203 protein-coding genes, 2 tRNA genes, 1 other RNA gene, 2 riboswitches and 1 other annotated feature are annotated in these 230,686 nt (G+C 44.3%); of the genes, 126 read left to right on the top strand and 80 right to left on the bottom strand.

Annotated features, from left to right (window positions below):
- Positions 1–67 (bottom strand) — tRNA-Tyr (locus tag R7Q39_RS02580).
- Positions 68–359: 292 nt separating this feature from the next.
- On the opposite strand from R7Q39_RS02580, the gene R7Q39_RS02585 reads away from it, so the two are divergent.
- Both R7Q39_RS02585 and vmeF read left to right on the top strand, forming a co-directional pair.
- Positions 360–1,454, top strand: a complete 1,095-nt coding sequence (locus tag R7Q39_RS02585) for an efflux RND transporter periplasmic adaptor subunit (RefSeq protein ID WP_005378593.1) — start codon at positions 360–362, stop codon at positions 1,452–1,454.
- The gene (gene vmeF, locus R7Q39_RS02590) at positions 1,454–4,567 is read left to right on the top strand and encodes a multidrug efflux RND transporter permease subunit VmeF (RefSeq protein WP_005378591.1); all 3,114 of its coding nucleotides are present in this window, start codon (positions 1,454–1,456) and stop codon (positions 4,565–4,567) included. Before R7Q39_RS02585 ends, vmeF begins: the two co-directional genes overlap by 1 nt.
- Positions 4,568–4,647: 80 nt before the next feature.
- Here vmeF and R7Q39_RS02595 read toward each other — a convergent pair whose 3' ends face one another.
- Positions 4,648–5,223, bottom strand: a complete 576-nt coding sequence (locus R7Q39_RS02595) for a porin family protein (protein ID WP_005378589.1) — start codon at positions 5,221–5,223, stop codon at positions 4,648–4,650.
- A gap of 214 nt (positions 5,224–5,437) precedes the next feature.
- On the opposite strand from R7Q39_RS02595, the gene R7Q39_RS02600 reads away from it, so the two are divergent.
- Positions 5,438–5,755 carry a DUF1244 domain-containing protein gene (locus R7Q39_RS02600; protein ID WP_005378586.1) on the top strand — a complete coding sequence of 106 codons (318 nt, stop codon included), beginning with the start codon at positions 5,438–5,440 and terminating at the stop codon, positions 5,753–5,755.
- Positions 5,756–5,817: 62 nt separating this feature from the next.
- Here R7Q39_RS02600 and R7Q39_RS02605 read toward each other — a convergent pair whose 3' ends face one another.
- Complete coding sequence (locus R7Q39_RS02605; RefSeq protein WP_005378582.1) at positions 5,818–6,912, bottom strand: PLP-dependent cysteine synthase family protein; 1,095 nt, start codon at positions 6,910–6,912, stop codon at positions 5,818–5,820.
- A gap of 139 nt (positions 6,913–7,051) precedes the next feature.
- Here R7Q39_RS02605 and R7Q39_RS02610 point away from each other — a divergent pair, with 139 nt between their 5' ends.
- Positions 7,052–7,516, top strand: coding sequence for an Lrp/AsnC family transcriptional regulator (locus R7Q39_RS02610; RefSeq protein WP_005378579.1), 465 nt, complete (start codon positions 7,052–7,054; stop codon positions 7,514–7,516).
- 456 nt (positions 7,517–7,972) lie between these two features.
- Positions 7,973–11,014 carry a cadherin repeat domain-containing protein gene (locus R7Q39_RS02615; protein ID WP_318075747.1) on the top strand — a complete coding sequence of 1,014 codons (3,042 nt, stop codon included), beginning with the start codon at positions 7,973–7,975 and terminating at the stop codon, positions 11,012–11,014.
- A gap of 68 nt (positions 11,015–11,082) precedes the next feature.
- On the opposite strand, the gene tesB is transcribed toward R7Q39_RS02615, so the two are convergent.
- Positions 11,083–11,943 carry an acyl-CoA thioesterase II gene (tesB, locus tag R7Q39_RS02620; protein WP_005378575.1) on the bottom strand — a complete coding sequence of 287 codons (861 nt, stop codon included), beginning with the start codon at positions 11,941–11,943 and terminating at the stop codon, positions 11,083–11,085.
- A 240-nt stretch (positions 11,944–12,183) separates the two neighbouring features.
- Between tesB and R7Q39_RS02625 the strand changes: the two genes are divergently transcribed.
- Positions 12,184–12,618 carry a YbaY family lipoprotein gene (locus tag R7Q39_RS02625; RefSeq protein ID WP_005378572.1) on the top strand — a complete coding sequence of 145 codons (435 nt, stop codon included), beginning with the start codon at positions 12,184–12,186 and terminating at the stop codon, positions 12,616–12,618.
- 30 nt (positions 12,619–12,648) lie between these two features.
- Here the strand turns inward: R7Q39_RS02625 and R7Q39_RS02630 are convergent, their stop codons facing one another.
- Positions 12,649–12,951: a DNA base-flipping protein gene (locus R7Q39_RS02630; RefSeq protein WP_033905036.1), complete on the bottom strand. Its 303-nt coding sequence runs from the start codon at positions 12,949–12,951 to the stop codon at positions 12,649–12,651.
- Between the two features lie 257 nt (positions 12,952–13,208).
- Between R7Q39_RS02630 and R7Q39_RS02635 the strand changes: the two genes are divergently transcribed.
- The 7 genes from R7Q39_RS02635 to udp all read left to right on the top strand — a co-directional run bounded on the left by R7Q39_RS02635 (position 13,209) and on the right by udp (position 21,505).
- Positions 13,209–13,952, top strand: a complete 744-nt coding sequence (locus R7Q39_RS02635; RefSeq protein ID WP_005389942.1) for a hypothetical protein — start codon at positions 13,209–13,211, stop codon at positions 13,950–13,952.
- Positions 13,953–14,104: 152 nt separating this feature from the next.
- On the top strand, positions 14,105–16,108 hold the full coding sequence (locus R7Q39_RS02640; RefSeq protein WP_017634751.1) for a GGDEF domain-containing protein: 2,004 nt from the start codon (positions 14,105–14,107) through the stop codon (positions 16,106–16,108).
- 137 nt (positions 16,109–16,245) lie between these two features.
- An RNA gene (gene ffs, locus R7Q39_RS02645) (signal recognition particle sRNA small type) lies at positions 16,246–16,342 on the top strand.
- Positions 16,343–16,554: 212 nt separating this feature from the next.
- Positions 16,555–17,289: an RNA methyltransferase gene (locus R7Q39_RS02650; RefSeq protein ID WP_005378485.1), complete on the top strand. Its 735-nt coding sequence runs from the start codon at positions 16,555–16,557 to the stop codon at positions 17,287–17,289.
- A gap of 244 nt (positions 17,290–17,533) precedes the next feature.
- On the top strand, positions 17,534–17,953 hold the full coding sequence (locus R7Q39_RS02655) for a CBS domain-containing protein (protein WP_318075748.1): 420 nt from the start codon (positions 17,534–17,536) through the stop codon (positions 17,951–17,953).
- Between the two features lie 172 nt (positions 17,954–18,125).
- Positions 18,126–20,432, top strand: a complete 2,307-nt coding sequence (locus R7Q39_RS02660) for a zinc/cadmium/mercury/lead-transporting ATPase (protein ID WP_318075749.1) — start codon at positions 18,126–18,128, stop codon at positions 20,430–20,432.
- A gap of 314 nt (positions 20,433–20,746) precedes the next feature.
- Positions 20,747–21,505, top strand: coding sequence for a uridine phosphorylase (gene udp, locus R7Q39_RS02665; protein WP_318075750.1), 759 nt, complete (start codon positions 20,747–20,749; stop codon positions 21,503–21,505).
- Positions 21,506–21,662: 157 nt separating this feature from the next.
- Here udp and R7Q39_RS02670 read toward each other — a convergent pair whose 3' ends face one another.
- Together R7Q39_RS02670 and R7Q39_RS02675 are read right to left on the bottom strand one after the other, a co-directional pair.
- Positions 21,663–22,823 (bottom strand): DUF1887 family protein, encoded by a 1,161-nt coding sequence (locus R7Q39_RS02670; protein WP_005378476.1) that lies wholly within the window; start codon positions 22,821–22,823, stop codon positions 21,663–21,665.
- Positions 22,824–22,986: 163 nt separating this feature from the next.
- Positions 22,987–24,978, bottom strand: a complete 1,992-nt coding sequence (locus R7Q39_RS02675; protein WP_005378474.1) for a methyl-accepting chemotaxis protein — start codon at positions 24,976–24,978, stop codon at positions 22,987–22,989.
- A gap of 269 nt (positions 24,979–25,247) precedes the next feature.
- Between R7Q39_RS02675 and hinT the strand changes: the two genes are divergently transcribed.
- The 7 genes from hinT to R7Q39_RS02710 all read left to right on the top strand — a co-directional run bounded on the left by hinT (position 25,248) and on the right by R7Q39_RS02710 (position 31,461).
- Complete coding sequence (gene hinT / locus R7Q39_RS02680; RefSeq protein ID WP_005378473.1) at positions 25,248–25,598, top strand: purine nucleoside phosphoramidase; 351 nt, start codon at positions 25,248–25,250, stop codon at positions 25,596–25,598.
- Between the two features lie 69 nt (positions 25,599–25,667).
- On the top strand, positions 25,668–27,065 hold the full coding sequence (locus R7Q39_RS02685) for a COG3014 family protein (protein ID WP_005378471.1): 1,398 nt from the start codon (positions 25,668–25,670) through the stop codon (positions 27,063–27,065).
- Complete coding sequence (locus tag R7Q39_RS02690) at positions 27,065–27,457, top strand: YcfL family protein (RefSeq protein WP_005378469.1); 393 nt, start codon at positions 27,065–27,067, stop codon at positions 27,455–27,457. The genes R7Q39_RS02685 and R7Q39_RS02690 overlap by 1 nt, the downstream gene beginning before the upstream one ends.
- 66 nt (positions 27,458–27,523) lie before the next feature.
- Positions 27,524–28,114 (top strand): penicillin-binding protein activator LpoB, encoded by a 591-nt coding sequence (gene lpoB, locus R7Q39_RS02695; protein WP_005378467.1) that lies wholly within the window; start codon positions 27,524–27,526, stop codon positions 28,112–28,114.
- Positions 28,115–28,138: 24 nt separating this feature from the next.
- On the top strand, positions 28,139–29,020 hold the full coding sequence (gene thiK, locus R7Q39_RS02700) for a thiamine kinase (protein ID WP_206946651.1): 882 nt from the start codon (positions 28,139–28,141) through the stop codon (positions 29,018–29,020).
- Between the two features lie 75 nt (positions 29,021–29,095).
- Positions 29,096–29,638: an alpha/beta hydrolase YcfP gene (gene ycfP / locus R7Q39_RS02705; RefSeq protein ID WP_005378464.1), complete on the top strand. Its 543-nt coding sequence runs from the start codon at positions 29,096–29,098 to the stop codon at positions 29,636–29,638.
- Positions 29,639–30,171: 533 nt separating this feature from the next.
- A complete protein-coding gene (locus tag R7Q39_RS02710) occupies positions 30,172–31,461 on the top strand; it encodes an NAD(P)/FAD-dependent oxidoreductase (RefSeq protein ID WP_005378463.1) in 1,290 nt (429 codons plus the stop codon).
- A gap of 76 nt (positions 31,462–31,537) precedes the next feature.
- Here the strand turns inward: R7Q39_RS02710 and R7Q39_RS02715 are convergent, their stop codons facing one another.
- From R7Q39_RS02715 to R7Q39_RS02730, 4 genes are all read right to left on the bottom strand, one after another.
- Complete coding sequence (locus R7Q39_RS02715; RefSeq protein WP_005387823.1) at positions 31,538–32,086, bottom strand: GNAT family N-acetyltransferase; 549 nt, start codon at positions 32,084–32,086, stop codon at positions 31,538–31,540.
- Positions 32,087–32,246: 160 nt separating this feature from the next.
- Positions 32,247–33,014, bottom strand: coding sequence for a peptidoglycan binding protein CsiV (locus R7Q39_RS02720; protein WP_021707672.1), 768 nt, complete (start codon positions 33,012–33,014; stop codon positions 32,247–32,249).
- A gap of 7 nt (positions 33,015–33,021) precedes the next feature.
- A complete protein-coding gene (mfd, locus tag R7Q39_RS02725) occupies positions 33,022–36,483 on the bottom strand; it encodes a transcription-repair coupling factor (protein WP_033905041.1) in 3,462 nt (1,153 codons plus the stop codon).
- Positions 36,484–36,488: 5 nt separating this feature from the next.
- Positions 36,489–37,058 (bottom strand): hypothetical protein, encoded by a 570-nt coding sequence (locus tag R7Q39_RS02730; protein WP_017634743.1) that lies wholly within the window; start codon positions 37,056–37,058, stop codon positions 36,489–36,491.
- Between the two features lie 249 nt (positions 37,059–37,307).
- Between R7Q39_RS02730 and lolC the strand changes: the two genes are divergently transcribed.
- From lolC to lolE, 3 genes are read left to right on the top strand one after another with little or no spacing between them, the layout of a single operon-like run.
- Positions 37,308–38,516, top strand: coding sequence for a lipoprotein-releasing ABC transporter permease subunit LolC (lolC, locus tag R7Q39_RS02735; protein ID WP_031778997.1), 1,209 nt, complete (start codon positions 37,308–37,310; stop codon positions 38,514–38,516).
- Positions 38,509–39,216 carry a lipoprotein-releasing ABC transporter ATP-binding protein LolD gene (lolD, locus tag R7Q39_RS02740; RefSeq protein ID WP_005378457.1) on the top strand — a complete coding sequence of 236 codons (708 nt, stop codon included), beginning with the start codon at positions 38,509–38,511 and terminating at the stop codon, positions 39,214–39,216. The genes lolC and lolD overlap by 8 nt, the downstream gene beginning before the upstream one ends.
- A 2-nt stretch (positions 39,217–39,218) precedes the next feature.
- Positions 39,219–40,463 (top strand): lipoprotein-releasing ABC transporter permease subunit LolE, encoded by a 1,245-nt coding sequence (gene lolE, locus R7Q39_RS02745; RefSeq protein WP_064376276.1) that lies wholly within the window; start codon positions 39,219–39,221, stop codon positions 40,461–40,463.
- Between the two features lie 149 nt (positions 40,464–40,612).
- On the opposite strand, the gene R7Q39_RS02750 is transcribed toward lolE, so the two are convergent.
- Positions 40,613–41,122: a DUF2062 domain-containing protein gene (locus R7Q39_RS02750; RefSeq protein ID WP_005387834.1), complete on the bottom strand. Its 510-nt coding sequence runs from the start codon at positions 41,120–41,122 to the stop codon at positions 40,613–40,615.
- 8 nt (positions 41,123–41,130) lie between these two features.
- Here R7Q39_RS02750 and R7Q39_RS02755 point away from each other — a divergent pair, with 8 nt between their 5' ends.
- Genes R7Q39_RS02755 through kdsB form a run of 5 tightly spaced genes read left to right on the top strand, consistent with a single transcriptional unit; the run spans position 41,131 to position 47,094 of the window.
- Complete coding sequence (locus R7Q39_RS02755) at positions 41,131–43,386, top strand: DNA internalization-related competence protein ComEC/Rec2 (protein WP_318075751.1); 2,256 nt, start codon at positions 41,131–41,133, stop codon at positions 43,384–43,386.
- 31 nt (positions 43,387–43,417) lie between these two features.
- Entirely contained in the window at positions 43,418–45,166 is a 1,749-nt protein-coding gene (msbA, locus tag R7Q39_RS02760; RefSeq protein ID WP_042522131.1) for a lipid A ABC transporter ATP-binding protein/permease MsbA, read from the top strand.
- A gap of 5 nt (positions 45,167–45,171) precedes the next feature.
- A complete protein-coding gene (lpxK, locus tag R7Q39_RS02765) occupies positions 45,172–46,179 on the top strand; it encodes a tetraacyldisaccharide 4'-kinase (RefSeq protein ID WP_054729263.1) in 1,008 nt (335 codons plus the stop codon).
- Positions 46,160–46,339, top strand: a complete 180-nt coding sequence (locus R7Q39_RS02770) for a Trm112 family protein (protein ID WP_005378451.1) — start codon at positions 46,160–46,162, stop codon at positions 46,337–46,339. Before lpxK ends, R7Q39_RS02770 begins: the two co-directional genes overlap by 20 nt.
- Positions 46,339–47,094: a 3-deoxy-manno-octulosonate cytidylyltransferase gene (gene kdsB, locus R7Q39_RS02775; protein ID WP_053349434.1), complete on the top strand. Its 756-nt coding sequence runs from the start codon at positions 46,339–46,341 to the stop codon at positions 47,092–47,094. The genes R7Q39_RS02770 and kdsB overlap by 1 nt, the downstream gene beginning before the upstream one ends.
- 79 nt (positions 47,095–47,173) lie before the next feature.
- Here kdsB and R7Q39_RS02780 read toward each other — a convergent pair whose 3' ends face one another.
- From R7Q39_RS02780 to R7Q39_RS02820, 9 genes are all read right to left on the bottom strand, one after another.
- Positions 47,174–48,733, bottom strand: a complete 1,560-nt coding sequence (locus tag R7Q39_RS02780; RefSeq protein WP_005378449.1) for a SpoVR family protein — start codon at positions 48,731–48,733, stop codon at positions 47,174–47,176.
- Between the two features lie 11 nt (positions 48,734–48,744).
- Positions 48,745–50,016, bottom strand: a complete 1,272-nt coding sequence (locus R7Q39_RS02785; protein ID WP_005378448.1) for a YeaH/YhbH family protein — start codon at positions 50,014–50,016, stop codon at positions 48,745–48,747.
- A 47-nt stretch (positions 50,017–50,063) separates the two neighbouring features.
- Positions 50,064–51,998, bottom strand: a complete 1,935-nt coding sequence (locus R7Q39_RS02790; RefSeq protein ID WP_005378447.1) for a PrkA family serine protein kinase — start codon at positions 51,996–51,998, stop codon at positions 50,064–50,066.
- Between the two features lie 492 nt (positions 51,999–52,490).
- The gene (locus R7Q39_RS02795) at positions 52,491–52,991 is read right to left on the bottom strand and encodes a YfbU family protein (RefSeq protein ID WP_005378446.1); all 501 of its coding nucleotides are present in this window, start codon (positions 52,989–52,991) and stop codon (positions 52,491–52,493) included.
- A 136-nt stretch (positions 52,992–53,127) separates the two neighbouring features.
- A complete protein-coding gene (locus R7Q39_RS02800; RefSeq protein ID WP_005378445.1) occupies positions 53,128–53,793 on the bottom strand; it encodes an energy-coupling factor ABC transporter permease in 666 nt (221 codons plus the stop codon).
- A gap of 154 nt (positions 53,794–53,947) precedes the next feature.
- Complete coding sequence (gene pflA / locus R7Q39_RS02805) at positions 53,948–54,688, bottom strand: pyruvate formate lyase 1-activating protein (RefSeq protein WP_005378444.1); 741 nt, start codon at positions 54,686–54,688, stop codon at positions 53,948–53,950.
- Positions 54,689–54,899: 211 nt separating this feature from the next.
- Positions 54,900–55,877: a lipid A deacylase LpxR family protein gene (locus R7Q39_RS02810; RefSeq protein WP_318075754.1), complete on the bottom strand. Its 978-nt coding sequence runs from the start codon at positions 55,875–55,877 to the stop codon at positions 54,900–54,902.
- Positions 55,878–56,030: 153 nt separating this feature from the next.
- Complete coding sequence (pflB, locus tag R7Q39_RS02815; RefSeq protein WP_005378442.1) at positions 56,031–58,307, bottom strand: formate C-acetyltransferase; 2,277 nt, start codon at positions 58,305–58,307, stop codon at positions 56,031–56,033.
- Between the two features lie 305 nt (positions 58,308–58,612).
- Positions 58,613–60,160 (bottom strand): DUF3360 family protein, encoded by a 1,548-nt coding sequence (locus R7Q39_RS02820; protein ID WP_005390668.1) that lies wholly within the window; start codon positions 60,158–60,160, stop codon positions 58,613–58,615.
- A 456-nt stretch (positions 60,161–60,616) separates the two neighbouring features.
- On the opposite strand from R7Q39_RS02820, the gene R7Q39_RS02825 reads away from it, so the two are divergent.
- The 6 genes from R7Q39_RS02825 (at position 60,617) to R7Q39_RS02850 (ending at position 68,359) form a co-directional block, all read left to right on the top strand.
- Complete coding sequence (locus R7Q39_RS02825) at positions 60,617–62,092, top strand: 54K polar flagellar sheath protein A (RefSeq protein WP_085343553.1); 1,476 nt, start codon at positions 60,617–60,619, stop codon at positions 62,090–62,092.
- Between the two features lie 264 nt (positions 62,093–62,356).
- Entirely contained in the window at positions 62,357–63,127 is a 771-nt protein-coding gene (locus R7Q39_RS02830; protein ID WP_005378438.1) for an ABC transporter ATP-binding protein, read from the top strand.
- 82 nt (positions 63,128–63,209) lie between these two features.
- The gene (locus R7Q39_RS02835; protein WP_012841998.1) at positions 63,210–63,980 is read left to right on the top strand and encodes an ABC transporter substrate-binding protein; all 771 of its coding nucleotides are present in this window, start codon (positions 63,210–63,212) and stop codon (positions 63,978–63,980) included.
- 81 nt (positions 63,981–64,061) lie between these two features.
- Positions 64,062–64,802, top strand: coding sequence for an ABC transporter permease (locus tag R7Q39_RS02840; RefSeq protein ID WP_006742137.1), 741 nt, complete (start codon positions 64,062–64,064; stop codon positions 64,800–64,802).
- Positions 64,803–64,805: 3 nt separating this feature from the next.
- On the top strand, positions 64,806–65,483 hold the full coding sequence (locus R7Q39_RS02845) for an ABC transporter permease (RefSeq protein WP_005390676.1): 678 nt from the start codon (positions 64,806–64,808) through the stop codon (positions 65,481–65,483).
- 155 nt (positions 65,484–65,638) lie between these two features.
- Complete coding sequence (locus R7Q39_RS02850) at positions 65,639–68,359, top strand: ImpA family metalloprotease (RefSeq protein WP_318075756.1); 2,721 nt, start codon at positions 65,639–65,641, stop codon at positions 68,357–68,359.
- A gap of 97 nt (positions 68,360–68,456) precedes the next feature.
- On the opposite strand, the gene xthA is transcribed toward R7Q39_RS02850, so the two are convergent.
- From xthA to dinG, 5 genes are all read right to left on the bottom strand, one after another.
- Positions 68,457–69,263, bottom strand: a complete 807-nt coding sequence (xthA, locus tag R7Q39_RS02855; RefSeq protein ID WP_048626179.1) for an exodeoxyribonuclease III — start codon at positions 69,261–69,263, stop codon at positions 68,457–68,459.
- 95 nt (positions 69,264–69,358) lie between these two features.
- Positions 69,359–69,523, bottom strand: a complete 165-nt coding sequence (rsmS, locus tag R7Q39_RS02860; RefSeq protein ID WP_318075757.1) for a pleiotropic regulatory protein RsmS — start codon at positions 69,521–69,523, stop codon at positions 69,359–69,361.
- Positions 69,523–70,068 (bottom strand): primosomal replication protein, encoded by a 546-nt coding sequence (locus R7Q39_RS02865; protein WP_318075758.1) that lies wholly within the window; start codon positions 70,066–70,068, stop codon positions 69,523–69,525. Before R7Q39_RS02865 ends, rsmS begins: the two co-directional genes overlap by 1 nt.
- Positions 70,065–70,850: a sulfite exporter TauE/SafE family protein gene (locus tag R7Q39_RS02870; protein ID WP_005390688.1), complete on the bottom strand. Its 786-nt coding sequence runs from the start codon at positions 70,848–70,850 to the stop codon at positions 70,065–70,067. Before R7Q39_RS02870 ends, R7Q39_RS02865 begins: the two co-directional genes overlap by 4 nt.
- Positions 70,851–70,864: 14 nt before the next feature.
- Positions 70,865–72,940, bottom strand: coding sequence for an ATP-dependent DNA helicase DinG (gene dinG / locus R7Q39_RS02875; protein WP_124008674.1), 2,076 nt, complete (start codon positions 72,938–72,940; stop codon positions 70,865–70,867).
- A gap of 514 nt (positions 72,941–73,454) precedes the next feature.
- On the opposite strand from dinG, the gene R7Q39_RS02880 reads away from it, so the two are divergent.
- The gene (locus R7Q39_RS02880; RefSeq protein ID WP_005390692.1) at positions 73,455–74,459 is read left to right on the top strand and encodes a porin; all 1,005 of its coding nucleotides are present in this window, start codon (positions 73,455–73,457) and stop codon (positions 74,457–74,459) included.
- 264 nt (positions 74,460–74,723) lie between these two features.
- Complete coding sequence (locus R7Q39_RS02885) at positions 74,724–75,389, top strand: DUF2057 domain-containing protein (RefSeq protein ID WP_318075760.1); 666 nt, start codon at positions 74,724–74,726, stop codon at positions 75,387–75,389.
- A gap of 70 nt (positions 75,390–75,459) precedes the next feature.
- On the opposite strand, the gene R7Q39_RS02890 is transcribed toward R7Q39_RS02885, so the two are convergent.
- On the bottom strand, positions 75,460–76,161 hold the full coding sequence (locus tag R7Q39_RS02890) for a pseudouridine synthase (protein ID WP_318075761.1): 702 nt from the start codon (positions 76,159–76,161) through the stop codon (positions 75,460–75,462).
- A 311-nt stretch (positions 76,162–76,472) separates the two neighbouring features.
- On the opposite strand from R7Q39_RS02890, the gene R7Q39_RS02895 reads away from it, so the two are divergent.
- The gene (locus tag R7Q39_RS02895; protein WP_053807162.1) at positions 76,473–78,698 is read left to right on the top strand and encodes an NADP-dependent isocitrate dehydrogenase; all 2,226 of its coding nucleotides are present in this window, start codon (positions 76,473–76,475) and stop codon (positions 78,696–78,698) included.
- 187 nt (positions 78,699–78,885) lie between these two features.
- Here the strand turns inward: R7Q39_RS02895 and cspD are convergent, their stop codons facing one another.
- Positions 78,886–79,104, bottom strand: a complete 219-nt coding sequence (gene cspD, locus R7Q39_RS02900; protein ID WP_005378407.1) for a cold shock domain-containing protein CspD — start codon at positions 79,102–79,104, stop codon at positions 78,886–78,888.
- A 704-nt stretch (positions 79,105–79,808) separates the two neighbouring features.
- Here cspD and clpS point away from each other — a divergent pair.
- Together clpS and clpA are read left to right on the top strand one after the other, a co-directional pair.
- Positions 79,809–80,129, top strand: coding sequence for an ATP-dependent Clp protease adapter ClpS (gene clpS / locus R7Q39_RS02905; protein ID WP_031780157.1), 321 nt, complete (start codon positions 79,809–79,811; stop codon positions 80,127–80,129).
- A 50-nt stretch (positions 80,130–80,179) separates the two neighbouring features.
- On the top strand, positions 80,180–82,447 hold the full coding sequence (clpA, locus tag R7Q39_RS02910; RefSeq protein ID WP_318075762.1) for an ATP-dependent Clp protease ATP-binding subunit ClpA: 2,268 nt from the start codon (positions 80,180–80,182) through the stop codon (positions 82,445–82,447).
- A 135-nt stretch (positions 82,448–82,582) separates the two neighbouring features.
- Here clpA and infA read toward each other — a convergent pair whose 3' ends face one another.
- The 3 genes from infA to aat form a co-directional block, all read right to left on the bottom strand.
- Positions 82,583–82,801, bottom strand: a complete 219-nt coding sequence (gene infA, locus R7Q39_RS02915; protein ID WP_001040192.1) for a translation initiation factor IF-1 — start codon at positions 82,799–82,801, stop codon at positions 82,583–82,585.
- 81 nt (positions 82,802–82,882) lie between these two features.
- Entirely contained in the window at positions 82,883–83,584 is a 702-nt protein-coding gene (locus tag R7Q39_RS02920; protein ID WP_134646945.1) for an arginyltransferase, read from the bottom strand.
- Positions 83,581–84,288: a leucyl/phenylalanyl-tRNA--protein transferase gene (gene aat / locus R7Q39_RS02925; protein WP_005390703.1), complete on the bottom strand. Its 708-nt coding sequence runs from the start codon at positions 84,286–84,288 to the stop codon at positions 83,581–83,583. Before aat ends, R7Q39_RS02920 begins: the two co-directional genes overlap by 4 nt.
- Positions 84,289–84,327: 39 nt before the next feature.
- Between aat and R7Q39_RS02930 the strand changes: the two genes are divergently transcribed.
- Together R7Q39_RS02930 and aroA are read left to right on the top strand one after the other, a co-directional pair.
- Entirely contained in the window at positions 84,328–84,804 is a 477-nt protein-coding gene (locus R7Q39_RS02930) for a glycine zipper 2TM domain-containing protein (protein ID WP_005390705.1), read from the top strand.
- 290 nt (positions 84,805–85,094) lie between these two features.
- Positions 85,095–86,375 carry a 3-phosphoshikimate 1-carboxyvinyltransferase gene (gene aroA, locus R7Q39_RS02935; protein ID WP_318075763.1) on the top strand — a complete coding sequence of 427 codons (1,281 nt, stop codon included), beginning with the start codon at positions 85,095–85,097 and terminating at the stop codon, positions 86,373–86,375.
- A gap of 63 nt (positions 86,376–86,438) precedes the next feature.
- On the opposite strand, the gene R7Q39_RS02940 is transcribed toward aroA, so the two are convergent.
- Entirely contained in the window at positions 86,439–86,687 is a 249-nt protein-coding gene (locus tag R7Q39_RS02940) for a YciN family protein (protein WP_005387884.1), read from the bottom strand.
- Between the two features lie 434 nt (positions 86,688–87,121).
- On the opposite strand from R7Q39_RS02940, the gene topA reads away from it, so the two are divergent.
- The 4 genes from topA to R7Q39_RS02960 all read left to right on the top strand — a co-directional run bounded on the left by topA (position 87,122) and on the right by R7Q39_RS02960 (position 93,938).
- Complete coding sequence (gene topA, locus R7Q39_RS02945; protein WP_005378351.1) at positions 87,122–89,752, top strand: type I DNA topoisomerase; 2,631 nt, start codon at positions 87,122–87,124, stop codon at positions 89,750–89,752.
- Positions 89,753–90,360: 608 nt separating this feature from the next.
- Positions 90,361–91,578, top strand: a complete 1,218-nt coding sequence (glgC, locus tag R7Q39_RS02950) for a glucose-1-phosphate adenylyltransferase (RefSeq protein ID WP_005378352.1) — start codon at positions 90,361–90,363, stop codon at positions 91,576–91,578.
- On the top strand, positions 91,568–93,025 hold the full coding sequence (gene glgA / locus R7Q39_RS02955; protein WP_318075764.1) for a glycogen synthase GlgA: 1,458 nt from the start codon (positions 91,568–91,570) through the stop codon (positions 93,023–93,025). The genes glgC and glgA overlap by 11 nt, the downstream gene beginning before the upstream one ends.
- Positions 93,026–93,134: 109 nt before the next feature.
- On the top strand, positions 93,135–93,938 hold the full coding sequence (locus R7Q39_RS02960; protein ID WP_005387891.1) for an alpha/beta fold hydrolase: 804 nt from the start codon (positions 93,135–93,137) through the stop codon (positions 93,936–93,938).
- A 31-nt stretch (positions 93,939–93,969) separates the two neighbouring features.
- On the opposite strand, the gene R7Q39_RS02965 is transcribed toward R7Q39_RS02960, so the two are convergent.
- The 5 genes from R7Q39_RS02965 to torD form a co-directional block, all read right to left on the bottom strand.
- Positions 93,970–94,290 carry a DUF2007 domain-containing protein gene (locus R7Q39_RS02965; RefSeq protein ID WP_017820033.1) on the bottom strand — a complete coding sequence of 107 codons (321 nt, stop codon included), beginning with the start codon at positions 94,288–94,290 and terminating at the stop codon, positions 93,970–93,972.
- A gap of 20 nt (positions 94,291–94,310) precedes the next feature.
- Positions 94,311–94,997, bottom strand: a complete 687-nt coding sequence (locus R7Q39_RS02970) for a TVP38/TMEM64 family protein (RefSeq protein ID WP_318075765.1) — start codon at positions 94,995–94,997, stop codon at positions 94,311–94,313.
- A gap of 114 nt (positions 94,998–95,111) precedes the next feature.
- Positions 95,112–95,702, bottom strand: coding sequence for a TfoX/Sxy family DNA transformation protein (locus R7Q39_RS02975; RefSeq protein ID WP_005378367.1), 591 nt, complete (start codon positions 95,700–95,702; stop codon positions 95,112–95,114).
- Positions 95,703–95,818: 116 nt separating this feature from the next.
- Positions 95,819–95,908: riboswitch (cyclic di-GMP riboswitch) on the bottom strand.
- A gap of 287 nt (positions 95,909–96,195) precedes the next feature.
- A complete protein-coding gene (gene purR / locus R7Q39_RS02980) occupies positions 96,196–97,200 on the bottom strand; it encodes an HTH-type transcriptional repressor PurR (protein ID WP_318075766.1) in 1,005 nt (334 codons plus the stop codon).
- A 467-nt stretch (positions 97,201–97,667) separates the two neighbouring features.
- On the bottom strand, positions 97,668–98,315 hold the full coding sequence (torD, locus tag R7Q39_RS02985) for a molecular chaperone TorD (protein WP_262665530.1): 648 nt from the start codon (positions 98,313–98,315) through the stop codon (positions 97,668–97,670).
- Positions 98,316–98,581: 266 nt separating this feature from the next.
- Here torD and torR point away from each other — a divergent pair, with 266 nt between their 5' ends.
- Positions 98,582–99,292, top strand: coding sequence for a two-component system response regulator TorR (gene torR, locus R7Q39_RS02990; RefSeq protein ID WP_005378370.1), 711 nt, complete (start codon positions 98,582–98,584; stop codon positions 99,290–99,292).
- A 73-nt stretch (positions 99,293–99,365) separates the two neighbouring features.
- Here torR and elyC read toward each other — a convergent pair whose 3' ends face one another.
- Positions 99,366–100,151: an envelope biogenesis factor ElyC gene (elyC, locus tag R7Q39_RS02995; RefSeq protein WP_005387893.1), complete on the bottom strand. Its 786-nt coding sequence runs from the start codon at positions 100,149–100,151 to the stop codon at positions 99,366–99,368.
- 114 nt (positions 100,152–100,265) lie between these two features.
- Between elyC and cmoM the strand changes: the two genes are divergently transcribed.
- From cmoM to mukB, 4 genes are read left to right on the top strand one after another with little or no spacing between them, the layout of a single operon-like run.
- Complete coding sequence (gene cmoM / locus R7Q39_RS03000; protein ID WP_025766915.1) at positions 100,266–101,057, top strand: tRNA uridine 5-oxyacetic acid(34) methyltransferase CmoM; 792 nt, start codon at positions 100,266–100,268, stop codon at positions 101,055–101,057.
- 2 nt (positions 101,058–101,059) lie between these two features.
- Positions 101,060–102,397 (top strand): chromosome partition protein MukF, encoded by a 1,338-nt coding sequence (gene mukF, locus R7Q39_RS03005; RefSeq protein WP_318075767.1) that lies wholly within the window; start codon positions 101,060–101,062, stop codon positions 102,395–102,397.
- Positions 102,378–103,103 carry a chromosome partition protein MukE gene (gene mukE / locus R7Q39_RS03010; RefSeq protein ID WP_005378379.1) on the top strand — a complete coding sequence of 242 codons (726 nt, stop codon included), beginning with the start codon at positions 102,378–102,380 and terminating at the stop codon, positions 103,101–103,103. Before mukF ends, mukE begins: the two co-directional genes overlap by 20 nt.
- Before the next feature lie 2 nt (positions 103,104–103,105).
- On the top strand, positions 103,106–107,569 hold the full coding sequence (mukB, locus tag R7Q39_RS03015; protein ID WP_262672055.1) for a chromosome partition protein MukB: 4,464 nt from the start codon (positions 103,106–103,108) through the stop codon (positions 107,567–107,569).
- 143 nt (positions 107,570–107,712) lie between these two features.
- On the opposite strand, the gene R7Q39_RS03020 is transcribed toward mukB, so the two are convergent.
- The 7 genes from R7Q39_RS03020 to R7Q39_RS03050 all read right to left on the bottom strand — a co-directional run bounded on the left by R7Q39_RS03020 (position 107,713) and on the right by R7Q39_RS03050 (position 114,355).
- Positions 107,713–107,865 carry a hypothetical protein gene (locus tag R7Q39_RS03020; RefSeq protein WP_005378381.1) on the bottom strand — a complete coding sequence of 51 codons (153 nt, stop codon included), beginning with the start codon at positions 107,863–107,865 and terminating at the stop codon, positions 107,713–107,715.
- 227 nt (positions 107,866–108,092) lie between these two features.
- On the bottom strand, positions 108,093–109,061 hold the full coding sequence (locus R7Q39_RS03025) for an alpha-L-glutamate ligase-like protein (protein WP_005378387.1): 969 nt from the start codon (positions 109,059–109,061) through the stop codon (positions 108,093–108,095).
- Between the two features lie 3 nt (positions 109,062–109,064).
- A complete protein-coding gene (locus R7Q39_RS03030; RefSeq protein ID WP_005378389.1) occupies positions 109,065–110,570 on the bottom strand; it encodes an inactive transglutaminase family protein in 1,506 nt (501 codons plus the stop codon).
- Between the two features lie 11 nt (positions 110,571–110,581).
- A complete protein-coding gene (locus R7Q39_RS03035) occupies positions 110,582–111,328 on the bottom strand; it encodes an ATP-dependent zinc protease (protein WP_005378391.1) in 747 nt (248 codons plus the stop codon).
- A 276-nt stretch (positions 111,329–111,604) separates the two neighbouring features.
- Positions 111,605–112,576, bottom strand: coding sequence for a tRNA 5-methoxyuridine(34)/uridine 5-oxyacetic acid(34) synthase CmoB (gene cmoB / locus R7Q39_RS03040; protein ID WP_005387902.1), 972 nt, complete (start codon positions 112,574–112,576; stop codon positions 111,605–111,607).
- A gap of 81 nt (positions 112,577–112,657) precedes the next feature.
- A complete protein-coding gene (gene cmoA / locus R7Q39_RS03045) occupies positions 112,658–113,395 on the bottom strand; it encodes a carboxy-S-adenosyl-L-methionine synthase CmoA (RefSeq protein ID WP_017635063.1) in 738 nt (245 codons plus the stop codon).
- 93 nt (positions 113,396–113,488) lie between these two features.
- Positions 113,489–114,355 carry a DUF72 domain-containing protein gene (locus R7Q39_RS03050; RefSeq protein ID WP_033905053.1) on the bottom strand — a complete coding sequence of 289 codons (867 nt, stop codon included), beginning with the start codon at positions 114,353–114,355 and terminating at the stop codon, positions 113,489–113,491.
- A gap of 273 nt (positions 114,356–114,628) precedes the next feature.
- Between R7Q39_RS03050 and aspS the strand changes: the two genes are divergently transcribed.
- The 21 genes from aspS to R7Q39_RS03155 all read left to right on the top strand — a co-directional run bounded on the left by aspS (position 114,629) and on the right by R7Q39_RS03155 (position 133,639).
- Complete coding sequence (aspS, locus tag R7Q39_RS03055) at positions 114,629–116,407, top strand: aspartate--tRNA ligase (RefSeq protein ID WP_005378401.1); 1,779 nt, start codon at positions 114,629–114,631, stop codon at positions 116,405–116,407.
- Between the two features lie 143 nt (positions 116,408–116,550).
- Entirely contained in the window at positions 116,551–117,297 is a 747-nt protein-coding gene (locus tag R7Q39_RS03060) for a YebC/PmpR family DNA-binding transcriptional regulator (protein WP_191115700.1), read from the top strand.
- Positions 117,298–117,389: 92 nt separating this feature from the next.
- On the top strand, positions 117,390–117,911 hold the full coding sequence (gene ruvC, locus R7Q39_RS03065; RefSeq protein WP_005387909.1) for a crossover junction endodeoxyribonuclease RuvC: 522 nt from the start codon (positions 117,390–117,392) through the stop codon (positions 117,909–117,911).
- Between the two features lie 67 nt (positions 117,912–117,978).
- Positions 117,979–118,590, top strand: a complete 612-nt coding sequence (ruvA, locus tag R7Q39_RS03070; protein WP_005378313.1) for a Holliday junction branch migration protein RuvA — start codon at positions 117,979–117,981, stop codon at positions 118,588–118,590.
- 287 nt (positions 118,591–118,877) lie between these two features.
- Complete coding sequence (gene ruvB / locus R7Q39_RS03075) at positions 118,878–119,882, top strand: Holliday junction branch migration DNA helicase RuvB (protein WP_005378312.1); 1,005 nt, start codon at positions 118,878–118,880, stop codon at positions 119,880–119,882.
- A 461-nt stretch (positions 119,883–120,343) separates the two neighbouring features.
- Positions 120,344–121,930, top strand: a complete 1,587-nt coding sequence (gene cydA / locus R7Q39_RS03080) for a cytochrome ubiquinol oxidase subunit I (RefSeq protein ID WP_005378311.1) — start codon at positions 120,344–120,346, stop codon at positions 121,928–121,930.
- Between the two features lie 17 nt (positions 121,931–121,947).
- Positions 121,948–123,084: a cytochrome d ubiquinol oxidase subunit II gene (gene cydB, locus R7Q39_RS03085; protein ID WP_006742909.1), complete on the top strand. Its 1,137-nt coding sequence runs from the start codon at positions 121,948–121,950 to the stop codon at positions 123,082–123,084.
- Positions 123,085–123,096: 12 nt separating this feature from the next.
- The gene (gene cydX, locus R7Q39_RS03090) at positions 123,097–123,204 is read left to right on the top strand and encodes a cytochrome bd-I oxidase subunit CydX (RefSeq protein ID WP_000270284.1); all 108 of its coding nucleotides are present in this window, start codon (positions 123,097–123,099) and stop codon (positions 123,202–123,204) included.
- A complete protein-coding gene (gene ybgE / locus R7Q39_RS03095) occupies positions 123,197–123,499 on the top strand; it encodes a cyd operon protein YbgE (protein WP_005378304.1) in 303 nt (100 codons plus the stop codon). Before cydX ends, ybgE begins: the two co-directional genes overlap by 8 nt.
- 172 nt (positions 123,500–123,671) lie before the next feature.
- Positions 123,672–124,091, top strand: coding sequence for a tol-pal system-associated acyl-CoA thioesterase (gene ybgC / locus R7Q39_RS03100; RefSeq protein WP_017820044.1), 420 nt, complete (start codon positions 123,672–123,674; stop codon positions 124,089–124,091).
- Positions 124,081–124,779, top strand: a complete 699-nt coding sequence (gene tolQ / locus R7Q39_RS03105; RefSeq protein ID WP_005378301.1) for a protein TolQ — start codon at positions 124,081–124,083, stop codon at positions 124,777–124,779. Before ybgC ends, tolQ begins: the two co-directional genes overlap by 11 nt.
- Positions 124,780–124,782: 3 nt before the next feature.
- Positions 124,783–125,226 carry an ExbD/TolR family protein gene (locus tag R7Q39_RS03110; protein WP_005378298.1) on the top strand — a complete coding sequence of 148 codons (444 nt, stop codon included), beginning with the start codon at positions 124,783–124,785 and terminating at the stop codon, positions 125,224–125,226.
- A 13-nt stretch (positions 125,227–125,239) separates the two neighbouring features.
- Entirely contained in the window at positions 125,240–126,307 is a 1,068-nt protein-coding gene (gene tolA / locus R7Q39_RS03115) for a cell envelope integrity protein TolA (protein WP_206946645.1), read from the top strand.
- Positions 126,308–126,319: 12 nt separating this feature from the next.
- Positions 126,320–127,672, top strand: a complete 1,353-nt coding sequence (gene tolB, locus R7Q39_RS03120; protein ID WP_081048878.1) for a Tol-Pal system beta propeller repeat protein TolB — start codon at positions 126,320–126,322, stop codon at positions 127,670–127,672.
- A 30-nt stretch (positions 127,673–127,702) separates the two neighbouring features.
- Positions 127,703–128,227 (top strand): peptidoglycan-associated lipoprotein Pal, encoded by a 525-nt coding sequence (gene pal, locus R7Q39_RS03125; protein ID WP_005378293.1) that lies wholly within the window; start codon positions 127,703–127,705, stop codon positions 128,225–128,227.
- A gap of 15 nt (positions 128,228–128,242) precedes the next feature.
- Entirely contained in the window at positions 128,243–128,995 is a 753-nt protein-coding gene (gene ybgF / locus R7Q39_RS03130) for a tol-pal system protein YbgF (protein ID WP_005387926.1), read from the top strand.
- A 251-nt stretch (positions 128,996–129,246) separates the two neighbouring features.
- On the top strand, positions 129,247–130,308 hold the full coding sequence (gene nadA / locus R7Q39_RS03135; protein WP_017820046.1) for a quinolinate synthase NadA: 1,062 nt from the start codon (positions 129,247–129,249) through the stop codon (positions 130,306–130,308).
- A gap of 118 nt (positions 130,309–130,426) precedes the next feature.
- A complete protein-coding gene (locus R7Q39_RS03140) occupies positions 130,427–131,470 on the top strand; it encodes a potassium channel protein (RefSeq protein ID WP_017820047.1) in 1,044 nt (347 codons plus the stop codon).
- Positions 131,470–131,886, top strand: a complete 417-nt coding sequence (locus R7Q39_RS03145; protein ID WP_005378281.1) for a DUF350 domain-containing protein — start codon at positions 131,470–131,472, stop codon at positions 131,884–131,886. Before R7Q39_RS03140 ends, R7Q39_RS03145 begins: the two co-directional genes overlap by 1 nt.
- 8 nt (positions 131,887–131,894) lie before the next feature.
- Positions 131,895–132,464, top strand: a complete 570-nt coding sequence (locus R7Q39_RS03150) for a DUF1190 domain-containing protein (protein ID WP_025766906.1) — start codon at positions 131,895–131,897, stop codon at positions 132,462–132,464.
- A gap of 8 nt (positions 132,465–132,472) precedes the next feature.
- Entirely contained in the window at positions 132,473–133,639 is a 1,167-nt protein-coding gene (locus R7Q39_RS03155; RefSeq protein WP_318075768.1) for a glutathionylspermidine synthase family protein, read from the top strand.
- Between the two features lie 73 nt (positions 133,640–133,712).
- Here R7Q39_RS03155 and R7Q39_RS03160 read toward each other — a convergent pair whose 3' ends face one another.
- Positions 133,713–134,324: a YecA family protein gene (locus R7Q39_RS03160; RefSeq protein ID WP_005378278.1), complete on the bottom strand. Its 612-nt coding sequence runs from the start codon at positions 134,322–134,324 to the stop codon at positions 133,713–133,715.
- A gap of 51 nt (positions 134,325–134,375) precedes the next feature.
- Between R7Q39_RS03160 and R7Q39_RS03165 the strand changes: the two genes are divergently transcribed.
- The 3 genes from R7Q39_RS03165 (at position 134,376) to R7Q39_RS03175 (ending at position 137,980) form a co-directional block, all read left to right on the top strand.
- Entirely contained in the window at positions 134,376–136,796 is a 2,421-nt protein-coding gene (locus R7Q39_RS03165; protein WP_318075805.1) for a hybrid sensor histidine kinase/response regulator, read from the top strand.
- A 502-nt stretch (positions 136,797–137,298) separates the two neighbouring features.
- On the top strand, positions 137,299–137,748 hold the full coding sequence (locus tag R7Q39_RS03170) for an L-alanine exporter AlaE (protein ID WP_025766903.1): 450 nt from the start codon (positions 137,299–137,301) through the stop codon (positions 137,746–137,748).
- A 144-nt stretch (positions 137,749–137,892) separates the two neighbouring features.
- Positions 137,893–137,980: transfer RNA gene (locus R7Q39_RS03175), tRNA-Ser, on the top strand.
- A gap of 274 nt (positions 137,981–138,254) precedes the next feature.
- On the opposite strand, the gene R7Q39_RS03180 is transcribed toward R7Q39_RS03175, so the two are convergent.
- From R7Q39_RS03180 to R7Q39_RS03190, 3 genes are all read right to left on the bottom strand, one after another.
- The gene (locus R7Q39_RS03180; RefSeq protein ID WP_017635045.1) at positions 138,255–138,383 is read right to left on the bottom strand and encodes a hypothetical protein; all 129 of its coding nucleotides are present in this window, start codon (positions 138,381–138,383) and stop codon (positions 138,255–138,257) included.
- Positions 138,384–138,732: 349 nt separating this feature from the next.
- Positions 138,733–139,725, bottom strand: coding sequence for a cytochrome d ubiquinol oxidase subunit II (locus R7Q39_RS03185; RefSeq protein ID WP_033905058.1), 993 nt, complete (start codon positions 139,723–139,725; stop codon positions 138,733–138,735).
- 2 nt (positions 139,726–139,727) lie between these two features.
- Complete coding sequence (locus tag R7Q39_RS03190; protein WP_005388402.1) at positions 139,728–141,059, bottom strand: cytochrome ubiquinol oxidase subunit I; 1,332 nt, start codon at positions 141,057–141,059, stop codon at positions 139,728–139,730.
- 816 nt (positions 141,060–141,875) lie between these two features.
- Here R7Q39_RS03190 and R7Q39_RS03195 point away from each other — a divergent pair.
- Positions 141,876–142,124 (top strand): hypothetical protein, encoded by a 249-nt coding sequence (locus R7Q39_RS03195; protein WP_005378271.1) that lies wholly within the window; start codon positions 141,876–141,878, stop codon positions 142,122–142,124.
- 5 nt (positions 142,125–142,129) lie between these two features.
- On the opposite strand, the gene R7Q39_RS03200 is transcribed toward R7Q39_RS03195, so the two are convergent.
- Positions 142,130–143,146, bottom strand: coding sequence for a Solitary outer membrane autotransporter beta-barrel domain (locus tag R7Q39_RS03200; RefSeq protein ID WP_318075769.1), 1,017 nt, complete (start codon positions 143,144–143,146; stop codon positions 142,130–142,132).
- A gap of 747 nt (positions 143,147–143,893) precedes the next feature.
- Here R7Q39_RS03200 and R7Q39_RS03205 point away from each other — a divergent pair.
- The 4 genes from R7Q39_RS03205 to R7Q39_RS03220 all read left to right on the top strand — a co-directional run bounded on the left by R7Q39_RS03205 (position 143,894) and on the right by R7Q39_RS03220 (position 150,944).
- Positions 143,894–145,531, top strand: a complete 1,638-nt coding sequence (locus tag R7Q39_RS03205) for a methyl-accepting chemotaxis protein (protein ID WP_318075770.1) — start codon at positions 143,894–143,896, stop codon at positions 145,529–145,531.
- 466 nt (positions 145,532–145,997) lie between these two features.
- A complete protein-coding gene (locus tag R7Q39_RS03210; protein WP_318075771.1) occupies positions 145,998–147,137 on the top strand; it encodes an efflux RND transporter periplasmic adaptor subunit in 1,140 nt (379 codons plus the stop codon).
- 2 nt (positions 147,138–147,139) lie between these two features.
- Entirely contained in the window at positions 147,140–150,301 is a 3,162-nt protein-coding gene (locus tag R7Q39_RS03215) for an efflux RND transporter permease subunit (protein ID WP_104978956.1), read from the top strand.
- A gap of 187 nt (positions 150,302–150,488) precedes the next feature.
- The gene (locus tag R7Q39_RS03220) at positions 150,489–150,944 is read left to right on the top strand and encodes a MarR family winged helix-turn-helix transcriptional regulator (protein WP_017635039.1); all 456 of its coding nucleotides are present in this window, start codon (positions 150,489–150,491) and stop codon (positions 150,942–150,944) included.
- A gap of 44 nt (positions 150,945–150,988) precedes the next feature.
- On the opposite strand, the gene R7Q39_RS03225 is transcribed toward R7Q39_RS03220, so the two are convergent.
- Positions 150,989–151,945, bottom strand: a complete 957-nt coding sequence (locus tag R7Q39_RS03225) for an AEC family transporter (RefSeq protein ID WP_318075772.1) — start codon at positions 151,943–151,945, stop codon at positions 150,989–150,991.
- Positions 151,946–152,547: 602 nt separating this feature from the next.
- Here R7Q39_RS03225 and trpS point away from each other — a divergent pair.
- Complete coding sequence (gene trpS, locus R7Q39_RS03230; protein WP_318075773.1) at positions 152,548–153,570, top strand: tryptophan--tRNA ligase; 1,023 nt, start codon at positions 152,548–152,550, stop codon at positions 153,568–153,570.
- A gap of 84 nt (positions 153,571–153,654) precedes the next feature.
- Here trpS and R7Q39_RS03235 read toward each other — a convergent pair whose 3' ends face one another.
- A complete protein-coding gene (locus tag R7Q39_RS03235) occupies positions 153,655–154,611 on the bottom strand; it encodes an ATP-dependent dsDNA exonuclease (RefSeq protein WP_318075774.1) in 957 nt (318 codons plus the stop codon).
- Complete coding sequence (locus tag R7Q39_RS03240) at positions 154,608–155,936, bottom strand: sphingomyelin phosphodiesterase (RefSeq protein WP_318075775.1); 1,329 nt, start codon at positions 155,934–155,936, stop codon at positions 154,608–154,610. The genes R7Q39_RS03235 and R7Q39_RS03240 overlap by 4 nt, the downstream gene beginning before the upstream one ends.
- A gap of 291 nt (positions 155,937–156,227) precedes the next feature.
- Here R7Q39_RS03240 and R7Q39_RS03245 point away from each other — a divergent pair, with 291 nt between their 5' ends.
- Positions 156,228–156,494, top strand: a complete 267-nt coding sequence (locus tag R7Q39_RS03245; protein WP_017634954.1) for a hypothetical protein — start codon at positions 156,228–156,230, stop codon at positions 156,492–156,494.
- Positions 156,495–156,649: 155 nt separating this feature from the next.
- Entirely contained in the window at positions 156,650–158,278 is a 1,629-nt protein-coding gene (locus R7Q39_RS03250) for a methyl-accepting chemotaxis protein (RefSeq protein WP_238854766.1), read from the top strand.
- 125 nt (positions 158,279–158,403) lie between these two features.
- On the opposite strand, the gene miaE is transcribed toward R7Q39_RS03250, so the two are convergent.
- Entirely contained in the window at positions 158,404–159,174 is a 771-nt protein-coding gene (gene miaE, locus R7Q39_RS03255) for a tRNA isopentenyl-2-thiomethyl-A-37 hydroxylase MiaE (RefSeq protein WP_005388968.1), read from the bottom strand.
- 97 nt (positions 159,175–159,271) lie between these two features.
- On the bottom strand, positions 159,272–160,036 hold the full coding sequence (locus R7Q39_RS03260; protein ID WP_005378247.1) for a hypothetical protein: 765 nt from the start codon (positions 160,034–160,036) through the stop codon (positions 159,272–159,274).
- A 313-nt stretch (positions 160,037–160,349) separates the two neighbouring features.
- On the opposite strand from R7Q39_RS03260, the gene cysB reads away from it, so the two are divergent.
- Positions 160,350–161,324, top strand: a complete 975-nt coding sequence (gene cysB, locus R7Q39_RS03265) for an HTH-type transcriptional regulator CysB (RefSeq protein ID WP_085569604.1) — start codon at positions 160,350–160,352, stop codon at positions 161,322–161,324.
- A gap of 53 nt (positions 161,325–161,377) precedes the next feature.
- Entirely contained in the window at positions 161,378–162,574 is a 1,197-nt protein-coding gene (locus R7Q39_RS03270) for a methyltransferase (protein WP_238854765.1), read from the top strand.
- Positions 162,575–162,667: 93 nt separating this feature from the next.
- Here the strand turns inward: R7Q39_RS03270 and ald are convergent, their stop codons facing one another.
- On the bottom strand, positions 162,668–163,792 hold the full coding sequence (gene ald, locus R7Q39_RS03275) for an alanine dehydrogenase (protein ID WP_085569602.1): 1,125 nt from the start codon (positions 163,790–163,792) through the stop codon (positions 162,668–162,670).
- A 156-nt stretch (positions 163,793–163,948) separates the two neighbouring features.
- Between ald and lrp the strand changes: the two genes are divergently transcribed.
- From lrp to R7Q39_RS03315, 8 genes are all read left to right on the top strand, one after another.
- A complete protein-coding gene (gene lrp / locus R7Q39_RS03280) occupies positions 163,949–164,443 on the top strand; it encodes a leucine-responsive transcriptional regulator Lrp (protein WP_005378234.1) in 495 nt (164 codons plus the stop codon).
- 152 nt (positions 164,444–164,595) lie between these two features.
- Entirely contained in the window at positions 164,596–167,643 is a 3,048-nt protein-coding gene (locus R7Q39_RS03285) for a DNA translocase FtsK 4TM domain-containing protein (RefSeq protein WP_213905306.1), read from the top strand.
- A 61-nt stretch (positions 167,644–167,704) separates the two neighbouring features.
- Positions 167,705–168,331 carry an outer membrane lipoprotein chaperone LolA gene (gene lolA / locus R7Q39_RS03290; protein ID WP_017634949.1) on the top strand — a complete coding sequence of 209 codons (627 nt, stop codon included), beginning with the start codon at positions 167,705–167,707 and terminating at the stop codon, positions 168,329–168,331.
- Positions 168,332–169,687, top strand: coding sequence for a replication-associated recombination protein A (locus tag R7Q39_RS03295; RefSeq protein ID WP_025766891.1), 1,356 nt, complete (start codon positions 168,332–168,334; stop codon positions 169,685–169,687).
- A gap of 91 nt (positions 169,688–169,778) precedes the next feature.
- The gene (gene serS, locus R7Q39_RS03300; RefSeq protein ID WP_005378225.1) at positions 169,779–171,086 is read left to right on the top strand and encodes a serine--tRNA ligase; all 1,308 of its coding nucleotides are present in this window, start codon (positions 169,779–169,781) and stop codon (positions 171,084–171,086) included.
- Between the two features lie 203 nt (positions 171,087–171,289).
- Entirely contained in the window at positions 171,290–172,192 is a 903-nt protein-coding gene (locus tag R7Q39_RS03305) for an N-acetylmuramidase domain-containing protein (protein WP_318075776.1), read from the top strand.
- Positions 172,182–172,610, top strand: a complete 429-nt coding sequence (locus R7Q39_RS03310; RefSeq protein ID WP_115386395.1) for a hypothetical protein — start codon at positions 172,182–172,184, stop codon at positions 172,608–172,610. Before R7Q39_RS03305 ends, R7Q39_RS03310 begins: the two co-directional genes overlap by 11 nt.
- Positions 172,611–172,747: 137 nt before the next feature.
- Entirely contained in the window at positions 172,748–173,014 is a 267-nt protein-coding gene (locus R7Q39_RS03315) for a DksA/TraR family C4-type zinc finger protein (protein ID WP_132936554.1), read from the top strand.
- Between the two features lie 69 nt (positions 173,015–173,083).
- On the opposite strand, the gene bioA is transcribed toward R7Q39_RS03315, so the two are convergent.
- Positions 173,084–174,364: an adenosylmethionine--8-amino-7-oxononanoate transaminase gene (gene bioA / locus R7Q39_RS03320; RefSeq protein WP_115385863.1), complete on the bottom strand. Its 1,281-nt coding sequence runs from the start codon at positions 174,362–174,364 to the stop codon at positions 173,084–173,086.
- 130 nt (positions 174,365–174,494) lie between these two features.
- Between bioA and bioB the strand changes: the two genes are divergently transcribed.
- Genes bioB through bioD form a run of 4 tightly spaced genes read left to right on the top strand, consistent with a single transcriptional unit; the run spans position 174,495 to position 178,189 of the window.
- A complete protein-coding gene (gene bioB, locus R7Q39_RS03325) occupies positions 174,495–175,547 on the top strand; it encodes a biotin synthase BioB (protein WP_086369529.1) in 1,053 nt (350 codons plus the stop codon).
- The gene (gene bioF / locus R7Q39_RS03330; RefSeq protein ID WP_318075777.1) at positions 175,534–176,685 is read left to right on the top strand and encodes an 8-amino-7-oxononanoate synthase; all 1,152 of its coding nucleotides are present in this window, start codon (positions 175,534–175,536) and stop codon (positions 176,683–176,685) included. The genes bioB and bioF overlap by 14 nt, the downstream gene beginning before the upstream one ends.
- Positions 176,685–177,506, top strand: coding sequence for a malonyl-ACP O-methyltransferase BioC (bioC, locus tag R7Q39_RS03335; RefSeq protein WP_005388087.1), 822 nt, complete (start codon positions 176,685–176,687; stop codon positions 177,504–177,506). Before bioF ends, bioC begins: the two co-directional genes overlap by 1 nt.
- The gene (bioD, locus tag R7Q39_RS03340; RefSeq protein ID WP_005378217.1) at positions 177,503–178,189 is read left to right on the top strand and encodes a dethiobiotin synthase; all 687 of its coding nucleotides are present in this window, start codon (positions 177,503–177,505) and stop codon (positions 178,187–178,189) included. Before bioC ends, bioD begins: the two co-directional genes overlap by 4 nt.
- A gap of 82 nt (positions 178,190–178,271) precedes the next feature.
- Here bioD and R7Q39_RS03345 read toward each other — a convergent pair whose 3' ends face one another.
- Positions 178,272–178,439: a hypothetical protein gene (locus R7Q39_RS03345; protein WP_005378215.1), complete on the bottom strand. Its 168-nt coding sequence runs from the start codon at positions 178,437–178,439 to the stop codon at positions 178,272–178,274.
- Positions 178,440–178,948: 509 nt separating this feature from the next.
- On the opposite strand from R7Q39_RS03345, the gene htpX reads away from it, so the two are divergent.
- The 9 genes from htpX (at position 178,949) to R7Q39_RS03390 (ending at position 186,167) form a co-directional block, all read left to right on the top strand.
- Positions 178,949–179,818, top strand: a complete 870-nt coding sequence (gene htpX, locus R7Q39_RS03350) for a protease HtpX (RefSeq protein WP_005388085.1) — start codon at positions 178,949–178,951, stop codon at positions 179,816–179,818.
- Between the two features lie 209 nt (positions 179,819–180,027).
- Complete coding sequence (locus tag R7Q39_RS03355; protein WP_318075778.1) at positions 180,028–180,447, top strand: nuclear transport factor 2 family protein; 420 nt, start codon at positions 180,028–180,030, stop codon at positions 180,445–180,447.
- Positions 180,444–181,169, top strand: a complete 726-nt coding sequence (locus R7Q39_RS03360; RefSeq protein WP_237305993.1) for an SDR family oxidoreductase — start codon at positions 180,444–180,446, stop codon at positions 181,167–181,169. Before R7Q39_RS03355 ends, R7Q39_RS03360 begins: the two co-directional genes overlap by 4 nt.
- Positions 181,170–181,181: 12 nt before the next feature.
- Positions 181,182–182,492 (top strand): NAD(P)/FAD-dependent oxidoreductase, encoded by a 1,311-nt coding sequence (locus R7Q39_RS03365; protein WP_237305992.1) that lies wholly within the window; start codon positions 181,182–181,184, stop codon positions 182,490–182,492.
- A gap of 1 nt (position 182,493) precedes the next feature.
- Positions 182,494–183,312 carry a DUF1365 domain-containing protein gene (locus R7Q39_RS03370; RefSeq protein WP_237305991.1) on the top strand — a complete coding sequence of 273 codons (819 nt, stop codon included), beginning with the start codon at positions 182,494–182,496 and terminating at the stop codon, positions 183,310–183,312.
- Entirely contained in the window at positions 183,306–184,562 is a 1,257-nt protein-coding gene (locus R7Q39_RS03375; protein ID WP_237305990.1) for an SAM-dependent methyltransferase, read from the top strand. The genes R7Q39_RS03370 and R7Q39_RS03375 overlap by 7 nt, the downstream gene beginning before the upstream one ends.
- Positions 184,563–184,568: 6 nt before the next feature.
- Positions 184,569–185,081, top strand: a complete 513-nt coding sequence (locus tag R7Q39_RS03380) for a DUF2878 domain-containing protein (protein WP_237305989.1) — start codon at positions 184,569–184,571, stop codon at positions 185,079–185,081.
- Positions 185,041–185,634 (top strand): chalcone isomerase family protein, encoded by a 594-nt coding sequence (locus R7Q39_RS03385; RefSeq protein WP_237305988.1) that lies wholly within the window; start codon positions 185,041–185,043, stop codon positions 185,632–185,634. The genes R7Q39_RS03380 and R7Q39_RS03385 overlap by 41 nt, the downstream gene beginning before the upstream one ends.
- On the top strand, positions 185,634–186,167 hold the full coding sequence (locus R7Q39_RS03390) for a DUF3833 domain-containing protein (RefSeq protein ID WP_005378200.1): 534 nt from the start codon (positions 185,634–185,636) through the stop codon (positions 186,165–186,167). Before R7Q39_RS03385 ends, R7Q39_RS03390 begins: the two co-directional genes overlap by 1 nt.
- Before the next feature lie 133 nt (positions 186,168–186,300).
- On the opposite strand, the gene purB is transcribed toward R7Q39_RS03390, so the two are convergent.
- The 3 genes from purB to mnmA all read right to left on the bottom strand — a co-directional run bounded on the left by purB (position 186,301) and on the right by mnmA (position 189,577).
- Positions 186,301–187,671 (bottom strand): adenylosuccinate lyase, encoded by a 1,371-nt coding sequence (gene purB, locus R7Q39_RS03395; RefSeq protein WP_213968598.1) that lies wholly within the window; start codon positions 187,669–187,671, stop codon positions 186,301–186,303.
- Between the two features lie 153 nt (positions 187,672–187,824).
- Positions 187,825–188,442 carry a high frequency lysogenization protein HflD gene (gene hflD, locus R7Q39_RS03400; RefSeq protein WP_005378194.1) on the bottom strand — a complete coding sequence of 206 codons (618 nt, stop codon included), beginning with the start codon at positions 188,440–188,442 and terminating at the stop codon, positions 187,825–187,827.
- A 10-nt stretch (positions 188,443–188,452) separates the two neighbouring features.
- On the bottom strand, positions 188,453–189,577 hold the full coding sequence (gene mnmA, locus R7Q39_RS03405) for a tRNA 2-thiouridine(34) synthase MnmA (RefSeq protein ID WP_005378192.1): 1,125 nt from the start codon (positions 189,575–189,577) through the stop codon (positions 188,453–188,455).
- Positions 189,578–189,765: 188 nt separating this feature from the next.
- Between mnmA and R7Q39_RS03410 the strand changes: the two genes are divergently transcribed.
- A complete protein-coding gene (locus R7Q39_RS03410; protein ID WP_005378190.1) occupies positions 189,766–190,035 on the top strand; it encodes a hypothetical protein in 270 nt (89 codons plus the stop codon).
- 117 nt (positions 190,036–190,152) lie between these two features.
- The gene (locus R7Q39_RS03415; protein WP_262590665.1) at positions 190,153–191,457 is read left to right on the top strand and encodes an inosine/guanosine kinase; all 1,305 of its coding nucleotides are present in this window, start codon (positions 190,153–190,155) and stop codon (positions 191,455–191,457) included.
- Positions 191,458–191,584: 127 nt separating this feature from the next.
- Here R7Q39_RS03415 and R7Q39_RS03420 read toward each other — a convergent pair whose 3' ends face one another.
- Positions 191,585–191,992 carry an H-NS family nucleoid-associated regulatory protein gene (locus R7Q39_RS03420; protein WP_005378185.1) on the bottom strand — a complete coding sequence of 136 codons (408 nt, stop codon included), beginning with the start codon at positions 191,990–191,992 and terminating at the stop codon, positions 191,585–191,587.
- Between the two features lie 582 nt (positions 191,993–192,574).
- Positions 192,575–192,757, top strand: a riboswitch (Lysine riboswitch).
- Positions 192,758–192,866: 109 nt separating this feature from the next.
- Between R7Q39_RS03420 and tet(35) the strand changes: the two genes are divergently transcribed.
- Entirely contained in the window at positions 192,867–194,468 is a 1,602-nt protein-coding gene (tet(35), locus tag R7Q39_RS03425; RefSeq protein WP_005378182.1) for a tetracycline efflux Na+/H+ antiporter family transporter Tet(35), read from the top strand.
- A gap of 323 nt (positions 194,469–194,791) precedes the next feature.
- On the opposite strand, the gene R7Q39_RS03430 is transcribed toward tet(35), so the two are convergent.
- Positions 194,792–195,745: a sigma-54 interaction domain-containing protein gene (locus tag R7Q39_RS03430; protein ID WP_005388056.1), complete on the bottom strand. Its 954-nt coding sequence runs from the start codon at positions 195,743–195,745 to the stop codon at positions 194,792–194,794.
- A 369-nt stretch (positions 195,746–196,114) separates the two neighbouring features.
- Positions 196,115–196,252, top strand: a sequence feature (His leader region).
- Positions 196,253–196,305: 53 nt separating this feature from the next.
- Here R7Q39_RS03430 and hisG point away from each other — a divergent pair.
- The 8 genes from hisG (at position 196,306) to hisIE (ending at position 203,480) form a co-directional block, all read left to right on the top strand.
- Entirely contained in the window at positions 196,306–197,202 is an 897-nt protein-coding gene (gene hisG / locus R7Q39_RS03435) for an ATP phosphoribosyltransferase (RefSeq protein WP_005378180.1), read from the top strand.
- 5 nt (positions 197,203–197,207) lie between these two features.
- The gene (gene hisD / locus R7Q39_RS03440) at positions 197,208–198,506 is read left to right on the top strand and encodes a histidinol dehydrogenase (RefSeq protein ID WP_054575132.1); all 1,299 of its coding nucleotides are present in this window, start codon (positions 197,208–197,210) and stop codon (positions 198,504–198,506) included.
- Positions 198,507–198,518: 12 nt separating this feature from the next.
- Positions 198,519–199,559, top strand: coding sequence for a histidinol-phosphate transaminase (gene hisC / locus R7Q39_RS03445; RefSeq protein WP_054575133.1), 1,041 nt, complete (start codon positions 198,519–198,521; stop codon positions 199,557–199,559).
- A 69-nt stretch (positions 199,560–199,628) separates the two neighbouring features.
- Complete coding sequence (gene hisB, locus R7Q39_RS03450; protein WP_005389832.1) at positions 199,629–200,702, top strand: bifunctional histidinol-phosphatase/imidazoleglycerol-phosphate dehydratase HisB; 1,074 nt, start codon at positions 199,629–199,631, stop codon at positions 200,700–200,702.
- 26 nt (positions 200,703–200,728) lie between these two features.
- Positions 200,729–201,343: an imidazole glycerol phosphate synthase subunit HisH gene (gene hisH / locus R7Q39_RS03455; protein WP_054866519.1), complete on the top strand. Its 615-nt coding sequence runs from the start codon at positions 200,729–200,731 to the stop codon at positions 201,341–201,343.
- A gap of 12 nt (positions 201,344–201,355) precedes the next feature.
- Positions 201,356–202,093 carry a 1-(5-phosphoribosyl)-5-[(5-phosphoribosylamino)methylideneamino]imidazole-4-carboxamide isomerase gene (gene hisA / locus R7Q39_RS03460; protein ID WP_318075779.1) on the top strand — a complete coding sequence of 246 codons (738 nt, stop codon included), beginning with the start codon at positions 201,356–201,358 and terminating at the stop codon, positions 202,091–202,093.
- Positions 202,075–202,848 (top strand): imidazole glycerol phosphate synthase subunit HisF, encoded by a 774-nt coding sequence (gene hisF / locus R7Q39_RS03465; protein ID WP_318075780.1) that lies wholly within the window; start codon positions 202,075–202,077, stop codon positions 202,846–202,848. Before hisA ends, hisF begins: the two co-directional genes overlap by 19 nt.
- Positions 202,845–203,480 (top strand): bifunctional phosphoribosyl-AMP cyclohydrolase/phosphoribosyl-ATP diphosphatase HisIE, encoded by a 636-nt coding sequence (hisIE, locus tag R7Q39_RS03470; protein WP_005450749.1) that lies wholly within the window; start codon positions 202,845–202,847, stop codon positions 203,478–203,480. The genes hisF and hisIE overlap by 4 nt, the downstream gene beginning before the upstream one ends.
- Before the next feature lie 283 nt (positions 203,481–203,763).
- Here the strand turns inward: hisIE and R7Q39_RS03475 are convergent, their stop codons facing one another.
- The 4 genes from R7Q39_RS03475 to R7Q39_RS03490 all read right to left on the bottom strand — a co-directional run bounded on the left by R7Q39_RS03475 (position 203,764) and on the right by R7Q39_RS03490 (position 206,965).
- A complete protein-coding gene (locus R7Q39_RS03475) occupies positions 203,764–204,279 on the bottom strand; it encodes a YchJ family protein (RefSeq protein WP_318075781.1) in 516 nt (171 codons plus the stop codon).
- A gap of 80 nt (positions 204,280–204,359) precedes the next feature.
- Positions 204,360–205,574 carry an EAL and HDOD domain-containing protein gene (locus R7Q39_RS03480; RefSeq protein WP_005378158.1) on the bottom strand — a complete coding sequence of 405 codons (1,215 nt, stop codon included), beginning with the start codon at positions 205,572–205,574 and terminating at the stop codon, positions 204,360–204,362.
- 98 nt (positions 205,575–205,672) lie between these two features.
- Positions 205,673–206,410 carry a UDP-2,3-diacylglucosamine diphosphatase gene (gene lpxH, locus R7Q39_RS03485; RefSeq protein ID WP_005389817.1) on the bottom strand — a complete coding sequence of 246 codons (738 nt, stop codon included), beginning with the start codon at positions 206,408–206,410 and terminating at the stop codon, positions 205,673–205,675.
- Positions 206,411–206,470: 60 nt separating this feature from the next.
- Positions 206,471–206,965 carry a peptidylprolyl isomerase gene (locus tag R7Q39_RS03490; RefSeq protein WP_005378156.1) on the bottom strand — a complete coding sequence of 165 codons (495 nt, stop codon included), beginning with the start codon at positions 206,963–206,965 and terminating at the stop codon, positions 206,471–206,473.
- 202 nt (positions 206,966–207,167) lie between these two features.
- On the opposite strand from R7Q39_RS03490, the gene cysS reads away from it, so the two are divergent.
- Together cysS and R7Q39_RS03500 are read left to right on the top strand one after the other, a co-directional pair.
- On the top strand, positions 207,168–208,550 hold the full coding sequence (cysS, locus tag R7Q39_RS03495) for a cysteine--tRNA ligase (RefSeq protein WP_005378155.1): 1,383 nt from the start codon (positions 207,168–207,170) through the stop codon (positions 208,548–208,550).
- 87 nt (positions 208,551–208,637) lie between these two features.
- Positions 208,638–209,216: a thymidine kinase gene (locus tag R7Q39_RS03500; protein WP_042522050.1), complete on the top strand. Its 579-nt coding sequence runs from the start codon at positions 208,638–208,640 to the stop codon at positions 209,214–209,216.
- Between the two features lie 60 nt (positions 209,217–209,276).
- Here R7Q39_RS03500 and R7Q39_RS03505 read toward each other — a convergent pair whose 3' ends face one another.
- From R7Q39_RS03505 to R7Q39_RS03515, 3 genes are read right to left on the bottom strand one after another with little or no spacing between them, the layout of a single operon-like run.
- Positions 209,277–209,915, bottom strand: a complete 639-nt coding sequence (locus R7Q39_RS03505; protein WP_005389814.1) for a YdcF family protein — start codon at positions 209,913–209,915, stop codon at positions 209,277–209,279.
- Positions 209,912–210,739, bottom strand: coding sequence for an NAD-dependent epimerase/dehydratase family protein (locus R7Q39_RS03510; RefSeq protein ID WP_318075782.1), 828 nt, complete (start codon positions 210,737–210,739; stop codon positions 209,912–209,914). Before R7Q39_RS03510 ends, R7Q39_RS03505 begins: the two co-directional genes overlap by 4 nt.
- A gap of 18 nt (positions 210,740–210,757) precedes the next feature.
- Positions 210,758–211,636 carry a LysR family transcriptional regulator gene (locus R7Q39_RS03515; protein WP_005378151.1) on the bottom strand — a complete coding sequence of 293 codons (879 nt, stop codon included), beginning with the start codon at positions 211,634–211,636 and terminating at the stop codon, positions 210,758–210,760.
- 89 nt (positions 211,637–211,725) lie between these two features.
- Between R7Q39_RS03515 and R7Q39_RS03520 the strand changes: the two genes are divergently transcribed.
- Positions 211,726–212,172: a PACE efflux transporter gene (locus R7Q39_RS03520; RefSeq protein ID WP_237305983.1), complete on the top strand. Its 447-nt coding sequence runs from the start codon at positions 211,726–211,728 to the stop codon at positions 212,170–212,172.
- A gap of 43 nt (positions 212,173–212,215) precedes the next feature.
- Here the strand turns inward: R7Q39_RS03520 and R7Q39_RS03525 are convergent, their stop codons facing one another.
- Positions 212,216–212,449 carry a TIGR02647 family protein gene (locus R7Q39_RS03525; protein WP_005387662.1) on the bottom strand — a complete coding sequence of 78 codons (234 nt, stop codon included), beginning with the start codon at positions 212,447–212,449 and terminating at the stop codon, positions 212,216–212,218.
- A 299-nt stretch (positions 212,450–212,748) separates the two neighbouring features.
- Here R7Q39_RS03525 and focA point away from each other — a divergent pair, with 299 nt between their 5' ends.
- Positions 212,749–213,609 (top strand): formate transporter FocA, encoded by an 861-nt coding sequence (gene focA / locus R7Q39_RS03530; protein WP_005378146.1) that lies wholly within the window; start codon positions 212,749–212,751, stop codon positions 213,607–213,609.
- Positions 213,610–213,694: 85 nt separating this feature from the next.
- Here focA and R7Q39_RS03535 read toward each other — a convergent pair whose 3' ends face one another.
- Positions 213,695–213,832 (bottom strand): hypothetical protein, encoded by a 138-nt coding sequence (locus R7Q39_RS03535; RefSeq protein WP_005378145.1) that lies wholly within the window; start codon positions 213,830–213,832, stop codon positions 213,695–213,697.
- Between the two features lie 354 nt (positions 213,833–214,186).
- Positions 214,187–214,999 (bottom strand): ABC transporter permease, encoded by an 813-nt coding sequence (locus tag R7Q39_RS03540; RefSeq protein WP_017634681.1) that lies wholly within the window; start codon positions 214,997–214,999, stop codon positions 214,187–214,189.
- A 462-nt stretch (positions 215,000–215,461) separates the two neighbouring features.
- On the opposite strand from R7Q39_RS03540, the gene torE reads away from it, so the two are divergent.
- From torE to R7Q39_RS03560, 4 genes are all read left to right on the top strand, one after another.
- Positions 215,462–215,641, top strand: coding sequence for a trimethylamine N-oxide reductase system protein TorE (gene torE / locus R7Q39_RS03545; protein WP_005378141.1), 180 nt, complete (start codon positions 215,462–215,464; stop codon positions 215,639–215,641).
- A gap of 50 nt (positions 215,642–215,691) precedes the next feature.
- Complete coding sequence (torC, locus tag R7Q39_RS03550; protein ID WP_005378139.1) at positions 215,692–216,876, top strand: pentaheme c-type cytochrome TorC; 1,185 nt, start codon at positions 215,692–215,694, stop codon at positions 216,874–216,876.
- A 26-nt stretch (positions 216,877–216,902) separates the two neighbouring features.
- Entirely contained in the window at positions 216,903–219,365 is a 2,463-nt protein-coding gene (torA, locus tag R7Q39_RS03555) for a trimethylamine-N-oxide reductase TorA (RefSeq protein ID WP_005378138.1), read from the top strand.
- A gap of 198 nt (positions 219,366–219,563) precedes the next feature.
- Positions 219,564–221,303 carry a glycoside hydrolase family 36 protein gene (locus R7Q39_RS03560; protein ID WP_085569591.1) on the top strand — a complete coding sequence of 580 codons (1,740 nt, stop codon included), beginning with the start codon at positions 219,564–219,566 and terminating at the stop codon, positions 221,301–221,303.
- A gap of 77 nt (positions 221,304–221,380) precedes the next feature.
- Here R7Q39_RS03560 and R7Q39_RS03565 read toward each other — a convergent pair whose 3' ends face one another.
- Complete coding sequence (locus tag R7Q39_RS03565; RefSeq protein WP_085569590.1) at positions 221,381–222,595, bottom strand: putative manganese transporter; 1,215 nt, start codon at positions 222,593–222,595, stop codon at positions 221,381–221,383.
- Positions 222,596–222,781: 186 nt separating this feature from the next.
- On the opposite strand from R7Q39_RS03565, the gene R7Q39_RS03570 reads away from it, so the two are divergent.
- Positions 222,782–223,687, top strand: a complete 906-nt coding sequence (locus tag R7Q39_RS03570) for a manganese-dependent inorganic pyrophosphatase (protein ID WP_017634678.1) — start codon at positions 222,782–222,784, stop codon at positions 223,685–223,687.
- Positions 223,688–223,755: 68 nt separating this feature from the next.
- Positions 223,756–224,145 carry a DUF2750 domain-containing protein gene (locus R7Q39_RS03575; RefSeq protein WP_005378129.1) on the top strand — a complete coding sequence of 130 codons (390 nt, stop codon included), beginning with the start codon at positions 223,756–223,758 and terminating at the stop codon, positions 224,143–224,145.
- 82 nt (positions 224,146–224,227) lie between these two features.
- On the opposite strand, the gene R7Q39_RS03580 is transcribed toward R7Q39_RS03575, so the two are convergent.
- The 6 genes from R7Q39_RS03580 to pspF all read right to left on the bottom strand — a co-directional run bounded on the left by R7Q39_RS03580 (position 224,228) and on the right by pspF (position 230,679).
- The gene (locus tag R7Q39_RS03580) at positions 224,228–225,019 is read right to left on the bottom strand and encodes an ATP-binding cassette domain-containing protein (protein WP_318075783.1); all 792 of its coding nucleotides are present in this window, start codon (positions 225,017–225,019) and stop codon (positions 224,228–224,230) included.
- Positions 225,016–226,011, bottom strand: a complete 996-nt coding sequence (locus R7Q39_RS03585) for an oligopeptide/dipeptide ABC transporter ATP-binding protein (protein ID WP_005378126.1) — start codon at positions 226,009–226,011, stop codon at positions 225,016–225,018. The genes R7Q39_RS03580 and R7Q39_RS03585 overlap by 4 nt, the downstream gene beginning before the upstream one ends.
- Complete coding sequence (locus R7Q39_RS03590) at positions 226,011–226,898, bottom strand: ABC transporter permease subunit (RefSeq protein WP_005378123.1); 888 nt, start codon at positions 226,896–226,898, stop codon at positions 226,011–226,013. Before R7Q39_RS03590 ends, R7Q39_RS03585 begins: the two co-directional genes overlap by 1 nt.
- Complete coding sequence (locus R7Q39_RS03595) at positions 226,885–227,847, bottom strand: ABC transporter permease (protein WP_005378122.1); 963 nt, start codon at positions 227,845–227,847, stop codon at positions 226,885–226,887. The genes R7Q39_RS03590 and R7Q39_RS03595 overlap by 14 nt, the downstream gene beginning before the upstream one ends.
- Positions 227,847–229,466, bottom strand: a complete 1,620-nt coding sequence (gene sapA, locus R7Q39_RS03600) for an ABC transporter substrate-binding protein SapA (protein WP_017820870.1) — start codon at positions 229,464–229,466, stop codon at positions 227,847–227,849. Before sapA ends, R7Q39_RS03595 begins: the two co-directional genes overlap by 1 nt.
- Before the next feature lie 205 nt (positions 229,467–229,671).
- Positions 229,672–230,679 carry a phage shock protein operon transcriptional activator gene (gene pspF / locus R7Q39_RS03605; RefSeq protein ID WP_017820869.1) on the bottom strand — a complete coding sequence of 336 codons (1,008 nt, stop codon included), beginning with the start codon at positions 230,677–230,679 and terminating at the stop codon, positions 229,672–229,674.
- Positions 230,680–230,686: the final 7 nt, after the last annotated feature.

Genomic DNA, 230,686 nt, shown 5'->3' on the forward strand with positions numbered 1-230,686 from the left:
GGACGGATTCGAACCATCGAAGGCAGTGCCGGCAGATTTACAGTCTGCTCCCTTTGGCCACTCGGGAACCCCTCCAGAGGATTTTTATACTTAGTAAGATGTTTTCCCAACTCATCTCCCAAGTGCGGAGCGAATCATAGCAAACTCGCTCAGGCTGTAAAGCGTTTTTCTTACGTTTTTACGTTGAATGCTGTCTTTTTGGGCAAAGATGGTAGAAAGTCAGCGTTTTGTTTGTCCTTTGAACAGAAGAGAGGCGCGCTTTTTACTTGAATTTACACTACTTGACGTTAAACACCGTATCTACTGATAAACTGTAAGCAGTTTAATGACATAAGTTTATTCGTTTAGAAGTCAATATCATGAGCATGAAAGCCACGTTATCGTTATCTGTTTTAACGCTTTCTATATTACTGAGTTCTCCATCGGTTTGCGCTGCGATGCGAGGAGGCTCAGCGGTTACTGTTGTGACTGAACAAGTAGAAACGCATGAGATCAATCAATCCTTAACTCTTATCGGCAAATTAAAGGCAGCGGAGTCTGTGGTTGTCGCATCGGAAGTCGCCGGCAAAGTGAATCAAATCGCTGTTAAAGCGAATCAAAATGTCCAGCAAGACCAGCTATTAATTAAGTTAGATGACGATAAGGCTCAAGCCGCTTTGATTGAGGCAAAGGCGTATCTAAAAGATGAACAGCGTAAGTTAAAAGAGTTCCAACGTTTGGTTAAGCGGAATGCGATTACTCAAACTGAAATCGATGCACAAAAAGCCAGTGTTGAAATAGCACAAGCGAGGCTTGATGCTGCTCAAGCCAATTTAGCTGACCTCCATATTACTGCCCCATTTTCTGGCACTGTTGGTTTTATCGATTTTAGCCGCGGCAAAATGGTCAGTGCGGGTACTGAACTTTTGACGTTGGATGATCTTTCCGTCATGGAACTGGATTTACAAGTACCGGAGCGCTATTTATCGATGCTTTCTATTGGTATGGAAGTCATCGCTAAAACCAGTGCATGGGGTAGCCAGACCTTTACTGGTCAAGTCACAGGTATTGATACGCGGATCAGTGCCGAAACACTGAATCTTCGCGTGCGTATTGAGTTTGATAACCCAGAAAATCAATTGAAGCCGGGCATGTTGATGAACGCTTCACTAGCATTTCCTGCTATTAAGGCGCCAATCATTCCTGTTCAAGCACTTGAATACTCCGGAACTAAACGTTTTGTATATGTAATTGATGAAAATAACAAAGCTACTCGTCAAGAAGTGTCGCTAGGTGCTCGTGTTGGCAACGAGGTGGTGATCGAATCTGGTGTTGAGATTGGTGACAAGATTGTGGTTCAAGGCATTGTTAACATGCGTGATGGTGTCGAAGTGAAAGAAATTGTCGCGCCACTAAAAGCGAACACCACGGATGTGACACGCAATGACAGTGAATCGGATGAGGAAGAAAACTAATGTTACTGTCCGACGTTTCAGTTAAACGCCCTGTCGCGGCGTTGGTTCTGAGCATGCTGTTGTGTGTGTTTGGCTTTGTGTCATTCACCAAATTAGCCGTTCGTGAAATGCCTGATATAGAAAGCCCAGTCGTTTCTATCAGTACGCGTTATGAGGGTGCATCGGCGACTATTATTGAAAGCCAAATTACCTCCGTTTTGGAAGACCAGCTTTCTGGGATCAGTGGAGTTGATGAAATTAGCTCCACTACTCGTAACAGCATGTCGCGTATCACGATCACGTTTGAGTTAGGTTACGATCTCAACACAGGTGTGAGCGACGTGCGTGATGCAGTGGCTCGTGCTCAGCGCTCGCTACCTGATGAAGCGGATGACCCTATTGTTTATAAGAACAATGGCTCGGGAGAGGCGTCGCTCTACATCAATCTCAGTTCTGCAGAGATGGACCGTACTCAATTAACCGATTATGCCGAACGTGTATTGATGGACCGCTTTAGCCTGATCTCTGGGGTTAGCTCCATTGATCTCTCCGGTGGTTTGTACAAGGTCATGTACGTGAAGCTTAAGCCAGAACTAATGGCTGGACGTTCAGTTACGGCTTCGGACATTACATCAGCTTTGCGAAGTGAGAACCTAGAAAGCCCAGGTGGTGAAGTTCGCAACGACTCAACAGTAATGTCCGTGCGTACGGCTCGTACTTATAACACGCCTGAAGATTTTCAATATCTTGTCATTAAACGCGCAAGCGACAATACACCTATCTATTTAAAAGATGTAGCAGATGTCTTCATTGGTGCAGAAAACGAAAACTCAACCTTCAAAAGTGATGGTGTAGTAAACATCAGTCTTGGTGTGGTACCGCAGTCAGACGCAAACCCGTTAGAAGTAGCGAAGCTGGTTAGGTCTGAAGTCGATAACATCCAGAAGTTCTTACCAGAAGGTACACGTCTTGCGATAGATTACGACGCGACAGTGTTTATCGAGCGTTCAATCGAAGAGGTGTACAGCACGTTATTTATCACGGGCGGCTTGGTGATTTTGGTATTGTACATTTTCATCGGCCAAGCTCGTGCAACCTTAATTCCTGCGGTTACGGTTCCTGTTTCTCTGATTTCTTCGTTCATTGCCGCGTACTACTTTGGGTTTTCTATCAACTTGATCACCTTGATGGCGTTGATATTATCGATTGGTTTGGTGGTGGATGACGCAATTGTGGTTGTGGAGAATATCTTCCACCATATTGAACGCGGTGAATCGCCATTACTCGCCGCATATAAAGGCACAAGAGAGGTTGGTTTTGCTGTTATAGCAACAACATTAGTGCTGGTGATGGTGTTCTTACCGATCTCATTTATGGATGGCATGGTAGGTCTACTATTTACAGAGTTTTCTGTATTGCTGGCTATGTCGGTCATATTCTCCTCTTTGATTGCCCTGACGCTGACGCCTGTATTAGGTAGTCAGATTTTGAAAGCGAATGTAAAACCAAATCGATTCAATGAAGCAGTTGATCGCTTGTTTAGCAAGCTTGAGAGTGGCTATCGCGCATTATTGAAAGGCGCATTAAAAGTACGTTGGGCTGCTCCCCTGGTGATTCTAGCTTGTTTGGGCGGTAGCTATTTCTTGATGAATCAGGTACCGGCCCAGCTGACCCCACAAGAAGATCGCGGTGTGATATTCGCGTTTGTGCGAGGTGCAGATGCTACGTCGTACAATCGTATGTCAGCCAATATGGATATTGTCGAAGACCGATTGATGCCATTACTAGGGCAAGGTTATCTGAAGTCATTCAGTATCCAAACGCCAGCGTTTGGTGGCCAGGCAGGAGACCAGACAGGCTTTGTGATCATGATTCTAGAAGATTGGAATGAACGTGATATCACGGCTCAGCAAGCCCTTAACAAAGTACGGAAAGAATTGGCGGGTATCCCAGATGTTCGAGTGTTCCCATTTATGCCAGGTTTCCAAGGTGGTTCGAGTGAGCCAGTTCAGTTCGTATTAGGCGGCTCTGATTACGATGAGCTCGTTGTTTGGGCTGAAATGCTAAAGAACAAAGCAGAAGAATCACCAATGATGGAAGGAGCAGAGATAGATTACTCGGAAAAAACGCCTGAGTTATTGGTTACAGTTGACCGACAGCGTGCCGCAGAGCTAGGAGTCAGTGTTAAAGACATTTCTGACACCCTAGAAATCATGCTCGGTGGTAAAAGCGAAACGACTTATGTTGAGCGTGGCGAAGAGTACGATGTGTATCTTCGCGGTGATGAAAATAGCTTTAATAATGCTGCAGATTTAAGTCAGATTTATCTACGCACGAATAGCGGTCAGCTAGTGACGTTAGATGCGGTCACAAAAATTGAAGAAGTGGCGGCCTCTATTCGTCTTTCTCACTACAACAAACAGAAGTCCATCACTATTACTGCCAACCTGTCGGAAGGTTATACATTAGGAGATGCGCTGAATTACCTAGACCAGGAAGCCATCGACAACTTACCGGGTGACATTTCGGTGAGTTATTCGGGGGAGTCGAAAGACTTTAAAGAGAACCAAGCGAGTGTTGCTGTTGTGTTTGCATTGGCACTACTAGTGGCGTATCTCGTGTTGGCGGCTCAGTTTGAAAGCTTCATAAACCCGTTAGTGGTCATGTTTACGGTGCCGATGGGTGTATTTGGTGGCTTCCTTGGTTTGGTTATTATGGGCCAAGGTATGAACATTTATAGTCAGATCGGCATGATCATGTTGATTGGCATGGTGACGAAAAACGGTATTTTGATCGTAGAATTTGCCAATCAGCTACGTGATCGTGGCGTTGGGTTTGAAAAAGCGATCATTGATGCTGCCGCGCGACGTCTACGTCCAATCTTGATGACTGCGTTTACCACACTTGCTGGCGCAATTCCGTTGATCGTATCGACAGGGGCGGGTTATGAGAGCCGTATTGCCGTGGGTACGGTTATCTTTTTCGGGATGGGGTTTGCGACATTGGTGACCTTGTTTGTTATCCCGGCAATGTACCGATTGATTTCGGCGAAAACACAAGCACCAGGTCATGTAGAAGCAGAGTTAAACAAAGCAATTAGCCATGATACGAAGGGCCGTATAGCGCACCCTTAAATCAAACGTTAAAACATAAAAGCCGAGGTAATAACCTCGGCTTCTCTTTATCGGTTTAAAGTTAGCTCGGAAGCGTTCGATTAGAAGCGTTTCCCTAGGCTGATTTGTACACCTTCGTAGCTGTCGTAAAAATCTTCAAAACCCATATCCGCGACATTATAAATGTACTCTGCGCGTAACCAGATATCTTTGCTCATATCCCAATGGACACCAGCACCGATGTTGAATAGCGCGCCTGAATCATCTGTGACTTTTTGTTCGTTTGGAACATACATTTCAGCTTGAGTGCCAAGCGCAGTTACGCGACCAAACAGTGACAGCGGCGTATCGCCTAAGTTATCACTTGTTACAACAGCAGACATACCTGCTTGGTAATAGTGAAGATCTAAGTCAGTTTTTAGAGCATCGTTCTTAAGTTCATTTTGTGAATAGCGCAGAACCCCTTCAAACGCGAGGTATTGGTTTACATGGTAACCCCAGCCAACTGTGATATGTGGTGTTGACCACTCATTGTCTCTATCCGAGCCGAAGTACGGTGTATCAAAACCAACGTTACCAGTACCCAGATAAAAATAAGATTGATGAGCTTGTTCTTGAGCAGCTAAAGTTGGCACGCTAATGGTCAAGGCAGACAATAATAGAATGGCGTTTTTCATAACTAGACGATAACCTTGGTAAAAGACCGTTGTAATGATTTGTTTAAATGTTAATTTAATCAATAGGATGGATGGTAATTATCATATCAGCTTTTATCAAAGGTAGTGATTTTAGAATGGGAATTGTTGCGCTAAAGCATACTTCTTACTCATGACTACCGACTAACTAGATATGGTGACGAAAGCTAGTTAAATAAGAGAGAAGGAAAGGAAAGTGGCTGAATTCAAATACAAAAACTTGACTCAAGAAGAACAAGATAAGTTAGACGCGGCGACATTTCGCCGTTTATTGGCGCATTTAGATGCCAACAAAGACGTACAAAACATCGACCTGATGATCCTTGCGGGCTTCTGTCGCAACTGCTTTAGCAAATGGTATAAATCTGAGGCTGAAAATCTCGGTTTGGATTTAGATATTGATGACGCTCGCGAACGTGTTTACGGCATGACTTACGATGAATGGAAACAAAATCATCAACCAGCGGCAACGCCAGAACAATTGGCTGCGTTTGAAGCGCGCCAGAAAAAGTAAAACCCAGCGATAAAAACAGCCCGCATGAAGTTGGGCTGTTTTTTTAAAGTCCAGTTTGCACGTTAAGCGTTAGTTGAGCCGCAACAAGCTGGCTCAACGCAACCTTTTGCTTGAATGACTTTGAGTTGAGCTAAGTAAGGTTGAATATCGCCGATGTTCTCTTTTACCCATGTTAAGTCATAATACGTATCTAGGTAACGCTCTCCAGAATCACATAGAAGCGTCACGATAGAACCCTTCTCACCGCGTTGTTTCATCTCACAAGCCAATTGCAGCACACCGTAAAGATTGGTGCCTGTTGATGCGCCGACTTTACGCCCAATCAGCTGAGATACCCAATGGGCGGTTGCCACACTGGCAGCGTCTGGAATTTTGCGCATCTCGTCAATAACACCTGCAATAAAGCTTGGCTCGACACGTGGTCGACCGATGCCTTCAATTTTGCTGCCGGTCTCACCTTTTAATGAGTGATTACCTGACTGAAAAGCATCGTAAAACACTGAGTTTTCAGGGTCTACCACGCAAAGCTTAGTGTCGTATTTTTGGTAACGAATAAAACGGCCAATGGTTGCTGATGTGCCGCCTGTTCCAGGACTCATCACTACCCAGCTAGGAATCGGGTGATCTTCTAACTCCATTTGGCTAAAGATAGAGTTCGCGATGTTGTTGTTACCGCGCCAGTCAGTAGCGCGTTCAGCATAAGTAAACTGGTCCATGTAGTGACCATTTAACTCTTGAGCCAAGCGTCGAGACTCGTCATAAATCTGATCTGAGCGCTCTACAAGATGCGCTTTACCACCGTAAAACTCAATTTGTTCAATCTTTTTACGTGCGGTGGTTTTCGGCATAACAGCAATGAACGGTAAGCCAAGCAAGCGAGCAAAATACGCTTCCGAAACGGCAGTGCTGCCTGAGGACGCTTCAATCACTGTGGTTTCAGGACCAATCCATCCGTTACAAATCGCATAAAGAAACAACGAGCGTGCCAATCGGTGTTTCAGAGAGCCTGTTGGATGCGTGCTCTCATCTTTTAGGTAGATATCGATACCATCAAGAGAAGGCAGTTCAAGTTTAAATAAATGAGTATCAGCAGAACGTTGGAAGTCTGCTTCAATTTTACGCACTGCATTGTTGATCCAATTGTGGTCAGTACACATGGCGTCTCTCCTTGGGAAATCGATAGATAAGTATTAGATAGGGATAATTTATCTATAATTTTCGAGAAAAACTTTGCTATTGTTACTCTTAATAAAGATTTTTGTAGAAAAATTTTCTACATTTTATGGGTTTATAGAAATGAGTTTAGATCGAATAGATAAGCAGCTGCTTGCTTTACTACAAACCGACAGCACCTCGTCATTAAATGACGTGGCTGAGCGAGTCAATCTTACTACAACACCATGCTGGAAGCGCTTGAAAAGGTTGGAAGAAGAGGGCTACATCGAAAAACGCGTGGCGTTGTTAAGTGCAGAAAAGCTCGAGCTATCTTTCATTGCATTTGTTCAGTTAAAAACGATTGATCATTCCGAAGGTTGGTATCACCATTTTGTTACAACTGTGAGTGACTTTCCTGAGGTAATGGAGTTTTATCGTATGGCTGGCGAGTATGACTACATGATGAAAGTACTAGTCAAAGATATGAAGTGTTTTGACGAATTCTATAAGCGGTTAGTTAATAGCGTAAAAGGGCTATCTAATGTGACTTCAACATTTGCTATGGAGTCCATTAAATACACAACAGAGTTACCAATCCTAAAATAACTCACCCTATAAGAATTCTATCTAATGTTAATTCTACCTTTTAGTATTTTAAATGTTAAAAGGTAGTTTGATTATGCTTTTAAAACTATTTCCTATCAGATTTTCATAAATATAAACGATATTTATTCTCTCTTCTATTTTTCATTAACCATTTGTTTTTGCAGTCCATTAATCCCATATATCATAATGAAAGAAAAAATAACGCAATTTTTTCTCTTTCTTTTTCATGTTTTATTTTATTGAATATTAATTTTTACTAAATTAATGGAAGAGTTTGATTTAAACGTTTGCTTTTTGTGTTTTCATGTAATTTGGTCGCTATTTTTGAGTATTTGTTTTTAGGATTAATACAGTAGCAATTACTTAAGTAATAAAGTACTCAAAAATGGGGATAGTGATTAATAAAACATCGTATTATTATCGCCCCATCTTGTATGTAACAAAGTATTACTAAAAATGAACAGAAATTACTATTTGCTTTTTCTCGCAGCTTTACTCGCTGGCTGTGGCGGTGGGGGAGACTCTAAGCCGAACAATACGAAGACACCAACTACGGTAACAAAGCAGAACCGTCCGCAATTAAAAGTGGAAGACACGGTGTTGAAGTTTGAAGGAGTGGGAACGGTTACTGAAGCAAAACTGAGCAATGTACATGGGTCGGTATCTTACCAAGTCATTGACTCTAATCCGCCAAATGTCGTGAAAATTAATGACTCAGGAATACTACAAATTCTGCGCCCAGGAACGGCGACTATTCTTGCTACAGATAGTAGCTCTGCTTATGAATCTTCTGAAGCAAGATTTTCTGTCACTGTAGAGCGAGGCATCAATACTGAACTTTCAGTGAGTGATCTGAATTTCAATGCGATTGAGTCAGAAGGAAAAGCGTTGATCGTCCGTGGCCAAAAAGGCGAACTGAGTTATGAGGTAGAAAGTGGTCATAACTTGATTCGTGTTGATGAGAACGGTTCGGTATATTCATTAGGTTCAGTTGGTCAGGCATCGGTGCTGATTACCGATTCAGGTAACGACTTTTACTTGCCGAAACAAGTTCGCGCTACGGTTAAACTGCATGCAGTAGCTCCGGGGCAATTACAGTTCGCTTTGCTTGAAGACGAGTATCGAGAAGGGTTGACGTTAGAACCAGTGCGTTTAGATAAAGCTCAAACGCAACGTATTTCTTACAAAATCATAAATAGCGTACCAGACAGCAAGGTGGCCGAGTTGCTAGACCCTGAAACGGGTTTGCTTCTTGTTCATAATGTTGGGCGATTAACGGTTGAAGCGACTGCAACTTACAGCGACGCGTTTCTAGATAAACAGCAAACAGCGCAATTTTTTGTGGATATAAAACAAGGCAAGCGTCAAGAAATCAGCGCAGCGGATATTGTCACAACTTATGAGGAAGGTGGACGAATTTTCCCTAAGGTGACGAACGCCTACGGTGACTATGAGCTGAGAATCATTCGTGGTGAAGACGTTGTCGCTAAAACTGAAAATGGTGAAGCATTACTGATCAAAGGTGTTGGTGCTGCTGAAGTGGAAATTTACGAGCATGACATGCGTAATTATCCTGCAAGCAAAACTCGTTTTGATCTTGAAGTTAATCGCGCGCCTCATCCCGTTATAAAAGACATTGAAATGCCGCTTACCTATCAACCAAATCTTTCAATCCCTCTGGCGTTTAAAGGGCAAAAAGGTAACGTAAATCTAGTTAGCAGCTTACCTAATGGCTTACGAATGACTGACGGCAAGTTGGAGGTAGTGACTGCGGGTGAGTACGACCTTAAGTTTGAAGACGATGGTGGGGAGTTCTACCAACCTATTCAATTTAATGTCGTCATTAAAGTTGCAAAGGCTGAAGGCCAACCCATGGCAACGCACGATTATGACGTTGTATACAGCAACAAATACAGTTTTGATCTTCATCGTGATTTTGGTTTGAGTGCTGACGAGCAAATTGAGATTGTAGATAACACCGCACCAGATGTTGTCGGTGGTTTTAGTGAAGGACGTCTCCATGTGTATAAAGCGGGTAAAGCGACGCTAACTGTGCGCAGAAAAGAGAGCGCGAATTATACTGTTGGTCCTGATCAAAAAGTCTACGTGACAATTTTGAGTGCGCCGAGCCGAATTGAAGTTCAATCCGATGTGGAAGAGATTTGGAAGGTTGGCCAAACATTTGTTGCGCCGAAAATCTCTGGTACGGTTGGGGAAGTTACGTACCGATTTGCAGACAACGCAGCAACAGATGTAGTTTCCTTAAACAGCCAAACGGGTGCCATGCAAATTCTTAACGCGGGTAGCACAAAAATTATTGTTTCGGATGCGGGGGACGACAAAGTGGATCCGGGTGAAAGTAGCTTCTCGGTCACGATTAAACAAGGCACAAACCCTGTATCGGTTACTTACCCAACGGTAGAATTCTCCGCTGGTAGTGTTATCTCACCAGTGATGAGTGGTGGGACTGCGAAGGCAAGTTACCGTCTTATTAACCAAAAAGATCCTGTGGTCGAGCTAGTTTCCCCTGATACGGGGCGTTTGAAGATTTTGCACGCAGGCGAGTACCAAGTAGAGGTTACTCTTACTGGACGCAACTACAAAGCTAAAACAATCGTCGTAAATGGCACTATTAACAAAGCGAATCACCCTGGTTTAAGTGCTTCTACAATGAAGGTGGAATTTGAACCATTTAAAAAGGTTAAGCTAGACTTTGGTACACCAATAGGAAACCGCAGCTATCAAATATCCAGCTCAACAATTAAAGGAGTCGCTTCATTAGATGTTGATAAGGAAGAGCTGACGTTACTTGACCTCCCGCCAGTAAAAAGACGTTGGATTTCTCTCGACGTTTCTGAAGGAGAATCTCGAGATTACAAAGCGTTGGAAAGTAAGAAAGTCCAGCTGTATCTAAGCTTTGCAGATGAAGGTGTTGCGGATCAATATACATTGCTTGAAACTGAACAAACAGTATTGTTTAGCACGCTAAATGCACGTGAGTTTTCTAACTTAGAAGAAAGTGAGTTTGGTTTGATGAACGTTCGTTCAGTGCGTGAGCCAACGGACGAAGAATTGAAATTATACGGCAAAGGTAAGATTGCACTACTTGCATTCAAGCCGGTGGGTAACGATGACCAAACTCTAATAAAAGGAGCGTGGGTACACTTAGCTCGATTTGATGGATGTACATCAGAGCTGTTCGAAGATGATCTCAAGCCTTTTGAAGCAATTGACTATGATGACCCAGGGTACTGCACCAACGGCAGCACGATTCGTATGACTCGGTTCTTAATAATTGATGACTCGAAGATGGAAAAGGTAGAGTATGAGTTAGTAGCACCTGTGATTACTTACCGTCGTGGGGTTCGTGAATTTTTAGCAACGAATAAAGGTGGATTCTATGCCGACCCAAATGTCATTTACGGGAAAGGCGAATATGGTTACCCGAAATCACTTTACGAATGGTCGGTTATTAACATGAAGTATCAACCAAATTAATCATCGTTTGATACCCATTAAAAAAGGAGTGCGGAACAGCACTCCTTTTTTCGTGTAACGAACACGAGCTATTTCGTGTAGCGCATCACCCCTTCTTGCACGGCGGTCGCCACTAAGTGACCTTGCTGGTTGTATATTTCGCCTCGGACCAACCCACGAGTATTGCTCGCCGTTGGGCTCTCTATCGCATATAGAAGCCATTCATCCATCTTAAACGGACGATGGAACCAGATAGAGTGGTCAATGGTGGCCACTTGAAAGTTAGGCGTCATTAATGAGACTTCATGTGGATGCATTGCTGTCACAAGGAATCCCCAATCGGATGCGTAGGCCAGAAGGTACTGGTGAATTAGCTGATTCTCTGGCATTTCACCATTAGCACGAATCCAAAGGTACTGTTTGGGTTCTGCTTTTTTGGGCTTCAAAGGGTTGATAACCGTAACGGGGCGAGTTTCGATTGGCTTTTCCCCGCAAAATGTTTTGCGTAAGCGTTTGGGTAGAAATTCTGCAATATGGCTTGCGAGCTCACTCTCTGAGGCAAAGTTTTCTGGACCAGGGATATCTGGCATTTCTTTTTGATGATCAAACCCAGGTTGATCGCCATGGTAGGATGCGGTTAGGTAAAAAATAGGGCGTCCATTTTGAATTGCTTTTACGCGTCTAGTGCTAAAGCTACGGCCATCTCTCAGATTTTCTACGTCATAAATAATAGGTTTTTCTGGATCGCCAGGGTACAAAAAATAGCTATGGAAGGAGTGTACCGTGCGTGTTTCTTCAACGGTGTAGCGCGCAGCAGAAAGTGCTTGCCCAATTACTTGACCGCCATAAACTTGAGGCAAACCTAGGTTTTCACTTTGGCCACGAAACAAGCCTTCTTCTAATTTTTCGAGTTGTAGTAGGCTGAGCAATTCTCGTAGTGGTTTACTCATTGTGTCTCCTCACCGTTGTCTTTCATTCCAAGTTACCTCAACAGCCTCACTCTTGTGAAGTGGCATAGTTAAGAACTATTGAGTAACTTAGAAATAGTATTGTTCCAATTATGAAACAAAATCAATTGTTTGATAAATTCTAACTCAGTCAAACTATTGTCAAATAAAATGACAGGAAGCAGACAGTTTTATATTCCACACCTATAATTGCTTCGGTTTAATGCTCTTTTCGAGGAATATATGAAAAAAACACTACTACTTGTTACTTCTCTACTCTTTGGGGCTGCGTTAGTGGGTTGCCAAACTTCTCAAAATACAGAAATGGAATCTACAGAGGCGTCAATGAAGACGATTACAGGTACAGTGGCTTATCGCGAGCGGATTGCCTTGCCACCAAACGCAGTGGTTACTATTGCGTTAGAAGATGTGTCCTTGGCGGATGCGCCAGCAAAAGTGTTGGCGAAACAGACATTCGAAACAGAAGGTAAGCAAGTTCCTCTTTCTTTTGAGTTGAGTTACGACAGCAATGAAATCAAACCAAACCATCGTTACAGCGTTCGTGCTCGCATTGAGGTAGATGGAAAGCTGCGTTTTATCAGCGACACACATAACGGTGTTATTACAGATGAAGCACAAACTCACCAATTAGATATTCGTCTAGTTGGAACACGTTAATACGACGTACTGAGAACAAAAAATGGCAGCTTAAGGCTGCCATTTGTATTTTTTAAGTGAAGTTTTGCCAACTTCCGAGACTTCAATCCCTTCTGCTTCTAATTTCTTTTTTTGTCGCTCTAAGTCTCTGCCTTTTAAAGATATTTTTCCTTGGCTATTTACCACTCTAAACCAGGGGAGTTTGCTGTCTTCTGGTAGGTTACCCAGTGCTTTACCAACATGTCTCGCATAGCCCGGATAACCGGCCATTTTTGCAATTTCCCCATAGGTGGAGACTTTTCCTTTTGGAATTTGGTGAATTACAGCAAAGATTTGCGCTAAAAATTGGTCCATACTCAAAAGTGTCTATTTTGGATTACTAAGGAATGGTAAACCATTGGACTTGTATATTGCTAACGGTTCTTAACCCTTGTGTTGTCAGCGACTCACTTTGAAGAATTACATTTTCTGTTCTTTAGTGTCGTTGGTTGATGAGCCTTAAACAGCATGAAGCAAACGCAAGCTAAGCTTGAATCTAGACCCTCTCAACGACTTTCAATCCCAGTTTTTGCCGTTGAGTTACCAAGTAGGTGGGGAAGCCAGGAGGCGCTATGATTTTATCGACACTTCAATTTTTCGTTACGACCTTACTCGCTGTTGTCTGCGTTCGGGCGATGAGTTTGAGCGAGGGTGACATTCCCGTTCTTGCACTTATGATCCCCGCGCTGTGGGTTCTGCCACAAGGTGGGTTCGCTGGCTTAGTATTGCTGGGCGCGATGATGGCTTTTGGTGCGACACTCTCAATGCAGCCAATTGCTTTGTCGGTTGGTGTTTTGATCCTTTTCCCACTTTTAATGGTGGTGTTTTCTCGTAGAAGCTCTTTAGGCGTGTTGCTCACCGCTGGTCTTATTGTACTTACACTGCAAGTTGGTCTTATGGTCACACAGCAAGGCGGTAAGCTGGATGGGTCTGCTTGGGTTACAGTGGTTCAAACCATTGCGGTTATGGCGATGTGGTGGTCGGCTGCGCATTGGACGCCATCCAATAAACACAGCTGGTGGCCGTTGTTTTTGTTGCTCCCTTTGTGGATTGCAGGCCTACCGTACGCCGTTCTTATGGCGTTAAGTTTGACGGGAATGTTAGCGTCAATGGAAGCACTTGCGAAGCTTCAACATACCATTCGTTGGAGCAAATTATTATGTTGGACATTGCCGACTGTGGGTTTTGCCGCCTTAGTCGTCAGCCCGACCACGGATGTGCCAAACCCTGTTTTCGTGGTTTGGATCTGTTTGTTAGGGACGGCTTGGATGACTGACTATATTTTACGTAGTAGCGATGAACAGGCTGAATTATGAGTTTTTAGTCAGGTAAAAAGTGACATGTGCGGCAGAGTATCGAATTGGTTGTGGAACAAAATGGAGATTAGTATATGTTCTTCATTTCATATTTACTACACTTCCAATAATAATAACCACAATATAAGCGGTTGATTTAAGATAAGTTTGTCATGACAACTTTTGCTCGAACACTGTTGCTTTTTGCATGTTGCCTCTTGAGTTTGAATGTAAAAGCCGAAGCCCCTTTAATTGCTCATTATAAAGTCGCGACTGAAGCGGATGATGTCGTCACTCGTGTTCTTTTCAATGCTGCTTCAAAGGAGTTTGGCTTTACCGTTCAATACGTGAACTACTCCAGCTTTGATGCCATTCTAAATTCAGTAGCGAATGGGGAAGCGGACTTTGCTGCGAATATCACTTACACACAAGAACGTGCTCAACGTTTTAGTTATTCCCGCCCAACAAATATCGAATATACCTACCTCTTTGGTTTAAAAGATTCGACGTTGAGTGACATTTCGCGTGTTGGCGTCCCCAAAGATACAGTTTATGCCCAATTACTTAAACAACACTACCCTGAGCTAGAACAGATCTCTTATCAAGGTCACGAACAAGCAGTAACACTGCTACGTTCAGGTGCTGTGGATGGCGTTGTCGATGCCATTAACCAGCTCAAGCCGATGCTGATGGAGGGGTTTGACGCCAAGATGCTCAATGATCAGATTTCGATAAAGCCCGTATCCATCATCAGTAAAAAAGATCATCATCTTGAAGAGTTGGACACGTTCGCTACGTTTATTCACGGGGAAGCGGTGCAAAAGCAGCTTCGCGAAGAAATTTCCCAGTATCAATTTGAATTAAGGCGAGCAGCGTTGCGTGATTCTATTCGTTTATTACCCCTTGATTTTAATGAACCAATACGGATTAAGCTCGAATCTATCTTTCCATATGTTGTATACAACGCAGATGGTAGTGTCGAAGGGATGACGGCTGATGTAGTCCTGAGAAGCTGTGAGATCTTGGCTTTAAACTGCTTGATCATTAGTGAGCCTGGTGAAAGCTGGGGTTCTATGTACCATGAGTTTATCCAAGGTAATTTCGAAATTTTGGCGCCGTTAACGGTCAGCCGTGAGCGGCGCGCATTTAGCTACTTTCCAAAGCCCCATTACGCGCCAGCATCGGTGATGGTCAAGCGTTTAGGTTACAAACCGAGCACATACTCTCATGTTTCACAGTTGATATCTGAGCGGATTGGCGTAGTTAAGGATGACTTTTTCGATCAAATGATGACGCAACTGTTACCGCTAAAAGAACTCAAACGTTATCGTACCCAACAAGAGCTCATTCAGGGGCTACTAAATGAAGAAGTCGATTACATTCCGATGGATACGGCGATGCTCAATCATTTTTTACGTCTCAGTGAATTGGTTCCGATAGAGCAGGATACCGCTATTGGCGAGTTTTATGAGTCACAACTCTCTGTTGGATTGGTCGCGAATGAAAAAGGAGCCATGCTTGCGCCTTTCTTCAGTCGAGCGATAGCGATGTTAGAAGTTGATAAGATCATTGCTCAGTACGATGTACGCCCAGATTGGCGTACCGCACTTGAATATGAGATTCGATTAGCGACGCAAACACAAGCTGTGTTTATCTTTGTATTATTGTTTGCTATTTGTGTTTCGCTTTATCTTTACCGTCAATCGAACACTGACAACTTAACAGGGTTAAGGAATCGTCGTGCGTTGCAAGTAAAGTATCGAAAAGGAGTAAACAAAGATCTATCCATACTTTACTTAGACATTAATCATTTCAAACGAATCAATGACACTTATGGTCATCGCGCTGGGGACGAAGTTTTACAACTACTGGCGCTAAAAATTCATTATGTCTGGTCGGGAAGATGTTATCGAATTGGAGGGGATGAGTTCATATTACTGGGTTATCCTACGCAAGCCGAGTTAACTAGAGCAATGAGAGAGCTCAGTAGAATCGATGTGAAAGGCAAATTATGTAGTGATTTGGAGTCTATAAGTATCTCTATTGGTTTCTCTGCAAAAAGGGAACGGCACATGAGCTTAGAGCAAGCGATGCATTTGGCTGATGAAGACATGTACATGAGTAAGCAGTCCTCACGGCACGACTCCTCTTATCGTGACTGTACGGTTTCATCATAAAGGAATGAATTGATCGAGTTTTGTCCAAACGGTAATGAAATGATGAAATTCAAGGTTTTTGCTCTTGCATTATGAGAGCTGATACTGAATAATCTCCCCATCGATTGAGGCAAGACCTCTCGAAAAGAATTATGGGGCTCTGGTCCTCTCGCAACAATAGCTCGTGAACTCGGTCAGGTCCGGAAGGAAGCAGCCGCAGCGTGTGACTTGTGTGCCGGGATGTGGCTGGGGTCCCACCCTTTGAAAGCCCTGCGTTATCGCAGGGCTTTTTTCGTTTTTGAGCCTTCTTTTATTTTGGCTACGCTTGGTGTTCAACGTCTTCTGATGATCAAGCTTCTTGAGGTTATTTAGGTATAATTTATAATCTCATCCGCTTGATACCGAACTGTCGTGAAGATTGTTTAGGGTACGCTCGCCGAATAACCATTTTCACCTGGGATACTTTAATGATTTCAAAAAACCAATTAAAACTGCTTCGTGCTTTAGGTCAAAAGAAACAGCGTAAAGCGCATGGCTTATTCCTAGTTCAGGGTGAAAAGAACGTACTAGAGCTAGCAAGTAGTTCATTGAAGGTGAAGCAGGTTTTTGCAACAGCGGCATTTCTCGAACAAAATGCTGGTACGCTAAATCGTTTTGATTGTGTTGAAGCATCGCTTGATGAATTGACCAAAGCGAGCACGCTTGTGAGCAATAATGCGGCCATTGCTGTGGTTGAAATTCCGAGTGTAAAAGAGCCTCAAGCGAAAGGCTTGATGATTGCGCTAGATGGTGTATCCGACCCTGGTAATCTAGGTACGATTATTCGTGTTGCAGACTGGTATGGCATCAAGCACATTATTGCGAGTACAGATTGTGCTGATCCTTATAATCCTAAAACGATCAGTGCGACCATGGGCAGCTTTGGCCGCGTACAAGTGAGTTTGGTGGATTTGCCAAGTTACTTGGAACACGCCAAATTGCCAGTATATGGCGCGTTTTTGGAAGGAGAGAGCGTTCATAAAACGGATTTCGCTGCTGAAGGTATTTTGTTGATGGGCAGCGAATCTCATGGTGTGCGTGAAGCCGCAGCAAAATTCGTGACAGATAAGATCACGATTCCGGCGTTTGGCGGTGCCGAATCACTGAATGTCGCGATGGCGACTGGCATTATTTTAGACAACATGCGCCGCCAACATAGCTAACGCAACAATTACATAATAACAAAGCCAGTCAATTGACTGGCTTTGTTGTATTTTGCCTAGAAAAATCAGCCTGGCTGAATCTTGCGTTTAACGAAATACAGTGAATGTTGTTCGGTGAGTTAATTTTGTTTTAGTTCAATAGGCTGTGCCTATAAATAAAATTACTCCTTTCCATTTAGTAAAATCAGGAAATTAGGCGACACTTATCTAAAGGCCGCAATAAAATGCCCTTAAGGAGATAAGAATGCATTCATTAAAAGTAAAAGATTACATGACGTTGCAAGCGGTGACTTTCACGAAAGATATGTCACTTTCGGTAGCTTTAAACAAAGTAATGCAAAGTGTCACACTAGGTGGCCCTGTCATTGATGAAAATGAAAAAGTGGTTGGGTTTTTATCGGAGCAAGACTTATTAGATAAGTTGGTGAAAGCAAGTTATCACTGCCAAGATACACATACGGTACAAGAGTGTATGCATGATGATGTCTTATCTGTTTCTCCAGAAATGTCAGTAATTGAACTGGCTGACATGATGAAAGTTGGAAAGCCGAAAATGTATCCAGTGGTGGATGGCAACGGTAAGTTGGTTGGTGTTATCACAAGAAGAGACGTGCTGCGTGCCATAGGAATGACATTAAATGAGTGTTTTAAGCATCCCGTTTAACCTCTCTGTTTAAACTTTACGGAATATTGCTTTTAAACTGGTTTGGAAAGACGCTTCGGCGTCTTTTTTATTTTCTATCGCCGAACTGTACAAATTTATCTTGACCTTGGAGCTTACTCTAAGGTTTATCCTTAGCAATAGGTAAATCACCGATACCAATAAGGAAAAAATTATGTGTACAAAACATCAAGGTTGCCAATCTAGCAAAATCAAAACTGCGGTGCCGCTTGGTGCAAGCGAGTCATGCTGTGCGCCAGTAAAATCTTCGCTCAATATCTCTCAGGCCAGTGTTGATGTTTCTGAAAGCTCTTGCTGTAGTGGAGGACGCTGCAGCGTTGACACAGGCGAGGAAGACGATCCCACAAGGGAGAGTAATTCCTCCGTTCGGAACGCTTGGCTTGTGTCAGGTATGGATTGCCCATCTTGTGCGCAAAAGCTTGAGAAAGCCATTACGTCTTTACAAGGCGTCAGCCAAGCCAAGGTTTTGTTTGCAACAGAAAAACTGGTCGTCGATTTTGATGGTCTAGAGCTGATAGCTACGATAGAGCAGACAGCCCAAAAAACGGGTTTCCCGCTCTCTTCACTTGATGCTCCAAAACCAAGCACTACAAAGAAAGGCTGGCTTGGCGTCATAAGAGACAACATCCAAATTCTCTCGATTGCTGGTGCAATGGCTACTGCGGCAGTAATTTCTAAGATCGACCCTCAAATAAGCGCTTGGTTATTCACTTTGACGTGTTTACTTGGTTTATACCCAATCGCGCTCAAAGCATTTAAGTTGGCGCGTAGCGGTACGCCTTTTGCGATTGAAACGTTAATGAGTGTAGCGGCGCTCGGCGCTTTATATTTAGGTGAAACCGCCGAAGCCGCAATGGTGTTATTGCTTTTCCTTATTGGTGAAAAGTTAGAAGCATATGCATCATCTCGCGCGCGAAGCGGTGTCCAGGCGTTAATAGACTTAGTCCCAGAAAATTCAATTTTAATTATTGATGGAGAGCGTAAAGAAGTACCAGCTGCTCAGCTTAAACCAGGGGATATCATAGAAGTCGCACCCGGAGGTCGTTTGCCTGCCGACGGTGTTTTGCAAGATGCGCTTGCGAGTTTTGACGAAAGTGCGTTAACGGGAGAATCTGTTCCCGTTGAACATCAAACCGGTGGCAAAGTGATGGCCGGGGCTGTGGTTGTCGATAAAGTGGTTCGCTTACAGGTGACTTCCCGTCAGGGCGAGAATGCGATAGACCGAATTCTTCATTTGATTGAAGAAGCCGAATCTCGTAAGGCACCATTAGAACGCTTTCTTGATAAATTTAGCCGTTGGTATACGCCGCTAATGATGCTGGTGTCTCTGATGGTTATCGTTACGCCGCCATTACTATTTGCCCAACCGTGGGAAACGTGGATCTATCGAGGACTCGCCCTGCTGTTGATTGCTTGTCCATGTGCATTAGTCATTTCAACGCCTGCGGCGATCACTTCTGGCTTGGCGGCAGCTGCTAAGCGGGGCGCATTGATCAAAGGTGGTGCGGCGCTTGAGTTGCTTGGCAAGGTTGAGTCTGTCGCATTTGATAAAACTGGGACACTGACGCAAGGTAAACCAGAAGTGACTGACGTCTTTGCTTTTGATATGGATGAAGACAAGTTACTTAGCCTAACTGCGTCAATCGAGGTTGGTTCAAGTCATCCTCTAGCGGTTTCTTTAGTTACCAAAGTGCAAGAGCAGGGGCTTACTATTCCTGAAGCGTTGGATAAAACCGCGCAAGTAGGCTCTGGTGTCACAGGTTACGTCGATGGAAAAATGGTCCAAGTGGTCACGCCTTCAAAGGCAGACTTTCCACTTTCTCAAGAAGCCAAAGAGCAAGTGGTTACGTTGGAACAACAAGGTAAAACGGTTGTCATTGTGCGTTTCGATGACGAGGTCATTGGCGTGATCGCATGGCAAGATACATTGCGCTCAGATGCCCAGCAAGCTATCGCAATGTTGAAGGAACTTGGGGTCACGTCGGTGATGCTAACGGGTGACAACCCGAGAAGTGCAGAAGCAATGGCAAATAGAATAGGCTTGGATTATAAAGCGAGTTTGTTACCTGCAGACAAGGTGCATTACGTCGAGAAACTATCACAACAACATACCGTTGCGATGGTGGGAGACGGTATCAATGATGCTCCAGCCATGAAAGCTTCGAGCATTGGTATTGCGATGGGAGGCGGTACGGATGTTGCGCTCGAGACTGCTGATGCGGCGTTAACACACAACCGGTTGATTGAGCTACCTGCCATGATAGAACTGTCGCGTGCGACGCTAAGTAACATTCGTCAGAATGTCGCGTTAGCGCTAGGTTTGAAAGGTGTATTCTTAGTGACAAGTTTACTTGGGGTTACTGGGTTGTGGGTTGCAGTATTAGCTGACAGTGGTGCAACAGCACTGGTGACATTGAATGCGTTGAGATTACTTCGTTTTGAGTCCAAACAGATCAAATAACTGACCTAACCAATGATCCCACTCATTAATAGCCCGAGGCATTCGTGTATCGGGCTTTTTTTAACCGTATTAACCTGATGCGATCAGACGTTTTTCTTGTCCTTGAAATCACGCATTGCTATGCAACAAAATGATCTAACGCCCCTTAAAGTGTGATCAATACCAGTTTTGTTTGAAATTTCATTTTCATTACATTTTGTCATTGTGATTGTGATCACTCTATGTTGGTGAAAGGTTCGCTACAGTGCATCTGTACCCAATAACTGATTAATGAGCTTATTGTTCATAAAATAAGCCACAATAAGGAGCGACTTATGTCTCAAGCTGTATTCCATTTAGGTGTTACTGAAGCTGATCTTAATGGTGCGACTCTAGCGATCATTCCTGGTGACCCAGCGCGTGTTCAAAAAATCGCAGAACAAATGGAAAATCCAGTATTTCTAGCAAGCCATCGTGAATACACGCTATACCGTGCAGAGATAGACGGTAAACCTGTTGTGGTTTGTTCTACAGGTATTGGTGGTCCTTCTACCTCTATCGCAGTTGAGGAATTGGCACAGCTTGGTGTTCGCACTTTCCTACGTGTTGGTACAACGGGTGCAATTCAACCGCATGTAAACGTGGGTGACATGATCGTAACGACGGGGTCAGTTCGTCTTGACGGTGCGAGCCTACACTTTGCTCCTATGGAATTCCCAGCAGTTGCTGACTTTGAAGTAGCAACCGCAATGAAAGCAGCGGTAGAAGAGTCTGGCGCTACAGTTCACATGGGTGTGACTGCATCAAGCGACACGTTCTACCCTGGTCAAGAACGTTACGATACGTTCTCTGGTCGTGTTGTTAAGCGTTTCCAAGGCTCTATGCAAGAATGGCAAGACATGGGCGTACTTAACTTCGAGATGGAGTCTGCAACACTGCTAACAATGTGTGCGAGCTCTGGTTTAAAAGCGGGTTGTGTGGCTGGTGTTATCATCAACCGTACACAAAAAGAGATTCCAGATCATTCAACTCTGAAAGAAACGGAAGCGCGTTCAATTAAAGTGGTTGTAGAAGCAGCGCGTAAAATGCTTTAAGCCGCTATAGTTGGCATTTAAACAAACAGAAAAAACCAGAGGCTAACCTCTGGTTTTTTTCTACTTATAGAAATGCGTACAGCTAAAATTTAGGTATAAAAAAAGCAGCATTAATGCTGCTTTTTATCGTTGTGAATTTTAGCTTTTCTTAATGGCACTATATCTCGTCTGAACCGCCCGCGTCTTTAAACCAAGCCGTTAAGTGCGTTCTTAAATCTTTAAGCTCATCAGGGCCAATCAGGGCTAGCCCTAAGTCTTCAGCACGAGTAATGTCATTGTGACGAAGAGGACGGAAGCTCACCAACATTGCGCGCGCTTGTAAGCCACCTAATAAATCGCGAAGCGATTCTAACTTATATAAAGTATCGTCGCCGTCATCTCTCATGCCTTTGGTTTTGCACTCGATGATGTGCAGCTTGTTGTTTACAACTGTTGCGACATCTAACTCATTGCGTACTTCACTTTCACCAAGTTTGCGATAAACCTGAACATTTAACGATCGATCTTGGATCGTCGGCATGGTGTCTTGGATTTGCTTCACGGTGCTGTGAACCAAAGTTTCTAACCACTCACCGTTTGAAAAGCGTCGAGCATCTTCATCTGCAAACGTTAAAACGCCATTCTCATAGGTGGCGATTTCTGCTTCTACTAAATCTGAAAGCAACATGTTGAGCTCACGGTAGCCCTGCTGTTTTTCGGAGAGCTCGACATCAAGCTTTTGTTCTTTGCGGCATGTGGTTGCAAGGTAGTTAAGTGTTGCTAGACCTGGCCCAAGCTCAAGCGCATTTGAGGCCCATCGTTCACCAAGTTCATACAATTTTTTATCAAGAAGAGGTGGTAAATCAACGTGGTGAAATTCGCCGCGTGCACCAAAGATAGTGAGGTAATCTGCAATCGTAATGTGATCTTCTACTTGGGTATCTTCTTTGCCATCAGGGTATAACCAACAAAGCTTATCGCTACTAGGCTCAACCACAAAAATTGGCCAGCGATAGGTACGGAAAACTTCGTACACCGACAACAAGCGATGACGAAGACCACAGCTCGCGTTCAATTTTACATCTTCGCCGCGTTCATGGAGATCTTTTGCCAGTTTTTGAATTGCTTGTTTGATCAGAGATGTATTAACAGCGGATGGAATTTCAAAAAATTCAGAAGTAATTTCTCGTTGATCTAAAACGGCACTCAGTCGGTCAAATATATCTAACTGGCTCTTGTCTCCGATGAAGACGATATGTGTGCTTAGCGTACGATTATCTAATAGAGGAGTGACCAATCTCACTGGGTCTTGGTCGATAATACCAACATGAACAGCCATAGATTTTCCTTTTTATGAGGCCGCTCGAAAAGAGTTGTGCAAGGGGATGAGCTGGCCTTATTAATCATATGTAGACATGGCCGACAAAAAACAAGGGCGACTTAACAAAAAGTCGCCCTTATACAGTTGATTGCACTAATTAATACTCTTAATTATAAAGTATTTATAACTTAAAGCGGTGGACCAATTCATTTTGCTGATGAGCCAAGTGGGTCAGTGATTCACTGGTTTGTGCGATACTCGACATGGCTTGGAAACTTTCATCGGCGATGCTGTTGATATCTTCAATACTGCGAGCAATGTCTGTTGATGTTTCACTTTGCTCTGCTGCTGCTTGTGAAATGTGCGTACTCATTTGGCTGATCTCAATGATTAGCGCCTGGATCTCTTCCATTGAGCTGTTCGCTTTTGACGCTTGCTCAACCGACATCTCCATATCGCTCATACAGCTTTGTATGACTTGGTTCGCCGATTGCGAGCTAGATTGCAGATTACTGATCATGGATTCAATTTCAGTGGTTGATTGAGTCGTTCTTGATGCGAGTACTCGTACTTCATCTGCCACTACCGCGAAGCCGCGACCTTGTTCACCAGCGCGAGCCGCTTCAATTGCCGCGTTCAATGCCAGTAGGTTGGTTTGCTCCGCAATGTTGCGGATCACATCAAGGATAGACCCAATTTGACCACTCATTTTTTGTAGCTCAGAAACTGCGGAGACCGATTCGTTCAAACGTGTTTCTAGTTGATTAATGGTTGAGATGTTACTGCTCATAACATTTCTGCCTTCTTCAGAGGCAGATTCGACGCGTTGCACCATTTCTAGCGAGCCTTGCGCACTTTGCGCGACTTCCTGCACTGAATGAGACATTTCTGTCATCGCGGTAGCGACGTTTGCCGTTTGTTCGCGTTGAGAGCTCAATTTAATTTGTGCTTGCGAAGAGGTGCGTTCGTTGGTTGTCGCGGTTGACGATAGGTTTTCTGACGCTTCGTTGAGTTTCACCAAGATCTCGTGAAGGTTGTCGGCGAGTGAGTTAATGTGTCCACTCACACGGCTGAATTCGTTGTTATAGCGAATGTCGATACGCTGTGTCATATCTCCTTCAGTCAGGCTTTCTAACACTTTTAGAATACGAGTCAACGGTTCGCGAACGCTTTGTGCGATGTGGTAGCCAATCGCTGTCGCGAGTAAAACGACAATAACGCCAATGATGATGGCTTTCGTTACACCTGCCGAATATATGTCACCAGCATCTGCCAATGATTCATTGAGCTTATCTGTTGCGGTTGTCGTGAATTGCTCAAGAATCGCCATGGTTGAATCCACTTTATTTGCTAGGTTGGCGATATTGTTATACAAAGCGGCGCGAGCATTGAGGTAATTATTATGTTGGTCTAGCACACCGCCACGCATACCAACGTCACGAGTAAATTGCTCTACAGATTCGCCAAAAGCTTTTTCTAGCTCAGGAAGCTGAGTCACCAACCCGCGGAATGCGTAATTCAAGTGCGTTACTGCTTTGCGGTTTTTAGCTACGGCTTGCGTAACAAACTCAGGGTTGGAACTGGCGAGGGCATCAGAGGTAATTACTTCGGCATCTTTTAACTTGATAAAGTAGCTCTTTGCCATGACTTTGACAGAAATGCTGGTTTGATCTGCCACATATTCTTTAAGACCAACCGAAAGTTCGGTATTCAGTTTTTGGAAGCGGCGTGAGGATTTTTGCACTTCTTCTTGAGCCGCAAACATTGCTTCGTAGTTGTCCATGGCCTCTAGAGCTTCTGTAAAATAGCTCTGCTCTAACGTTTTTAACTGTGAAAACGGTTCGGCAAGAGAAGGGTAGATTTGGCTTGCGGTTTTCAGTTGAGCCAATGTGGATTCGAAGCGCTGTTGAGATCTAGCAAATTCCTGACGCATTTCATCCATGCGTTGTTTATTCTCTGTCGTCAGGAAGTCTTTAAATGATTTGTCGGCAGAAAGCAGCTCAACACTGGTTTGATTAGATAACGATACCAACGGTAGGGATGATTTAGAAACCGTGCCAAATTTTCCGTGAATATCACTCATTCCTCCCATCATAATGGCAATTGTGACGGCAAATAGGATGATGATCAGTGCAAAGCCGGCATACATCCTTTTAATAACTGAACCTCGCATAAGTGAGCTTCCTCTCCCAAAAATAGACAAGCTACCCAAGTATTTTTGAATTTACTTGGGTATAAAAATAATAATTGTCTTAAAAAAGTAACAAAATTCATTGGATTGTATTCAGTTTGTGATGCGCATTTTATGACGCACACGACAAAAAAAGCTTCGTTAATTAGCATTTGATTAATAATGTTAAGTGAACACTGTTTTTATTGAGCTCCGCTTTTGGTTGGCGCATACTAATTGGGGTCTAATTACGTTTATAAAATGGAGTCCTCATGGCGGAAGAAACGATCTTTAGTAAAATTATTCGCAAGGAAATCCCTGCCGATATCCTTTATCAAGATGATTTGGTGACTGCGTTTCGCGACATTAACCCTCGCACACCAAGCCATATTCTCATTATTCCGAATAAACTGATCCCAACAACGAATGATGTAGAAGCTGAAGATGAAGCAATGATGGGGCGTTTGTTCACTGTTGCTAGAAAGTTGGCGAAAGAAGAAGGTATTGCTGAAGACGGCTATCGCCTGATCGTTAATTGTAATCCACATGGTGGCCAAGAGGTTTACCATATTCACATGCACCTACTAGGCGGCCGCCCTCTAGGTCCAATGGTATTGAGCTAAGCTTTTAAAAGTGGGTGGCGATTCACCCACTTCTTTTTCCTGTCGAATGACACATTTGTGGAGATAAATGTGAAACTAGGTGTAAAGCTGTTAGGGCTGATGAGCTGGGCTTTAATGGCCTCTGGCTGCGCGAATTTATCTGCGGGCAATCTGTTTAGTCATTACAGCAACCAGAATCAAGAAGTTTATCAAGCCGTTGTTGCAGGGGAATATGCCAAAGCAAAACAACTTCAATCAAGTGAAGTGGGTGGCGAGATACTTGGCAATTTTGAAAAAGGTCGCATCTCTTTTCTTGCTGAAGATTACCCAACAAGTTTGAATGCGCTAGAAAGCAGCGATCGTGCCGTACGTGTTCAACAAGATCGAGCGACGATATCTGTGTCAGACACGGCAACGAGCGTCGGCTCTCTCGCAGTGAACGACAATCTCCAAGATTATCATCCCGCCGATTACGAACTTGGCTTTTTGCACCTGTATCTAGGACTAAATTACTTACAGAAAAACGATTTAGAAGGAGCACTAGTTGAAGTGCGTCGAGCTAATCAAGTTCAGGAAGCGGCAAGAAATGCGCGTGAAAAAGAGCTAAAAGCAGCAGAGAAAGACCTTAACAAGCAAGGCATGTCTGCCAATTTAGGCAGTGTATTAGCGAACTACCCTGATGCTGGTAAAAAACTAAGCGCGGTACAAAATGGTTATCTGTTCTATCTTTCTGGCTTGTTATATGAAGCGTCGCGAGACTTAAACAGTGCTTATGTTGATTACCGACGAGCACTCGCTGTAATGCCAGACAACAAGCAAGTTGTAGAAAGCACCTTATACGCTGCTAAGAAGTTAGGCATGCGTGAAGACTTGCGCATGCTAGAGAAGCGGTATGGCAAAGCACCTTCTGGATTAACTCAGTCACAAGGGCGAGTCATCGTTATTGATGAGCAGGGTGTTGTTGAGGCGATGAAAGGGTGGCGTATTGATTTACCGATTTACGACAGTCGCGATAATGGCGCGATTTATTCGTTGGCGCTTCCTTATTATCAGAACCGAGGTGCTCAACGTTTTAGCGATGTTGTTTTAAATGGTCAGGTATTGCCTTCCAGTACGCTGACTGATGTTAATGCGATGGCGCAAAACGATCTTAATGAACGTCTTACTACAATAGTGATCCGTCAAGCTCTTCGTGTTTGGGCAAAAGATCGAATCCGAAAAGAGGCGGCGAAAAAAGGCGATGATGTGGGCAACATACTTTTCAATGTATGGAACACATTGACCGAACAGCCAGATACAAGAAGTTGGCAAACATTGCCAGCGCAAGTGAAAACGGCTTCAAAAATCGTGAAACCGGGAACACAAAGTTTAAACTTGGGTGATCAAACCTATCAGTTTGAAGTGCCTGCACAGCAGACTACATTGGTATGGGTATCTCGTCAGGGAGCACACTCAACCGTGTGGCATAAACAGCTAGGGAGACTGTAATGAAAGCATGGCTTGTTTGTTTAGCAATGGCTATTGGTTTAGTTGGATGCGCCGAAAACACGGCTGGTATTCGAATTGATGGCCAAACGCAAAAAGTATTCTTTAATGATAACGTTTTAGGTAGTCGCTTATTAGTTGACAACATCACCACCACTTACGTTGATGATCGCCCACGAGGAGTCGTGCAGTTGAGTAGCAATTACAAAGGTGATCAGCACATTCTTTACCGATTTTATTGGTATGACAACAATGGTTTAGAAGTGAATACCAAACCTGGTCCGTGGCGAAAAATGATTGTGCGAGGATTTGAGCAAGTCACGTTATCTGAAGTTACTGTGAATCCAAATGGCACAAAATTCCGTGTGCAAATTAGAGAAGCACAAGACGATTAATCTTAACGGCTCTGCCGAAGCTGCCGCGCTAACGATGCGCTGGTATTGAAAAACTAAGGAACTCTCATGAAAAAAAGTATTATTGCTCTTTTAGGTCTTGCCGTCATTTTAGGTGGCTGTTCTAACAAAGTCTCTTACGGCGATGCGCAAGCAACAGAAACCACGACTATCGATTTTGGCTCAACAGATTTACAAAAAATCGCGGCTGAAATGGTGGATAGCATGATGATGTCGGGCTCTGTAGCAGCAATTACTCGTGACCAACGTCCTATCGTTTTTGTTGAGCGAATTAAGAACAAAACCAGTGAACATATTGACACTGAATCCATTACTGACACGATCTCTACTAAGATGTTGAACTCAGGTAAGTTCCGCTTTGTTGATATGGATCGTGTTGAGTCTGTGCGTGAACAACTTAACTTCCAAAACACGGATGAGCTTGTTAACCAAAGCACAGCGATCCAATTTGGTAAAATGGTTGGTGCTCAATACATGCTTTACGGCAACCTATCTAGCATTGTGAAAAATGCAGGTAGCGATAAAGATGTATACTACAAGATGACCATGCGCCTAATGGACCTAGAAACAGGTTTGATTGAGTGGGCGGATGAAACTGAAATTCGTAAAGCGCAATCTAAGAGCCTATTCGGTCTTTAATCGAACAGGGTGGAGAAGTCATCAATGGCATGGTTTTCTTGGCAACAAGCAAAACAGTTAGATCCGAGTCTTAATGCTCTCGATGGCTTCTTTACGGAGCCTCCGGTAAAAGTACAAACTGTTACCGGGGGGCTAACCAACCGCTGTTGGCGGTTGGAATCTTCTCAAGGCCTTGCATACATCTGGCGACCGACCAGTCATGTCTGCAAGGCTTTTTCAATTTCTCGTTACAGTGAATATCAAGTGCTGAATGCAGTCTCTTCATTGGAAATTGGCCCCAAGCCAGTTTTTATTCATGAGCAAGGGTTGCTGGTGGAATGGATAGAAGGAGAGGCACTGACGGAGTCAGGCTTAGCACTAAGCGATTTATTATCCATTGCGGCGAAGATTCATCAATATCCGATAAGCGCAATTCCTTTGGTTCCATTTTCATATATTTCTCGCATCGATCATTATTGGCTTGAGCTTGATGGTCAGTATGTGGGTACGGAGTTTGAGGCTTTGTACATGAAGTGGCGCACGGAACCGAACGTTGCACCTGTTCCGCTTGCCCTATGTCACTTCGATCTGGGGTGTTACAACCTAGTGCGAGGGGAGAGTGGGGTGAAAGTCATTGATTGGGAGTATGCCGGGATTGCTGACCCTAGGCTAGATTTGACCTTAACTATTCAGGTCGCGAATGCGCCTGTGGAAGAAGCGGTAAAGCAGTATTGCCAAATTCGAGGTATCGAAGATGTGTCTCTTTGGCTGAGAGGTGTACACGCTTGGCAACCAAGAACCTTGGTGATGGCGATGCTCTGGTATCTACTTGCCTATAAATTGTGGGGAACTGAACAATACTTAAACAGTGCGTATGAGTTGAAAGGCTCATTGTGTATGGAAGATCACTGTTTTGAGAACTCGTGATATTTTCCCCTTTAACAGTAAGGAAATAGTGGTAGTTTTAATAAAAGTACCAGATACACACAGGGAGAGGTACACATGATTATTTACTTACACGGCTTTGACAGTACAAGCCCGGGTAACCACGAAAAAGTTCTTCAACTGCAATTTATCGACGACGACGTTCGTTTTATCAATTACAGCACCCTTCACCCAAAGCACGACATGCAACACTTGTTAAAAGAAGTGTCTAAAGTTATCGATCAATCTGATGACCCAAACCCGTTAATCTGTGGGGTAGGTTTAGGTGGTTACTGGTCTGAGCGAATTGGTTTTCTATGCGGTATCAAGCAAGTGATGTTCAACCCGAACTTGCACCCAGAAAAAACGATGGCTGGTCGAATCGATCGCCCAGAAGAGTACGAAGATATCGCAACAAAATGTGTTGATCAGTTCCGAGCGAAAAATCAAGCGCACTGCTTAGTGATTCTCTCTAAAGATGATGAAGTGCATGACAATTCGAAAACGGCAGCTGAGTTAGAAAAACACTATCAAATCATTTGGGATGAAACTCAGTCTCATAAGTTCAAAAAAATCTCTCATCATTTACAAGCGATAAAGGCATTTAAAAATACTTACTAATGTTGAGTGTAGACAGTAAAGCGGCGTTTTTATCGGCTGCTTTGCTGCGATTCCTTCTCTTGAGTATGCCGAGCCACTGTCTCTTTGAAAGGCACATTTTCTTGGTTTAACGCTTTGAATATTGTGTTCTCCTTACCGTTTTCTTACTTACCTCCTATGTAGCACGAACACCTTGTTGTAGAGTAGTCGAAAAGTAGTCAATCCGTACTCGTTACACGGATTTTGGTTGCCTTCAAAGTTGGTCTCTATATAATGAACCGGACTAAAATAATTTGATAAATATCAAAAAAAATTGAGAGCGAGTAATAAACTTGCCCAAAAACTTCTGGCGCCGTATGCGTACCAGATAAACATGCCAAACCCTGACAAGTCATTGATAGATAAAGAATCAAAGTGGGTGGTAGTTTTTTAATCCAAGTAATTGAGACACCTCTAAGAACCAAGAATTCATCGGTTGGATGGATGCCACAAATGTTTGTGAGTCATGCATCGAGCTGAACCCCATATATTCATTTTTGTAGAGGAAAATCATTGTGACACGCATTATCGTTGTAGGCGGCGGTGCAGGTGGTCTTGAGTTGGCAACTAAGCTTGGTCGAACTCTAGGTCGCAAAAACCGTGCGCAAATTACGCTAGTCGATCGAAAAGCGAGCCACTTGTGGAAGCCATTATTGCATGAGGTTGCTACAGGTTCTTTGGACGAAGGAGTAGATGCACTGAGCTATCGAGCTCATGCAAAAAACCACAGCTTCGACTTCCAAATGGGTAGTCTTCAAGACATCGACCGTGAACGTAAAGTTATCATCTTAAGTGAGCTTAAAGACGAACACGGTGAACTTCTTATGCCAAGCCGTGAGCTAGAATACGACATTTTAGTGATGGCGATTGGCTCGACATCAAACGACTTCAACACGCCTGGCGTTCGTGAAAACTGTATTTTCCTAGACAGCCCTGAGCAAGCACACCGTTTCCGTACAGAAATGAACAACGAGTTCCTAAAGCTGCACGCGAAAAACGGTAACGGTACGGTCGATATTGCGATTGTTGGTGCTGGTGCAACTGGCGTTGAACTATCAGCTGAGTTACATAATGCTGTTAAAGAGCTGCGCACTTATGGCTTCGGTGATCTTGATTCTAGCAAGTTGAACGTCAATCTGATTGAAGCAGGTGAGCGTATTTTACCAGCGTTACCTCCACGTATTTCTTCTGCTGCTCATCAAGAGTTGGTGAAGTTGGGCGTAAACGTGCGCACCGCCACTATGGTGACTAAAGCTGAAAAAGATGGCCTTACTACAAAAGATGGTGAGAAAATCCCAGCTCAAATCATGGTTTGGGCTGCAGGTATCAAAGCTCCAGACTTTATTAAAGATATCGCTGGCTTAGAAACGAACCGTATCAATCAGCTTGTAGTGAAAAACACACTACAGACAACACGAGATGATGACATCTTTGTTATTGGTGACTTAGCACAATGCACCCAGTCTGACGGTTCGTTCGTGCCGCCACGCGCTCAAGCTGCACACCAAATGGCAAGCCAGGCATTTAGTAACATCGTCGCGAAGATCAACGGGCGCGAGTTGAAAGACTATGTATATAAAGATCACGGTTCATTAGTGTCTCTAAGTCGCTTCTCAACCGTTGGTAGTCTGATGGGGAACCTAACTAAAGGGTCGATGATGGTAGAAGGCCGTATTGCTCGTGTCGTTTACATCTCATTGTATCGCATGCACCTAATGGCGTTGCATGGTGTATTCAAAACCGGTCTGATGATGCTCGTCGGCCGCATTAATCGCGTGCTGCGTCCAAACCTTAAGCTGCACTAAGGTTTTAAATCCACTCTGTGTGGATGTGTTGTATCTTAAAAAATGCAGAAGCCACCGCAAGTCGGTGGCTTTTTGTTTATGTTAGATCTGTCGGTAAAAGTGAGAACACAACGCCATCTTTAGGCTTACCCTGAAAAATAAACCGGTTTCTGGCGATGGCTTCTTTTTGTGCACCGACGGACTCAATTAAGGCTTGGCTAGCTTCGTTGTCGGGGTCACAAACAATCTCTAGTCGAGTTAAACTTAGCTTTGCGAAGCAGAATTCTGCTAAGGCTTTAACGGCTTCTTGGGCATAGCCTTGCCGTTGATAGCGGTCGGCAACCCAGTAACCAATACTCGCCATATTAAACGTATGATATAACTCATTAACCGCTGCCATTCCAACCAAAGTGTTACTTTGCCGCTCATAGATACCGAAACCAAAAGCCTCAGTTTTGACCCAGTTAAGACGGGTTGCCAACAGAAAGTCCTGCGCGGTTTTCAATGTGACGTTTTTATCACACCAGTCAAGCCATTGGTGCAGCGAAGGGGATTCTGCAAGTAATCGTTGTAGTGAATGTGCTTCTTCAGCAGGGATGAGCTTGAGCGCTAAGCGGGGCGCAATGATTTCAAAGTCTGGACTCATGAACTAATACGACTTCCATGTTGAGTGTAAGTAAATTGAAAGCTGTCTATTTATACTTGAACGCAGCTATTTTCCTTGCTCTGCGTTGGTTAGGAATAACTGAGGTATAGCAGATAAAAACAAAGCGCAGCTTTGCTGCGCTTTGTCGAACCGCTCGTGCTTATCGAACCCGACGAACTTGAATGATCATACCCATCAACGGGTTATCTAGGTAATGAGTCTCGCTGCTACGCATACGACGTTTTTGATCCATTCGATAACTCTTCAGGAATTTCTCTTCGGTTACTGTCGGCGATATTTCTGCCAAGTTACCGACTTGGACGTTACCATCTACTTCACCTAAGTCATCCGCCAATTGCTCAGTTGAGGTTGGTTCAAAACGCACCTCTCTAACACTTGGTTCGCGCAGATCTAGTGTTGTTTCGGCGAAGAGGTAATGCTGTACGTATATTTGGAATCGACCATCTAGTTCATATAAAGGACCATTGACCGTCTCTTCACTGTAACCGTCGCTGGAAAATGTTTGATTGCCATTGATTGGGCGGCCATCTGCTTGATAAGAATCAGAGAAATCTCGCCCGCCAACGATGCGGAAAATTGGGGCGCTAGATTTACCTCGGTCACCTTGACGCCAGGCTACGTGTTTAAGCACTTTAAAGCCGGCATGATTATTTAGTGCCGCTTCTTGCGCGTTGAGACGGAAAGAAGAACTTGGCAAAAGTGTCACGCCTTTAGAGCGGCGGTAGGATTCACTCTCTAGGCTACCGACATTTTCCATATCGATTTTTGGCAGTTGATTCGGCCAAGATTCTGTTGTGCTTTCAGCGTCGACTGCTCGCTTGAAAATGATCACTTCAATATCAAATTGGCGCTGTGCCCAAGAGGGCATTGAGACACATAGAAGCAATAATGGGATCAGTATTCTCATTCGACTATTAGCTCGTTGGTAATAAATTCTGTTTAAAATCATTCAGTAAGTCTTGAACAAACTGAATGCGTTTACGTCGGTCCACCAATGGTACGCTAAACTTGAACTTAGTTGGACCTTCCATTGCAAATTTTTGCGGCTGTGATTGCAGCAGTTTAACTAAATACGCTGGATTTATGTCAGCATCAGGGTAAAACTCGATAAATCCACCTTTATCATGGGCTTCTATCTTTTTCGCTTTTAAACTACCAGCCGAAATTTTCAATTCTGAGACGGCAAGTAAGTTCTTTGTTGCGTCTGGAAGCAAACCAAAGCGATCAATCAGTTCCACTTTTAGCTCTGATAGTTCATCACTGCTTGTGACACTCGCAATGCGTTTGTACATCGACAGTCGTGTGTTTACATCCGGAATGTAATCATCTGGTAAGAGCGCTGGGATTCGCATTTCCACTTCAGTTTGCTCACGAAGCAGCTCATCCAAAGATGGCTCCTTGCCTTCTTTTAATGCTTGCACTGCTTGTTCCAGCATTTCCATATAAAGTGTAAAACCAACGGATTGAATTTGCCCACTTTGCTCATCACCAAGCAGCTCACCAGCACCACGGATTTCTAAATCGTGGGTTGCTAACGTAAAGCCAGCACCTAAGTCTTCCAGTGAAGCAATCGCATCAAGACGCTTGATGGCATCTTTGGTCATGGCTTTTGGATGTGGCGTTAATAAGTAAGCATAGGCCTGATGGTGCGAACGTCCAACACGGCCACGCAATTGATGCAACTGCGCCAAGCCAAGATTGTCCGCACGATCCATGATTATGGTATTTGCCGTTGGTACGTCGATACCGGTTTCGATGATGGTTGTACACACCAACACATTAAAGCGCTGATGGTAGAAGTCATTCATGATTCGCTCAAGTTCGCGCTCGCGCATTTGACCATGAGCCACGGTAATACGTGCCTCTGGGATGAGTTTCTGTAAGTCTTCTGCCGTTTTTTCAATGGTTTCAACCTGATTGTGCAGGAAGTAAACCTGACCACCACGCATAATTTCACGCAGTACCGCTTCACGGACCACTGGCTCTTCTTTTTGTCGAACAAAGGTTTTAATGGCTAAACGGCGTGCAGGAGGTGTCGCGATGATCGACAGGTCTCGCATGCCACTCATTGCCATATTCAGTGTGCGTGGAATTGGTGTTGCGGTGAGGGTAAGAATGTCCACATCCGCACGCATTGCTTTGACTTTTTCTTTTTGACGAACCCCGAAGCGGTGTTCCTCATCAACGATCAACAAACCTAAATCTTTGAATTTAATGTCGCTCGAAAGCAGCTTATGCGTACCAACGACAATGTCTACTTTACCATCGGCAACGTCTTGCAGAATGACTTTTTGTTCTTTGGCAGATTTAAAACGAGACAGTACTTCAACTCGGATTGGTAAGTTGGCAAAACGGTCACGGAAGTTTTCGAAATGCTGCTGAGCAAGCAAGGTTGTTGGTACGAGTACGGCGACCTGTTTACTGTTATCCGTTGCGACAAATGCTGCGCGCATAGCGACTTCCGTTTTACCAAAGCCCACGTCACCACACACTAAGCGATCCATCGCTTTTGCCTGGCACATGTCTGACAATACGGCATTGATGGCCATCGCTTGGTCATCTGTTTCTTCAAACGGGAATGTTGCTTTAAATGTTGCGTATTGCCCACGATCTAGCTCAAATTTGAAGCCAGGTTTTAATTCTCGTTTAGCATACACATCCAGCAATTCTGCTGCGACATCACGCACTTTTTCTGCCGCTTTACGACGTGCTTTTGCCCACGCTTCACCACCTAATTTATGCAGTGGCGCACTCTCTTCAGCGCCGCCAGAATAACGGCTGATAAGATTCAGTGATGAAACTGGCACGTAGAGCTTGGCATCGTTTTGATACTCAAGGGTGACGTATTCCGTTTTCATGCCACCGGCTTCAAGTGTTTGTAAACCGATGTAGCGGCCAATACCGTGATCAATATGAACCACAGGTTGACCGGGTTTTAGTTCCGCAAGATGGCGAATAACGGTGTCACTGTTGACGGCTTTTTTATCTTTGCGGCGTCGCTGGATAACACGGTCACCGAGTAGATCACTTTCACAGATCAGAGCGAAGTTCAGCTCTTCGTGAATGAAACCATGCTCTGCTGCGCCTAAGATCAAGCTGAATCGATCACCCGAGTCTAGAGCTTGGTAAAGTGAGCCATGTACGACCGGCCGAACTTTGATGCCTTGCAACAGCTCCGTTAGTGCTTCACGACGACCTTCTGACTCTACCGAGAAAACGATTTTGCCGCTGAATTGCTCACTAAACTGACGAAGGCGCGAGAGCGGCTCTTTATTTTGTTGTTGAACGCCAAGCTCGGCTAACGATTGTACTGGTAGGTTTTGACGACCGGCACGCTTAACCACTTTATCTAGGCTCAATTGAGCGATAGGGAGCTGTTTTAGTTGACTGAAAAGTTCGTCTTTTTTCAACCAAAGCTGTTCAGGAGTCAAAAGAGGACGCAGCGGATCAACTTTTTTCTGGTCGTATCGATATTCGACATCGGTTAAGAAAGTATCGACCGCAGATTCGATATCACCATATGTGATGACTTGAGAGTCTTCTGGCAAATATTCAAATAAAGTCTCGGTATGGTCAAAAAACAGCGGCTGCCAATACTCAATACCAGCGGGCCACGTGCCTTTGGTCACTTGCATGTAGATTGATTCAGGCTCGCGGCGTGCGTCGAACTGGGTGCGCCAACGTGTACGGAAATCTTCAATCGCTTCTTTAGTGGTTGGGAACTCATGTGCAGGCAGCAATTGGATTTGCTGAATATCGTCGATAGAGCGTTGGTTCTCTGGATCAAACGTGCGAATGGTATCTATTTCATCATCAAAGAAGTCGATGCGGTACGGGTCATTGCTGCCCATAGGAAAGAGATCCAGAATAGACCCACGACTTGCATATTCACCTGGCCCAAATACTTGATCTACATGGCGGTAGCCTGAATTTTCAAGTTGTACACGTAACTTCTCTAGCGAGAGCCGATCACCAGTTTTCACCATTAAAGTGTGTTGCAACAGAAAATCACGTGGCGATTGGCGTTGCAATACTGTACTGACCGGGACGATGGTTATGCCATCACGTTGACTTGGCAGTTGGTATAGGCGTGCGATACGTTCAGAGATGATTTCTTGATGCGGAGAAAAGTTATCGTAAGGCAGCGTTTCCCAGTCGGGGAACAGGCTTACCGTTTGGTCGGTGAATTGCTCAATCTCTGCCTGAAGCTTTAAAGCGATTTGCGGGTCAGGCACAACGAGTAGCGAGTGACTCGAATGCTGCTTGGCCAGCTCTGCAATGGCTAGAGGTAGAGCTGCGCCCGGCAAATTACCTAGCTGTTTTTTGTCGCCACGCTCTGAAGGGTTGGTGACGGAAAGAATCGTTGCTTTTGTCATAGGAATTATTTTTTATCTCGCTCCATCGAGCGCTGACGTAAAAGTTTTTGTTGTTGATACAGTGCCGCCTTTATCAGTAAATCTTGATCAGATTCTCGGAGCATCTTGTATCTAAGCGTGATAATGAAATCTTGCTCTGAAGCATCACATTCTTCTACTTGAGCGTAACAGTAAATCGCCGCAGCAGGGTGATCGAGGAACAGTTTAACACGAACGAGTTGTTGAGTAGTTAACGCTGTATCTGAGCGGAAACTGAGTTGACTAGCACCAAACTGCGTCGTTTGATATCGAATGGAGGCGTCATCTTGTTGTGAAAGCATAAAGCTCAACAAGAGGTTAAGTTTCGCGTTTTGCGTATCAAGCAAGTTGATCACATGCTTTAACTCTTTGTTTTTCAGCTCTAGACGCGCGTTGTCTGCCAACATATCTAAGTGACTAAATTCACTGGCGACAATAAATGGTGCTGGAATTTCGGAGGCAAATGTTTCTTCATCTGGCAAAGCAAAGTCCGCACTCAACGTTTCGACGTTGATGGTGAGGTTATGATGGACGGTAAAGTATTCTTGCTCTGTCATATAGTCGATCCTTTTGCCAGTGAGCGCTCTCTGTTCACTCAACAAACAAAGAGAAATAGGGCACTGATTATCGCTAACTGAATGAAGTTATCAAGTTTAGCTGATTTGTCCTTGAACTTTTTGCCCTAAATACAGACTTATTGCATGTCGTTGACAAATTTAGCGATTCTCTTGTCTTCTTAATGAGAAGAGTAAGGTAAGATAATCCGCTAAAGCTTTATATCAAAACAACCAGTTGGTTTGTCTTATATGTATCATCCTATCTCATTGTTTATTGGCTTAAGGTATCTTCGGGGACGCTCTGGAGATAGGTTCAGCCGATTTGTTTCTTATATGTCGACGGCGGGTATTACGATCGGTGTAATGGCGTTGGTGACGGTTCTTTCTGTGATGAACGGGTTTGAATCGCAGTTAAAAGAACGCATTTTAGGTGTGCTACCTCATGCCGTTGTTTCGCAACACGATGGAAAAACGCCTATGACCGAGTCTGCCCCTCCATTTGTTCAAGCGATGTCGAGTGAATCTCAGCCGGAGCCTATCGTTAGAGGAGAGGCTGTTATTCAGAGTTCTGCACAGCTGACGGCTGGTTACCTCATCGGTATTGAACCTAAGAAAGGCGATCCGATTAGCAACCATTTGATTGCCGGACGATTATCGTCACTTCAAGCAGGTGACTACAATGTATTTTTGGGTCACAGTTTGGCGCGTTCACTAAAGGTCTCAATCGGGGATAAAGTGCGCTTGATGGTGACCAACGCAACGCAGTTTACCCCACTTGGCCGTATTCCTAGCCAGCGAAACTTTACTGTCTCAGGCATTTTCAATACGGGATCGGACGTTGATGGTCAATTAATGATTGTGAACATGACGGATGCATCTAAGCTGATGCGTTTCCCTAAAGACACGGTTTCTGGTTGGCGTGTCTTTTTCTCTGACCCATTTATGGTGACGGATTTTGCTGACCAACCCATGCCTGATGGATGGGAATGGAGTGATTGGCGCGAACAGCGTGGTGAGCTTTTCCAAGCGGTGAAAATGGAAAAGAACATGATGGGACTTATGCTAGGTCTAATTGTGGGTGTCGCTGCATTCAATATTATCTCCGCTTTAATCATGGTGGTAATGGAGAAGCAATCAGAAGTCGCAATATTGAAAACTCAAGGCATGACTCAATCTCAAGTGATGACCATTTTCATGGTGCAAGGTGCAAGCAGTGGTGTAATTGGCGCGATTGTTGGTGGCGCTGCGGGCGTGATCTTGTCACTTAATCTAAATGCGATTCTTGAATCTGCTGGTGTGGCGCTATTCAGCTTTGGTGGTCATCTACCCATCTTGATTGATTCACTGCAAATTCTTTTAGTGGTGGTATTGGCGATTGCTCTTAGCCTTGCTGCTACGCTTTATCCTTCTTATCGAGCATCTTCTGTTAAACCTGCTGAGGCACTTCGCTATGAATAAGCTATTAGAATGTCGTGATATTCGTAAAGTCTACCGAGAGGGTTCGTTAGATACGGAAGTGTTGAAAGGCGTAAGTTTCGATATCGACAAAGGGGAGTTGGTTTCTATTGTTGGCTCTTCTGGTTCGGGAAAAAGTACCTTATTGCATATTTTAGGTGCGTTAGATGACGCAACTCATGGTGAAGTTGATTTTCTAGGGCAAAACCTATCAGCTTTGAGCTCGAACAAACAGGCTGCATTACGCAACAAGCACCTTGGTTTTGTATACCAGTTTCATCACTTGTTGGCTGACTTTACTGCGCTTGAAAATGTGGCGATGCCACTGATGATTGGCGGTGCTAAAGTAGCGGATGCAAAACAGGCGGCTAAAGCGCTGTTAGATAAAGTTGGTTTGAGTCATCGGATGCAACATAGACCCTCCGAGTTATCGGGCGGTGAGCGTCAGCGTGTTGCGATTGCGCGTGCATTGGTGAATAAACCTGATCTGGTCTTGGCTGATGAACCTACGGGGAACTTAGATCACAATACGGCACTGTCTATCTATGATTTGATGCGCGAGCTCAATAAAGAGTCAAACATTGCATTTTTGGTTGTCACGCATGACAAAGAGCTGGCAGCAAAAATGGATCGTCAAATGCACATGCAAGATGGTTTGCTCGTAGATCGTTTTGTGACTGATACAGCATCTGCGGAGGGCTAGTTTTGTTTACCTCTTTAGCTTTGATGATTGGTGGTCGCTTCAGTCGAGCGAAAAAGCGCAACAAGATGGTGTCTTTCATATCGCTTTCTTCAACCATTGGTATTGCGGTTGGCGTTGCTGTGATCATTATCGGTTTGTCTGCAATGAATGGCTTTGAGCGCGAGCTGCAATCGCGTGTGTTGTCTGTGATCCCACACGGCGAGTTAGAAGGTGTTAATGGACCACTTCATGACTACACCAAAACGATGAATCAAGCTCTAAAACATGAACATGTTGTTGCGGCAGCACCGTATGTTCGTTTTACGGGCTTGGCAGAAAAAGGCAGTAAGCTAAAAGCGATAGAAGTTCGTGGCGTAGAGCCTACTTTCGAGCAAGCGGTGTCGAGCTTATCGAATTTTATTGACCAAGCAGCTTGGCAAAACTTTTATGCCGGTCAGCAGCAAGTGATCTTAGGCCGAGGTGTAGCAAACGAGCTAAATGTCGCCGTGGGGGATTACGTTACGTTGATGATTCCGCAAACAGGCGGCGCAAATAAAGTGCAGGCTCCTAAGCGTGTGCGCGTGAAGGTGTCAGGGTTCTTAACGTTGAATGGCCAAATAGACCACTCTCTAGCGTTAGTACCATTAGCGGATGCTCAGCAATATGCGAGATTAGGGGAAGGGGTCACTGGCATTTCACTAAAAACGGACGATGTTCTCAATGCGCCTTCTATTGTTCGCGAGGTTGGTAGCATGGTTGATGTTTATGTGTATTTGAAAAGCTGGCAGCAAAAGTTTGGTTTTTTGTATCGCGATATTCAGCTCGTGCGCACCATTATGTACTTGGTGATGGTACTGGTGATTGGCGTGGCATGTTTTAATATTGTGTCTACGTTGATGATGGCAGTGAAAGACCGAGCGGCGGAAATTGCAATTTTGCGAACAATGGGAGCAAAAGATAGCCTAATCAAACGGATCTTTGTTTGGCAAGGTGTATTCTCTGGTGTATTTGGCAGTCTCGTCGGCAGTGTTATCGGTGTCTTAGTGGCGTTAAATCTGACCCCGTTAATTAAAGGGTTAGAGAGCTTAATTGGTCATCAGTTTTTATCGGGCGATATTTACTTCGTCGACTTCTTACCATCACAACTACACTGGCCAGATGTGGCATTGGTGTCAGTGACGGCGATAGTGCTTAGTTTACTTGCGACGTGGTATCCCGCTTCTCGTGCCGCAAGGTTGAATCCGGCGGCTGTACTGAGTTCTAAATAGCTGATTGTTTTACAATATGCGAAAAACAAAAAGGACCGAATTCGGTCCTTTTTTTGTATTTATCCGACTTGAGTAACATCGCGTTTCATTCTAACTGTTAGATGCCCCTCAACTGATAGCTCAAATGCTGATTTTTACGCAGTAAGGTCTTATCTTATTTTGCGTTTTTGCCAGCTCCGTACCACGGAGTAGCGCCAAAGCCCTCGAATTCCGAAGTAGCCAATAATCGCGGATACAACCCCACAAATTGCGCAGCCCAATAGAAATGGAGGTCCAATGGTGCTCATTTGCTGCATGATGAATTCCCACGATAGTTCAAAGTGAAAAGGTTGCGGGGGAAGACGCATCACTAGAGCACCTAGCTTGTACGCAAAGTAAAATAGCACAGGCATAGTGATAGGATTGCTGATCCATACCAAAGCGACGGAGAGGGGCAGATTGACACCCAACATAATGGCCAAACCAGCGGCCATGATCATTTGGCTCGGCAGCGGAACAAAAGCCATAAATAACCCGACAGCAAAAGCCCCTGATGCCGAGCGGCGGTTTAAGCACCACAAGTTTGGGTTGTACAACACATTGCCGAAGACCTTCAATGCTTTTTGGCGTTTGATCAATTCATGATCTGGCATGAAGCGTTTTATCAGCTTTCTAGGCATAGGACAGCATGACTCTCTCAGAAAAAAGTTGGACCTTGGCGTTATTTGTAGCGAGCGTAATCTCGTCGGCTTGGTGGCCGACAATACCAGATTGGCGTTGGTTGCTGCTGGGAATAATAACCACTGGCTCAATAATCAAATTACGTCGTGGCTTAATTAGCATAGGCGCAATTGCGGGCTTTATGGTTGTCATCGTCCACGGCAATGTATTGGAGTCTCAGAGACAAGCCCTTTTTCAAGCAGGGGAGAATATTACCATAATTGGTAAAGTTGACAGCCCTTTTACGCAAATAAGTCACGGTTATGAAGGTATTGTCGCTATAGAAGCGGTAAATTCTCAAACTCTGTTACCTTTTCTTAAACCTAAAATCCGTCTTATTACGCCTTTTCCACTCGATGTTAACAGTGAGTTTACGACATCCATCTCGTTAAAGCCGATTACAGGTCTACGCAACGAAGCTGGCTTTGATGCTGAAAAGCACGCGATGGGTAAAAATATTATCGCCCGAGCGGTTGTTAACAAAGACGCTAAGTGGATTGTTCGTTCTAATGTATCTCTGCGTCAATCCATTATTGCCGATGTCGCTGATGATGTGTCTTCCCTTCATCATTTCTCGTTAATAAGTGCGTTAGTTTTTGCTGACCGTTCTTGGTTGTCTAAGGAAGATTGGCAAGCGCTCAGGGACAGTGGTTTACTGCATTTGGTCTCCATTTCTGGTTTACATATTGGTATGGCGTTTACTTTTGGGCTAGTCGTGGGCGGTACCGTTCGTTATCTATTACCCCAATACCAGTTGTTGCCTAGCTTATATGGGCTGATTTTCGCTGTTGCCTACGCTTGGTTAGCGGATTTCTCTCTACCTACTACGCGAGCAGTGTCGGTATGCGTTGTTTACGTTCTCCTGAAGTATACTCTGGTGCACTGGACTTCTTGGCGAGTTCTTTTGCTTGCAGTATCTCTACAACTGCTTGTCCAACCTTTTGCATCCTACAGTATGAGCTTTTGGTTATCATACCTCTCCGTTTGTGCGGTATTGTTCGCAATTAATTTGATTCAACATCAAAGGGGAGATTGGAAAACGAAATTAAAAGCGGTATTGCTTACTCAATTGATGTTGGGCGCTTTAATCGTACCTGTTAGTGGCCATTTCTTTTCCGGTTTTAGTTTGTCCTCAATAGCCTACAACTTGGTATTTATTCCTTGGTTCGGATTTATCGTTGTACCTTTGATGTTTCTAGCCCTGTTCTCATCTTTGTTTCTTGAAATGATAGCGAAGCCTCTGTGGCATTTGGTGGACTGGTCATTACAGCCATTGAGCACGTCAATACAGTACGCAATAGGTTCTTGGCAACCTATTAGCATGGAAATGACAATGCTGGTTATGGCGATAGTGGTTTGCTTAATATTTCAACGGTTCATGTCTCAGTACGCGTGGTATTTGTTACTCGGCATCGTTATTAGTATCAAGCTTGCATCGGAGTATGAACCGCATTGGCGTATCGATGTATTAGATGTAGGTCATGGCCTTGCAGTGGTTGTAGAAAAAGACGACAAGGTGTTGCTGTATGACACTGGTAAAGCATGGCAAAGCGGCAGTATCGCAGAGCAGGTCGTCACTCCGGTTTTGCATCAACGAGGTTATGAAAGCATAGATACACTGATTCTAAGCCATTCCGATAATGATCACGCAGGCGGCCGCTTTTTCATTGAAGATGCTTTTTCTCCACAACGTAAACTTAGTAGTCAATTCTTTATCGAATATGAGCCTTGCACTAGAGGCGACCAATGGAAATGGCAAGGATTAAACATGGAAGTGCTCTGGCCTCCTGCACTTGTTCAACGTGCGTATAATCCGCACTCCTGTGTATTACGACTTACTGACCCTATTTCTAACTTTAGTATGCTTTTTACTGGTGATATTGAGGCCATTAGCGAGTGGATTTTGCTTAGAGAACCCGGAAAGTTACAAAGCGATGTGATGCTAGTCCCTCACCACGGGAGTAAATGTTCATCGAATCCTCGATTTATCGAGTCGGTGAGCCCGAGTGTGGCGGTTGCTTCTTTAGCAAAAAACAATCGATGGGGAATGCCAGCGGAAAATGTCGTTGCTTCATACCGAAAGCTTGGCATTACTTGGCTTGATACTGGTGAGGGTGGTCAGGTAAGCTTCTTTATTCACCGTGATAATTGGCACTCAGAAACCAAACGTAGCGATACATTTGAGCCTTGGTATAGGCAGATGCTGCGTAAGGGAGTAGAATGAGAGTCTTAATGTAAGAAAATAAAGCACTTCTATGTCGATAAATACTGATGAAACGACTTGGCAGACGTTTAAGCGTCTATGGCAATTTATTCGCCTTTATAAGTCAGGTCTTGTCGTTGCAGTCATTGCATTAGTTATTAATGCCATATCAGATACCTATATGATTTCCCTGCTAAAACCACTACTCGATGAAGGTTTTGGGAACGCTGAATCTGATTTTTTACGCACGCTTCCATTGATTATTTTTGCCATGATGTTCATCCGTGGCATAAGTGGATTTGTCTCCACCTACTGTTTGAGCTGGGTATCTGGCAACGTAGTTATGCAAGTCCGTCGCATGGTGTTCAATCACTTTATGCATATGCCAGTGTCATACTTTGATAAGGAAAAGACGGGCAACTTATTGTCGCGTATAACCTACGACTCAGAGCAAGTATCAGCGGCAACTAGCCAAGCGTTGGTGAGCATTGTGCGTGAAGGCGCAAGTATCATTGGTCTGTTAGTCTTGATGTTTTACAACAGCTGGCAATTGTCGCTAGTGCTGTTTGCTGTTGCTCCTGTTGTGGCATGGGGTATTGGTGTTGTTTCTAAACGTTTTAGAAAAATATCCAAAAATATGCAGACCATGATGGGTAACGTAACTGCATCAGCAGAGCAGATGCTGAAAGGCCATAAAGTTGTGTTGAGCTATGGCGGCCAAGACATCGAACGTAAACGATTTGAAAAAGTCAGCAACCAAATGCGTCAACAAAGCATGAAGTTGGTGACGGCTCAAGCGGCGGCTAACCCTATCATACAAATGATTGCATCACTTGCAATTGTTGCCGTTCTTTATTTGGCAAGTATTGATTCGATTAAAGAGCAACTGACTCCTGGTACATTTACTGTTGTCTTCTCTGCAATGTTTGGGCTGATGCGCCCACTTAAAGCGCTGACTAACGTTACTTCTCAGTTCCAACGTGGTATGGCCGCGAGCCAAACGCTCTTCGCGTTAATTGACCTCGAGCCTGAGAAAAACGAAGGTAAGTTGACAGTTGAACGCGCAAATGGCGATGTTTCAGTTAAAAACGTAAGCTTTACTTACACTGGTGCAGAAAAACCAGCATTGGAAAATGTCAGCTTCGATATTCCAAGAGGAAAAACGGTGGCGCTAGTTGGCCGTTCTGGCTCAGGTAAAAGTACCATCGCGAACTTGTTCAACCGCTTCTATGATGTTGACAGTGGATCTATCACATTAGATGGGCATGATATTCGTGATTACGAGCTAAAGAATTTACGCCAGCAATTTGCACTAGTATCGCAAAATGTTCATTTGTTTAATGACACGATAGCAAACAATATTGCGTACGCAACGGATGGCCAATATGAGCGTAGTGATATCGAGAAAGCGGCAACACTCGCGCATGCGATGGAGTTCATCGGCAAAATGGATGATGGACTTGATACCATGATTGGTGAAAATGGTGCTAGCTTGTCTGGTGGTCAACGCCAACGTGTTGCGATTGCGCGAGCTCTATTGCGTGATGCTCCAGTGCTGATTCTTGATGAGGCAACTTCGGCTTTGGATACCGAATCCGAGCGAGCTATTCAAGCTGCACTTGATGAGCTGCAAAAAGACAAAACGGTACTTGTAATAGCGCACCGCTTATCCACAATCGAGAAAGCCGATGAAATTCTTGTGGTTGATGATGGTGCCATCATTGAACGTGGCAACCACGCTGAGCTTATTGAGAAAAATGGTGCGTATGCACAATTGCACCGTATTCAGTTTGGTGAATAAGCGCGGTGATTGAAAAAATCTGGTTTGAAAGCCATCCAATAAAATATCTCTTGTGGCCGCTTTTGTGGCCACTGAGTTTATTATTTGGAGCGATAAGCAAGTCAAAGCGAAAGCAATACCAAACTGGCCGCAAGCAAGCTTATAATGCGCCTATACCTGTTGTTGTGGTTGGCAATATCACTGCTGGTGGCAATGGTAAAACACCAGTTGTTGTGTGGCTTGTTGAGCAACTACAGCAAATGGGCTTTAAGCCGGGGGTTGTTTCTCGTGGTTATGGGGCAAAGGCTCCTGCCTATCCGTTAGTGCTAAAAGAAGATACGCCAGCGAAGCATTGTGGCGATGAACCTAAGTTGATTCATCGCCGTACAGGAGCACCTGTTGCGGTAGATCCTGTGCGTTCAAATGCAGTGAAAGCACTGCTAGATTTGGATGTGGATATCATAATTACGGATGATGGATTACAACATTATGCGTTAGGCCGTGATATTGAGTTAGTGATTGTGGATGGGAATCGCCGGTTTGGGAATGAAAGCCTGATTCCATTAGGTCCTTTACGTGAAGGTATTGAGCGACTTAAAGAAGTCGACTTTATCATCACCAATGGCGGTCAAGCGCATACGGGCGAAATCGCAATGGCTTTAGCACCCTCTAAAGCTATTAATCTTAAGACTAAGCAACATGTGGATGTCTCGGAGTTGAAAGATCTCGTCGCATTTGCGGGCATTGGGCATCCTCCGCGTTTTTTTCATACACTAAACTCGATGAACGCAGATGTTAAAGTCACAAAAGGTTTTGCTGACCATCAAGACTTTGATCAACAAGAATTAGAAGCATTGGCTCAACAAGGGACCAATGTGATTATGACCGAGAAAGATGCCGTCAAGTGCAGCCATTATGCGCAAGATAATTGGTGGTATCTGCCTGTATCTGCCCAGTTTGAGTCAAACGATGCAGAGCAAATTTTAAATAGAATAAAAGAGGTTAAAGCGGCTTATGGATCACCGTCTACTTGAGATTGTAGCTTGCCCTGTTTGCAAAGGTAAGCTGACGTACGATAAAGATAATCAAGAGTTGATCTGCAAATTGGATCGCCTTGCTTACCCGATCAAAGAGGGTATTCCAGTTCTGCTAGAGCCTGAAGCTCGCACTATGAGCATGGATGAGGGACGCTAATGTCTTTTACGGTTGTCATCCCTTCGCGCTACGCATCGAGCCGTTTGCCTGGTAAACCGCTAGCGGATATTGGTGGTAAGCCTATGGTTCAGTGGGTTTATGAACAAGCGCTACAAGCGGGTGCGGAAGATGTCATCGTTGCAACTGATGACGAGCGTGTTGCGAAAGCGGTTTCGTCATTTGGTGGTAAAGTTTGTATGACCTCTCCCCACCACGAATCAGGTACGGAGCGTCTTGCCGAAGTTGTTGAAAAAATGGCTATTCCGTCAGACCACATTATTGTTAATGTGCAAGGGGATGAGCCTTTGATTCCGCCGTCCATCATTCGTCAGGTTGCTGATAACTTATCTGGGTGTGAAGCCCCGATGGCGACGTTAGCTGTAGAAATAGACTCGGAAGAGGAAGTGTTCAACCCGAACGCTGTTAAAGTTGTCGCAGATGAGCAAGGTTATGCGATGTACTTTAGTCGAGCAACCATCCCTTGGGATCGCGATAACTTTGCTAAACAAGACAAAACCATTGCCAACCCATTAATGCGTCATATTGGTATTTATGCTTATCGAGCTGGTTTCATTAATACGTATGTCAACTGGGCACCAAGTGCATTAGAGCAGATTGAGTGTCTTGAGCAACTGCGAGTGCTTTGGTACGGTGAAAAAATTCATGTGGCGGTAGCGAAAGAAGCACCAGCAGCAGGCGTTGATACGCCCGAAGATCTAGAAGCCGTGCGCGCGATTGTTGCAAAGCAAGCGTAACAAATGCTCAGATAGATTTAAGAATAAACAAGGCTCCTGAATTAGGAGCCTTTTTGTTTTACTTGTATCGAGGTATTAGTTAAATGTTAGTGTCGTATTGGTTCCGTTTAGGGCAGGTCGCTAAGACTTCTCGGTGACCGGTGTCTTTCACTTCTTGGAGAATGACATCAAAGCCCCATAATCGATACACGTGCTTTAGAACTTCTTCGTAACTATCATCAAGTGGGATGCGGTTGTGAGGAACGTACTGCAACGTAAGCGAGCGATCACCACGGACATCGACATTAAACACCTGAATGTTTGGCTCAAGATTAGATAAGTTATACTGAGCGGCTAGGGTTTCTCTAATGCGTTTATAACCCATCTCATCGTGTATCGCAGCGACTTCAATAAAGTTCTTATGATCATCATCGTTGATCGCAAACAACTTGAAATCACGCATTAATTTCGGAGAAAGGTATTGGCTAATAAAGCTTTCATCTTTGAAATTATGCATCGCGAAATGCACTGCATCTAACCAGTCGGTTCCTGCTAGGTCTGGAAACCACTCTTTGTCCTCATCAGTTGGTTCTTCACAGATACGCTTAATATCTCGGAACATGGCAAAGCCTAACGCGTAGGGGTTAATGCCATTAAAGTAAGGGCTGTTATAAGGTGGCTGAGCCACGACACTGGTGTGGCTATGTAAGAACTCTAGAATGAATTTTTCAGACACCAAGCCCTCATCATAAAGATGGTTGAGTATGGTGTAGTGCCAGAACGTTGCCCAGCCCTCATTCATAACTTGCGTTTGTTTTTGCGGATAAAAATACTGACTGATCTTACGGACGATCCGAACAACTTCACGTTGCCACGGCTCTAGCAACGGCGCATGTTTTTCGAAGAAGTAGAGCAAGTTTTCCTGAGGCTCGCTTGGGAATCGCTCTTTGATGTCTTCCTCTTTCGTCTTGGCTGTCGGTACGGTGCGCCAAAGCTCATTAACTTGAGATTGTAGGTATGCTTCGCGTTCTTCTTGTCTTGCTTTTTCCTCTGTAATTGAGATTTTCTCTGGACGCTTGTAGCGGTCTACACCAAAGTTCATTAACGCGTGACAAGAGTCGAGCAGCTTTTCCACTTCTTTTACGCCATATCGTTCTTCACATTCGGCTAAGTACTTTTTGGCGAACAGCAGATAGTCGATAATAGAACTGGCGTCAGTCCACGTTTGGAATAGGTAGTTACCTTTGAAAAAAGAGTTATGGCCGTAACACGCGTGCGCTATCACGAGTGCTTGCATTGTTACCGTATTTTCTTCCATCAAATAAGCAATACAAGGGTCGGAGTTAATCACAATCTCGTAGGCTAACCCCATTTGACCATGTTTATAGTTCTGCTCTGTTTGAATGAATTTTTTACCAAATGACCAGTGGTTGTAATTGATTGGCATGCCGATACTTGAGTAGGCATCCATCATCTGTTCTGAAGTAATCACTTCTATTTGGTTAGGGTAAGTGTCTAGGCGATAATGCTCCGCGACACGCTTAATTTCTTTGTGGTATCGCTCTAACAGCTCAAATGTCCAATCTGGTCCATCTGGCAACACTTTACTGTTACGCTTCTTAGGCGCCTCTCCTGAGAGGTTTCTCGTTGCGGTATTCATCGCTAGCCTCCTTACGCCGTTTCTTTTTGGAATAGTTCACGAAAGACTGGGAAAATATCCTCCACAGAGCGAATGTTTTTCATTGCGAAATTAGGAAACTCTTCAGTGAGTTTTTCGTACTCATGCCATAGAGTTTGGTGCGATCGCCGCGTGATCTCTATGTAAGAGTAATACTGACAGTTTGGAAGTAATTTGTTCACTAACAGATCCCGGCATCTTGGCGAATCATCTGCCCAGTTGTCACCGTCGGATGCTTGAGCTGCATATATGTTCCACTGACCAATCGGGTATCGCTCTTTTACTATTTCATCCATTAACTTGAGCGCGCTAGATACAATGGTACCCCCGGTTTCTTGTGAGTAGAAAAATTCGTGCTCGTCCACTTCCTTCGCTTGGGTATGGTGGCGGATAAAGACGACTTCGACATTCTCGTAGGTACGAGTTAAGAACAAGTACAAAAGAACATAGAAGCGTTTTGCGATGTCTTTCGTTGCCTGGTCCATCGAACCGGATACGTCCATTAGACAGAACATTACCGCTTGGCTCGATGGTACCGGGCGTTTCTCATAGTTCTTGAAGCGTAAGTCGAAGGTATCGATGAACGGCACGCTTTCGATTTTCTTGCGCAGTTCTTCAATTTCAGCCTTCAAGCGGTTCTCTTCAAACTGCTGAGCAGGTTCAATATTTTTGATGCGAGCAAGTTCGTCTTCTAACTCTTTAAGAAGTCGTTTCTTACCAGCAGTCATTGCAGTACGGCGCGCAAGAGATTGTTGCAGAGAACGAACTACGGCGATATTGGAAGGGATACCGGCAGTTTGAAAGCCTGCACGGTGTGTTTTCCATTCAGTGATTTTGGCAATTTGGTTTTTTTCTAGATTAGGCAGCTCGAGATCTTCAAACAAAATATCGAGGTACTCATCTTTTGATATTTGGAATACAAATTCGTCTTGGCCTTCTCCATCTGGACTGGCGTTTCCTTCTCCAGAGCCGCTACCTTGACCGCCACCTTTGGGACGCTCAATTTTATCACCAGTAATGAATTGATCGTTACCGGGATGAACTCGTTCGCGAACACCACCTTTGCCTTGATGAAATATAGGCTCATTGATGTCTTTGTGAGGGATAGAGACGTCTTCGCCCGTTTCCGTATTCGTAATCGAGCGTCGATTCACTGCGTCTGCTACCGACTCTTTTATTTGCTCTTTGTGGCGCTTCAAGAAGCGCTGTCGATTAACAGCGCTCTTGTTCTTGCCATTGAGCCTTCGGTCTATAAATTGCGCCATGAAATAGCCCTCTTCATGTTTCACAAGCGACCTAACTCAATACTGGGTTAGGATGACTTACGTACTCGTAGGTACCACTCAGAAAGTAGGCGAACCTGTTTCTCGGTATAGCCTTTTTCCATCATGCGAGCGACAAAGTCGTCGTGCTTCTTCTGATCTTCAGAAGAGGTTTTCGCATTAAATGAGATAACCGGAAGTAGCTCTTCGGTATTGGAGAACATTTTCTTCTCGATTACTGTGCGCAGTTTTTCGTAGCTGGTCCAAACCGGGTTTTGACCATTGTTATTCGCTTTCGCACGAAGCACAAAGTTAACGATTTCGTTTCGGAAATCTTTCGGGTTAGAAATACCAGCTGTTTTTTCGATCTTCTCTAGCTCAGCATTCAGTGAAGAGCGATCAAATAGCTGACCAGTTTCTGGATCTCGGTACTCTTGGTCTTGAATCCAGAAGTCTGCATAGGTGACATATCGGTCGAAGATGTTTTGGCCGTATTCAGAGTAAGACTCAAGATAAGCGGTCTGAATCTCTTTACCGATAAATTCAACGTATCGAGGTACTAGGTAGCCTTTCAAGAACTCGAGATATTTCTCTGCTGTTTCAGCAGGGAACTGTTCGCGCTCAACCTGTTGTTCAATCACATAGAATAGATGTACAGGGTTGGCTGCCACTTCGGTTTGGTCGAAGTTAAATACGCGTGACAAAATCTTAAAGGCAAAACGTGTTGAGAGACCGTTCATGCCTTCATCGACACCAGCATAATCACGATACTCTTGATAGCTTTTTGCCTTTGGATCCGTATCTTTCAGCGTTTCACCGTCGTATACGCGCATCTTAGAGAAGATGGACGAGTTTTCAGGCTCTTTAAGTCGAGAAAGAATACTGAATTGTGCCAGAGTCTCGAGCGTGCTTGGTGAACAAGGGGCTTGAGACAACTCACTGTTTTCAAGAAGTTTTTGGTAGATTTTGACTTCTTCTGAAACACGTAGACAGTAAGGTACTTTCACAATATAAACACGGTCCAAGAACGCTTCATTGTTCTTGTTGTTACGGAAGGTCTGCCACTCAGATTCGTTTGAGTGAGCCAGAATCATACCGTCGAATGGAATCGCAGAAAGGCCTTCTGTACCGTTGAAGTTGCCTTCTTGCGTTGCTGTTAACAGCGGGTGAAGCACTTTGATTGGTGCTTTGAACATCTCAACGAATTCCATTAAACCTTGGTTTGCTTTACACAGCGCACCGGAGTAGCTGTAAGCGTCTGGATCGTCTTGCGAATAGTGTTCAAGCTTACGAATATCGACTTTACCAACCAATGATGAGATATCTTGGTTGTTTTCATCGCCTGGTTCAGTTTTGGCAATACCGATTTGGTCAAGGATAGAAGGGCGTACTTTCACTACTTTAAATTTGGTGATATCACCACCAAACTCGTGAAGACGTTTAGCGGCCCAAGGAGACATGATCGAGCGAAGATAACGGTGCTCGATGCCATACTCTTTTTTCAAAATATCGCCATCTTCTGTGGCTTTGAATAGGCAGAATGGATGGTCATTCACTGGGCTGCGTTCGCCGTTAGCAGTAAGAACATAAATAGGCATCTGTTCCATCAGAGCCTTAAGCTTTTCTGCAAGCGAAGACTTACCGCCACCTACAGGGCCGAGTAGGTAAAGAATCTGCTTACGCTCTTCTAGGCCTTGCGCCGCATGTTTTAGGTAAGACACAATTTGTTCTATGGCATCTTCCATGCCATAAAAGTCTTTAAAGGTTTCATAACGAGAGATAACACGATTCGAGAAGATTCGGCTTAGTCTCGGATCTTTTGCCGTATCGATTATCTCTGGTTCACCAATCGCCATCAGTAGGCGTTCTGCTGCATTAGCATAAGCGCTTTTGTCATCTTTACACAGGGCTAAAAACTCCTGTAACGACATCTCTTCATCTTTTGCAGCTTCATATCTTGATTGATAGTGGTCGAAAATACTCATGTCGCTTTCCCCTTTAATAGTCAGTCTACCGACGAACGTTGATTCAGGCTTTCCACCAACAGTTATGCTCGTTGTTGTTTGAATATACGTCCTGTTATCACATTTGGTTCGTACAGAATGTAAGATTGGCGACACCAAAGACTTTGCTTTATGGACGGTTTTTTCGTTACAACGGTGAGCGGTGGATATGAATTTTTCAATCACAGCCTTTCTCTACTTAAGCCTAGTCGGGGATTTGCAATTTTGCTTAACAATTATGAATTTATTGTAAAAGTGACATTTGAATCACTCTTTTATTAAGGACGAATTTATGTCGTGAATAGGTGCAATAGAAATCAAATATTTGGCAAAGACAGAAGAGTCTCAGTGATTCGTTGTTCTACATTGAGCAAGGTAAGTGAAAGAGGTAGGAAGAGAGCAAAGTCTTAGATAAGTTTGTGACAGGGTAAATAACAAGGAGAGCGGGCGCTCTCCTCATCTTAGACGACCATTTTATGCGCTGAAGATTTGCGCTAGTTCGTTTTCACATAAATGATACTGACGAGGGCAGTTACGCCAAGTTTGCAGCATACGGCGGTATTTATCTAGCATCGGCATTTGGCTGTTAAAGTGATGATCTGCCTTGTCAAACTGAGGGTACAAACCTTCAGAATCGATGAGAAAACGTACGTAATGTACTTGTTGCGCTTCTGAAGCGATATCAAATCCCAAGAACTTCAAGCGGCGCTGATCTACGTTGCTGCGGTCTTCATCGTCTAGCATGTTGTAAGATTCTTGCATCGCATGATACATCTCCATAACGTCGATGATCTCACGACATTCTGCTTCTGAGAGGCAGCCGAAATCTTTGTTCAACTCTCGCATTTGTAGTTCATAACCACGTTCAACGATCGTTTGTAAGCGTTTGTATTTGGCCGCATTACTTGGATCAAGTTGAGACATAAGGTTGTATTGGTTTGATAGAATCAAACGTTGAGCGTTTGACATTTCCATGGTGACCTCACTAGATATCTAATACATTTTTAATGTGCTTAGGTTAACGCTTAAGACATGAGTGAAACATGATCTCAACACATATTTAATACTAAAAAATGGCAAGAACTGTCACTTTTGACCAGTTTGAAAACACTTATTTATGGTAATGATTGTATATGTAGTCTCGGTCTGAAAATACTCTCAGCCACTCTGGCTTGAATACGGTTAAAACCGCCAGTGCCATACCATTTAATAGACCTTCTGGAAAGGCGAGCAACGGCACAAAAACAAAGTAGTTATGTTGAATGGTTTCCCAATCGTAGTGACCAACTGATAGGTGATAAAAAGAGTTAATGATGAGGTGCAGACTTCCTGTTATCGCGCCATTGAAAAATCCAGCAACGAAGATGAAAACAAAAATGTTTCGTGGCAAGTAGTGGTAACTCAGAAGAAACACTAAGTAACTAATGAAAATCGGAATTAGGGCAGATAGAACTAACGACGTGGGTAAGAGTAGCAAGGACACATCATGTAGTAGGTGGTTGACCAGCATTGCAGGGATACTGAGTAGAAATGCCATACGCCAACCATACATCATCGTCAGCGTTGTTAGTGCAAGAAAATGAATCTGTAATCCTTCTTTTACACCTGCTTGAGCTGTCCATAAAATACTGAAAAAGAAGAGCGTTGCAAAAACGAGGTGCTGAAATCCTTTCTCTTTTTCCAGTTTGGGCCAAACGACTTTTTTCCAATCTGGTAGGCAGTAGACTACTACTATCCAAATTGAGACAACAAGAGAGCCTAAGTTAAACAAATCCATGTTACTTCCTTCCTATGCGCACATGACGCAATCATTTCTATCGTTCTTTTTCTACCTAAATGACCGCAGAGAAACTCACTGATAAGGCTTAGATATAATCAAAAAAATACCAGCAATAAGCTGGTATTTTAAAGAGGTTAGTCTTGCGGTTCACTTAGTATTTTACGTTATCGTTGTATTGAGCAAGAATGGATTGAATTTCATCCATGGTTTCTTTCGGTGGCGGGTTTACGCCTTCGAGTGGGTATTCTAAGCCTAACGCTTCCCACTTATGAGCCCCTAATTTGTGGTAAGGAAGTAACTCGACCTTTTCGATGTTATCCATGTCTTTAATAAATTCACCAAGCATGTGTGCTGCTTCTGGGTCATCTGTGTAACCAGGCACGACGACATAGCGAATCCATGTTTTCTTTCCGATTTTTTGTAAGTAACGAGCAAAGTCCAATGTGCGTCGGTTGGATACACCGATGAGATCTTGGTGCACTTCGTCTTTCATGTGTTTGATGTCAAGCATGACTAAGTCTGTTGCATCCAGTACTTCATCGATAACATCAGTGTGCTTACGAACATAACCGTTAGTATCTAGACATGTATGAATGCCTTCGGCTTTAGCAGCGCGGAAAAAATCACGTACGAATTCCGGTTGAAGCATCGCTTCGCCGCCAGAACAAGTAACGCCACCACCTGATGCATTCATGAAGTGGCGGTAACTTTTCGCTTCGGAAATGATTTCTTCAACCGTGACTTCTTTGCCATCATGCGTGTCCCAAGTATCGCGGTTATGGCAATACTTACAGCGCATTAAACAACCTTGCAAGAAGACGATAAATCGAATACCAGGTCCGTCTACGGTACCACATGACTCAAATGAGTGAATACGACCAGCTGTTGACATCTTTTGCTCTCATTACTAGTAAATTCTAGCTGTTATTTTATTACAAAAAGCAGGGTTAAAACAGCTTTGTCGGTACTAAAGGCAAGGTTATTTGAAGAAAGAAAATAGATGGAGCCAATCTACATAAACGCTTGAACACGAGGTGGTTAATACCTACCCCGAGAACTTGCCGTGTATCTAGATTGACTTCGATGCTGGGATAATCCAGTTTTTAGAAAAAGGCGAACACGGAGAACGAGCCTGTCCCATAAACATCGGTTTGGGCTTCTTCATAATCCGGTGTTTTAATTGTAAAGGTGATGCTTGCACCGTAATTTTGGTTGTACCAAGATACCCCCGCGACGGCACTTGCTTGCCAATTTTGCAGTGTGGCGTCGTATGGCGCTGACGGTTCAGGAATGCCAGGACGATCTCCTTCGATAGTCATGTCATTAAAGCGGTAACGACCTTCAAACCCGGTGAACAAGAACCAACTCGACGTATTCTGAGCGATCATACTTGCTGAAAAAGGGCTTTCGACACTGATATTGGCGGCTCCGATGCTATTCGCTAGGTTTGTACCCCAACGAAACATGACGCCTTGAGAGACATCACTACGGAAGTTACCCGCATTGATGTCGTTAATGTTGGTGATCTCCCATTGTGTTTTTTGTTCTTCGCTGCGCATCAATTTGTTAAATACGCGGTAACCAAGGCTGAACGCAACTTTATCTTCAATCTGGTAATCCCAACCTTGAGGGTCCGTCGATCCTGTTATGCCGTGAACGATTTCTTGCGCCTTTTCTGATAGCGAACTTTCACCCGTAGCTCCTATGGTGAAATTGTACCGTACAGCTTTGTCACTCGTTAGGGAAAGGTAGTTGATTTCGGTGTGTAGGTAACCGGCATATGGGCGATCATTGATTAGTGGATAATCGGCTTCAATGTCGCTTGGAGTCCACATTTTGTGGCCAAGAACCAACTCTATTTTATCGATATTGGCGTGCTCTGAGTTAGCTAGACTCAGCCATTTCCATTGGCTTTCTTGTATCAGTTGGTCTGTCGCGTACGAAAGGAATACACCATTCGTATAGTCTTGATCGACGCCAAAAATACCATCGTTGTCGATGGTAAAAGAAACCGTAGACTTAGTGGATGCTATTGCAACTGGAGAAAGAAGGGTAAGAATAATTAATTTACTAAATCTCATAGACTTTATTTGCTAACTTTTTTCGCATCATACGTAAGAATGCGGGCAAAAGTCTTTCGCGATATCACAACTTTCATTCAAGAAATAAAAAAAGGCTGATGCTACTTAGCATCAGCCTTTGTTGTATTACTAGAACGTTATTTCGCTATAGTCTTATAGAGACTCAGTGAATGTACGTGCGATTACGTCAGCTTGTTGCTCTGCAGTTAGAGAGTTGAAGCGAACAGCGTAACCAGATACACGGATTGTTAGCTGAGGGTATTTCTCTGGGTGCTTAACTGCGTCTTCTAGAGTTTCACGGTTAAGAACGTTCACGTTTAGGTGTTGGCCACCTTCGATACCCGCTTCGTGGTGGAAGTAACCATCCATCAGACCAGCAAGGTTAGCGCGTTGTGAACCCTCATCTTTACCTAGTGCGTTAGGTACGATAGAGAATGTGTAAGAGATACCATCTTGTGCGTCAGCAAACGGCAGTTTAGCAACTGAAGTTAGTGATGCTACAGCACCTTTCTCGTCACGACCGTGCATTGGGTTTGCACCTGGAGCAAATGGAGCACCAGCACGACGACCGTCAGGCGTGTTACCAGTTTTCTTACCGTAAACCACGTTTGAAGTGATAGTAAGAATTGACTGAGTAGGGATTGCATCACGGTAAGTCTTAAGCTTACGGATTTTGCCCATAAATACAGAAACAAGTTCACATGCAATGTCATCAACGCGTGGGTCGTTGTTACCGAATTTAGGGTAATCGCCTTCGATTTCGAAGTCGATTGCTAGACCGTCTTCGTCACGAATTGGCTTAACTTTTGCGTATTTAATTGCAGATAGTGAGTCAGCTGCAACAGATAGACCAGCAATACCACAAGCCATAGTACGCTTAACGTCACGGTCGTGTAGAGCCATTAGCGCCGCTTCGTAGCTGTACTTATCGTGCATGAAGTGGATAGCGTTTAGTGCAGTCACATATTGTTTCGCTAGCCAATCCATGAAGTGGTCCATTTTCTCCCACAGTTCATCGTAGTTAAGAACATCGCCTTCGATCTTAGGCATTTGCGGGCCAACTTGGATTTTTAGCTTCTCATCCACACCACCGTTGATGGTGTAAAGCATTGTTTTCGCAAGGTTCGCACGAGCACCGAAGAACTGCATTTGCTTACCAACAACCATTGGAGATACACAACATGCGATCGCGTAGTCGTCAGAGTTCATGTCTGGACGCATTAGGTCGTCATTTTCGTACTGAATAGAAGAAGTATCGATAGATACTTTCGCACAGAACTTCTTGAAGCCTTCAGGTAGTTGCTCAGACCAAAGAACAGTGATGTTTGGCTCTGGAGAAGGACCCATAGTGTATAGTGAGTTTAGGAAACGGAAGTTTGTACGAGTAACTAGCGTACGACCGTCAAGACCCATACCACCCATAGACTCAGTTGCCCAGATAGGGTCGCCAGAGAATAGATCATCGTACTCAGGAGTACGTAGGAAACGAACCATACGTAGTTTCATTACGAAGTGGTCGATCATTTCCTGAGCTTGTTCTTCAGTTAGCTTACCAGCCGCGATATCACGTTCGATGAAGATGTCTAGGAACGTAGAAGTACGACCTAGAGACATAGCCGCACCGTTTTGAGATTTAACAGCAGCTAGGTAACCGAAGTAAGTCCACTGAATAGCTTCTTGCGCAGTTTCAGCAGGACGAGAAATATCACAACCGTATTTTGCCGCCATTTCTTTGATTTGACCTAGAGCACGGTGTTGCTCTGCGATCTCTTCACGAAGCTGCATTGTCATTTGTAGGTCTTCGCCGTTCTCAAAACGCTCTTGTAGAGAAGAGAACTGCGCGAATTTATCCTTCATTAGGAAGTCAATACCGTATAGAGCAACACGACGGTAGTCACCGATGATACGACCACGACCGTATGCATCTGGAAGACCAGTCAGTACGCCAGATTTACGACACGCCATGATTTGAGGAGTGTAGATATCGAAAACGCCTTGGTTGTGAGTTTTACGGTATTCTGTGTAGATTTTTTTAACTTGTGGGTCTAGCTCGCGGTCGTAGGCTTTGCATGAACCTTCAACCATGCGGATACCACCGTTAGGGATGATCGCACGTTTTAGAGGAGCGTCAGTTTGAAGACCTACGATAGTTTCTAGGTCTTTTTCGATGTAGCCTGCATCGTGAGCAGTGATGGTAGAGATAACTGAAGTATCAAAATCAACAGGAGCGTGAGTCGCGTTCTCTTGTTTGATGCCTTCCATTACCTTAGCCCAAAGCTTGTTAGTCGCTTCAGTACCTTCAGAAACTAGGAAAGATTCGTCGCCTTCGTACGGAGTGTAGTTCTTCTGAATGAAATCACGAACGTTTACTTCGTTTTGCCAGTCGCCTGCAGCAAAACCTTCCCAAGCTTTAGCAAATTGCTCTGCCATGACATACCTACCTTTTTAGTAGAAAAAAATACGTACTGCTTCGCCGTTGAGCCAGCTATCCCCAAGTTAAAGAGGGGAACAGTACACTCTTATGAATAACAATATTTATAGTCTTAAATTTAAATGTTCGAGTTACAAAACTATAAATATTGTCACTAGTTTTAACGTTTCTCTTTTTAAGCAACAGTTAGAGGTTAAACTAAAATTTTTTTGCAAACCTTAAACTAAATCAATAAATCCTCAAAAATCTCGATAAAAATGGGGTAGCGACTAGCGCTACCCACACATTTTCTGAACTGTCAGCTTTACAGCCAAGCTTGGATGCCATATTGGCCTTCAAGCATACCAACTGCAAGCATAGCAACTAAACAGATAATAAGTACGCTTACTGGGATCACAATCTTGTCTACAAACGACAAGCGAGACGCGCGCTCTTTATCACCAATTAAGCCGTTGTTATCTAAAAGCATAGTTAGTGCCCAAGCTAGAACAGGGTTAACGACTGCTGAACCAAAGATACAGATGCCTGCTGCTTGTGAATCTTTTGAGTCTTTCACCATCTGCATGCCTGCTTCAAGTAGTGGTAGAGAGACACCAACGAGAAGAGCAACGCGCATAACTGGTGGCCATACAGCAACATCCATAGGGAAACCAAGGATTGCAACAATAATACATAGAGAACCTAGTAAGATTGCACCGCCAGGAATAGGGCGCTTCGCGATTGCTGCTGGGATCATGTAAGTCCCCCAAGATGATGTGATGTTACCACCACCGACAGCGGTACCGACCATTTGGCGCACAGAACACATTGTCATTGTGTCATCAACGTCCATCAGTACTTTTTCACTCTTACGTGGGTAGTTCATTTCTTGGAAGATGCGGTGACCCAAGAAGTCAGGAGACCACATTGCTACAGCAAGAATTGCGAATGGTAGAGAAGCGATGAAGTGTTCCATATTAGGAAGACCAAGCATCCAACCTTCTTCTGTTGAACCCCACCAGTAGATTGGGTTTAGGTTTGGAAGACCCGTCTCGGTTACGAATTTAATATCGAAGCCAGCGCCAAGAACAAGTGCGATTGCAAGGCCAGTGAAGGCACAAACAGGGATTGCTAGCCAGCGTTTGTTCACTTTAGCAAGAAACGCGTACAGGCCAATGGTAACCGCAAGAACGATTAGACCGATGTAACCCATGCTACCTGCGGCAACTGTGTCGGATTGCAAACCAACAGCCCAAGCTTGAATGGAATTAATTTGGCTCATTGTTCCGGTTAAACCCAAGAAGATGAGAAGGCCACCAGCCGTACCTTCAGAGGTGAGGTTAACCAGTTTTGAACCACCTTTTAACAGGCTCAGAATTAAACCAAACACACCAATGAGAATTGCCAATGCAAGAGGGTGAGCACCAGCAAGCGCGATGGTACCAATAAGAGGGATCATTGGGCCGTGGTTACCTGCTAGGTTGGCTTTAGGGTTAATAAAGCCAGAAGCAAGTACACAGAAAAGAAGTGCAGGGATGAGCATCTCTACACGGGCAACTTCGATGGCGAAATCTTTGCCCAGGTTAACATGGTCCCATGCGGCAGTTAGGCCTTCAGCCCAAGACATCATTACCGCAGAGTACATCGCGATAATACCAATCGTACCGGCAAGTGCTGGAACAAGATCTTCAAGTTCAAAACGGAAGTCACGACCTGGCAAGTTTAAGCCGAAACGACGCGGCTTCATAATTTGTAGTTCGTGGTCTAGGTAGTCTGAACGGCTTGCGAACTCAGATGCTGGACGATGAAGCTCACGGTAGCTCTTGGTCTCGATATCTGAATCAGAGTGCGTTTTGTTAACTGCGTCTGACATAGATTCCTCATATATTTAAAAGTTATGAATTCTTCATTCAATTGTGTTAATCCGCATCCTGCGGCACGCTTATGCTAGCTATTATTAGATTTGTTACACGTCGACATTGTGCCTAAGCATAGCTAATAACTTATTGTGTTGAGGCACAAAAAAATCCTCATCTTTTGGCAGGAGTCTAGCAAGATAGCCATTTAGGGTGATTGATTTAGATCACTTTAAGAATGGTTGTGAAATAAAACTACAGAAAGTTTCTGGCATGCGAATGAGATGGTGAAATCTTGTGTAATTTCATTACACAAGTTGCATAAAATTAGAATTTGTTGCTCTTATCGTTCGAGGGATTCGGGGTAAATATCAATATTCATGATGATTATATAAAGCTGGCTTTATTCTTGCTTTCTACAGAGCAAAGACGATTTTTTGGCTAATCATTGCCGCTCAGTTTAGGAAAAAGACATGAAACAGCTTAAAGTACTGCCACTAGTGGCAATCATCTCAGGGTTAATGGTCGGTTGTGGCGGCGGTGGCGGTGGCGGCGGTGGTGCTGCGCCGAAAACAGCGTTTACTTTTGATTTTGCTATACCAGCAACAATGACTGAAAGTGAAGCTACTGCGAAAGGTTGTACGGTGTATGACCACAAAACTGAGCTGAACGGTGATAAAACGGTCTTAACCTATAGCGCAGCGTCAAAAGAGCAAGTGACTAACTATGTTATCGGTTACTACTCTGATGCAGATGGCAAAAGAGCCGGAGACATCATCAAACCAACCACTGATAACTTTAAGTTTTATCTTGAAGATATCCCTGACGGTGGCTTTGTAACGTTTCAAGCAATAGAATTTAACGGTAGAGAAGCTCGCGTAAATACGTTTTCAAAAGAATTCTTACAAGATAAGAAACTACGTAATGCCACGTTTGCCCTTAACCGAGACTCTTTGAACAAGTGCTTTACTGGCGGAAACTTAGCAAGCAATAAGTTTACTAACCTAGATTACCGAAATGCTGAATCAGGTGGTGGAGACTACAACTTTGTCTCGCAAACCGATGTTTTCACGTCACCTAACCCTGATATGTTGCCTACCGATGAGCTTATGGGGCTTAAAGGTGAGCCTACGGCGTTGTTCCAGTATGAATCTGGTTCAAGCGACAAAGCGCTTTACCAGTATGGTATTGGTTCGTGGGGGACTGGTGAGATCGCCTTAGTCAGAGCGGATAATACGTCAAACATTTATTCGTCTTCTGATTATACTTACGACACTCTCCACATTGGTTTTATTACTAACGGCTTTGCGTATGATGCGCTGAAGCTAGATAAAACGGCCGTTGAATATAATCGACCTAGTGCAACGAATAAAGAAACTTGGGTCTACATGGCGTTCTCAGAGAATCAAGTTAATGGTTGGGACTCTCTACTTAACGAAACGGTCTCTGATGGATGGGATATTGACGTTGATCCAAGCTCTTACTTAAATATTGATAACCTGCCAAACACAAAACCAAGTGTATCAACACAAGGAAGTGCAGACTCGGTGATTGATCTGGACATGGGTTTAACATCGTCTACAGAAGGCTTTACTCGTGTCGCTTACTTTGCGGCTTCAGGCGACTATAAAGTCACACATCGTATTTTCACAAAGAGCGACAGTGACTCTGTTGTTGTTCCTGAGCTCCATTACTACAATTTCCCAACATCAGCCGTTAACGGTTTGAAAGTTTCAGCTTCGGACGATTTTAATCGCACTGCTTTGGTATTGAGTGACGATAGCAATATCGACTCTAAAGTTTTCATGAGCTTCTTTTCTAATGGTGAAGCGTCAGAGCCTGAGCTAGATGAAGACTTGGATGGCATCATTACTTCTGAAAAAGAAGGCCTAGAAAATGAAGTGACATTACGTACTTCAAACTCATTGGTAGTCAGTCGTTTTAATTAATTCATTACGACCCTAAATAAGTTTCAATTAACACTTTTGTAAATTTATTAAGCCCCTTCTAAAGGGGCTTTTTTATATTTAATATTCAGCTTTTGAAGAATAAGTTGCTATATATTGCATATTAATTTGGCTATCGTATCTTTCTATTCGAATTATTTAGGTTAATAATTTGTTGCAAGTTTCAGGGTGTGGTGCTAATTTGTTCCGAATTAGAGAGGGCGGAGTCCCTTAATTGCAGTGACAAAAACACAGGGAGTAGAGCGCATGAATGATGTACCAGCGCTAGATATAAAAGACCTGCACAAAACATTTGGACAAAATGAAGTTCTCAAGGGAATTTCTCTTGCCGCGCACAAAGGAGATGTCATCTCCATCATTGGCTCTTCCGGTTCTGGTAAGAGTACCTTTCTTAGATGTATCAACTTGCTAGAAACGCCTACCGCAGGCGAAATTTGGGTGAATGGTGAATTAATCCAAATGAAGAACAACCGAGCAGGGGAATCTGTTCCTGCTAATGAAAAGCAAGTGCAACGTATTCGCTCACGTCTAGCGATGGTGTTCCAAGGTTTCAACTTATGGTCACACCTGACAGTACTAGAAAACGTGATTGAAGCCCCTGTTCATGTTCTAGGCGTACCAAAAGCCCAAGCGATTGAAAACGCAGAAGTCTTGCTTAAGAAAGTAGGCCTATATGAGCGTAAAGACTATTATCCTGGACACTTATCTGGCGGTCAGCAGCAACGTGCCGCTATTGCCCGTGCGCTAGCAGTTGACCCTGAAGTGATGTTGTTTGACGAGCCAACCTCGGCGCTTGACCCAGAACTCGTTGGGGAAGTATTAGGGGTAATGAGAGATTTGGCAGATGAAGGACGAACCATGCTGGTGGTCACGCACGAAATGGCGTTTGCGCGAGACGTATCAAACCATGTGATGTTCTTGCATCAAGGCTTAGTGGAAGAACAGGGAAATCCAGCTAAGCTATTTACAAACCCGGATTCAGAACGATTACAGCAGTTTATCTCATCCATTTACTAATATTTTTAGGCGGCAGACTATTGCCTCCTAAGCCAGCACAACAAACAAAACGAAATAAAATAGCAATCACAGGAGTATGGAAATGAAAAAGTGGTTATTAGCAGCAACGATCGCCGCAACGGCAGTATCTGGTGTCGCTCAAGCGAAAGAATGGAAAACAGTTCGCTTCGGCATTGAGGGTGCTTACCCTCCGTTTAGCTGGACAGAAACTGATGGTTCTCTGAAAGGCTTCGACGTAGACATGGCCAACGCGCTTTGTGAAGAAATGCAAGTGAAATGTAAGATTGTCGCTCAAGATTGGGATGGCATCATTCCTTCTCTATTAGCGCGTAAGTACGACGCAATCATCGCTGCGATGTCTATTACTGAAGAACGTAAGAAGAAAGTCGATTTCACTGGCAAATACGCACTGATTCCAAACAAATTTATTGCCAAGAAGGGTGCGAATCTGGATTTTGACAACCTAGATGGCAAGAAAATCGCCGTTCAACGTGCAACAACACACGACAAATATCTGACAGATAACTATGGCGATAAAGTAGAGATTGTTCGTTACGGTTCTTTTGATGAGGCTTACCTAGATTTAGCCAATGGTCGTGTTGCCGCTGTATTGGGAGACGCCTCTGCTCTAGAAGAAGGTGTGCTTAATAAAGCGGGCGGCGACGCGTACGAGTTTGTTGGTCCGTCATTGACCGATCCTAAGTGGTTCGGTGAAGGTTTTGGTATTGCCGTGCGTAAACAAGATAAAGATCTAACGAAGAAATTGGACGCGGCGATAATTTCTCTACGTGAGAAAGGTGTTTATCAAGAAATTGCTGGTAAATACTTTAACTACGATGTGTACGGTGAATAAACCGTAATTAAGCGACCGTTGGCTTGTTCCTAGAAGTAGTCAACGGTCGATTTTTTGAGTTTAGGGATTAGGAACTCACCTATGCTAGATTTACAAGGATACGAAGCTTCGATTTTAAAAGGGGCTTTAGTAACGATAGAAGTTGCAGTGCTTTCACTCCTTCTTGCGGTGATCTTAGGTATGCTTGGCGCATTAGCTAAGCTAGCGCCTTACAAATGGGCAAGGGCGATTGCCACTCTTTACACCACCGTCATTCGCGGCATTCCAGATTTGGTTCTGATGATGCTGATTTTCTTTGGTGGACAAATACTTTTAAACAATAGCCTGTACTCCATTAACGAAACGCTCAATGAGTGGTTTGCTTCGAGTGATCCAAACCATGAGTGGACGTCTTACTTACCTGATTATATTGATGTCAGCCCATTTATTGCAGGTGTACTCACGATTGGTTTTATCTTTGGTGCCTACATGGCGGAGACTTTTCGCGGAGCGATCATGGCGGTGGACAAAGGTGAACTAGAAGCGGCGAAAGCTTATGGTATGAGCTCAGCCTTATCGTTTAGAAGAATCTTACTGCCTCAGATGATTCGTCATGCATTACCTGGATTTGGTAATAACTGGTTAGTGTTACTCAAGACCACAGCGTTAGTGTCCATCATCGGCCTGGATGACATGGTGAGAATGAGCTCGTTGGCGGCAGGTACGACGAAAATGCCGTTTACCTTTTACATGGCTGTCGCGCTCATCTTTCTGTTTTTTACCAGCGTTTCGACCGGGCTACTCAAGCTTGTTGAGCGTAAGTTCAGTATTCATGCGAGGTAAGTTATGGATTTTTCTTTGATTATTGAAAGCTTCCCAACTTATCTTCAGGGACTTTGGACGACAGTTTGGCTGGTAGGATTAGCGTTGGTTATCGGTTTGTGTGTCTCGATTCCATTAGCCGTGGCACGTAATAGTACGAATTATGCCTTTAGCTTACCTTCTTGGGGATTCATTTACTTTTTCCGTGGAACACCGTTGTTGGTCCAGTTGTATTTGATTTATTACGGTATGGATCAGTTCTTTCCTGTGAAAGATACCTTGTGGGAAAACGCCTGGTTTTGTGCTTTAGTCGCTTTTATTCTTAATACGTCGGCTTATACAGCAGAAATTATTCGTGGTGCGATTAATGGCTTGCCCAAAGGTGAAGTAGAAGCTGCCAAAGCGTATGGGATGAGTAAGTTTATGACATACAGACGTATTATCTTGCCTAGTGCACTGCGTCGAGCATTACCAGCTTATTCAAACGAAGTGATTTTCATGCTGCACGGTAGTGCGGTCGCGGGTATCGTTACCATTATGGATCTAACTGGCGCTGCGCGCTTAGTTAACTCACGTTACTATGCGCCATTTGAATCTTTCCTAACGGCGGGGCTGTTCTACATGGCACTGACGTTTATGATCTTGTGGTGCTTTAAAGTGGCAGAGAAGCGCTTCTTGGCATACCTACGTCCTTTAAGTTAATAATTAATGTCAGCAATGGTATCGGAATGGGTACCATTGCTTTTTGATGATTTTGTTATCTTCATTCCTATTTTCCCTACCGATACAAAAGACTATTTCTTTTTATTCATGTACTTACATTAATATTTGATAAACCCATTGTTTAGTAAGTAAAAATGAAAAAAACAATTCTATCGTTGGGCCTTGCCGCCGTTGCCACTGGATGTGGTGGGGGAGAGGGAGAGTCACAATCTAATGCTCAAGTAAAACCAACGCCAGCTTCAGTTCAACAAGCTCTGGAAACTGGTAATGCACTGCTCGTTTCTGACCCGAACGATTTCATCCGAGAAAGTCGGCAAGTTGTGGAAGGGCACAAGAAACAGTCGAATACGATCAAATCTGCAATTGCGAAAAACCTTTCTGGCCTTTATTGGGATCCAACCCATGATGCAGCGATATTGGCACCTCAGTATGGGTTCAACGACACCATCTTGATGACCAACAAGGCCATGGCTAGCGGTTATAAAGATCAGGCGTTGTCAATTGGCGTTGCTGGAGAAAAAGCTAATGGTCAACGTTATGCGCTATTAGGTAGTAACCCATTTAGAACGGCACAACGCTTTCCCGAGTCTTCGAATGCAGCGATGACTCAATGGCTAAGCAACCTGGTCACTTGGTTGTCAGGCGGAGCTACTTCAAACGTTGTCATCGCGCAAATGGATCAGTCTTATTACTTCCCTGATGAGCAAGCGACTCGGAATTGGCTGAACGACAATGTTTCACAAGAGTTGGCGTTTAACGAGGCCAACCTATGCGATGGTTCGAAGCTACTTAGCTGCTTGCAAACCAATACTCCAAACTTATTGATCTTGTCACAGCATCTGCAATCTGGAGATACCAACAAACCAGTACTCGAAGCTTTGGAATACGCTGAGCAAGCCCAAATTCCTGTTCTATACCTGCATTGGGATGGAGGACTAACTGATCTTGGCCAAGACATTTTGGAAAAATTCCATGTTGATTATGTGGGAGATAACTATTGGCGTAAGTTAGGCTTGGTTGATTGGGCGCCTTCATCACTCATGAACTTCGTGCCAGACTCTGTTGCTACGCAACAAGCGCTGTTGTCTCGTTTTGAATCTCAAAACTTCAATGTTGACTTGTCACAGTGTGATGACAAATCTTGTCCTGACACTGCGAATATGGAAAGTCAATTTTATGCAGGGGCAAACAGTATTCGCCATCGGTTGCAAAAGCTTGATGAACAAAAAGTAGATTTGTTTAATCAAGATGGCTACCAATACGAAAAACTCATGGTATTGCTGGCTGATCACTATCGTCAAACGGTTGTGTTCCCAATGGACAAACAATCAACCCAAACGACCGAATTCCTAAAATCGTATTTTGCCGATTACGTACAATACAACAGCCGAAGCGTGAACCCAAAACAACCAAATATGGGGAACTTCAGCCGTAGTGAGTTTAGCCCTGAAGTAAAGAGAATCAGCGCAACGATTAATATGGAATCAAAGCGTAACTTCCGCTCTGCTGGTGTGTATGCGCTTCCTGGGGAGACCTTTACGGTCACGCGCAATGACAGTAATGAAGTGACGACTAAAATTGTCATCAACAGTTTAAGAAGTGGCGCAACTCATGAGTTCAGCAAAGATGGATACACGCGACCAAAAATGCTGACTTCTTTCGCCTATGAGGTGAAGCCGGGTGAAACCATCACGCTGACTTCACCTTATGGCGGGCCTATCCAGGTTCACTTTAACAATAATGATGTACCAGTAGCTCTAACATTTAGCCATGTAGCGCAACACCATGTATGGAGAAGTGAAAAGGATAACGATGCGTTTATTCAGGAGCTTGAAGCGAATTTGTTCGATTGGGCTGAACTGATCACGCCTGGATTTGAGGTACACTCTAAACGTGACAAAATGCTTGAATCTGTCAACGATGAGATGTGGTCGACACCAGCTGAAATGGCGCTAGCGACAGAAGAGTATGTTCATAACTACCCACATGTCTTGGCTGGTTTCCAAGGGCCGGGGATCGATGAGGTTCCGGAAATTATCCAGTATGCCAAAAATCAAGGTTGGGAAATCGCCAATATTGATATGGTGAAGCATATGAACGCTGACCAAGCGACGTGTGGTTACGGCTGTTCTGGTAACCCATACGATGCTTACTGGTCATTCAGCCCACTCGGTCACGGTGATTTACATGAGCTTGGTCATGGCTTGGAAAAAGGTCGATTCCGATTTGCAGGCTGGGAAGGGCATTCAACGACCAATTACTACTCGTATTACAGTAAGTCTCGTTTCTTCCAGAATACGGGGAAAGTTTCAACTTGCCAAAGTTTGGATTTCAAAGGCCAGTTTGAATTATTGCAAGCAAGCCGAACTCAAGCGGATCCAAACGCTTACATGGCAGCGCAAAATCAAACTGGTTGGAGTTGGGGAGCTCGCGTTTACATTCAAATGATGATGGCGACGCAGCATGAAGGTGTACTGCAAAATGGTTGGCATTTATTGGCGCGATTGCACCTGATTGAACGTGAGTTTAACCGCTTAAAATCGGATGATGCGCTTTGGAATGAGAGACGATTGAGTATTGGTTTCGCCAACTACTCTCGTGAAGAGGCAAATAGCATCTCAAACAACGACTGGTTGCTTATTGCTCTGAGCTACATCTCTCAGCGAGACATGACGAGCTATTTAGATATGTGGGGCTTCTCGTTCACAGAAAAAGCGAAACAGCAGGTTGTGGCGCTGAATCTACCGCCGATGCCGCTCACTTACTTTGCAAGCAGCAATACCGGCTACTGTCTGAACGAATTTGCTCAAACGCCAGTCAGTGTTGATGGTCAAACGGTTTGGCCGCTGAACTAGCTGAGTAGAAAGTAACTTGCATGAAAAAGGGAGACAGAGTCTCCCTTTTTCATGGGTTAAGCTTAGCGTTGAGTCCCGCTTATTGCTCAGTTATGTATTACTTGAACGTCGACCAAATTGGAGCGTGGTCTGAAGGTTTTTCAATACCGCGCAATTCATAATCGATACCCGACTCAATACATTTTTGCGCGAGAGAAGGGGTCGCCAAAATGACATCAATTCGTAGACCTCGGTTATCATCAAATCCGCGAGAGCGATAATCAAACCACGAGAATTGATCGTTCACTTCTGGATATAGCTTGCGGAAGGTGTCCTCAAAGCCCCAATCTAGCAAGGTTTTCAGCCATTCGCGCTCTTCCGGTTGGAATGAACATTTACCTGTTTTTAGCCAACGCTTACGGTTTGGTTCGCCGATACCGATATCTGCATCAATAGGGCTGATGTTGATGTCACCCATAACAATCAATTGCTCGTCACTATTGTGATGATCGTTTAGGTAGGTCATCAGATCTTTATAAAACTGACGTTTGTATGGGAATTTTGTTTCGTGGCTGATGTTATCCCCTTGAGGGAAGTAGCCGTTTAGCACAGTGACCTTCTCGCCGTTTTCATTTAAAAACGTAGCCATGATCATTCGCTTTTGATGTTCCTCGTTATCCGTCGGGAACCCTTTTTGTACGTGTAGAGGTTCTTGCTTACAAAGCATTGCGACGCCGTAGTGCGCTTTTTGACCATGGAAATACACTTTGTAGCCCATGGCTTCGACAGCTTCAATCGGGAATGCTTCATCGTGAACTTTAATTTCCTGAAGGCCAATCACATCTGGTTGGTGTTTGTCGATTAGCGCTTGGAGTTGGTGCAGTCGCGCACGTAGTCCATTGATGTTAAAGCTGATTACTTTCATTGTTTATCCTTTTTGAGGGCGTACTTTTTTTATGAATAGTATCATTGTGCAAGAGCACTGAAAACGAGTCTTGGTGAAAGGAGCGAAACGTTGGGCTACTTTGTTTTTAATTTGTTTTCTAAGTCGCTTTGCACGATCTTCAAAGCGTTAAGCGCAACTTCTGGATCTATCTCATTGCTCTCAAGTAAATAGATCAAATCGACAGCCAATTTGATCTCTTCAGGTGCGTCATCTAAAGGCAAGGTTGGTTGATCGGCCATTATTGGTGTTTTTCCCTATGTGTAATTTGGTTCTCTAGTTTCAGAAGCGCTGCCTCACAACGAGCCAAACGTTGCTCGGTCGCTAGTAACACTTTCTGAGCCTCGGCACGCATAAAACTAGGAGCGGTTTCGACAGCACGTTCTTTTTCTAACACCATTTCGCGCAAGCGTCTTGCCCACTCTTGGTGTTGAGCGAGTTCCTGATAAAGCACGTTAATAGGCTTGCGGAAATGGCTGCTATGTTTGATCTCATTCTTGCGAATTTTGGTGGTAGAAATCTCGCGTTGAATCGCACCTATTTGCGCTACTAACCGTTCAGTGAGGTACTCAGCACGCAAAGCGGTGAGCTTACCTTCATTTTGCTCACGCACAATCGCATCCAGCGTGGCTTTTGCTTCTTTTACGCTAGGAGTAAGTAAGCGAGAGCGACAACCAAATAAGCGCTCATCAAAAAGCGGAACATGGTGTTCGCCTCTTTGACGGTCAAGAACAGCGGCTTGCTTCGCCATTTGTTCTAGGTTTTCCTGGAGTTGAGAAATGTTCATGACAAACCTACAAACCATGCGTCATAAGCCAATTTTATGGCCAGTATACTGACGACAGTAACAAATACAGGGCGAATGAATTTAGAACCAAACCGAATGGCGGAATGCGCGCCAACAAAAGCGCCAGCCATTAAACATACCCCCATTGTTAAGCCTAGCACCCAGTTGATATGACCGAGGACTGCAAACGTAATCAAAGAGGTAAAGTTGCTGGTAAAGTTCATTGCTTTTGCTAAGCCAGAGGCGAGCAAGATATTCAGCCGATACAGAGCCATTGAACTTACCGTCCAAAAAGCCCCAGTTCCAGGCCCTGCGAGCCCGTCATAGAACCCTATGGATAATCCTTGCATGTACTGTTTTCTATGAAGTTTTGGGCAAGGCTCGGGAATTGGACTTTGATGAGGAGAGTGCGGTGTTTTATGGAAGACGGTGTATAACGCCGCCGCTAAAATAACAAGAGGTAACCCTTTTTCTAGCCAATCCGTGCTAATCGCGTCCACAAGTAGGGTACCTAATGTTGCTCCGACAAGCGTCGCAACAAATGCTCTTCCCCAGCATTGAGGCTTGAATAAACGTTTCTTGTAGTACGTAAATGCCGCAGTAGAAGAGGCAAAGGTAGCCGCAAGTTTATTGGTGCCTAGTGCAATATGGGGCGGCAAGCCCAACGATAGTAGAGCAGGTACGGTTAGCATGCCACCACCACCGGCAACTGCATCAATAAATCCAGCGACAAAAGCGACAAGCGCCAACACCAACAGCATAGTTGGCTCAATCATTTCCATAAATGGTGATTCTTCTAATATTCTATTTTACGTTTAAATGGAGGTAGTGAGTCGATTAAGGCTTGTCCGTATCGCTTAGTGACTAGGCGTCGATCAAGAATCGTTACTCTACCAGAATCTCTCTCTTTACGCAGTAAGCGACCTACGCTCTGGATCAGCTTTTTGCTTGCGTCAGGTACAGTTATTTGCATAAACGGGTTCCCACCTTTTTTCTCGATATATTCGGAGTGAGCCTGTTCGACAGGGGAGGTTGGAACACCAAATGGAATTTTTGTTATCACCAAGTTTTCAAGTAATTCGCCAGGTAAATCTAGCCCCTCAGAGAAACTGCCAGTACCAAATAAGATGCTGGTTTTATTTGATTCTATTAGCTTTTTATGTTTTTTTAGAATTTCTTGACGTGAGCTTTCACCTTGAACTTGCAATGCCCAGCCTTTTTTTATGAACTCCGAAGACAGCGCCTTCGCAACTTGGTTCATCTGCCAATAGGATGAGAATAATACTAAGTTGGCTTTCTTGTCTTCCAAGTACTTAGGCAATATCTCAATAAGATATTCAGTAAATTGAGGCGCTGGTGGTTCATATTTCATCGCAGGGATGAGCAATTCTGCCTGGTTTTGGTAATCGAATGGTGACGCAAGCGCTAAAAACTGTGTGCCTGATTCTGGTTTTCCATCAATACCAACCTGATGGCAAAAGTAATGGAAGGAGTTTAATGCACGCATCGTTGCGGAAACTAAAATGGCGCCAATGCACCTGCTCCAAATTTGTTGGTCGAGTTGCCATCCAATTTCAAGCGGAGAAACACTCACAATGAAATCACCCTCGCGATCGGGGTGGGTTTCTAACCAGCGAGCTAAAGGCGCACCTTTTTCACGAGTTGGCTCAGCCATCAAGTGCCAGACTTGCGCTAGGTTTTCTAACCTTTGAATGTAGAAGCCGAGCTCTGCAAGTGCTGGTTCAGCCAATCTTGTCGCAAGCTCCCCATCTTTTACTCTTTCCGCAATAAGGTCGGCAATTTTTGCCACACTTTGATTTGCTTTTTTACTGAACTGCTTTAACTCTTTGGATTGGTTCTCTAGCCATTCTGGTAGTTCACCGTGCTCAAAGCGGTAGATACTCTCTTCAAATTGAGCTGGATCGAACTGTTTAGGCAGTTGAGTCAGTGCTGGTATCAAGTTCTGAACCGCGTCTTGAAGGTCGTTGCGAAATCGAGCTACGCGTTTCTCGTCTGCGAGCGATGAAAACTTGCTAATCGACTGATTTAACTTCTCAAGCCACGCTGCCGCACCTTTTAAGCTCGCAGATGCTGAAGCATGATCGCGGGCGACATGAGGCAAGTGATGTGCCTCGTCAAAGACGTATATCGTGTTTTCTGGCTCAGGTAAGATTACTCCGCCCCCCAAGTCTGCGTCTGCCATGACGAGAGAGTGGTTCGCAATGATGACATCATTCTTATCCAACTCTGAGCGCGCTTTTTGGAATGGGCAGCCGCGATGGCCGGGTAAGCTGTTATTACAACTGTGTTTATCACTAACAATCAGTTGCCATAGCTTATCATCGATGGTTTTAGGCCAAGAATCACGGTCACCATCCCATTTACCTTGCGCAAGAGAGCGATGCATTGTTTCCAACAGCTCTATATCTTTTTGCTTAGGCTTGGTTTCGAACATGGCTAACTGACCACCATCAGCACCACAAGCTGAAGCAAGTTTTTCTGCACAACAATAGCGTTGACGGCCTTTTGCCAAAATAAAAGAAAACTCTCGGTCGGTAATCCGACGAAAAAGAGGGAGGTCTTTATTTATGAGCTGCTCTTGCAGAGCTACGGTCGCCGTTGAGATAACCACTTTTCTATTGTTATGTACAGCCACGGGGATGGCAGCCATTAGATAGGAGAGCGACTTACCAATTCCAGTCCCTGCTTCTGCAACCAGTATTCGGTTAGATTTGTGGTACTGACCGCACAGCGTTTTTGCAATCTCTGCAACAAGGTAGTTTTGTGCTCTTCTAGGTACAAAGTTATCAAGTTGATCTTGCAGGTTTTGATAGCTATTACGAATCGATTTTTGAATGTTACTGGTCAGCATACGGGCCTCAAATGCGTTGGAGGCGAATAGTAGCACACATCACTAGTTGTACAGTAGTTCACAAAACGGAATGCTTTTATGAGGAATGTAGATCTTCTTCACAAAAAAATATTGAACCTTATCTAAATGAAATTAATTTCATTATATGAAAAATATAAAACTCCAAATATGATATTTGTATGGTTTTTATTCTATATATTGTGTTTTTTAGTATTTATTTTGGGTTTAAAATCTCATTGTTAATGGTTTTATAAATTATGAAAAATCAAGAGGATTGATTAGATGTTCGTCGAATAAATAAAGATAAACTTTTCAAGTTATTGTTTTTAAATGTTATTTTTGTTTTTTTACATTGGTATTTAGAAAATTTGACAGCCAGAATAATCTTTTGCACTCTTAGCTCCAGATTTTGAGAAGGCGCTGTATAACGTTTTGTTAACGCTCTATCTCAAACATATAAAAAAAGGGAACCGGACAAGGATATCCCGAACTAAGAAAAGGCAGTGGATTAATTATGAAAAAAACTCTAGTAGCTCTTGCAGTAGCTGGCATCTCTACGTCTGCTCTAGCAGCAGGCAACATCTACGACAACGGTACAACTTCTTTCAACCTTAAAGGTGAGATCGATACTTACGTAAGTACTGTTGAACGTAAAGAAAACGGTAAAACTTCTACTAAGCGTGATGTAGACGTTGACCTTTGGGCTAAAGTCCAAGTCGATGCTGAACACAAACTAAACCAAGACGTTAAGGTATTCGGTTCATTTGAACTAGAAAACGGTGAATTCTTCGATAACGACAACAAACTTACTGGTGAAATTGACGGAGAACACGCACGTGTACGCACAGATGATCTTTACTTCGGTGCTTACTTCGGTGACAACTGGGGTGTAGCTGTTGGCGAAGTTGGTGACTTTGGTGATTCTCTGGACGCAATCACTATCGACAACACTAACGAAGGTCTTGGCTACGTTGATGACTTCGTAAAATCAAAAGAAAGTGCTGGTCACGCTGTTTCTGTTAAAGGTAGTTTCGATAAGCTAACTGTTATCGCTGATGCATACTTAGATCAAGACGAGAAAATCGATACTGCATTCGGTCTATCTGCACAATACGCAATCAACGAAATGTTCACTGTTGGTGCTTCTTACCAAGATCAAGAAAACCGTAACCTTGCTGGTGATGACTACCAAGTAATGGGCGCAGCTGTTCGTTTCAACATGGACAACTTCTCTGCTGCAGTTAACTACGTTGCTGAAGAGCTAAACAAAGCTGACCAAGATACATGGTCTGCAGTAGCAGCTTACCAAATGAACGAAGCTCGCGTTTACACTTCATTCGGTTTCACTGAGTACGAAGGCGACCACGACCAATCTTACTACACGTTTGGTGCTGACTACGCTGTAACTGGTAACGTTCTAACGTTCATCGAATACACTGCAAGCGAAAACGATAACAAAGATGCTTCTATGAAAACTGAAGGCGATATCGTAGTTGCTGGTGTTTACTACACGTTCTAATCGCAGAATTTAAGTAGATATAGTAAAGGTCGCATTTATTGCGGCCTTTTTTATATTAATAGCTTGTATCTCCTTAGGCACCTGAAAGCATTGACCAAGTGAGTACATGAAGATTTTTGAGAATTGAATGCGCTTACCAGTTATCTACAGTCAATGATGTAGAAATGATTGGCTTTTCAGCAATGATTTCCTCAAACTGTGATGAATCGTAAGCGATATTTAACTCTTTTGATGTAATTAATTGAATTTTAAGGTTATTAGGATATGAGACTAAAAGCTTGGACAGTAGCATTTGTGCTTGGGTTGTTTGGTACAACAGCGAACGCAGACACAACAAATAAAGCTGATACTTCAGCAACCCTAACTACCGCTCAAGGCGTTCAAGTGTTATTTGTAAATGGCGTTAGTGCGGATGATTTGAGTGAACCGTTTGGTCTTGTTGATGGCTATAACCAAGTAGTTGTAAAAGTAAACAAAGCGATTGGGCGTGGTGATAAACGTACTCAAGTTTACTCTGCACCATACATTCTTGGCTTTAGTTCTGGCACGGGTGAGCTTTATATTGATGCGCCACCTTTTAGAGAAAAACGTCAGGCAGACAAGCTGTTTGAGCAAGATAAAATGGACTGGAAAGTAAGTTTCAACGATAAGTCTATTGATTACTCGCAATATAAAATGCCAGGTGAGAAAGGCGCGTTCCCATATTCAAACCTTGATGAGCAACTAGCGGAGTACAATGAAGCTCATGGCGTTTTCTTTGCAAACGGCAAGAGAGTCGAATTGTCTGAGCTACAAGCAGCGACGGCTGAAATTGTAACCAGCAAAAGCGCGCAAAGAGTAAAATCACCCGTAACAAAAGCGAAGATTGCCTACCTAGAAATGACAGACGAAGAACGTCAGGCATTCAAGAAGTGGGTTGCTCAACAATAATCGTTATTGGTAACGACAAAAACTAAAAAAGCAGGCGATTGCCTGCTATTATGTTTTTTGAGGTTTAAGCCTAGAGCTTTATTTCTCGCCACTCCCCTGGCTTTAAATCGTCAAGAACAATGCCGCCCATCGAGTAACGAACTAAACGCAGCGTTGGGAAGCCAATGTGCGCAGTCATGCGACGCACCTGGCGATTTCTTCCTTCAATAATGGTAATGGCTAACCAAGTTGTTGGGATATTTGCCCGAAAACGAACAGGAGGGGTTCTATCCCAGACTTGTGGTTCTGGAATCACTTCAACTTCGGCTGGTAGGGTCATGCCATCTTTTAGCTCTACTCCCTTTCTCAATTTTTCAAGATCTTGCTCTTGAGGAGCGCCATCGACTTGAACCCAATAAGTCTTCGGCGATTTTGACTTTGGCTGCGTTAGCTTCGCCTGCAAGATGCCATCGTTAGTGAGTACCATCAAACCTTCGCTGTCTCGGTCCAATCGGCCAGCCGCATAGACATCTTTGATTGGGATATAGTCCGCTAACGTTTTGCGACCATCGCCATCGGTAAATTGACTGAGCGTATCGTAAGGCTTGTTGAATATAATGACTTTACGGTCTTTTGGATCCACTTTTGGCTTTTGGTTTCTTGCTGAGCGAACAGGGCGACGGTTTGTTTGGGTACGAGTCTTTGAGCTATTGCGAGCTCCTGAGTGTTTAAATCGGCCCGTTTGGGATTGATTGCGACCGCGACCTTTTTCATGACCTGTACGAGATGACATGTTAACTACCCTGCAAAAATGTAAATGAACTGTGTTTGAAAGTTTTAAGTTTTCTCATGATCGGATATGATTTGCGCGCCTAAAACTAACAAACGCGCACAGAATGATAGACTAATTCGTGTTATTTGTTTAATTATATCAGTGCACTCATGGATTCAGAGCCCAGAGCTTCAAACTACAACAAAGAGTGCGAACCGCATGTGGCGTTAGTGAGGAGACATGTACTGCTAACGTGCAGCAATGCGTCAATTAAACCAACTCAGACGCTGAGTTGATCAGCCAACAAGTTGATTAAAAAATAGGGAAATTTCATGCCTACAGAAAAACCTACAATTATCTACACCATCACTGATGAAGCGCCGGCGCTAGCAACTTATTCATTACTACCAATCATTCAATCATTCACAGCATCGTCTGGCATCAATGTAGATACTCGTGATATTTCACTAGCAGGTCGAATTATCGCTAACTTCCCAGAGCATCTAAAAGAAGAACAGCGCATTGGCGATGCGTTGACAGAGCTTGGTGAACTAGCTCAAACTCCAGAAGCAAATATCATCAAGCTACCTAACATTTCAGCTTCAGTTCCTCAGCTTAAAGCGGCGATTAAAGAGCTTCAGGCGAAAGGTTACGATTTACCAAACTACCCAGAAGAACCGAGCACGTACGAAGAGAAAGCGATTAAAGCGGCTTACGACAAAATCAAAGGTAGTGCGGTTAACCCAGTACTTCGTGAAGGTAACTCAGACCGTCGTGCTCCAACTTCGGTTAAGAACTACGCGAAGAAAAATCCACATTCAATGGGTGCGTGGTCATCAGAGTCTAAGTCTCATGTCGCGAGCATGTCAGATAACGACTTCTTTGGGAGCGAAAAGTCGACAACCATCTCTGGCGCAACAGAGGTCAAAATCGAGTTCGTCGGTAATGACGGTACAGTTAAAGAGCTTAAGCCGGCTTTCCCATTACTAGATAAAGAAGTCATTGACACTTCAGTGATGAAGAAGAAGGCGCTGGTTGAATTTTTCGAGAAAGAGATTGCTGAAGCGAAAGCACAAGACGTGCTGCTGTCTCTTCATATGAAAGCGACAATGATGAAAGTTTCTGACCCTGTCATTTTCGGCCATGCAGTAAAAGTTTACTACAAAGACGTTTTCGATAAGTACGGCAAGCTGTTTGAAGAGCTAGGCGTTGATGTAAACAATGGCATCGGTGATGTTTACTCAAAAATTGAGTCTTTACCTGAAGCGCAAAAAGCAGAAATTGAAGCGGCCATTCAAGCGGTTTACCAAACTCAACCAGAACTTGCGATGGTTGACTCTGATCGTGGTATCACAAACTTACATGTACCAAGCGACATTATTGTAGATGCTTCTATGCCAGCAATGCTTCGCTCTTCTGGTCAAATGTGGGGACCAGATGGTAAACAAAAAGACACCAAAGCGATGATACCAGATCGTAGCTACGCAGGTATTTACCAAGCGGTGATTGATTTCTGTAAAGAGCACGGCGCATTTGACCCGACCACTATGGGTAGCGTGCCTAACGTTGGCTTAATGGCTCAAAAGGCAGAAGAATATGGTTCTCACGACAAGACGTTCATTCTAGATGCAGCGGGTACCGTTCGCGTTGTTGATACTGCGGGTAACGTATTGTTAGAGCAAGCGGTTGAAGAAGGCGATATCTTCCGTATGTGTCAGGTGAAGGACGCACCAATCCAAGATTGGGTTAAACTAGCAGTGACTCGCGCACGTGCAACAGGTGTTCCAGCCGTATTCTGGCTAGACGAAAACCGTGCGCACGATGCTGAACTCATTAAGAAAGTAAATACCTACTTACCAGAGCACGATACTGACGGTCTAGAGATTAAGATCCTATCTCCTGTTGATGCTTGTAAGTACTCGCTAGAGCGTATGAAAGCGGGTTTGGATACTATCTCTGTAACGGGTAACGTTCTTCGTGACTACCTAACAGACCTGTTCCCAATTCTAGAGTTAGGCACGTCAGCTAAGATGCTATCTATCGTTCCATTGATGAATGGCGGTGGTCTATTTGAAACAGGTGCTGGTGGTTCTGCTCCTAAGCATGTTCAACAAGTAGAAAAAGAGAATCACCTTCGTTGGGATTCTTTAGGTGAGTTCTTAGCACTAGCTGCATCCCTGGAACATCTAAGTGTGGTGGCAAACAACCCGAAAGCACAAGTTTTGGCGGATACGCTAGACAAAGCGACTGGTGAGTTTTTAGATACCAACAAGTCTCCATCACGTAAAGTGGGCGAATTAGATAATCGCGGTAGTCATTTCTACCTCGCACTTTACTGGGCGAAAGCACTTGCCGAGCAAACAGACGATGCTGATCTCGCTGCTGAGTTTGCACCGATTGCGAAAGCGTTGTCAGAGCATGAAGAAAAAATCGTCGCTGAGCTAAACAACGCACAGGGTGTGAAAGGAGAGCTGGGCGGTTACTACCTGCTAGACGATGCATTGGTTTCTAAGTTGATGCGCCCAAGCGAAACTTTTAACGCGATCATTAACAAGTAAAATAGATGAAAAGAGCACGTCGTTTTCGACGTGTTTCTTATTTTATCAATACTTTGTATGTGGTCTATCTGCATTTCATAAGCTACAAATAGTAAGAAACCCGCTATCTTGGCGGGTTTATTTTTCTCTTCGGAACATCAAAATGATGTTTCGAGAGCAATATTTTTATTTTTCGACAGCGCTCTAATTATTTGGCTTGACCTTCAAGAGGCACGACGCTACTCGCGTGACAGCCTTTGGGACCTTTTTCAATCTCGTATGAGACTTGTTGGCCTGCTTTCAGTGTACGATAACCGTCCATCTGGATAGTTGAGTAGTGGGCAAAGATATCTCCCTCTTCTTCATCTGAACAAATAAACCCAAATCCTTTGGCATTGTTAAACCACTTTACTGTACCTGTAGCCATGCTTTTACATCCCTCATGCATTTTTTACTGAGTTGTTACAACAACCAAGTTATACCTTTAACCTGGTACTACTATTGTCAGCGAACGCTAACAAACATCTAGTCAATGAGACATCACATTCACCAAGCTGCTTAAAAACAAATGGATTCAAAATGACGATTTATGCATCAACACTTTCCACTGTAGTCAATGAATCCCGACAGTCAATAGCATTAAGCAACAAACAGAAACATAATTGAAAACAAATCACTTTTGAGATTAACAAATTTGCAAACAGTTTTTCGTATATACGCGGAAGTTTGGTCAATTAGCCTGCAAAGTAGCATTCACTGGAAAAACCATACTGTTCGTGTTGCTTATGATAGACGAATCCTCTAACTGAATAAAAAATGAAGTTTTCGTGATAATTACCCCATTCTCAGTTAGGAAGTGTGATCTCGGTAGAAGACTGAGAGATGTTTTGCAATAGCTCGGAGGGGGTAAAAAGAAAGTTATTTTATAAGTAAAAATGTGTAACTTATCGACAAGCATCTTTTATTTGCGCCCCCTCAAGACCTGCATTAGTCTCTATATTAGGTAGCAACTTTTATCGATCAAAGATCGAATTCGGTGCCATATCTCACTACACCGCGCTGCACGCTTGTGGTAGATTGTTTTTATAGGTCGAAAACATCAACCCTTTGATACGATATCTTTGAATTGCCATGAGTAAAAATTTTGAATGGGTCACTCCGGACTCTGATCTTCTGGAGCGAGAAAGTACGAAAGTTCAGCCACCTAAGCTGTACAATGTTGTACTAAATAATGATGACTATACACCTATGGATTTCGTCATAGAGGTACTTGAGCGATTCTTTTCACATGACATTGATAAAGCGACTCAGATCATGCTCAAGATTCACTATGAAGGAAAGGCAATCTGTGGCACATACAGTGCAGAAATTGCCGAAACAAAAGTAGCGCAAGTTACGATGTACGCAAGGGAAAATGAACATCCGCTACTTTGCACTATGGAGCAAGCGTAAACAAAGAAGACTTGCTCGAACAACCCAAGTTGTTTTTTCGGGAGGTACTTATGCTAAATAAAGAACTAGAGTCAAGCCTTAACGGTGCATTTGCTCGGGCGCGAGATAAACGCCACGAGTTTATGACTGTCGAACACCTCCTACTTGCATTATTGGAAAATGATGCAGCTAAGGAAGCCCTTTTAGCTTGTAAAGCGGATCTTGACGCTTTACGTAACGAACTCGATATATTCATCGATCAAACTACGCCTCTTATCCCAGACAGTGATGAGACGCGTGAAACCCAGCCGACTTTGAGTTTTCAACGTGTGCTACAACGCGCCGTCTTTCATGTACAGTCGTCTGGCCGCAACGAAGTAACAGGTGCAAACGTGCTTGTGGCGATCTTCAGTGAGCAAGAGTCGCATGCCGCCTACCTACTGAAGAAAAACGACATCTCCCGATTAGATATTGTTAACTTTATCTCCCATGGTATTACTAAAGCGTCAGGTGCAAGCGAAGACCCATCATCAGATTCGTTCAGTTCAGAGAGTGTCGAAGAGCCGAATTCTGAAGAACGTTTGGAAAGCTTTGCGACTAACCTTAATCAGGTCGCTAAAGATGGCAATATCGATCCACTGATTGGTCGCGATAAAGAGCTAGAGCGCACTATTCAAGTACTTTGCCGCCGCCGCAAGAATAACCCATTATTAGTGGGTGAAGCCGGGGTAGGTAAAACAGCCATCGCAGAAGGTCTTGCTTGGCGAATTGTAGAAGGGCAGGTCCCGGAAGTTATTCAAAACAGCGTGATTTACTCATTGGATATTGGTTCTCTATTGGCTGGTACTAAGTACCGTGGTGATTTTGAAAAACGCTTCAAGGCGATTTTGAAACAGCTTGAAAAAGAAGAAGATGCAATTTTGTTCATCGATGAGATACACACAATCATCGGTGCGGGTGCGGCTTCTGGTGGTCAAGTTGATGCCGCAAACCTTATCAAACCTCTACTAAGTAGCGGTAAGTTGCGTTGTATCGGCTCGACTACATACCAAGAATACAGCAACATTTTCGAGAAAGAGCGTGCGTTGTCCCGTCGCTTCCAAAAGATTGACGTTGTAGAACCTTCTCTGGATGACACAACTAAAATCTTGATGGGCTTGAAGCCGAAGTACGAAGCACATCATGAAGTACGTTACACCAATAAAGCACTGCGTGCCGCGGTAGAACTTTCGGCGAAATACATCAATGAACGTCATTTACCAGATAAAGCCATTGATGTCATTGATGAAGCTGGCGCTCGCAGTCGTCTTGCTCCTGCAAGCCGCCGTAAGAAAACGGTTGGTGTTGCCGATATCGAAGCGATGGTTGCCAAGATGGCACGAATCCCAGAGAAGTCGGTTTCTTCTTCAGATAAAGACATCTTGAAGAACCTAGATAGCAAGATGAAGATGTTGGTATTTGGTCAAGATAATGCGATTGATGCATTATCCGAAGCGATCAAGCTGACACGTGCAGGTTTGGGCGTGGATAACAAACCAGTTGGTTCATTCTTGTTTGCTGGCCCTACTGGGGTGGGTAAAACAGAGGTGACGGTGCAGCTATCTAAGCTTCTAGGGATCGAGCTACTTCGTTTTGATATGTCGGAATATGGTGAGCGTCACTCCGTGAGTCGCTTAATTGGTGCGCCTCCTGGTTATGTCGGTTACGACCAAGGTGGTTTGCTGACAGACGCTGTTATCAAGCACCCACATTCAGTAGTATTGCTTGATGAGATTGAGAAAGCGCATCCAGATATCTTTAATTTGCTATTGCAAGTGATGGATAATGGTACGCTAACGGACAACAACGGTCGTAAAGCAGACTTCCGTAATGTCATCCTCGTTATGACAACCAACGCGGGTGTGGCTGAAACTGAGAAGAAATCAATTGGTTTGATTCAGCAAGACAACAGTCACGATGTGATGGCGGAAATTAAGAAGGTGTTCACTCCTGAGTTCCGTAACCGTCTTGATAACATCATCTGGTTTAACAGCCTTGATGAAAGCGTTATCCATCAAGTTGTTGATAAGTTTATTGTTGAACTGCAGGTGCAACTTGATGCTCGTGGCGTATCAATGGAGGTATCGCAAGATGCACGCCATTGGTTAGCGAATAAAGGTTATGATAAGGCGATGGGTGCTCGCCCAATGGGACGTGTTATCCAAGAGCAACTTAAGAAACCTTTGGCTAATGAATTGTTGTTTGGCTCTCTAGTCGACGGCGGCACTGTGAAAGTAACGCTAGTAAACGACACACTTAAATTTGAATATTTGAGTGAGAAAGAGGCTGCGATGCATTAATTGCTCCGTAGGGAAGTAAAAGCGCACGATTTTATCGTGCGCTTTTTGTTTGTCTGAACCTACTCGGAAATAAAAATCATGCAATAAAAAACGGAGCAAACTGCTCCGTTTTTTATTGCATCCGAAAATCAGAGATTAACGAGCGCGGAAGACGATGCGGCCTTTTGACAGGTCGTATGGAGTCATCTCTACAGTTACTTTGTCACCCGTTAGGATACGGATGTAGTTCTTACGCATCTTGCCAGAGATGTGAGCAGTCACAACGTGACCGTTTTCAAGTTCAACACGGAACATAGTGTTTGGTAGAGTGTCAAGGACCGTGCCTTGCATCTCGATTACGTCTTCTTTAGCCATTTAATCCTCTTTAGAAATTAGGCAATATTAGCGGGCTATATTCTGCCGCTAAATAGTAATTATGTAAAGTTGAGGCGTATTCTACCCTCGCCAACGCTGATTTACTAGCCTTTGGTGGCGTTGAAAGCGTGTTTTGTAGTTCATTGCTGGACACTCATCAATCTGATAACCCAAATAAAGCCACTGTTGTTTGTTTTCTTGGCAGTATTTTATTTGATAGAGCACTGCCAAAGTGCCAAGAGATAACGGGTAGTCAGGGTCAAAAAAAGTATAAAACGCACTCGAACATTGAGTCATTACATCCGTTACCGCAATGGCGAGTAATTGATTTGACTCATCGTAAATATGTAAAAATGAAGTGGTCAACCAGCTGGTTTGGGCAAACCGAGAAAACTCATCACGCTTTGGTGGGTACATAGTGCCGTTTTTATGCCGTTTGCAGATGTACCGACTGTAAAGCTCAAACCATTCCTCATCCATTTCAGGTTTCATTTCCCAGCGTAAAAACTGTGCTTTACTGAGCAGCCTCTTCTGGCTTTTTGATAGCGTCACGTCCGGAATCGAGACTCGAATTGGCTGACAAGCATTACAATGCTCACAGTGCGGTTTATATATGGTATCTCCGCTACGACGAAAGCCGTTGGCCATCAGCAGTTGATAGTTTTCTTTAGTATGCAGCCCTGCATCAAGTGCCACCGCCACACGCTCTTGCCGTTCAGGCAAGTAACTGCAAGGGTGATTATTCGTTAATCCAATTCGAATATGTTGTATATCCGTACTCATACTGAATCCTGCAAAACTTGGGGCTTATAGGTATCAAATAGTGTTTGTTTTTCTCTTAAAGATAGTAGTTTTTGCATAAACTCGTTACGCTCTAGTTCAAATGCGCCAAGTGATGCCAAGTGCGAGTTCATAACCTGACAATCGATTAATTGACCTTGCTTTGACGCCAAATGGTTGCATAAGTACCACAATGCAATTTTAGATGCGTTATCTTTTAGGCTAAACATCGACTCTCCGCAAAAAAGTTGACCAACGCAGATGCCATATAGTCCCCCAATGAGCTCGTTGTCATGCCATACTTCTACAGAGTGACAGTGACCAAGTTTAGCTAACTCAATATAAGACGCTTGCATGTCCTCGTTGAGCCAAGTTTCCTCTGCAGGACGTGTTGATGAACATAGTCTAATCACTTCTTCTGTCGCGAAATTGAGCGTTACTTTATAGTTATGTTTACGCTGAAATTTTTTGAGACTTTTAGACGGTTTAAACGCTAAGGGATCAAAAACAGCGCGTGGGGAAGGGCTCCACCATAGAATAGGTTCTCCAGGACCATACCAAGGGAAAATGCCTTGATAGTAACCATTGAGGATTCTCATGGGATCTAAGTCACCGCCAAAAGCAAGCAAACCATTGGGATCGCTGAGTGCTTTATACGGTGAGGGAAAGTTGAACGTATCATCGAGTTCAGTTAAATAAATAGCCATAAGAAGTCGTTACCAACATTAGAGTCAGAGGAGTTTATGATGACCTGGTCAAGAAATATTGTGAAAGTATGGCTTTGGATCATACTGTTTTTCCCACTTGCCGCCAACGCAGCATATGAAAGAAATGTTGCCAAGCCGGTAAATGAAGTGGTGTATGGGAAGATTGACTCTGTCCGTTATATTACTCAGCAAGAGGTCGTTCAATCGAAAAATAATGGTTGGAAAACGCTACTTGGTGCCACAATAGGCGGTTTAGTCGGCAATCAATTTGGTGGCGGTACGGGAAGAGAAGTTGCGACGGCAGTGGGTGCACTTGCAGGTGCAGCGGTTGCACAAAATCAAAGTAATTACCAATACACGGTTGAATATAAGTTAGTTGAGCTACTCATTAAAGTGAAGGGCGACAAGCTGATTAATGTTATCCAAGATGTTGATAAAAATATGCTATTTAGTCGAGGGGATGAAGTTCGTATCTTATATTTTGATGATGGAGTCAGGGTTGATATCGCTTATTAATCCTACGTTATTTTAACCTAAGGTAGCCTAACCAGGCATGCACAGTAGGGCAGGCTTATCGTCAAATAAAATCGAAATAGCTTGCTGTTTCGTCGCGCCTCTTTCGCTCTTATTTACATCGCTGGCAATGCCTTTAATTCTGCATCTTTAGGCTACTTGAGTATATTCATAAATTAGCGCCGATTTGCTCTGGTTTTGTCGTGTTTTTTTGGGTAGTCTGAATTCACGAAGAATTGTTTAGCTCTCATAAAAAATCGTATGTTGAGGGCACAAAGGATTATCAACTTTTAATGGAAAGCCTAACGTTACAACCTATCAATAAAATTCAAGGGGAAGTGAATCTTCCTGGCTCTAAAAGCGTTTCTAATCGAGCTCTTTTACTTGCTGCTCTTGCTAAAGGCAGAACTCGCCTTACTAATCTCCTCGACAGTGATGATATCCGTCATATGCTGAATGCGCTGACTAAACTCGGCGTTCAATACCAACTTTCCGAAGATAAAACAGAATGTCTCGTTGAAGGCCTTGGGCGTCCGTTTTCTGTCTCAGAGCCGGTAGAATTATTTCTCGGTAATGCTGGCACTGCGATGCGACCATTAGCTGCGGCTCTTTGTCTTGGAGAAGGGGAGTATGTACTGACGGGCGAACCTCGTATGAAAGAGCGTCCAATTGGTCACCTTGTCACGGCACTGAAAGATGCTGGTGCGAACGTTGAGTACATGGAAAACGAGAACTTTCCGCCTCTCAAAATAGTCGGTACTGGCCTAAAAGCAGGTACAGTTTCTATCGATGGATCTATTTCGAGTCAGTTCTTGACCGCTTTCTTAATGTCTGCGCCATTGGCTGAAGGTGAAATTCGCATCAACATCGAAGGCGAGTTGGTTTCTAAGCCTTATATCGATATCACCCTGCATATCATGAAGCAGTTTGGGGTCGATGTGATCAACAACGACTATCAAGAGTTTGTGATTCCTGCCGGTCAGCAATACATCGCTCCAGGTGATTTCTTGGTTGAAGGTGACGCGTCTTCTGCTTCTTACTTCTTGGCGGCGGCAGCCATCAAAGGCGGAGAAGTTAAAGTGACGGGTATCGGTAAAAACAGCATTCAAGGTGATATTCAATTTGCTGATGCGCTTGAAAAAATGGGTGCAGAAATTGAATGGGGTGATGACTACGTAATTTCACGTGTTGGTCAATTAAAAGGCATTGATATGGATTACAACCATATCCCTGATGCTGCAATGACCATCGCGACAACAGCGTTATTTGCCGAAGGCACTACCGCTATTCGTAACGTTTATAACTGGCGTGTAAAAGAAACAGACCGTTTGTCAGCTATGGCGACTGAGTTACGTAAAGTTGGTGCGGAAGTGGAAGAAGGGGAAGACTACATCATCGTCAAACCTGTCTCTCAGTTAAAGCATGCAGCGATTGATACTTACGATGATCATCGTATGGCGATGTGTTTTTCGCTGATGGCACTTAGTGATACGCCTGTGACGATTAACGATCCAAAGTGTACGTCGAAAACGTTCCCTGACTACTTCGACAAACTTAAGGCTTTGAGCTGCTAAATATTCTGACCTGAAACAGGAAAGCCAGAGTGAATAACACTCTGGCTTTTTTGTTTCCCAATACTATTTAACCAGCGTAAATTCCTTAGAAAGGTGATGCGCTAAGTATTTGAACATATTGAATACTGCAGTCGTATTTGAAGTTGGTAAACCTTTGTCATCAAGGAAGTATTCACCTTTAAAAACTAAAACACCTTCTTTTTCTTCTACACTTGTTGCTCGCATTCCCTCGATGTAATCATCGTGCTCTTGGATGATTTGGTTAGCGATCAAAAGAAGGTCGAACTCTTCGATAAACGTTCTATCAGACATATTCTTTCTACCATCCTATTCAGTTAAGAACGCTGAGTATACCTACAACTAAAATGGGTTTGCATGATTAATTCAGTCAATCGTTCAGTAAGACTAAACAGATCAATTTTTAGAGTATAAGCATGATGCGGAGGAAGATGGCAGAGCATTGAACCAAACTATTTTGTGATGGGTAACAAAATTTATTGCATTGGATTAGCGGATGCTAAGTTTGCCTGTTTAGATATGCCGCTCAATACCTTTCAGAACCCTGTCTCTTTGAAGTATAAAGACGATGAATTGTCAACCAATCGGATCTGAATTTCAAAAAAGCAGTTGATCTTCTTTTCATCTCGCACAATAGTAAAAAAAGAAGCAATGAAATAGAACATTATGCGGGTGGCCTTTAAACAAGGTTTCTACCCGCATTATTATGAAGGACGTTAGAGTCAGTTATGGGTAAATCACTCGTTATAGTGGAGTCACCAGCCAAGGCAAAGACGATAAATAAGTACCTTGGTAAAGACTTTATTGTTAAGTCTAGTGTTGGTCATGTGCGTGATCTGCCTACGGCCGGTCAAAGCACTGGTGAGAAAAAAGCCGCAGCCATCTCAACTAAAGGGATGAGTCCGGAAGAGAAAGCGCGCGTTAAAAAAGAGAAAGACCGCAAAGCGTTGATCAAAAAAATGGGGATTAACCCATATCATGACTGGGAAGCGAATTACCAAATCCTTCCAGGCAAAGAAAAAGTTGTCAACGAACTACAAAAACTCGCCAAAGACGCAGATTGCGTTTATCTCGCAACCGACTTGGACCGCGAAGGGGAAGCAATCGCATGGCACCTTCGTGAGATCATCGGTGGTGATGAAGAGCGATACAAACGTGTAGTTTTTAACGAAATCACGAAAAACGCGATCCAACAAGCTTTCCAGACACCTGGTGAGCTGAACATGGATGGTGTAAATGCCCAACAAGCACGTCGCTTCATGGACCGTGTCGTTGGTTTTATGGTTTCACCTTTACTTTGGAAAAAAGTGGCTCGTGGTTTATCTGCTGGTCGCGTGCAGTCTGTTGCGGTGAAACTGTTAGTTGAGCGTGAGCGTGAGATTAACGCGTTTGTACCAGAAGAATTCTGGGACATTCATGCGAATACGAAAACGAAAGACAAAGCGGACTTTAAACTGCTTGTTGCTCAGAAAGACGGTTCTGCGTTTAAGCCAGTTAATGAGGCAGAAACCAAAGCAGCGATGTCTGTACTTGAGAATGCAAGTTACGAAGTATGTAAGCGTGAAGACCGCCCTACAAAGAGCAAGCCTTCAGCACCTTACATCACCTCTACGCTTCAACAGGCAGCGAGTACACGCCTGGGCTACGGCGTGAAAAAGACCATGATGCTAGCTCAGCGCCTCTATGAGGCCGGTTACATCACTTATATGCGTACTGACTCGACTAACCTAAGTGCCGAGGCTGTGGATGCTGTACGTGACTTTATTGGTTCTGAGTTTGGTGATAAGTACCTGCCAGCGAAACCATTGACGTACGGTAGCAAAGAAGGGGCACAGGAAGCGCACGAAGCGATCCGTCCTTCAAATGTGGGTGTTAAGGCGGAAGACCTGCAAGGTGTCGATGCTGATGCGCACAAACTTTATGCTTTGATTTGGAATCAGTTTGTAGCGTGTCAAATGACGCCAGCAGAATACGATTCAACAACCATCAGCGTAAAAGCGGCAGAATACACGCTTAAAGCGAAAGGTCGTATCCTTAAATTTGACGGCTGGACTCGTGTACAGCGTCCAATGGGCAAAAACGAGGATACAATCCTTCCTGCGGTACAACTTGGCGATAAGCTAAGCTTAGAGTCACTTGACCCTAAACAGCACTTTACAAAGCCACCTGCGCGCTACACTGAAGCAGCACTGGTTAAAGAGCTGGAGAAACGAGGCATTGGTCGTCCGTCGACTTACGCATCGATCATTTCTACGATTCAAGATCGTGGCTATGTGAAAGTTGATCAGCGCCGTTTCTACGCTGAAAAAATGGGTGAAATTGTTACTGACCGCCTTGATGACAGCTTTAACGATTTGATGAACTACGACTTTACTGCGCGTATGGAACAGAAATTGGACCAAATCGCTGAAGGTGAAGTGAACTGGAAAGCTGTGTTAGACAACTTCTTTGCTGATTTTACTGGCGATCTTGAAAAAGCGGAGCTAGATGAGTCAGAAGGCGGTATGAAGTTAAATCACATCGTCATGACGGATATCGAGTGTCCGACGTGTAGCCGTCCAATGGGCATCCGTACTGCTTCGACAGGTGTGTTCTTAGGCTGTTCAGGTTACGCGTTACCACCAAAAGAGCGTTGTAAGACAACCATCAACTTGGGTGACGAAGAAGGTATTATTAACGTTCTAGAAGAAGACGTTGAAACCGCAGCTCTTCGTGCTAAAAAGCGTTGTCCGATCTGTGAAACAGCGATGGACGCATACCTGATTGATGACAAGCGTAAGATGCATGTTTGTGGTAATAACCCGAACTGTGAAGGCTACCTTGTTGAATACGGCGAGTTCAAAGTAAAAGGCTACGATGGTCCAGTTGTTGAGTGTGACAAATGTGGCTCTGATATGGTGCTTAAGAACGGTCGCTTTGGTAAATACATGGATTGTACGAGCGAAACGTGTAAGAACACTCGTAAGATTCTTAAGAATGGCGAAGTCGCGCCACCAAAAGAAGATCCTGTTCATTTCCCCGAGTTGCCATGTGAAAACTCAGATGCGTATTTCGTACTTCGTGATGGTGCTTCAGGTCTATTTATGGCGGCAAGCAACTTCCCGAAATCGCGCGAGACACGTGCTCCTTTGGTTGCTGAACTGGCACGTTTTGAAGAGCGTTTACCTGAGAAGTTCAAATACCTAGCGACCGCACCGCAAGAAGATCCTGATGGTCGTCCTGCAGTCGTACGCTTTAGTCGCAAAACAAAAGAGAACTACGTTCGTTCGGAAGAGAATGGCAAACCATCTGGTTGGACAGCGCTCTTTGTTGACGGTAAGTGGGAAGTCACTGATAAGCGTAAAAAAGCGAAAGCATAAAAACGTACGATCTAAGTAATGTAAAAAGGCAGCGATATCGCTGCCTTTTTTGCGTTTTGTTTTTGCGTAAAGGCCACTGTGTTGTTCGTATAGATCTTTGCTGCTTTGACTGAGTTTTGCTGACGCGAGAAGATCCCAGTATCAATATTTCGTAGTCGCTGATGTATTTTTTATGTAAAAAATATTCGTTGTAACTTTCATTTTGCATTCACATATTTGTTATACATTGGGCTAAAAAATCGGCGGTGTAGTGAATCCGTTCGTAAATTGTTTTCACAATGTAATCGTTTGCTTTTCCATGTGTGATCTAGATATCGTCTTGAGTACGCAAGAGCTATATGGTACACAGAATGGCGTATTAAAAATTGTAATTTAGAACCCGCTTAGATAATTTATTACAAAAATTAGTGCAACTGTGTGCATTGTTTGCGTCAAAAAATAAGGAAAGAGTGGACGTTGCATACTGGAAGTGCCGTAGCTTTTTTATCCGTGTTGTAAGAGTTCACAGAAACTCAGAGACGGTTGCTAAATGTATTCGCTTGACTCCCCGAGTATGACTCATTCAAGCGAGTACCAAATCCAAGCTATAACGATATGGAGAACAACAAATGGCTGGTGTTTTGGGAATGATTCTTGCTGGCGGTGAAGGCTCTCGTTTGAGACCTTTAACGGAATCTCGCAGTAAACCTTCGGTACCGTTTGGTGGTAGTTATCGATTGATCGATTTTGCTCTAAACAATTTTGTTAATGCGGATCTGATGCGCATTTACGTCCTAACCCAATTTAAATCTCAATCTTTATTCCATCACTTAAAAAAGGGGTGGAACATCAACGGCATTACAGACCGCTTTATCGATCCTATTCCCGCTCAAATGCGTACTGGTAAACGTTGGTACGAAGGGACGGCGGACGCGATCTATCAAAACCTGCGTTTTATGGAATTAGAGGAACCAGAGCAAGTTTGTATTTTTGGCTCTGACCATATCTATAAGATGGATATCAAACAAATGCTGAACTTCCACTCAGAAAAGAAGGCTTCTCTGACGGTATCTGCATTGCGCATGCCACTAAAAGAGGCGTCGCAATTTGGGGTTATCGAAGTCGATAGTGAAGGTCGTATGATTGGCTTTGAAGAAAAACCAGCAAATCCGAAGTCGATTCCTGGTGACCCTGATTACGCTTTAGTTTCAATGGGTAACTATGTTTTTGAAGCTCAGGTACTGTTCTCAGAGTTGGTCGAAGATGCGGATAATGAAGCTTCATCACATGATTTTGGAAAGGACATCATTCCAAAGATGTTCCCTAGAGGTGATGTGTTCGTGTATGACTTCAGTACCAACAAAATCAGTGGCGAAAAAGAAGAGGTGTACTGGCGTGATGTCGGAACTATTGATGCGTACTGGCAAGCGCATATGGATCTGCTAGAAAAAGATGCTCCATTTTCGCTGTACAACCGTAAATGGCCATTGCACACCTACTACCCACCATTGCCACCTGCGACATTTACCGACTCTGATAATGGTCGTGTGCAGATAATAGATAGTTTAGTGTGTAATGGCAGCTATGTTAGAGGCTCAAGAATCGAAAAGTCGGTGCTTGGTTTTCGCAGTAATATTGCTTCTGCTTGCGATATCAGCGAATGTATACTTCTTGGTGACGTAAAAATTGGCGAAGGCTGTGTTTTACGTCGTGTGATTGTCGACAAGGATGCCGATATTGCTCCTGGTACTCAGATTGGTGTGAATCTTCAAGAAGATAAAAAACACTTCCACGTGTCTGAGGAGGGCATTGTTGTTATTCCGAAAGGAGCTCGAGTTGGCTACTAACAACTTATCTATTCTGTTTGTAGCTTCTGAGGTTGAAGGCCTCATTAAAAGTGGTGGCTTGGCAGATGTTGCCAAGGCACTACCGGAAGCCCTTCAAAACCTACTGCAGGACGTAAGAATTACCATCCCTGCGTACAGCAGTATTGATAAACTCGCAGACGCAGAAGTTGTATTAGAAACAGAATTAACATCATGGCCGCATACGGAGTATCGAGTTTTGCGGCTCATGTTAGGTCAAAATCCTGTTTACCTGATTGATTGTCCGCCGTATTTCAATCGACCATCAATGTATGCGGAGAACAACCAAGCGTATACTGATAACGGCGAGCGCTTTGCGTTTTTTAGTGCAGCATGTCTCGATATGTTACCCAAGCTCGCCTTTCAACCTAATATCATACACGCGAACGATTGGCACACGGGGCTTGTTCCATTTTTGCTCAAGCACAGGTATGGCAATGATCCATTTTTTGCTCATACTAAAAGCGTCATTTCAATTCACAATGCGGTCTTTAAAGGCGTATTTAGTTATGAAGACGTGCAGTGTTTGCCAGAGTTTCATTGTAGAAACGTTCCCGATGCTGCGGTGAGTGCAACGCATATTACGATGCTTAAAGCTGGCGTAATGAATGCAGATAAGATAAACGCGGTTAGCCCTACGTACGCAGAGGAACTAAAAACAGAGCTTGGCAGTCACGGCATGGCTTGGGAGTTTCAGCAACGTGCGCAGGACTTAGTCGGCATCTTGAATGGTTGTGATTACAGCGCTTGGAATCCGGAAACGGATACCTACTTGCCAGTTAATTACTGCGCCGACCAGCAAAGTATGTCGCAAGGGAAGAAAGCTTGTAAAAAAGCATTACAACAACGACTAAATTTGCCCGAAAAAAATGTAGCTATGTTCGGTATGGTTTGTCGGTTGACCCAGCAGAAAGGCGTTCATTACTTGTTGCCTGCTTTGGCCGATTTTTTGAAGCACGATATTCAGCTAGTTGTCGTTGGGACCGGAGACCCTGTTCTTGCCGCTCAGCTACGAGAGGTTGCCGCGCAGTTTTCTAGCAAATTTGCCTTTGTAGAAGCGTATGACAATGAACTTGCGCATATCGTTGAAGCTGGTTCTGATTTCTTCTTGATGCCTTCTGAGTTTGAACCATGTGGCTTAAACCAAATCTATAGTATGGCTTATGGGACATTACCGATAGTACGCGGTGTTGGTGGCTTAAAGGACAGCGTTAGCGATTATGATGTAAACCCATCTGAAGCAACGGGGTTTGTTTTTTTCGAACCGACACCGCAGGCATTGTTGTTAACGATGCTAAGAGCACTGTTGCTCTACGCTCAAAACGAGCCTGAAGTGAATAAAGTACAGTTGCACGCGATGCAACAAGACTTTTGTTGGCAAAAGGCCGCAGAATCTTATTTGCAGCTTTACCACTCAGCGTTAGTTTGACTTAAAATTGTAACGAAAGGCACCGAATGAGGTGCCTTTATTATCTTGAGTAAGGGGAGTGTGGTAGGATGGCTTTTTACTCAATAGCACGATCTTTTTGATACTGAATATGACCCAGCCGCTACTTTTTCATAAAACCTATTTGCACCCTACTAGTCATGAGTGGGTTGTATTTGTGCACGGTGCTGGTGGTAGCTCTTCTATTTGGTTCAAGCAAATTAAGGCTTACAAGCAACACTTTAACTTATTGCTGATCGATTTAAGAGGTCATGGAAAGTCAAATCAGTTACTTAAAGAGCTCATTGCTAGCCGTTATACCTTTACGGAAGTTACCCAAGATATTTTGAAAGTATTGGACCATTTAAAGATCCAATCCGCTCATTTTGTCGGTATGTCGCTTGGTACCATTATTGTTCGAAACCTTGCTGAATTGTCATCAGAGCGCGTACGTTCGATGGTGCTCGGCGGTGCTGTCACAAGGCTTAACACTCGTTCTCAGATATTAGTGAAATTAGGTAATTTTTGTAAGCATATCCTACCGTACATGTGGCTCTACAAACTGTTCGCTTATATTGTTATGCCTCAAAGAAGCCAACGAGAATCTCGCCACCTTTTTATTCGCGAAGCCAAGAAGCTTTGCCAAAAAGAATTTAAACGTTGGTTTATTCTTGCTGCTGATGTAAATCCGTTAATGAAATATTTTAAAGATCGAGAGTTACCTATTCCGACTCTTTACTTAATGGGCGACAGGGATTACATGTTTATTAAACCTGTCAAAGAAATGGTTGCAGCACATAAGCTCAGCATTCTACGAGAAATCCCGAATTGTGGTCATGTATGCAATGTAGAGCGTCCAGAAGACTTCAATCAACACTCCATCGAGTTTATTAAACAGCAAGCTGTATGTGCTTAAAACTGAGTGCATCCACTGAATAGGAGAGCCGCTATAGCTCTCCTAGTTGATATCCACATTGCCAACATGCACCAAATTGCCCTTCGTTTATTTCATGACATTTTGGGCATTGCCAATCTTGATACTCATGCCTATCGGATTGTTTTCGATATGCTTTTACTATTTCTTCAGCTTTCATCTTTTGTGCAGTGTCAAAAAGCCACACATAAGGATCGGTATCATCACCAAACGGCAGTTCTCCTTTTAAGCCGAAAATACCTTCTCCGCGAACTTCACAGTAAATTTGTTCCACTTTAAGCAGCTCACATACAATGTGTGCTTCTGCTGGGTTTTTAGCGATAAATATTTTCATCAAAATACCCACTTCACCAATTACGAGTTTTGCTGACTTGGTGTCGGCCTTACTTTATTCATAACCCATTTAGTGATGATTGGAAATAGTCCCAATAGCGCAAAAGACGCTAATACTGCGGGTGAAACAATGCCCGATAGGCTTTCAATTGTTGCTAATTGAGTACCTGCATTCAGATATACGGCTGTGCCTGGCAGCATACCTATTTGGCTAGTGAGATAAAATCGACCTACAGACATCGGTGTTAAGCCCATCAGTAAGTTGATTAGAAAGAAAGGGAATACAGGGATTAGACGCAAGGAAAATAGATAAAAAGCTCCGTCTTTTTCGACACCTTGATTAATTGCGTTGAGTTTATTTCCGAATTTGTTTTGTACCCAGTCACGCAATAAGTATCGGCTGCTCAAGAAGGCCAGTGTTGCCCCCATAGTGCTAGCGAAAGAAACCAGTAGCAAGCTTGTCCAAAAACCAAATAAGGCTGCACCAAGTAAGGTGACTACTGCCGCTCCTGGGATAGAAAAAGCGGTAATTGCAATGTAGGTAAAAAAGTAAATCGCAGCCGAGAATGCAAAATTCTGATCGATGTATGTAGTTAGTGCTTCTTGTTGGGCTTTTGCATTCTCTAAGGTTAAATACTGGCCAAAGTTAATACCTAAAAAGACGATAGCCGCTAGTAGGATGAGACCTAAAATCAGTTTCTTATTCATAATTTTGATTCCAATTTGGGATATATGTAATAAGACAGTAGGAAAACCGAAAAAATTTCACAAAAAAACCGCAGATTAGACTGCGGTTTTACAAGATAGTTTTTAGGCCGACTTTTATTGGAGGCCGTTCATCAACTCATCTCGGCGAGCTTGAGGTACCACACTCCAATGAGTGCCGTTGATAGCACCTTCTAGTGCCCATAGCAACTCAATGTTGACGGTTGCAGAGTGCGTATCTCTTATCGCTTTATAGGCGTTAAGCGCACCTTCCTCTTCAAGCTTCTCTACGGATTCGATGCCGGCTTTTTTTAGCATGCGCTCGGTAGCCAGTCGTAAGTTAGGCAAATCTTTCAAACGGTTAGGCTTTGTACTTGCTTGCTGTTCTTTCTCAAGCTTTGCCTTTTTCAATGATTGATTCGCTACTTCGATTAAGCGTTCGCTTGATTCCCATAAATCGCTGGAAATAGCGTAGTACTTTGTAACGACTGGGAAGCCACGTTTTTTATAAACGTAAGGCTTTAGCCCTTGTTTCTCGAAGTCAGATGAAGTTTTTTGGTCTGCTCTGATATGAAGCTGATTGTTTACCACTAGTGCAAACATTGTTTCATCAGCGAATAGTCCGAAGCCACCAAACATTGAGCGCGACTTGATATTACCAAGTGCCTCAAATAGCTTCATAGAGTCTTTGAGTATCGGTTTATCCATGTTTTGTTATCTCGGTGTAATTAATATTACGCCACCAAAAGTCAGGTCCGAGAGAGTAGCAAACATGCGTAAAAACAATGTCATTACAGAGTAAAGTCATTGCTTACACACTTGCCATCGGTAACCCCGCTACCTTCCATATCGTAATATGGTTCAGGCCGGAGGCTTTGCGTCCCACTCTTTCGAATGGTTTGCCCTGTGCGTGACACAATGAGCATACTTCTTATATTGAATTAACATCACGGTTTAGCGTTAAAAGTGTGATTTCGGTTCAATAAAAATGATAGATTGAATGCTCTATTTTGCATATGGAAAGGTGCAAATTGGCCTTTGAAAAGGAGTTCTTAATATATATTACATTTATATAAAACAGGGAGTTAACGTTAGTCAATTGTTATTAGAGCGGTGTGAAGTATTAGAGAATGCTTAATTTTCCCAAAAAAATAAGCGCCCCTGTAGAGCGCTTATTTAACATGGTTAAATACAGTGAAATTTAGTTCATTTTTTTCACAGTATTTCGAATTACAAGCTCAGGTTGCATTTCGAAAATTCGTTTTTCGTGTTCTTTATCTTTGATACGCTCAAGTAGAATTTCGAATGCATTTTTACCAACACGACGTTTAGGTTGGTGGATAGTCGTTAGCGGTGGAGAGAAGTATTCTGCAAGCTCGATGTTGTCGTAGCCGATCACTGAAATATCTTCAGGAATTTTGATCCTGTTTTGTTGCAAGCGGCTCATTAGGCCTAGAGCCATTGTGTCGTTAAAACAGAATACCGCCGTCGGGCGCTTGTCCATTGCGGTAATTTTATCTGCAACTAATACGGCCGTATCACATTCAAAGTTACCTTCAAGGATCCAGTCTTCATTTACAGCTAGGTTCGCTTCGCTCATTGCGCGACGGAAACCTGCAATGCGCTCTTGGCAAGCAAGCTTTTCAAAATGACCGCTTAGACAAGCGATATCCGTATGACCATTATCAATCAGATGTTTGGTTGCAATGTAGCCACCTTCTTCTGAGTTATCCATGATCTTGTCTGCTTGTGAGCTCTCTGGGCCCCAATCCATGACCACTTTAGGAATGTCCGCATGACGGTCAAGCATCTCTTTTAGTTCTTCGGTTAAGTCAGAACACATCACTAGGATGCCATCAACGCGCTTTTCAGCCAGCATACGAATGTAATCGCGTTGTTTTTCGTAAATCCCGCCTGTGTTACATAAAATCAGAGTATAGCCTTGGCGGTAACAGTAGCTCTCAACGCCATCAATCACTTCTGAGAAAAATAGGTTAGTTGATTGAGTTACTAACATGCCAATCGTACGAGTTGAGTTGCATTTTAGGCTGCGTGCAACGGCACTTGGCGCGTAATTCAGCTCGTCAACGGCTTTCATTACTTTTTCTTGCGTTGCTTCTGCAACGAAACGCGTTTTATTGATAACGTGCGAAACTGTCGTAGTGGAAACGCCGGCTAAGCGAGCAACGTCTTTTATCGTGGCCATAAATGGTGTCCTGTATCGAGCTACTGAAATATGTCGTATTGGATGTACCTGATGCTCTAATGGTTTTACACCTAGCAATCTAAAATTGGCGCTAAGTGTCTCGGCAGCGGTTGATCCAAGTGCGACAAAAGGGTGCGTAGCAGCATCGGTCGATGAATTTTATCTTTTTTCTATCTGATGAGAAATTGCCATCAACCTGTTAAGAAAACACAAAAACCGCTATATTTCAGCGGTTTACATATAAATTATATTTAATCGTTTGCGCTCACATTTTAGCCCTATGTGGACTGACTAGCAATGTTTTCAGCACGAGATTTGTGTATTTGAAGTCACATTTTGACTGCTAAATAACCAAGCGTCTTTGCGCTAAGTTAAGGCAAACGAATATTATACCCAAGTTACTTACAATTGGTCACTTTCGGCATACAGGAAGCCCGATAGGCAGGCTCCCTAAAAATAGGCGGCAATTATTCACCAAGAAGGTAGGCGCTGTCTAGTTTACAAAATGCAACTAATAGTTTCGCGACACTCGAGTAAAATCCAAATTCGTCGAATTGTTTACATTTGTCTGAAAACTGAGGTAACCAAGACATCAATTGTTGCTGGATAAAGTCGTTTTGTTTAACGAAGGCTTCTTCCATGTGTTTTTCTTGTTCAAGCTCGTTTGAGCGGATAATCATGTTCCCGAGAAAGTCGAGCTCAACGGCTAAGTGATCCGCAGGTTCCTTTAGGTTTTCGTCTACTTGAACGCCAAATTCAGCCATCAACTTTTCCATTTCCTCAGCTGGCTTGTCATTCAGTAAACCTGATTCACCAATGTACATGGATGCGTAAGGAAGAGCGCCGTATTTTTCTGTCTTCAAAAACAGTTCACAAAAGTCAGCTGCAAGCTCTAGTTGTGCATCTTCACGATCTTGTAACCGATTCAGCGCATCAACTAGGCTATCAACGGATGGTTTTAGCGACTCATTTTCACCTAAACCTGCGAGAAAACTGCGAATTTCAACACTGTGATAGGCTTCCAATTCTTTCTCTGTTAGTTCTTTTGCGAACAAGCTCGAAAACCACCAGTAAATTTCAGCGCGTTTTTCATTAAAAGCTTTCACTTCTTGCATTTTGGGCTCCTGAATGATGCTTCAAGTCATGCATCACAAAGTCAATTAGGGATATCCCCTAAGTGTAATCAATTAAAATGAATAGCAGTAACTATAATTGTTATGTTTTATGGTCAAAAATGACCGTTTGTTAATAGCAATGGGCAAGCTTGTTTTGAATCAATAAAAACGCTAAATCTTGCGTTTTAATGTATCTATGACTAGAAATGTTACTAGTTATGAATAGAATACGTCTTGGATAATAAGAAGACAGAAAAGTGGTGTAAATGAGCTATCACGTATTAGTCGTAGAAGATGATGTTGTAACTCGTAGTAAGCTTGCGGGATATTTCCAAAATGAGGGCTACCAAGTCAGCGAAGCAGAGAGTGGCGCAGAAATGCGTGAAGTTTTGCAAGCGGGCGATGTAGACCTGATCATGCTGGATATTAACCTGCCTGGTGAAGACGGCCTGATGCTTACTCGTGAGTTACGTAGCCAATCGGATATTGGTATCATATTAGTAACAGGACGCACGGATAGCATTGATAAAATCGTAGGCCTAGAAATGGGTGCTGACGATTATGTGACAAAACCTTTTGAACTGAGAGAGCTGTTAGTTCGCGTTAAAAACTTGCTGTGGCGTATTTCAGCAGCGCGCAGTGGCAGCTCGAAAGCGAATGAAACCAGTGAAGAGCACATTGTGCGCTTTGGGGAGTGGACATTCGACATTCAACGTCGCGCACTTAGCCGCAATGGTGAGCCAGTAAAACTAACTAAAGCAGAGTACGAACTTTTGGTGGCATTATCGTCTTACCCTAACCAGGTGTTAAGTCGTGAGCGTATTTTGAACATGATCAGCCATCGAGTTGATGCGCCGAATGACCGCACCATTGATGTTCTTATTCGACGTATGCGCGCAAAAATGGAGTTCGATCCTAAGAACCCACAGATTTTTGTAACGGTACACGGCGAAGGCTATATGTTTGCTGGTGACTAGTTTGAACATCACTAAATCGTAAAAAGAAAAAGGAGAGCTTCGGCTCTCCCTTTTTTGTGGCTTCAAGATAATACTAGTTTGCTTCAACCATTGGTGTTTGGCCGACAGTATCACGCAATCTTTGCCAAATGCTGCCCAAGTACTCATGCCAATAAAGCTCTGTTTGTTCTAAGTAACGCGCTTTAGGTGAGTATTTATCCCAAGGTTGACTTATCTCGCTAATAGCTAAGAAGTTGGTCGGAGCTGGGATTGGTTTAATGCCTGCTGCGTTGAACTCATACAATGCACGGCTCATGTGACTCGCAGAAGTGACTAACACAATCTCCTTTTGTTGAACGAATGCAGCCGCTTGACGCGCCTCTTCCCACGTATCTTTCGCATCTTCTAATAAAATGATATCGGATTTCGCGACTCCCAACGCAAGGGCAACGTTCGCCATCATTCGCGCGTGGCTAATTTCAGATCCGCCAGCATAGCCGGATAAGATTAATTTCGCGCCTGGATACATTCTTAAAATACGAATGCCCTCAGTTAAGCGCATTAATGCTGCACGGCTTAACTGCGAGGTGGGTGGAATTTCGTCATCGATAACATGACCATTCCCTAAAACCATCACGTAGTCGATGGTGCCAGAAACTGGCAAAAAGGCTTTATGCTCTCGCTCTAACGGCATAAGAAGCTTGGTTGAAACAGGTTGGAAGGCAACAAGAAAAATGCCAACAAAAGAGAATAGAACAACGAAGCAGCCAGTTTTACGTTTTGTAGTAAAACTAATGAGAGCAAGACCCAACAAGCCTATCAGCAGCAATGCCGGAAGGGGCATAAGCATGGCTGACACTACTTTTTTCAGCTCAAACATACATAAATAGTCCGAAAAAACATCAATTGATAATAAAAATGAGGGTATCCCTCTTTATTCCTGCTTTCCTTGTGCCAGAATAGCGGCACAATCCGTTATGATAACTCAGCAGAAGTGACAGAAGACCGCAATTTCGACGATATCGCCCACAAATTTGCAAAAAATATTTACGGCTCCGATAAAGGGGAGATCCGCCAAATCATTGTGTGGGAAGATTTTCTACAGATTCTAAGTGAATTAGATGCTGACCAGCAACCCCTAGAAGTGTTAGACGCTGGTGGTGGTTTGGCACAAATGTCGCAAAAGCTTGCTAAGCTCGGACATCGAATCGCTTTATGTGATCTATCTTCGGAAATGCTGCAGTTGGCTAAGCAGGATATTGAAAAAAACGGTTTGCTTGAGCAGTATCGCCTGATTCATTCGCCTGTCCAATCCATCGGTGAACATATGGATGGACAGGTCGATCTGGTTATGTTCCACGCTGTGATGGAGTGGCTGGTTGATCCTAAGGCCGCACTTGAAACAGTTCTTGAACAAGTCAAACCGGGAGGCATCGCATCAGTCATGTTCTACAACCACCACGGTTTAGTCTATAAAAACGTGGTTTGTGGCAACATTCCTCATATATTAGACGGCATGCCTCACCGAAAAAGATTTAAACTACAGCCGCAAAAAGGCTTAAAACCTGAAGAAGTCTACCAGTGGATAGAAAATTCAGGTTTTAATATTTGTGGCAAATCTGGTATTCGCTCATTTAGTGATTACATAGGCAATATGGAATACATGGGTGATTACGAGTTTGAAGATGTGTTGGCGCTAGAAAAACAACTTTGTCGACAAGAGCCATACCTCTCATTAGGCCGCTACATTCATGTGTGGGCTAAAAAGAACGATAAACAGGAATAACAATGAGTGAGATGACTCTCAATGCTGCAGAGCAACCAATCGATGAGCTGGTTGGCTGGGTTAAGCAGCACGATTTCTCGTTGAACCTGACCACAGAGCGATTGGCATTTTTGATAGCCATTGCCGTACTGAGTAATGAAAGGTTCGATGAAGAACTGGGTGAAGGTGAACTGCATGATGCATTTGCCATCGTCACTCGACTATTTGATGAGACCGGCGAAGCCTCCGCTTTTCGTGCGAACAATGCGATCAACGAGATGGTTAAGCAGCGTCTTATTAGCCGTTTTGTCAGTGAGATTACTGACGGAGCGAGCATTTACCGCTTGTCGCCATTAGCTATAGGAATAACCGACTACTACGTGCGTCACCGTGAGTTCTCGAAACTGCGTCTTTCTATCCAGCTATCCATGGTAGCGGATGAAATGGCGAAAGCGATTGAGGCAGCACAAAAAGGTGGCACACCGGGTCACTGGAAGAAAAACGTATACGGTGTTTTAAAATATTCTGTAGGCGAAATTTTCGATCAAATTGACCTCAACCAACGTGTTATGGATGAGCAGCAACAGTCAGTGAAACAACAGATTGCTGACCTGCTTAACAAGGACTGGCGCGAAGCGATCAACAACTGTGAAGCACTTCTGTCAGAAACATCAAGCACGTTGCGTGAACTTCAAGATACGCTGCAAGCCGCCAGTGATGAACTGCAAACTCAGATCCTCGATATTCAAGAAATTGTTTACGGTGACCCTGAGCTGGAGTTTATCGAAGAAGCCTTATTTGGTCTGCAAATGAAGCTGGACCGAATCACAAGCTGGGGCCAGCAATCGATCGACCTTTGGATTGGTTATGACCGACACGTGCACAAGTTTATTCGTACTGCAATCGATATGGATAAGAACCGTGCGTTTAGCTCGCGTCTGCGTCAATCCGTCAAAGATTACTTCGATGCGCCTTGGTATCTGACTTATGCAGATGCGGAGAGGCTTTCTGACCTTCGTGATGAGGCCCTAGTACTGCGTGATGACGAGGTCACGGGTCAAGTTCCGATGGAAGTAGAATACGAAGAGTTTCAACAAGTCAATGATGAGCTGTCTGAACGAATTGGTGACATGCTAAAAGCGCATAAAGGTCAAGGCACACCAATCGATTTGAGTGTGGTACTGCGAGATTACCTTGCACAGCACCCTTACACTCATCATTTTGATTTAGCTCGCATTATCGTCGATCAAGCTGTACGTCTAGGGTATTCAGAATCGGATTACCAAGCGATTCAACCAGACTGGAAAGCAATCAACGAATTTGGGGCAAAGGTACAAGCGAATGTCATCGACCGATACTAATGAATACATGTCAGAGAATCTGGCAAAAGCAATTTCTAACCCTCTGTTCCCAGCGCTAGACAGCATGCTTCGAGCAGGGCGTCATATCTCAAGTGAAGATCTAGACAACCACGCGTTGCTGTCGGATTTCGAACTTGAGCTTTCTTCTTTCTACCAACGCTACAACACCGAATTGGTGAAAGCGCCAGAAGGTTTCTTCTATCTTCGTCCTCGTTCAACGTCTCTGATTGGCCGTAGTGTTCTTTCTGAACTGGATATGCTGGTGGGTAAGGTACTGTGTTTCCTTTACCTAAGCCCAGAGCGTCTTGCGCACGAAGGCATCTTCACTAACCAAGAGCTGTACGACGAACTGCTTGCTCTAGCAGATGAAAACAAGCTGATGAAGCTAGTGACGAACCGTGCGACTGGTTCTGACCTTGATAAAGAAAAGCTGTTTGAAAAAGTGCGTACGTCACTTCGTCGTCTGCGTCGCCTAGGCATGATCATCAACATCGGTGAAACTGGTAAATTCAGCATCAGTGAAGCGGTATTCCGCTTTGGTGCCGATGTACGTATTGGCGATGACATGCGTGAAGCGCAGCTGCGTCTGATCCGGGATGGTGAAGCAGTAGTGCACACCAAAGAGCCAAGCCAAGGCAGCTTATTGTCTGAAGAAGATCAAGACGACCAAGCCCAAGAAGAAACAACAGAAGAGGGTGAAGCATGAGCATGATTGAACGCGGTAAATACCAATCGCTGACCATGGTCAACTGGAACGGCTTCTTTGCCCGTACGTTTGACATCGATGGTCTGGTCACCACGCTATCAGGTGGTAACGGTGCAGGTAAATCAACCACAATGGCGGCGTTCATCACCGCATTGATTCCTGACCAAACGCTGCTGCACTTCCGTAACACGACAGAAGCAGGCAGCAGCCAATCGTCTCGCGACAAAGGTTTGTACGGTAAGCTACAGCCGGGCGCATGTTATGCGGCGCTAGACGTGGTGAACTCACGTAACCAACGCCTATTGTTTGCAGTAAAACTGCAGCAAGTTGCGGGTCGTGATAAGAAAGTAGACATCAAACCGTTTGTGATCCAAGGTCTTCCAAGCCATGTGAAACCAACGGATATTTTGGTTGAAAGCGTATCTGCGACTCAAGCTCGTGTACGTCAAATCAACGAAGTAAAAGAATCGATCGCGGAATTTGAAGGCGTTCAGTTCAAAGCGTTCTCTTCTATCGTGGATTACCACGCACAAATGTTTGAATTCGGTGTGATTCCGAAGAAACTGCGTAACTCTGGTGACCGTTCTAAATTCTACCGCCTGATCGAAGCATCGCTTTACGGTGGTATCTCAAGTGCGATTACGCGCTCGCTACGTGACTACCTTTTGCCACAAAACGGCGGCGTGAAAAAAGCGTTCCAAGATATGGAATCGGCACTGCGTGAAAACCGCATGACGCTAGAAGCGATCAAAACCACGCAAGCAGATCGTGACTTGTTCAAACACTTGATTACAGAGTCGACCAACTACGTGGCCGCGGACTATATGCGCCATGCCAACGAGCGCCGTAAAAAACTAGAACAGACATTGTCTTTGCGTTCAGAGTTATTTGGTTCTCGCGAGACCTTGATTGAGCAAAACAATCTGCTTAACCGCGTTCAAGAAGAGCTGGAACTGCTGATCGAGTCAGAATCTTCTTTAGAGCAAGACTACCAAGCGGCTTCTGATCACTTGCAACTGGTGCAAAACGCGCTGCGTCAGCAAGAGAAGATCGAACGCTACCAAGAAGATCTTGAAGAGCTGAGCGAGCGTCTTGAAGAACAAATGATGGTAGTCGAAGAAGCGCAAGAACGCGTGATGATGGCTGAAGAGCAAGCTACCGTTGCAGAAGAAGAGGTGGATAGCCTTAAGACGCAACTTGCTGATTACCAGCAAGCTCTTGACGTTCAGCAAACTCGCGCCCTTCAATATCAACAAGCAGTTCAAGCGCTGGAGAAAGCGAAGCAACTACTTGGCGATGACAGCCTAACGGCGGAATCGGCTCAAGCGCTTGTCTCTGAGCTTAAGAACAAAGAGTCAGAAAGCACCAATGCGTTGCTATCGGTTAAGCACAAACTGGACATGTCTTCTGCAGCGGCAGAGCAGTTTGAAACCGCGCTTAAACTGGTACAAAGCATTGTTGGTCAAGTTGAGCGCAAAGACGCGTCTGAACATGCGAAAACCGCAATTGCGAAAGCGCGTGAGTCACAACAAATCGCACAAAACGAACAGCAATGGCGAGCACAACACCGTGATCTCGAACGCAGCCTTAACCAGCAGCGTCAAGCACGTGAACTGGTTGCTGAATACAAAAAGCAATATCACGTTGAACTAACCGATGAGGTTACGTTTGAACAAGAACGTGAACGTCATGCGACGCAAATCGAATCACTAGAGATAGCTCAAGAAGAAGTTCGTGATCAGCGTGGTGAACAGCGCCGTCTAGAGCAAAACGCGGCGGCAGAAATCAGTAAACTTGAAGCGATAGCGCCAGCTTGGATTGCGGCTAATGATGCGCTAGAGAAACTGAGAGAGCAGAGCGGGGCAGACCTTGAGGATCGCCATGCGGTAATGAACCACATGCAGGTTGTTCTTGAGCAAGAAAGGGAGCTGTCCTTAGCTAAAGATAAACTTGCTGAGCGTCGCAGTCAGCTTGACACTGAGATTGAACGTCTTGCTTCTCCTGGTGGTTCAAACGACCCTCGCCTGAAAGGTTTGGCTGATACTTTAGGCGGTGTATTACTGTCTGAGATCTACGATGACATCACGATTGATGATGCGCCTTACTTCAGTGCGATGTACGGTCCGGCTCGTCACGCTATCGTTGTTTCTGACCTGTCAGGTATCGAAGAGAAACTGGTAGAGCTAGACGACTGTCCAGAAGACTTGTACATCATTGAAGGTGACATCGATGCCTTTGATGACAGCTCGTTCGATGCAGAAGAGTTAGAGGGCGCGGTTTGTGTTCGCATGAACGATCGCCAAATGCGTTACTCTCGCTTGCCTGAGATCCCATTGTTTGGTCGTGCGGCACGTGAGCAGCGTCTAGAGTTGCTGCGTAACGAACGAGAAGAAGTGGTAGAGAAACACGCAAAAGCGGCGTTTGATTCTCAGAAAATGCAGCGCTTGTACCAAGCGTTTAACTTATTTGTGTCTAACCACATTCAGGTTGCTTTTGACGCCGATCCAGAACAAGCACTGGCAACTATTCGTGATAAGCGTAACCAAATTGCTCGCGTGCTGGCGGATCTGGATGCGAAAGAGCAACAACAACGTTCTCAGCTTCAAACCAGCAAGCAAGCGTTGTCTTCTCTGGACAAGCTAGCGTCACACATGGTGCTTGTTGAAGACGAGTCATTGCAAGCGCGTTTTGATGAGCTAGAAGAGAAAATCGCTCAGCTTGCAGAGGCAAAAAACTTCTTAAGCAACCATGCAAAAGCCGTCGCGCAATTAGAGAATATTGTGTCTGCACTTGATGCTGACCCAGAGCAATTCGATGCACTAGAAGCAGAATACAAAGCGGCAGACGTGCGGCTACAAGATCTTAAGAAGCAAATCTTTGCACTCTCGGATCTCGTTGAACGTCGTCACTACTTCGCTTACTCTGATTCAGTAGACCTACTGAACAAGAGTAGCGAACTGAGTGAGCAGCTAAAAGCTAAACTGGTTCAAGCTGAAAAAATGCGTACTCGCTCTCGTGAAGAGTTGAAGCAATCGCAAGGTCAAATGAACCAATACAACCAAGTATTAGCTTCATTGAAGAGTTCACACCAAGCGAAACTGGAAACGGTTCAAGAGTTCAAACAAGAGCTTCAAGAGTTTGGCGTGAACGCGGACGAAGGTGCTGAAGAACGTGCAATGCGTCGTCGTGATGAATTGCATGAGCGTCTACACACGTCTCGTAGCCGTAAGAGCGAATACGAGCGCACAATCACCTCTACTGAACTAGAGATGAAAGGCTTGGCGAAACGTCTGAAGAAAGTTCAGAAAGAATACGTTGAGCTACGTACCTTTGTGGTTGCAGCGAAAGCTGGCTGGTGCTCTGTACTTCGTCTGGCGCGCGAGAACGATGTTGAACGTCGTCTACACAAGCGTGAACTGGCTTACATGTCAGCGGATGAACTGCGTTCGATGTCGGATAAATCACTGGGTGCGCTGCGTCTAGCGGTTGCGAACAATGACGACCTGCGTGATGCGCTGCGTCTATCAGAAGACAACGCTCGCCCAGAGCGTAAAGTTCTGTTCTATATTGCTGTATACCAACACCTTCGTGAGCGTATTCGTCAGGATATCATCCGTACTGATGACCCAGTTGAAGCAATCGAAGAGATGGAAGTCGAGCTGGCGCGTCTAACGGAAGAGCTAACGCAACGTGAAAACCGTCTAGCGATCAGCTCTGAGTCGGTAGCGAGCATCATCAAGAAGACGATTCAGCGTGAGCAAAACCGTATTCGTATGCTGAATCAAGGCTTGTCGAACATTTCGTTTGGTCAGGTGAAGGGCGTACGTCTAAACGTGAAGATCCGCGAAAGTCACGAAGTGCTACTGAACGGTCTAGCGACACAACAAGAGCAGCACAAAGACCTGTTTGAATCGACTCGCTTTACTTTCTCCGAAGCAATGGCGAAGCTGTTCCAACGTGTGAACCCACATATCGATATGGGTCAACGTTCTCCTCAGGTTTTGGGTGAAGAGCTACTGGATTACCGTAACTACCTAGAGCTAAGTGTAGAAGTGAACCGTGGTACAGATGGTTGGCTACAGGCTGAGTCTGGCGCGCTATCAACAGGTGAGGCGATCGGTACTGGTCAGTCAATCCTACTGATGGTTGTTCAAAGCTGGGAAGAAGAATCACGCCGCCTGCGCAGTAAAGACATTGTGCCTTGTCGTCTGCTGTTCTTAGATGAAGCAGCGCGTCTGGATGCGAAATCGATCGCGACATTGTTCGAATTGTGTGACCGTCTGGATATGCAGCTTCTTATCGCGGCACCAGAAAACATCAGCCCAGAGAAAGGTACGACCTACAAACTGGTGCGTAAGGTGTTTAAAGACCACGAACACGTACACGTAGTGGGTCTGCGCGGTTTTGGTCAAACGGATAAGCCTAAGACCGAAGCACAAGAGATGATTGAAGAGTTTGAATCGTAAACTTCGAATCTAACAAAACGCCCGCAATGAACGCGGGCGTTTTTGTATCTGTTTACGAGGCAGGCTTCGAAATACATAAGATAAGCCGAGACTGTAGGACGGCAGTCTCGGCTTATTAACGGAACTTAATGAGGAAGCGACGTTTATTCCTCTGGAATATCGTCCCTGACTTCGATCATTTCAGCAAGCTCTTCAAGTGCTTGGACAGAAAGCTCAGACAAGCGTTGTAGGTGTTGGTCTAAGCTCTCTTGTTCTTCAAGCTCTGGTTCATCATTATTTGTTTCTTTTATTAGCATTTCCCAACCTCTCAAGTTGAGTAAGGGGAGCTCTCATCATACTCAAAAGGCAAAGTAGAAAAGAAACGATCTATGTTGATTTTGTTAGCTCGATCATTGATTCAACTTATATATGAGAAGGATGTGTTTAATAAGGAGAGCAACTGCAAGGTTTTTGGATGCGGGAACAAAAACGCCAGTAATCATGACAATTACTGGCGAGTAATAACGAACATTATGTCGGAGGGTTAGAACAACGGCTTCACACCGAACTGCTCTGCCGCGTAAGCGACGCGTTCAATCGGTTTTGGATACTCAGCAGGTGTGCCAAGGCTCTCTATGTGTTTCAAACGAGGAAGCAAGCCTGCACCATTAGCGATTTGGATTGCCAGACCAGGGCGAGCGTTAAGCTCTAAAACCATAGGTCCTTCATCTTTATCCAGCACCATATCCGTACCCATGTATCCCAAACCTGTCATTTCCCAGGCACTTGACGCAAGCTCCAGCAAGCGCTCCCAATGCGGTACTTGAAGGGTCGAAAGGTCTTTACCTGTATCAGGGTGATGAGTAACTGGATGATCGAACTGCACCGCTCTGACGGCTTTACCTGTCGCGATGTCAATGCCTACTCCTACGGCACCTTGGTGAAGGTTTGCTTTGCCGTCGGAAGCCGCTGTAGAACAGCGCATCATCGCCATAACTGGATAACCTTTAAATACGATGATCCGAACATCTGGTACGCCTTCATAACTGAAGCCATCAAAACAGTCATCAAACTTGATTAAGTTTTCAACCACAGCAACGTCATTTTTACCACCAAGAGAGAAAAGGCCAGCAAGCGCATTACTAATGTGACGCTCGACCTCATCCCTACCAATTGTAGAGCCGGAGGGTTTGGTATATACCCCGTTTTTGTGAGACGTAACAACCAGAATGCCTTTACCGCCACTACCTTGTGCAGGTTTGATTACAAAACCAGGCCAGTTCTCAACCATTTTGTGGATAGTCTTAACTTCAGCTTGGTTGTGAATGACACCGATCAGGGCAGGAACGGTTGCTCCTGCTGCCTGTGCAATAATTTTGGTCTTTAGCTTGTCATCGACAAGTGGGTATTTAGAACGATCATTGTAACGGCCAATATAGCTGTGGTTACGCTTGTTCATCCCCATAATGCCTTTATGGCGAAGCTTAGACGGCGAAGTAAAACTTTCGAACATCGTTTAGTCCTCCGCTAGTGGTTTGAAGCGTCGTAGCTCAGTGAGGCGGTAACCTGTGTAAGTACCTAGTAATAGAATACCGGCCAGAACAATCAACTGTAGACCAATGAAGTTAAAGGTTAAGTGTTGAATGTATGAGTTCGTCATTGCAAGGTAAACTAATACCGCTGTCAGCAATGAACCACCACCTTGCAGAGCAACTTCCTTCGCACCTTCTTCTTCCCATAGGATTGACATACGTTCAATCGTCCAAGACAAGATGATCATAGGGAAGAAGGTAATTGTTAGGCCTTCTGTTAAGCCCATTTTAAACGCAACAACGGTGAACACCGAGATGATCATAATAACGGTAATAATGACCGCAGATATCCTTGCTACCAGCAATAAGTTCAACCTAGACAAATAGCTTCGAATAATCAGGCCTGTACCTACAATTAGCAAGAAACCGACAATACCCGTTAATAGTTGAGTTTGAACAAAAGCAACGGCAATCAACACAGGCATGAAGGTACCGGATGTTTTCAGGCCGATAATCACACGCAAGAACACAACGATCAGAGCACCAATAGGGATGAGCATGATGGTTTTGAACATCGCTTGCTCTTCCAAAGGTAGGCTATGAATTGAAATATTCAGTAATCCATCTGCTTCTATTTTGTTGTTTGTAGCTTGTTGTGGTGTCATTTCTTGCTTAATCATCGAGAAATGCACTTGGCTATTTTTACCACCAACAAGGTCAAGTAAGGACACGTTTGATTCATCCCACACTAACAAGTTGGGTTTCACTGCTTTTTGTTCGGATTTTGGCGAAAACAGTACCCAATCTTTACCTGACCAAACCTGAACCATTGGTTGAATTGTTTGGCGTCGACGACCATCTTCTAGTTCGATAACACCGACGGTTTTGCTCTGTATACCTGCGGTAAGCAAAATATTATGCAGTGCATCAGTACGGCTGAAATCGTTCAGTAGTAGCGACGAGTTTTGGCTATCTGGGTCATTAAGCGCTTTGATAAGCTCACGAGTAAACGTCACATTATCGGCTGAGCGACTCATCGCACGTTCGATAAGGGCATTTGCCGCTGCTGCTTGTGGTGCTGATAGCGTTGGTGGCGTAATGTCTTCCGTTGGCGGTAAAGGAGTGACTTTAGCCTGAGGGTCTACTAAGAACTGGGCTTTGTAGTATATGGTTTGTGGCCCTTGAGCTTGGCGAATTGACCATTCTGCACGACGGCCTGAATCGTCATTGATGTAGGAAACGCCATAACCTGATGAGGAAGCAGATTCACCGATAAGTGTGTAACCACTTTGTGTATGAGGTGCTGCAAGTGACGCTTTTACTTCGTTGCCGTTAGCATTGAACTCAATACGAGCTTCTACATCCCACACCTGGCGAGTTTCGCCTGGCGTCCAAGGCACGCCGTAGTTTTCATGCCTGAAAACACTCAGAGCAATGCCCGCAATCACCAATAAGATGATAGAAAGGTAAAACGGTATTTTTGACGTCATAATCTACCTTATTATTTTTTATCTTCGTCCGTTTGGATATAGGTACGACTTACATCGACAAGTGCTATGTCGCGCATAAATTCTCTACCCAGTAAAATAGGATGGTTCATATGTGAGCGATCTGCCAACGTAAATTGCGCTTTTTCATGAATTTTTCCAACGCGCACCCAAAGTTCTACCACAGCGCGGCGTTCTAACTCTTCACTGGTAACCTGGCGGATTTTGACGTAGCGAATGACAGGAGCTTCGATCCAAGTACTTTTCTCTTCTTCGGATTTACTGGTGTCTGCTAAGTGGAATCGGACCCATTTTTTGCCATTTCTTTCGAACTCTTCAATATCAACGGCATTTAAAGACGACGTCGCGGCACCAGTGTCGATACGTGCATCAAAAGTTTGCTTAATCGACTCTACCGTGACCTTTTCGATAGAGCCAAGGACAATATCGTGAGTTGGGGTTGGTTCCACAGGAGCGGGAGATTGGACAATAATCGGCTCTTTCGGTTTTTTTACTTCTGCCATTGCTTCATCGCGAAATGTAAGAAGTTCAACCTGTAGTTTATCGACTTGTTCTTCAAGGCTGTCGATATAGTCCGATTGGTTGCTGAGCTGTAGCTCTAGGTTGGTAATGCGATTATTGACATTCGCTTCTGAATTTTGAATCGCCGCTAACGTTTCTTGGTGGTACTGTTCGCCTTTGGTTAGTGAGCATCCAGATAGTAAGGCGATGGCAACAATCGGGGTCAATCGTAATAACATTGAAAACCTTGGGATTGGATTAAGTTGTTTATTTTTTAGGAGTTTAGCTTATATCGATAAAGCCTCACAAGTAAGAATGTTTCTCTATTACTTATTGTTTGAGGAATAGTGATGAAAAGCCAAAAATCAAGGACATAAAAGCGCATCCTTATTTAGAGCGTGCTTATATTTTGACGTGAAAAATGGATTCAAAAAACAAACTCGCTCATTACGAGGAAAGAGGGTAATGTCTTAACTCGTAAAATGAGTTAAGACAATGTCAGGAATCTCAGCGAATTATGATTTGCGAGCGACAAGAACCGCGCGGCGAGGGGCAGGGTAGCCTTCTACAGTCTTGCTTGGGTCGTTCGGATCTAAGTAGTCAGGTAGAGAGTTATGCGTCATCCAATCTGTGGTACGTTGTTCGTCTACGGACGTGATGTTTTCATCAACGATACGAACATCTTCAAAACCGACCAATTCTAGCCACACTTTTAGGGCTTTTGCTGAAGGGAAGAAATAGACATTACGCATTTGCGCGTAACGAGAAGTCGGGACCAGTACTGCATTCTCATCACCTTCAATCACGAGTGTTTCCAATACGAGTTCACCTCCAGATACTAATTGATCTTTTAGTTGCACTAAATGATCGAGAGGCGAGCGGCGATGGTAAAGCACGCCCATGCTGAATACCGTATCGAACGCTTCTAACTTAGGTAGTTGTTCAATGCCCAATGGCAATAAGTGTGCACGTTGGTCATCGCCCATTAGTTTACGAATTGCTTCGAACTGAATCAGGAACAGGTGAGATGGATCGATACCGACAGTTAAGCGTGCACCTTCGCCTAGCATGCGCCACATGTGGTAGCCGTTACCACAACCTACATCGAGTACGCTGCGATTCTTTAATGGAGAAATATGTGGAAGCACGCGGTCCCATTTCCAATCACTGCGCCACTCAGTATCAATATGGATGCCGTGTACGTGGTATGGGCCTTTGCGCCAAGGATGGAATGTACGAAGTAAGCTTTCTAGCTTTTTAAGTTCCCCTTGAGGCATCGGCTCATTGTTTGAAATCGTGACAGAATCAACAATGTCGATGTTGTCCGGTCTACCCGCTGGGATTTTGTTCAGGGCTTTCAACCAGCGACCAAAGTCACCGTGCTCTGCATTTTGCCAATCCGTTAGCTGTTGTGGAAGCACATTAAGCCAAGGTTGAAGACGAGTGTCTTGGGCAATCAATTGGTAGAAATTTGCAAAGTTAAACATAGTTAGTTAATCGCTGAGTTGATGGGTATAAATTATTAACAAAAGCCGAAATCGGTATGGTTCAGGTTTGGTATGCATGGTCTATTTAATCGCGAACATGGAGCCGAAGTTAAAGCATTGGAACCAAACATCGTAGCTAGAAAAGCCAATTTTAGCGAAACGCTCTTTATGTTCTTTCTTTGAATCTGGGCGCATTACGTTTTCTATCGCGCTGCGCTTTTGGCTGATTTCTAGTTCGCTATAACCATTCGCACGTTTAAAGTCGTGGTGAAGGTCAATTAACAGTTCGTTCGACACTTCATCTTCGAAGACGAATTTCTCAGATAGAATCAAAATGCCACCCGGACGCAGGCCAGCGTAAATTTTTTCGAGCAAGGAGTAACGATCTTCTGGAGAGAGGAATTGCAAAGTGAAGTTCAACACCACCACTGACGCGTTTTCAATTTCGATATTGCGAATGTCTGCTTCTACTACATCCACAGGAGTGTCACTGCGGTAAGCGTTGACGTGAAGTTTACAACGCTCAACCATTGCAGGAGAGTTGTCCACTGCGATGATTTGGCAACCTTCTTGTTTGATATGGCGACGCATAGACAATGTTGCAGCACCCAAAGAACAGCCAAGGTCATAGATGTTTGAGTGAGGTTTTACAAAACGCTCTGCCAGCATACCGATTGCAGAAATGATATTGCTGTAACCCGGTACCGATCGTTGAATCATGTCAGGAAATACTTCCGCTACGCGTTCATCGAACGTGAAATCCCCAATTTTATCGATTGGAGCCGAAAAAATAGTATCTGGATTGCTCTTAGGGTTCATAACTAAGTCTCTGCATACAAGCCGCCTGAAAATGTCAGGCACCAAAAAAGGCGCGTATTTTATGGGAATTTCGCGCCTCTGTCATGTGTTGCGTTAGAACATCTGTAACTGCGAGTTGCCATCGTCAGCTGGGAAAGGCGCTAACTCAGGGAGCGTGATACGTTTTTGTATGTCTTTATACAGGTTTGCAGCCAACTCTGGCGCAATTATATTGTCTGCGGTATGGATCATGACATATGGCTGTTTACCTTCGGCAATCCATTGTGGCAACTTGTTGAGCCATGGTTTAAAAAACTCGTAATTTTGCTGTTCTTCTGGATGACCAATAAAGCGAATCAAAGGGTGTGAAGCGGTAGCAATGGCGTGAACAGGGACTCGTGGTTTTTTCATTTGTGCATCAATAATCGCCTCATTGTCGGGCTTAGCGGCAAAGACTGGGCGGCTATCCATAATAATGCGGTCAATATTATTCTCTACTAACCATTGGTTAAGTGCTCGCTCTTCTTCGCCTTTGGAGAAAAATGCCATATGGCGAACCTCAACACCGAGAGGGAAGTTAGGTGGAAAGCTCGCACAGAACTTTTTCAGTCGATCAAGGTGCTCAGGACCAAATGCGGCTGGTAATTGAATTGTCCATTGGCCCACACGGTCATGCAAAGGCTCCATGACTTTCATGAAATCTCTCAGTTGTTCGCTGCAACCTCTTAGCATTTGCTCATGAGTAATGGCTTTAGGAAGTTTGAAAGTAAAGCGAAAATCATCGTGGGTTGCGGCTCTCCAGTTTTGCACTGTATTGAGCGTCGGTGTGGCATAAAATGTCGTGTTGCCTTCCACGGTATGAAACACTTGCGCATACCTTTCTAAACGTTCAGCGGGCTTTGTCCCGCTGCCGTAAAAACTTTGTTGCCATTGATTGTGCGACCACATTGTCAATCCAAGTCGAAGAGGTAAGTTATCCATTATTCTTTACTGCTTGCTACTCGTGTGAATACTTTACGAGAGTTTTGCTGAAATAGGTAATTTCACGCTATAATCCTCCCCAATTTTTTCGCTTTGGTGCGCTTTTGAACATTTGTTGTACTAAAAAGCACCAGTGAATGATAAAACACACGTAATTGTATGTTGAGTAGTCGATTTTCGTGGACATTCAGCGTATAACAGAATCTTTACTCTGCTTAGCAATGAGGCTGACAGAGCGTAGTTAACAACATTTGAGAGATTGGGAATTTCATTATGCGTACCCATTACTGTGGTCACCTGAACAAGTCCCTTGCAGGACAAACTGTAGAACTTTGCGGCTGGGTTAACCGTCGTCGTGATTTAGGCGGTCTTATTTTTATTGATATGCGAGATCGCGAAGGTATCGTTCAGGTAGTTGTTGATCCAGATATGGCGGATGCGTATGAAGTGGCGAACACACTTCGTAATGAATTCTGTATCAAACTAACGGGTGAAGTGCGCGTTCGCCCAGAGAGCCAAGCAAACAAAGACATGGCAACAGGTGAAGTCGAGATCCTTGCGAAAGGTCTTGAAATCATCAACCGTTCTGATGTTCTGCCTCTAGATTTCAACCAAAAGAACTCTGAAGAGCAACGCCTGAAGTACCGTTATCTAGATCTACGTCGTCCTGAAATGAGCGACCGCATCAAGCTACGTGCTAAAGCGTCTAGCTTTGTTCGTCGTTTTCTAGATGACAACGGCTTCCTAGACATCGAAACGCCAGTACTAACAAAAGCGACTCCAGAAGGCGCTCGTGACTACCTAGTACCTAGCCGTGTTCACAAAGGCAGCTTCTACGCGCTTCCTCAGTCTCCACAGCTATTCAAACAGCTTCTAATGATGTCTGGTTTTGACCGTTACTACCAAATCGTTAAGTGTTTCCGTGATGAAGACTTGCGTGCTGACCGTCAACCAGAATTCACTCAGATCGATATCGAAACGTCATTCATGACGGCTGACCAAGTTCGTGCAACGACTGAGAAAATGGTTCGTGAAATGTGGCAAGAGCTACTAAACGTTGACCTAGGTGAATTCCCAGTAATGCCGTTCAGCGAAGCGATTCGTCGTTTCGGTTCTGACAAGCCAGACCTACGTAACCCACTGGAACTAGTAGACGTTGCTGACCTAGTGAAAGACGTTGAGTTCAAAGTATTCTCAGGTCCAGCAAACGACGAAAAAGGCCGAGTTGCCGTTATTCGCGTTCCAGGTGGCGCTTCTCTGACTCGTAAGCAAATTGATGGCTACGGTGAATTCGTTGGTATCTACGGTGCGAAAGGTCTAGCTTGGATGAAGGTTAACGACCGTGCAGCGGGCATGGAAGGTATCCAATCTCCAGTCGCTAAGTTCCTAAATGAAGACGTGATCAACGGCATTCTAGATCGTACTCAAGCGGAATCTGGTGACATTATCCTATTTGGCGCTGATAAAGCGGGCATCGTTGCAGAAGCAATGGGTGCGCTACGTTTGAAACTAGGTAAAGACCTAGAGCTAACGGATGAGTCTGCATGGGCTCCACTATGGGTTGTTGACTTCCCAATGTTCGAAGAAGATGACGAAGGCAACCTACACGCGATGCACCACCCATTCACATCGCCTCTAGGTGTGACTGCAGAAGAGCTAAAAGCAAACCCTGCTGCGGCAAATTCTAACGCTTACGATATGGTTCTAAATGGCTACGAAGTGGGCGGCGGCTCTGTTCGAATCCACAACGCAGATATGCAAGAAGCCGTATTTGATATTCTAGGTATCACACCTGAAGAGCAACAGCTTAAGTTCGGTTTCCTGCTTGATGCGCTGAAATTCGGTACGCCTCCACATGCTGGTCTTGCATTTGGTCTAGACCGTCTAGTAATGCTGCTATGTGGCACAGAGAACATCCGTGATGTTATCGCGTTCCCTAAAACAACAGCAGCGGCGTGTCTACTAACAGACGCACCAAGTATTGCGAACCCAGCAGCGCTAGAAGAGCTAGCAATCGCAGTAACTGCAGCGAAAGAAAAAGACGCAGAATAAGCGCACAACATTTGAAGAAAACTCCCGCAACTGCGGGAGTTTTTGTTTAAATAAACCCAAGAAACTTCCAAAGCAATTTCCCAAGCAACGCTTTTTAGAACATGTTTTGTTATTAAGCGTCAAAATACATTAAAAGGTGAATTATGGCTGGTCATAGTAAATGGGCGAATATTCGTCACCGTAAAGCAGCGCAAGATGCGAAGCGCGGCAAAATCTTTACTAAATTAATTCGTGAAATCGTTGTCGCGGCAAAAGAGGGGGGCGGTGAGCCAGAAAATAACCCACGTTTGCGAGCAGCAATTGATAAAGCACTGTCTAACAACATGACACGTGACACTGTCAGCCGTGCTGTCAGCCGAGGTGCTGGTGGTGAAGGCGACGACAACATGGAAACCGTGATCTATGAAGGTTATGGTCCAGGTGGTACGGCGGTCATGGTCGAATGTATGACGGATAACCGAAATCGTACGGTATCTGGCGTACGCCATGCATTCTCAAAGTCAGGCGGTAATCTGGGGACGGATGGTAGCGTCAACTATCTTTTCGACAAGAAAGGCGTGATTTCATATGGCCCAGGTTTAGATGAGGATGCGGTAATGGAAGTAGCATTAGAAAGTGGTGCTGATGACATTGAAACGGCAGAAGATGGCTCGATTGATGTCTACACGGCCCCAGGCGATTTTGGGCTCGTAAAAGATGCTCTTGATGCCGCAGGGTTTGAGGCAGAGAACGCGGAGGTGTCGCTGATCCCATCTACGAAAGCAGATTTGGACGCGGATACTGCGCCAAAACTACTTCGTTTGATTGACGCTTTGGAAGATCTGGACGACGTTCAAGAGGTTTATCACAATGGTGATATCTCTGACGACGTTGCGGCTACGCTAGATTAAACTCAAGGTGTCGGGAGCGGTATTTGCTCCGAAGTTAGCAAGTAATAATAAAAAGACTGAGGCCGAATTAGGCCTCATTTTTAGGAACATTCATGTCAATTATTTTGGGCATTGACCCAGGTTCGCGCATTACCGGCTATGGGGTCATTCGTCAAAATGGACGCCACTTGCAATACCTTGGTAGTGGCTGCATTCGTACTTCAGAAAAAGAACTTCCGGGTCGGCTTAAACAGATTTATGCAGGCGTCACGGAAATCATTACCCAGTTTCAACCGGACGTTTTCGCGATCGAGCAAGTGTTTATGGCCAAAAACGCGGATTCAGCGCTAAAACTTGGCCAAGCTCGTGGCAGTGCAATTGTTGCTGCGGTGAATGCGGAGTTGCCGGTATTTGAATACGCGGCTCGTCTTATTAAGCAAGCTGTCGTCGGCACTGGTGGCGCGGACAAAGCGCAAGTTCAGCATATGGTTCAGCAGATGCTTAAATTGCCCGCCAAGCCTCAAGCGGATGCAGCCGATGCTTTAGGTGTGGCGATTTGTCATGCCAATACTAACAAGACTCTCGTTGCGTTAGCGGGCAAAGCAACCAGTGCCAGAAAAGGGCGCTACCGTTAAAATTAACTGGATGTCTATCCAGTTCTTTATTATCCTGTCGCAAATTCATTTCCAAAGAGTATTTATAGTGATTGGACGTCTTCGTGGCATACTGATTGAAAAACAACCACCTGAAGTATTAATTGAAGTTAATGGCATTGGTTATGAAGTCCAGATGCCAATGAGCTGTTTTTACGAACTGCCAAATGTTGGCGAAGAAGCCATTATTTATACTCACTTTGTTGTCCGTGAGGATGCGCAATTGCTATACGGTTTCAACACAGTAAAAGAACGAGCACTTTTCCGTGAAGTGATCAAAGCCAATGGCGTTGGTCCTAAACTCGGTCTTGGTATTCTCTCTGGTATGACAGCAACGCAATTTGTTACTTGTGTGGAACATGAAGACGTTTCTACGCTGGTTAAGCTTCCAGGCGTTGGCAAGAAAACCGCAGAGCGATTGGTTGTTGAAATGAAAGACCGCTTGAAAGGGTGGGGCGCTGGCGATCTATTTACGCCATTTACGGATGCTGCTCCTGCGGATTCTGGTGCAACATCCAACAACGCAGAAGAAGAGGCAATCAGTGCGCTTCTAGCTCTAGGTTACAAGCCGACTCAAGCGTCGAAAGTGGTATCTCAGATCGCTAAACCGGACATGAGCAGTGAGCAAATGATCCGTGAAGCTCTAAAATCAATGGTGTAACGCTGGTTGCACAGTGAATATTTGTTCAAGATAACTCATTCTCTAAGGTTAATGCCAATCGCTTAACGATGTTTTTTTGTGTCATTCCAGCGAGCCTGGCGAGACTGGGAATCTAATAGCAGCACGCTGAGCGGTTAATGAAACAATTTGACCATAAATCGCTCGGATAGAAGATCCTGTATCACGCTCCTTCGTCGCTGTACAGGATGACGAGATATAGAAATATGCCACTTGCTGTTAAACGAGCGGCATTATTCTCTCAGGTAACCATTTTTCAAGGTAAAAAGATGATTGAAGCCGATCGTTTAATCGCGCCAGAAAACCCTGCCTTTCGTGATGAAGATGTCATTGATCGTGCTATTCGGCCAAAAAAATTAGCGGATTACCAAGGTCAGGACCATGTCCGTGACCAAATGGAGATCTTCATTAAAGCTGCTCAGTTACGTAGCGAAGCACTTGATCACCTTTTGATTTTTGGTCCCCCAGGTTTGGGTAAAACCACACTTGCGAATATCGTTGCCAATGAAATGGAAGTGAACATTCGCACTACTTCAGGCCCTGTACTTGAGAAAGCAGGCGATTTGGCCGCGCTGTTAACCAACCTTGAAGAAAACGATGTGTTGTTCATCGATGAGATTCACCGCTTGAGTCCGATGGTTGAAGAGGTGCTGTATCCGGCGATGGAAGATTATCAACTGGATATTATGATCGGTGAAGGTCCGGCCGCTCGTTCTATTAAGATCGATTTACCACCGTTTACGTTAATTGGTGCGACGACCCGAGCGGGCTCTTTGACGTCACCATTGCGCGACCGCTTTGGTATTACTCAGCGCCTTGAGTTTTATAAGATAAAAGACCTCCAAGATATCGTGCAGCGAAGCGCGGATTGTTTAGGTTTATCAATGGAACCTGAAGGTGCATTGGAAGTGGCAAGACGTGCGCGTGGCACACCACGTATTGCTAACCGTTTGCTACGCCGTGTTCGTGATTATGCGGAAGTAAAAGGCAATGGTCACATTTGCGCCGATGTTGCCGATAAGGCGTTGAATATGCTTGATGTGGACGCCGAAGGCTTCGATTACATGGACCGTAAGCTACTACTCGCGATTATGGAAAAATTTGGTGGTGGTCCGGTCGGGCTCGACAACATGGCAGCGGCAATAGGTGAAGAAAAGGACACTATTGAAGACGTTCTTGAGCCTTATCTTATTCAGCAAGGTTATTTACAACGCACTCCGCGTGGAAGAATCGCGACAGATCGTGCGTATTTGCATTTCGGAATTGAAAAATAAGATTCCCTCGCTGGGCCTTTGTTGCCCAGCGCTTCATTAAAGTTGACCAAACTCACATTTTTTGAATTTTTTCTCATACTGGTTTAGTAAGTAAAAAGCATTGATTGTTAACTCGATGTTTGCTTGCAACTGGTTAATTTCTCTCCTGATTACTCTCTCTTAACATCCGTATCCAATACTGGTTGATCTAGATCAATGTGATGGATTTTTGTGCAAATTCCGCGCATAAACATTGATGTATATCAAAGCGCGTTACGGCTATAAACCTTTTGAAACAATCTGTTTTTACAAGTAATATTAGCCCCAGCTATATTAGCTGATGCTTAACAATTAACTAACCAATGAAGCACATTTTTGCAACAATGAGTTGTGATAATTCAACATTTTTCAAGTGTAAATAACACCTGAATATGGATTGCAATATGTAGAGAGTGTCATTCAGCCGACACATAGGAGTTACCATGATTGACGTAGTTGATCTATCGCGGTTGCAGTTTGCACTGACAGCGATGTATCACTTCCTATTCGTACCATTGACCCTTGGTATGGCCTTCCTTCTGGCCATTATGGAATCGATGTACGTAATGACGAACAAGCAAATCTATAAGGACATGACCAAGTTCTGGGGTAAGCTATTCGGTATTAACTTTGCACTTGGTGTGGCGACAGGCCTTACCATGGAGTTCCAGTTTGGTACGAACTGGTCTTACTACTCCCACTATGTAGGTGATATCTTCGGTGCACCGCTAGCGATCGAAGCACTTGTCGCATTCTTCCTGGAGTCAACTTTTGTTGGTCTATTCTTCTTCGGGTGGGATCGTCTATCTAAACGCCAACACTTAGCGGTTACCTGGCTTGTGGCACTAGGCTCTAACTTCTCTGCTCTTTGGATTCTTATCGCAAACGGCTGGATGCAAAACCCAGTAGGCGCAGATTTCAACTTCGAAACCATGCGAATGGAAATGGTGAGCTTCTCTGAGGTTGTACTAAACCCAGTTGCTCAGGTTAAGTTCGTGCATACGGTTGCTTCTGGTTACACTTGTGGCGCAATGTTTATTCTAGGCATCAGTTCATACTACCTATTAAAAGGTCGTGACATTGCGTTTGCTCGTCGTTCGTTTGCTATTGCTGCTTCTTTCGGTATTGCAGCTATCTTATCTACCATCGTTCTTGGTGACGAATCTGGCTACGAGCTTGGTGAAGTTCAAAAAGTGAAACTCGCTGCAATTGAAGCAGAGTGGCACACTGAACCTGCACCTGCCGCATTTACGTTATTTGGTGTTCCTAATCAGGAAACGATGCATACCGATTACGCAATTAAGATCCCTTACGTAATGGGTATTATCGCGACACGCTCTTTTGATGAGCAAGTAACAGGTCTTCGTGATTTACGTGATGAACACGTCGATCGTATTCGTGACGGCATGTACGCTTATGAACTTCTAGAGAAGCTTCGTGCGGGCGACAAGTCAGAAGAAAACATGACTGCGTTTGATGAAGTGAAAGGTGACCTAGGTTACGGTCTACTTCTAAAACGCTACACAGACAATGTTGTTGATGCAACAGAAGAGCAAATCCAAGCTGCTGCGGACGACTCAATCCCAACAGTATGGCCGCTATTCTGGTCATTCCGTATCATGGTTGCTTGTGGCTTCATCATGTTGTTTGTCTTTGGTGCGGCGTTTATCCAAACGTGTCGTCAGAAGATTGAACAGAAACAATGGATTCTAAAAGCTGCACTATTTAGCATTCCACTACCTTGGATTGCAATTGAAGCGGGTTGGTTCGTCGCTGAGTACGGCCGTCAGCCTTGGGCTGTAGGTGAAATTCTACCAGTGCATGTTGCAGCTTCTGCGCTAACTGCAGGTGAAATCTGGACTTCACTCTTCGCAATTCTGGCGCTATACACGGTATTCCTGATTGCAGAAGTTTACCTAATGTTGAAATTCGCTCGTAAAGGTCCAAGTAGCCTGAAAACGGGTCGCTACCACTTCGAGCAAAATGCTGACTCTGTTGAAGACAAAGTTAGTCGCCAAGTAGAAGCGTAAGGTAAGGAGATAACAAGATGTTTGATTACGAAATCTTGCGACTCATCTGGTGGGTACTAATCGGTGTTCTACTAGTTGGTTTTGCAGTAACAGACGGCTTCGATATGGGTGTAGGCGCGCTTGTACCTATCATCGGTAAAAACGACACGCAACGCCGTGTCATGATTAACTCAATTGCTCCTCACTGGGATGGTAACCAAGTTTGGCTTATCACTGCTGGTGGTGCACTGTTCGCAGCTTGGCCTTTGGTTTACGCAACGTCATTTTCAGGCTTCTACTTAGCGATGATTTTGACACTAGCAGCGCTATGGCTTCGTCCTCTGGGCCTAGACTACCGCTCTAAAATCGAAGATCCAAAATGGCGCAATACCTGGGATATCTGTATCTCAATCAGTGGTTTTGTTCCGCCAATCATCTTTGGTGTAGCGTTTGGCAACCTTCTACAAGGTGTACCATTCCAATTGAGTGAGTTCTTGATGCCAACATACCATGGCTCATTCTTTGGTCTACTAAACCCATTTGCACTGTTGTGTGGTTTAGTAAGTTTGTTCATGATTTTGATGCAAGGTTCTACTTGGCTACAAATGAAAACAACAGGCGAAGTGCATGTGCGTGCGCGCAACGTTGCTCAGTTGGCTGGTTTACTGACGGTTGCTGCGTTTGTAGCGGCTGGTTTCTGGATCCAAAATATCGATGGCTACGTCATTGTTGGCGGTATCGACACTAACGCTGCTTCTAACCCTCTAAACAAAGAGGTTATCCGTGAAGCTGGTGCGTGGATGAAGAACTTTGAAAACTACCCACTACTATGGGCTGCTCCTGTATTAGGTGTTGCAATGCCGCTTCTCGCTGTATTGGCATCTCGTCTTGAAAAATGTGCGATTTCGTTCATTACTTCAAGCTTGGGTGTTGCTGGTGTTATCTTTACTGCAGGTTTTGCGATGTTCCCATTCATCATGCCTTCAGACTTAATGCCAAGCCACAGCTTAACAATGTGGGATGCAACGTCATCTGAGCTGACTCTGAACCTAATGACAGGCGTTGCGTTTGTTATGGTGCCAATCATCCTTGGTTACACATCTTGGACTTACTACAAGATGTTTGGTCGCCTTGATGACCAGTACATTGAAGACAACAAAAACTCACTTTACTAAGGAGCATTTACTATGTGGTATTTCGCATGGATTCTAGGTGTACTACTTGCTTGTGCATTCGGTATCATCAACGCTCTTTGGCTAGAGCACTCAGAAATGATGGATAAAGACAGTGAGTAACCTCGCTGATAAGGTAGCGAAACTTCACGCACCAATGGATAAGACTCTGCTACGAGTCTTATCTCTCATCCTTGGCTTTATGCACGTAGGATTGGTGATGTGGGACCCTGAAGCTTACCATCAAGCAATTGGTGGTTTTAACTCAATCATCGCACCAGCACTGATTTGGTCTGTATGTTCAAGCATGGTGTATGGGGTGGGCTTCAAGCCAAGAAACTGGTACTGGCAAGTTTTGTTTAGTCCTTATTTCTCGTTAGCTATCTTAATTTATCTAACGGCACTTTATTTCATTTAGGCAGAAATATGCTGTAATAAAGTCGGTTACTAAATCATCGAATAAAAGCTAGGTATCTCGCCTAGCTTTTATTTTTTCTACAAATTTCAAAAATAATTCCTTAGCTCGGTACCAATTGCTGTCGCTTCAGTTATAGTAATTACTTTAAAGAATTGAATATATTGGTACTCCCTTGCAAGGCACATCAAATCTCTTTCACTGGCCGATCACCGTGTACTATGAAGACACTGATGCGGGCGGTGTTGTATATCATTCTAATTATCTAAAATTCTTTGAGCGCGCACGGACAGAGATGTTACGTGCTAAAGGCATTTCTCAACATGTGTTACTGGAACAAAATATCGGCTTTGTTGTCCGACACATGGATATCGATTTCAACCAAGGGGCTAGGCTGGACGAGCATCTGACAGTCGTAACCCGAGTGTCAGAAATAAAACGTGCTTCTCTACAATTCTGTCAAGAGTTGGTCAATGATCAAGGCAAGATATTGTGCAAGGCCTCGGTTAAGGTAGCATGTATCGATAATAAGAAAATGAAACCAATAGCTATTCCAACCTTTATAAATTCGGAGCTAACAAATAGTGACTGCTGATATTTCCATTTTAGATCTCTTTCTTCAGGCCAGTCTGTTGGTAAAGCTTGTGATGCTGACGTTGCTTGGCATGTCAATTGTGTCATGGGCAATGATCATCAAGCGCAGCAAAGTGCTTTCTCAAGCATCAAAAAATGCAGAGCAGTTTGAAGACAAATTTTGGTCGGGTACTGATCTTTCTCAGCTTTACCAAAAAGTAAAAGCGCGTAAAGACGAAATTGAAGGCACAGAAGAAATCTTCTACGCAGGTTTTACAGAGTTTGCTCGCCTACGTAAGAGCAACGCAAATTCACCAGCTTACATCATGGAAGGCACTGGCCGCGCAATGCGCGTTGCTGTTTCTCGTGAAGTAGATGAGCTAGAAACAAGCTTACCGTTTTTGGCAACAGTCGGTTCTATAAGCCCTTATATCGGCCTATTTGGTACCGTTTGGGGCATCATGCACGCCTTTATTGCGCTGGGTGAAGTAAAGCAAGCTACGCTGTCTATGGTTGCACCGGGTATCGCCGAGGCACTTATCGCGACAGCGATGGGGCTATTTGCGGCTATTCCGGCAGTAATGGCGTACAACCGCCTAAGCAATAAAGTGAGTAAACTAGAGCACACTTACGCAACATTTTCTGAAGAATTCCACAGCATCCTTCATCGTCAAGCGATGGCTGGCCGAGACAGCGCGGATAAGGAATAAAGCATGGCGGGTTATCAACCTAAAAAGCGAAAAATGACAGCGGAGATCAACGTTGTTCCGTATATCGACGTAATGCTCGTACTGTTGATCATTTTTATGGCGACCGCTCCATTTGTGACTCAAGGCGTCGACGTTGATCTTCCGAAAACATCGACCGCAGAATCTATGCAAGACCTTGCTGGCGAGACTGACAGTAGCTTTATTATCATCGAAATTGATAGCGAGGGTAATTTAGGCCTAAGCGTAAATGATGAAGAAGTTCAGCGAGGTTTGTCGTTGCAAGATGTTATTGTGCGAGTGAAAGCGGAGCGAGAGGTTAAGCCGGATTCACCAGTTGCGGTAGGTGGCGACGCGGCAACACCATATGCCGATGTTGTTCTATTGCTGGATGAACTAAGTCGAGCTGGTATCCCTAAGGTAGGTCTAATGACCGATATCAGGGAATAGACATCAATTATCTATGAAAGATCACAAGAAGAAACCCAACCAATACGCCAAACCGATAGCAATATCGGTTGGTTTGCATGCAATTCTAGTTGCAGCCCTGCTTTGGGGGACGGACTTCAACATGTCTAAACCAGAGCCTACAGGACAAATGGTTCAAGCTGTTGTCATCGATCCAAAACTTGTGCAGCAACAAGCGAAAGAAATTCGCCAGCAACGCGAAAAGGCAGCGAAAAAAGAACAAGAGCGTCTTGATAAACTGAGACGCGAAGCAGAGCAGCTAGAAAAAAACCGCAAAGCTGAAGAAGAGCAAATTCGCAAGTTGAAAGAGCAGCAAGCGAAAGATGCTCAAGCGGCACGAGAAGCAGAAGCTGCACGTAAGAAAAAAGAGCAAGAGCGCAAGCAGGAAGAAGAACGTGTTCGCAAAGAAAAAGAGCGAGCTGCTAAGCTAGAAAAAGAGCGCAAGGAAAAAGAAGAAGCCGTGCGTAAAGCTGAGCAGGAGCGTTTAGTAAAAGAGGCGGCTATAGCAAAAGCTGAGCAAGAACGTTTAGCTCGTGAAAAAGCAGCAAAAGAAGCGGAAGAAAAAGCACGTCGTGAGCGTGAAGCTGCTGAAAAAGCTGAACAAGAGCGCATCGCAAAAGAGAAAGCGGCAAAAGAGGCGGCGGAGCGAGAGCGTAAAGCGAGAGAAGCAGCTGAGCGTGCCGAGCGTGAGCGTAAAGCTCAAGAAGCCGCGTTAGATGATATTTTTGCGGGTCTCGAGGATGAGGTCAGTAAAAACAGTGCTGCGCGCAATCAATTTATTGACGACGAACTTTCTCGTATGTCATCCATCTATACTCAAAATATTCAGCAAAAGCTGATTAAGGATGACTACTTGCTGGGAAAGGAGTGTAGGGTAAACATCAAATTGATTCCGACAGGAACTGATATGATGGTCTCTGGTGTTACCGTTTTGAGTGGCGATACTCGAGTATGTGCTGCGGCAAAGCGAGCAATAGCTCAGGTAGGGACGTTCCCTAAATCTTCAGAATCAGCGGTCAATGAAAGACTAAAAGACATCAACATAACTGTTGCTTTGGACTAAAAGGAATAAGACGTGATTAGACGCCTTTTACTAGGAATGTTTGTACTGCTTAGCAGTATGACAAATGTGGCGAATGCCGCATTAGAGTTGGTCATTACCGATGGTATTGATTCAGCACGACCAATTGCTGTTGTTCCGTTTAAGTGGGAGGGCACACAAGCGCTTCCAACGGATGTTTCTGCTGTTATCGCCTCGGATTTACAACGTAGTGGTAAATTCAGCCCAGTTCCAACGAGCAAAATGCCACAAACACCGTTCAGTGAATCAGAAGTTAATTTTGATGCTTGGACCAATTTAGGTGTGGATGCGCTATTGACTGGTTCAATCAAGCAAAACGACCAAGGTGACTACGTTATCAACTATCAACTTGTTGATATTGTGCGTGGTCAGTTAACAGGTGGGAAGAGTAAGGCGCTTGGTAGTGACGGTGAATTGGTTCTGTCAAAAGATCATGTGCTGTTCAATAAAGTAGCCACTGTTCAAGGGCCTCGTATGCGTGAGTACGCTCACCGTATCTCTGATTTGGTTTATGAACAGTTAACTGGCGACCGTGGCGCTTTCATGACTCGTATCGCATATGTGGTAGTGAACGATAAAGACCGTTTCCCTTACCAACTTCGAGTCGCTGATTACGATGGCTACAATGAGCGTCTGGTTTTACGCTCTAAGCAACCATTAATGTCACCAGCGTGGTCACCAGATGGTAAAAAGCTTGCGTATGTTAGCTTCCAAAATGGCCAAGCAGAAATCTTCATAATGAACATCTACACAGGTGAACGTGAGAAAATTACTTCATACCCACGTCACAATGGTGCACCAAGATTTTCGCCTGATGGCAATAAGTTAGCGATTGTTCTTTCTAAAACAGGCTCGCTTCATGTTTATACGTTTGACCTTAACACTCGTAAACTGACGCAAATTACGCGTGGCAGATCAAATAATACGGAACCGTTCTGGCATCCGGATGGAAAATCGTTGATTTTTACATCGGATAGGGGTGGTAAACCACAGATTTATCAAGTAAATTTGGGCAGCGGTTCTATTGACCGTTTGACTTGGCAAGGCAGCCAAAATTTGGGTGGTCAGATTACTCCTGATGGGCGATTCCTAGTTATGGTGAACCGCAGCAACGCAGGATTTAATTTGGCGAAACAAGATTTGGAAACTGGTGCTCTTCAAGTCTTAACTAAGACCTTGCTTGATGAGTCTCCTAGTATTGCCCCAAACGGTGGCATGGTTGTGTATAGCTCGATTTACAACAAGAAAAACGTACTATCGATGGTGTCAATTGATGGTCGATTCAAAGCTAGATTACCGGCAACAAATGGGCGTGTTCGAGCGCCTGCATGGTCACCGTTTTTGTAGTAATAAGTTTGATTAATAAAGGAAAATAAGATGCAACTGAACAAGGTTCTAAAAGGGCTACTAATCGCGCTTCCTGTAATGGCTGTTACAGCGTGTAGTTCAAGCGACGACGCTGCTTCTAACACTGGTGCAGCAACAAACAACAATGGCGCAGTGGAAACAACAGTAGCTACGCCAATTGATCAAAGCGGTCAGTTGACAGAGCAAGAGCTAAAAGAGCAAGCGCTACGTGAAACTCAAACAATCTACTTTGCTTTTGACAACTCAACAATTGCAGCAGATTACGAAGAGATGCTAGCGGCTCACGCTTCTTACCTAAGCAAGAACCCAGCACTTAACGTAACTATCGAAGGTCACGCTGATGAGCGCGGTACACCTGAGTACAACATTGCTCTAGGTGAGCGTCGTGCACAAGCAGTAGCGAACTACCTACAAGCACTAGGTGTTCAAGCTGACCAAATCTCAATCGTTAGCTACGGTGAAGAGAAGCCACTTCTTCTAGGTCAATCAGATGAAGTTTACGCTAAGAACCGTCGCGCGGTTCTAGTATACTAATTCGAGGTAATCCTCATGTTCAGTAACACTAAGCGCGCTGTTGCGCTTACGTTACTGGCAAGTGCAGCGAACTTTGCGTTCGCTGCACCAGCTCCAGTATCCGATCTCAACAGCACATCATCCGTCTCTAAGAGCCGTTCATCTGAAACGGAAGTAGAGCGTCTAGAGCGCTTGCTACAAAACCGCAATCGCGTTCAGCTCCAAATGCAACAGCAAATTGACCAAATGTCACAAGAGATCAGTGAATTACGTGGTCAATTAGAGCGAAATAGCTACGAAATGAAGCAAATGTTGCAACGTCAACGAGAGTTGTTTGTCGAGCTGGATCGTGTTCGTGGAGAGATAAAATCCGCGCCTGCGCAAGAAGCGAAACCGGCTAAAACAGGTGGTCAGTACACACCAAATGTTGATGAGCAAACGGCATACCAAAATGCAGTCGACCTCATCCTCAAGAAACGTGACTACACTGGCGCAATTGCAGCGTTCCAGCAGTTCCAGAAAGATTATCCTGATTCTACATATTCAGCGAATTCTCACTACTGGCTAGGTCAGTTGTACTTCGCTAAAAAGCAGGATGAGGATGCAGTGAAAAGTTTTGCCGCTGTGGTGTCTTACAAAGACTCCAATAAGCGAGCCGATGCGTTGCTTAAATTAGGCGAAATCGCTGAGCGTAATAACAATGCAGCTCAAGCGAAAAAGTACTACCAACAAGTGGTTGATGAATACCCAGGTAGTGCATCTGCAAAACTTGCCAGCTCTAAGCTGTAAGACGTTATGTTTTGAAAAGGAAGCCTCGGCTTCCTTTTTCTTTTCCATTTTCTGTTGGTGCAGAACGGCTAAGTCGATAGCAATGATGCAGAGCCTCTGACCTTGTGTTGTACCGAATTTCGCTACTCGGAAATGCTACCTGTAACAAAGATATACGGCTAGACCGCTAGAAATCCCCGCGACAAGTTGTTTTTTGAAAATTAACGAGGTTACAATACTCGGATTAAAGGAAGTTGCGTAGAGCAAGAGCAATGAGCCATATATTAGATAAAATCGACACTGTTTACCCATTCCCACCGAAACCAGTTCCATTAAGCGAAGAAGAAAAAGCATCTTACATTGAGCGTATTAAAAAGTTACTCAAAGAAAAAGATGCGGTACTTATCGCGCACTATTATACCGACCCTGAGATTCAAGCCCTAGCTGAAGACACTGGCGGGTTTGTTGGTGACTCGTTGGAAATGGCGAAGTTTGGTAATCGTCACCCTGCAAGTACATTGATTATTGGTGGTGTTCGCTTTATGGGCGAGTCGGCCAAAATTCTGACACCAGAAAAGCGCATTCTAATGCCAACGTTGGAAGCGGAATGTTCGCTCGACCTTGGCTGTCCTGCGGATAAGTTCAGCGAGTTTTGTGATGCTCACCCTGATCATACGGTTGTAGTTTACGCAAATACTTCAGCAGCGGTTAAAGCCCGTGCCGACTGGGTCGTTACATCGAGCATTGCGCTTGAAATCGTGGAACACTTAGACGCTGAAGATAAGCCAATTATTTGGGGACCAGACCGTCACCTAGGATCGTACATCGCTAACAAAACTGGCGCAGATATGCTGCTTTGGCAGGGTGAGTGTGTGGTTCATGATGAGTTCTCTGCTGATGCGCTACGAAAAATGAAGAGCGTGTATCCAGATGCGGCTATTTTGGTTCACCCTGAGTCACCAGCAAGCGTCGTAGAACTTGCCGATGCCGTTGGATCAACGAGTCAGCTGATCAAAGCAGCGAAAGAGCTTCCTCACAAACAAATGATCGTTGCGACAGACAAAGGCATTTTCTTTAAAATGCAGCAACTTGTGCCAGAGAAAGAACTTATCGAAGCGCCAACCGCAGGTGCAGGCGCAACATGTCGCAGCTGTGCACACTGTCCTTGGATGGCAATGAACGGTTTGAAAGCAATTGAGAAAGCGCTTAGTGAAGGTGGTGAAGAGCACGAAATTTTTGTTGATGAAGCGCTACGTGTGAAATCACTTATCCCACTGAACCGCATGCTAGATTTTGCTGAGCAGCTAAATATGCAAGTGAAAGGTAATGCTTAAAAAGTAGGCGTAACTGAAAGTAAATCTCAAAAACCAGCCGAATATGGCTGGTTTTTTTGTGTCTTACTATCAATGAGTTACTATTGATGTAATCAATGAATATCGAGGTCATAAATTTATGGCGGTGTGGTTAGTAGTTAAAAAGTGGCTTAGTTCCCACCTTTTTAAATTGAGCAACCGAAGCCTTCTCATCTTTAGTGGCTTATATGTGAGCCTTTCATGGTGGCTGCTGGTTCTCGCTGGTGAAACAGCATTAACAGACAGTTTCGCTAACTTTATCTATTACCTCATGGTTACGGCGAGTACGGTGGGTTATGGCGACCATTCTCCAGTAACAGATATGGGTAAATGGGTTGTCGTACTATTTGTAATCCCCGGCGGTTTGAGCTTATTCGCCGCATTATTGGGGCGTGTCGCTGGAGCAGCGATGGACTATTGGCGAGCGGGTATTTTAGGAAAACGGAGAGTAAGAGTGGAAAACCATATTGTATTGTTGGGCTGGAATGGATCGAGAACGATGCACCTTATTCGCATGTTACAACATGAAGAAGAGGGAAAGCGCCCGATTGTTTTATGCAGCCGTTCAGAAATAGAGAACCCGTTACCTGGCGAAATCAGTTTTATCAAAGTGACCAGTTATACCGATTCGCAAGAAATGAAAAACGCCAATATTGCCGAAGCCGCTTGCATTATTGTGGATAATCTCTCGGACGACATTACCTTGTCAGCCGCTCTATACTGCGCATCTGTAAACCCTTCCGCTCATTTGGTCGCTTACTTTAAAGATGAAGCGCTAGGCCGACTTCTAAGTCAGCATTGCCCGAAAGCGGAATGCATACCTGCTGTTGGCGCAGAAATGTTGGCAAAAGCGGCGGTTGACCCGGGCTCAAGTGCGCTTCATCAGGAGCTTTTGGCTTCAACACGAGGTATGACGCAATACTCAGTTATTTATCCTGAGGGGCAGTCTGCCACCACTATTGAGAATCTCTTCGTTTTTCTCAAAAGACGCCATCATGCCACGCTGATTGCTTTTGATATTGGCGATGGTATTCAACTCAACCCAGATTTAGATGCTGAAGTACCCGCGAGTACCAAGCTGTTTTACATTGCAGATGAACGTATTGAAGATTTTGCCTGGAAAGAAATGAACAAGGAACAATAATGCACATGATTGCTGGCCTGTTAGCAGGCTTCCCAAACTTTTTACTCTATTTCTCTGTTTCTATTATTTTTGTATTGGCGTTTAAGTTCATCTACGTCAAGTTGACGCCATACGATGAGTGGCATCTGATTAAAGAAAAACAAAATACAGCAGCAGCGATTGCGCTAAGTGGGGCTTTCCTTGGTTACTGTCTCGCGATTTCGGGGGCGGCAAAAAACTCAGTCAATATCGTCGATTTTATGGTATGGGGCGTTGTCGCAATGCTTGCTCAAATTATCGCATTTGCAATTGTACGCTTTATTTTACTTCCGAAAGTGGCAGAGCGTATCGAAAAAGATGAACTGCCAGCCGGTATTGTATTAGCAGCAGTTTCTGTTTCGGTTGGCGTATTGAATGCCGCGTGCATGACCTACTAGGAGGAACGATGAAGCGGAGTTCTAACGTTAAACGTTCTTCCATGGACAAAAGCTTAAAGCTTGGGAAAATTCTTCCCTTTGCTGCCTTTGGTGGTATTTTCTTCTTTGCTACGTACGAGTCAAAAACAGAAGGGTACATTTTTTCTGATGCTGATGAGTGTAAATCTAACTCGCCTGAGTTTAGTGAACAGTGTGACATTGCATACCAAGAAGCTTTAGCTCGTGCCGAACAAAATGCCCCTCGCTACCGCAGCGAGTTCGAATGCGAGAATGATTTCTACGAGGATGATTGTTACTACAGTTCCAGTTCCCGAGCTTATGTACCTAACTTTGGCGGTTTTTTTTACAGTCGCTCATTAAGCGGGTTGAAAGGTTATAACAAGAGCTATTACTCAGAGCCGATGTACCGTTATAAATCCAAATTCTATAATGGAGCAGGGCAATTCTTTGGCTCCTACCGAAATCAGCCGACCAAAGTTGCGACGAATAGCCTTAATAAACGTGGTGGCGGCACCATTGGCAGGGCGATGTCTCGAGGCGGGTTTGGTAAAGCGGTGTCGGTCAGTCGAGGCGGTTAAAAAGCACTATGTTTCGACGAGAAATACAAGAGCGCGAAAACTGGCGTGAATTAGCACGCCAGTTTGGTTTTGGTTTCCATACCATGTATGACCAACCGTATTGGGATGAGAGTGCTTACTATCAATTCACGCTGGAGCAAATTGAGCGCGATATAGAAGCGCCCACTGAAGAGCTGCATCAGATGTGCCTGGCTATTGTGGATGAAGTCGTTCGGAGTGAGCGGTTGCTGACGCAATGTGCGATCCCTGAATCTATGTGGGAGCAGGTCGCTTCTTCATGGAGACGAAGCGAATCTTCGCTTTATTCGCGGCTGGATTTCGCGTACAACGGGGCCTCGCCAGCAAAATTACTGGAAAACAATGCGGATACGCCAACCAGCTTGTTTGAAACTGGCTTTTGGCAGTGGGTGTGGCTAGAAGATGTTGTAAATAAAGGTCGAGTTCACCAGAGCGCGGATCAATTCAATATTCTTCAAGACTTTTTGATCGAGCGCTTTGCCGAAATAGCAAAATACCAACCAGGACAAACACTTCACTTTAGCTGCTGCAAGTACACTGAAGAAGATAAAGGGACTGTCCAGTATTTAGAGGATTGCGCGCGAGAGGCAGGGTTAGCAACGGCATTCGTGCATGTCGAAGATATTGGAGTGACGGAAGATGGTCTGTTTGTGGATGCTGACGACAGAGCGATTCGTTGGATGTTTAAGCTTTACCCTTGGGAGTTTATGTTTGAAGAGGAATATGCGAAGTACTTAGCGACTGCGAACGTAAACTGGTTAGAACCGATGTGGAAGTCGATTCTATCCAATAAAGCACTTTTACCGTTATTGTGGGAGCGCTTTCCTAATCACCCGAACCTTTTGCCCGCTTATTTTGCTAACGATTCAAAAGCGAACACTATGAGAGATTATGTCATCAAGCCACTATTTTCTCGAGAGGGCGCGAACATCGAGATCGTCATCGATGGAAAACGTTTTGTTAAAACGTCAGGGCCTTATGAATCTAAATTCAATATCGTCCAGCAATACCATCCACTACCTAAGTTTGGGCACAACCATACGTTAATTGGCAGTTGGTTGGTCAATGATAGAGCTGCCGGTATTTCGATTAGGGAAGACAGTAGCTTAGTGACTCAAGATATGGCGCGGTATATTCCACATGTAATTTTAACATGATCAAAAAAGCTCTCCATTTGGAGAGCTTTTTGTCTATTCAGCCGTTCAATCTTGATGGTCGACAGCGTTGCGTCTATTGTTCTTCAGCTAATGCAACACCGCGCTGGGTAAGACCACATAACATCACTGGCATTGCATTGAAGATCTCTTCAAACTGCTCTAAGCCTTCCATACCTTGTTCGGCCAATGTTTCAATGGTTGTTTCTGGGTCGTAAAGCATAGTAAGAGAAAGTAAAACACCACCGAGTAGGGCATTATCTTCGCTATCCTCAGGCATCAACGTTTCCCAGTCATCACGCGCAAGTTGCCAGCCTTGTAATACACCTTCACAGAAATCGCGAGCCTGACTTGTTACAATGTCTTGCTCATCTAGCGCGCACCCTGCAGGCCACTGCCAAGTGCCTTCTAGGAGAGCGGGACGAGTTTGGTTCCACATTTGTACAATCTCGTCAATGTACTGCTCTAGTTGTTCACCGTCAGTAAATGGCGCTGTTTCTTCTCCACCCCATAAGAATGGTAACCACTCTTGAGGCATTAATACGTTTGGCGCTGCAGCCATCGCTGTTACAAAGCCTTGAGTTTTTGCTAGGTTTAGTAGTTTACCGTCAAGTTCTGGGAGAGAAAGGATGTCTTGTAGTTTCAAAATAGAATACCATTTGTTAATGGGCTGGTTGATTGCGCTCATCTTACCAATCAATTAGTGATAAATCGATATTAGGGAATGATTCACACATCTATGGAAATTCGCTCATCACTTAGAAAAAAAAGCATTCTCGCCCTAACACTTTACCTGTGCTTCTTTATCGCCACTATCGGTTCTGTCGCCTATTTGGTTGTTGAGCCACCGGTTAGACAAAAGCTAGAGCAAAACCTAGAGTTACGTACCCAACTCCTGGCTCTTGAGATAAAAGAGCCCCTCCTCAGTTCTACAGGTGTATTGAGCAGCTTAGTAGGGCTAGCCCAAGGGACTGAAAATATTCAATCTCTCAACACAATAATTCCACATATACTTCAATTGAGTGACAAGATGCTTGTTAGTGGTGGCGTATGGCCTAAACCCGAACTAAAAGCAGAACAATGGAGATATAAAAGTCTATTCTTCAATAAAAACAGTGATAGTGGTATTGACCAAATTCACTCCTACAATAACCCCGAATCTGGCGGTTATGATAATGAAGCCTGGTATGTCGCTGCCGCCGATGCTCCGGTAGGTTCTGTTAGTTGGTCTACGGTTTACATCGATACCTTTACTCGGGTCCAGATGATTACCGCGTCTTCTCCGTACTACCAAAACGGTCGATTCGCTGGAGTTGTAACGGTAGACCTATCACTTGATGCACTTTTTCAGTTTATTCGAGAGCACACGAACCAGCATTCTTTGGGGGTAGTGGTTCGCGATGCTGACTCAAACGTGATTATTGAACACAACTTTCAACTGACGGACGAAATTTATGTCAGCGAGCTTGATTTCGGAGAGTTCGATTGGCGCATGGAAGTTGTCAACGCAAAAGCTAAAGTCGCCGATCAAGTGTTTGAACAAGTGATGAGCGTTGAGGGGAGGATCATTCCATTTTTGCTCTTGTGTGTCTTGGTCGGTTACTACTTACTGAATCGCTATATTGTTGAACCAATTGTTCGCATTGCCGCTAAGATTGATGACTCGAAAACTGGTGGGATCATAGATATTGACTACGATAGCGATGACGAAATCGGACAGCTTATCGAGAAGTTCAATGAAAAGACGATCTATTTAGAGCAGGAGAGAATAAAAGCTCAGGCTTCGACAAACGCTAAAACGGCATTCTTAGCCACATTGTCCCACGAGATTCGCACACCAATGAACGGTGTACTAGGAACTGCCCAGATACTGTTAAAAACACCACTTACCGATGAGCAGCGTAAGCACCTGAGAACACTTTATGATTCAGGTGATCACATGATGACATTACTCAATGAGATTTTAGATTACTCAAAAATTGAACAAGGGCATGTTGAGTTTGAAAATAAGCCTTTCCCAATTGAGTCGATTATCGGCAGTATCAAGAGTGTTTATCAAACTCTATGTGCAGAAAAAGGTCTTCGCTTTAGAGTCGTCTCGCATTTACCAACGGGTCGTTGGTACAACAATGACAAAGCCCGTTTGCGTCAAGTACTGTTCAATCTACTCAATAACGCTGTTAAGTTCACCGATCGTGGCATCGTAGAGGTAGAGCTAGCCGAGAAATCGAGTAAGGCAGGCACCAAGCTGATACTAAAGGTAAAAGATACAGGAATTGGTATTTCAAAAGAGGCACAAAAACGCATTTTTCGTCCTTTTGAGCAAGCGGAGTCATCAACGACTAGACGGTTTGGTGGTACAGGGCTTGGTTTAGCAATAGTCAAAGAAATCGCGGAACATATGGGTGGGCAAGTGGTTGTAGAGAGTCAGGAGGACGCTGGAACGACTTTTACTGTCGAAATTGCCCTTACACCTTGCAAGCCGGGTAAAGTAGAGTCAATCAATACACATAAATTGAACTGTAAAGGGTTGAAAGCACTCATTGTTGAAGACAACCGAACAAATGCGATCATTATGGAAACTTTCCTCCGAGCCAAGGGCTTTGAGTGCACAAGTGTCGAAAATGGTCAGCTTGCAGTCGATGAGGTTGCGAGCAAACCATTTGATTTGATACTGATGGATAATCATATGCCTGTTCTAGATGGCGTTGGGGCCATATCAGCCATTCGAGCAATGAGTTCACCTGCTAAGTCGGTACTGATTTTTGGCTGTACAGCGGATGTGTTCAAAGAAACACAAGAACGTATGATTAATGTAGGAGCAGACCACATAATAGCGAAACCAATAGTGGAGTCTGAATTAAATGATGCACTGTATCTTCATGCGACACAGTTATATCAGTACCAATCGGACTTTGATGGAAATGCAGCAGATAGCTTTAATGCTGAAAAGTGGTTACTCAACTTCTATGTCGCTCTAGATAATGGACATCTTAATGAAGCACTTGAGGCTATTTCAGCGATCATTGCGGAGGCTCCCCTTGAACTCAGTGACGACGTTTCTTCAGTCGCTGAACGGATAAGAAGTAACTTAAAGCGTCAGCAATCCCCAGACCAAGATGATATCGATACATTAACGATTTTGCTGGCCTCACCATAACTGAATCAATATGGCGCAACTGTGAATTGTTCTTACTATTCATACGTCATCCAGCTTCGTGACAAACTCTTCTAACCTGCAATGAACAGGCTTGCAGTTTTACTTTTACGAGTAAAGCAGCAAGACCTTCTACTGTGATTATATCGGTAATACTCTGAATTTTCGCAGCTTGGTAGCATAAGCTATAGGAGTGACTGTTTACAGTCCGAGTTTTGTTCTAACTTTACGTCAAAATAATTATCGTAACCCCTTTTTATGTAAGTGAAATCCGTGTTTTTGTACCATTTTTACGTAATTTTAGGCGTTTTTACTCGCCATTGGTGAAAAAAACTACTTTTACTTTAAAAGTTGGTTATAAATTTACAACTTAATTTTAAATACAGAGCCATAAGCTAGTTTTTGTGTGTTCTAATTGCATCATTAACTGGCTTGATGTCTTTTTAGTGGTTAATGGTTTTATTATTTTTATTAATTGCAGTGTTTAATTTTAAGGTTTTTGTAAATGAAGTCTCGTGGACCATTTTGTATTCGTCACGCCGCAGCGGATACCTTTGCTATGGTTGTTTTTTGCTTTATCACAGGGATGATTGTCGAGATTTTGATTTCAGGGATGACATTTGAGCAATCTCTAGCATCGCGTACGCTATCGATTCCAGTGAATATCGCCATTGCTTGGCCGTATGGGGTTTTTCGTGATTGGATGCTGCATCAAGGTAGTAAGGTGTCACCGTCTTCCTTTATGAAGAACATCTCTGATCTGGTCGCTTATGTACTATTTCAATCTCCAGTTTATGCGGGTATTTTATTCGCAGTTGGCGCGTCTACAGATCAAATTGTGACCGCAGTGGCAAGTAACGCTGTTATTTCTTGTGGCATGGGTGTGTTGTATGGGTACTTCTTGGACATGTGCCGCCGTTGGTTCCGTGTTCCCGGTTATTCTCAAAGCATGTAAATGCCCCAGTTTTGCTCAATTTAGTTACTTAGTGAGCAATCGATTCGAAAAGGGCGCTTTTTTTTATGTTTAGCCTTGACCATCAGGCACATAATCATTAAATTAGCGCCTCGTTAGCCAATGATGCTAACCAAAATTTGATTCGGTGAGTTGTCCGAGTGGCTGAAGGAGCACGCCTGGAAAGTGTGTATACGGCAACGTATCGAGAGTTCGAATCTCTCACTCACCGCCACATTCTAAAAAGGTCTGATTTATCAGGCCTTTTTTCGTATCTACACTAAAGTAATGCGTCATTGAAAGTACACAAGAGTGCTCAAGGTGCAAGCGCCATTCTATCTACAAGCCAACTATTCACATCTCACCTCTATACAACGCCAAAATTGAAGATGCTATACAGAGGCCGCCATAATCTGATTGGTGCGGGTTAGCCTATCCGCTTTAATCTAGAATTTAGCAGCCATATCACATGAGGTATGAATACGGCCACAAGAATGAACGTAGTGCTACTAGATGCTAAGCAAAACAGCCATGAACACGAATACAACAGCAATCATACCAAAGAGATCTGTGTTTGGATTGAGGTCATCAGGGTTAAATTTTTCAATGCTTTGCGTCGTTTTGCATCTTATCTTCATGTTCTTGTCCTTATTTCATGTACGATTTCAACAGTAACATAACATGCAATTGAGTGTTCACAAGTCATAAAAAGCATAAGTATACTTGTACCTCATTGAGCGCAAAAAATACTCAAAGCGTTTTAAAGTGGCGGTCTACCTTTTGTAACATCAAATATTCTTTCTGTTTTTGTGCCTGTATCGCTATAGTTGAGAAACGGTTATCTCGTTCTAGTTAGGAACAAACTACTGGCTGCCGCTACATTCTCTCAGCGTTCCCACTCAGTCGCCTTGGGTAGATACTTTAGTCGTTGAGTACTGCAAAAAAACGCCGCATGAGCAGCGGCGCTTTGTTGAGGAATTCCCTTTCCTACTTGTAGCTAAGTTCTGTCGCTTTGCCTTTGAAGATCCGGTATACCACAAAGGTGTAAAGCAATATCACCGGCATAACAATCATCACACCGTAGCCCACGATTATTAATGTCGCAGGTGAGGAGGCCGCTTGTTGTGCGGTCATCAACCCCGGCACAACTTCTGGGAAGAAGCTATACGCAAGCCCGAGAAAGCTCAACGCGAAAATGACGGTGACACCAAAGAAAGGCCAGCGCACACCCAGATCATTCACCATTGGAACCTGACGCAAATAGCGATCAACTAGGAAGATGGTTGCCAATACAATTAACGGAACTGGGGCAAGCAACAAGATTTCTGGGAAGCTGAACCAACGCAAGGCAACTTGTTGATTTACAATTGGGTTTACAACGCTAACCACCAAGATTCCTAAGGCTGCTAACCAACCAGCACGGCGAGACCAACGGGCCGAGCGTATTTGCAAATCACCTTCCGTTTTTAGTACTAACCATGCGCCACCGATGTAAACGTACGCCGCCGCTACACAAAGTGCGCTTAACCAAGCAAAGCCAAATGCTTCGGTTGATTGTTCAAATCCCATGATGTAACGACCCACCATGTAACCCTGAGTTAGTGCGGTGATTAGCGAGCCAATTCTGAAGCACCAATCCCAATGAGGTTTATGATCCGAGTTCGCTTTGGCTCGGAAATCGAACGCCACGCCACGCATTATCAGTGCGATAAGCATGATGGCGGTCGGCATATAGAGCTCCGTTAAAATCAAACTGTGAGCGGTAGGAAAGGCAATCAACAAAATACCAACGGCTAACACCAGCCACGTTTCGTTCGCGTCCCAGAAAGGGCCGATAGAGGCTATCATTCGGTCACGTTGCGCTTCATTATCACTTGGTAAAAGGATACCGACGCCAAGGTCGTAGCCGTCGAGCACGGCATACATAAAGACCGAGAAGCCAAGCAGCAGAAGATAAATTTCTGGTAGATAGTTGAGCATGATTAGGCCTCTTGTTGTGTCAGTGGGACTTCATGGGCTGCAACGTCTTTGCGCGCCAAATAGAATAGGGTATGGATGTACGCAACCAGCAATGCAGCATAAATGGCTAAGTACATAATGAGCGAAGTCATCACGCTACTGCTCGCAACCGTGGTGACGGCTTCGGATGTTCGCAATACACCGCTGACCAACCAAGGTTGTCGACCAATCTCAGTAACATACCAACCCGCCAGTGTGGCTATCCAACCAGAGAACGTCATGGCTAATACCGTGTACAGGTAAGGTTTAGGTAGCGCTTTTTTACGTGCTAGCTTCACCGCGCCATACCAGCTAACAAGCAACATAAGGACACCAACACCAACCATCACGCGGAAACCAAAGAACAAGGGCTTCACTGGCGGGTGGTCAGGTGCAAACTCGTTAAGTCCTTGGATTTCCCCATCTAAGTCATGCGTAAGAATCAAACTCGCCAGCTTTGGGATGCCCACTTCAAAATCATTGCTGCGAGTTTCTTCATTTGGCATCGCAAACAGAAGAAGAGGCGCGCCTTGCTCGGTCTCCCACACGCCTTCCATCGCTGCGATTTTTGCAGGTTGATGTTCAAGCGTGTTTAACCCGTGAAGGTCACCGACAAAGATTTGAATTGGGATGAATCCAGCCGCCGCGAACAGCGCGACTTTTAGGCCAAGTTTGGCTGAGCGGTGATCTGGCTTTTTCATTATTTGATAAGCTGAGATACCCGCAATCAAGAAGCTGGCAGTCAGCGCCGATGCTAATAGCGTGTGCAGAAGACGGTAAGGTAAAGAAGGATTGAAAATAACTTCCTTCCAACTGGTTACATGTACAATTCCGTCAATCACTTCATAGCCACTTGGTGTGTGCATCCAGCTGTTAAGCACTAGAATCCAAAACGCGGACATACTTGTCCCAACAGCAACCAGAACGGTGGCGAGAGTATGAACCCATTCCGGCACTCGTCCTCGTCCAAAAAGCATCACGCCAAGGAAGGTGGCTTCCATAAAGAAGGCGGTCATCACTTCGTATCCGAGCAATGGTCCTGCTACGTTACCGACTCGTTCCATAAAGCCTGGCCAGTTGGTACCAAACTGGAAACTCATCGTAATGCCGGATACCACACCTAAGGCGAAAGTAAGAGCGAATATCTTGACCCAGAAGTAATAAACATCGAGCCATACGGGGGCTTGGGTGCGGTTATATCGCCACTTGAAAAACACCAACATCCATGCCAACGCGATGGTGATGGTCGGGAAGAGAATGTGAAAGCTGATATTGGCCGCGAACTGGATCCGCGACAGCATGAGGGTATCTAACATCTTGGTTCCTCAAAAACGTGCCATACTAAAAATCGTGTCTATTTGTAATTTAGTTACGAAAAGTCGGGCAGTTTGGATTCATGTATCGAGAAATACAGGTGATTCTGTTTTCTTCTAACCATGATTTATATCAACTAAGGGAAAGAAAGGAGTGTAGGAAATTGTCTCAAAATGCCACTAATAGTCGCGAGAAGTGAGTAAAAGAAAGCAAATGTAACTGAAGGAGCATGGATTAAGATTAGTTCGAATTATCCTTATGATGGTTTCGATAATCCTGAAATAAAATTACAAAAACAATATTTTTAGTAAGGAAAATTGCCTTGCCTTCACTTTGAACCTCCATACTATTTATACACTAGTCATGTCGAGATCATCTCAAACACAGCAAACTTACTGGCAGTTAAGGTGGGAAACTTTAGCTAATTGATAAACTTAAAATTGCACTGCTAATGACATATGCATCATAAGTTCGTTAGCACTCGACCAGAAGTGCGATAGGCTACATTTTTATACTAGCGAACGATTTGGCGCTAGGTAATTCGGCTTTCACTAGATCAACAAGTCGACTGCGGACCATTTTCGATTCCTGATGAGTTTCAATCCAAACTGACACTTACTTTTCAGCAAGTGTGCTAGTGTCTTTCTTATTATTTATTAAATAATTAATAGATGCCGATATGGTAAAGAGAGTTGTGGACAGCTATCTCGAGCAGTAGACTGGCGCTAGCCAGAGAGTCTGACTTTGAGGGGGGCATTCTACATGAATTTTGGATTCTGCCACCGCAAAGCTGATATTGAATTTGATGGAGATGGATAATGAATGACAGTTGGGCTAATTTCTTTCCTTACTTTGCTGGAGCTTTTAAGCTTATTGTATTAGGGATAGGAGCCTACTTAGCCATTAAATGGCATTTTGACGAAGAGCGAAGGGTAAGAGAAGCGGAAGGTGTGGTGTTTGATAACCCAAGTCTCATGAAAAAGTTTGCGAAGACGCTAACTCTGCCATTCCTTTTGTGTCTTCTAGTTCTTCTTGTTATATATGCTACCAACTGGTTCCTGTATTGACGGCTTTATTGTTTGTTGTAGTAAAGCTGAATGCTGCCGCCTCTGAGAGTCGAGCCGTAGTTGAAGTTAACGCCTATGCCGAAATTGTCCAACCAATCAAAGGGCTTTGGTGCATAAAATAGCCATCCTATAGAAGCTTCGTAGTAATGCGGACTTCCCAGTTCATCGCTTAAATCATGCGAAAGGTCGACTCTTTTAATCCCGGTAAATAAAGCCTGCTCACCGTGATAAATATTGTAGTAACCGGTGATTTCATTAGATAGGTACCAACCTTTAGGGTTGCCTATATTGCCGTTATTTGCGCTTCCCCAGCTGTGCCCAATGAATGAATTCAATGTCGAACTGGCATGCCATTTCCCCCAACTTGTGGGAGACGTGTATTTGGCTTTAATGGATGGTTGAACTATTGCCGCCCATGCTGAAACGTTAACGGCACGGCCGTCTAGGATTCTTCCAATGATGGAGGAAAGTTTATTATCGGTAGAGAATGAGTTTTCATAACGCATAAGGTGAGTCGTCGTTCTGGTGCTAAGAGTGACGCTTTCACTTGCTTTGTATAGATACCCATAACCAATCGACGCACCGTATGTCCTTTCCTTGAGAAGATCCTTACTTGTGCCGAATAGTTTGAGATCATTCTCTGTTTGTATCGTAAACGCCTTAAACGACAGCTCATGTAAATCCTCGCTGCCCTCAATGTCAAAGTTAGTCGTGTAAGGGAGAACATATACGGATTTGCTTCGACGTTCATTGATTGACTCGTCAGTCCCGAACTCTGGGTTGGCGGTATCAAATAATGCATTCGGATCAAAGTCGCCAATACCAAACGCAATTGCGTCAGTGTCGGACAGCAAAACCGCGATAGAAAAACGTTGTTGGAGAAGGTTGCTAATTTCCTTATCTAGTGGATCCGCTTGAGCAGTGTGAGGAAGAGAGAGTAGGAGAGCGAGCGAAACGACTCGCCACTCCACTGAGGCGAAGTTGGGTTGGAACATTTTGGCTCTTTCAAATGGTTCATGCATGGAGTTTTTGGACGTACCGGTACGCTAACATTAGTTTAATCGTTGAATGGTCGGTGTAACTTTGAGAAATCTATGTTTTCTCATATTGATATGAAAAAATTCCTTAAACGAGTTTAGCTTCAATGTGTATGCTGCACCAGATTTGTTTAGCAACATCATTCTTTTCTGAAGATGTAGCAAGACTTTGTGACTAGGTTGCATTATTTTCTTGAATGCGTCTCTTGAGAGGAAAATAGCAAACTTTTTTATTGCCTTGGCGCTCAAGAAAATCTGAATCGTTCACTGTGCTACTGGTTAACTTCGAAAACTTGTAAGCATCCTGTCTGCCAACATCACGACTAACGTCATCAAGGAGTACCCTTAAATACGTCAGATAAACAATGTTTTTTTTGAGCTTTAGAAGAAATGTTCGGACCTTTGCATATTCCGCGGTGGTGCTCAATCCAATAACTGTGTTTTGTATGTGTTCTCTGTAAATCATTGAGTCGATCTATTCTTCAAAATGTGGTCCCTTTTAATTCACTTTCTGTTACATATTTTTCGTTTTGAAAGAGCATTTTAATTTGCATCTTTTGAAAAGATCTATTTGTTAAATTTTGTATAAAATCAACTAATTGTTGAAATTAGAACCCTTGTCAAAAAGTCATTAGATTTCTTGTTGAATAGCCTCTTTTACCTAATGGTATACTCTATTTGTTTGATATAATTTCCGGCAGTTTGTATACCATAAATAAAGAGAGTCTATTCATGTTCCAGAACTTAACGATCAAGCAGAAGATCGTGATTCCGCTGTCACTGATTATTGGATTGTTTATTGTGAGCTCTGTATTAAACGTTATGACAAGTTGGAAACAATCTGAGTTGAGTGAAACACTTAACGAACAGATCGTGCCGAACTTATTAACGATTGAGGATGCTTATCGCGATCTTTACCAAGCAACATCTGCAATCCAAGGTGTTGCACTTTCTGATACTCAAAACGATATTGATCATCACATCGGTGAATACAAAGACAACGCCTACAAAGCACTACCACGTATGGAACAAATGATTGAGCTATCACAAGCCGGTGTGATGCCTTCTACACATGGTAATGAAGTTCGAACGCTTGTCTCTTTGGGTGAAAAATGGTTAGCAAGTTATGAAGCGATGCTACGTTTACCTCAATCTCAATGGCGTGGTTACTACAATGAGCACAAACATAACTTTGAAGACCAATTTATCGAGGTTAGAGCGCAGCTTAACGTTGTAAAAGATGCAATAGAAGAAAAGCAAAGCCAGTTGAAGGGCGAAATATCAGCGGCTGCAACAAGAGCAGAACTCATTCTTGAGGCTGGCATTGTGATTGTTATTTTTGCCGCTATCGCGATGGCTTTTTTGTTGTTACAAACGGTTGTGAAGCCTATCAATGATATTAAAAATGCGATGACAGAAATTGCGTCCGGTGAAGGTGATCTAAGTCAGCGAATCGATGTAAAAACACAAGACGAAATTGGCAATTTAGCAGACGCATTTAACCAGTTTGTGTCCAAAATTCAAATGACAGTCGCTCAGGTAATTGAAAGCTCAAATACCTTACGTAACGAAATGGCAAATCTTAGCTCGTTGACCACGACCATCGCGAACTCGACCGTTTCTCAGCAAAAAGATAGCGAGGCGGTAGCGGCGGCAGTGCATGAAATGCAAGTCACCAGCAGAAATGTAAGCGATAGCGCTAACGAAGCTGCGGTTGCGAGCCAAACAGCGAATGATGAACTTACCAATACCAATGTTATTTTGGATCAAACGGTTAGCTCAATTCGTAGCCTCGCAAGTGAAATCGAAAGCGCAAGCCACGTCATTAACACATTGGATCATGATGTGAGTAACATTGCGTCCGTACTGGATGTAATTCGTGGTATTGCCGAGCAAACAAACTTATTAGCGCTTAACGCAGCCATTGAAGCGGCTCGCGCTGGAGAGCAAGGGCGAGGCTTTGCTGTGGTAGCGGACGAGGTTCGTTCTTTAGCCAGTCGTACGCAACAGAGTACGGGAGAAATCCAAACCATGATTGAAAAGCTACAATCTGGTGCAGGACAAGCTGTAGAAGTGATGCGCGGTAGCCAAAATAGCAGTGATGAAACGCTCAAGTCCGCTGGCCGAGCGAGTGAATCCCTTTCTGAAATCTTGAACGCGATTTCACGTATGAACGAGATGAATACACACATTGCAACGGCTGCGAGCCAGCAAAGTACAGTAAGTGACGAAGTAAATAGCAACGTACAAGGCATTGCAGACAGTAGCACTTCAATTGTGGAAATCGTAAACCAAGCGCAAGCTTCTTTAGCCATGTTGTCAGAGCAAACTCAACGTTTAGATCATCAGGTCAGTCAGTTCAAAGTATAAGCTTGAGAACAGCAATCTCACTGACGAAATAACCCGCTTCTTAGCGGGTTATTTTTTAGATAAGTGGCGAACCTGACTTGTGAAATTTCGACTATATTTACATTCCTTTCTCACTTTAGTTCGTATACCAGAGTGGGCAAATAACCCTAGACAGCGGTAACAAACTCTGTACAGCGTGATGATGCTTTTATCATCACTTTTGCTGCTTTTTAACCATTGCAATTGCACACAGGAAAATGTGATTTCCAACCCAAAATCTTCAAATTTGAGAACTTCATAACACCTTTACCATAAACGTTTTTCGTAAGCGTATAGAACTGTAAATTTTGTTGTATGTACAACACTGGGTATTTATCATCCTAATTAATTTGTTCTGGATATACATCCTTTAGTCATTATTAAGTCATTCTAGAAGCTTTTAATAAGGAATCTTGAAGGCTTGTCGGTAGATAAGAGAGAAAAATTCATGAGACGTAAAACCACGCTATCTCTGCTGATTGCGTCGAGCCTTTTTGTGGTTGGATGTCAACCTAGCGAAGAAGGATCGAGCCAAGGAGGGGGGCCTGCGCCCGCAACCGAAGTAGAAGTGTTAACAGTGCAGCCAACGCGCCAAGCATTGACAGTAGAGTTGCCGGGTCGTAGCCGAGCATTCAAAGAAGCGGAAGTTCGTCCGCAAGTCACTGGCATTATTTCGGAGCGAAATTTTGTTGAAGGTGGCCTTGTTGAACAAGGACAGTCGCTATATCAAATTGATGATTCATCATTTCAGGCGGATTTGCTGAGCGCTGAAGCGGAATTAATCCGTGCGCAAGCTGCGGCAGAGTCGACCTATGCCACGGTGAAGCGTTACAGAACCTTGATCACCAAAAAATCCATCAGCCAACAAGACTTGGATGAAGCAGAAGCGGCATACAAAGAAGCGAAAGCGCAGGTCCTAGTCGCAAAAGCCAAGATCAACACAGCAAAAATCAACTTAGATTATACGCAAGTCAAAGCTCCGATTAGCGGAGTGATCGGTAAATCGAGTGTGACAGCGGGTGCGTTGGTTACGGCTAACCAAGCTGCCAAATTAGCGACCATTCAGCAGCTTGACCCTATCAATGTTGATATTGTGCAATCATCCGCGCAACTGCTGCGTTTGAAAGCATCACTCTCCCAAGGCCATATGCAAGAAGATGACTCTGCGCAAGTTACATTGATGCTTGAAGATGGCAGCACTTACGAACACAAAGGCACAATGAAATTTACTGAGGTCAATGTGAACGAAAGTACGGGCAGCGTGACGCTTCGTGCCGAATTCCCAAACCCTGACGGTTTGTTGCTACCTGGAATGTTTGTTCGTGCGACGGTCATTACTGGTGTCGACCCTGATGCGATTCTAATACCACAAAATACGGTATCTCGTGATGCGACAGGTAAAGCGACAGTGATGATGGTTAATGGCGAGAACAAAGTGGAAGCGAAACCAGTGAAGACTGCCGAAGCGATCAATAGCCAATGGCGCATTATTGATGGTTTGAACGCGGGTGATAAAGTCATTACCGCCGGTTTACAAAAGGTAGGGCCAGGCAGTTCGGTAACTATCCAAAACGGTGAACAGGAGTAATCATGGCACGATTTTTTATCGATCGTCCGGTATTTGCTTGGGTTCTCGCGATTCTAACGATGTTGGCGGGGGTAATGTCATTATTCAATTTACCCGTCTCGCAATACCCAACGATTTCACCGACGACGATCACCATCAGTGCTCGCTATCCAGGTGCATCAGCAAAAACCGTTGAAGACTCGGTAACGCAGGTTATCGAGCAAAACATGACAGGATTAGATTACCTTCGCTACCTATCATCGAGCAGTGATGCATTTGGTAATGCGACAATTACCCTGACGTTTGATAGCGAAGCTGATCCTGATATCGCGCAAGTACAGGTGCAGAACAAACTGCAATTGGCATTGACTTCATTGCCGATGGAGGTACAAAACCAAGGTATTGTCGTCAATAAATCCAATACGGCATTTCTCATGGTTGTCGCAGTTTATTCTGAAGATCCTGACTTTACAGAAAACGATATCGGCGACTTTGTTGTAACGAATATTCAAGACCCGATAAGTCGTGTAACTGGTGTAGGACAAGTGCAGGCGTTTGGTGCGCAGTATGCAATGCGAGTTTGGCTGGACCCTTTTAAGCTTACGCAGTTCAACTTGACCGCAATCGATGTAGCGAACGCGATCAGTGAACAGAACGCGCAAGTTTCTTCAGGTCAACTGGGTGCGGCACCTGCGCAGGAAGGTCAGTTGTTGAATGCTACGATTTCTTCTGCAAGTCGTTTGAGCAGTGTAGAAGAGTTCCAAGACATCATTCTTAAGTCCGACGCCAGTGGTTCGAATGTTTATTTGAAAGATGTAGCTCGCGTTGAGCGTGGTGCAGAAAGTTATGATATTCGAGGCCAATATAATGGCTTCCCAGCATCGGGGTTAGGTATTTCATTAGGTACTGGCGCAAACGCGCTTGAGACAGCCAATGCGGTGAAAGAGCGTTTAGAACAACTGAGTGCAACGTTCCCAGAAGGGTTGCAGATTGCTTACCCATTTGAAACAACGCCATTCGTCAAAGCCTCGATTCAAGAAGTGGTTAAAACGCTATTAGAAGCCATTCTTCTTGTGTTCTTAATCATGTACCTGTTCTTGCAGAACTTCCGTGCGACGATCATTCCAACGATCGCAGTGCCTGTCGTATTGCTCGGAACCTTCGCTATTTTGTACGCGACTGGATTTAGCGTAAACACGTTAACCATGTTCGCGATGGTTCTGGCTATCGGTTTGCTGGTGGACGATGCCATCGTTGTGGTGGAAAACGTCGAGCGTGTGATGCATGAAGATGGTTTAGAGCCCAAAGAAGCGACCAAAAAATCGATGGGGCAGATCACTGGTGCCTTGATTGGTGTGGGTTTGACGCTTTCAGCGGTATTCGTCCCTATGGCGTTTATGTCTGGTTCTACCGGGGTTATTTACCGTCAGTTCTCGATAACTATTGTGGCGGCTATGACGCTTTCCGTTTTGGTTGCGATAATTCTGACTCCAGCATTGTGTGCTACGTTGCTGAAAAAAGGCGATGCTGAGCTTCTAGAGAAGAAAGGTTTCTTTGGCTGGTTTAACCGCAAGTTTGATGCGATGACAGCTGGCTATGAAACCGGTGTTGCTAAACTTCTAAAACGCACAGGTCGCATGTTGGTTGTATTTTTGGCAATGAGTGCAGGTGCTGGCTGGTTATTTATGAACCTTCCAACGTCATTTTTGCCAGATGAAGACCAAGGCACAGTATTCTCAATGGCTATTTTGCCGCCTAACTCAACACAAGAACAGACGGAAAAAACACTTGAGAAAATGCGTGACTTTTACCTTGTGGATGAGAAAGACAACGTGAAATCCGTCTTCTCCGTTGCGGGCTTTAGTTTTGCAGGCCAAGGCCAAAACATGGGGATGGCATTTATCGGTCTGAAAGATTGGTCAGAGCGTGAAGCGCCGGGTGCTGATGCAGCTTCCATTACGGGTCGAGCGATGGGGTACTTCTCAACCATCAAAGAAGCACTGGTCTTTGCATTTGCACCTCCTGCGATTCAAGAGTTGGGTAACTCGACAGGCTTTGATTTCTATCTTCAAGATTCGTTGAACAAAGGTCACGACGCATTAGTTGCGGCTCAAGGTCAACTTCTGGGCATGGCAGCACAAAACCCGAAACTTGTCGGTGTTCGTCCAAACGGTCAGGCAGATGCGCCAATGTACAAAGTGAACATTGACCACGTCAAACTTCGTGCTTTGGATGTCAGTATCAATGACGTAAACCAAATCCTGTCAGCTGCATGGGGCGGGGCTTACATTAACGATTATATTGACCGCGGTCGTGTGAAGAAAGTGATGGTGCAAAGTGATGCGGAATACCGCATGCAGCCAAAAGACTTCGATTCATGGTACGTACGCAACGCTAAAGGAGAGATGGTGCCTTTCTCTGCTTTTGCGAGTGGTGAGTGGACCTATGGTTCTCCTCTTTTGCAGCGCTTTGATGGTTTGCCAGCAATGAACATTCAAGGCGGCGCAGCTCCTGGTGTAAGTACTGGTGAAGCCATGGAAGAAATTGAAGCAATGGTAGAAAAGCTACCAGAAGGTTTCACGGTGAACTGGAATGGTATTTCGTATGAAGAGCGCCTTTCCGGAAACCAAGCGCCAATGCTATATGCGCTATCTATCCTCGTCGTATTCTTAGTTCTTGCCGCTTTGTATGAAAGTTGGTCAGTACCTTTCGCCGTGGTGTTAGTTGTTCCTCTTGGTGTGCTTGGTGCTGTGCTTGCGGTAATGACGCGCAGTATGGATAACGATGTGTTCTTCCAGGTGAGCTTATTAACGACGGTCGGCTTGGCAACCAAAAACGCGATTCTGATTGTTGAGTTTGCAAAGGACTACTATGAGAAAGGCGCTGGGCTTATCGAAGCAACCTTACATGCTGTTCGCGTTCGTCTGCGCCCAATTATCATGACATCGCTTGCTTTTGGTTTGGGTGTGGTACCACTTGCTATCAGTTCAGGTGTGGGATCGGCAGGTCAAAACGCAGTGGGTACCGGCGTACTTGGTGGCATGATCAGTGCCACGATATTGGGTATATTCTTCGTCCCAATCTTCTTTGTGGTGGTTGAGCGATTGTTTGATCGACGTGCGAGAAAAGAATCGGAGGCAGAGTTGTCTGAGACTAATCCTAAACCGGCTCAGCAAAGCGAGTAAGACTTGGTTGCTGTAACTAAGTTATACTGGTGATAATAAACACAATAAAAGGGCGCTTCGGCGCTCTTTATTTTATGTTTTCACTTGGTGGTTACCGTCTATGACGCGAGCCTGAAAGACGGCGTGTTGTGTGCAGTATCAGCACAGGCTTTTCGACCGAATGAAAGCCTAAAGAAGAAAAACGACGATGAAAGATCAGAAAATTTCCCCAATTTCCGTTTTGGATCAAAGCCCTATGTTTGTCTGCGGTGTGATGCAGCGCATGTACCGCAATCGTGCCCAAGCCGAGCTCTCTCGGCAAAATTTGATGACACTAGAAATGGCAAGTGCACTGGCCGCTTTAGAAGAATTTCAACCTATGAGCCAGCAAGCGTTAGCTGATGCGGTTCGAACTGAGCGAAGTGTAGCAAAGCGGATGGTGGACAATCTGGAAAAGAGAGGGTTTGTTCAAGTTTCTAAAAGTAAATCGAATCAGCGCCTTAAAATGCTAAGCATGACAAAAGAGGGGGCAAATGCTTTAAAGCAAGTTCATCAAATCATGACGAATTTACAGAAAGAGTTTTTTTCTTGTTTGTCGGAATCTGAAGCGAGTGAATTTTTTCGTCTGGTAAGAAAGCTCACTTTTGCGAATCACGACCAGTAACTTACATCAATGCCGTCTAGCGTCTTTATTTTATCGCTGGCCAATTATATTAAGTTGTAGAACTTAAGAAATAGGATGCCCAACGTACAGGTCACTGTAGAAAGCACCGTAGTGAGTGCGATGATATTTGCGGCTAATGTGGCATTGCTTCCCATGGAACGCGCCATGACATAGCTGGCAGCAGCGACTGGAGAGGCGTTCATAAAGAAAAGAATACCTAGCTCAATTCCTCGAAATCCTACTAAGTAAGCCCCCATGGTGATGATGACCGGTGCTACGATGAGCTTGTAACTGCTCGCAAACCAAGATGGACCTTTCTCTTTTCTCATCAAGCTAAAGTCAAGTGAGCCACCCGTACACAACAGCGCCAAAGGCAATGTCATTTTGGACAAGTAGTCTCCTGCGTCAATAACCACATTCGGTACTGGAATAGCGAGTAAATAAAAAGCCATTCCTAGAACAATGGAGATTATGAGCGGATTCCTAGTCAGTGTTCGGCCCATCATCTTTGCTGCTTGCGAGGCAGACGTTGCCCCCTTGGGCGATAAGCAAATTACCGCTTGGACGTTATAAATAAATGTGGTGACCGCGACATAGAGCGCTGCTAGCGCCACACCTTGAGAACCATACGCATTGGCAACGTAAGCGATACCAATAATACCTGTATTTGCTCGGAACCCACCTTGGATGAGAACGCCTTGGTCAGGCGATGCTTTGAACAGAAGTTTGACGGAAAGGTAGGTGAAAATGAAAAACGAAATACTAGCGATGACGCCGAAATTGACGAATCCACTTGCCGCGGAAAAGTCGTGTTCTGAAGCCACAATGCTGACAAATAACATTGCAGGCAAGGTAACTTTAAACACCAGTTTAGAGCCTACTTCGATAAAGTTATCGTTGATTAGACCAAAGCGCTTAAAAAGAACGCCAAGTACCAACATCAAACAGATAGGTCCGGTTATCGACAAAGAGAATTGCAACTGATGTAAAACAGCTTCCATGTAAGTATCCGCAGCAAAAGAAAAAAGTGTTCCTGTTGCCTATTAAGCCACAAACCCGGAGGGTAGGACAGTAACGTGATGAAATTTTCTTCTGTTGTAGGTTCCGGAGTCATTTACACTCCAAGTTATGGACGAGGTCCCAATTTAACAAAGCGGTACTGGTCCTACGTGCGATATGTTGGTTAACTCGTTGTCGTGATGCATCCACATGCGTATTAGATGTGAGGGCTGGTCATCGTAGTTATGGATAGGAGTTCATCAATGAAAAGGAAACACAACAAAACTGTACTGTGTGCGTTTGTCTCTGGTTCGGTATTTGGTGCGGTTTTGGTCATTGCGATGTCTTTACCAATGTAATCCTCTTAATTGGCTGTTGGAACACTCACTCTAATTCAGTACAAAACAGATTGAGTTCTGCGGTATGTGCTGTTAGTTTAAAAAACATGAAAATACACGTTCGCCCTTCATTAACAACCTTCTCTTGGTGGCGCTCTAAATAGAGCGGCGCGGAATACTTACATTCTTAAGCTGCTGGATGGTAGCTAAGAGTGTTTGATCTTTTTTATCTCCAGTAGCGATCTATTAAATACTTGGAGACAAATATGAATACCCATAAAAATACATCTCAGCGTGAAATTATACTTACCGGAGATCGAGCAGCAGGTCCATTACACCTCGGGCACTATATTGGTTCATTGCAACAACGAGTCAAATTGCAAACGGAGCACGAGCAAACGATCTTGGTTGCGGACATGCAAGGGCTGACGGATAACGCGCATAACCCATCAAAGGTATCCTCTAATATTCTCAATGTCGTTGCAGATTATTTGGCTGTTGGTATCAACCCCACTCAAACTACGATCACGTTGCAGTCTCAAATTCCAGCGTTAGCCGAGTTGACAATGTATTACAGTAATCTTGTTTCTATCGCACGATTAGAGCGAAACCCTACGGTTAAAAATGAGATTCAGAGTAAAGGTTTTGAACGCTCTATTCCCGCAGGCTTTTTAACGTATCCAATTTCTCAAGCTGCTGATATTACGGGGTTTCATGCGACGCTAGTACCAGTGGGTGATGACCAACTGCCGATGTTAGAGCAAACTAATGAAATCGTGAGAAAAATAAACCATCTGGGTGGAAAAGAGGTTCTTAGAGAATGCCGTCCATTACTTAGCGATGCACCTCGTTTGCCGAGTACTGACGGTAAAAATAAGATGTCTAAAAGCATGGGGAACGCAATCAACTTAGGGGCCTCCGAAAAGGAGATTTCCGCGGCAGTGAAATCTATGTATACCGATCCCAATCATCTGAAAATTGAGGACCCTGGCCAAGTCGAAGGGAATATTGTATTCATCTACCTCGATGCTTTTCATCCTGATAAAAATTATGTCGAACAGCTAAAAGACCATTATCGACGAGGTGGGTTAGGTGATGGTTTGACCAAGAAAGTGTTAGAAGAATGCTTACAAGAGATGCTTCGCCCTATTCGAGAAAAGCGCGCTATGTATTTGAATGATAAAGCGCAGCTGATTGATATTTTAAAACAAGGTAGTGAGCGTTCTCGCGAGAAAACCGAAAAAGTGCTATTTGATGTGAAAGATGTATTTGGTTTAAATTTGTTCTGAATTAAAAGTAGAGAGTTGAACATAAGGCACGACGGCTGGTTAGCAACGTGCCTTTTTAAGTTCCCAGTCAGTCAAAGCGCATTGTTAAGAAGAAAAAAATTCACGACGAAAATCGGCGACTTCTTGTTGGTAATAGCTTTGCCATTCCGGTTCTGACAAATTTGAATGGCTAGAAGCTCTTTGCGTTCTTAGCTTGGACTCAAGTTGTTGTAATGCTTGTTGGTAATCTTTGACTCGTTTTTTTTGCTCTGTAATTTGCTGCTGACGAGCATGAATGTTTTTACTTTCTTCTTTCGTTAAGTAAGTTCGTTCTAGCTCTGCGATGATCGCCAAGCGATCTGGTAGGCTCATACTATTAGGAATCAGGGTGACCGCACGCTCATATTTTTCCTGGTCGCTTGTTAGCCCGATAGCACCTGCATGTTCTTGCCAGTCAATGGTGAGTTGCTCGAAAGCTCGCAAAAAGTTATCTGGGCTTTGAGTGTCCAGCTTTTGGGCTTCTAAGTTGAAATCGTACAGCGCGAACTCATCCGCAAAAACAACATCAGCCAATTCCCCCCAGATGCTTCTTGCTTCGCTCTTCAGCTGTGCAACACGCGACGCCAGTGATTGTTGCTCATCAAATAACAAATTTCCTACACTCTCTTTCCATTGGCTGCTGAGCTGAGGGTAGTTCGCCAAAAGCTGGAATCGAGCTGAAGATAAATGCGCCTCAAACAAGGCGACCTGCTCTTCACAACTACGGTTCAACATACACTCTTGCCAAAACGTCTCAAGTTCGGCGACAAGTTTCCTGCCTTTGAGTTGAGTTAATCGCTCAGTCGTTATTTGAACTGTGGAAGGGAGCTTAGCGGTTTGTGGTGAAGTATCTGTATCGGGCACGATGCTGCTTGTTTGTGGTGATGTACTGGAGACATTCTGATTTTTTGTCTTAGGGGAAGGAGAGGAAGCGAGCTCTTCTTTTTGAACATCGTGACTGAAAGTTAAAAATATCATGCCCGCCATAATGGCGGACATGATTATCAAAGCGATTTTCTTCATGGCTTGATTGTTGCGCTTACTGGGAAATGGTCAGAAAGGTTGTAGTGTTTCCATAAACTCTCTGCGGTTGTGCGCGGCACGTCTACACGGTTGTCATTGAATGATTTCACCCCGTATTCACTACTCACCATAACATAGTCAAGGTATTCCACGTTTTCGCCACCTGATAACGCTTCACCTGCGAAGTTATTGATACGGGGATCAAAGGTTGACTCCGTGTAACCAGAGTAGTGAGGCTCTATGGCACTTAAGTTAGCGATCATTTGTTGGTAGTCACCAGGGAACTTTCTTTTGTTTACGTTAAAGTCGCCGCTGTATACCACAGTTTCGCTCGAAGGAATGTCAAGAGATTGGGCGAGTGTGCGGATTTGTTTGAACTGGCGCTGACGATACTCACGGGCGGTGTCTGTATCGAAAGATGCGGTATGGGTAGCAAACACATGGTAAGCCTGACCACCTTTAATTATTTCCGCATAATTTACGCCTTTATCGGCAAAGCAGTCTGTACCAGAGCAATCGGGAAAGACATATTGCGCTTCGTTCACTATAGGGTAGCGACTAACTATGATTACGCCACCATCATGAATATTAACGCCTTCTTTATTTAACATCTTTGTTTGGTAAGGATATTCCTTGGCTAACTCACGTAAGAATGCTTCACGGCCGCTGGCAAACACCTCTTGCAGCGCCAAAACATCGTAACCTTTTACATGTTGAGGAATCAGTTCGTAACGATCTCCAATGTGCGATGCAATAGCCGTCAACGCCCAGATGTTATAAGTCATCAACTTAAGGTTTTGTTCTTCGTTGTCGACAGACTCCGCTACCTTGCTTGGCGTGATGGTGTAGTAAAGATCATCATATCGAGCGGTACTGTCTGACTTAAATGCCAGTTCGGTTTCTCTCGTACCAAAAGCGTTAGTGTTGGCACGATGAATGTTACGATCATCTTTGAGAGATAACTCGACATCGGCTGCGGATAAGCCGTATTCAATGGTCGAATTGTACCAATGGCCTTCCATTATTTGATTGAGTGTTATGCTTTCACCTTCGGGGCTAGAAACCACAGTTTCAAAACGGTAAGTTTGATTTGATTTCACGCCCTCCCAGCGGTTGAAGCTTAATACAGATTTAGTTTCCCACGGACCAAGTACCTGCACATGTTGTTGCCACTCGTCTCCGTATTGAAGCAAATCACTACCTTCATGTTTTACTTGAATAGTTAACGGTTGATCAGAGTTATTCGTTAGGTAAACGTCGGTATCTGCAATGCTAGGTAACGCTATCAAGCTACTTAATAAAAGGCTCCACTGCGAAAATTTCATCTTATTTTTCCATCATTTGAACTAGAGTAATCATTCTTGTTTATAAATGTTACTTGCACGTTAAATATGGATGACATCTAAGCCAGTGTTGAAAATTGTTATCAGAATGTGATCTTTATTCAATGGTGAGGGTGGAGGTATTGAGTGTGTTGCCGTTGAAGCGGTGGAAAATAATACCAACAGTCAACGAATTGCATTCACTGCAATCAAGCTGTCATCTTTGCTCTATAAGTTGTGCGGCGTCATTCATCTAGCCATATGGCTAGAACTCAAATTGATAGATGGAGCACCATGGCTAGAGCAGTAAATCCAACCGATGAAACCATCATTAAATTGTTACAAGAGCAAGGTCTGATTAGAAGTGAAGCAGAAGCGCGTTTAAAGAAAGAGGTGTACCGCTTGCAGCCTAATGAGATAGCAAAAGTAAAAAATTATGCCCAGCATTTTGGGATAAATGCGAAAGAAAAGCTCATCGATGAGATCTTGGATCTGCGCCGAGAAGCGCTCATGAAAAGATGTAGACACAATACGGAGCATGCGAGCCTATCTCTAAAATAGCACGTGATAAAACTATCAATTACTGGTCAAGATTTGATCTCTCAAGCCGATGTATATAAGAGCGTTCAATGATATCGAGCGCAAAAAACAGTGTGTTTTAGAGGTTAAGCTTTCACTTAAGTGAGAGGTTTGGAAAGGCTGCGGGGAGAAAGTGCATGCGTATTAAAGACTTAAGTGTCGTAAAGAAAATATCGGTTAGTTATTTAACCGTTTTTGCCGTGTTTGGTTTAGTGTCAGTAATGTTGGTGCAAGGTTTGTTAACACTGAATAAAGACATCTCAGTGTTAACAGATAAAAGTTTACCTTCTGTTGCGATTTTGAAAGGTATCCAAGTTGATATTACTAAAGTGCGTAAAGATGAGTTCTCTTTATTGCCAAACGCAAATCACCCCAAAATTGGTGAGTGGTTAAAAGGCCTCGACCAATGGCGTTCTGATGTGCAGGCTGGTATTGCAGAATACGAAAAGCTCGACCTTAATAAGCGTGAAACGCAGTCCTTTAGCGTTTTTAAAGAAACTTGGAATCAATACATCAAAGAAACGAAGACTTACAACGTATTGCTAAGCCAAGGCGATGCTGAAAGTGCAAATGATGTAATTTTATCAAGTTTCGATACCTACTCAAAAGCGTTGAGCAGCTTGGATGATACCCTCGCGTTGAACGATGAGTTGGTGAATTTGATTGGTGAAGAAGTACAAAGTGAAGCGGCATTTACACAATACAGCGCTGCTGTTGGTGCGCTTGTCGTCGCATTGGTCATGGTAATGTCTGCCATGTTGCTTTCTCGAGTCATCTGCGGGCCTGTTGATCGAGCATTGGAATTCGCTTCCAAAATCGCCAAGGGTCAATTGAATAATCAAATCGACGAAAGCGAATTGAGCAAAGACGAGTTAGGAACGCTGCTCAAAGAGCTTGTCGGTATGCAAACAAACTTACATTCGCTGGTTTCTGAGATTAATGACTCAACGATTCAGCTAACGGCAGCAGTAGAGGAAGTGAGTGCTATTTCTTCTCAGACCGCCTCTGGTATGCAAAATCAACAAATTGAACTTAGCTCGGTGGCTTCTGCGATGACAGAAATGCAAGCTGCTGTAAGTGAAGTGGCACAAAATACCGAAGTTGGCGCAACCTCTGCTTATTCGGCTGCGGAAGTGGCAAAGCAAGGAACGGCGACGTTAAAACAAACTATCGCAGTAATTGAGCGTGTATCACATACGATCCAAGAGTCAGATGAACTGGCACGTGAGCTTGAATCGAGCTCAAACAATATCAATGTGGTCGTCGATGTGATCCGCGGGATTGCGGAGCAAACAAACTTGTTAGCACTGAACGCCGCAATTGAAGCCGCTCGGGCAGGTGAACAAGGACGTGGGTTTGCTGTTGTGGCAGATGAGGTTCGTTCTCTGGCGCAACGCACTCAAGACTCCACTTCACAAATTGTGGAAATTGTTAATCAACTACAAGAGAGCAGCAGTAAAATAGGGCATTCAAGCCGTGATTGTCAGGAGGGTATTTCTCAGTGTGTTGAGCAAGTTAATGACGCTGATAGCCAGATAAAAGAAATTGAACATTCTGTCGATAACATAGCGCAAATGAGCACACAAATCGCAACGGCGTGCAGTGAGCAGAATTCTGTATCCGAAGAGCTGAATCGCAGTGTGGAGCATATTAATAGTGCTTCAACAGAGATGGCTGAGGGAGCTTCACAAACGGCTGTGGCTTGTCAGCAGATCAGTAGCCTAGCGCACAACTTGAAAACTCGAATGGGTTCATTCCAGCTCTAGTTGTTGTGTTTCAGCTTTATTCCTAACCTCATTGCTACAATAAATAAGCCGGACGAAATGTCCGGCTTATTTATTCTCTGTCTATATAAGTTCAGAGTATGCTCAACCTTGGGAGAATATGCTCGCTAGGCTGGAATACCACTGTGAAACTTAAAATCTGTATCTGGCGTAGAAATTAAATCTGCCTCTATACGTCCAAAGTAGGCGATGCGCTCGCTGATATCTTTGCCTGCGATTTGCTCCGCTAATACAAGATAATCCTGGTAATGGCGTGCTTCTGAACGTAATAAAGAAATGTAGAACTTTGCGATATCGTCATCCATATGTGGTGCTAGTTTGGCAAAACGCTCACAAGATCGGGCTTCGATGTACGCACCAATGATGAGTTTATCGATCAGCGTTTCCGGCTCATGAGTCTTCATATGCGAAATCAGTCCTTTAGCATAGCGACTTGCTGGAATATTTTTATACTCAATTCCACGACTTTCCATGATCTCTAAAACTTGATAAAAGTGGTGTAACTCCTCTTTTATCAAAAGCACCATCTTATCGATCAAATCTTGGCTGTATGGTGAGTCGGACTTAGCCATGATTGACTTAGAAATATTGCTCTTGCCTTTTAAAGTTTCCAATGAGCCTACGTTACGGTAAGCAAAATCTTCGTAGGGCTTAAACCAGTCAAGTAGAGCATGTGAACTGGATTGGTCAACGGCATACTTACGAATTAAAAACATGGCAGATTGGCCAGCTTTTAGTTCGCACAGTAGGTGGTCTAACAAAATGGTTTGAAGGTTCTCTGGTTTCTTTGCTTCCTCTACCCATTCATCAGGTGTACTGCATTGCAGAAATTGGTTAATGGGAGCAAGAAGATCTTGATAGGCGTCTAGATTCATCATTTTAGTTTTAGTACTTCACATTTTTATTGGGCATATCCGTTGTCTTGCGGATAGAAAAAAGGCTGCAATTGCAGCCTTTTTTGACCTGAAGTGAATGTTACCACTTTTTCTTCTCGCCGAAGAGTGCTTCCATGTCATTGTCACGCTCTTTGTCAGCAATCTGCTGCATTTCGGCATCGCTTTTATCTTGGCGCTTTTTATCTAAGTCACCTAACATCTCTTCAAGCTTTTGTTTCGCTTGAATAGAATAAGGATCGCTCTTAGTGCTCAAAGCATCGATACCTTTACGCAGCAGTTGAAGCGCGGTGCCTGGTTGGCCACGAGCGATAGAGTCGTTTGCTCTTTTGATGACATTTTCAATGTTGATGCGAATTTGCATCGTTTCCAAGCGCGCATTTTCTGTGACGTAAGTCTGGGTATCCAATCGGCCTTTGTTGTGCTCGTTACGGATAGTGTCGCGAAGTCGTTTGACCAGCTTAAGCATGACGATAGCTTGTTTATCACTACTCGGCATCTTGAAAGTGGTACTCTCGCCAGTAGGGCCATTCTCTTTTAGCTGCGTAATCTGCTGCTTCATATTTTCGATACGTTGAGCAAGTTGCTTGTTCTTCGGGTCCAGCTCATGCATGCTCTCTAGCGCGTCAAGAATACGATTGTTTAGACACAGCAACAGCTCTTTACTAAAAGGGATATGGTGCGCATGACCAATCAACTCTTCAGTACCATCTATCAAGGCTACATATCGCGCTGATTCCTGCCTTTTTGCGGTTTCAACTTTAACCTTATATTGCAACATAATGTTATAGCCTAGGATTAACACCAGTAGGATGGCTACCAAAGCGATTATTAAACCAATATTCATATCTTTGCGTCTGCTTTACTTTTCTGCGGCTAGCGTTAAAGAATACATGAATCTTATCTTACTCGGCACCTTATTTGTTTGATTATTTTGTCTCTCCCACGTTTTAGTTACTGATAGAAGTCACATCATAGAACTTCGGTCATTTATTGGCTCAACTTTGTGCATATTGTTTCTTGCTTGAAGATTATTAGTATGTGATTGAGGTATAAGTTAGAAATTGCTGTTCATTTCGATTTGAACGCGTTATAACTAATTATTATATCGCTCGCTTGAGTGGCCAATAAACTCTCTCATGAATAAGTAAGGGATTACGATGAAACTGCAGCAGCTGAAGTATATTGTTGAGGTTGTAAACCATAATCTGAATGTATCTGCAACGGCGGAAAGCTTATATACCTCTCAGCCAGGTATTAGTAAACAGGTTCGGTTGCTGGAAGACGAGTTAGGCATTCAGATTTTTGAACGTAGCGGTAAGCACTTAACGCAAGTGACGCCAGCTGGAGAAGAAATTGTACGTATCTCTCAAGAAATTCTCGCTCGTGTAGAAAGTATCAAAGCGGTGGCTGGAGAGCACACCCATCCAGAAATGGGGACGCTGAATATCACCACGACACATACGCAGGCTCGTTATGCACTGCCAGATGTCATCAAAGGTTTTACTTCTCGTTATCCAAAAGTGTCGTTACACATGCACCAAGGTACACCGTCACAAATGTCTGAGGCGATAGCTAAAGGCACAGCGAATTTTGCGATTGCGACAGAAGCGCTGCACTTATATCAAGATGCCATCATGTTGCCTTGTTATCACTGGAATCGTTCAATAGTTGTGCCTAAAGACCACCCACTAGCGAAGAAAGACAAAGTAACGATCAGTGATCTTGCCGCTTACCCATTAGTCACTTACGTGTTCGGTTTTACTGGCCGTTCAGAGCTGGATACAGCATTCAACCGCGAAGGTTTAACCCCGCGAGTGGTGTTCACGGCAACTGATGCAGACGTCATTAAAACTTACGTTCGTATGGGTATCGGTGTGGGTGTGATTGCAAGCATGGCAGTGGATGAAGAGCAGGACGGTGACTTGGTTGCAATAGATGCGAGCCATTTGTTTGGCGCGAGCACCACGAGCATCGGCTTCCGCCGTGGTACATTCTTACGCTCTTACATGTTCGATTTTATGGAGCGTTTTGCACCGCACTTAACGCGTCCAGTGGTTGAGCAGGCGATCTCGCTTAAATCAAACACCGAAATTGAAGAGATGTTTAAAGACATCGAGCTTCCGGTCAGATAACACTTCATTGATGTTTCGATTCCCTCTACAATGCGCTCGTTGTAGGGGGAGCTATGAAAACGCAATTTCAATTTATTAATGACTGCTTAATCGAAAACCAATCTTTGTGGCGATTCGAGCCTTTTAAAAGCAGCATTCACGCATCATTACCTTGGCAAGAGCAACATCCTCAGTTGTGCCAGTGGTTAGCGTCTCTCTCTCCCTCTCAGATTGAAGAATACAAAGCGGAACCGGAACTCGCGTTAAAAGCACTTAGTCCATTCTTGCCTGAACTTGAACAACTTTCAGAACTCACTGGCTTAGAACCGCTAGCTTTAAAAGGCTTGGAACTCGTTCGTGGTTTAGATAACGGCATTCCCGGTCGTAAGTTAGAGCAAATTAGTTCTATGGGTGAAGCGGCGATTCAGCTTCATCATGGTGACGAATGGTTAGAGTGGTGCTCAGGCAAAGGTTATTTGGGGCGAATTCTGACCACACAGACAGAGCAGCCTGTCACCAGTTTTGAGTACCAACAAGCACTGTGCGATTCGGGGCAACAAGCAGCCAATGAACATCATTGGAAGATGAGGTTTATTCAAGGTGACGCGTTCGATAGCAAAGCGAAAGCTGTGTTCAAGCCAACTCAACACGCAGTTGCGCTCCATGCCTGTGGTGATCTTCATGTTCGCCTGATGCAGTACGGCAGTGAAAAAGGTGTTGCCGCGATGACAATCTCACCTTGCTGTTACCATTTGATTCAGTCTGAGCAATATCAGCCGATGTCGGTGCAGGGTAGGGCTTCTTCTCTCTCATTGTCTAAGCAAGAACTGCGTATTCCGCTGCAGCAAACCGTCACTGGTGGTGAACGCGTACGACGCCATCGTCAGCAGGAAATGGTGTTCCGTCTTGGGTTTGATTTGATCACGCGACAAGTTTTGGGGATGGCAGAGTATCAGCCTGTGCCGAGTATCCGTAAGTCGCAATTGAGTGATGGTTTTGAATCGTTATGTCGCTGGGCAGCGGAGCAGAAGGGGATCGCTCTTTCGCAAGAAATCGACTTCGATCATTTTGAAAAGTTAAGCGAACAACGCTTTTGGCAAATGGAGCGTTTGAGTCTGGTTCAATTAGTATTTCAACGACCGTTGGAAATTTGGCTTGCTTTAGACAAAGCACTTTATCTTGAAGAACGTGGTTATCGTGTTAGATTGGCAGAGTTTTGCGCTAAATCAGTCACACCTCGAAACATTTTAATTTGCGCTTATAAGATTTAGATCTGTTTTATAATTAAATGCTCTATGCAAAAAAGCCCACTTTAGAGTGGGCTTTTGTAAACAAAACGTGACAATTTATGCGTTAATTTGTCATTAGTTGAACATTGCGATTGCTTGCGCTGGTTCAACATATTCTAGGTCAAAGCTCTCAGCAACTTCTTTGCAAGTCACTTTGCCGTGGATAACGTTTAGACCTTCAAGGAAGCCATTGTCTTCTAGAAGCGCTTCACGGTAGCCTTTGTTTGCAAGCTTCACAATGTATGGAAGCGTTGCGTTGTTCAGTGCAAATGTTGAAGTGCGAGCAACAGCGCCAGGCATGTTTGCAACACAGTAGTGAACCACTTCGTCAACGATGTATGTTGGTTCTGCGTGCGTTGTCGCGTGTGAAGTTTCGAAACAACCGCCTTGGTCAATTGCCACGTCAACCACTGCTGCACCAGGCTTCATCTTAGCAATGTGCTCTTTAGTGACCAGTTTAGGTGCTGCTGCGCCAGGAATTAGAACGGCACCGATAACAAGGTCCGCTTCTAGAACATGCTTCTCGATAGCGTCTTCAGTAGAATAAACCACTTTTGCGCGACCTTGGAATTCTTCGTCAAGCTTACGAAGTGTGTCTACGTTACGGTCTAGAATAGTGACGTCAGCGCGAAGGCCAACCGCCATACGAGCAGCGTTTGCACCAACAACGCCACCACCAACGATAACGACTTTTGCAGGTTCAACACCAGGTACGCCGCCTAGGAGTAGACCACGACCGCCGTGCGATTTTTCCAACGTTTGCGCGCCAGCTTGGATAGACATCCGACCTGCCACTTCTGACATTGGTGCTAACAGTGGCAAACGACCCATATTATCTGTTACAGTCTCATAGGCTATACAGACAGCTTTGCTCTTGATTAGCTCATCAGTTTGTGGAAAATCTGGTGCTAGGTGTAAATAAGTAAATAAAATTTGCCCTTCGCGGAGCATTGCTCTCTCTACTGCTTGGGGTTCTTTTACTTTTACAATCATGTCTGCTTGCGCAAATACGTCAGCAGCATGAGGGAGAATGGATGCGCCGACAGCGATGTAATCATCGTCTGAAAAACCAATGCCGGCACCTGCATTGGTCTCAACTAAAACTTGGTGACCATGTGAGATGAGTTCTCTCACGCTAGCTGGGATCATACCAACACGATATTCGTGATTCTTGATTTCCTTAGGTACGCCAATGATCATCCTGTATCCTCTTTCTATAATGGTTGTATTAACTGTTAGTAGGGTGTTATTGTCGAATTAATAACTAGTATAGTTATAGATTTGTAAAATTTGGCACCAAATATTAAAAAGTTGTAGTATATTTTTTTGCAAGGAAGTAATAAGGTGGAATAAAAAATGGCAGACAACTATAAAAAGCCGTCCAAGGAACTAGACCGTATCGACCGCAACATTCTTAATGAGCTGCAGAAAGACGGTCGTATTTCAAACGTTGAGCTTTCAAAACGTGTGGGACTTTCTCCAACGCCATGTTTGGAGCGTGTACGTCGCTTAGAGCGTCAGGGTTATATCACAGGGTATACTGCATTATTGAATCCGCAGTTCCTGGATGCATCACTATTAGTATTCGTTGAGATTACGCTAAACCGTGGTGCGCCGGATGTGTTTGAGCAGTTTAACTCAGCTGTTCAAAAGCTAGACGACATACAAGAGTGTCATCTTGTTTCAGGTGACTTTGACTATCTTCTTAAAACCCGTGTATCAGATATGGGGGCTTACCGCCGACTATTGGGCGATACGTTACTACGTCTACCTGGCGTAAATGACACTCGCACATACGTTGTTATGGAAGAAGTGAAACAATCTAACCAGCTTGTGATCAAAACTCGTTAATTTCTTGCAAAGAAAGCGGTATATGCTTCCGCTTTCGCCAGAGAGTAATTGGGTTTTTCTCCTTGATATGGTTAAATCAATTTACCGAGCGGCTTGATGCCGCTCGGAATGTTTTGCAATTTCCTATTTCATTTCCATATTCAAGTTGATTTATGTTCAAAGAGAACGCAAAGAAAGTCGAAACCATTATCAAAACCAGTGAAGAGCCCCAGTCTTCACGCTTAAATGGCTTCCAACGCTTAAAAGAGTGCTGCTTTATCGTTGGCGTTCTTAGCTCGGTATTGCTTGCGGTTGCACTATTTACCTTCAGTCCGGCCGATCCTTCTTGGTCCCAAACCGCATGGGGAGGGGATATCGATAATGCTGGTGGCCTTTTCGGCGCTTGGCTAGCCGATACTCTATTCTTCACATTTGGCTCTCTCGCTTACCCAATCCCTTTCTTGCTAGCGGCGGCTGCATGGGTGATTTGCCGTAAACGAGGAGAAGATGAGCCAATTGATTTCATGCTATGGGGTACAAGGCTGCTCGGTCTGGTCGTCCTTATTATGACCAGTTGCGGTCTTGCCGATATTAATTTTGATGACATTTGGTATTTTTCATCCGGAGGTGTGGTCGGGGATGTGTTGTCTAGCCTCGCTTTACCTACATTGAATGTACTCGGTACCACATTGGTATTGCTGTTCTTGTGGGGAGCGGGCTTTACGCTCTTCACTGGCATCTCATGGCTTAACATCGTGGAATGGCTTGGTGATCGTGCGTTAGCACTAATTGCCGCGCTTGCAAATAAGGCAAGAGGTTCAGAGCAGGAAGTTTTAGAACCTCAGCTTGATGAGTTTGTAGAAGACAAAGTCTCTACGCCTAAACATAATGTAGACCATGAAATTGATGATGAGCCGCTTCCTCATTTAACGGCGTACGATGTCGATGAACCGAAAGAGCCGGCGCCAGCGCATGAGTATCCTATTTATATGCCGCAAGCGAAACCTGATAAGCCTGCGGAACAGGCGATGGTAGAACCGACGCCACCACAACGCAAGGCTACGGTTAATGCTGCGCCAGTTTATTCTGAACCTGAGCCTCAAATACAACCTATCCATACGGTTAACACTGATAACGTTGATCCGCTCTTGGAACGCACCAAGCAACTGAATGTTACGATAGAAGAGCTTGAAGCAGCGGCGCAACAAGCAGATGACTGGGGAACTGAAGAACAGGCTGCCCCATCATTTGCAGACACTTATTCTTCCTATGTCGAGCAACATACAGCTACAGAAGAACCGATCAGTGTTGAACCAGATTATGCGGAGTACGAACAATTTGAAGCAGAGCAAGTACAGCAGCCAAGTATTGAGCATCCTGTACATGAAGAGCCTGCAATTGATTCTGCTGTATTAGATAGCATCACGGCGCAAACGGAATCGAGCCAACATATTGAGCCTACGATCTCTGACTTTGATGTGTTAGATGATGAAGACGAAGTGGAGTCTCAGCCTGCGCAGCAAGTACAGCCAACAACGCCTCATCAGCAAGTTGCAACACCTTCAACAACATTTGAACCTGCACCTCAAAAAGTGGAGGTAGAAGAGGTCCAAGACAACGACCAAGACGTTACCGCATTCCAAGATATGGTTTCCAATGCGCAAGCCAAAGTCGCTGCAACACAGAACCCATTTTTGGTACAGAAAGAAGAAAACTTGCCAGTTCCGGAAGAGCCACTCCCAACGCTCGAGTTGCTTTATCATCCAGAAAAACGTGAAAACTTTATCGACCGTGATGCGTTAGAGCAGGTCGCTCGATTGGTAGAGAGCAAACTCGCTGACTACAAAATCAAAGCCGATGTGGTTGGTATTTATCCTGGTCCAGTGATCACTCGTTTTGAGCTTGATTTGGCGCCGGGGGTGAAAGTAAGTCGTATTTCTGGTCTTTCAACTGACTTAGCGCGTGCATTGTCTGCGATGGCGGTACGTGTCGTGGAAGTAATCCCTGGCAAGCCTTACATCGGTTTGGAACTGCCAAACATGAGTCGTCAGACGGTCTATTTATCTGATGTCATCAGTAGCCCTCAGTTTGAGCAAGCAACGTCACCAACAACGGTTGTGTTAGGTCAAGACATTGCGGGCGAAGCTGTGGTGGCAGATCTTGCGAAGATGCCTCACGTGTTAGTAGCAGGTACAACAGGTTCTGGTAAGTCGGTGGGTGTGAACGTGATGATTTTGAGCATGCTGTATAAAGCAGGTCCAGAAGATGTACGCTTCATCATGATTGACCCGAAAATGCTAGAGCTTTCTATTTATGAAGGTATCCCTCATCTTCTTTCTGAAGTTGTGACTGATATGAAAGACGCATCAAACGCTCTACGTTGGTGTGTGGGCGAGATGGAACGTCGTTACAAATTGATGTCGGCATTAGGTGTACGTAATGTGAAGGGCTTCAACGAAAAATTGAAGATGGCAGCAGAAGCTGGCCACCCAATCCATGACCCGTTCTGGCAAGAAGGCGACAGCATGGATACTGAACCGCCATTGCTAGAAAAGCTGCCTTACATCGTCGTTGTTGTTGACGAATTTGCTGACCTGATGATGGTGGTAGGTAAGAAAGTTGAAGAACTGATTGCTCGCTTGGCGCAAAAAGCGCGTGCGGCAGGTATTCACTTAATTCTTGCGACTCAGCGTCCATCGGTTGACGTTATTACCGGTCTAATTAAAGCGAACATTCCAACTCGTGTTGCGTTTACGGTATCGACTAAAACGGACTCTCGTACAATCCTAGATCAAGGCGGCGCAGAATCACTACTTGGTATGGGTGATATGTTGTATCTACCGCCGGGATCAAGTCATACAACTCGTGTTCACGGTGCATTTGCATCAGATGATGATGTTCATGCTGTTGTAAACAACTGGAAAGCGCGTGGTAAACCGAACTACATTGAAGAGATCATCAGTGGAGATCAAACTCCAGAAAGTCTATTGCCAGGTGAGCAAATGGAAGCGGATGAAGATGTAGACCCGCTCTTCGATCAAGTTGTTGAGCACGTGGTTCAATCACGTCGAGGTTCGGTTTCCGGTGTTCAGCGCCGATTTAAGATAGGTTACAACCGTGCCGCCCGTATTGTAGAGCAGCTTGAAGCGCAGGGCATCGTAAGTGCTCCGGGTCATAACGGTAACCGTGAAGTACTGGCACCTGCGCCACCAAAAGATTAATGAACTTGTGTTACTCACCTCAGTCCAACTGAGGTGAGTGGTTCTAATAATAGGTATCTGAATGAAAAAACTATTTTCAGCGAAACTTTTCTCTGCGCTTGTTTTAAGCTTTTCCCTCTTTTCTACTGCACACGCAGCATCTCCTAAAGATGAATTAAACAAACGCCTTTCTATGAATGATGGCTTTAGTGCGGATTTCTCTCAGCAGGTTATCAGCCCTGAAGGCGAAACGGTTATGGAAGGAGAAGGTACGGTTGAAATCGCTCGCCCAAGCCTGTTCCGTTGGAGTACAACATTCCCTGATGAGAACCTATTGGTCTCTGACGGTAAGACATTGTGGTACTACAGCCCATTCATCGAGCAAGTGAGCATCTACTGGCAAGAGCAAGCAACAGAGCAAACGCCATTTGTTTTGCTAACGCGTAACCGAGCAAGTGATTGGAATAACTACAAAATATCTCAAAAAGGTGACCAGTTCACTCTCATTCCTACCGCAGTAGACTCCACACAAGGTCAATTCCAGATTAATATTGATGCCAAAGGTGTCGTGAAAGGCTTCAACGTGGTTGAGCAAGACGGTCAAAAAGGTTTGTTCACCTTTAACAACGTGAAGCTGGGTAAACCAAAAGCAGACAGATTCACATTCACAATTCCAAAAGGTGTGGATGTGGATGACCAAAGGAATTAATTGGTAGTGAGTAATTACACATTAGATTTCTCGGGGGACGAAGATTTTCGTCCCCTTGCTGCTCGTATGAGACCGGAAACAATCGAGCAATACATTGGACAGCAGCACATTTTAGGCCCTGGTAAGCCACTGCGCCGTGCGCTAGAGGCGGGTCACATTCACTCTATGATCCTTTGGGGACCACCAGGCACAGGCAAAACGACATTAGCGGAAGTGGCTGCAAACTACGCCAATGCTGAAGTAGAGCGTGTGTCTGCCGTAACGTCTGGTGTGAAAGAAATCCGTGCTGCAATCGAGAAAGCACGTGAGAACAAAATGGCGGGTCGCCGCACCATCTTATTTGTGGATGAGGTGCATCGCTTCAACAAATCTCAACAAGACGCGTTTTTACCGCATATCGAAGATGGCACGGTTACCTTTATTGGTGCGACGACAGAAAACCCATCGTTTGAGTTAAACAACGCATTGCTGTCACGTGCACGTGTCTACAAGCTAACGTCTCTCGATAAAGATGAAATCTCACTGGCGCTGAATCAAGCGATCAGTGACAAAGAGCGTGGCTTGGGCAATACACCCGCACATTTCGCTGATAACGTATTAGACCGCCTAGCAGAACTGGTCAACGGTGATGCTCGCATGTCTCTCAATTATCTTGAGCTGCTCTACGACATGGCAGAAGACAATGCGCAAGGTGAAAAAGAGATCACGCTTAAGTTGCTGGCTGAAGTGGCAGGGGAGAAAGTCTCTCGCTTCGATAACAAAGGTGATATCTGGTATGACTTAATCTCTGCTGTCCACAAATCCATTCGTGGCTCTAACCCAGATGCGGCGCTTTACTGGGCTGCACGTATGATTGCTGCGGGTTGTGATCCTCTTTATATTGCCCGTCGATTACTTGCGATAGCATCGGAAGATGTCGGCAATGCGGACCCTAGAGCCATGCAAGTGGCACTCTCCGCGTGGGACTGTTTTACGCGCGTTGGTCCAGCAGAAGGTGAACGTGCGATTGCTCAAGCTATTGTTTATCTCGCGTGCGCTCCAAAGAGTAATGCCGTTTACGTTGCTTGGAAACAAGCGCTAACGGATGCTCATAACTTACCTGAATATGAAGTGCCGCATCACCTTCGAAATGCGCCAACCAGTTTGATGAAAGACATGGGTTTTGGGGCTGAATATCGTTATGCTCACGATGAGCCTGGTGCTTACGCAGCCGGTGAGCAATATTTGCCGCCTGAAATGGGCGATCGTAGGTACTATCAGCCGACAAATCGTGGTCTAGAGACCAAAATCGGCGAAAAGTTAGATTACTTGGCTACTTTAGACGCAAATAGCCCACAAAAGCGCTATGAAAAGTAGGCGTTTTTGGATACATTTGTTCAGTAAATTTTTTTAACGCGTACGCTTGGAAAGTGCGCGTGATTTCACAACAAAAAGCATAGGATTAACAATGCTGGATTCTAAATTACTTCGTACAGAGCTGGATGAAACAGCTGCTAAACTGGCGCGTCGTGGCTTTAAGCTAGACGTAGATACTATTCGTAAACTTGAAGAACAACGCAAGTCCATTCAAGTAGAAGTAGAAAATTTACAATCCACGCGTAACTCCATCTCCAAGCAAATCGGCCAAAAAATGGCGGCTGGCGACAAAGAAGGCGCAGAAGAGATCAAGAAACAAATCGGTACGCTAGGTAGCGATCTTGATGCGAAGAAAGTTGAACTTGAGCAAGTAATGGCTCAACTAGACGAATTCACGCTTTCTGTACCAAACATCCCAGCAGATGAAGTGCCAGATGGCAAAGATGAAAACGACAACGTTGAAATCTCTCGTTGGGGTGAGCCAAAGTCTTACGACTTCGAACTGAAAGATCACGTTGACCTAGGCGAAATGGGCGACGGTCTAGACTTCGCAAGTGCAGTTAAGATCACTGGCGCACGTTTCATCGTGATGAAAGGCCAATTCGCTCGTCTACACCGTGCAATCGCTCAGTTTATGCTAGATCTTCACACTGAAGAGCACGGCTACACAGAAATGTACGTACCTTACCTAGTAAACTCTGACAGCCTATTCGGTACTGGTCAGCTTCCTAAGTTCGGTAAAGACCTTTTCCACACAGAGCCTCTAGCGGAAAAAGTAAACGACGAAGAGCCACGTAAACTGTCTCTAATCCCTACTGCAGAAGTACCTGTAACGAACCTAGTTCGTGACACGATTTCTGACGAAGCGGATCTACCAATTAAGATGACAGCGCACACGCCATGTTTCCGCTCAGAAGCAGGTTCTTACGGTCGTGATACTCGTGGTCTGATTCGTATGCACCAGTTCGACAAAGTTGAGCTAGTACAAATCACTAAGCCAGAAGATTCAATGAACGCACTAGAAGAGCTAACAGGTCACGCTGAGAAAGTTCTACAACTTCTTGAGCTTCCTTACCGTAAAGTGGTTCTATGTACAGGTGACATGGGCTTTGGCGCTCGTAAGACTTACGACCTAGAAGTTTGGGTTCCTGCTCAAGAAACTTACCGTGAGATCTCTTCATGTTCTAACATGTGGGATTTCCAAGCTCGTCGTATGCAAGCGCGTTTCCGTCGTAAAGGCGAGAAGAAACCTGAGCTTGTACACACGCTAAACGGTTCTGGTCTTGCTGTAGGTCGTACAATGGTTGCTATCCTAGAAAACAACCAAGAAGCAGACGGCCGCATTGCAATCCCTACAGTACTTCAGAAGTACATGGCGGGCGCAACGCACATCGGTTAATTCATTAACCACTAGAACACCAAAACCCAGCCTTAGTGCTGGGTTTTTTGTTATCTGCGTCGAGTGAAAATACGTTGTTATGTAAATGTAGGGTGAGGTATTGCATAGTTAGCCTAAATTATTAAAACCAGCCCCTAATGATATTTTTCTAAGCTTCATTGAGCGTGACAAGCTCCTCCAAAAGATAAAGAGGAGGTACTTTCATGGCTTCAATAAGAATAAGCGGCTCTGTTGGCTTGGGTGGTAAAAATGTGGATGCTGATATTCGTACGGTACAAAGGTCTATTAACCAATTGCTTGGTTCTTTAAAGGGAGTAAAGGAGCTTAAAGTGGATGGGAAACTAGGCTCTAGACCGGAAAACTCCAAGACTGTCGCCGCAATTAAAGCTTTTCAGAAAAACCTTGTTGGGATGGCTCGGCCAGATGGAAGGATAGATGTGAATGGAAAAAGCCATCGTAAGCTGAATGATTACTTAAAACGAACACCTGAGACTGCGGTGGCATATACGTTACCTTTGGTTGGCTCAAGAGATGCGTTGACGGACTTGGATTATCGCAAAGTAGCTGAAACCCTTGAATGCGAAGTCGCTGCTATTAAAGCTGTAGCGGAAGTTGAGAGCCGAGGAGAAGCCTACTTTAGCAATGGTAAGCCAAAGATTTTGTTTGAGGCTCATATATTTTCGAGACTCACTTCAAGAGCCTACGATAACAGTCATCCAAGTATTTCAAGTCGGCATTGGAATCGAAGTCTGTATGTTGGTGGTATCTCAGAATACGTACGTTTAAATAAAGCGATTGAACTGAATTCAAATGCAGCAATCCGCTCCGCATCTTGGGGACGTTTCCAAATTATGGGCTTTAATTTCAAGTTAGCTGGTCATGTTACCGCTGAATCCTTTGTTAAAGCTGTATTCGAGTCAGAGAAGAAACAACTTGAGGCTTTTGTTACGTTTATCCAAAAGTCTGGCTTAGGTGAACATATAAGAGATAAAAATTGGGCTGCCTTTGCTCGTGGTTACAATGGTTCTGAGTATCAGAAAAATCAATACGACGTCAAATTAGAAAAGGCTTACAAAAAATATGCTTCGATTAAAAATGCTGCGTAACATTTCTTTGCTTGGACTTATTTTTAGTTCATCTGCTTGTGCTTCCAGCCACACTAATACTGCGCTATTTAAGTGTGATGCTTCACATCCTAACCGTCTAGAAATATCAATAGAAAATATAAACAGTCAGGTTCTACTGTCGGAGCTTAACTTAGGGGGGAGCAGTATTGAAAGAACCTTAGCTGTAAAGGACTTTAAATTAGACCAGTATCATCGAGCGTTGGTAGATGAGAAGTCACTGGAATTTAGTATTGGTGAGCGCGTCATATTAGTCAGTGAGTACTTTAGCGAGGAGTTTGGTGAGGTAGAGAAAATACTCAGTGTTACTTTGAGAGAGCCTGAGCAAACGCAGTACTTTGAATGTGAGGAAGGGAGTATGAGTAACCTTGCATTGCTTTTCCATGAGAGTGCCGAATAATCGATTACAGAGTAATTATTACTAAAACGTAATAGTGTTTTCGAATTTATCCTAATTATCTTGTTATTTGTAATCGATATAATCATCCACCTTACCACGGTAAGTAGATTTTCTCATTCAAGTAACGAGGAGGGCTTATGGCCGTAGGGTGGGCAAATGACGATAGCGTCAGCCAACAAATTCAAAACACAATAGACGACGAGATTTCCCGTGTTCGTGGCAGTATCACAAGGGGTGAAAGCGCCCATTATTGCGATGAGTGTGGTGATGAGATCCCAGAAGCACGTCGTTTTGCTATGAAAGGCGTTCGTTTGTGTATCGAATGTCAGTCAACAATCGAATTGGTGTCTCAACGCCAAGCATTGTTCAATCGACGAGCGAGTAAAGACAGTCAACTCCGATAACTTTACTGTTCTAATAAATAATGAGACGGTTTGAGTCTCATACTCAAACCGTTTTCGTATTGAATTGGACTATGAAGCGAAGCAGTCTTTACGTTGCAACGCAGCATCAATCGCGTTAACTAGCTTCTCAATATCTTCCGGCTTGCTGATGAACGGCGGCATCATATAAATCAGTTTGCCAAATGGACGAATCCAAACTCCGTGTTCAACAAACAAGGCTTGGATGGTTTCCATATTCACAGGGCGATGCGTCTCCACTACGCCAATGGCACCTAGCCAACGGGTGTTCTTCACCAACTCGTATTCTTCAAGTTTTGGTAGTAACTCAGAAAACAGCGTTTCAATTTGTTGGGTTTGTTGCTGCCAATTACCTCGCTCAATCAATTCCAAACTTGCGGTGGCAACAGCACAGGCGAGTGGATTCCCCATAAAGGTTGGACCGTGCATAAAACAGCCTGCATCACCACCACAAACGGTGTCTGCTACGTGTTTGCTCGCCAGAGTCGCAGAGAGGGTCATGTAGCCGCCAGTGAGTGCTTTCCCGACACACAGAATGTCTGGTTGAATGTCTGCATGTTCGCAGGCAAACAACTTACCGGTACGACCAAATCCGGTAGCGATCTCATCTGCAATCAATAACAAGCCGTATTTGTCGCAAAGCCTACGCACGCCTTTGAGAAATTCTGGATGGTAGATGCGCATGCCGCCTGCGCCTTGAACAATAGGTTCTAGGATCACCGCAGCAAGTTCTTCATGGTGCGTTTCAATCTTGTGCTCGAAGTCAGTAAGGTCCTCTGGCTTCCATTCATCCCAATAACCACAAGTTGGTGACTCCGCAAAGATATGCTCAGGCAAAAAGCCTTTGTAAAGAGAGTGCATTGAGTTATCAGGATCGGTAACCGACATAGCCGCAAAGGTGTCGCCGTGATAACCGTGTCGCAAAGTAAGAAACTTCGGTCGGCGTTCGCCTTTTGCATGCCAATATTGCAGTGCCATTTTTAAGCTGACTTCTACGGCAACGGAGCCTGAATCGGCAAGGAATACATGTTCAAGGTTATTTGGTGCAAGGGACAATAGCTTCTTACACAAACTGATTGCTGGCTGGTGGGTAATCCCGCCAAACATCACGTGAGAGACCTGATCGATTTGCTGGTGAGCGGCTTGATTTAAATGCGGATGGTTGTAGCCGTGGATCGTCGACCACCAAGAAGACATGCCATCGACCAGCTCAGTACCGTCTTCCAATTTAATATGAACACCATTTGCCGATGCCACTGGGTAGCAGGTCAGAGGTGTCAATGTCGAAGTGTAAGGATGCCAGATATGCTGGCGGTCGAAGGCGAGATCCATGTGCGATTCCAATAATAGTTTAGGTTAAAAAACAGACAGATGTAAACTTTGTTCTTTTGCGTTGTGTTGACAGTTTATCGAGACTCAGTAGACTGTCAACACAACAACAAAAGTGACTAAAGGAATACACGTGGAAGTTCGTCATAACTGGACGCATGCTGAAGTGCGCGATCTCATGGAAAAACCATTCATGGATCTCCTATTCGAAGCGCAGCTTGTACATCGTCAATATCAACAAACCAACCATGTTCAAGTAAGCACGCTTCTGTCGATTAAGACAGGTGCTTGTCCAGAAGATTGTAAGTACTGTCCTCAGAGTGCTCGTTACACCACAGACATCGAGAAAGAGCGTCTGATGGAAGTAGAACGCGTACTCGATGCTGCGCAAAAAGCCAAAAATGCTGGTTCTACTCGATTCTGTATGGGCGCAGCATGGAAAAATCCAAAAGAGCGTGACATGCCGCATTTGACCGACATGATCAAAGGCGTGAAGGACATGGGTTTAGAAACGTGTATGACATTAGGTATGTTGACACCAGATCAAGCAAAGCAATTGGCAACCGCAGGTCTGGATTACTACAACCACAACCTAGATACCTCACCTGAGTTCTACGGCAACATTATTACCACACGTACTTACCAAGACCGTTTAGATACTTTATCTCACGTACGTGATGCTGGCATGAAGATCTGTTCCGGTGGCATCATCGGCATGGGTGAAAGTGCTAACGACCGAGCAGGTTTGTTGGTTGAATTGGCTAACTTGCCGGTACATCCTGAAAGCGTTCCAATCAACATGCTCGTGAAGGTAAAGGGGACACCACTGGAAGAAGTGGATGATGTTGAGCCTTTCGATTTCATTCGCCTGATTGCGATTGCACGAATCATGATGCCTCAATCAGCCGTTCGTTTATCCGCTGGCCGTGAAAACATGAACGAACAAATGCAAGCGCTGTGTTTTATGGCGGGTGCAAACTCCGTTTTCTATGGCTGCAAACTTCTGACCACGCCAAACCCTTCTGAAGACAAAGACATGATGCTGTTCAACAAGCTCGGTATTAACAGCCAAGAGGTGTCTCAAAAACCTGATGAAATCGAAGAAAACGAGTTACTCGATCGCGTCGTAGAGCGCGTTGCTGCTCGTCCAACAAAAGACGACCTTTTCTACGATGCCAGCGTTTAAATCTCGTATCGAGTCCGCCCTTGCCGGTCGTAAAGCGCAGGGGCTTAATCGTTCGATGAATGTGGTGTTTTCCGGCAACCAATCGATTTTGGAATACGAAGGTAGACGCTACATTAATTTCTCAAGTAATGATTATTTGGGCTTAGCCAATGACCAAGCGCTTGTTCGGGCTTGGCAGCAAGGTCTAAGCGTATACGGCAGTGGCAGTGGAGCATCGCCAATGGTCACTGGCTTTAGTGCAGCACACAGCAATTTAGAAGCCGCACTAACTGAATGGTTGGGCTACGACAGAGCAATTCTGTTTGGTTCTGGATTCAGTGCTAATCAAGCCTTGTTGTTCACCTTGTTAGAAAAGTCAGACGTATTGATCCAAGACCGTTTGAATCATGCTTCATTGATGGAAGCGGGGGCGTTGTCACCAGCTAAGATGAAGCGTTTCAAGCACAATGACATCGAGCATCTAAAATCGCTGTTGAATAGCGAAGGCATCCATCTAGTTGTGACTGAAGGAGTATTCAGCATGGACGGTGACTGTGCGCCGCTCAGCGATATAGCTGAAGTCACTCGCAGTCATGATGCTTGGTTTGCTGTCGATGACGCTCATGGTATTGGCGTTCTTGGTCAATCCGGTGGTGGCTCTTGCGAGCTTGCCGCGATTAAGCCTGAGTTATTGGTCGTTACCTTCGGTAAAGCGTTTGGTATGTCTGGCGCGGCTATTTTATGTGACCACGCAACGGGGGACTTTTTAACTCAGTTTGCTCGTCACCATGTGTATTCCACGGCGATACCACCAGCACAAGCGTATGCGTTGACTCATGCAGTCTCGATGGTTCAAGAGCAGTCTTGGCGACGTGAAAAGCTCTCTGAGCTTAGTGAAGTGTATCGAGATAGTCTTAGCGACCTTGAGGGGTTTGTTGAGACTCAAACTTCGATTAAGCCCTTTTTGATTGGTGAATCTGAATTGGCTTTGCGAGTAGCAGGTGCTTGTCGCCAAAACGGTATTTGGGTTACCGCTATTCGACCACCGACGGTGCCTAAAGGGACGTCTCGTCTTCGAATCACACTCACTGCCAATCACACCAACGAACAAGTTAAAACGCTTTCAATGGCATTGAAGCAAGCATTAGGAGCGCTGTAATGGATAATGCAACTACCGCATTAGCGCAAACGCTCGCGTTAGAGAGTTTCCATCAAGATAAAGACGCGATTGCCTCTTCGTTCGGTAAAGCAGCAGAAACATACGATAAACATGCGGCTTTTCAGCGTGATGTCGGGCATCAGCTGCTTGATAAACTTCCTGAAAACTTGACGGGAAAACGTGTATTGGATTTAGGTTGTGGCACGGGTTATTTCTCCCAACTACTTCAACAACGCGGTGCGGAAGTAGTCTGCGGCGATATCTCTCAAGCCATGTTAGATAAAGCAGAGCAGCGTTGTGGTGCAGTACGAATGCACTACCAAGTTGCTGATGCTGAAAACTTACCATTTGACGATGATAGCTTCGATTACGTGTTTTCAAGTTTAGCGCTGCAATGGTGTACAGATTTAAGTTACCCACTAAAAGAAGTGCGCCGCGTGCTAAAAAATGGTGGGAAAGCGTGGTTCTCTACACTGGTTGATGGATCACTGTATGAGCTGCGTGCATCATGGGAAAAAATTGATGCATATCAACACGTCAATAACTTTCTAACGCTCAATCAGGTAAAAATTGCGTTAGCGCAATCTCGATGTGACAGCCATCAACTAGACTTGACCACCATCACAGTTTGGTACGACTCTGCATTTTCAGTTATGCGTGACCTCAAAGGTATAGGTGCAAATCACGTAAGCGGGCGCTCACACGGTTTAACTAGTCGCGAGACTTTGTTAAAAGTTGAGCATGCGTACCAAGCGTTTAAAAACGATCAAGGTCTTCTACCTGCAAGTTATCAGGTTTGTTTTGGAGTAATACATCTATGATTGATGCTTTTTTTATTGCTGGTACGGATACTGATGTTGGAAAGACGGTAGCGTCTAAAGCCATTTTGCAAGCGATCGCAGCAAAAGGACTTAACACTATTGGTTATAAGCCAGTGGCAGCAGGGAGTGACAAGACTGAAGCCGGATGGCGTAACTCTGATGCTTTACACTTACAAGACGCCGCAACACTCGATGTGGCCTATGATGATGTGAACCCATACGCTTTAGAGTTGCCTGCTTCTCCCCACATTGCAGCGAAGCATGAACATGTCGAAATAAGTTACGATGTTCTGAGTCAAAAACTGGCTCAACATAAGCAGCAAGCCGATGTTGTTCTCGTTGAAGGTGCTGGAGGCTGGCGTGTGCCAGTATCCGATACGGACTGTTTATCTACATGGGTAAAAGAAGAGCAGTTACCTGTTGTACTGGTGGTTGGCATTAAATTAGGCTGTTTGAGCCACGCTTTACTCACAGCGGAGAGTATTAAAGCGGATGGTTTGAATCTTGTTGGCTGGGTGGCAAACCGCGTCAACCCAGGCACAGAGCACTACGCTGACATTATCGAGATGCTAGAAGCACGTATCGATGCACCTAAGCTTGGGGAAATTCCATATATTCCAAGTGCTAAACGCAAAGAGCTAGGCAAGTACATTAATGTAGAGCCGTTGCTAAACACTGACTAATGGTGTTTAGGATAAAAGACTAAAAAACCCAAAGGGCTGCGCAATGCAGCCCTTTCTTGTTGGTGTAACCTAAAAAGTCAGATTACTTATCTTGGCTGAGCCCCATCAATGCTTGTTGTGTTTCTGCAACACGCTGAGACATATGATGATCGGTTGAAATACCAAGTTGTTGCTTTGCCTCGTCCTCTGAGATGCCTAGGTGACAACGTAGTAAATCAATAGCCATTTGATAGTCGTTAGTTTCTACCATGGTTTTTCCCTCAATACATGGAGTTTTTAAGCTCACCCAATGCACTTTTTGCAATGTACTTAGAGTGGCTCTGTTTTGTTCATCTCATTCGAATTTAGCATGTCCATGTAGCCGCACAATAAGACCAAAGTCTATAGCAGAGCTAACGTACTGTTTTTGGTCTATTAAAAAATTTCTAGCTAAGTTGCTAAGAGGTGATAGATTTAACACCAAGATCATCTATCAATAGATGATGGGTAGCTCAGAGCTTATTTTATCATTTTGATAAATGTATATGAACGGAGGTTCCAGCTCCTACCAAAGCATGTTTTGAAATCGCTTGAATCAAATATTTCAGTCCCGAAAACAAATGTTGCAATTTATTGCTTAACCTTGTTTTTATCGCGGATAGACTATATCTATAACGCACGGAACATGAAAATCAACGGAATTGGCTTTTATAGCGATTACCATTTGTTCCTTATAACAATCCGTTTTAAAAAAACGATAAGCTTCCTCGGAGAAAAGTAATGAAGCGAATTATGTTATTCCTAGCAACTAACCTAGCTGTCGTGCTAGTGCTTAGTGTTGTTCTGAATATTGTTTACGCTGTAACTGGAATGCAACCAGGCAGTCTGTCAGGTTTACTTGTAATGGCTGCTGTATTTGGTTTTGGTGGCGCATTTATTTCGTTGATGATGTCAAAGGGTATGGCGCTGCGCTCGGTTGGTGGTATGGTCATTGAAAGCCCGCGCAACGAAACGGAGCATTGGTTAGTCGAAACTGTGGGTCGTCAAGCTCAACAAGTGGGTATTGGTATGCCAACGGTGGCTATTTATGATTCACCAGACATCAATGCATTTGCGACAGGTGCAAAACGAGATGACTCTCTTGTCGCAGTTTCTACCGGTCTTTTACACAATATGACTCGTGATGAGGCAGAGGCAGTACTTGCACACGAAGTGAGCCATATTGCAAATGGTGATATGGTCACGATGACGTTGATGCAAGGTGTCGTGAACACGTTTGTTATCTTCCTATCACGCTTTATTGCCAATATCGTGGCATCGAACGATGATGAAGAAGGCCAAGGTACAAACATGATGGTTTACTTTGGCGTATCCATGGTGCTTGAACTGGTATTTGGTTTCCTAGCTAGCTTCTTGACTATGTGGTACAGCCGTCATCGCGAATTCCACGCGGACGCAGGTGCTGCGCGCCTCGTTGGCAAAGAAAAAATGATTGCGGCTCTAGAGCGTTTGAAGGTGAGTCATGAATCTCAACTGGATGGCACCATGATGGCGTTTGGTATCAATGGCAAGCAGTCGCTGACTGAGCTACTAATGAGCCACCCTCCGCTAGATAAACGTATTGCAGCGTTGCGAGGCCAGCAATACTAACTGTGTCTACTTAAATAATTGTTAATTTGCTGAAAAGGCTTGGTTTTGACCAAGCCTTTTTTTTCGCCGATTGATCGCGTGCGAACTTCATCACGTACTACTTACAGAAATAAAGTTATACAAAATTATTTTTGTACAACTTTGGTGGAATGAACTATCTTGTACATATAATAATTTTGTACAACTTAATGGGCGTGTAGGAGTAAAAAATGGACATACAGTCTGTTGGCAATATCTATCAAAAGCTCAACAAAGCGAACTTACATCTGCTTAAGGATATATATCACCAAGATGTAGTATTTGAGGACGCAGCGCATCGTTTAGAAGGATGGCCAGCACTTTCGGATTATTTCACCTCATTATATGCCAACGTCATCAGTTGTGATTTTGTAATCCATGAGCATCAACAAGTCGGAGATACAGGCTTCCTAACTTGGACAATGGACCTTCAACATCCCAAACTTCAGAAGGGTGCGCCTATTCTCGTCAATGGTGTTTCGCACCTCAAATTTAGCGAAGGTCAGGTCATTTATCACCGAGACTATTTTGATCTCGGAGAGATGCTCTATGAGCATTTACCGTTACTTGGTTCAGTCGTTAAAACCATCAAGCAGAGGTTAAGACAATGAACAACACCATCTTGATCACAGGCGCCACCTCAGGAATAGGAAGACAGCTTGCGCTAGATTACGCGAACTCAGAATGGAATGTGATTGCTTGTGGTCGGAATCAAGATGTTCTTGCAGAACTGGAGGCAGTTTCTTCCAAAATTCATACATTACAGTTCGATGTGACAAATTATGAGGAAACTCAGCAGGCGCTCTCTAATTTGCCCTTTACGCCAAACACATGGGTTTTTAACGCAGGCGATTGTGAGTACATGGATGAGGGAGTGGTCGACGCGAAACTCATGGCGCGTGTGATGAACGTAAATGTTGTCGGTGTTGCCAACTGCGTTGAAGGCTGCCAAGTGCATTTAGAGAGAGGGCACCGCATTGTTATTGTTGGCTCTATCGCATCGGAAGTGGCACTGCCTCGTGCAGAAGCTTACGGCGCATCCAAAGCGGCAGTCAGTTATTTTGCACGCACGCTCGCCGTCGACTTGAAAAAGAAAGGGATCAATGTGGTAACGGTGTTTCCTGGTTTTGTTGAAACGCCGTTGACTGACAAAAACGACTTCGAAATGCCAATGATCATTTCTACTAAGCAAGCGTCGGACTCTATCAGGAAGCAGTTAGCCGCCAACAAGACCTATATCTATTTCCCGGCGAGATTTACCAGTATTTTACGTTTTATCTCGTTACTTCCATACAGTTGGCAAGCTCGCCTAACTGCTAAACTCGTATCATAAGAAGGAATAAAAATGAAAACAGCAGGAAGAAAGAAGATAGCGATTGTGGGAACGGGAATCTCTGGCCTTACTTGTGGTTATTACTTGCATAAAGAACATGATGTAACGCTGTTTGAAGCGAACGATTACATCGGTGGCCATACTGCAACCGTTGATGTGAGCCTTGATGGTAAAGAATACGCGATAGATACTGGGTTCATCGTCTATAACGACCGTACGTACCCTAATTTCATTAAAATGATGAGCGAGATTGGCGTTGAAGGTCTGCCGACTCAAATGAGCTTCAGTGTCAGAAACGATGGGAACGGACTAGAGTACAACGGCCACACAGTGTCGACATTGTTTGCTCAAAAACGTAACTGGGCAAACCCTAAATTTTATCGATTTATCTTCGAGATACTTCGTTTCAATAAACTTGCCAAGCGCTTCGCTAGCGAGCAATCCTCGCAATCTCAGACGTTAGGTGAGTTCCTTGACGAACACAAATTCAGTGCTTTCTTTACCGATAACTACATTTTACCGATGGGTGCTGCGATTTGGTCGTCGACTTTAGCTGACATGCGCGCATTCCCTCTTATGTTCTTCTTACGTTTCTTCCTCAACCACGGTCTGCTAGATGTGACTAACCGACCACAATGGTATGTGATTAAAGGTGGTTCACGTTCATACATTCCACCATTGACCAAAGGCTTTGCGGAGAATATTCGTCTTAATAGTCCTGTCGAAAAAGTGGTTCGCAACGAAAAAGGGGTTGGCGTTCAAGTTCGCGGAGAAACGCATTGGTTTGATGACGTTATCTTTGCTTGTCACAGTGATCAAGCAATGAGAATGCTAGAGGATATCAGCCCAATTGAGCAGGAAATCTTGGGGGATATGACATACCAAGCAAATGAAGTTGTTCTTCATACCGACTCTGCCGTACTACCAAAACGTAAGGCAGCATGGGCATCATGGAACTACCTATTGGAAGGCAGTGAAGAGGAACAGCAACGCCTCCCTTCGCTCACTTATAACATGAACATTCTTCAACATATTCAATCAGAGCACACGTTTTGTGTAACGTTGAACAGTACTGAGCAAATTAACTCAAATAAAGTCTTGCGTTCGTTCACTTATCATCATCCAGTATTCACCACTGAGTCTATTGCAGCGCAGCAGCGCAAAGATGAGATACAGGGCAAACAAAGTACCTGGTTCTGCGGCGCTTATTGGTACAACGGTTTTCATGAAGATGGCGTGCGTAGCGCGCTTGATGTTGTGAAAGAAATAGAAGAAAAGTACCGCGAACAAAATGTGGTTCCTTTCGAAAAAGGCGCAGCGTGATATGGATAGCCAAATGAACAGCCGATTGTTTATAGGCAACGTTCGTCACCGTCGATTCACGCCTGTGAATCATGAGTTGAACTACTCTTTATTTATGCCCGCCATCGATGTAGACGAGATCGATGCTTTAGAGAAAAAAGTATGGGGTTTTGGTTCGCGTTGGTGGCATTGGGCTCGCTTCAAGCGCAGTGATTACATTGGTGAAGGTAGCGTCAAGTCGGCAGTGCACAGCAAAATTGAAGAACTGACAGGTGTTCGCTGTGCCGGCAAGGTAATCGCAGTCTGTCACTTGCGTTATCTAGGACTTTATTTCAGTCCCGTTAATTTCTACTACGTTTATAACGCCGAAGGAGAATGGAAGTATCTCCTCGCAGAGGTGAGTAACACTCCTTGGAATGAACGACATTACTACGTGGTGTCAGCAGATAAAGAAGAAGAAAAGTTTGGTTGGGAACAAGATAAAGCATTCCATGTTTCACCATTCAACCCGATTGACCAACTCTACCGCTGGAGAATTAAACCTTTGACAGACAAGTTGAATATTCATCTTGAATGTCACAAAGGAGAGAAACACTTTGATGCCACCATGGTTATGAAAGCCAAGCCACTTTCAAGCAAAACCTTATTGAGGTGTTTGATCGTTACACCAATACAAACGGTAAAAGTAATGGTTGGTATTTATTGGCACGCATTAAAACTTTGGGTGAAAGGCGCACCTTTTTATTCTCATCCTAAATATTCAACGCATGAAGAAATAGAAGCCGATACTGAAAAAACAGACAAAAAAAATAAAAAGCACAAGGAGAATTCTGCATGTTAAATACTAGTTCTATGACATTGCCGCGTAAATTGACGACAACGCAAAAAGCGGCTCGCGGAGTTATTTTTCAATGTCTGCAAAAAATGGAAATCGGCTGCTTAACAGTTATTGAAAGTTTTAAGACGGAAACGACAGAGCGAAGCGAGCGTTTTAGTGCGCCAAATGGGGAGTACAGAGGTCAACCTGTTGTCGCTACTATAGAGGTAAAACATCCAGGTTTTTATTCACGGATCTTGCAGGGCGGCAGTATTGCTGCTGGTGAGGCTTATATGGATGGGTGGTGGGATAGCCCCGATTTAACCTCATTAATGAAACTGATGGCCCTTAACATGCGTGCTCTAGATAAACTCGAAGAGCAAGGCAGTTGGTTGACTAAAATACTGTACAAGTTCAGCCATTGGTCAAACAGAAACTCTGAAGAGAACTCACGTAAAAATATCCATGCGCATTACGACTTGGGTAACAACCTATACGAAGCGTTCCTTGACACCAATATGTTGTACTCATCGGCGCTTTACAATCATGCGGATGACTCTCTAGAGCAGGCTCAAATCAACAAAATGGATCGTCTATGTCAGCAACTTGAGCTGAATCCCACTGATCATGTTGTTGAAATTGGCACTGGGTGGGGCGCTATGGCGATTTACATGGCCGAACAATACGGTTGTCAGGTCACCACAACAACGATATCTGAAGAGCAACACGCGTACGCGGAGCAAAAAATCAAAGAGCGTGGCTTAGAAGACAAAATTACTCTACTCAAAGAAGATTACCGCAATCTAACCGGCACTTATGACAAGCTCGTTTCTATTGAAATGATTGAAGCTGTGGGCAAACAATTCCTGCCTTCGTACATTAAGGTCTGTGAGTCTTTATTGAAGTCCGGTGGCTTGATGGCGATTCAAGCGATTACGATTGCCGACCAACGTTATGATTACTACAGTAACAATGTCGACTTCATCCAGAAGTACATTTTCCCGGGTGGTTTTTTACCGTCGGTAACCTCACTAACCCAAGCAACAACAAAGTACAGTGACTTAGTGACGCGAGACTTGTTCGATATTGGTTTGGACTACGCCAAGACGTTGAACGAATGGCACCTACGTTTTAATCGAGCAGAGAATGAAGTGCGCTCGTTTGGCTACGACGACCGCTTTGTGCGTATGTGGCGCTACTATTTGAGCTACTGTGAAGGTGGCTTTTTGGCTCGCACGATCAGTGCAGTTCACATGACGTTTCAACGCCCGTAGTTCGTTATGAAGGTATTTCTTGCTTCGACATGGTTCCAACTCTGCTGGTTTGCAGCGGTGCTTGGAACCTATCAATGGCAATGGGTCACGTTATTCCTTACTTTGGCAACCCTACTATATTGTCTGAAAAGCGATGCATCTTCGCTCAAAAGTATTGGTGTGATCGTCACGAGCGGGCTCGTGCTTGATACGCTCAATCAACAACTCTCGGTCTTTGTCTTTCCAACCCCATGGCTGCCAGTCTGGTTATTATGCTTGTGGGTTTTGTTTTCTTGGTATGCCTATCAACTTAAGTCAATTTTGTACCGTTTCCCAAAAACCTACGTATCAATAGTAGGTGGACTCGGAGGAACGGCGAGCTACTTCGCTGGCCATAAACTCCAAGCCGTTGAATTTCGATTCAGCACTGGCGCTACACTGGCAATGTTGTTTGTCGAATGGTGCGTCATGATGCTCTTGATACTCAAGGTGTACGGAAATGAAAAGCTTGAAGAGAGACTTAACTCAGAGACTGACTAGGTTGCTTGCGTTGGTAATAGTAACTGGTTCTTTTGCTCTGCAAGCTCAACCTGTTGGAAATAGCGAAGCTGCCAGCAACATTGCGAATTGGAAGGGGTGGAAAACTGTTGGAGAAGCCCAACTTACTTGGTTCATCTTCGATATTTATCACTCAAGATTAAAAGCGCCTGATGGAAAGTTCATCGTAAGCGATGACGTATCGCCACATCCCCTTGCATTGGAAATTAATTACAAGAGAGACATCAGTAAGCAACAGCTGCTTGATGTGACGGATGAGCAGTGGGCGAAACTGGGTTTTACTGACTCATATCGAAAAACTTGGATCAGCGAGCTCGATCGTATGTTTCCTGATATTCAAAAAGGTGACGAGCTTACTTATCTAACAGATGGAAAATTTGGTCAGCTGTTTTATAAGCAGGTTGGGGACGTGCAAGTAAAGAACGTTGGCATCATTGAAGACGAACGAATGAACGATGCATTTTTAGCTATATGGTTATCACCCAACACAGAATTCCCGAAACTCCGAAAACAATTGATAGGGCAGGTTAGATAGTGCTTAAACGAATTTTTAAATCAGCGACTTTAGTGGCAGCTGTTTTTCTTTCGGCATGTTCCGCTGACATTGATAATTACCGCTCTTCTACACCGACTTTTGACGTATTCGGTTATTTCGAAGGCGACATAAAGGCGTGGGGGATGGTGCAAGATTATACCGAACAGCAAACCCGTCGCTTTGAAGTCGATATAGTGGGTACTGTAGAGGGTGATACGCTGACGCTGGTGGAAGACTTCGTGTTTGATGATGGAGAGGTGGACCAGCGAATTTGGGTTATTACTAGATTAGAAGACGGTAGTTATGAAGGTAAGGCAGACGATATTATAGGTGTAGCAACAGGGGAAGAGCAGGGCAATGCGCTACAGTGGCAATATGACTTTGAGCTACAAATGGAGGATTCATCAGTGACGGTTGCTTTTGATGATTGGCTTTATCGTCAGGATGACAGACACGTTTTCAATCTAACGAAAATAAAAAAGTTTGGTGTGGAAGTAGGAACAATAACCTTGTTCTTCCAAAAGCAGCCATAACAAATGGGGCTGATCTTCAATTAGTAATCCATTCCATATAACTAAAATTATTTTCTCCCGACCTAACTCTCCTAACTAAAAAAGGTTGACGCTTTCGCGTCAACCTTTTAGGTATCTGGTCGTTACAGGAGGATTACAGCTTATCTGTCAGCTCGATTGCTTGACCGATATAGTTCGCTGGCGTCATCTCTTTCAGACGTGCTTTCTCGTGCTCAGGAAGATCAAGACCGTCGATGAAGTTACGCATTGCTTCGCCGTCAACACGCTTACCACGAGTTAGCTCTTTTAGCTTCTCGTATGGCTTCTCGATGCCGTAACGACGCATTACCGTTTGTACTGGCTCTGCTAGTACTTCCCAGTTCTTGTCTAGTTCAGCAAGAAGCGCTTCACGGTTTACTTCTAGCTTGCTGATGCCTTTAAGTGTCGAAGTGTAAGCGATGATAGCGTAGCCAACACCAACACCAAGGTTACGTAGAACCGTTGAGTCAGTTAGGTCACGTTGCCAACGAGAGATAGGCAGTTTCTGTGCTAGGTGGCCGAATACAGCGTTCGCAAGACCTAGGTTACCTTCTGAGTTTTCAAAGTCGATTGGGTTAACTTTGTGAGGCATTGTTGAAGAACCGATCTCACCAGCAATAGTTTTTTGCTTGAAGTGGCCTAGTGCAATGTAACCCCAAACGTCACGGTCGAAGTCAATCAGGATAGTGTTGAAACGAGCGATAGCGTCGAACAGCTCAGCGATGTAATCGTGCGGTTCGATTTGAGTTGTGTAAGGGTTCCAAGTTACGCCTAGAGACTCTGTGATGAACTCTTCAGAGAACTTGTGCCAATCTAGCTCTGGGTAAGCAGAAAGGTGTGCATTGTAGTTACCTACTGCACCGTTGATTTTCGCTAGGATCTCAACGTTTTCGATTTGCTTGAATTGACGCTCCATACGGTACGCCACGTTTGCCATTTCTTTACCCATAGTAGATGGAGAAGCAGGCTGACCGTGTGTACGAGATAGAAGAGGAATGTCGCGGTATTCCACTGCTAGTGCTTTGATAGCGTCGATTAGGTTACGGATTTCTGGAAGAATCACGTTCTCACGCGCTTCTTTAAGCATTAGAGCGTGTGATGTGTTGTTGATGTCTTCAGAAGTACATGCGAAGTGGAAGAACTCGTTTACTGCGTGCAGTTCAGGAACGTCTGCTACTTTCTCTTTTAGGAAGTACTCAACCGCTTTTACGTCGTGGTTAGTTGTACGCTCGATCTCTTTGATACGGCGTGCATCTTCTTCAGAGAAGTTTGCAGCAAGGTCGTCTAGGAATTGGTTTGCTTCTGCGCTAAACGCTGGCACTTCTGCAATTTCAGCAGTAGCAGCAAGCTTTTGTAGCCAGCGGATTTCAACGATAGTACGGTACTTTAGTAGACCGTATTCACTGAAAATTTCGCGTAACGCAATTGTCTTGCTTCCGTAACGGCCGTCTACTGGTGAAACAGCAGTCAATGCTGACAGTTCCATGATGTTCTCCTGAATTGGGTTTCTAAATTTCGTGAGCTTTATACCAATAACTGTGGCAATTGTCACGAATATTGCGCAAACGTTTGCGCGAGATTTGTTTTAGTCGAAAAAAATGAGCTCGCGATAAACGCGAGCTGCTTATTTGATATTTTACTACAGACGAGCAAGAAGGATTTGTGCTTGCTCTACCATCTTCTTGCGCCCGAAGATTAGGTGGCGACGCTTACCACCAACTTGACGCCAAAGAACTGCACTACGAATGCCAGATAACAACAGCGCACGAACTTTGTGTTGGCTTGCCGTCTGCTGCAGTACAGATGGCGTGCCCGTTACTTGAATGCGTGGGCCAATAGGGCTAACGACATCCAGATAGATGCTCGCTAAATTGCTGATCATTTGATCGTCTAGTAGCTCAAAGTGCTCTGACTGACGCTTGGCCATTTGAATACGATCACCAAGCTGAGACATAGCATCGTTACGAGAGCTTAACTTACGTTCTAACGCCATTAAACTAATAATGTAACGAGTAATTTCACTGCCTGATGGTGTGCTATCAATCCCTTTAACCAAGCATTCTAGGCCGAGCTTTAGATCGGCTTCGCGACCGAATACGCCAACTGTGTTAGCAGGGTTCGTGCTCAAAATAGCGTTGATTGATGTTTCAAAAGCATCTTGATCACAATGTCCGTTTCTCGCTACCTGTTGAACTAAAGCAACAGCTTGGCAAATCCCAGCGAAAGCGATAGTACGGTCATAAAGTGTATTCGCCACGTAACGACTCCTAAGCTTGAGAATATTTAATGCGTTGCTCGATGATGCCGCCACCTAGGCACACGTCACCTTTGTAGAACACTGCTGATTGACCTGGAGTTACAGCAATTTGTGGCTCGTCAAAGATAACTTTAATGTTTTCATCATCGATAGGGATGATTGTACAAGGAATATCTTCCTGACGGTAACGAGTTTTCACTGTGCACTTCATAACATCGCGAATTGGCTCACGATCTACCCAATGAAGTTGTGATGCAAGTAGACCTTCTGATTTCAACATTGGATGGTCTTTACCTTGAACAGCAATCAAAACGTTACGTTCTAGATCTTTCTCACCAACGAACCATGGGTCCTCGTTACCACCGCCGCCTTTACGGCCACCGATGTGTAGACCTTTACGCTGACCAAGTGTGTGGTACATCAGGCCTTGGTGTTGACCAATCACTTCGCCTTCTGGCGTCTCGATATTACCAGGCTGAGCTGGAAGGTAGCGACCGAGGAATTCTGTAAACTTGCGTTCACCGATGAAACAAATACCCGTAGAGTCTTTCTTCTTAGCGGTAATTAGATCTTGTTCTTCCGCAATGCGGCGCACTTCTGGCTTCTCTAGATCACCAACAGGGAATAGGCTACGTGCGATTTGCTCGTTGCTTAATGTGTACAGGAAGTAGCTTTGATCTTTGTTGCCATCTAGACCACGCAGCATCTGTGGTTTTTCACCATTTTCTGGGAAAGAGCGACGCACATAGTGGCCCATTGCAATGTAATCAGCATCAAGTACTTCATCAGCGAATTCTAGGAATGCTTTGAACTTGATTTCTTTGTTACAAAGAATGTCAGGGTTCGGAGTACGGCCAGCTTTGTATTCAGCAAGGAAGTACTCAAATACGTTATCCCAGTATTCGGCAGCAAAGTTGATAGTGTGTAGGTGGATGCCTAGCTTGTCACATACTGCCTGAGCGTCAGCAAGATCTTCTGCCGCTGTACAATATTCTTCGTTGTCATCTTCTTCCCAGTTCTTCATGAAAAGGCCTTCTACTTGGTAGCCTTGCTGCTTTAGAAGATACGCGGAAACAGATGAATCAACGCCGCCGGACATACCGACGATGACTTTCTTTTGGCTGTTATCAGACATTACTAAACACCACTTAAATAAACGGGATGCAGATTCTATCAGAATCCACAGACCGGTGACAGTTCCGAGATCGAAATCACAATTCGTTTCGCTGGATTTTTCTTCAACAAAGATTCGAACGAGTAATTTCGCAAGTATAGAAGAGGTATATATGGCATAGTTGGCCAAAATCCAAGAGGAAACACCAAATGACAGAAGAAAACCAATTTATGCAAGAAAGTGAGTTGATTGAAATTGTTGAAAATCAGCTCGAAGATGGCAACCCGCTTAAAGTAAAAGAAACCCTTATGCGTTTAATGATGACTGGCACACCACGTGAAGATGCGGTTGCGATGATGGCATGTGCGATGTCAATTGAGATTTTTGATGTGATGAAGAATGAAGGTGAGTTCAACCTAAAGCGTTATAGCGAGCACCTTGAGCAACTACCAGATCTCAGCTTTATGGAAGGTGAATAAGCCACCTAAAAGAAAAAAGTAGTCAGCAAACGTTTGCTATAATCGCTTTTATTGCTGCTTTATTATTAGCGGTATAGAATCCGCTCTCCTTTTCATCCCCTTACTCAGACTGACAATATGAAATTTCCTGGACAACGCAAATCGAAGCACTATTTTCCTGTTCATGCTCGTGACCCGCTGGTGAGCCAAGCACAAGAAAGCAAGAAGATGACGCGCACTCACATCATTGGTATTGACCAAACCTTGGTTGATATTGAAGCAAAAGTTACAACGGATGTGATTGAAAAGTACAGTCTGAGTAAAGGTCACTCTTTGGTTATCGATGACGAAAGAGCAGAAGAGTTATACCAGCAACTGAAAGAAGAGAACTTGATTACCAATGAGTATGCGGGCGGTACAATTGGTAACACGCTACATAACTACTCCGTGCTAGCGGATGATCGCTCCACACTACTTGGAGTGATGAGCCAGGATATTAGGATTGGCAGCTACGGTTACCGTTATCTTTGTAATACATCAAGCCGCATGGATTTGAACTACCTACAAGGTGTAGATGGTGCAATTGGCCGTTGTTTTGCTCTTATCACAGAAGACGGTGAACGTACTTTTGCTATCAGCGAAGGGCAAATGAACCAACTCCATCCTGATAGCATTCCAGAGAAAATCTTTAAAAATGCATCAGCACTTGTACTGACGTCATATCTAGTACGTTGCAAAGACGGCGACCCAATGCCGGAAGCAACAATGAAAGCGATTGAGTACGCGAAAAAGAATGATGTGCCTGTTGTTCTGACTTTAGGCACAAAGTTTGTTATTCAAGATGACCCTAAATATTGGCAAGAATTCATTAGAGATAACGTTTCAGTCGTTGCGATGAATGAAGATGAAGCAGAAGCTCTGACGGGGGAATCTGATCCACTTGCTGCGTCTGATAAAACATTGGAGTGGGCTGATCTAGTATTGTGCACGGCGGGTCCTGTAGGTCTATTTATGGCTGGGTATACGGAAGATAGCGCGAAGCGCGAAACTTCTTTGCCATTACTTCCTGGGTCAATTGCTGAATTTAATCGTTATGAATTTAGTCGCCCGGCGAAAAAAGACTCATGCGAGAAGCCAATAAAAGTGTACTCGCATATCTCGCCATATATGGGTGGCCCAGAAAAAATTAAGAATACAAATGGCGCAGGTGATGCCGCGTTATCTGCTGTTCTTCATGATATGGCAGCAAATAAATACCATAAAGAAAATGTGCCTAATTCAAGCAAGCACAGTAACGAGTATTTAACTTACTCTTCTTTTTCTCAAGTCTGCAAATACGCAAACCGCGCGAGCTACGAAGTTCTCGTGCAACATTCACCACGATTGTCGCGCGGACTTCCTGAGCGAGAAGATAGCCTAGAAGAAGCATACTGGGAACGTTAATACGAAGCAGTTTAATTAACTATTCTGTAACTAAAGTAAAAGGCACATTAAGAAATGTGCCTTTTTTATTTGTAATGGTTTAAATAAAAAAGGCTCCCTATGGGAGCCTTTTAAAAATAGCACGGATCTAGATTAGGAACTCATCCAGAGATTTACCTGCATCAAGTTGCTCTTGAATCGCCGAAGGTGTACGACCTTGGCCAGTCCAAGTTTTCTCATTACCGTTTGAATCTGTGTATTTGTATTTAGCAGGGCGAGGTGCGCGCTTCGCTTTGCCTTTCGTCTTAGTTTCGCCAGATAGCGCAGTAATAAGTGCTTCCACGTCAATACCGTCTTGAGCGATTTTCTCAGCAATCTCTGCAAGCTTAGCTTCTTGCTCTGCTTGTGCTGCGCGTTCTGCTTCTTCTGCTTCACGACGCTCATCTACGACAGTAGTGAGTTTATCTAGAGCTTCTTCCAATTGTTCTAGAGTCAGCTCACGAGAAAATGCACGAAGGCTACGGATATTTAGAAGGGTTTTAGTCAGCTCTGACATAACGATTCCTATTAAAAGGTTAATGTGTTGGGCACTTTTTATCGTTACGATTAAATAATGCCAATCTATAAATAAACAAAGAGTCCTTATATTTAACTTTATCTTTTCCTTATGTGCAAATGCTAAATCAAGATTTTGTTTAAATTTGACTATTTTTTAAAGCAATTAATATTATTACACTCGAAATAAATCATTATTAGATGAGAACTAAAATCAACAATCATTATTGTATAGAGAGAGTGACAGCTTGGTTTTTTATAAAAAAATTTGAGTTATTACTTAAAAATATGAAGCATCCATCTTTAATGGTGTGTCATATATCCTTAATTTATTGATATAAGATAAACCATGATATTTCTAAGGTAGTAATAATGTTTCATAAATAACATGATTGATGTGATTTCAGTTGCACAAAACTGATGGAAGTAGGCAAGGTTTATAAATTATCTCAGCCACTATTTATTTGTTTAATTTAGTTTGATGTGTTGCATTGACTCTCATCATAAGTACAATGGCTGCCACCTGATGCAATATTGCAGACAATTTGTTGTTAATTTGTACAGTTAGTGGTTAATTGTTTGTTGTTGCCGTAGAGGCGCGGTCTCGAAGAGTAGCTATTATTGGGGTGATGCCAATGAATAATAGTGGAAGGCGAAGATTGCCGAAGTAAGTAACTCATCAAAGTTACTTGCTGGGGTTGTATCTGAAAGGAACAACACTGCCATAGTATATATTCACATTAAACTATGGAGCGCTACTGTAGGGTTGGGTGGAGTGTTCGCTTCCCTGTCGCTAAGTTCAACATGAGCACGTATCGTATGCTACGTGACTTGTCTGCAGTAGATCTCTAGCCAAACTTTGGTTTTTGAAGATCATGAATTTAATAGATTTTTCTAGTTCTCCTGTTTCATTATTGCCACCTATTGTCGCTTTGACTTTGGCGATTTTGACTCGACGTGTATTAGTTTCCTTGGGTGTAGGTATCGTGCTAGGTGCGGTGCTACTTAATAGCTGGTCTATCAGCGACACCGCAGGTTACGTCAGTTCTCAAGTTTCTTCTGTCTTTATTGAAGATGGCGGAATTAACACTTGGAACATGAGCATTGTTGGTTTCCTAATCTTATTAGGTATGACAACAGCTTTATTAACGCTATCTGGCGGTACTCGTGCTTTTGCTGAATGGGCACAATCTCGAGTGAAGAGTAAACGCGGCTCCAAACTTCTTGCCGCCTTTTTAGGCGTATTCATTTTTGTCGATGATTACTTTAATAGCCTTGCTGTTGGTGCGATCTCTCGCCCAGTAACCGATCGCTTTTATGTGTCTCGCGCTAAGCTTGCGTACATTCTAGACTCAACCGCTGCTCCAATGTGTGTAATTATGCCTGCTTCTAGCTGGGGTGCTTACATTATTACTATTATTGGCGGGATCTTAGTCTCACATGGGATCACAGAGTATTCGGCTCTTGGCGCATATGTTCGTCTTATTCCAATGAACTTCTACGCCGTTTTTGCGCTGCTAATGGTGTTCGCTGTTGCGTGGTTTGGTCTTGATATTGGTAAAATGCGTGAGCATGAGATCTCTGCATCGCAAGGTCGTGGCTTTGATAAAGACAAAGAAAATGACTCGCAAGAAGCGCATGACCTAAACGAAGAGCTAGATATCCGTGAAAGTGAAAAGGGTAAAGTGTCAGATTTGATACTTCCTATCGTGACGCTGATTATCGCGACTATCGCTTCAATGCTTTACACGGGTGGCCAAGCATTGGCTGCTGATGGTAAGGAGTTTGCGCTTCTTGGTGCTTTTGAAAATACAGATGTAGGTACATCACTAATCTACGGTAGCTTGCTTGGCTTAGCAGTTGCACTGTTTACTGTTGTGAAGCAAGGTCTACCAATGGCTGAGATCGCACGTACACTTTGGATTGGTGCTAAGTCTATGTTTGGTGCGATTCTAATCTTAGTATTTGCCTGGACCATTGGTTCTGTTATCGGTGATATGAAGACAGGTACTTACCTTTCGACAATGGCGCAGGGCAATATCAACCCTCATTGGCTCCCAGTTATCCTATTCTTGTTGTCTGGCCTAATGGCGTTCTCAACAGGTACTTCATGGGGTACGTTCGGCATCATGCTTCCAATCGCTGGAGACATGGCTGGCGCAACAGACGTAGCGCTAATGCTACCGATGCTGAGTGCGGTTTTAGCTGGTGCGGTATTCGGTGACCATTGTTCACCAATCTCAGATACGACTATCCTGTCATCGACGGGTGCACGTTGTAACCACATTGATCACGTATCAACACAGCTACCTTATGCATTATCAGTCGCGCTTGTTTCATGCGTCGGCTTTATTGCCCTTGGTATGACTGCTTCAATTGCGTTCTCGTTCATTGCAGCGTCGATAACATTCGTTATCGTTTGCGCTATTTTGTCATGGCTTTCAAAGTCTAAAATAGCGTCTTGCCAGAGTGCGTAAGTTGTTTTGAATAGATTCGTTACAGAGGGAAGCTCCGCTAATTTAGCGGAGCTTTTTTTAACGCGACTTAGGTGAGGGGGGCAATCGCGTTTTTGGGGATAAAAGTCTCGTGTTAAGAGCGAATTGTTTGTGTACCGAGCTCTCCTTGATGGGCTGTAATGGAAAAGCAATCCATCTTCTTCTTAGTTCTAAGCAAAGACTATGCCCATTTTAAGCTTTTGATTTTTAATACAGAAAAATCCGCATGGTTGCGATGCAGAGTTAACTAAATGATATCTAAAGAGTTACCTGTTACACAGTGTTACGTTACACCTATACAGTATTTAAACATTTAAGTTGTATTTCTTTATTAATCGATAAAGCGTTGTTCTTGAAATGCCGAGGTGACGTGCAGCCGCACTCATATTGTGTTTATTTTCTTCGATAGCTTGCAGTAGGTAGTCGAGATCAATTTGGTCCACAGAAGGGAGCAATTGCCTCTCATTGTTATCAAGGCCCAAGTCAGCGACGAGAAGCGTGTGATCTTCACACATCACAATTGCTCGTTGGATGACATTACGCAGTTCTCTTACGTTGCCTGGCCAACGATGTTTGAGGAGTTTGGCTTTTACCTTATCAGACATTTTTTGTACCTGACCATGAGACAGATCTGCTAGGAAGTGTTCAGATAAAATAATAATGTCTTTTCCACGCTTTCTCAGTGGAGGGATAGTTAATGGCAATATATTAAGCCGATAGAATAGATCTTCACGAAATCCTCCTTGTACGACCTCATTTTTCAAATCCACGTGGCTTGCTGCAATGACCCTACAGTCCACGTCAATGAATTTATCCGCTCCGACTTTATGGATTTGTTTACTCTCCAAAAAGTGAAGGAGGTGGATTTGTAGGTCTGGTGGCATGTCACCAATTTCATCAAGAAATAGGGTGCCTTTATGTGCCTTTTGAATAAAACCTATACGCTCTGAGATTGCGCCTGTAAATGCTCCTTTTTCATGGCCGAAAAGCTCGGATGCAATAAGACCACTCGGAATGGCTCCACAGTTGACTTCCACAAAAGGTGCTGAGTGTCTGTTCGACAATTGATGAATAAGGCGAGCGCAAAGACCTTTCCCAACACCAGTTTCACCCTGAATGAGGACTTCAGCATCACATTGAGCGTACTTTTGTATTGCAGTACGAAGTTCTTGGATACAGGCACTATTGCCGATCAACGGGTATAGTGCCGTATCGTCGAAATCTACAGCTTGTTTATTACTACCGTTACGCAGTTTCATTGTTAATCACTATTTTTTGCCCCGCTCTAATAATAGTTTTGAATGACTTGTCTCAAACGTGAGTTGCTGTCTCTTTATTGAGAAAAGTGTCAATTAATGGGTTGGGTACGGTCTAAATAGTTGTTTTGGTGAATATTCATACTATTCTTCGCTTTCTTCGTCAGAGTAGAGCTGATTGGAGGTGCTCTTTCTACCAGAGTATTCAATATGGAAAAGAATTTAATTTCATTTAAATCAATGTCTTGTGAAAAATATTTAGAAAATATTCAATTGAGTATTGAAAAATATAGAATCCTTAGTTAGTGTGGTTACTAACAAAGCAACTCAAAAAGAGCCTTAAATAAGTATGCGTAATTTTGTAATGAACATTCATCACCATCATCACCCAATCTAGTCTTTCGGGCGATGTACGCATACCCGGGAGGCAGGAAACTCCCGGAGGTAAAATCAAAGTAAAAGCAGATTTTAAACCCTCGGGAGACTTCAATCTCCCGAGGGTTTTTTAGTTTTATTAGTTTGAAAAATACTTAGATATCAAAATCTTGCATAGGGACAAAGCAATGCAAACACAACGTTTAAGAATCGCAATTCAGAAAAAAGGTCGTCTTAGCAAAGAGAGTCAAGCTCTACTAAAACAGTGCGGCGTAAAGTTCAACGTAATGGGCGAGCGTTTAGTTGTCCATTCTGAAAATATGCCAATTGATTTACTCTTGGTTCGTGATGACGACATCCCAGGTTTAATTATGGATGGCGTGGTTGACCTTGGCTTTATTGGCGAAAATGAACTAGAAGAAGTTCGCCTTGACCGCAAAGCATTAGGTGAACCCTGCGAGTTTGTTCAGCTTCGTCGACTTGATTTTGGTGGCTGTCGTTTATCTATCGCAATCGACAAGGACGAAGAGTACAACGGTCCACAAGACTTAGCTGGCAAGCGTATTGCTACAACGTATCCTCAACTTCTAAAAGCGTACATGGATGAAGCCGGCGTTCCATTCTCTACATGTATGCTGACAGGCTCTGTAGAAGTTGCGCCTCGCGCGGGTCTCGCTGATGCTATCGCTGATTTGGTTTCTACAGGTGCAACACTGGAAGCGAACGGCCTTAAAGAAGCTGAAATTATCTTCAAATCAAAAGCGACATTGATTCAACGCACAGGTGAGTTCGACGCAGACAAAGTGGCGCTAATCGAAAAGCTGTTAACTCGCATGCAAGGCGTACAACAAGCAAAAGAATCTAAGTACATTATGCTTCACGCCCCAGCAGAGAAGTTAGATCAAATTAAAGCACTACTGCCAGGTGCTGAAGACCCAACTGTTCTTCCTCTTTCTGCAGATAAGCAGAAAATGGCTGTTCACTTAGTGAGTTCTGAAAACCTGTTCTGGGAAACAATGGAACAGCTGAAAGAGTTGGGCGCAAGTTCAATTCTCGTTCTACCAATTGAAAAAATGATGGAGTAAGCATCATGAGAACAGTCGTTTGGCAATCATTAAGTGAGAATCAGCAAGACTCTATTTTGGAGCGCCCTGCTATTGCAGAAGGTGCCAATATCACCACTGCTGTGGCCGAAGTTATTGCTAAAGTTCGAGAAGAAGGTGACTCTGCTCTTATTGAGCTGACCGAAAAGTTTGACCGTGTTAAGCCTGAATCCATTCGTGTTTCTTCTCAGGAAATTAAGGCAGCGTCAGAGCGTTTGTCAGAGTCAATGAAGAGCGCACTAGAGCAAGCTTACGCCAATATTTCTAAGTTCCACAAAGCGCAAAAGCCGCAACCGATCAAGGTGGAAACGCAGCCAGGTGTCCTTTGTGAACAAGTAACACGCCCAATTCAAAAAGTGGGTTTGTACATTCCTGGTGGCAGTGCGCCTTTGCCATCGACTGTTTTGATGCTCGGCGTTCCTGCAAAAATTGCAGGTTGTCGTAAAGTCGTTCTTTGTTCTCCACCGCCAATCGCAGATGAGATCCTTTATGTCGCGAAACTGTGTGGCATTGATGAAGTGTACAACGTCGGTGGTGGCCAAGCAGTTGCTGCAATGGCTTATGGCACCGAGACTGTATCGAAAGTAGATAAGATCTTTGGTCCGGGCAACGCTTACGTGACCGAAGCAAAACGACAGGTTAGCAATGATTTCCGCGGTGCTGCGATTGATATGCCAGCAGGGCCATCAGAAGTGTTAGTGATTGCAGATGAAACCGCAGATGCAGACTTTATCGCTGCGGATCTTTTGAGCCAAGCAGAACACGGTCCTGATTCTCAAGTGGTATTGGTGACTCCTTCTCCTGTGATTGCTGATCAAGTGACGGATGCGGTTCAACGTCAGCTTAAGGAGCTATCTCGTGCAGACATCGCAGAAAAGGCTCTGGCATCAAGCTTGATCATTATTTCCGAGTCGATGACGCAGTCAGTTTCTATTTCCAATTACTACGGTCCTGAGCACTTGATTGTTCAGACTAAGAACCCTCGTGAGCTTCTACCTCTACTTGATAATGCAGGCTCTATCTTCCTTGGGGATTGGTCGCCTGAATCTGCGGGAGATTACGCATCGGGGACTAACCACGTCCTTCCTACTTATGGTTACACACGTACTTATTCAAGCTTAGGTTTGGCGGATTTCTCTAAACGAATGACGGTTCAGGAGCTTTCTGCTGATGGTTTAAAGAACCTTGCACCAACGGTAGTCACGATGGCTGAAGCAGAAGGTCTGGACGCTCACAAACGTGCTGTTACTATCCGCGTAGAAAAATTAGCAAGTAAGAAAGAATAAGAGAGTAATGAGATGGAAAAGCTAGCGCGTAAGCAAGTCCAACAGCTTACCCCTTATATGTCGGCTCGCCGAATCGGTGGTACGGGTGACGTATGGCTAAATGCCAACGAATCACCATTTAACAATGAATACAAAACAGACTTTGCTCGTCTTAATCGTTACAGCGAATGCCAACCGAAAGAACTGATTTCCGCTTACGCAGCGTATGCGGGTGTTAAACCAGAACAAACACTGACTTCTCGCGGCGCAGACGAAGGTATTGAGTTATTAATTCGTGCATTCTGTGAGCCGGGTGAAGATGCGATTCTTTACTGCCCACCAACTTACGGTATGTACGCCATCAGTGCAGAAACCATCGGTGTAGAGCGCAAAACCGTGCCGCTAACGTCAGATTGGCAACTAGACCTTGCAGGCATCGAAGCTAATCTGGATAACGTGAAACTGGTTTTTGTATGTTCGCCAAACAACCCAACGGGTAACTTGGTTAAGCGTGAGGACATTGTGTCTCTGCTTGAGATGACAAAAGACCGTGCAATCGTGGTGATGGATGAAGCGTACATCGATTTTTGTCCAGAAGCGTCAACGGTAGACCTACTGGCGCAATACTCGAATCTTGCGATTCTGCGTACTCTGTCGAAAGCTTTTGCGCTTGCAGGTCTGCGTTGTGGATTTACGCTTGCGAACGAAGAGCTTATTAATGTACTTCTTAAAGTTATCGCACCTTACCCAGTCCCAGTTCCAGTGGCAGAAATTGCGACTCAGGCGCTTTCGGAAGCTGGTTTAGCACGAGCGAAGTTTCAAGTTCTCGATTTGAATGCAAACCGTGCTTACTTGCAAGTTGGCCTTTCAATGATTCCGGGTTTGGAAGTGTTTGAAGGGTGGGGGAACTACCTATTGGTGAAATTCCCAGATGGCGATGACCTTTTCAAAGCGGCTTGGGATACGGGCATTATTTTGCGTAACTCGCCAATTGAAAACTGTGTGCGTATCAGTGTGGGTAACCGTGACGAGTGCGAAAAAACGCTTGGATTTATCAGAAACTACTACGCATAAATAGAGACAGAATTTATCGCTCTCGCTCAATAGCGGGAGCGCCAAAAGAATATCAATAAGGAAGTTCGAGTGAGCAAACAACAAAAAATCCTTTTTATCGACCGTGATGGCACCTTAATTGTTGAGCCGCCGATTGATTTTCAAGTAGACCGTTTAGATAAGCTAAAACTAGAACCATTTGTTATCCCAAGCCTGCTGTCGTTGCAGGATGCAGGATACCGTCTAGTGATGGTCACGAACCAAGATGGTTTGGGTACCGACAGCTACCCACAAGCTGATTTTGATGCACCACACAACATGATGATGGAGATCTTTGAATCTCAAGGTGTGAAGTTTGATGATGTGCTGATTTGTCCTCACTTTGATGAAGATAACTGCTCTTGCCGTAAGCCTAAATTGGGCTTGGTAAAAGAGTACCTTCAAGGTGGCAAAGTGGATTTCCAAAATTCTGTTGTGATTGGCGATCGTCAAACTGATCTTCAACTTGCAGAAAACATGGCAATTCGTGGCATTCAATACAACCCAGAAACCATGGGTTGGAAACAGATCCTGAAAGATCTCACGGTGAAGGCACGCGTTGCTGAAGTGGTTCGCACCACAAAAGAAACGGACATCAAAGTATTCGTTAATCTTGACGAGCAAGGCGGTAACGATATTTCCACAGGTCTTGGCTTTTTTGACCACATGCTGGATCAAATCGCGACGCACGGCGGGTTCCAGATGGTGTGCAAAGTGGAAGGTGACCTGCACATTGATGATCACCACACGGTAGAAGATACCGCTCTTGCGTTGGGTCAAGCGTTGAAAGAAGCACTGGGTGACAAGCGTGGTATTGGTCGCTTTGGCTTTAGCCTGCCAATGGATGAGTGTTTGGCACAATGCGCACTAGACCTATCAGGTCGTCCTTACCTTAAGTTCGACGCGCAATTCAGTCGTGAGCAAGTGGGTGATCTTTCAACAGAGATGGTGGTTCACTTCTTCCGTTCTCTGACTGACACCCTAGCGTGTACGCTGCACCTGTCTTCAGCGGGCAACAATGATCACCACATCATTGAAAGCTTGTTTAAAGCGTTTGGTCGTACTTTACGTCAAGCAATCAAAGTAGAAGGCACTGAGCTACCAAGTAGTAAAGGCGTGCTTTAAGGCTCACGTTAGCAAGGAGAAAAACAGTGACAGAACAGAAAGTTGTCATTATCGATACTGGCTGTGCCAACGTTTCTTCGGTGAAGTTTGCCATCGAACGCCTAGGTTATGACGTAACTATTTCAAAAGATCCACAAGTTGTATTGGCAGCTGACAAGCTATTTCTACCGGGAGTGGGGACTGCCAGTGAAGCGATGAAGAACCTAGAAGAGCGCGATCTTATCAGCTTGGTAAAACAGGTAGAAAAGCCTTTGCTAGGTATCTGTTTAGGCATGCAACTATTGGGCAAAGTGTCTCAAGAGAAAGGGCAGAAAGCCGACGAGTTGGTTGAGTGTCTTGGACTTTGTGATGGCGAAGTGAAGTTGCTACAAATCGGCGATTTACCGCTGCCGCATATGGGGTGGAACACAGTGTCTGCAAAAGCAGGTAACCCATTGTTCAAAGGCATTGAAGAAGGTGAGTACTTCTACTTTGTACACAGCTTTGCAATGCCAGTTGGGGATTACACGATTGCGGAATGTGAATACGGCAACCCGTTCACAGCAGCAGTACAAAGCGGTAACTATTACGGCGTGCAATTCCACCCTGAGCGTTCTTCAAAAGCGGGCGCGAAGCTTATTCAAAACTTCTTAGAATTATAAAAGGGATTTAGTGTGATTATTCCAGCTCTTGATTTAATTGAAGGACAGGTGGTTCGCCTTTATCAAGGTGATTACGGCCAAGTAACTGAGTATAAAGTCGATCCAGCAGAGCAGTTCAACTTGTACCACCAAGCGGGTGCTAACTGGCTGCACTTGGTGGATTTAACTGGCGCGAAAGACACGACAGCACGCCAGCTTGATTTGATTGCAAAGCTACTAGCAAGCACGCCAGCGAACATCCAAATCGGTGGCGGCGTACGTACAGAGCAAGACGTGATTGACCTGCTAGAAGCTGGTGCTCAGCGTGTTGTTGTTGGTTCTACAGCAGTAAAACAGCCAGAGCTTGTGAAAGGTTGGATGGAAAAATACGGCGCAGAGAAAATCGTTCTCGCGCTAGACATCAACATCGATCAAGACGGCACGCGTAAAGTGGCGATCTCTGGTTGGCAAGAAGACTCAGGCGTGACTATCGAAGCTCTGATCAACGATTACCTAACGGTAGGTTTGCAGCACGTGCTTTGTACGGACATTTCTCGTGACGGTACGCTAGAAGGCTCAAACGTAGAGCTTTACGTTGACCTATGCAAGCAGTACCCACAAGTGCAGTTTCAATCTTCAGGTGGCATTGGCTCATTAGCAGATATCGAAGCGCTAAATGGCAGCGGTGTGGCTGGTGTGATTGTTGGTCGTGCGCTGTTAGATGGTAAATTCACAGCAGAGGAGGCGTTTGCATGCTGGCAAAGCGAATAATTCCATGTCTTGATGTTCGTGATGGACAAGTTGTGAAGGGCGTTCAGTTCCGTAACCACGAAATCATTGGCGACATCGTTCCTCTGGCACAGCGTTATGCAGAAGAGGGCGCTGACGAGCTTGTGTTCTACGATATTACCGCTTCAAGTGATGGTCGTGTCGTCGATAAAAGTTGGGTCGCTCGCGTTGCTGAAGTGATTGATATTCCTTTCTGTGTGGCTGGTGGTATTAAATCAGCGGAAGATGCAGCGCGCATTCTTGAGTTTGGTGCAGACAAAGTGTCTATCAACTCACCTGCGTTGGCGAACCCGCAGTTGATTACTGACCTTGCTGATAAGTTTGGTGTGCAATGTATCGTCGTTGGTATCGATTCATACTACGACAAAGAGACCGGCAAGTATCAGGTTTACCAGTTTACTGGTGATGAAGAACGCACCAAAGCAACCCAATGGGAAACGCGTGATTGGGTGCAAGAAGTACAAAAACGCGGCGCTGGTGAAATCGTACTGAACATGATGAACCAAGACGGCGTCCGTAACGGCTACGATATTGAACAACTTAATATGGTGCGTGAAGTGTGTAACGTGCCATTGATTGCATCGGGTGGTGCAGGTGCCATGGAGCACTTCGCAGAAGCCTGCCAAAAAGCAAATGTGGATGGGGCGCTTGCCGCATCGGTATTCCACAAGCAAGTCATCAATATTGGTGAACTAAAGCAGTATTTGAAACAACAAGGCATTGAGGTACGACTATGAGTGTGAAAGCCGCCGAAGTAAGTTCGCTAGCTGAGCGAATCAACTGGGAAAAGGTGGATGGTCTGGTACCTGCCATCGTACAAGATTTCCAATCAAGCCAAGTGCTGATGATGGGTTACATGAACCAAGATGCGTTGGCAAAAACGGGTGAAACAGGTCAAGTGACGTTCTTCTCTCGTACCAAGCAACGTCTTTGGACGAAGGGGGAGACCTCTGGCAACGTATTGCAATTGGTGAACATTCAGCTCGATTGTGACAACGACACGTTACTGGTGAAAGTGAATCCCATTGGTCCTACGTGTCACTTGGGTAACACAACTTGCTGGGATGTGGACCCTCAAGAGGAGTCACAAATGGTGTGGCTTCATCAACTTGAGCAGCTATTGGCTGCCCGCAAGAGTGCCGACCCAGATTCCTCTTATACTGCCAGTCTTTATGCCCGTGGCACCAAGCGTATTTCGCAAAAAGTGGGCGAAGAAGGCGTTGAAGTCGCGCTTGCGGCGACGTCGGGCGATAAGGCGGAGTTAGTGTGTGAATCAGCAGACTTGATTTACCACTTGCTGGTATTGCTTCAAGACCAAGGCTTATCGATGAATGACGTAGTGAACAAACTGAAAGAGCGTCATAAGTAAGCTTGCGATAGATAAGTGAAAGTCCCTATGCTCTCGAGCCTAGGGGCTTTTTTACTTTAGTGTTCTTGATTCGGGGGAAAACCCGGCAACAGTGCTAGTAGCGATTAGACTCTGAATCACACTCGTTCCTCGCTGTTCAGAATGACGGTATATTTTCTAATGGTACTTGCAGTAGAGTTATTTACTTCAAATAGGTACATATATTCACGTCACTCCAACGAACCTAGGCGAGATCAGGAATCTCATTAAAGAGAGCTCAATAAGCTAGGAGTTGATGGGATGCCTACCCACAACACTTTTTAAACTTTTTACCGCTTCCACAGATACACGGGTCGTTGCGACCTACTTTTAGGCTACTTACTGGCTGGTTTAAGCGTGGATCTTGTTCTGGCTCTTCTTGTGGCTCTTCTTCAGGAAATGTGCCGTCAATGTAGTACCAAAGCCCATTTTCTTTTACAAAGCGAGAACGCTCTGTCATACAGTAGCGCTTGCCGTCTTCATCAAAATAAGCGCTAAATTCGACAAAGCCTTCATTGTCATTACTGCCAGCTTCTGTTTTTACAACTTCAAGTTTGCACCAATCGCTGTCGATAGATTGGGCAATGCCTTCACGTTGCTCTTCTGCATTACAGCTTGGGTGGTACGTGTTCACCACGTAATCGACTAGACCTAACACATGCGCGCTGTAACGAGAGCGCATTAGCTGCTCCGGAGTGGTGACGTCAGCATGGTTGTTGTGGGCAATTTCACAACACTGTTGGTAGGTGCGGTTAGATCCGCAAGGGCAAGAAGAAGCCATAAAATGAAATCTCGATTAATTAAGCGGTAAAAACAAACAACCTCACAATTGCGAGGCTGGAGGTGAGGCATTATAGCGATTTAGGGCGTTTGAGACAGCAGTTCTTGAGCCCATTCCGTCGATTGATTAAAAGCGTCTGCTAATTGAGGTTCGGTTAATTTAAGAACGGTGCAATATCGTTCGGCTAACTCCCAGTCCGCTTGTTCATAGGCGATTGTCATCGAAAGTAAGTGACCAAGTACGCCTTTTCGACTGGTTAATGCGAGTTTTATATCTTCGTCAACGGGGATATCTTCAATGACATCCGAGAGCGGTTGATCGAGCAAAGATCCGAGTAAAGAAAACATGCCTGTCAAAAAAGCCTGCCCAGGGTCATACCTAGTGTTCATTTGACTAAGTAACAGTTCACACATTCGTGCACGCTGAATCGCTAAAGAGTAAAGAGAGTCAGGTTTATCTTCTTGAACGGAGGCAATTGCAACTAAGGAAATAAAGCGTCGTAGTCGCTCTTCACCCAGATAAATAAGCGCCTGTCTGAACGATTTGATCTTAGTCGTTAATGTATAGCCTGAATTTACGTAAGTAAGCAGCTTATATGACAGCGTCACATCAATCGAAAACAGACGTTCAACCTCATTGAAGTCGATGGGCTTATCTGCAATCTCTTTACAAAGTTGGATGACGGTAAGAAACGCGGGGTTCAACCGTTTTTTCTGGATCATCTCAGGTTTGCTAAAAAAATACCCTTGAAAATAGTTAAAACCGGCTTCTAGAGCTTGCTCAAACTCTTCATAGGTCTCTACCTTTTCCGCAAGAAAGTCGATTTTAAATGGGCTCAACGCCTGAATAAAAATGGCAGCTTTCTTGATCGGCACAAGTCTAATATCAAACTTGATCATGGAAACGTATGGAAGAAAACGCTTCCAAGCTTTCGTCGGAACAAAATCATCCAGAGCAATTTTGTATCCGCACTCATGAAGGTGCTTGATGGCTTCTAACAGTTCTTCTGTCGGTTCGCAGTCTTCAAGGACTTCAATGACGAGAGATTCTTTAGGGAACAAAGTTGGGACCAAGTTCACCAAGCTTTGATGCGGAAAGTTAACAAAGCCAAGTTTGTTTCCTAATGTGTTGTAATGCGTCGATAAAAAATGATCGGATAGCAGTCGACTAGTAGCCAGCTCTGGTTCTACTTCAGGGAAGGTATTTTTAGGGCCGTCTCGAAAGAGGAGTTCGTAACCTATGGTTCGTTTTTCTCTATCCAGAATCGGTTGGCGAGCTACGTAAGAATACTTCAATTAGGTACTTCGTTCTGTTTAACTTAGTATTATGATAATAGCGATTTTTTACAAAATATCTACGACTTGAGCGTGAATCTTCTACACGCTCTACATGCTTAACGCAAATTCTGTATGAACGGTCTCGTTTGTAGGTCAAAACTATCAGAATTTACTTTTAAAACTGAGCCTTGCGTATACCAATCCCCTAAAACAATTCGGGTCTTTTTAACGCCATCGACGTCAAAAAAATGTGTGTTCGGGCGATGTGTGTGACCATGAATCATTAAGTTGACGCAGTTCTGAGACATCACTTTCTCGACCTCATTTTGGTTGACGTCCATGATATCTAATGACTTACTCATTTTATCATCACGAATATCGGATTGAACTTTTGAGACAATTTTCTTCTTAATGAACCAAGGAATACGGTTAAACAACCATTGTAGCCATGGTTTGTGAACGGTTTTTCTAAACTCTTGATATTTCACATCGTCAATACAGAGCGTATCGCCATGTAGGATTACGGCTTTTTGACCATAAAGATCAATCGTGCAGACATCGTCGAGTAATGTCATACCGGTTTCTTTGCAAAAGCGTTTGCCGAGTAAAAAATCTCGATTGCCTTGGATGAAAAAAGTTGGCACACCCGCATCCGTCAGTGCTTTAAATTCTGCACGGATTTGGTCTGCAAAAGGGGTGTTGTCATCGTCACCAATCCAGAACTCAAACAGATCGCCGAGTACATAAAGTGCATCAGCTTTTGTTGCTTCTGTTCGCATGAACGTCACAAAACATTCCGTGATATCAGGACGTGATGGGGTAAGGTGAAGATCGGAAATAAATAATGTCGTCATAGAAATAAGGGGAAGCTATGCCTCCCCATTAACTTATCTTTTAAAAATAATTCCTAAGAATTACTCTTCAATTGTTGTACCAGTGATTACTACGTCTTCTAGAGGTACGTCTTGGTGCATGCCGTAAGAACCAGTGCTAACGCCTTTGATCTTATTTACGATGTCCATGCCTTCGATTACTTCACCGAACACACAGTAACCCCAACCATCTAGGCTTTCGCTACGGAAGTCTAGGAATGTGTTGTTGTTTACGTTGATGAAGAACTGAGAGCTTGCTGAATGCGGCTCCATAGTACGTGCCATAGCAAGTGTACCCACTTTGTTGCTAAGACCGTTGTTTGCTTCGTTCTTGATAGGTGCACGAGTCGCTTTTTCACGTAGACCAGACTCCATACCACCACCTTGGATCATGAAGCCGTCAATAACACGGTGGAAAAGCGTGTTGTCGTAGAAACCGTCGCGGCAGTACTGAAGGAAGTTTGCGCTTGTCTCTGGCGCTTTCTCTTCGTTTAGTTGAATCTTGATGTCACCAAAATTAGTGTGAAGGGTGATCATGCTACTTTCCTTTACTGTGTTGTGTTGAGCCCGAGATTCTAGCCTAAGTTCTAGTGCTTTAAAAACTCAGGAAGAGGAAATTCTTCGTTTTGTGCTTGAAGTTTAGCCGATTATCGTTTTATCGGTTAATTGCTATTACCTAACTAGGTTGGAGTTGATATACTCATCTTCTTTTATTCATTCACAATCATAGATAGAGATCATGTTAAAGATATATAACACACTCACAAGACAGAAAGAGGAATTCAAACCAATTACAGCTGGCAAAGTCGGTATGTATGTCTGTGGAGTTACCATCTACGATCTCTGTCACATTGGTCACGGTCGTACTTTCGTCTCTTTTGACGTTGTATCACGTTACCTTCGCTACTTGGGCTATGATCTGACGTTTGTACGTAACATCACAGATATCGACGATAAGATCATCAAACGTGCCGCAGAAAATGGTGAGTCTTGCGATTCATTGACTGAGCGTTTGATTGGTGAAATGCACGCTGATTTTGATGCGCTGAACATGAAACGTCCGGACGTTGAACCTCGTGCGACACAGTTTATTGCTGAAATCATCGAATTGGTTGAGAAGCTAATCGAGCGCGGTTTTGCATACGTTGCAGATAACGGTGACGTAATGTTTGAAGTAGGTAAATTCAACGAATACGGCAAGCTTTCTAAGCAAGACCTTGATCAGCTTCAAGCTGGCGCGCGCGTTGATATCGAAACAGCAAAACGCAGCCCTCTAGACTTTGTACTTTGGAAGATGTCAAAGCCGGGTGAACCAACGTGGGAGTCACCATGGGGTCCAGGTCGTCCAGGTTGGCACATTGAGTGTTCAGCAATGAACTCTTCAATCCTAGGTAACCACTTCGACATTCACGGCGGTGGTTCTGACCTTCAGTTCCCACACCATGAAAATGAAATCGCACAATCATGCTGTGCACACGATACACAATACGTGAACACATGGATGCACAGCGGCATGGTAATGGTAGACCGTGAGAAGATGTCTAAATCTCTAGGTAACTTCTTTACTATCCGTGACGTTCTTGGTCACTACGATGCTGAAACAGTGCGTTACTTCCTAATGTCTGGTCACTACCGTAGCCAGTTAAACTACAGCGAAGATAACCTAAACCAAGCACGTGCTTCGCTTGAGCGCCTGTACACATCTCTACGTGGTTTAGACCTAAACGCTGCGCCTGCTGGTGGTGAAGAATACGTATCTCGCTTCACTGCAGCGATGAACGATGACTTCAACACACCAGAAGCTTACTCAGTACTGTTCGACATGGCGCGAGAAGTTAACCGTCTGAAGACAGAAAACCTAGAGAAAGCGAGCGAACTCGGTGCGCTAATGCGTGAACTAGCTGACGTGATCGGTATTCTTCACCAAGATCCTGAAGCCTTCCTAAAAGGTGATGCGGGTAACGATGATGAAGTGGCTGAAATTGAAGCTCTGATCAAGCTGCGTAATGACTCTCGCGCTGCGAAAGATTGGGCGAATGCAGATATGGCTCGTGACAAGCTGACCGAAATGGGCATTGTTCTGGAAGATGGTCCAGAAGGCACAACGTGGCGTCGTAAGTAATTGAATTTTCATTTTTAAAGGGCTGATAATTCAGCCCTTTTATTTTCCATTTCCATAAATTAAAACTTTAACTTTAGGTAATGCTCTGTGGCTCAGATGTATTTCTATTACTCAGCAATGAATGCGGGTAAATCAACAACGCTTCTTCAATCCTCTTTCAACTACCAAGAACGCGGCATGACGCCAGTTATTTTTACGGCTGCGCTAGATGATCGTTTTGGTGTCGGTAAAGTGAGCTCTCGTATTGGTCTTCAATCTGACGCACATTTATTTCGTCAGGATACCAATTTGTATCAAGAGATCGCAGATCTGAATGAGGTTGAAAAACGTCACTGTATTCTTGTTGATGAGTGTCAGTTCTTGTCGAAAGAACAAGTTTATCAACTTACTGAAGTCGTTGATAAGTTGCATATTCCAGTATTGTGTTACGGCCTTCGCACCGATTTTCTAGGCGAACTTTTTGAAGGCAGTAAGTATCTATTATCTTGGGCAGACAAGCTGGTTGAGCTCAAAACAATCTGCCATTGTGGCCGTAAAGCGAATATGGTTATTCGTACCGATGAACACGGCGTGGCAATTAAAGAAGGCGATCAAGTTGCGATCGGCGGTAACGATAAGTATGTCTCCGTATGCCGCCAACATTACAAAGAAGCGCTCGGTAAATAAGCCGCATTGATACAGAAAAGCCACCGAACTTGGTGGCTTTTTGTTGTCGGTTAGAAAAAGTTAGACTAAGTCAAAACCAAACCGCTCGAGTAAAACCTGGTAAGAAGATTCGACTTGCTGAGGGATGTTCTGCTCGGTTTGAAATCCTTTCTCTGGATAGCTTTTTACGCGAGAGAAATCTTCCATTAGTGCTTCTAGCACCATCATTAATGGCATGTCTTCATTAATGTATTCAAAAAATGGAAGAGCCGCAGAGCTTACTTGGAGCTGAGTGTAGGGTGACTGCCACTGTTTTTCAAATGTCGCGATTGCTCTACGCTCCATAAACGGTTTTTGTACCAGAATAAACGAGGAACATTGTTTTCCTTCCTCTTTTAATCGTTGCTCAGTAAAGCGGACGTTTTCTCCGCTGTTTGTGGATTTAGTCTCGAGCAAAATTGCTTCGCTTGGAACGCCCGACAACTTTGCAATCTCGGCAAAGGTTTCTGCCTCGCTTTTTTCAAACAGTCCATCTGTGAAGCGACCTTCACCCCCTGAAAATACAATCAAAGGTGCCAACTTTTGGTGGTAGAGCTTGGCAGCGTGCTCCGCTACACGCACATCATTACTGCACATCACAAACAAACAGTCCGCAGGCTTCAGTTCATGTTTGAGTTGCATGTAATCCCAAAGCGTTTCTATATGTCTATAGAGTCTCATAGCGCATCCAAAGTTGAATTGAAGTGAAATCGATAACCAAGTGAGAGTAGTTTGTCAGCAAGAATACGCTTGTCAGCTTGCTCTGTGACGGGGGGAAGAGGTATCTCACTTCCGATTTTGTTTATGGCAGCTTGGTAGAACTCAGCCTTGCTGACAGTATGAGGTGTCGTAACGTTAATGACTTGGTTGCTTAAATTGCCTAAGGCAAATTTCGCAGCCGAGACAGCATCATCTTGATGAAGCATATTAGCTGGTGCTTTACGACTAACTTGTTGAAGCCTTGCTGCAAAGCGAGATGGGTGTCTATCTGGCCCGATTAATCCGCTACAACGTAGAATAACAAAGCTAATATTCGAGTCGATAACATGCTGCTCTGCTTGAAGCATAATACGTGCATTGTCAGAGAAATAAGGGCTTTCGGTTGCTAAAGAGAGTGACGCGTCAGCTTCTTCCATATCGGAAGCAAGGTTAGGGTAAACCGTTGTAGAGCTGATCATGAGAAGTTTTTCAACGTTGTTTTGCTTAGCTGCGTTGGCAAGTATTTGCCATTGCTGTGCATATTCTTGACCGCGTCCTTTACGAAATCCTGGAGGAAAAGCACCGATAACGTGCGTAATTTGATGCTGTTTGAGCAGCTCATCTAGCCGTGCTGTGGCGTTCAATTGATTGAAATCGAACAATGCGGAGTGAGTTAATGAGGTGGGTAACTCTTTTAATCGAGTTTGGCTACGACGAGTGACGACAACATAGTGTCCATCTTTCATCAATGTTTCTGCTAGCGGAGTTCCGAGCCAGCCTGCACCTACGATCAATGTATTTGCCATTTGGGTCTTCCTACTTACTTATGTCTGCCCGAATAGGTTGAGCAGTTCTGCTTTAGCTTGTTGATGGAGGGGATCTGAATGCCATTTCTGGTGCTGAATAAGGTCAACATTGACTTGCCAAGCCAGTTTTGTGAAATCATCCCCAACTTTTTTTAATGTATTAGGTGAATACGCGACTAAATGCTGTGGTAGAAAGCACCAACCAAACCCTTTATTCGCCAATTCCAACAAAATATAGTAGTTATCAGCGTACCAGATATCTGGGCTAAATGCTTGATTGAGGCCACATGGCTCTGCACTTTTGGATCGTATGACCAATTGACGATGTTGTTTTAGTTGATCAATGTGAGTGATTTGCTGCTTTGCTAAAGGATGTGTTGAAGAGACATAGACATCAAATGCAATATTGCCAAGATTGGTGAAATCGATGTGTCTTGGCATTTGTAAATCACTCAAAATAATCCCAGTCGTGGCGCGTTCCGACTTAACCAATTCAATGATATCAGGGCTTGATGCCGTTAAGCATTCAACTTGTAAGTGTGGAAAGCGTTGCTCTAACTTCTTTAGCACATCCGGCAAGCGAGTCAGAGGAATCCCTTCATCAATAGCTAAGACTAATTTGTTCGTTGGCGTGGAAAAGAGCTGTGATGCCCTATTGTTTAGGCGGTCGAGTTGGCTGATTGTTGCTTGTGCATAAGGTACGAGCGCGAGGCCATTCTCTGTTAATTTAGGGTACCTGCCTGATCGATCGAAAAGCTCAACACCACAGTCGATCTCCATATTCATGATGTGCTGGCTCACTACAGATTGAGCTCGCCCCAGTTTTCTAGCTGCTCCTGAAAATGATCCTGCTTCTGATGTAGCAATGAAAGCTTGCAGTTGTTCGATGGTAAACATATCGCTTAAACCGATGGTATCTAACTTTTGGTTATCTAAATAATAGATAAAGTTCTAAGCATTGAGTAGAACTATTTGGATAGAGAAATATGACTCGTAACGAACGAATTTTTCATGCAGTACTTTTTGAGTTAATCGCACTCGCGATTATTGTACCAGCGGCTTCATTGATCACTGGAAAGGGCTCTAGTGATCTCGCGTTAGTTGGGGTCGGGTTGAGTATGTATACCGTGATATGGAACTACATCTACAACTTGTACTTTGATAAGTGGTTTGGTGGCAATCGAGCTGAGCGAAGTTTAGCGATGCGGCTTGGACACACTATTGGTTTCGAGGGGGGATTGATCTTTATCTCTCTACCTGTGATTGCCTGGTTCTTAGAAATTACGCTTCTTCAAGCTCTAATGCTGGAAGCCGGCTTCCTCGTTTTCTTCCTATTTTATGCCACTGGTTTTAACTGGTTGTATGACAAGGTTCAACCATTTAGCAAAATGAAAAAGCGATTATTGCCACAGGCATCGACAGGAAAAATATAGGACTAAAAAACGCCACCGAGTTCGGTGGCGTTTTTTGTTCAAATTACACAGACAAAACTCTTAAAATCTTATCTGCATGTTCTGCAACTTCAATGCCTTCGTCTGTTAGATAACCACCGTCAGGCTGTGTACAAAGTTGCTTCTTATATAGACGAGCAACGGCTGCCTGCATTTCTTCTGACGCGTCTGTATGAACTTTAATACCAGTTGCAGCACTACTTAGGTCGAACTGAAGAAGTAGATTCAATTCGGCGATATGTTCAGCTGAATATTTCATAAATGATTCCTTTGCGCTTTTTTTACCAAGCTAGTCTGAAAAGTAGCGTTGGGCAACATTCAACGACAAGAAGTGTTAAGTATGGCGCTATCAGGCTGATATAACGCAGGATCTTTGTTCGAAAGGCCGAATACTTGTTAAGTATCAATGATACTTACGGTAGCGAATGATAGGCGCTATTTATTGCTTGATCTCCCAATAACAACGATTTTGGTAAACACGCCAAATAGCACTTGAAAAAATAGGGAAATAGAGCGATTATCCGCGCCTCTTTAAATGTTTCTAAATGTTACACCAGAATGAACTTTAATCAGTTTGACTCACTATTACCGCCACAAGCTGCGGAACGCGCGGCTGAAGTGGGGGTAGGCAAAGCAACGAAAGCTCCAATCAAATCTTTTCTGCTCGCCATTTCTGCGGGGCTTCATATTGGTATTGCTTTCATCTTCTATACCACAGTAACGACAGGCGCAGGCGAGCTGCCTTGGGGCATTACACGACTCATTGGTGGTCTGGCATTTAGCCTTGGTTTGATTTTGGTGGTGGTTACTGGCGGCGAGCTTTTCACTAGCTCTGTGCTGACACTAGTTGCGCGTGCGAGTGGAAAAATCTCTTGGCAAGCACTTATCAAAAACTGGTTGGTGGTTTACTTTGGCAATATGGTTGGGGCCATTTTGCTTGTGGCCTGTATGCTAGTTACCAAGCAATATATGTTTGATCATGGCCAAGTTGGTCTTAACGCGATGGCGATCTCTCAACACAAATTGCACCATGGTTTCTTTGCTGCTGTTGCGCTTGGCATCATGTGTAACGTGCTGGTGTGTATTGCTGTTTGGATGACGTTTAGTGGACGTACATTAACTGACAAAATAGCGGTCATGATTTTGCCTGTGGCTATGTTCGTGTCGGCAGGTTTTGAGCACTGTATTGCGAACATGTTCCAAGTACCTATGGCGATTGGTATTAAGTACTTTGCGCCAGAAGCGTTTTGGCAAATGACAGGGGCAGATATTGCAAACTACGCGGACTTAAACATGATGGGGTTCATCGTAAACAACCTAATTCCTGTTACGATAGGAAACATTATTGGTGGTGGCGTATTTGTTGGCATGTGGTATTGGATGATTTATCTACGCGATGAAGATAACCATTTGCGATAAGTTTAGAAGATCACAAGAAAGGCGAACCAGATGGTTCGCCTTTCTTTTTACTTGTCTCTGCAAGTGTCAAATAAGTCGAGTCATGCTAAATCAACTCTTCGTTGATGCCAAAATCGGTTGGGAGCCAATGAGAAGTTACTTCCTTTGGTTCTTGAACGAGCCAATCCAGAGGTGCATCGGAAAGGAGTTCATCGTAATTTTCTTTGATCATTAAGACATCCATGTACGTCTCTCCAAGTTTGTGGTCACTGCCTTTACTTTAAAATTAGAACATGTCAGTCACGTGATCAATGCATGACGATTCGATTGATCACTTATGTTGCTATGTTTCTGGTTGCGTATGGGTTTTGGGGGCTTATCCACATTTTCTGTGGATAACCTGTATCAAAGGTCGTGCGTATCTAAACTTGCAAAGAAAATTTCATAAAATTAGAGGCTTATATCAAAAAGAATTCTGCCTGACTTTTCATCTGAAAGCGTCTTGATGAGTGCTCGAAGAATAGTTGAGTTATTCAGTTATAAGTACGTTCGACTTGGCAACATAAGTTGTTTAACGAGCTTTACCCACAAGCGCCAACTAACCATGAGTTTTGGTCGATTCGGGCTGCTCGATTTTTATCTTGATTCGGCCTTCTTTGGTTTGTACCCAGCGCAATGTCATTTCTAACGTTATGGTTACGGAGGCACTCAACATGACGAAAATAGCCAGCATAATTACTAACTGATATTTAATCGCAACCATCGGGCTCGCGCCACCTAGAATTTGACCGGTCATCATACCAGGTAAGGTAACCAGCCCTGTAGTGGCCATAGAAGCTAAAGTCGGGGCGAGGGACTTTCTAAGAGCCTCCTGAATGAAGGGGAAGGATGCGTAGCGAGGAGAGGCTCCAAGTGAGATTGCAGCCTCATATTCTGCTTGTCTCTGCTCAAAAGCCGTAAACAAATTCTGAAGAGCGATGATATTACTACTCAAGCTGTTACCCAATAACATACCAGCAAGTGGGATCATGTACTGCGCATTGTAAATAGGGGATGGTTGCACTAAGCCTGCTGTAATTGCTATCAGAAGTGGTATTAGACCACAGGTAAGGCCCGTTAGTAGCGGAAGCATAAGTGGCTTTTTAGGTAAGTGAGCTTTTCCCGCAATTGAGCTGGCACCAATCAGTAGCATGATGGCAAGCCAAAGTATATTGACAAGTAAGCTGTTTAATTGAAAAAGATATTCTAAATACACGCCAATCAATATGAGCTGAAGTGTCATTCGGATAACACTGATTATGGTGTCTTTTGCTATCCCTAATTTGTAGCGGGCATTGATAAAGAAGGGGACCAATAAAATCAAACCAAACAGTGCCAGTTTGACCCAGCTTATATCCACCACGTTATCCATAATCGCTCCTTGAAAATACGCGAATAATTGTATCTAAGCCTCTCCTTTATATGAACCACTATGTGCACTTTTTGCTGTTCTTAAAGTAAACCTTGAGTGCTATTTTAGACATTAATACGCAGCATTCTGTTTACAAGTGGTTATCTTTTTCCGAGTTTTTAAGTCGATTTATGGCATGGTAATTACGATTTAAATGTGATCGATGTTTCTTAAATGTTGGTTGTTTAACAACTCCTTAAAAGACTTATTTTGTCACATCTGTTCATGTTTTTTAATAAATAATATCAATCCATCATATCTCTGGATGAGCTCAAAAAAGTGTTGAATTACAAGGTCTGAGGTCGCTTATTTGATTGAACCCTACTATTAGTATGGTCTAACATTTTCCATTAGAGATTGTAAAAAACTTAAGCTTGGTTACGCGGGCTTTTCAATAACACTAGATACAAAATAGGCAAATGTATGAGTGATGTTAATAAAATTGAGAGTGGTGAAAAACGCTCCCTGGAGTGGAAGTCGTTCCTCTTCATTGCAGTTGTTCTCTTCCCAATTCTGAGTGTGGCCTTTGTCGGCGGCTACGGGTTCATCGTTTGGATGTTGCAAGTCTTCTTCTTTGGGCCTCCAGGCGCGCACGGCATGTAAGCCAGTGAGCTCATAACCACACTTTTGAAAAGATTTTAAGAGAGCAAATAATGAAATCATTAATCATTAAACTGTGGCGTACCATGACGCGCCCAGCTGTACATATCAGCCTAGGTGTGCTGACTATGGGCGGCTTTATTGCTGGTGTTATCTTTTGGGGTGGCTTTAACACCGCTTTAGAAGCAACCAACACAGAAGAATTCTGTATTAGTTGTCACACAATGCGTGACAACGTGTACGTTGAGCTACAAGAAACGGTGCACTGGAAAAACCACTCTGGTGTTCGTGCTACCTGCCCTGATTGTCACGTTCCACATAACTGGACAGATAAGATCGCTCGTAAGATGCAAGCTTCTAAAGAAGTATTTGCACAAGTATTTGGCAACTACGACGAACCGGGGGTGTTCGAAGAGCGTCGTATCGAACTTGCTAAACACGAATGGGATCGTTTCTCGGCAAACAAATCTCTGGAGTGTAAAAACTGTCACAACTACGAATCGATGGATTTCGAGCAAATGTCTCCAACCGCTCGTATCCAAATGAAGCAAGCCGCTGAGAAAGATCAAAGCTGTGTTGACTGTCACAAGGGTATTGCGCACAACCTACCAGCAGGCATGGACAGCATTGGCGGTATCGTGGGTGATCTAGAGGGTATGACTTCTAACACGGATTACGGCGTTGGTCAGCAACTCGTGAGCGTTCGTCACCTACCAATTTACTTTGATGCGCAAGGCAGTAAAGAAGCTGGTCTTCTTAATCCTGCATCGACCGTTAAAGTTCTTGAAGACAAAGGCGAGTTTGTTGAGATCGAAATTGACGGTTGGCGCAAAGCAAAAGGTTTTGGTCGTGTAATTCAAGAAGACTTCGGTAAGAACATTGCGACTGCGTCTCTGATGAAAGAAGCAGCAACAGACAGCAACATTGTGACGACTGGTGAGAAAAAAGTGGATGAGCTAACAGGCCTTCCTTGGGAAAAAGTAGCGGCGAAAGTATGGATTAAGAAAGAGTCTATGCTGAACGACATCAATCCTGTTTGGGAAAAATCTCGTGAAGCCTACAAGACCAATTGTTCTGTATGTCACACTCAACCTGCGGAAGCGCACTTCGACGCGAACACCTGGCCAGGTATGTTCGACGGTATGTTGGCGTTCGTTAACCTAGATACAGACAGTGAAGCACTGATCTTGAAGTATCTACAGAAACACTCTTCAGATTATGCTGAAGGTCACCACTAATAAGCGTCGGATTGGAGTAATTTTAAATGGCTATTACACGAAGAAGTTTTCTTAAAGGTGTAGCAACCACAAGTGCAGCGTCAGTAATTGGTCCTAGCTTATTGGCGTCCGCCTCTGCAAATGCCGTTGAGACGACAGGTACTTGGAAAGTAACCGGTTCTCACTGGGGCGCGTTCCGCGCCCACATATACGCGGGTAAAGTTCAAGAGATCAAGCCGCTAGAGCTAGACAAAAACCCAACAGAAATGTTGAACGGCATTAAGGGTATTATCTACAGCCCTTCACGTGTTCGTTACCCAATGGTTCGTCTAGATTGGTTGAAGAAACACAAATACAGCGCAGATACTCGCGGTAACAACCGTTTCATCCGAGTAACTTGGGATGAAGCGCTAGACTTGTTCTACCGTGAGCTAGAACGTATTCAAAAAGACTACGGCCCATGGGCGCTGCATGCAGGTCAAACAGGTTGGAACCAAACGGGTTCATTTAACAACTGTACAGCGCACATGCAACGTGCAGTAGGTATGCACGGCAACTTCATCACTAAAGTAGGTGACTACTCGACGGGTGCAGGTCAAACCATTATGCCGTACGTGCTAGGTTCAACCGAAGTGTACGCACAAGGTACGTCTTGGTCTGAGATCCTAGAAAACTCTGACAACATCGTTCTTTGGGCTAACGACCCAGTGAAAAACCTTCAAGTAGGTTGGAACTGTGAAACGCATGAGTCGTTTAAGTACCTTGCACAACTAAAAGAAAAAGTGGCAAAAGGTGAGATCAACGTTCTATCTGTAGACCCAGTGAAGAACAAAACTCAGCGCTACTTAGAGAACGATCACTTGTACATCAACCCGCTGACAGACGTAGCGTTCATGCTCGCTGTGGCACACGTGTTGTACAACGAAAACCTGTACGATAAGAAGTTCATTGATACTTACTGTCTAGGCTTTGAAGAGTTCATTCAATACGTTCAAGGTAAGACAAAAGACAAAGTAGAGAAGACGCCTGAGTGGGCAGCAGCAATTTGTGGCGTGAAAGCGGACAAGATCCGTGAATTCGCACGCATGCTAGTCAGCGGTCGTACACAGATCCTGATGGGTTGGTGTATCCAGCGTCAAGAGCACGGTGAGCAGCCATACTGGGCAGCGGCTGTGGTTGCTGCAATGGTTGGTCAAATCGGTCTACCTGGCGGTGGTATCTCTTACGGTCACCACTACTCAAGTATCGGTGTGCCTTCTACTGGTTTCGCGGGCCCTGGTGGTTTCCCTCGTAACCTTGACCAAGGTATGAAACCTAAGTGGGACAACAACGACTTTAACGGTTACAGTCGTACTATCCCTGTTGCACGTTGGATCGACTGTCTGCTAGAGCCTGGCAAAGAGATCAACTACAACGGCGGTAAAGTGAAACTGCCAGACTTCAAGATGATGGTTATCTCGGGTTGTAACCCATGGCACCACCATCAAGATCGTAACCGCATGAAGAAAGCGTTCCGCAAGCTTCAAACGGTTGTAACGATCGAGTTTGCTTGGACTGCGACATGTCGTTTCTCAGATATCGTTCTACCGGCGTGTACGCAATGGGAACGTAACGACATCGACGTATACGGTTCATACTCGAACAAAGGTCTGATTGCGATGCATCGCCTCGTTGATCCATTGTTCCAATCTAAGCCTGACTTCCAAATCATGAGTGAACTAACTCAGCGTTTTGGTCGCCGCGAAGAATACACTCGTGGTATGAGCGAGATGGAATGGATCGAAAGCCTTTACAACGATTGTAAAAAAGCGAACGAAGGTAAGTTCGAAATGCCAGAATTCAACGAGTTCTGGGAGAAGAGCGTACTAGACTTCGGTGAAGGTAAACCTTGGGTTCGTCATGCGGACTTCCGTAAAGATCCTGAGCTTAACCCACTAGGTACACCGTCTGGCTTCATCGAGATTACATCACGCAAGATCGGCCGTTACGGTTACGAACACTGTCAAGAGCACCCAATGTGGTTCGAAAAATCAGAGCGTTCACACGGTGGTCCTGGTTCAGATAAATATCCATTCTGGTTGCAGTCTTGCCACCCTGATAAGCGTCTTCACTCTCAAATGTGTGAGTCTGAAGAGTTCCGCGCGACTTACGCGGTACAAGGTCGTGAGCCGGTTTACATCAACCCAGCGGATGCCAAAGCAAAAGGCATCAAAGATGGTGATTTGGTACGTGTATTCAACGGTCGTGGTCAGCTGTTAGCTGGTGCTGTTTTGACTGACAGCTACCCACGTGGCGTTATTCGTATCGAAGAAGGTGCATGGTACGGTCCTCTAAACGAGAAAGAGGGCGCAATCTGTACCTACGGTGATCCTAACACGCTAACGCAAGACATCGGTTCTTCTGAGCTTGCACAGGCGACTTCTGCGAACACATGTATCGTAGACTTCGAGAAGTTCACAGGTAAAGTGCCGCCAGTCACTTCATTTGGTGGTCCGATCGAAGTTGCTTAATTAGTGCAGTTTGCATAAATCCAAATACCAGCCTCAGGGCTGGTATTTTTTTATCAAAATTTCAGTGAGCGTTGTCTCAATAGTAACTTCATAACGTTAAACGAGACTGGTATTCGTGATGATGGTAACGAATTGGGTGAGACAAGCAGGAGATAATGCGCCAAGCTAAACAATAATAATTAAGTGAGTAGACTCTTTATGGCTCAGAGCATTCAATTAGCAAATCACACTGAGATCACTGTGAATAACAATGACTTCCAAGTTGAAGTCGAGGGTAATCAATTACATTTTTCTTTTGCTGGTCTTCACAATAAAACCTTTACCGACCGTGAAGTGTTATTCGAAATGCCGTTTTTGTACGAGCACGAGGCCGACGTAATTGGGGATGGTTTTCAAATGTTGGCGCAAACGGCGGGAACGATCAATCACCCCGTTGATATTGGTCGCTGCCCAGACAATAATCCTTCTTATCGAATCTACCCTAAAGATGCACCTAAGCGTTATTACAACTATTTAGTGGTGGAAGGTTCAGCGGGCTACACATTATTTGGCTTCACATCATGTCATCGCTTTGCAGGCTATTTTGATGTTGTGCTGCGTGATGGGCATTGGGTTTTATCAGCCGCAATTGATGGTGAGTTGACTCAAGTGGCGGATTGGGAAAGTAATCAACTTGAATCCGTGGCGGTACTCTGTGGTCAATCGCTGTCCGAGCTTTATCAAACCTATGGCGAGATGATTGCAAAGCATCATCCTGTTCGCCAAGGTGTGACACAAGATGCGCCTGTTGGTTGGTGTTCGTGGTACGCGTACTACGCAGACGTGACAGAGCAAAACATCATGCAGAACGTTGATTGCATGCAAGATAAGCTCGAAGACCTGGAGTGGGTACTTCTGGATGATGGCTATCAAGCCTTTATGGGCGATTGGTTAACCCCATCAGATAAGTTTTCTGGTGGCGTAAAAGAGCTCATTCATAGTATCCGTGCAAAAGGCAAAAAGCCGGCGATTTGGATGGCGCCCTTTATTGCTCAGCCTGAGTCGGAGATCTTCAAACAGCATCCAGATTGGTTTGTTCGCCACAAAGATGGAAGCTTACTTAAAGCAGAAGATGTCACATACGGTGGTTGGCGCTGCACACCTTGGTACATACTCGATACCTCAAATCCAGAAGTGCAAGACCATCTGACGAATGTGGTCTCTGTCATGAGACAAGAGTGGGGCGTTGAATTGTTCAAGCTAGACGCGAACTATTGGGGCACCTTAAAAGGTGTGCGTAAACAATCTGGTATTACAGGCGTTGAGGCGTATCGTTTAGGAATGGAAGCGATTGCTAAAGGCGTTGGTGATGCGTGGCTTTTAGGTTGCAACGCGCCAATGTGGCCATCTCTGGGGCTTGTGGATGCAATGCGTGTTTCTGACGATGTAGAGCGTCATAGTCGTCGATTCGAACAGATAGCCAAAGAAACCTTTTACCGTAGTTGGCAGCATCGAAAATTGTGGCAAATTGACCCGGATTGCGCCACGTTCACTTCATTAGCTAATCAATCTGCATCCAGAGAAGAGTATGAATTTCATCGCACGGTGTTATTAGCGAGTGGTGGTTTGCTGCTATCTGGTGATCCGCTCCCTGAGATTACGCCGTTTGCTAAGAAGACACTGTCTAAGCTCATGTTACGTCAACAACGTAACCAACAATCTGCAAAGTTTACCGCTTTGAGTTTAAATCACGCGTTTTTAAAACTAACGACGAAGAATGACCTCCATTGTTTGTTTAATTATGCGAGTTACGGAGCGATGGAATTTACGCTGACGTCTGATCAACCGGTGGACTGGTATGATTACTGGACAGGGGAAAAGCTAAACCAAGAACCTTGCCAGTTGTTAATGGTGAGCGTGGATAAAGGGCTCAATGCGAAAGCGATCGTTACAGCATAGCGTGAAGTAAATCGCCCAATACCGAGATCAAGAAAGGAGCCTACTGCGGCTCCTTTCTCGTTTTGATGCTCTGGGCGTTAGAACTCGAATAAAAAGTAATACCCGTATCCAACAATAAACGCAGGAATGGACGAATAAATTGTCGCGACCAAAGCAGCTTTCGGTGCCATAGCAATGGCGGGGAATAGGGCGTCACCATCATTGGAAATCGCATTTGCCAATTGCGCCGAAAGTGGCGCTGCACCAGAGATGTACAGGCTAGTGACTAAAATTTGCGGACCACAACCAGGTAGCATACCAATGGCTAAGCCAGCTAATGGCATCCATATCCCCCAATGAGAAAAGGTTTCTACGAGGTCGATTCCAGAAAAATAGGTCGTCAGTTCAAACGCCAGAAAAGCGACGATCACCCAAGCACTGACGAAGTTTGTGTCTTGAGCCGCTTTTTGAATTGGATGCGAGTCCACAATTTTTTCATCTTCAGAGACCGTTGACTGATAATCGCCGAGCTCTTTTGTCATAGCCCACAACGACATTGTGATCACCGCGAAGATAGCGCCCAGCCATTCAATGGTGTTGGCTTTCAAAGATAGCAACTGATTAATATCTATTTGGAAAGACATTAACACAGCAACGACACTAGCAGGCACAATAAGCCATTTCCAAAAGGCGCCTTGTAGATTGATTGCACGTTGTTCAAGGGGTGTGTGTCGGTCTGTCTGGTGTTGGCAACAAGCATGTGTCTGAGGTGCTTCTTTTGGTTCTGGTCGCAGAAAGTTATCAGCATGAAAAGCATTAACGACTAACCCTGAAAGAGTACCCACGATAATGCCTAATCCAACCACGCCTAATCCAACACTTGGCTTGGCGGCAAGAAGTAAAAAGGCAGCGTCACCCATTGTTGAAGTAAGTACCGCGACAATCGCACCAAATCCCACTCGGCCACTAATAAATTGCGTTGTCACAACAATAGCGCCACCACAGCCAGGCAAAGCACCCAACAAAGAAGCAAAGAAAACCTGATGATTACGCGAGCGATGATATAGCTCGGTAATTCGATTGGTTTTCGACATAAAGTTTGAAAGATAATGATAAATAGCCAATGTGGCAGCAACATAGCATGACACTGCCCAGAATGAGTCGGATAGCGTCTGTACGGCTACGTCACGTGTATTTTCATTGCCTAGCAAAATGAGCATGACGATAGGGATCAGCAATCGCTTATAAGCTAAACGAAACTGAGTAGGCTGAAACAACTGTTGTGCAGAGTGTAAAAATTGGGTCGCGTTCATCGTTTACTCAAATGCAAATAGGAATAATTATCATTATATGTAAATGAGATTTATTCGCAATAGCATTGTGAACTTTTCTTCGTGTCAAACTCTCTGAAATCAGGTAAAGTATCGGCCTTTGTGAGCAAACACGCCCTAATTAACTGTATTAGGCGGCGTATAAAATTGACTTGAATAGGAAGAAACATGATTCTAGTTGTAGGTCATAAGAACCCAGACAGTGACAGTATTTGTAGTGCACTCGTTGCAACTGAACTTCTAAAAGCGCGTGGCGTTGAAGCTATGCCAATTCGCCAAGGCGAAATCAACCGTGAAACTCAGCACATCCTAGAAGTTGCTGGCGCTGAAGTTCCTGAGCTTCGCACATCAGTTGCGGGTGAGACCGTTTGGCTAGTAGATTACTCAGATCTAGCACAAGCACCAGACGATATCGCAGAAGCTGAAATTGCGGGTATTGTTGACCACCACCGTCTCGGTGACGTGATGACAGTAAACCCAATGGAAGCATGGATCTGGCCTGTTGGTTGTACCAACACTGTTCTATTCAACATGTTCAAGATTGAAGGTCACGCGATTACTCCACAAATTGCTAAGCTAATGATGTCAGCAATTCTATCTGACACAGTAGGTTTTGCTTCTCCAACTTGTACACAAAAAGACAAAGATGCCGTTGCTGAACTAGCGGCAATCGCAGACGTACAAGATGTTGACGCGTTCACTAAAGATCTTCTAATTGCTAAAACAAACATCGAAGGTCTATCAGCGGCTGAGCTTGTTGAGAAAGACCTTAAAGGTTACCCATTCAACGGTCGTGACGTAGTGGTTGGTCAGGTTGAACTTGCAACTCTTGAGCAAGTTGACGGTATGATCGAAGCACTAGAAGCAGACCTAGAATCTCGTTGTGAGAAAGATAACCTAGCGTTCGCTGCTGTAATGCTAACAGACATCACGACTGCTCAAACTCGTCTTCTATACAAAGGTGAGTGGGCTGAGAAGCTTGTTAAGCACGAAAAAGACGGCATGCTAATGATGGAAAACACGCTAAGCCGTAAGAAGCAAGGTTGGCCTTGGCTTCAAACTGAGCTAGCTTAATTTTCTAGCATATACTTTAAATGCCCGCCTAGCTGCGGGCATTTTTCTATGGGAAATAGGAGACGAATATGTCTGAGCAACTGACCCAAGAGCAGATGGATACCATTAATCGCTACAACGAAGAGCAACGTTTAAAGTACTGCGTAAAAGAGATTGTGGCGAATCGTAAGGTTTGGATTCTGAAAGACGAACATGGCTGTGTCATGTTAAATACAGAAGATGATGATTGTGTACCAGTATGGCCAAACGAAGAATTTGCTTTGCAATGGGCGAATGGTGATTGGGAAGATTGCGAGCCTGAGGCGATCTCTTTAAACAAGTGGCACAGCCGTTGGACCTCTGGTCTAGAGGATGACGAGCTATCGATTGTTGTATTCCCAAATCAAAATGAAGAAGGGGTCGTATTGTTTCCTGACGAGTTTGATTTTGAACTGCGCAAACAAGCGAGCCGCCGTTAGTTTTTTGATTAGTACCCATGCAATAAAGAAGCCTGCGTTAAAGCAGGCTTCTTTACATTTGCACGATCACATCTTTGATAAGCTATTTTGTTTGATGGCTTGGCGCTTTATAAAAGTGGCTTTCGACTAGTCGTTGAGTAATAGGATGCTCGGGATGAGTCAGTACTTGGTTGGCCTCGCCAAACTCGACCACTTCACCTTCATGCATCACCATCACTTTATCAGTAATATGCTTAACAATGCCAATGTGCTGAGACACGTACACAAATGACAATCCCATCTCTTCTTGCAACTCGAGGAATAAGTTAATGATCTGTGAGCGCATTGCCATATCCAAACCGTTTAACGCCTCATCAGCGACAATGATGGAAGGTTGAAGAATAAGCGCACGAGCTAAACACACACGCTGTTTTTGACCTGCCGCTAGCATTTGTGGGTAAAAATAAGCGTGTTCAGGCAACAATCCGACTCGGAGCAGGGTGTTCTTTACACGCTGCATGCGTGCATCTGGCGGCATGTTGGTGTTTCGCTTTAATGGGCCTTCCAAAATACGGCCAATCTGGATACGCGGGTTGAGCGATGTGTTTGGATCTTGGAAAATCATGCGAATGAGCTTACAGCGTGTCGCGTAATCTTTGTGCTCCAATCGTTCGCCATTTACACGGATCTCTCCGGAGCTTGGTTCAACAACGCCAGCAAGCATACGAGCTAGTGTGGATTTTCCTGACCCGTTTTGACCAATAAAACCAATAGTTTGTCCTGGCTCTAAAGTAAAGCTTACCGGTTTAACTGCCTCATTAACCTGACGTTTGAACAGACGGGAGCGCGTAACAAATTGCTTCGATAAATTATCGACTTCAAGTAACGCACTCATGACTTTTTCTCCGTGTTCAATGGAAAGTGGCAGTTAAATTTATGATTCTTAATTCGTCTGGTGTGTGGAATTTCTACACATTGTTTCTGCGCATATGGGCAACGTGGTCCGAGGCGACAACCGATAGGCAGATGCTGCAATGGCGGAATCGAGCCCGGTAGGGATTGGAGTTTTTGCTTGTGTGGTACCCAATCATTAAAGTCAGGCATCGCTTTAAGCAAGGCATCGGTGTACGGGTGCTTGGGTGCCGCAATGATTTTACTGGTATCGGCAGACTCCACCGACTGACCACAATACATTACCGTAATACGTCCTGCCCACTGTGTTATGGTCGCTAAGTCGTGGCCGATAAGCAGAATGGTTGTGTTATTAAGTTGGTTCATGCGGCTCAACAGACGCAAAATTTGCGATTGGGTAATCGGGTCTAAGTCGTTGGTTGGTTCATCTGCGATCAGCAATTTAGGTTTGGTCGCTATCGCCATGGCAATCATGACCTTTTGACACTCACCATCAGTCAGTTCATAAGGGTAGCTACCCATTAAACGCTTGTGATCTTTAATGCCCACTTTATGCAAAAGCGCGATGGCCTGTTTTTTACGCCATTTAAATCGCTCCCACCATTTCCCTTCAAATGCGCGAGATGGAATGGATTCAATCAATTGACGCCCGACTTCCTCTGAAGGGTCAAGACAAGTTGAAGGCTCTTGGAAAATCATCGCAATATCACGAGCAATGACGCGCCGACGCTCTTTTGGCGTAAGCTGAAGCAAGTCAATATTGCCAAGGCGCATACGGTCAGCGGTGATGCGCCAGTTATCTTTACTCACACCGACAATCGCTTTTGCAACTAAGCTTTTTCCAGAGCCAGACTCACCTACAAGACCACGAATTTCGCCTTCGTTCAAAGTTAGGCTCATTCGGTCAACGGCTTTGACCAACCCTTGAGGTGTTTCGATCTCAATGGTCAAATGTCGAATATCTAACAACGGCATTATTCGATCCCCGCATTAAGCGCTTGACGTACACCTTCACCTACTAAGTTTAGGGTAATAACAGTAAACATGATGGTCAGGCCGGGTAGGGTTACTGTCCAAGGTGCAATATAAATAAGCTCGACAGAGTCACCTAATATTGCTCCCCACTCGGTGCTTGGGGCCTGTGCACCTAGGCCAAGAAAACCCAGTGCCGTAATATCTAAAATCGCAGCAGACAGCGCGAGTGTTATTTCAGCGGCAATGACCGTCAGAATGTTAGGAAGAATTGAACTCCACAGTAAGTAGAAATCATTAGCGCCATCAAGGCGTGCCGCCATTATGTAGTCTTTTTCAACTTCGGTGTGGACTGCGATATAAACAGAGCGAATAAAACGCGGAATCAATGCCAAGCAGATTGCGAGTAAAATATTGAACCCACCAAAGCCGAGAAATGCTACAAAAATGATTGCTAATAAGAGCGACGGGATAGACATGACGGTATCGAGCAAGTGGTTGAGAGTACTCGACAGTAAGCCTTTCGTCATACCTGCCAATACGCCAATTAAACAGCCTACAACGGCAGCAATTGCGGTGATGGCGACAGCAGCGCCAAATGTTAGCTGAGAGCCCATAATCAGGCGCGAAAGAATATCTCTACCTAAGTCATCGGTCCCCAAAAAGTAATCAACCGTTCCTGCAGGGGCCCATGATGGCGGCACAAGCAACTCACCTGACTGTGCTTGGGCGTCAAATGGTGCAAGTAGGGGCGCAAAAATGGTAATAAGGACGATAAACACCAAGCACCACAAGCCAAACATGGCTAGTCCGTTGGCGCGGTAGCTTCGCCAAAAACGCTCAAACTGTGTTGGAATGCGCTCTTCCTGATAAACGTTATTTGTTAGCATACCATTCCTTTCGAACTAAAGGGTTAATCATCGCGCCAATCAAATCCGAGAGTATGTTAGCGGTAAGAACCAAAGTCGCAAGTACCATCACGCCAGCTTGGATAGATGCATAGTCTTGGCTTGCTAGCGCATCTAAAAGCCAACGACCAATACCTGGCCAGTTAAAAATAGACTCCGTGATGATAGCTAAGGTAATCATACTCGAAAGTTGAACACCAACTTTGGGAATGATAGGCGGTATCGCATTCCGCAATACATGTTGAGTTACGATTTCGCGGTTCGAAAGACCTTTGATTCTCGCTGCACGGATGTAGTTTTGGCTCATCACTTCCGCTACCGAGGAGCGCATTAGTCCGACAACCTGGGTGGTTGGAGCCAAAGCGAGCACCAAACATGGCAGTACCATATGCTCAATAACGCTTTGCAGTGCGTGAGCGCGGTATTCGCCTTTCGCCATGAATGCGTCGATAATGGCAAACCCGGTTACATGATCAATTTCGTAAAGTAAATCATACCGTCCCGCAACGGGAAAGAGTTGGTATTCCAATGAAAAGACCATGATAAGTAGCAGAGCTACCCAAAAAATTGGGGCGGAATAACCAGACATCGACATGAATGAAATGCTGGTGTCGAGCCATTTACCTTGCTTCATCCCAGCCACGGTTCCAAGTGGAATACCGATCAAAAGGGACACCAAAAAGGCAAAAAAGCACAGTTCCAAAGTGGCAGGGAATACGACGGCGAGCTCGTCATAAATCGCGTTGCCGTTTTTACTTATGCCAAAATCAAGCTGAGAAAGGTTGATTAAGTAAGTTTGCCAACCAGACCAAAAATCAACGTTTGCCCAGTGCGAGAGAGGGTCAAGGCGAAGCAGAGAAAAACCCACTAATGTAAGGATCATCAAAGTGATGATAAATAGGTTAAAGCGTCGAACGGTATACCAAAACATCAGTGAATTCTCTCAACTCTATCAAACGGTTGGGCATTGAAAGGGCTTGATTTGAAGCCTGTCAGCGATTTGTCGTGCACACGGAACTGCACGCCATGCGCCAGAGGAATAACCGGGAACTCTTGATTCAAAATGTTCTGTGCTTGGCGATATAGGTTCAAACGGTAACGCGGTTCTTGAGTTTCTAACGCCAAATCGAGCAAGAAATCGAAGTCATCGTTACACCACATGGACACGTTAAGGCCAACGCGGTCAGACTCGCAAGATAATAAAGGGCGGAAAAAGTTGTCAGGATCCCCGGTATCACCAATCCAACCAGTTAAAAGTAAATCGATATCGTTGATGTTCTCCAAATCCACACGTTCAAACCTATCATCGGTCAGTAGCGTTAATTTAACCCCAATATCGGCAAAATTCGCTTGGATTAACTCCGCAGTCTTACGAGGGCTTGGGTTAAAAGCACGTGGTTCAAGTGGTACCCACATGGTCAATTCTAGGCCGTCTTCGTAGCCTGCATCTCGAAGTAGTGCCAATGCATAATTCCGGTCATAACGAATTTTTACGCTGTCTTTTTGATAAGCCCATGAATTTGGTGGTAGCAAGGTATAAGCTTGGGAGCCAGTTCCGTAGTAAACCGAATCTAAAATATTTTGACGGTTGATCGCTAAGTTAAGTGCTTGGCGAACTCGAGCATCACTCAGCGCGGTGGTTTCTGTGTTTATCGCAATAAAGGAAACGTTGTTAGCTGGTGTAGCCGTCAGCTCAAGGTTGTCATTTTCTTGAATGACAGGTATTTGGCTCGAAATAGGTGAAGAGAGTACGTCACACTCGTTTCTTAAAAGTTTAGCTAATGTACCCGTGCCTCTGTGAGAGATATCGAACACCACTTGTTCCATTTTTGCTGGTGACTTCCAGTAATTAGAATGACGCTCTAATCGAATCAAATCGTTCACTTGGTACTCTTTTAATTGATAAGGGCCGGTACCGATAGGAAGTTGGTCGATTTCTTCTTTATGATCTTTTGCTGCCAATTGCTGTCCATACTCCGCAGACAAGATAACCGCATGGCTGGTGGCAATATTGGCCAAGAAAGAAAAGTTTGGCTGAGATAACGTAAACCTTACCGTATGCTCATCTATTGCAACCACGTCTTGGAGTAGGTTTTGAAAATCTAACCCTGCAAACCATGGATAAAAACCACCACCTACTTGGTGAAAAGGATGGTCTACATCGATGATTCGCTTGAAGCTAAATACCACATCTTTTGCATTCAATGGGCGAGTGGGTGTGAACCAAGGCGTGGTTTGGAATTTAACACCACGTTTAAGCTTAAACGTGTATTCCGTCCCTGATTCATTTACTGACCAACTCTCGGCGATGCTTGCCACGGGCTGATGTGATTTAGGATCGAGCGTGAGCAGCGTATCGTACAGCTGCGGGCTCAGAGCCTCTGCGGTAATACCGCTATCAATAAGCTGAGGGTTAAACGTGGTCGGCTTACCTTGTCCGCAAAACACAAAGCCAGCTTTGCGAATATCATTGTGGTCAATTTCATCGCCACAAGCGGTCAGTAGGCTAATCCCAATAAGGCTCAGCGATAATCTTATAAAAGCATTCATAATATGAAATGTTCATTGGATCTTGCTCGTTTCGTTTGATCTTACTCTTTCAAAGCTAACAAGCGAAAATGATCTCGCTAATTTATCACCTTTGTGAACTCGCTCCAAACATAAAATCCATACACTGTAAGGTGTTATGCCATAAATGCATGCGAATTAGAGCGCAGTCACGAGCTCGTGTATTGATTGAGTACTCTCGGTCAAGTTAGCTTTGTCCGACCAAACCATATTTTCTAACCATCCCTCGTAATTGGTGATAGCTCAAGCCAAGTAGCTCGGCTGCTTGTCGTTGATTAAACTTGGCTTCTTCCAATGCACGATTGAGTAAATGGATATCTTGTTCCTCTTGCCATTGTTTATAGTCTAGAGGGAATTGGATGGTGTTGCTTGATGCTTCCTCTTCTTGTTGTTCTGCTTGTTTTGCACTATGGCCAAGCGCGCTGTGCCAAACCGTTTCAAAAGGATTGAAAACCAGTTCATCAATTGGGTGAGCATTCAGACCATGTTGGTAAATCGCACGTTCAATCACGTTTTTTAGTTCGCGGACGTTACCGGGCCATTCATATTCAATAAGCGACTGCTGCGCTTTTGGGGTAAAACCGACAAAGTATTCCAGTTGCAGTTCACGACACATTTTCATCGCGTAGTGCTCTGCTAAAGAGAGAATGTCTTCTTTGCGCTCGCGAAGAGGCGGTAACATAATGACATCGAAGGCTAGCCTGTCGAGCAGATCCGCACGAAAATCACCTTGCTCTGCCAATTTTGGTAGGTCGGCATTGGTTGCACAAACAAGTCGAACATCCGCATTGAGAGCGGTATGACCGCCAACTCGCTCATATTCACCATATTCAATGACACGTAATAGCTTTTCTTGAACCAAAAGTGGTGCGGTTGCCAGTTCGTCAAGAAACAAAGTACCGCCCTCGGCACGCTCGAAACGCCCTTTATGCTTACCTTTAGAGCCCGTGAAGGAGCCGGATTCATGTCCAAACAATTCGGAATCTATTAGCCCTTCGCTTAATGTCGCACAGTTGAGTGATAGTAGTGGTTTATCCCAACGTCTTGATAAATAATGCAAACGCTGAGCGATGAGTTCTTTACCCGTACCTCGTTCACCAATGATGAGGACAGGGCGCTCAATGGGTGCAAGTTGTGATACTTTATCTAGTACAGCGAGAAAAGCAGGTGATTCACCAATCAGGTTTTGCTTCATAAAGTCC

Source organism: Vibrio sp. 947 (genome assembly GCF_033339115.1).
Classification (GTDB): Bacteria; Pseudomonadota; Gammaproteobacteria; order Enterobacterales; family Vibrionaceae; genus Vibrio; species Vibrio alginolyticus.

Bases quoted from the DNA above. Each gene is read 5' to 3' on its own strand.
- R7Q39_RS02585 (WP_005378593.1), top strand. From the start codon at position 360: ATGAGCATGAAAGCCACGTTATCGTTATCTGTTTTAACGCTTTCTATA.
- vmeF (WP_005378591.1), top strand. From the start codon at position 1,454: ATGTTACTGTCCGACGTTTCAGTTAAACGCCCTGTCGCGGCGTTGGTT.
- R7Q39_RS02595 (WP_005378589.1), bottom strand. From the start codon at position 5,223: ATGAAAAACGCCATTCTATTATTGTCTGCCTTGACCATTAGCGTGCCA.
- R7Q39_RS02605 (WP_005378582.1), bottom strand. From the start codon at position 6,912: ATGTGTACTGACCACAATTGGATCAACAATGCAGTGCGTAAAATTGAA.
- R7Q39_RS02610 (WP_005378579.1), top strand. From the start codon at position 7,052: ATGAGTTTAGATCGAATAGATAAGCAGCTGCTTGCTTTACTACAAACC.
- R7Q39_RS02615 (WP_318075747.1), top strand. From the start codon at position 7,973: ATGAACAGAAATTACTATTTGCTTTTTCTCGCAGCTTTACTCGCTGGC.
- tesB (WP_005378575.1), bottom strand. From the start codon at position 11,943: ATGAGTAAACCACTACGAGAATTGCTCAGCCTACTACAACTCGAAAAA.
- R7Q39_RS02625 (WP_005378572.1), top strand. From the start codon at position 12,184: ATGAAAAAAACACTACTACTTGTTACTTCTCTACTCTTTGGGGCTGCG.
- R7Q39_RS02630 (WP_033905036.1), bottom strand. From the start codon at position 12,951: ATGGACCAATTTTTAGCGCAAATCTTTGCTGTAATTCACCAAATTCCA.
- R7Q39_RS02635 (WP_005389942.1), top strand. From the start codon at position 13,209: ATGATTTTATCGACACTTCAATTTTTCGTTACGACCTTACTCGCTGTT.
- R7Q39_RS02640 (WP_017634751.1), top strand. From the start codon at position 14,105: ATGACAACTTTTGCTCGAACACTGTTGCTTTTTGCATGTTGCCTCTTG.
- R7Q39_RS02650 (WP_005378485.1), top strand. From the start codon at position 16,555: ATGATTTCAAAAAACCAATTAAAACTGCTTCGTGCTTTAGGTCAAAAG.
- R7Q39_RS02655 (WP_318075748.1), top strand. From the start codon at position 17,534: ATGCATTCATTAAAAGTAAAAGATTACATGACGTTGCAAGCGGTGACT.
- R7Q39_RS02660 (WP_318075749.1), top strand. From the start codon at position 18,126: ATGTGTACAAAACATCAAGGTTGCCAATCTAGCAAAATCAAAACTGCG.
- udp (WP_318075750.1), top strand. From the start codon at position 20,747: ATGTCTCAAGCTGTATTCCATTTAGGTGTTACTGAAGCTGATCTTAAT.
- R7Q39_RS02670 (WP_005378476.1), bottom strand. From the start codon at position 22,823: ATGGCTGTTCATGTTGGTATTATCGACCAAGACCCAGTGAGATTGGTC.
- R7Q39_RS02675 (WP_005378474.1), bottom strand. From the start codon at position 24,978: ATGCGAGGTTCAGTTATTAAAAGGATGTATGCCGGCTTTGCACTGATC.
- hinT (WP_005378473.1), top strand. From the start codon at position 25,248: ATGGCGGAAGAAACGATCTTTAGTAAAATTATTCGCAAGGAAATCCCT.
- R7Q39_RS02690 (WP_005378469.1), top strand. From the start codon at position 27,065: ATGAAAGCATGGCTTGTTTGTTTAGCAATGGCTATTGGTTTAGTTGGA.
- lpoB (WP_005378467.1), top strand. From the start codon at position 27,524: ATGAAAAAAAGTATTATTGCTCTTTTAGGTCTTGCCGTCATTTTAGGT.
- thiK (WP_206946651.1), top strand. From the start codon at position 28,139: ATGGCATGGTTTTCTTGGCAACAAGCAAAACAGTTAGATCCGAGTCTT.
- ycfP (WP_005378464.1), top strand. From the start codon at position 29,096: ATGATTATTTACTTACACGGCTTTGACAGTACAAGCCCGGGTAACCAC.
- R7Q39_RS02715 (WP_005387823.1), bottom strand. From the start codon at position 32,086: ATGAGTCCAGACTTTGAAATCATTGCGCCCCGCTTAGCGCTCAAGCTC.
- R7Q39_RS02720 (WP_021707672.1), bottom strand. From the start codon at position 33,014: ATGAGAATACTGATCCCATTATTGCTTCTATGTGTCTCAATGCCCTCT.
- mfd (WP_033905041.1), bottom strand. From the start codon at position 36,483: ATGACAAAAGCAACGATTCTTTCCGTCACCAACCCTTCAGAGCGTGGC.
- R7Q39_RS02730 (WP_017634743.1), bottom strand. From the start codon at position 37,058: ATGACAGAGCAAGAATACTTTACCGTCCATCATAACCTCACCATCAAC.
- lolC (WP_031778997.1), top strand. From the start codon at position 37,308: ATGTATCATCCTATCTCATTGTTTATTGGCTTAAGGTATCTTCGGGGA.
- lolD (WP_005378457.1), top strand. From the start codon at position 38,509: ATGAATAAGCTATTAGAATGTCGTGATATTCGTAAAGTCTACCGAGAG.
- R7Q39_RS02750 (WP_005387834.1), bottom strand. From the start codon at position 41,122: ATGCCTAGAAAGCTGATAAAACGCTTCATGCCAGATCATGAATTGATC.
- R7Q39_RS02755 (WP_318075751.1), top strand. From the start codon at position 41,131: ATGACTCTCTCAGAAAAAAGTTGGACCTTGGCGTTATTTGTAGCGAGC.
- msbA (WP_042522131.1), top strand. From the start codon at position 43,418: ATGTCGATAAATACTGATGAAACGACTTGGCAGACGTTTAAGCGTCTA.
- R7Q39_RS02770 (WP_005378451.1), top strand. From the start codon at position 46,160: ATGGATCACCGTCTACTTGAGATTGTAGCTTGCCCTGTTTGCAAAGGT.
- kdsB (WP_053349434.1), top strand. From the start codon at position 46,339: ATGTCTTTTACGGTTGTCATCCCTTCGCGCTACGCATCGAGCCGTTTG.
- R7Q39_RS02780 (WP_005378449.1), bottom strand. From the start codon at position 48,733: ATGAATACCGCAACGAGAAACCTCTCAGGAGAGGCGCCTAAGAAGCGT.
- R7Q39_RS02785 (WP_005378448.1), bottom strand. From the start codon at position 50,016: ATGGCGCAATTTATAGACCGAAGGCTCAATGGCAAGAACAAGAGCGCT.
- R7Q39_RS02790 (WP_005378447.1), bottom strand. From the start codon at position 51,998: ATGAGTATTTTCGACCACTATCAATCAAGATATGAAGCTGCAAAAGAT.
- R7Q39_RS02795 (WP_005378446.1), bottom strand. From the start codon at position 52,991: ATGGAAATGTCAAACGCTCAACGTTTGATTCTATCAAACCAATACAAC.
- R7Q39_RS02800 (WP_005378445.1), bottom strand. From the start codon at position 53,793: ATGGATTTGTTTAACTTAGGCTCTCTTGTTGTCTCAATTTGGATAGTA.
- pflA (WP_005378444.1), bottom strand. From the start codon at position 54,688: ATGTCAACAGCTGGTCGTATTCACTCATTTGAGTCATGTGGTACCGTA.
- R7Q39_RS02810 (WP_318075754.1), bottom strand. From the start codon at position 55,877: ATGAGATTTAGTAAATTAATTATTCTTACCCTTCTTTCTCCAGTTGCA.
- pflB (WP_005378442.1), bottom strand. From the start codon at position 58,307: ATGGCAGAGCAATTTGCTAAAGCTTGGGAAGGTTTTGCTGCAGGCGAC.
- R7Q39_RS02820 (WP_005390668.1), bottom strand. From the start codon at position 60,160: ATGTCAGACGCAGTTAACAAAACGCACTCTGATTCAGATATCGAGACC.
- R7Q39_RS02825 (WP_085343553.1), top strand. From the start codon at position 60,617: ATGAAACAGCTTAAAGTACTGCCACTAGTGGCAATCATCTCAGGGTTA.
- R7Q39_RS02830 (WP_005378438.1), top strand. From the start codon at position 62,357: ATGAATGATGTACCAGCGCTAGATATAAAAGACCTGCACAAAACATTT.
- R7Q39_RS02835 (WP_012841998.1), top strand. From the start codon at position 63,210: ATGAAAAAGTGGTTATTAGCAGCAACGATCGCCGCAACGGCAGTATCT.
- R7Q39_RS02840 (WP_006742137.1), top strand. From the start codon at position 64,062: ATGCTAGATTTACAAGGATACGAAGCTTCGATTTTAAAAGGGGCTTTA.
- R7Q39_RS02845 (WP_005390676.1), top strand. From the start codon at position 64,806: ATGGATTTTTCTTTGATTATTGAAAGCTTCCCAACTTATCTTCAGGGA.
- R7Q39_RS02850 (WP_318075756.1), top strand. From the start codon at position 65,639: ATGAAAAAAACAATTCTATCGTTGGGCCTTGCCGCCGTTGCCACTGGA.
- xthA (WP_048626179.1), bottom strand. From the start codon at position 69,263: ATGAAAGTAATCAGCTTTAACATCAATGGACTACGTGCGCGACTGCAC.
- rsmS (WP_318075757.1), bottom strand. From the start codon at position 69,523: ATGGCCGATCAACCAACCTTGCCTTTAGATGACGCACCTGAAGAGATC.
- R7Q39_RS02865 (WP_318075758.1), bottom strand. From the start codon at position 70,068: ATGAACATTTCTCAACTCCAGGAAAACCTAGAACAAATGGCGAAGCAA.
- R7Q39_RS02870 (WP_005390688.1), bottom strand. From the start codon at position 70,850: ATGGAAATGATTGAGCCAACTATGCTGTTGGTGTTGGCGCTTGTCGCT.
- dinG (WP_124008674.1), bottom strand. From the start codon at position 72,940: ATGCTGACCAGTAACATTCAAAAATCGATTCGTAATAGCTATCAAAAC.
- R7Q39_RS02880 (WP_005390692.1), top strand. From the start codon at position 73,455: ATGAAAAAAACTCTAGTAGCTCTTGCAGTAGCTGGCATCTCTACGTCT.
- R7Q39_RS02885 (WP_318075760.1), top strand. From the start codon at position 74,724: ATGAGACTAAAAGCTTGGACAGTAGCATTTGTGCTTGGGTTGTTTGGT.
- R7Q39_RS02890 (WP_318075761.1), bottom strand. From the start codon at position 76,161: ATGTCATCTCGTACAGGTCATGAAAAAGGTCGCGGTCGCAATCAATCC.
- R7Q39_RS02895 (WP_053807162.1), top strand. From the start codon at position 76,473: ATGCCTACAGAAAAACCTACAATTATCTACACCATCACTGATGAAGCG.
- cspD (WP_005378407.1), bottom strand. From the start codon at position 79,104: ATGGCTACAGGTACAGTAAAGTGGTTTAACAATGCCAAAGGATTTGGG.
- clpS (WP_031780157.1), top strand. From the start codon at position 79,809: ATGAGTAAAAATTTTGAATGGGTCACTCCGGACTCTGATCTTCTGGAG.
- clpA (WP_318075762.1), top strand. From the start codon at position 80,180: ATGCTAAATAAAGAACTAGAGTCAAGCCTTAACGGTGCATTTGCTCGG.
- infA (WP_001040192.1), bottom strand. From the start codon at position 82,801: ATGGCTAAAGAAGACGTAATCGAGATGCAAGGCACGGTCCTTGACACT.
- R7Q39_RS02920 (WP_134646945.1), bottom strand. From the start codon at position 83,584: ATGAGTACGGATATACAACATATTCGAATTGGATTAACGAATAATCAC.
- aat (WP_005390703.1), bottom strand. From the start codon at position 84,288: ATGGCTATTTATTTAACTGAACTCGATGATACGTTCAACTTTCCCTCA.
- R7Q39_RS02930 (WP_005390705.1), top strand. From the start codon at position 84,328: ATGACCTGGTCAAGAAATATTGTGAAAGTATGGCTTTGGATCATACTG.
- aroA (WP_318075763.1), top strand. From the start codon at position 85,095: ATGGAAAGCCTAACGTTACAACCTATCAATAAAATTCAAGGGGAAGTG.
- R7Q39_RS02940 (WP_005387884.1), bottom strand. From the start codon at position 86,687: ATGTCTGATAGAACGTTTATCGAAGAGTTCGACCTTCTTTTGATCGCT.
- topA (WP_005378351.1), top strand. From the start codon at position 87,122: ATGGGTAAATCACTCGTTATAGTGGAGTCACCAGCCAAGGCAAAGACG.
- glgC (WP_005378352.1), top strand. From the start codon at position 90,361: ATGGCTGGTGTTTTGGGAATGATTCTTGCTGGCGGTGAAGGCTCTCGT.
- R7Q39_RS02960 (WP_005387891.1), top strand. From the start codon at position 93,135: ATGACCCAGCCGCTACTTTTTCATAAAACCTATTTGCACCCTACTAGT.
- R7Q39_RS02965 (WP_017820033.1), bottom strand. From the start codon at position 94,290: ATGAAAATATTTATCGCTAAAAACCCAGCAGAAGCACACATTGTATGT.
- R7Q39_RS02970 (WP_318075765.1), bottom strand. From the start codon at position 94,997: ATGAATAAGAAACTGATTTTAGGTCTCATCCTACTAGCGGCTATCGTC.
- R7Q39_RS02975 (WP_005378367.1), bottom strand. From the start codon at position 95,702: ATGGATAAACCGATACTCAAAGACTCTATGAAGCTATTTGAGGCACTT.
- purR (WP_318075766.1), bottom strand. From the start codon at position 97,200: ATGGCCACGATAAAAGACGTTGCTCGCTTAGCCGGCGTTTCCACTACG.
- torD (WP_262665530.1), bottom strand. From the start codon at position 98,315: ATGCAAGAAGTGAAAGCTTTTAATGAAAAACGCGCTGAAATTTACTGG.
- torR (WP_005378370.1), top strand. From the start codon at position 98,582: ATGAGCTATCACGTATTAGTCGTAGAAGATGATGTTGTAACTCGTAGT.
- elyC (WP_005387893.1), bottom strand. From the start codon at position 100,151: ATGTTTGAGCTGAAAAAAGTAGTGTCAGCCATGCTTATGCCCCTTCCG.
- mukF (WP_318075767.1), top strand. From the start codon at position 101,060: ATGAGTGAGATGACTCTCAATGCTGCAGAGCAACCAATCGATGAGCTG.
- mukE (WP_005378379.1), top strand. From the start codon at position 102,378: ATGTCATCGACCGATACTAATGAATACATGTCAGAGAATCTGGCAAAA.
- mukB (WP_262672055.1), top strand. From the start codon at position 103,106: ATGATTGAACGCGGTAAATACCAATCGCTGACCATGGTCAACTGGAAC.
- R7Q39_RS03020 (WP_005378381.1), bottom strand. From the start codon at position 107,865: ATGCTAATAAAAGAAACAAATAATGATGAACCAGAGCTTGAAGAACAA.
- R7Q39_RS03025 (WP_005378387.1), bottom strand. From the start codon at position 109,061: ATGTTCGAAAGTTTTACTTCGCCGTCTAAGCTTCGCCATAAAGGCATT.
- R7Q39_RS03030 (WP_005378389.1), bottom strand. From the start codon at position 110,570: ATGACGTCAAAAATACCGTTTTACCTTTCTATCATCTTATTGGTGATT.
- R7Q39_RS03035 (WP_005378391.1), bottom strand. From the start codon at position 111,328: ATGTTATTACGATTGACCCCGATTGTTGCCATCGCCTTACTATCTGGA.
- cmoB (WP_005387902.1), bottom strand. From the start codon at position 112,576: ATGTTTAACTTTGCAAATTTCTACCAATTGATTGCCCAAGACACTCGT.
- cmoA (WP_017635063.1), bottom strand. From the start codon at position 113,395: ATGAACCCTAAGAGCAATCCAGATACTATTTTTTCGGCTCCAATCGAT.
- R7Q39_RS03050 (WP_033905053.1), bottom strand. From the start codon at position 114,355: ATGGATAACTTACCTCTTCGACTTGGATTGACAATGTGGTCGCACAAT.
- aspS (WP_005378401.1), top strand. From the start codon at position 114,629: ATGCGTACCCATTACTGTGGTCACCTGAACAAGTCCCTTGCAGGACAA.
- R7Q39_RS03060 (WP_191115700.1), top strand. From the start codon at position 116,551: ATGGCTGGTCATAGTAAATGGGCGAATATTCGTCACCGTAAAGCAGCG.
- ruvC (WP_005387909.1), top strand. From the start codon at position 117,390: ATGTCAATTATTTTGGGCATTGACCCAGGTTCGCGCATTACCGGCTAT.
- ruvB (WP_005378312.1), top strand. From the start codon at position 118,878: ATGATTGAAGCCGATCGTTTAATCGCGCCAGAAAACCCTGCCTTTCGT.
- cydA (WP_005378311.1), top strand. From the start codon at position 120,344: ATGATTGACGTAGTTGATCTATCGCGGTTGCAGTTTGCACTGACAGCG.
- cydB (WP_006742909.1), top strand. From the start codon at position 121,948: ATGTTTGATTACGAAATCTTGCGACTCATCTGGTGGGTACTAATCGGT.
- cydX (WP_000270284.1), top strand. From the start codon at position 123,097: ATGTGGTATTTCGCATGGATTCTAGGTGTACTACTTGCTTGTGCATTC.
- R7Q39_RS03110 (WP_005378298.1), top strand. From the start codon at position 124,783: ATGGCGGGTTATCAACCTAAAAAGCGAAAAATGACAGCGGAGATCAAC.
- tolA (WP_206946645.1), top strand. From the start codon at position 125,240: ATGAAAGATCACAAGAAGAAACCCAACCAATACGCCAAACCGATAGCA.
- pal (WP_005378293.1), top strand. From the start codon at position 127,703: ATGCAACTGAACAAGGTTCTAAAAGGGCTACTAATCGCGCTTCCTGTA.
- ybgF (WP_005387926.1), top strand. From the start codon at position 128,243: ATGTTCAGTAACACTAAGCGCGCTGTTGCGCTTACGTTACTGGCAAGT.
- nadA (WP_017820046.1), top strand. From the start codon at position 129,247: ATGAGCCATATATTAGATAAAATCGACACTGTTTACCCATTCCCACCG.
- R7Q39_RS03140 (WP_017820047.1), top strand. From the start codon at position 130,427: ATGGCGGTGTGGTTAGTAGTTAAAAAGTGGCTTAGTTCCCACCTTTTT.
- R7Q39_RS03145 (WP_005378281.1), top strand. From the start codon at position 131,470: ATGCACATGATTGCTGGCCTGTTAGCAGGCTTCCCAAACTTTTTACTC.
- R7Q39_RS03150 (WP_025766906.1), top strand. From the start codon at position 131,895: ATGAAGCGGAGTTCTAACGTTAAACGTTCTTCCATGGACAAAAGCTTA.
- R7Q39_RS03155 (WP_318075768.1), top strand. From the start codon at position 132,473: ATGTTTCGACGAGAAATACAAGAGCGCGAAAACTGGCGTGAATTAGCA.
- R7Q39_RS03160 (WP_005378278.1), bottom strand. From the start codon at position 134,324: ATGAGCGCAATCAACCAGCCCATTAACAAATGGTATTCTATTTTGAAA.
- R7Q39_RS03165 (WP_318075805.1), top strand. From the start codon at position 134,376: ATGGAAATTCGCTCATCACTTAGAAAAAAAAGCATTCTCGCCCTAACA.
- R7Q39_RS03170 (WP_025766903.1), top strand. From the start codon at position 137,299: ATGAAGTCTCGTGGACCATTTTGTATTCGTCACGCCGCAGCGGATACC.
- R7Q39_RS03180 (WP_017635045.1), bottom strand. From the start codon at position 138,383: ATGAAGATAAGATGCAAAACGACGCAAAGCATTGAAAAATTTAACCCT.
- R7Q39_RS03185 (WP_033905058.1), bottom strand. From the start codon at position 139,725: ATGCTCAACTATCTACCAGAAATTTATCTTCTGCTGCTTGGCTTCTCG.
- R7Q39_RS03190 (WP_005388402.1), bottom strand. From the start codon at position 141,059: ATGTTAGATACCCTCATGCTGTCGCGGATCCAGTTCGCGGCCAATATC.
- R7Q39_RS03195 (WP_005378271.1), top strand. From the start codon at position 141,876: ATGAATGACAGTTGGGCTAATTTCTTTCCTTACTTTGCTGGAGCTTTT.
- R7Q39_RS03200 (WP_318075769.1), bottom strand. From the start codon at position 143,146: ATGCATGAACCATTTGAAAGAGCCAAAATGTTCCAACCCAACTTCGCC.
- R7Q39_RS03205 (WP_318075770.1), top strand. From the start codon at position 143,894: ATGTTCCAGAACTTAACGATCAAGCAGAAGATCGTGATTCCGCTGTCA.
- R7Q39_RS03210 (WP_318075771.1), top strand. From the start codon at position 145,998: ATGAGACGTAAAACCACGCTATCTCTGCTGATTGCGTCGAGCCTTTTT.
- R7Q39_RS03215 (WP_104978956.1), top strand. From the start codon at position 147,140: ATGGCACGATTTTTTATCGATCGTCCGGTATTTGCTTGGGTTCTCGCG.
- R7Q39_RS03220 (WP_017635039.1), top strand. From the start codon at position 150,489: ATGAAAGATCAGAAAATTTCCCCAATTTCCGTTTTGGATCAAAGCCCT.
- R7Q39_RS03225 (WP_318075772.1), bottom strand. From the start codon at position 151,945: ATGGAAGCTGTTTTACATCAGTTGCAATTCTCTTTGTCGATAACCGGA.
- trpS (WP_318075773.1), top strand. From the start codon at position 152,548: ATGAATACCCATAAAAATACATCTCAGCGTGAAATTATACTTACCGGA.
- R7Q39_RS03235 (WP_318075774.1), bottom strand. From the start codon at position 154,611: ATGAAGAAAATCGCTTTGATAATCATGTCCGCCATTATGGCGGGCATG.
- R7Q39_RS03240 (WP_318075775.1), bottom strand. From the start codon at position 155,936: ATGAAATTTTCGCAGTGGAGCCTTTTATTAAGTAGCTTGATAGCGTTA.
- R7Q39_RS03245 (WP_017634954.1), top strand. From the start codon at position 156,228: ATGGCTAGAGCAGTAAATCCAACCGATGAAACCATCATTAAATTGTTA.
- R7Q39_RS03250 (WP_238854766.1), top strand. From the start codon at position 156,650: ATGCGTATTAAAGACTTAAGTGTCGTAAAGAAAATATCGGTTAGTTAT.
- miaE (WP_005388968.1), bottom strand. From the start codon at position 159,174: ATGATGAATCTAGACGCCTATCAAGATCTTCTTGCTCCCATTAACCAA.
- R7Q39_RS03260 (WP_005378247.1), bottom strand. From the start codon at position 160,036: ATGAATATTGGTTTAATAATCGCTTTGGTAGCCATCCTACTGGTGTTA.
- cysB (WP_085569604.1), top strand. From the start codon at position 160,350: ATGAAACTGCAGCAGCTGAAGTATATTGTTGAGGTTGTAAACCATAAT.
- R7Q39_RS03270 (WP_238854765.1), top strand. From the start codon at position 161,378: ATGAAAACGCAATTTCAATTTATTAATGACTGCTTAATCGAAAACCAA.
- ald (WP_085569602.1), bottom strand. From the start codon at position 163,792: ATGATCATTGGCGTACCTAAGGAAATCAAGAATCACGAATATCGTGTT.
- lrp (WP_005378234.1), top strand. From the start codon at position 163,949: ATGGCAGACAACTATAAAAAGCCGTCCAAGGAACTAGACCGTATCGAC.
- R7Q39_RS03285 (WP_213905306.1), top strand. From the start codon at position 164,596: ATGTTCAAAGAGAACGCAAAGAAAGTCGAAACCATTATCAAAACCAGT.
- lolA (WP_017634949.1), top strand. From the start codon at position 167,705: ATGAAAAAACTATTTTCAGCGAAACTTTTCTCTGCGCTTGTTTTAAGC.
- serS (WP_005378225.1), top strand. From the start codon at position 169,779: ATGCTGGATTCTAAATTACTTCGTACAGAGCTGGATGAAACAGCTGCT.
- R7Q39_RS03305 (WP_318075776.1), top strand. From the start codon at position 171,290: ATGGCTTCAATAAGAATAAGCGGCTCTGTTGGCTTGGGTGGTAAAAAT.
- R7Q39_RS03310 (WP_115386395.1), top strand. From the start codon at position 172,182: ATGCTGCGTAACATTTCTTTGCTTGGACTTATTTTTAGTTCATCTGCT.
- R7Q39_RS03315 (WP_132936554.1), top strand. From the start codon at position 172,748: ATGGCCGTAGGGTGGGCAAATGACGATAGCGTCAGCCAACAAATTCAA.
- bioA (WP_115385863.1), bottom strand. From the start codon at position 174,364: ATGGATCTCGCCTTCGACCGCCAGCATATCTGGCATCCTTACACTTCG.
- bioF (WP_318075777.1), top strand. From the start codon at position 175,534: ATGCCAGCGTTTAAATCTCGTATCGAGTCCGCCCTTGCCGGTCGTAAA.
- bioC (WP_005388087.1), top strand. From the start codon at position 176,685: ATGGATAATGCAACTACCGCATTAGCGCAAACGCTCGCGTTAGAGAGT.
- bioD (WP_005378217.1), top strand. From the start codon at position 177,503: ATGATTGATGCTTTTTTTATTGCTGGTACGGATACTGATGTTGGAAAG.
- R7Q39_RS03345 (WP_005378215.1), bottom strand. From the start codon at position 178,439: ATGGTAGAAACTAACGACTATCAAATGGCTATTGATTTACTACGTTGT.
- htpX (WP_005388085.1), top strand. From the start codon at position 178,949: ATGAAGCGAATTATGTTATTCCTAGCAACTAACCTAGCTGTCGTGCTA.
- R7Q39_RS03355 (WP_318075778.1), top strand. From the start codon at position 180,028: ATGGACATACAGTCTGTTGGCAATATCTATCAAAAGCTCAACAAAGCG.
- R7Q39_RS03360 (WP_237305993.1), top strand. From the start codon at position 180,444: ATGAACAACACCATCTTGATCACAGGCGCCACCTCAGGAATAGGAAGA.
- R7Q39_RS03365 (WP_237305992.1), top strand. From the start codon at position 181,182: ATGAAAACAGCAGGAAGAAAGAAGATAGCGATTGTGGGAACGGGAATC.
- R7Q39_RS03370 (WP_237305991.1), top strand. From the start codon at position 182,494: ATGGATAGCCAAATGAACAGCCGATTGTTTATAGGCAACGTTCGTCAC.
- R7Q39_RS03375 (WP_237305990.1), top strand. From the start codon at position 183,306: ATGTTAAATACTAGTTCTATGACATTGCCGCGTAAATTGACGACAACG.
- R7Q39_RS03380 (WP_237305989.1), top strand. From the start codon at position 184,569: ATGAAGGTATTTCTTGCTTCGACATGGTTCCAACTCTGCTGGTTTGCA.
- R7Q39_RS03385 (WP_237305988.1), top strand. From the start codon at position 185,041: ATGAAAAGCTTGAAGAGAGACTTAACTCAGAGACTGACTAGGTTGCTT.
- purB (WP_213968598.1), bottom strand. From the start codon at position 187,671: ATGGAACTGTCAGCATTGACTGCTGTTTCACCAGTAGACGGCCGTTAC.
- mnmA (WP_005378192.1), bottom strand. From the start codon at position 189,577: ATGTCTGATAACAGCCAAAAGAAAGTCATCGTCGGTATGTCCGGCGGC.
- R7Q39_RS03410 (WP_005378190.1), top strand. From the start codon at position 189,766: ATGACAGAAGAAAACCAATTTATGCAAGAAAGTGAGTTGATTGAAATT.
- R7Q39_RS03415 (WP_262590665.1), top strand. From the start codon at position 190,153: ATGAAATTTCCTGGACAACGCAAATCGAAGCACTATTTTCCTGTTCAT.
- R7Q39_RS03420 (WP_005378185.1), bottom strand. From the start codon at position 191,992: ATGTCAGAGCTGACTAAAACCCTTCTAAATATCCGTAGCCTTCGTGCA.
- R7Q39_RS03430 (WP_005388056.1), bottom strand. From the start codon at position 195,745: ATGAAACTGCGTAACGGTAGTAATAAACAAGCTGTAGATTTCGACGAT.
- hisG (WP_005378180.1), top strand. From the start codon at position 196,306: ATGCAAACACAACGTTTAAGAATCGCAATTCAGAAAAAAGGTCGTCTT.
- hisD (WP_054575132.1), top strand. From the start codon at position 197,208: ATGAGAACAGTCGTTTGGCAATCATTAAGTGAGAATCAGCAAGACTCT.
- hisC (WP_054575133.1), top strand. From the start codon at position 198,519: ATGGAAAAGCTAGCGCGTAAGCAAGTCCAACAGCTTACCCCTTATATG.
- hisF (WP_318075780.1), top strand. From the start codon at position 202,075: ATGCTGGCAAAGCGAATAATTCCATGTCTTGATGTTCGTGATGGACAA.
- hisIE (WP_005450749.1), top strand. From the start codon at position 202,845: ATGAGTGTGAAAGCCGCCGAAGTAAGTTCGCTAGCTGAGCGAATCAAC.
- R7Q39_RS03475 (WP_318075781.1), bottom strand. From the start codon at position 204,279: ATGGCTTCTTCTTGCCCTTGCGGATCTAACCGCACCTACCAACAGTGT.
- lpxH (WP_005389817.1), bottom strand. From the start codon at position 206,410: ATGACGACATTATTTATTTCCGATCTTCACCTTACCCCATCACGTCCT.
- R7Q39_RS03490 (WP_005378156.1), bottom strand. From the start codon at position 206,965: ATGATCACCCTTCACACTAATTTTGGTGACATCAAGATTCAACTAAAC.
- cysS (WP_005378155.1), top strand. From the start codon at position 207,168: ATGTTAAAGATATATAACACACTCACAAGACAGAAAGAGGAATTCAAA.
- R7Q39_RS03505 (WP_005389814.1), bottom strand. From the start codon at position 209,915: ATGAGACTCTATAGACATATAGAAACGCTTTGGGATTACATGCAACTC.
- R7Q39_RS03510 (WP_318075782.1), bottom strand. From the start codon at position 210,739: ATGGCAAATACATTGATCGTAGGTGCAGGCTGGCTCGGAACTCCGCTA.
- R7Q39_RS03515 (WP_005378151.1), bottom strand. From the start codon at position 211,636: ATGTTTACCATCGAACAACTGCAAGCTTTCATTGCTACATCAGAAGCA.
- R7Q39_RS03520 (WP_237305983.1), top strand. From the start codon at position 211,726: ATGACTCGTAACGAACGAATTTTTCATGCAGTACTTTTTGAGTTAATC.
- R7Q39_RS03525 (WP_005387662.1), bottom strand. From the start codon at position 212,449: ATGAAATATTCAGCTGAACATATCGCCGAATTGAATCTACTTCTTCAG.
- focA (WP_005378146.1), top strand. From the start codon at position 212,749: ATGAACTTTAATCAGTTTGACTCACTATTACCGCCACAAGCTGCGGAA.
- R7Q39_RS03535 (WP_005378145.1), bottom strand. From the start codon at position 213,832: ATGGATGTCTTAATGATCAAAGAAAATTACGATGAACTCCTTTCCGAT.
- R7Q39_RS03540 (WP_017634681.1), bottom strand. From the start codon at position 214,999: ATGGATAACGTGGTGGATATAAGCTGGGTCAAACTGGCACTGTTTGGT.
- torE (WP_005378141.1), top strand. From the start codon at position 215,462: ATGAGTGATGTTAATAAAATTGAGAGTGGTGAAAAACGCTCCCTGGAG.
- torC (WP_005378139.1), top strand. From the start codon at position 215,692: ATGAAATCATTAATCATTAAACTGTGGCGTACCATGACGCGCCCAGCT.
- torA (WP_005378138.1), top strand. From the start codon at position 216,903: ATGGCTATTACACGAAGAAGTTTTCTTAAAGGTGTAGCAACCACAAGT.
- R7Q39_RS03560 (WP_085569591.1), top strand. From the start codon at position 219,564: ATGGCTCAGAGCATTCAATTAGCAAATCACACTGAGATCACTGTGAAT.
- R7Q39_RS03565 (WP_085569590.1), bottom strand. From the start codon at position 222,595: ATGAACGCGACCCAATTTTTACACTCTGCACAACAGTTGTTTCAGCCT.
- R7Q39_RS03570 (WP_017634678.1), top strand. From the start codon at position 222,782: ATGATTCTAGTTGTAGGTCATAAGAACCCAGACAGTGACAGTATTTGT.
- R7Q39_RS03575 (WP_005378129.1), top strand. From the start codon at position 223,756: ATGTCTGAGCAACTGACCCAAGAGCAGATGGATACCATTAATCGCTAC.
- R7Q39_RS03580 (WP_318075783.1), bottom strand. From the start codon at position 225,019: ATGAGTGCGTTACTTGAAGTCGATAATTTATCGAAGCAATTTGTTACG.
- R7Q39_RS03585 (WP_005378126.1), bottom strand. From the start codon at position 226,011: ATGCCGTTGTTAGATATTCGACATTTGACCATTGAGATCGAAACACCT.
- R7Q39_RS03590 (WP_005378123.1), bottom strand. From the start codon at position 226,898: ATGCTAACAAATAACGTTTATCAGGAAGAGCGCATTCCAACACAGTTT.
- R7Q39_RS03595 (WP_005378122.1), bottom strand. From the start codon at position 227,847: ATGTTTTGGTATACCGTTCGACGCTTTAACCTATTTATCATCACTTTG.
- sapA (WP_017820870.1), bottom strand. From the start codon at position 229,466: ATGAATGCTTTTATAAGATTATCGCTGAGCCTTATTGGGATTAGCCTA.
- pspF (WP_017820869.1), bottom strand. From the start codon at position 230,679: ATGAAGCAAAACCTGATTGGTGAATCACCTGCTTTTCTCGCTGTACTA.